This window comes from Pedobacter sp. UYEF25 (genome assembly GCF_054061655.1).
Genome location: NZ_JBSSEL010000002.1, coordinates 57,672 through 288,357, shown reverse-complemented (window position 1 = coordinate 288,357; position 230,686 = coordinate 57,672). Strand labels below are relative to the sequence as shown.

At 37.5% G+C, this 230,686-nt stretch carries 184 protein-coding genes and 1 tRNA gene (2 of these 185 only partly in view); 99 read left to right on the top strand and 86 right to left on the bottom strand.

Annotated features, from left to right (window positions below):
* A protein-coding gene (locus tag ACVWYG_RS03195) for an amidohydrolase family protein (RefSeq protein ID WP_457268686.1) crosses the window boundary here: on the bottom strand, positions 1–3,227 show its 5' portion. It extends 1 nt beyond the left edge of the window; 3,227 of the gene's 3,228 nt are visible here — the first part of the coding sequence; its start codon is at positions 3,225–3,227; the stop codon is cut by the window's left edge — 2 of its three bases fall inside, at positions 1–2.
* Positions 3,228–3,300: 73 nt separating this feature from the next.
* On the opposite strand from ACVWYG_RS03195, the gene ACVWYG_RS03190 reads away from it, so the two are divergent.
* The 4 genes from ACVWYG_RS03190 to ACVWYG_RS03175 all read left to right on the top strand — a co-directional run bounded on the left by ACVWYG_RS03190 (position 3,301) and on the right by ACVWYG_RS03175 (position 8,339).
* On the top strand, positions 3,301–5,193 hold the full coding sequence (locus tag ACVWYG_RS03190) for a RecQ family ATP-dependent DNA helicase (RefSeq protein ID WP_457268685.1): 1,893 nt from the start codon (positions 3,301–3,303) through the stop codon (positions 5,191–5,193).
* Positions 5,194–5,260: 67 nt separating this feature from the next.
* Positions 5,261–6,565, top strand: a complete 1,305-nt coding sequence (locus ACVWYG_RS03185; RefSeq protein WP_457268684.1) for an MFS transporter — start codon at positions 5,261–5,263, stop codon at positions 6,563–6,565.
* 24 nt (positions 6,566–6,589) lie between these two features.
* Positions 6,590–7,327, top strand: coding sequence for a (Fe-S)-binding protein (locus ACVWYG_RS03180; protein WP_457268683.1), 738 nt, complete (start codon positions 6,590–6,592; stop codon positions 7,325–7,327).
* A gap of 133 nt (positions 7,328–7,460) precedes the next feature.
* On the top strand, positions 7,461–8,339 hold the full coding sequence (locus tag ACVWYG_RS03175) for a hypothetical protein (protein WP_457268682.1): 879 nt from the start codon (positions 7,461–7,463) through the stop codon (positions 8,337–8,339).
* A 240-nt stretch (positions 8,340–8,579) separates the two neighbouring features.
* Here the strand turns inward: ACVWYG_RS03175 and ACVWYG_RS03170 are convergent, their stop codons facing one another.
* A complete protein-coding gene (locus tag ACVWYG_RS03170) occupies positions 8,580–10,790 on the bottom strand; it encodes a B12-binding domain-containing radical SAM protein (protein ID WP_457268681.1) in 2,211 nt (736 codons plus the stop codon).
* A gap of 153 nt (positions 10,791–10,943) precedes the next feature.
* Between ACVWYG_RS03170 and ACVWYG_RS03165 the strand changes: the two genes are divergently transcribed.
* Complete coding sequence (locus tag ACVWYG_RS03165) at positions 10,944–11,687, top strand: hypothetical protein (RefSeq protein ID WP_457268680.1); 744 nt, start codon at positions 10,944–10,946, stop codon at positions 11,685–11,687.
* Between the two features lie 111 nt (positions 11,688–11,798).
* Here ACVWYG_RS03165 and ACVWYG_RS03160 read toward each other — a convergent pair whose 3' ends face one another.
* Entirely contained in the window at positions 11,799–13,052 is a 1,254-nt protein-coding gene (locus tag ACVWYG_RS03160) for an ROK family protein (RefSeq protein ID WP_457268679.1), read from the bottom strand.
* A gap of 405 nt (positions 13,053–13,457) precedes the next feature.
* Between ACVWYG_RS03160 and ACVWYG_RS03155 the strand changes: the two genes are divergently transcribed.
* Together ACVWYG_RS03155 and ACVWYG_RS03150 are read left to right on the top strand one after the other, a co-directional pair.
* Positions 13,458–14,738 carry a Gfo/Idh/MocA family oxidoreductase gene (locus ACVWYG_RS03155; RefSeq protein ID WP_457268678.1) on the top strand — a complete coding sequence of 427 codons (1,281 nt, stop codon included), beginning with the start codon at positions 13,458–13,460 and terminating at the stop codon, positions 14,736–14,738.
* 43 nt (positions 14,739–14,781) lie between these two features.
* Positions 14,782–18,204 carry a family 16 glycoside hydrolase gene (locus ACVWYG_RS03150; RefSeq protein WP_457268677.1) on the top strand — a complete coding sequence of 1,141 codons (3,423 nt, stop codon included), beginning with the start codon at positions 14,782–14,784 and terminating at the stop codon, positions 18,202–18,204.
* A gap of 303 nt (positions 18,205–18,507) precedes the next feature.
* Here ACVWYG_RS03150 and ACVWYG_RS03145 read toward each other — a convergent pair whose 3' ends face one another.
* Entirely contained in the window at positions 18,508–19,698 is a 1,191-nt protein-coding gene (locus ACVWYG_RS03145) for an NAD(P)/FAD-dependent oxidoreductase (RefSeq protein WP_457268829.1), read from the bottom strand.
* Positions 19,699–19,747: 49 nt separating this feature from the next.
* Here ACVWYG_RS03145 and ACVWYG_RS03140 point away from each other — a divergent pair, with 49 nt between their 5' ends.
* Together ACVWYG_RS03140 and purE are read left to right on the top strand one after the other, a co-directional pair.
* Positions 19,748–20,887 (top strand): 5-(carboxyamino)imidazole ribonucleotide synthase, encoded by a 1,140-nt coding sequence (locus tag ACVWYG_RS03140; protein WP_457268676.1) that lies wholly within the window; start codon positions 19,748–19,750, stop codon positions 20,885–20,887.
* 53 nt (positions 20,888–20,940) lie between these two features.
* Positions 20,941–21,441, top strand: coding sequence for a 5-(carboxyamino)imidazole ribonucleotide mutase (gene purE / locus ACVWYG_RS03135; protein ID WP_457268675.1), 501 nt, complete (start codon positions 20,941–20,943; stop codon positions 21,439–21,441).
* Positions 21,442–21,634: 193 nt separating this feature from the next.
* Here the strand turns inward: purE and ACVWYG_RS03130 are convergent, their stop codons facing one another.
* Positions 21,635–22,117, bottom strand: a complete 483-nt coding sequence (locus tag ACVWYG_RS03130; protein WP_457268674.1) for a YqgE/AlgH family protein — start codon at positions 22,115–22,117, stop codon at positions 21,635–21,637.
* A gap of 122 nt (positions 22,118–22,239) precedes the next feature.
* Between ACVWYG_RS03130 and pdxH the strand changes: the two genes are divergently transcribed.
* From pdxH to ACVWYG_RS03055, 15 genes are all read left to right on the top strand, one after another.
* Positions 22,240–22,890 (top strand): pyridoxamine 5'-phosphate oxidase, encoded by a 651-nt coding sequence (pdxH, locus tag ACVWYG_RS03125; protein WP_457268673.1) that lies wholly within the window; start codon positions 22,240–22,242, stop codon positions 22,888–22,890.
* 10 nt (positions 22,891–22,900) lie between these two features.
* A complete protein-coding gene (locus ACVWYG_RS03120) occupies positions 22,901–23,815 on the top strand; it encodes a 3-hydroxyacyl-CoA dehydrogenase family protein (protein ID WP_457268672.1) in 915 nt (304 codons plus the stop codon).
* A gap of 80 nt (positions 23,816–23,895) precedes the next feature.
* Positions 23,896–24,918, top strand: coding sequence for a Holliday junction branch migration DNA helicase RuvB (ruvB, locus tag ACVWYG_RS03115; protein ID WP_457268671.1), 1,023 nt, complete (start codon positions 23,896–23,898; stop codon positions 24,916–24,918).
* 59 nt (positions 24,919–24,977) lie between these two features.
* The gene (locus ACVWYG_RS03110; protein ID WP_457268670.1) at positions 24,978–25,229 is read left to right on the top strand and encodes a hypothetical protein; all 252 of its coding nucleotides are present in this window, start codon (positions 24,978–24,980) and stop codon (positions 25,227–25,229) included.
* Between the two features lie 162 nt (positions 25,230–25,391).
* Complete coding sequence (locus ACVWYG_RS03105; protein WP_457268669.1) at positions 25,392–27,149, top strand: CotH kinase family protein; 1,758 nt, start codon at positions 25,392–25,394, stop codon at positions 27,147–27,149.
* Between the two features lie 715 nt (positions 27,150–27,864).
* Positions 27,865–31,002, top strand: a complete 3,138-nt coding sequence (locus ACVWYG_RS03100) for a glycosyl hydrolase (protein ID WP_457268668.1) — start codon at positions 27,865–27,867, stop codon at positions 31,000–31,002.
* A gap of 7 nt (positions 31,003–31,009) precedes the next feature.
* Complete coding sequence (locus ACVWYG_RS03095) at positions 31,010–32,773, top strand: alpha-L-rhamnosidase-related protein (RefSeq protein WP_457268667.1); 1,764 nt, start codon at positions 31,010–31,012, stop codon at positions 32,771–32,773.
* A 228-nt stretch (positions 32,774–33,001) separates the two neighbouring features.
* Positions 33,002–34,033, top strand: a complete 1,032-nt coding sequence (locus ACVWYG_RS03090; protein WP_457268666.1) for a GntR family transcriptional regulator — start codon at positions 33,002–33,004, stop codon at positions 34,031–34,033.
* 946 nt (positions 34,034–34,979) lie between these two features.
* Positions 34,980–36,056: an L-rhamnose/proton symporter RhaT gene (gene rhaT, locus ACVWYG_RS03085; protein ID WP_457268665.1), complete on the top strand. Its 1,077-nt coding sequence runs from the start codon at positions 34,980–34,982 to the stop codon at positions 36,054–36,056.
* 23 nt (positions 36,057–36,079) lie between these two features.
* On the top strand, positions 36,080–38,200 hold the full coding sequence (locus tag ACVWYG_RS03080; RefSeq protein ID WP_457268664.1) for a bifunctional aldolase/short-chain dehydrogenase: 2,121 nt from the start codon (positions 36,080–36,082) through the stop codon (positions 38,198–38,200).
* 68 nt (positions 38,201–38,268) lie between these two features.
* On the top strand, positions 38,269–39,543 hold the full coding sequence (locus tag ACVWYG_RS03075) for a sugar isomerase (RefSeq protein ID WP_457268663.1): 1,275 nt from the start codon (positions 38,269–38,271) through the stop codon (positions 39,541–39,543).
* 221 nt (positions 39,544–39,764) lie between these two features.
* The gene (locus ACVWYG_RS03070) at positions 39,765–41,144 is read left to right on the top strand and encodes an FGGY-family carbohydrate kinase (RefSeq protein ID WP_457268662.1); all 1,380 of its coding nucleotides are present in this window, start codon (positions 39,765–39,767) and stop codon (positions 41,142–41,144) included.
* A 3-nt stretch (positions 41,145–41,147) separates the two neighbouring features.
* Complete coding sequence (locus ACVWYG_RS03065; protein WP_457268661.1) at positions 41,148–41,882, top strand: (Fe-S)-binding protein; 735 nt, start codon at positions 41,148–41,150, stop codon at positions 41,880–41,882.
* A gap of 3 nt (positions 41,883–41,885) precedes the next feature.
* Entirely contained in the window at positions 41,886–43,262 is a 1,377-nt protein-coding gene (locus ACVWYG_RS03060) for a lactate utilization protein B (protein ID WP_457268660.1), read from the top strand.
* Positions 43,255–43,845 carry a LutC/YkgG family protein gene (locus ACVWYG_RS03055; RefSeq protein ID WP_457268659.1) on the top strand — a complete coding sequence of 197 codons (591 nt, stop codon included), beginning with the start codon at positions 43,255–43,257 and terminating at the stop codon, positions 43,843–43,845. Before ACVWYG_RS03060 ends, ACVWYG_RS03055 begins: the two co-directional genes overlap by 8 nt.
* A gap of 258 nt (positions 43,846–44,103) precedes the next feature.
* Here the strand turns inward: ACVWYG_RS03055 and ACVWYG_RS03050 are convergent, their stop codons facing one another.
* Entirely contained in the window at positions 44,104–44,988 is an 885-nt protein-coding gene (locus ACVWYG_RS03050) for an AraC family transcriptional regulator (RefSeq protein WP_457268658.1), read from the bottom strand.
* A 448-nt stretch (positions 44,989–45,436) separates the two neighbouring features.
* On the opposite strand from ACVWYG_RS03050, the gene ACVWYG_RS03045 reads away from it, so the two are divergent.
* The 4 genes from ACVWYG_RS03045 (at position 45,437) to ACVWYG_RS03030 (ending at position 51,749) form a co-directional block, all read left to right on the top strand.
* Positions 45,437–46,900 (top strand): glycosyl hydrolase family 39, encoded by a 1,464-nt coding sequence (locus tag ACVWYG_RS03045; protein ID WP_457268657.1) that lies wholly within the window; start codon positions 45,437–45,439, stop codon positions 46,898–46,900.
* Positions 46,901–46,907: 7 nt separating this feature from the next.
* Positions 46,908–47,225, top strand: a complete 318-nt coding sequence (gene rhaM / locus ACVWYG_RS03040) for an L-rhamnose mutarotase (protein ID WP_457268656.1) — start codon at positions 46,908–46,910, stop codon at positions 47,223–47,225.
* An 85-nt stretch (positions 47,226–47,310) separates the two neighbouring features.
* Positions 47,311–50,307, top strand: a complete 2,997-nt coding sequence (locus ACVWYG_RS03035; RefSeq protein ID WP_457268655.1) for a glycosyl hydrolase — start codon at positions 47,311–47,313, stop codon at positions 50,305–50,307.
* Between the two features lie 8 nt (positions 50,308–50,315).
* Positions 50,316–51,749: an arabinose isomerase gene (locus tag ACVWYG_RS03030; protein WP_457268654.1), complete on the top strand. Its 1,434-nt coding sequence runs from the start codon at positions 50,316–50,318 to the stop codon at positions 51,747–51,749.
* 234 nt (positions 51,750–51,983) lie between these two features.
* Here the strand turns inward: ACVWYG_RS03030 and ACVWYG_RS03025 are convergent, their stop codons facing one another.
* The 3 genes from ACVWYG_RS03025 to ACVWYG_RS03015 are packed head-to-tail and all read right to left on the bottom strand — an operon-like array spanning position 51,984 to position 59,341.
* Positions 51,984–54,650, bottom strand: a complete 2,667-nt coding sequence (locus ACVWYG_RS03025) for a family 78 glycoside hydrolase catalytic domain (protein ID WP_457268653.1) — start codon at positions 54,648–54,650, stop codon at positions 51,984–51,986.
* A 49-nt stretch (positions 54,651–54,699) separates the two neighbouring features.
* Entirely contained in the window at positions 54,700–56,208 is a 1,509-nt protein-coding gene (locus tag ACVWYG_RS03020; RefSeq protein WP_457268652.1) for a RagB/SusD family nutrient uptake outer membrane protein, read from the bottom strand.
* 28 nt (positions 56,209–56,236) lie between these two features.
* A complete protein-coding gene (locus ACVWYG_RS03015; RefSeq protein ID WP_457268651.1) occupies positions 56,237–59,341 on the bottom strand; it encodes a SusC/RagA family TonB-linked outer membrane protein in 3,105 nt (1,034 codons plus the stop codon).
* A 544-nt stretch (positions 59,342–59,885) separates the two neighbouring features.
* Between ACVWYG_RS03015 and ACVWYG_RS03010 the strand changes: the two genes are divergently transcribed.
* Entirely contained in the window at positions 59,886–60,602 is a 717-nt protein-coding gene (locus ACVWYG_RS03010) for an SGNH/GDSL hydrolase family protein (protein WP_457268650.1), read from the top strand.
* Between the two features lie 91 nt (positions 60,603–60,693).
* On the opposite strand, the gene ACVWYG_RS03005 is transcribed toward ACVWYG_RS03010, so the two are convergent.
* The 4 genes from ACVWYG_RS03005 to ACVWYG_RS02990 form a co-directional block, all read right to left on the bottom strand.
* Positions 60,694–60,897: a hypothetical protein gene (locus ACVWYG_RS03005; protein ID WP_457268649.1), complete on the bottom strand. Its 204-nt coding sequence runs from the start codon at positions 60,895–60,897 to the stop codon at positions 60,694–60,696.
* Between the two features lie 362 nt (positions 60,898–61,259).
* The gene (gene xth, locus ACVWYG_RS03000) at positions 61,260–62,033 is read right to left on the bottom strand and encodes an exodeoxyribonuclease III (RefSeq protein WP_457268648.1); all 774 of its coding nucleotides are present in this window, start codon (positions 62,031–62,033) and stop codon (positions 61,260–61,262) included.
* A gap of 160 nt (positions 62,034–62,193) precedes the next feature.
* Complete coding sequence (locus ACVWYG_RS02995; RefSeq protein ID WP_457268647.1) at positions 62,194–62,994, bottom strand: DUF72 domain-containing protein; 801 nt, start codon at positions 62,992–62,994, stop codon at positions 62,194–62,196.
* A gap of 141 nt (positions 62,995–63,135) precedes the next feature.
* Positions 63,136–64,689, bottom strand: coding sequence for a family 43 glycosylhydrolase (locus tag ACVWYG_RS02990; RefSeq protein ID WP_457268646.1), 1,554 nt, complete (start codon positions 64,687–64,689; stop codon positions 63,136–63,138).
* 385 nt (positions 64,690–65,074) lie between these two features.
* On the opposite strand from ACVWYG_RS02990, the gene ACVWYG_RS02985 reads away from it, so the two are divergent.
* From ACVWYG_RS02985 to ACVWYG_RS02970, 4 genes are all read left to right on the top strand, one after another.
* Complete coding sequence (locus ACVWYG_RS02985) at positions 65,075–67,828, top strand: glycoside hydrolase family 2 TIM barrel-domain containing protein (protein ID WP_457268645.1); 2,754 nt, start codon at positions 65,075–65,077, stop codon at positions 67,826–67,828.
* 33 nt (positions 67,829–67,861) lie between these two features.
* Positions 67,862–69,127, top strand: a complete 1,266-nt coding sequence (locus tag ACVWYG_RS02980) for a PQQ-dependent sugar dehydrogenase (protein WP_457268644.1) — start codon at positions 67,862–67,864, stop codon at positions 69,125–69,127.
* 13 nt (positions 69,128–69,140) lie between these two features.
* Positions 69,141–69,515 carry a c-type cytochrome gene (locus tag ACVWYG_RS02975; protein ID WP_457268643.1) on the top strand — a complete coding sequence of 125 codons (375 nt, stop codon included), beginning with the start codon at positions 69,141–69,143 and terminating at the stop codon, positions 69,513–69,515.
* Positions 69,516–69,713: 198 nt separating this feature from the next.
* Positions 69,714–69,881: a hypothetical protein gene (locus tag ACVWYG_RS02970; RefSeq protein ID WP_457268642.1), complete on the top strand. Its 168-nt coding sequence runs from the start codon at positions 69,714–69,716 to the stop codon at positions 69,879–69,881.
* A gap of 184 nt (positions 69,882–70,065) precedes the next feature.
* Here ACVWYG_RS02970 and ACVWYG_RS02965 read toward each other — a convergent pair whose 3' ends face one another.
* Both ACVWYG_RS02965 and ACVWYG_RS02960 read right to left on the bottom strand, forming a co-directional pair.
* Entirely contained in the window at positions 70,066–70,563 is a 498-nt protein-coding gene (locus ACVWYG_RS02965; RefSeq protein WP_457268641.1) for a GNAT family N-acetyltransferase, read from the bottom strand.
* A gap of 228 nt (positions 70,564–70,791) precedes the next feature.
* Positions 70,792–71,169 (bottom strand): response regulator transcription factor, encoded by a 378-nt coding sequence (locus ACVWYG_RS02960; protein WP_457268640.1) that lies wholly within the window; start codon positions 71,167–71,169, stop codon positions 70,792–70,794.
* 618 nt (positions 71,170–71,787) lie between these two features.
* On the opposite strand from ACVWYG_RS02960, the gene ACVWYG_RS02955 reads away from it, so the two are divergent.
* The 11 genes from ACVWYG_RS02955 to ACVWYG_RS02905 all read left to right on the top strand — a co-directional run bounded on the left by ACVWYG_RS02955 (position 71,788) and on the right by ACVWYG_RS02905 (position 83,357).
* Positions 71,788–73,431, top strand: a complete 1,644-nt coding sequence (locus tag ACVWYG_RS02955; RefSeq protein ID WP_457268639.1) for a UxaA family hydrolase — start codon at positions 71,788–71,790, stop codon at positions 73,429–73,431.
* A gap of 31 nt (positions 73,432–73,462) precedes the next feature.
* Positions 73,463–74,224, top strand: coding sequence for an SDR family NAD(P)-dependent oxidoreductase (locus ACVWYG_RS02950; RefSeq protein ID WP_457268638.1), 762 nt, complete (start codon positions 73,463–73,465; stop codon positions 74,222–74,224).
* A 193-nt stretch (positions 74,225–74,417) separates the two neighbouring features.
* On the top strand, positions 74,418–75,275 hold the full coding sequence (locus ACVWYG_RS02945) for a fumarylacetoacetate hydrolase family protein (protein WP_457268637.1): 858 nt from the start codon (positions 74,418–74,420) through the stop codon (positions 75,273–75,275).
* Positions 75,276–75,340: 65 nt separating this feature from the next.
* Entirely contained in the window at positions 75,341–76,129 is a 789-nt protein-coding gene (locus tag ACVWYG_RS02940; RefSeq protein ID WP_457268636.1) for an SDR family oxidoreductase, read from the top strand.
* Positions 76,130–76,556: 427 nt separating this feature from the next.
* Positions 76,557–77,282, top strand: a complete 726-nt coding sequence (locus ACVWYG_RS02935; protein ID WP_457268635.1) for an IclR family transcriptional regulator — start codon at positions 76,557–76,559, stop codon at positions 77,280–77,282.
* A gap of 319 nt (positions 77,283–77,601) precedes the next feature.
* On the top strand, positions 77,602–78,180 hold the full coding sequence (locus tag ACVWYG_RS02930) for a hypothetical protein (protein WP_457268634.1): 579 nt from the start codon (positions 77,602–77,604) through the stop codon (positions 78,178–78,180).
* A gap of 47 nt (positions 78,181–78,227) precedes the next feature.
* Positions 78,228–78,572, top strand: a complete 345-nt coding sequence (locus ACVWYG_RS02925; RefSeq protein WP_457268633.1) for a hypothetical protein — start codon at positions 78,228–78,230, stop codon at positions 78,570–78,572.
* A 4-nt stretch (positions 78,573–78,576) separates the two neighbouring features.
* On the top strand, positions 78,577–79,413 hold the full coding sequence (locus ACVWYG_RS02920; RefSeq protein ID WP_457268632.1) for a hypothetical protein: 837 nt from the start codon (positions 78,577–78,579) through the stop codon (positions 79,411–79,413).
* A gap of 107 nt (positions 79,414–79,520) precedes the next feature.
* Complete coding sequence (locus ACVWYG_RS02915; RefSeq protein WP_457268631.1) at positions 79,521–80,198, top strand: response regulator transcription factor; 678 nt, start codon at positions 79,521–79,523, stop codon at positions 80,196–80,198.
* Entirely contained in the window at positions 80,198–81,514 is a 1,317-nt protein-coding gene (locus ACVWYG_RS02910; protein WP_457268630.1) for a sensor histidine kinase, read from the top strand. The genes ACVWYG_RS02915 and ACVWYG_RS02910 overlap by 1 nt, the downstream gene beginning before the upstream one ends.
* 283 nt (positions 81,515–81,797) lie before the next feature.
* The gene (locus ACVWYG_RS02905) at positions 81,798–83,357 is read left to right on the top strand and encodes a carboxylesterase/lipase family protein (RefSeq protein ID WP_457268629.1); all 1,560 of its coding nucleotides are present in this window, start codon (positions 81,798–81,800) and stop codon (positions 83,355–83,357) included.
* A 250-nt stretch (positions 83,358–83,607) separates the two neighbouring features.
* Here ACVWYG_RS02905 and ACVWYG_RS02900 read toward each other — a convergent pair whose 3' ends face one another.
* From ACVWYG_RS02900 to ACVWYG_RS02875, 6 genes are all read right to left on the bottom strand, one after another.
* Positions 83,608–86,049 carry a glycoside hydrolase family 31 protein gene (locus ACVWYG_RS02900; protein WP_457268628.1) on the bottom strand — a complete coding sequence of 814 codons (2,442 nt, stop codon included), beginning with the start codon at positions 86,047–86,049 and terminating at the stop codon, positions 83,608–83,610.
* A gap of 153 nt (positions 86,050–86,202) precedes the next feature.
* On the bottom strand, positions 86,203–87,585 hold the full coding sequence (locus ACVWYG_RS02895; protein WP_457268627.1) for an alpha-amylase family glycosyl hydrolase: 1,383 nt from the start codon (positions 87,583–87,585) through the stop codon (positions 86,203–86,205).
* 38 nt (positions 87,586–87,623) lie between these two features.
* A complete protein-coding gene (locus ACVWYG_RS02890; RefSeq protein ID WP_457268626.1) occupies positions 87,624–88,700 on the bottom strand; it encodes a SusE domain-containing protein in 1,077 nt (358 codons plus the stop codon).
* A 10-nt stretch (positions 88,701–88,710) separates the two neighbouring features.
* A complete protein-coding gene (locus ACVWYG_RS02885; RefSeq protein ID WP_457268625.1) occupies positions 88,711–90,195 on the bottom strand; it encodes a RagB/SusD family nutrient uptake outer membrane protein in 1,485 nt (494 codons plus the stop codon).
* Between the two features lie 6 nt (positions 90,196–90,201).
* Positions 90,202–93,165 (bottom strand): SusC/RagA family TonB-linked outer membrane protein, encoded by a 2,964-nt coding sequence (locus ACVWYG_RS02880; protein ID WP_457268624.1) that lies wholly within the window; start codon positions 93,163–93,165, stop codon positions 90,202–90,204.
* 190 nt (positions 93,166–93,355) lie between these two features.
* On the bottom strand, positions 93,356–94,978 hold the full coding sequence (locus ACVWYG_RS02875) for a DUF6377 domain-containing protein (RefSeq protein WP_457268623.1): 1,623 nt from the start codon (positions 94,976–94,978) through the stop codon (positions 93,356–93,358).
* 1,145 nt (positions 94,979–96,123) lie between these two features.
* On the opposite strand from ACVWYG_RS02875, the gene ACVWYG_RS02870 reads away from it, so the two are divergent.
* The 4 genes from ACVWYG_RS02870 (at position 96,124) to ACVWYG_RS02855 (ending at position 102,016) form a co-directional block, all read left to right on the top strand.
* Positions 96,124–97,269 carry a glycoside hydrolase family 76 protein gene (locus tag ACVWYG_RS02870; protein ID WP_457268622.1) on the top strand — a complete coding sequence of 382 codons (1,146 nt, stop codon included), beginning with the start codon at positions 96,124–96,126 and terminating at the stop codon, positions 97,267–97,269.
* 9 nt (positions 97,270–97,278) lie between these two features.
* Positions 97,279–99,405: a GH92 family glycosyl hydrolase gene (locus ACVWYG_RS02865; RefSeq protein ID WP_457268621.1), complete on the top strand. Its 2,127-nt coding sequence runs from the start codon at positions 97,279–97,281 to the stop codon at positions 99,403–99,405.
* 25 nt (positions 99,406–99,430) lie between these two features.
* Complete coding sequence (locus tag ACVWYG_RS02860) at positions 99,431–100,591, top strand: aldose epimerase family protein (protein ID WP_457268620.1); 1,161 nt, start codon at positions 99,431–99,433, stop codon at positions 100,589–100,591.
* Positions 100,592–100,780: 189 nt separating this feature from the next.
* A complete protein-coding gene (locus tag ACVWYG_RS02855; protein WP_457268619.1) occupies positions 100,781–102,016 on the top strand; it encodes a sugar MFS transporter in 1,236 nt (411 codons plus the stop codon).
* A gap of 604 nt (positions 102,017–102,620) precedes the next feature.
* Here the strand turns inward: ACVWYG_RS02855 and ACVWYG_RS02850 are convergent.
* Positions 102,621–104,609, bottom strand: coding sequence for a sialate O-acetylesterase (locus tag ACVWYG_RS02850; RefSeq protein ID WP_457268618.1), 1,989 nt, complete (start codon positions 104,607–104,609; stop codon positions 102,621–102,623).
* Between the two features lie 417 nt (positions 104,610–105,026).
* On the opposite strand from ACVWYG_RS02850, the gene ACVWYG_RS02845 reads away from it, so the two are divergent.
* Complete coding sequence (locus tag ACVWYG_RS02845; protein WP_457268617.1) at positions 105,027–109,211, top strand: hybrid sensor histidine kinase/response regulator transcription factor; 4,185 nt, start codon at positions 105,027–105,029, stop codon at positions 109,209–109,211.
* 143 nt (positions 109,212–109,354) lie between these two features.
* Here the strand turns inward: ACVWYG_RS02845 and ACVWYG_RS02840 are convergent, their stop codons facing one another.
* From ACVWYG_RS02840 to ACVWYG_RS02830, 3 genes are all read right to left on the bottom strand, one after another.
* Positions 109,355–112,540: a glycoside hydrolase family 2 TIM barrel-domain containing protein gene (locus ACVWYG_RS02840; RefSeq protein WP_457268616.1), complete on the bottom strand. Its 3,186-nt coding sequence runs from the start codon at positions 112,538–112,540 to the stop codon at positions 109,355–109,357.
* A 336-nt stretch (positions 112,541–112,876) separates the two neighbouring features.
* Complete coding sequence (locus ACVWYG_RS02835) at positions 112,877–113,677, bottom strand: 3-keto-disaccharide hydrolase (protein ID WP_457268615.1); 801 nt, start codon at positions 113,675–113,677, stop codon at positions 112,877–112,879.
* Positions 113,678–114,064: 387 nt separating this feature from the next.
* Positions 114,065–114,805, bottom strand: coding sequence for a beta-propeller domain-containing protein (locus ACVWYG_RS02830; protein WP_457268828.1), 741 nt, complete (start codon positions 114,803–114,805; stop codon positions 114,065–114,067).
* A 344-nt stretch (positions 114,806–115,149) separates the two neighbouring features.
* On the opposite strand from ACVWYG_RS02830, the gene ACVWYG_RS02825 reads away from it, so the two are divergent.
* The 8 genes from ACVWYG_RS02825 to ACVWYG_RS02790 all read left to right on the top strand — a co-directional run bounded on the left by ACVWYG_RS02825 (position 115,150) and on the right by ACVWYG_RS02790 (position 120,736).
* Complete coding sequence (locus ACVWYG_RS02825) at positions 115,150–116,520, top strand: tyrosine-type recombinase/integrase (RefSeq protein ID WP_457268614.1); 1,371 nt, start codon at positions 115,150–115,152, stop codon at positions 116,518–116,520.
* Between the two features lie 8 nt (positions 116,521–116,528).
* On the top strand, positions 116,529–117,038 hold the full coding sequence (locus tag ACVWYG_RS02820) for an ORF6N domain-containing protein (protein WP_457268613.1): 510 nt from the start codon (positions 116,529–116,531) through the stop codon (positions 117,036–117,038).
* A 22-nt stretch (positions 117,039–117,060) separates the two neighbouring features.
* Positions 117,061–118,017: a hypothetical protein gene (locus ACVWYG_RS02815; RefSeq protein WP_457268612.1), complete on the top strand. Its 957-nt coding sequence runs from the start codon at positions 117,061–117,063 to the stop codon at positions 118,015–118,017.
* Positions 118,018–118,113: 96 nt separating this feature from the next.
* The gene (locus tag ACVWYG_RS02810; protein ID WP_457268611.1) at positions 118,114–118,392 is read left to right on the top strand and encodes a helix-turn-helix domain-containing protein; all 279 of its coding nucleotides are present in this window, start codon (positions 118,114–118,116) and stop codon (positions 118,390–118,392) included.
* Positions 118,393–118,571: 179 nt separating this feature from the next.
* The gene (locus ACVWYG_RS02805) at positions 118,572–119,450 is read left to right on the top strand and encodes a hypothetical protein (RefSeq protein ID WP_457268610.1); all 879 of its coding nucleotides are present in this window, start codon (positions 118,572–118,574) and stop codon (positions 119,448–119,450) included.
* A 78-nt stretch (positions 119,451–119,528) separates the two neighbouring features.
* Entirely contained in the window at positions 119,529–119,816 is a 288-nt protein-coding gene (locus tag ACVWYG_RS02800; RefSeq protein WP_457268609.1) for a tetratricopeptide repeat protein, read from the top strand.
* Between the two features lie 18 nt (positions 119,817–119,834).
* Entirely contained in the window at positions 119,835–120,359 is a 525-nt protein-coding gene (locus ACVWYG_RS02795) for a tetratricopeptide repeat protein (protein WP_457268608.1), read from the top strand.
* 8 nt (positions 120,360–120,367) lie between these two features.
* A complete protein-coding gene (locus tag ACVWYG_RS02790; protein WP_457268607.1) occupies positions 120,368–120,736 on the top strand; it encodes a KTSC domain-containing protein in 369 nt (122 codons plus the stop codon).
* 558 nt (positions 120,737–121,294) lie between these two features.
* Here ACVWYG_RS02790 and ACVWYG_RS02785 read toward each other — a convergent pair.
* The 5 genes from ACVWYG_RS02785 to ACVWYG_RS02765 form a co-directional block, all read right to left on the bottom strand.
* A tRNA-Ser gene (locus ACVWYG_RS02785) sits at positions 121,295–121,384 on the bottom strand.
* Between the two features lie 94 nt (positions 121,385–121,478).
* A complete protein-coding gene (locus tag ACVWYG_RS02780) occupies positions 121,479–122,471 on the bottom strand; it encodes a YihY/virulence factor BrkB family protein (protein WP_457268606.1) in 993 nt (330 codons plus the stop codon).
* A 6-nt stretch (positions 122,472–122,477) separates the two neighbouring features.
* Positions 122,478–122,882, bottom strand: coding sequence for an acyl-CoA thioesterase (locus ACVWYG_RS02775; protein WP_457268605.1), 405 nt, complete (start codon positions 122,880–122,882; stop codon positions 122,478–122,480).
* Positions 122,882–123,937 (bottom strand): endolytic transglycosylase MltG, encoded by a 1,056-nt coding sequence (mltG, locus tag ACVWYG_RS02770; RefSeq protein ID WP_457268604.1) that lies wholly within the window; start codon positions 123,935–123,937, stop codon positions 122,882–122,884. Before mltG ends, ACVWYG_RS02775 begins: the two co-directional genes overlap by 1 nt.
* 2 nt (positions 123,938–123,939) lie before the next feature.
* Complete coding sequence (locus ACVWYG_RS02765; protein ID WP_457268603.1) at positions 123,940–124,803, bottom strand: PASTA domain-containing protein; 864 nt, start codon at positions 124,801–124,803, stop codon at positions 123,940–123,942.
* A 195-nt stretch (positions 124,804–124,998) separates the two neighbouring features.
* Here ACVWYG_RS02765 and ACVWYG_RS02760 point away from each other — a divergent pair, with 195 nt between their 5' ends.
* From ACVWYG_RS02760 to ACVWYG_RS02750, 3 genes are all read left to right on the top strand, one after another.
* Complete coding sequence (locus tag ACVWYG_RS02760; protein ID WP_457268602.1) at positions 124,999–125,985, top strand: D-alanine--D-alanine ligase; 987 nt, start codon at positions 124,999–125,001, stop codon at positions 125,983–125,985.
* A gap of 34 nt (positions 125,986–126,019) precedes the next feature.
* Positions 126,020–126,601, top strand: coding sequence for a Crp/Fnr family transcriptional regulator (locus tag ACVWYG_RS02755; protein ID WP_457268601.1), 582 nt, complete (start codon positions 126,020–126,022; stop codon positions 126,599–126,601).
* 114 nt (positions 126,602–126,715) lie between these two features.
* Positions 126,716–127,114: a DUF983 domain-containing protein gene (locus ACVWYG_RS02750; protein WP_457268600.1), complete on the top strand. Its 399-nt coding sequence runs from the start codon at positions 126,716–126,718 to the stop codon at positions 127,112–127,114.
* 131 nt (positions 127,115–127,245) lie between these two features.
* Here the strand turns inward: ACVWYG_RS02750 and ACVWYG_RS02745 are convergent, their stop codons facing one another.
* From ACVWYG_RS02745 to fmt, 5 genes are all read right to left on the bottom strand, one after another.
* Positions 127,246–128,001, bottom strand: a complete 756-nt coding sequence (locus ACVWYG_RS02745; protein WP_457268599.1) for a copper homeostasis protein CutC — start codon at positions 127,999–128,001, stop codon at positions 127,246–127,248.
* Between the two features lie 143 nt (positions 128,002–128,144).
* Positions 128,145–129,179, bottom strand: coding sequence for a N(4)-(beta-N-acetylglucosaminyl)-L-asparaginase (locus ACVWYG_RS02740; protein ID WP_457268598.1), 1,035 nt, complete (start codon positions 129,177–129,179; stop codon positions 128,145–128,147).
* 49 nt (positions 129,180–129,228) lie between these two features.
* On the bottom strand, positions 129,229–130,035 hold the full coding sequence (locus tag ACVWYG_RS02735) for a nitrilase family protein (RefSeq protein ID WP_457268597.1): 807 nt from the start codon (positions 130,033–130,035) through the stop codon (positions 129,229–129,231).
* A 12-nt stretch (positions 130,036–130,047) separates the two neighbouring features.
* Positions 130,048–131,193 (bottom strand): methionine aminotransferase, encoded by a 1,146-nt coding sequence (locus ACVWYG_RS02730; RefSeq protein WP_457268596.1) that lies wholly within the window; start codon positions 131,191–131,193, stop codon positions 130,048–130,050.
* A gap of 257 nt (positions 131,194–131,450) precedes the next feature.
* On the bottom strand, positions 131,451–132,359 hold the full coding sequence (fmt, locus tag ACVWYG_RS02725; protein WP_457268595.1) for a methionyl-tRNA formyltransferase: 909 nt from the start codon (positions 132,357–132,359) through the stop codon (positions 131,451–131,453).
* Between the two features lie 56 nt (positions 132,360–132,415).
* On the opposite strand from fmt, the gene ACVWYG_RS02720 reads away from it, so the two are divergent.
* On the top strand, positions 132,416–133,480 hold the full coding sequence (locus tag ACVWYG_RS02720; protein WP_457268594.1) for a DNA topoisomerase IB: 1,065 nt from the start codon (positions 132,416–132,418) through the stop codon (positions 133,478–133,480).
* Here the strand turns inward: ACVWYG_RS02720 and ACVWYG_RS02715 are convergent.
* Together ACVWYG_RS02715 and ACVWYG_RS02710 are read right to left on the bottom strand one after the other, a co-directional pair.
* Complete coding sequence (locus tag ACVWYG_RS02715; protein ID WP_457268593.1) at positions 133,477–133,689, bottom strand: hypothetical protein; 213 nt, start codon at positions 133,687–133,689, stop codon at positions 133,477–133,479. The genes ACVWYG_RS02720 and ACVWYG_RS02715 overlap by 4 nt on opposite strands.
* Before the next feature lie 127 nt (positions 133,690–133,816).
* The gene (locus ACVWYG_RS02710; protein WP_457268592.1) at positions 133,817–135,070 is read right to left on the bottom strand and encodes an exo-beta-N-acetylmuramidase NamZ family protein; all 1,254 of its coding nucleotides are present in this window, start codon (positions 135,068–135,070) and stop codon (positions 133,817–133,819) included.
* Positions 135,071–135,207: 137 nt separating this feature from the next.
* Here ACVWYG_RS02710 and ACVWYG_RS02705 point away from each other — a divergent pair, with 137 nt between their 5' ends.
* The gene (locus tag ACVWYG_RS02705) at positions 135,208–136,428 is read left to right on the top strand and encodes an ABC transporter permease (protein WP_457268591.1); all 1,221 of its coding nucleotides are present in this window, start codon (positions 135,208–135,210) and stop codon (positions 136,426–136,428) included.
* A gap of 135 nt (positions 136,429–136,563) precedes the next feature.
* Here ACVWYG_RS02705 and truA read toward each other — a convergent pair whose 3' ends face one another.
* From truA to ACVWYG_RS02655, 10 genes are all read right to left on the bottom strand, one after another.
* A complete protein-coding gene (truA, locus tag ACVWYG_RS02700; RefSeq protein ID WP_457268590.1) occupies positions 136,564–137,364 on the bottom strand; it encodes a tRNA pseudouridine(38-40) synthase TruA in 801 nt (266 codons plus the stop codon).
* Positions 137,365–137,397: 33 nt separating this feature from the next.
* Positions 137,398–138,201: a nucleoside triphosphate pyrophosphohydrolase gene (gene mazG / locus ACVWYG_RS02695; RefSeq protein ID WP_457268589.1), complete on the bottom strand. Its 804-nt coding sequence runs from the start codon at positions 138,199–138,201 to the stop codon at positions 137,398–137,400.
* A 32-nt stretch (positions 138,202–138,233) separates the two neighbouring features.
* Positions 138,234–139,349 carry an AI-2E family transporter gene (locus ACVWYG_RS02690; RefSeq protein ID WP_457268588.1) on the bottom strand — a complete coding sequence of 372 codons (1,116 nt, stop codon included), beginning with the start codon at positions 139,347–139,349 and terminating at the stop codon, positions 138,234–138,236.
* Between the two features lie 70 nt (positions 139,350–139,419).
* Positions 139,420–140,367 carry an aldo/keto reductase gene (locus ACVWYG_RS02685; protein ID WP_457268587.1) on the bottom strand — a complete coding sequence of 316 codons (948 nt, stop codon included), beginning with the start codon at positions 140,365–140,367 and terminating at the stop codon, positions 139,420–139,422.
* Positions 140,368–140,496: 129 nt separating this feature from the next.
* The gene (gene dnaJ, locus ACVWYG_RS02680) at positions 140,497–141,654 is read right to left on the bottom strand and encodes a molecular chaperone DnaJ (RefSeq protein ID WP_457268586.1); all 1,158 of its coding nucleotides are present in this window, start codon (positions 141,652–141,654) and stop codon (positions 140,497–140,499) included.
* A gap of 89 nt (positions 141,655–141,743) precedes the next feature.
* Positions 141,744–142,304 carry a nucleotide exchange factor GrpE gene (locus tag ACVWYG_RS02675; protein WP_457268585.1) on the bottom strand — a complete coding sequence of 187 codons (561 nt, stop codon included), beginning with the start codon at positions 142,302–142,304 and terminating at the stop codon, positions 141,744–141,746.
* A 133-nt stretch (positions 142,305–142,437) separates the two neighbouring features.
* Entirely contained in the window at positions 142,438–143,121 is a 684-nt protein-coding gene (locus ACVWYG_RS02670) for a cell division ATP-binding protein FtsE (protein WP_457268584.1), read from the bottom strand.
* Position 143,122: 1 nt separating this feature from the next.
* Positions 143,123–143,326, bottom strand: coding sequence for a fructose-6-phosphate aldolase (locus ACVWYG_RS02665; RefSeq protein ID WP_457268583.1), 204 nt, complete (start codon positions 143,324–143,326; stop codon positions 143,123–143,125).
* 52 nt (positions 143,327–143,378) lie between these two features.
* Positions 143,379–145,304, bottom strand: coding sequence for a T9SS type B sorting domain-containing protein (locus tag ACVWYG_RS02660; protein WP_457268582.1), 1,926 nt, complete (start codon positions 145,302–145,304; stop codon positions 143,379–143,381).
* Positions 145,305–145,367: 63 nt separating this feature from the next.
* Positions 145,368–146,384: an acyl-CoA reductase gene (locus ACVWYG_RS02655; RefSeq protein WP_457268581.1), complete on the bottom strand. Its 1,017-nt coding sequence runs from the start codon at positions 146,382–146,384 to the stop codon at positions 145,368–145,370.
* Positions 146,385–146,461: 77 nt separating this feature from the next.
* Between ACVWYG_RS02655 and ACVWYG_RS02650 the strand changes: the two genes are divergently transcribed.
* Complete coding sequence (locus ACVWYG_RS02650) at positions 146,462–146,812, top strand: 4Fe-4S dicluster domain-containing protein (protein ID WP_457268580.1); 351 nt, start codon at positions 146,462–146,464, stop codon at positions 146,810–146,812.
* A gap of 136 nt (positions 146,813–146,948) precedes the next feature.
* Here ACVWYG_RS02650 and ACVWYG_RS02645 read toward each other — a convergent pair whose 3' ends face one another.
* From ACVWYG_RS02645 to ACVWYG_RS02625, 5 genes are all read right to left on the bottom strand, one after another.
* Positions 146,949–147,413, bottom strand: coding sequence for a universal stress protein (locus tag ACVWYG_RS02645; RefSeq protein ID WP_457268579.1), 465 nt, complete (start codon positions 147,411–147,413; stop codon positions 146,949–146,951).
* A 94-nt stretch (positions 147,414–147,507) separates the two neighbouring features.
* Positions 147,508–148,146 (bottom strand): ligase-associated DNA damage response endonuclease PdeM, encoded by a 639-nt coding sequence (gene pdeM / locus ACVWYG_RS02640; protein ID WP_457268578.1) that lies wholly within the window; start codon positions 148,144–148,146, stop codon positions 147,508–147,510.
* On the bottom strand, positions 148,143–150,629 hold the full coding sequence (locus tag ACVWYG_RS02635; protein WP_457268577.1) for a ligase-associated DNA damage response DEXH box helicase: 2,487 nt from the start codon (positions 150,627–150,629) through the stop codon (positions 148,143–148,145). The genes pdeM and ACVWYG_RS02635 overlap by 4 nt, the downstream gene beginning before the upstream one ends.
* 30 nt (positions 150,630–150,659) lie before the next feature.
* Positions 150,660–152,252, bottom strand: coding sequence for an ATP-dependent DNA ligase (locus ACVWYG_RS02630; protein WP_457268576.1), 1,593 nt, complete (start codon positions 152,250–152,252; stop codon positions 150,660–150,662).
* Between the two features lie 9 nt (positions 152,253–152,261).
* Positions 152,262–153,293 (bottom strand): ligase-associated DNA damage response exonuclease, encoded by a 1,032-nt coding sequence (locus ACVWYG_RS02625; protein WP_457268575.1) that lies wholly within the window; start codon positions 153,291–153,293, stop codon positions 152,262–152,264.
* A gap of 154 nt (positions 153,294–153,447) precedes the next feature.
* Here ACVWYG_RS02625 and ACVWYG_RS02620 point away from each other — a divergent pair, with 154 nt between their 5' ends.
* Positions 153,448–154,059 (top strand): hypothetical protein, encoded by a 612-nt coding sequence (locus tag ACVWYG_RS02620; RefSeq protein ID WP_457268574.1) that lies wholly within the window; start codon positions 153,448–153,450, stop codon positions 154,057–154,059.
* Entirely contained in the window at positions 154,059–154,769 is a 711-nt protein-coding gene (locus ACVWYG_RS02615; protein ID WP_457268573.1) for a DUF3307 domain-containing protein, read from the top strand. The genes ACVWYG_RS02620 and ACVWYG_RS02615 overlap by 1 nt, the downstream gene beginning before the upstream one ends.
* 41 nt (positions 154,770–154,810) lie before the next feature.
* Here the strand turns inward: ACVWYG_RS02615 and ACVWYG_RS02610 are convergent, their stop codons facing one another.
* The 8 genes from ACVWYG_RS02610 to ACVWYG_RS02575 form a co-directional block, all read right to left on the bottom strand.
* Complete coding sequence (locus ACVWYG_RS02610) at positions 154,811–156,976, bottom strand: S9 family peptidase (RefSeq protein WP_457268572.1); 2,166 nt, start codon at positions 156,974–156,976, stop codon at positions 154,811–154,813.
* 94 nt (positions 156,977–157,070) lie between these two features.
* Entirely contained in the window at positions 157,071–157,715 is a 645-nt protein-coding gene (locus ACVWYG_RS02605) for a hypothetical protein (RefSeq protein ID WP_457268571.1), read from the bottom strand.
* Between the two features lie 11 nt (positions 157,716–157,726).
* On the bottom strand, positions 157,727–158,491 hold the full coding sequence (locus tag ACVWYG_RS02600) for an enoyl-CoA hydratase/isomerase family protein (RefSeq protein ID WP_457268570.1): 765 nt from the start codon (positions 158,489–158,491) through the stop codon (positions 157,727–157,729).
* Positions 158,484–160,580 carry a ComEC/Rec2 family competence protein gene (locus ACVWYG_RS02595; protein ID WP_457268569.1) on the bottom strand — a complete coding sequence of 699 codons (2,097 nt, stop codon included), beginning with the start codon at positions 160,578–160,580 and terminating at the stop codon, positions 158,484–158,486. The genes ACVWYG_RS02600 and ACVWYG_RS02595 overlap by 8 nt, the downstream gene beginning before the upstream one ends.
* A gap of 3 nt (positions 160,581–160,583) precedes the next feature.
* The gene (locus tag ACVWYG_RS02590) at positions 160,584–162,611 is read right to left on the bottom strand and encodes a helix-hairpin-helix domain-containing protein (RefSeq protein WP_457268568.1); all 2,028 of its coding nucleotides are present in this window, start codon (positions 162,609–162,611) and stop codon (positions 160,584–160,586) included.
* Positions 162,601–163,401, bottom strand: a complete 801-nt coding sequence (locus ACVWYG_RS02585; protein ID WP_457268567.1) for a hypothetical protein — start codon at positions 163,399–163,401, stop codon at positions 162,601–162,603. The genes ACVWYG_RS02590 and ACVWYG_RS02585 overlap by 11 nt, the downstream gene beginning before the upstream one ends.
* Positions 163,402–163,555: 154 nt before the next feature.
* Positions 163,556–163,849, bottom strand: coding sequence for a L,D-transpeptidase family protein (locus ACVWYG_RS02580; protein ID WP_457268826.1), 294 nt, complete (start codon positions 163,847–163,849; stop codon positions 163,556–163,558).
* Positions 163,850–164,172: 323 nt separating this feature from the next.
* The gene (locus tag ACVWYG_RS02575; RefSeq protein WP_457268566.1) at positions 164,173–164,508 is read right to left on the bottom strand and encodes a MerR family transcriptional regulator; all 336 of its coding nucleotides are present in this window, start codon (positions 164,506–164,508) and stop codon (positions 164,173–164,175) included.
* Between the two features lie 119 nt (positions 164,509–164,627).
* Between ACVWYG_RS02575 and alaS the strand changes: the two genes are divergently transcribed.
* The 4 genes from alaS (at position 164,628) to ACVWYG_RS02555 (ending at position 171,351) form a co-directional block, all read left to right on the top strand.
* A complete protein-coding gene (gene alaS / locus ACVWYG_RS02570) occupies positions 164,628–167,246 on the top strand; it encodes an alanine--tRNA ligase (protein WP_457268565.1) in 2,619 nt (872 codons plus the stop codon).
* Positions 167,247–167,940: 694 nt separating this feature from the next.
* Positions 167,941–169,404 carry an Asp-tRNA(Asn)/Glu-tRNA(Gln) amidotransferase subunit GatB gene (gene gatB / locus ACVWYG_RS02565; RefSeq protein WP_457268564.1) on the top strand — a complete coding sequence of 488 codons (1,464 nt, stop codon included), beginning with the start codon at positions 167,941–167,943 and terminating at the stop codon, positions 169,402–169,404.
* A complete protein-coding gene (locus tag ACVWYG_RS02560; RefSeq protein WP_457268563.1) occupies positions 169,404–170,534 on the top strand; it encodes a redoxin domain-containing protein in 1,131 nt (376 codons plus the stop codon). Before gatB ends, ACVWYG_RS02560 begins: the two co-directional genes overlap by 1 nt.
* A 97-nt stretch (positions 170,535–170,631) precedes the next feature.
* Positions 170,632–171,351, top strand: a complete 720-nt coding sequence (locus ACVWYG_RS02555) for a response regulator transcription factor (RefSeq protein ID WP_457268562.1) — start codon at positions 170,632–170,634, stop codon at positions 171,349–171,351.
* Between the two features lie 480 nt (positions 171,352–171,831).
* Here ACVWYG_RS02555 and ACVWYG_RS02550 read toward each other — a convergent pair whose 3' ends face one another.
* Complete coding sequence (locus ACVWYG_RS02550) at positions 171,832–172,767, bottom strand: hydroxypyruvate isomerase family protein (protein ID WP_457268561.1); 936 nt, start codon at positions 172,765–172,767, stop codon at positions 171,832–171,834.
* Between the two features lie 1,047 nt (positions 172,768–173,814).
* Here ACVWYG_RS02550 and ACVWYG_RS02545 point away from each other — a divergent pair.
* Together ACVWYG_RS02545 and ACVWYG_RS02540 are read left to right on the top strand one after the other, a co-directional pair.
* Positions 173,815–174,537 carry an RluA family pseudouridine synthase gene (locus ACVWYG_RS02545; RefSeq protein ID WP_457268560.1) on the top strand — a complete coding sequence of 241 codons (723 nt, stop codon included), beginning with the start codon at positions 173,815–173,817 and terminating at the stop codon, positions 174,535–174,537.
* Between the two features lie 78 nt (positions 174,538–174,615).
* Positions 174,616–176,403: a chloride channel protein gene (locus ACVWYG_RS02540; RefSeq protein ID WP_457268559.1), complete on the top strand. Its 1,788-nt coding sequence runs from the start codon at positions 174,616–174,618 to the stop codon at positions 176,401–176,403.
* Positions 176,404–176,429: 26 nt separating this feature from the next.
* Here the strand turns inward: ACVWYG_RS02540 and ACVWYG_RS02535 are convergent, their stop codons facing one another.
* Both ACVWYG_RS02535 and ACVWYG_RS02530 read right to left on the bottom strand, forming a co-directional pair.
* On the bottom strand, positions 176,430–177,827 hold the full coding sequence (locus ACVWYG_RS02535; RefSeq protein WP_457268558.1) for a sigma-54-dependent transcriptional regulator: 1,398 nt from the start codon (positions 177,825–177,827) through the stop codon (positions 176,430–176,432).
* Between the two features lie 106 nt (positions 177,828–177,933).
* Positions 177,934–178,425, bottom strand: coding sequence for a YajQ family cyclic di-GMP-binding protein (locus tag ACVWYG_RS02530; protein WP_457268557.1), 492 nt, complete (start codon positions 178,423–178,425; stop codon positions 177,934–177,936).
* 71 nt (positions 178,426–178,496) lie between these two features.
* Between ACVWYG_RS02530 and ACVWYG_RS02525 the strand changes: the two genes are divergently transcribed.
* The 3 genes from ACVWYG_RS02525 to ACVWYG_RS02515 all read left to right on the top strand — a co-directional run bounded on the left by ACVWYG_RS02525 (position 178,497) and on the right by ACVWYG_RS02515 (position 182,415).
* Positions 178,497–179,354 carry a hypothetical protein gene (locus ACVWYG_RS02525; protein ID WP_457268556.1) on the top strand — a complete coding sequence of 286 codons (858 nt, stop codon included), beginning with the start codon at positions 178,497–178,499 and terminating at the stop codon, positions 179,352–179,354.
* Positions 179,355–179,452: 98 nt separating this feature from the next.
* Positions 179,453–181,507, top strand: coding sequence for a polyphosphate kinase 1 (ppk1, locus tag ACVWYG_RS02520; RefSeq protein WP_457268555.1), 2,055 nt, complete (start codon positions 179,453–179,455; stop codon positions 181,505–181,507).
* Between the two features lie 5 nt (positions 181,508–181,512).
* On the top strand, positions 181,513–182,415 hold the full coding sequence (locus ACVWYG_RS02515; protein ID WP_457268554.1) for a Ppx/GppA phosphatase family protein: 903 nt from the start codon (positions 181,513–181,515) through the stop codon (positions 182,413–182,415).
* Here ACVWYG_RS02515 and pgl read toward each other — a convergent pair.
* The 8 genes from pgl to ACVWYG_RS02475 all read right to left on the bottom strand — a co-directional run bounded on the left by pgl (position 182,412) and on the right by ACVWYG_RS02475 (position 190,307).
* Entirely contained in the window at positions 182,412–183,131 is a 720-nt protein-coding gene (gene pgl, locus ACVWYG_RS02510; protein WP_457268553.1) for a 6-phosphogluconolactonase, read from the bottom strand. The genes ACVWYG_RS02515 and pgl overlap by 4 nt on opposite strands.
* 97 nt (positions 183,132–183,228) lie before the next feature.
* Positions 183,229–184,743 (bottom strand): glucose-6-phosphate dehydrogenase, encoded by a 1,515-nt coding sequence (gene zwf, locus ACVWYG_RS02505; RefSeq protein WP_457268552.1) that lies wholly within the window; start codon positions 184,741–184,743, stop codon positions 183,229–183,231.
* Between the two features lie 40 nt (positions 184,744–184,783).
* Positions 184,784–186,202: an NADP-dependent phosphogluconate dehydrogenase gene (gene gndA, locus ACVWYG_RS02500; protein ID WP_457268551.1), complete on the bottom strand. Its 1,419-nt coding sequence runs from the start codon at positions 186,200–186,202 to the stop codon at positions 184,784–184,786.
* Positions 186,203–186,249: 47 nt separating this feature from the next.
* A complete protein-coding gene (locus ACVWYG_RS02495; protein ID WP_457268550.1) occupies positions 186,250–187,008 on the bottom strand; it encodes an ROK family protein in 759 nt (252 codons plus the stop codon).
* Positions 187,009–187,170: 162 nt separating this feature from the next.
* Positions 187,171–187,779, bottom strand: a complete 609-nt coding sequence (gene bioD / locus ACVWYG_RS02490) for a dethiobiotin synthase (RefSeq protein ID WP_457268549.1) — start codon at positions 187,777–187,779, stop codon at positions 187,171–187,173.
* Positions 187,772–188,941 carry an aminotransferase class I/II-fold pyridoxal phosphate-dependent enzyme gene (locus tag ACVWYG_RS02485; protein WP_457268548.1) on the bottom strand — a complete coding sequence of 390 codons (1,170 nt, stop codon included), beginning with the start codon at positions 188,939–188,941 and terminating at the stop codon, positions 187,772–187,774. The genes bioD and ACVWYG_RS02485 overlap by 8 nt, the downstream gene beginning before the upstream one ends.
* 76 nt (positions 188,942–189,017) lie before the next feature.
* Positions 189,018–189,458: a hypothetical protein gene (locus tag ACVWYG_RS02480; RefSeq protein ID WP_457268547.1), complete on the bottom strand. Its 441-nt coding sequence runs from the start codon at positions 189,456–189,458 to the stop codon at positions 189,018–189,020.
* A 72-nt stretch (positions 189,459–189,530) separates the two neighbouring features.
* Positions 189,531–190,307, bottom strand: a complete 777-nt coding sequence (locus ACVWYG_RS02475) for an XRE family transcriptional regulator (RefSeq protein WP_457268546.1) — start codon at positions 190,305–190,307, stop codon at positions 189,531–189,533.
* A gap of 136 nt (positions 190,308–190,443) precedes the next feature.
* On the opposite strand from ACVWYG_RS02475, the gene ACVWYG_RS02470 reads away from it, so the two are divergent.
* Positions 190,444–190,794 (top strand): GIY-YIG nuclease family protein, encoded by a 351-nt coding sequence (locus tag ACVWYG_RS02470; protein WP_457268545.1) that lies wholly within the window; start codon positions 190,444–190,446, stop codon positions 190,792–190,794.
* A 204-nt stretch (positions 190,795–190,998) separates the two neighbouring features.
* Here the strand turns inward: ACVWYG_RS02470 and ACVWYG_RS02465 are convergent, their stop codons facing one another.
* On the bottom strand, positions 190,999–192,180 hold the full coding sequence (locus tag ACVWYG_RS02465; RefSeq protein WP_457268544.1) for an acyl-CoA dehydrogenase family protein: 1,182 nt from the start codon (positions 192,178–192,180) through the stop codon (positions 190,999–191,001).
* 119 nt (positions 192,181–192,299) lie between these two features.
* On the opposite strand from ACVWYG_RS02465, the gene ACVWYG_RS02460 reads away from it, so the two are divergent.
* Complete coding sequence (locus ACVWYG_RS02460) at positions 192,300–192,689, top strand: dihydroneopterin aldolase (protein ID WP_457268543.1); 390 nt, start codon at positions 192,300–192,302, stop codon at positions 192,687–192,689.
* A complete protein-coding gene (locus ACVWYG_RS02455; protein WP_457268542.1) occupies positions 192,686–194,095 on the top strand; it encodes an FAD-binding oxidoreductase in 1,410 nt (469 codons plus the stop codon). Before ACVWYG_RS02460 ends, ACVWYG_RS02455 begins: the two co-directional genes overlap by 4 nt.
* A 24-nt stretch (positions 194,096–194,119) precedes the next feature.
* Here the strand turns inward: ACVWYG_RS02455 and ACVWYG_RS02450 are convergent, their stop codons facing one another.
* A complete protein-coding gene (locus ACVWYG_RS02450) occupies positions 194,120–194,896 on the bottom strand; it encodes an SAM hydrolase/SAM-dependent halogenase family protein (RefSeq protein WP_457268541.1) in 777 nt (258 codons plus the stop codon).
* 103 nt (positions 194,897–194,999) lie between these two features.
* Here ACVWYG_RS02450 and ACVWYG_RS02445 point away from each other — a divergent pair, with 103 nt between their 5' ends.
* The 4 genes from ACVWYG_RS02445 to ACVWYG_RS02430 all read left to right on the top strand — a co-directional run bounded on the left by ACVWYG_RS02445 (position 195,000) and on the right by ACVWYG_RS02430 (position 198,545).
* Entirely contained in the window at positions 195,000–195,956 is a 957-nt protein-coding gene (locus tag ACVWYG_RS02445) for a PhoH family protein (RefSeq protein ID WP_457268540.1), read from the top strand.
* Positions 195,957–196,220: 264 nt separating this feature from the next.
* Positions 196,221–197,165, top strand: coding sequence for a phosphoribosylaminoimidazolesuccinocarboxamide synthase (locus ACVWYG_RS02440; protein WP_457268539.1), 945 nt, complete (start codon positions 196,221–196,223; stop codon positions 197,163–197,165).
* 28 nt (positions 197,166–197,193) lie between these two features.
* Positions 197,194–197,565: an STAS domain-containing protein gene (locus tag ACVWYG_RS02435; protein WP_457268538.1), complete on the top strand. Its 372-nt coding sequence runs from the start codon at positions 197,194–197,196 to the stop codon at positions 197,563–197,565.
* Positions 197,566–197,639: 74 nt separating this feature from the next.
* Positions 197,640–198,545, top strand: a complete 906-nt coding sequence (locus tag ACVWYG_RS02430; RefSeq protein ID WP_457268537.1) for a ribonuclease Z — start codon at positions 197,640–197,642, stop codon at positions 198,543–198,545.
* A gap of 20 nt (positions 198,546–198,565) precedes the next feature.
* Here the strand turns inward: ACVWYG_RS02430 and ACVWYG_RS02425 are convergent, their stop codons facing one another.
* The 3 genes from ACVWYG_RS02425 to ACVWYG_RS02415 form a co-directional block, all read right to left on the bottom strand.
* Complete coding sequence (locus ACVWYG_RS02425) at positions 198,566–199,516, bottom strand: MlaD family protein (protein WP_457268536.1); 951 nt, start codon at positions 199,514–199,516, stop codon at positions 198,566–198,568.
* A gap of 147 nt (positions 199,517–199,663) precedes the next feature.
* Complete coding sequence (locus ACVWYG_RS02420; protein ID WP_457268535.1) at positions 199,664–200,440, bottom strand: N-acetylmuramoyl-L-alanine amidase family protein; 777 nt, start codon at positions 200,438–200,440, stop codon at positions 199,664–199,666.
* A 10-nt stretch (positions 200,441–200,450) separates the two neighbouring features.
* Positions 200,451–201,314 carry an N-acetylmuramoyl-L-alanine amidase family protein gene (locus tag ACVWYG_RS02415; RefSeq protein ID WP_457268534.1) on the bottom strand — a complete coding sequence of 288 codons (864 nt, stop codon included), beginning with the start codon at positions 201,312–201,314 and terminating at the stop codon, positions 200,451–200,453.
* A gap of 74 nt (positions 201,315–201,388) precedes the next feature.
* On the opposite strand from ACVWYG_RS02415, the gene ACVWYG_RS02410 reads away from it, so the two are divergent.
* The 6 genes from ACVWYG_RS02410 (at position 201,389) to ACVWYG_RS02385 (ending at position 208,579) form a co-directional block, all read left to right on the top strand.
* On the top strand, positions 201,389–204,070 hold the full coding sequence (locus ACVWYG_RS02410) for a putative LPS assembly protein LptD (protein ID WP_457268533.1): 2,682 nt from the start codon (positions 201,389–201,391) through the stop codon (positions 204,068–204,070).
* Positions 204,071–204,073: 3 nt separating this feature from the next.
* Positions 204,074–205,315: a competence/damage-inducible protein A gene (locus tag ACVWYG_RS02405; protein WP_457268532.1), complete on the top strand. Its 1,242-nt coding sequence runs from the start codon at positions 204,074–204,076 to the stop codon at positions 205,313–205,315.
* A 59-nt stretch (positions 205,316–205,374) separates the two neighbouring features.
* Positions 205,375–206,697, top strand: coding sequence for a dihydrolipoamide acetyltransferase family protein (locus tag ACVWYG_RS02400; protein WP_457268531.1), 1,323 nt, complete (start codon positions 205,375–205,377; stop codon positions 206,695–206,697).
* 66 nt (positions 206,698–206,763) lie between these two features.
* Entirely contained in the window at positions 206,764–207,369 is a 606-nt protein-coding gene (locus tag ACVWYG_RS02395; RefSeq protein WP_457268530.1) for a hypothetical protein, read from the top strand.
* A gap of 85 nt (positions 207,370–207,454) precedes the next feature.
* On the top strand, positions 207,455–207,751 hold the full coding sequence (gene trxA / locus ACVWYG_RS02390) for a thioredoxin (RefSeq protein WP_457268529.1): 297 nt from the start codon (positions 207,455–207,457) through the stop codon (positions 207,749–207,751).
* Positions 207,752–207,793: 42 nt separating this feature from the next.
* The gene (locus ACVWYG_RS02385) at positions 207,794–208,579 is read left to right on the top strand and encodes a C40 family peptidase (protein ID WP_457268528.1); all 786 of its coding nucleotides are present in this window, start codon (positions 207,794–207,796) and stop codon (positions 208,577–208,579) included.
* Positions 208,580–208,594: 15 nt separating this feature from the next.
* Here the strand turns inward: ACVWYG_RS02385 and ACVWYG_RS02380 are convergent, their stop codons facing one another.
* From ACVWYG_RS02380 to hisG, 10 genes are all read right to left on the bottom strand, one after another.
* Positions 208,595–209,491 carry a WD40 repeat domain-containing protein gene (locus tag ACVWYG_RS02380; RefSeq protein ID WP_457268527.1) on the bottom strand — a complete coding sequence of 299 codons (897 nt, stop codon included), beginning with the start codon at positions 209,489–209,491 and terminating at the stop codon, positions 208,595–208,597.
* Entirely contained in the window at positions 209,488–209,889 is a 402-nt protein-coding gene (locus ACVWYG_RS02375; protein ID WP_457268526.1) for a hypothetical protein, read from the bottom strand. Before ACVWYG_RS02375 ends, ACVWYG_RS02380 begins: the two co-directional genes overlap by 4 nt.
* Before the next feature lie 29 nt (positions 209,890–209,918).
* A complete protein-coding gene (hisIE, locus tag ACVWYG_RS02370; RefSeq protein ID WP_457268525.1) occupies positions 209,919–210,521 on the bottom strand; it encodes a bifunctional phosphoribosyl-AMP cyclohydrolase/phosphoribosyl-ATP diphosphatase HisIE in 603 nt (200 codons plus the stop codon).
* Positions 210,522–210,608: 87 nt separating this feature from the next.
* Positions 210,609–211,364 carry an imidazole glycerol phosphate synthase subunit HisF gene (gene hisF, locus ACVWYG_RS02365; protein WP_457268524.1) on the bottom strand — a complete coding sequence of 252 codons (756 nt, stop codon included), beginning with the start codon at positions 211,362–211,364 and terminating at the stop codon, positions 210,609–210,611.
* A 96-nt stretch (positions 211,365–211,460) separates the two neighbouring features.
* Positions 211,461–212,210, bottom strand: coding sequence for a 1-(5-phosphoribosyl)-5-[(5-phosphoribosylamino)methylideneamino]imidazole-4-carboxamide isomerase (hisA, locus tag ACVWYG_RS02360; protein ID WP_457268523.1), 750 nt, complete (start codon positions 212,208–212,210; stop codon positions 211,461–211,463).
* A 1-nt stretch (position 212,211) separates the two neighbouring features.
* On the bottom strand, positions 212,212–212,847 hold the full coding sequence (gene hisH / locus ACVWYG_RS02355; RefSeq protein ID WP_457268522.1) for an imidazole glycerol phosphate synthase subunit HisH: 636 nt from the start codon (positions 212,845–212,847) through the stop codon (positions 212,212–212,214).
* A gap of 85 nt (positions 212,848–212,932) precedes the next feature.
* Positions 212,933–214,153: a bifunctional histidinol-phosphatase/imidazoleglycerol-phosphate dehydratase HisB gene (gene hisB / locus ACVWYG_RS02350; protein ID WP_457268521.1), complete on the bottom strand. Its 1,221-nt coding sequence runs from the start codon at positions 214,151–214,153 to the stop codon at positions 212,933–212,935.
* Positions 214,154–214,167: 14 nt separating this feature from the next.
* Positions 214,168–215,229, bottom strand: a complete 1,062-nt coding sequence (gene hisC / locus ACVWYG_RS02345) for a histidinol-phosphate transaminase (protein WP_457268520.1) — start codon at positions 215,227–215,229, stop codon at positions 214,168–214,170.
* A gap of 33 nt (positions 215,230–215,262) precedes the next feature.
* Positions 215,263–216,546 (bottom strand): histidinol dehydrogenase, encoded by a 1,284-nt coding sequence (gene hisD, locus ACVWYG_RS02340; protein WP_457268519.1) that lies wholly within the window; start codon positions 216,544–216,546, stop codon positions 215,263–215,265.
* A gap of 47 nt (positions 216,547–216,593) precedes the next feature.
* Positions 216,594–217,445, bottom strand: a complete 852-nt coding sequence (gene hisG / locus ACVWYG_RS02335; protein WP_457268518.1) for an ATP phosphoribosyltransferase — start codon at positions 217,443–217,445, stop codon at positions 216,594–216,596.
* 269 nt (positions 217,446–217,714) lie between these two features.
* Between hisG and ACVWYG_RS02330 the strand changes: the two genes are divergently transcribed.
* The 12 genes from ACVWYG_RS02330 to ACVWYG_RS02275 form a co-directional block, all read left to right on the top strand.
* Entirely contained in the window at positions 217,715–219,277 is a 1,563-nt protein-coding gene (locus tag ACVWYG_RS02330; protein ID WP_457268517.1) for a L,D-transpeptidase scaffold domain-containing protein, read from the top strand.
* A gap of 73 nt (positions 219,278–219,350) precedes the next feature.
* Positions 219,351–220,202: a TlpA family protein disulfide reductase gene (locus tag ACVWYG_RS02325; RefSeq protein WP_457268516.1), complete on the top strand. Its 852-nt coding sequence runs from the start codon at positions 219,351–219,353 to the stop codon at positions 220,200–220,202.
* Positions 220,203–220,378: 176 nt separating this feature from the next.
* Complete coding sequence (locus ACVWYG_RS02320; protein ID WP_457268515.1) at positions 220,379–222,421, top strand: BatA domain-containing protein; 2,043 nt, start codon at positions 220,379–220,381, stop codon at positions 222,419–222,421.
* Positions 222,418–223,695 (top strand): dihydroorotase, encoded by a 1,278-nt coding sequence (locus ACVWYG_RS02315; protein ID WP_457268514.1) that lies wholly within the window; start codon positions 222,418–222,420, stop codon positions 223,693–223,695. The genes ACVWYG_RS02320 and ACVWYG_RS02315 overlap by 4 nt, the downstream gene beginning before the upstream one ends.
* Positions 223,696–223,715: 20 nt before the next feature.
* Positions 223,716–224,384 (top strand): hypothetical protein, encoded by a 669-nt coding sequence (locus ACVWYG_RS02310; RefSeq protein WP_457268513.1) that lies wholly within the window; start codon positions 223,716–223,718, stop codon positions 224,382–224,384.
* 11 nt (positions 224,385–224,395) lie between these two features.
* Positions 224,396–224,986, top strand: coding sequence for a DUF4199 domain-containing protein (locus tag ACVWYG_RS02305; protein ID WP_457268512.1), 591 nt, complete (start codon positions 224,396–224,398; stop codon positions 224,984–224,986).
* A gap of 44 nt (positions 224,987–225,030) precedes the next feature.
* A complete protein-coding gene (locus tag ACVWYG_RS02300; RefSeq protein ID WP_457268511.1) occupies positions 225,031–225,981 on the top strand; it encodes a glycosyltransferase family 2 protein in 951 nt (316 codons plus the stop codon).
* 75 nt (positions 225,982–226,056) lie between these two features.
* Positions 226,057–227,019 carry a glycosyltransferase gene (locus tag ACVWYG_RS02295; RefSeq protein WP_457268510.1) on the top strand — a complete coding sequence of 321 codons (963 nt, stop codon included), beginning with the start codon at positions 226,057–226,059 and terminating at the stop codon, positions 227,017–227,019.
* Positions 227,020–227,021: 2 nt separating this feature from the next.
* On the top strand, positions 227,022–227,945 hold the full coding sequence (locus tag ACVWYG_RS02290) for a hypothetical protein (protein WP_457268509.1): 924 nt from the start codon (positions 227,022–227,024) through the stop codon (positions 227,943–227,945).
* Positions 227,946–228,057: 112 nt separating this feature from the next.
* Complete coding sequence (locus tag ACVWYG_RS02285) at positions 228,058–229,557, top strand: GH3 auxin-responsive promoter family protein (RefSeq protein ID WP_457268508.1); 1,500 nt, start codon at positions 228,058–228,060, stop codon at positions 229,555–229,557.
* Between the two features lie 82 nt (positions 229,558–229,639).
* On the top strand, positions 229,640–229,843 hold the full coding sequence (locus ACVWYG_RS02280; RefSeq protein ID WP_457268507.1) for a hypothetical protein: 204 nt from the start codon (positions 229,640–229,642) through the stop codon (positions 229,841–229,843).
* A 293-nt stretch (positions 229,844–230,136) separates the two neighbouring features.
* Positions 230,137–230,686, top strand: partial view of a 1-deoxy-D-xylulose-5-phosphate reductoisomerase gene (locus ACVWYG_RS02275; protein ID WP_457268825.1) — the start only. 611 nt of this gene lie beyond the right edge of the window; only the first 550 of its 1,161 coding nucleotides appear in the window; the start codon lies at positions 230,137–230,139; its stop codon lies off the right edge, out of view.

Here is a 230,686-nt window from a genome sequence, read left to right as displayed (position 1 = left end):
TAGTCGCACTCAGGAACGGTATATGTCCATGTTTCTGTATTTGTGCCGGGGATTACAAAACCGTTTCCTCTTAAATTTTCAAACCAAAGTTTTCCACGTAATTTTTCCACAGGAGCAACTTCATTCATGGTCAAGCTGTCGTATAGGCGGCCATTAATCATTACATATTTGATTTTCTCAGAATTTCTGATGTCGCTAAGTGGATTTGCATCCATGATCACAAGATCTGCCAACTTACCTGTTTCCAAAGAACCGATTTCCTTATCCATTCCCAAGTAACTGGCGCCATTTAGTGTTGCGGATCTGATTGCTTCCAAAGGGCTCATACCTCCCTGCACCAACATCCAAAGTTCCCAATGTGCGCCAAGGCCTTGCAGCTGTCCATGCGCGCCCAAATTTATTTTCGTTCCTCCATCGGCAATTTTCTTTACTGCTTTTGATACATCTATGTGGTGATAATCGCCATATTCTGAGGTAGTTCGACGTCTCGAACGCGCATCTATAATAGATCTGGGCGTAAAAGAAAGCAATCTTTCATTTTCCCACACATTGGTTCTATCATACCAATAATTTTCGCCCCATTGACCTCCATAAGCCACAATTAAAGTAGGCGTGTAGGCAACCTTTGTGTTGTTCCAGAAACTTACCACATCTTTGTAAATCGGTGTTACCGGTATGGCATGTTCGATACCTGTGTGGCCATCCGCTATCATGTTCATGTTGGTAAAAAACGTAGATCCACCTTCTGGAACAACTTCCATTTTTAACTGGCGTGCGGCTTCCAAAATTTGTTGCCTCTGATCTCTTCTTGGCTGATTGTACGATTTTACCGAAAACGCACCAACAGCCTTTAACCTTCGCAAATTTGCTAATGCATCATCTAAACTATTGATTACGACCTTAAAATCGCCATCGGCACCATATAAAATAGAACCTGTAGAATAAACTCTCGGCCCCAATAAACGCCCTGCTTTAAGCATCTCACTCTGACTAAAAACCATTTCCGTATTGCTAGATGGGTCATGGGAAGTGGTTACCCCAAAAGCAAGATTTGCCAAATAACTCCAATCCGTTTGCGGAGTTATACCATCTGGACTTGTTCTTAAATGTGCATGAACGTCTACTATGCCTGGCATAATGGTTTTTCCACTTACATCAATTACCTTTGCATCTTCTGGAATGGTTACTGCATCTGCCTTTCCAACCGCAACAATCTTATTGGCCTCAACCAAAATTGTTCCATTTTCAATTACCTCATCACCCTTCATGGTAATGATTCTGGCGCCCTTCAAAGCAATTTTGCCTACCGGTACATCTGTGGGAACCGCCAAGCTTATTTCTACAGAAACTGATTCAGATTTTTGGCCTCCGCCATCAAAATTAAAAGCATTTTTTGCATCTATAGTGAAATACCTCGAACCCAAAGTCCAATGTAGGTTTTTGCTGTCCGCACTCCAGTGGATGTAGGTTCCCCCGTCAGTAGTTACTTTTACTACGGGAATTGATTTATTGTCTGCCGAAGCGTCTTGTGCGGTTCCGGTAACCACCATTGGTGTGATGTATACGTTAAATAATTCATTAAAAGCGAGCCAATTATTATCGGGACTTATTACAAACTGGTTTGCATATTTGGAGGTAAACAAGGTACGTTCGTTGGCACCAGAAAGATCAATGCTATTTAATGTCTTCTTCCCATCTTGATTGCTCTGAAAAAATATTCGACTGTCGTCCTTATTAAATTGGGGCCTGATGCCGCTTTCGCTAATTAGTGTTTTCGGGCCACCGTTTGCAGATGCCATGTAGATGCCTGTCCCTCTTCCAAAGTTATATCCCAATACATCATTGCCGCTTCCTTTCCTAAAAACCACTTTATCGCCCTTGTTAGAAAATTGTGGAGAGTAGTAGAATCCTCTTTCATCGCTAATGGTGGTTATTGTACCAGTCTTCAGTTCAATTTTCTTAACAGATCCCCTTAATTCATCATTCCAGGTGGTAAACACAAGAAAGTTTCCATCATTGCTAAAACTAGGTTCAAATTCCCAATCTAAACCACTTGTTAACCTCTGTGGACTTCCATCCGGCATGTCCTGCTTGTAAAGAAAACCCATGGCATTAAATACAATCATTTTACCATCAGGTGATGTAGTGAGTTGACGGAGCATTTTTGCCTGAACATCTTTAGTAAATACTTTTTGATCGAAATGTAGAGAGGCTTGCACTGTTTGATTACTTGACACCTGAAATGGGATCTCTTCGCTCTGTAAGCTGTTTACATCGGCTTTTTTAATTTTTCCTTTTGCATAAAACACCACAGATTTGCTGTCCGGCATCCATGCAAAATTAGGATATACCCCAAAAATGGCCCAAGTTTCCTGCTGATCGTGAGACAATTCGTCATATACAGGCCACTCCTCGCCAGTTTTTATATTCTGCACAAATAGCACAGATTTTAATCTAACACGCTTTATGAAAGCAATTAAAGTGCCGTCTGGCGATACTTGTGGCCTTGCCGAACCGCCTTGTTCGTCAATAAAATTGTTAAGTTCACCCGTTTTCAAATCTAATTGGCGAATGACATAAATGGTTTTGTTTGGATCTTTATTGTATTCAAAATTTGGCCCCTGTGTTGCGTCTTCACTAAAATAGAGATATTTACCATCTGGTGAGATATTTGGTTCGCCAGCATCTTGTTGATCGTTTTTTCTTTTAGTCAACTGGATCCCATCGCCACCGTTTAGGCTATACATCCACATTTCGCCAGCACCCAAACTTCTCGATCCCGTGTAGTGTTTTCTTGCCACTAAGTAATTGCTATTTGGCATCCAAGTGGCATTGTTTAACAACCTAAAAGTTTCCTTGGTTATCTGTTTTTTTCCTGAACCATCTCTATTCATGATCCAAATGTTATCCCCTCCCGATTTATCGCTGGTGTAAGAAATAAATTTTCCATCCGGACTAAAACGAGGTTGGATGTCCCAAGCAATGCCGCCGCTAAGTAGCTTTGCATTACCCCCAGAAATAGGCATCACATAAATATCACCCAGCAAATCAAACGCAATTTCTTTGCCGTCAGGACTCACATCTAAATTCATCCATGTGCCTTCGTCGGTTGTAATACTAAAGTTTTTTGTAGGGCCTAAGTATTTTTCTACATCCCATTTTTTATCTTGTGCGGTAACACCAAATGAAACGAAGAGCATAACAAAAAGGAAGTAGATTTTTTTCATTCTAGGATTTTAAAAATTAACGCGCAATTTAACAATATCAAGCGTTTTTTTATAATTTTGATATCGTTGATTTATGACAACAGCAGATATTTTACAAAAGTATTGGGGGCATTCTTCGTTTAGGCCGCTCCAAGAGGAAATTATTTCTGCTGTATTGGCTGGGAACGATGCGCTCGCGCTTTTGCCTACCGGCGGTGGTAAATCTGTCTGTTTCCAAGTGCCAGCAATGGCCATGAAGGGTATATGTATTGTCGTCTCGCCCCTAATTGCTTTAATGAAGGATCAAGTAGAAAATTTGTCTTCCAAAGGCATCAATGCTATTGCGATTTATGCGGGAATGGGTAAAAGAGAAATAGACATCTTGCTAGATAATTGTATTTACGGCGACATCAAGTTTCTTTATTTATCTCCAGAAAGGCTGCTATCGGAGTTGGTCAAAACCCGAATTTCGTACATGACTGTTAACCTGTTTGCGATAGATGAAGCGCATTGTATTTCTCAATGGGGTTACGATTTTCGACCACCTTATTTGACGCTGTCGAAATTAAGGGAAATCCATCCCGAGGTTCCTATTTTAGCTTTAACAGCAACGGCGACAAATAGAGTGCGTATCGATATTTGTGAAAAGTTAACGTTAAGAAACCCAAATATTTTTGTTAAAAGTTTCGCTAGAGAAAATTTAAGTTACTCTGTATTCGATCAAGAAGACAAGTATCAAAAATTATTGGAAGTTTGCAAAAACGTAGCAGGTACTGGCTTAGTTTACGTGCGAAATAGGCGAGAAACAGCAGAAGTAGCAAATTTTTTAAATAGGAATTACATCAAAGCCGATTTCTACAATGCCGGTTTAGAAAGAGAGCTAAGGTTTAAAAAACAAGAAGATTGGAAAAGCAATAGATGTAGAATTATGGTAGCCACCAATGCTTTTGGAATGGGTATAGACAAAGCGAATGTTAGGTTTGTAGTACATTTAGATTTGCCCGAAAGTTTAGAAGCGTATTATCAAGAGGCAGGTAGAGCAGGTAGGGATGAGCGCAAAGCCTATGCAGTCCTGTTGGCAAATCGGAGCGACATCATTAGTTTAAATGCGCGCTACCTGAGTAACTTCCCATCCGCCGACGACGTTCGACAAACCTATCAGTATTTAGGCAATTACTTTCAGCTTGCCGTCGGCGCCGGAGAAATGCTTAGCCTAATGTTCGATCTAGCCGATTTTTGCAAAAAATTTAACCTTAGTGTCTTGAGAACAATCACAGCCTTAAAATTTCTAGAACACGATGGGTACATCACCCTTTCTGAAAGCGTTTTATTATCATCCAGAGTGATGTTTACCATTGCACATGAGGATGTTTATAGATTTCAGATTGAGAACAAAGGTTATGATACGCTGATTAAAACTATTTTAAGGTCTTATGGAGGCGCTTTTGATGGGTATGTTAAAATTAAAGAAAGCGACCTTGCACAGCGTACAAAAATTTCTTTTAACGACGTGGTAAATATGTTAAATAAGCTGCAACAGCAAGAAGTGCTTTCTTACCTGCCTCAAACAGACCAGCCACAGTTGCAATTTCTACGACCGAGACGAGATGTGCAGCATTTCGATTTAGATGTGAAATATCTGCAGCTGAGGAAAGAAATAATCCAGAAACAAATTGAAGCAGTAATTAATTATGCCTGTACCAATGTTTGTAGAAACATTCAGTTGCTTCGTTACTTTGATGATGAGTCTGCAAAGAAATGCGGCGTTTGTGATGTTTGTCTTGCAGAAAAACGCGCCGCATTTGATGTCGAAACGAGCGATAATATAGTTTTCGAACTGGTTCAGCATCTGCAAATTGTAAGTGCTACACTTCCCGAACTTTTATCGAGCATTAAAGTGGGTACCGAAAAAGAAAAAATTAAAATTCTGCGCGAACTGATGGATGCGGGCAAAGTTAAAAGCGACGGTAAAAAATATTATATTTAGCAGGTGAAAGAGTCCTGTTAAGTTTCTTCGCTAGACGGTATAGCGCGTAAAACCAACTAAAACGTACATGATAGAAAAAAATAATAAGAAAACAATCCGCTCATGGGCTTTCTTCGATTGGGCAAACTCTGCTTATAACCTAGTCATAACCTCTACTATTTTTCCTGCCTATTATACCATTATTACCACTACAAAAGAATTTGGCGATAAGGTTTCTTTTTTCGGTCATTCTTTTACAAATACTGCCTTAAGCAACTATGCCCTAAGTTTTGCCTATTTGATAATGGTTATCGCACTGCCTGTTTTAAGCTCTATTGCAGACAATCGTGGGAACAAAAAATTCTTTATGAAATTCTTTACCTACATGGGCGGTATTGCTTGCGCGGGTTTGTTTTTTTTCAAACTAGATACACTTGAGACTGGAATTATATGTTTTATGCTTGCAGCAATGGGATACATCGGCGGCGTGCTTTTCAATAATTCTTATCTGCCCCAAATTGCCACAGAAGACCAACAAGATAGGGTAAGTGCTCAAGGATTCTCGTATGGGTATATTGGTTCGGTACTTTTACAACTTATTTGTTTTCTATTTGTACTTAAGCCAGAGTTGTTTGGAATAACGGATGCGTCTTTGCCTGCAAGAATATCATTTCTGTTGGTAGGCATTTGGTGGATTGGGTTCGCACAAATACCTTTTGCTAATCTCCCATCAGAGAAAAAATCCTATGTAAGCGGTAAAAACATAATTGGCGAAGGTTTTAGGGAATTGGCTAAAGTCTGGCAAAAGTTAAAACGAATGCGGCGACTAAAATACTTCTTAACGTCTTTCTTTTTCTATTCTATGGGCGTGCAAACGATTATGTTGGCGGCAGCTGGTTTTGCAGAAAAAACGTTGAGACTTGGAACCGCAAAACTGATTGCAATTATCTTGATCATCCAATTAGTTGCCATTCCGGGTGCCATGTTAATGTCTTACCTATCAACAAAAATGGGAAATGTTAAAGTATTGATTTTTGTCGTAGTCATTTGGATTGGTGTTTGCGTTGGCGGATACTACATTCAAAATGAATATCAATTTTATGCCCTTGCCGCATTGGTGGGTTTGGTAATGGGCGGAATTCAATCGCTTTCTCGATCAACTTATTCTAAGTTTTTACCAGTCGATTCTACTGATACGACTTCTTTTTTTAGCTTCTATGATGTAACTGAAAAATTGGCAATCGTTATTGGCTTATTCAGCTTTGCATACATTGAGGAAATTACAGAAAATATTCGTAATTCTATTTTTGCGCTAGCCATATTTTTTATTATTGGCATGGTTTTTTTAATCATCTTACAGAAAATTGAAAAGAAAGCAATCGCTAATGCCTAATTTAGCGGCTTTAAAAATTTGTTGATGAATGTAACCCTATTTATCCCTTGTTTTGTAGATCAAATGTATCCCGATACCGCTTTTAACACCGTAAAGTTGTTAGAGAAAGCTGGATGTAATGTTCAGTACAATCCAAAACAGACCTGTTGTGGCCAACCAGCTTATAATGCAGGTTTTTGGGAAGACGCCAAAGAAGTTGGTGCAAAGTTTTTAAATGATTTTAGAGAACCTGGTTATGTAGTATCCCCATCTTCTTCTTGCGTTGGAATGGTAAAAAACGGCTATAATGATCTTTTTACAAATACGATAGACCACAATACTTGTAGAAGCTTACAAGGAAATATCTTCGAACTTTCTGAGTTTCTTATCCATATTGCTAAGAAAGATTATTTTGGTGCAGAGTTAGAGGGGAAAGCCGTTTATCACGATGCTTGTAGTGCATTAAGAGAGTGTAAAATTAAAGATGAGCCGCGCCAGTTGCTCTCTAAAGTGCATGGCCTAGAAATGTTAGAAATGGTAGATACAGATATGTGCTGCGGTTTCGGTGGAACTTTTGCCGTAAAGTTCGATTCCATATCCTCCGCCATGGCGGAGCAAAAAATAAACAATGCCTTAGATCAAAAAGCCGATTATATAATTTCTGCCGATTTATCTTGTTTAATGCATTTGCAGAGCTACATCGATAAAAACAACATTCCCATAAAAACCATTCATATTGCGGATGTGCTTACCAATGGATGGTTAGAGAGTACGGAATATTAATTAATATTACCTGATAGAACGTGGTGTTTGCTATCCAAAAGATTACAAAATTGGAGGGAAAAATCGCTTAGTTGGTCAAAACAAATTAAACCAATAACCCGTTTTCTTATCAAACAGAAAATTTCCAATAAAAATGAGAAAAATCATTGTCGCTTTTTTTGCCATCGCATTTTTTGTGATAGATGCAAATGCCCAAAATAAAAAAACTTCTGGAGCCATAGAATTTGAAACAACCATAGATCCTTCTGCTGTAATGTCGGGAAACGGAATACAGTTGCCGCCCGAAATGATGGCTAGAATTCCATCAAAGAGTACAGCGCCCTTTGAGCTACTTTTTACACCTACACAAGCCAGTTATATGGGTGTTCAAGAGACTGAAGACAGCAACGGCGGTGGAAATAATGGCGGCTTTGCTAGAATGATGAGCCGATTTGGCGGTGGTGCCGGAAGCAGAGAATATTATTATACCTTTCCGGATAAAAAATTGACCGAAGTATTTGATTTAAATGACACGACCTACTATATGCAAGGAAAGTTGACTTTAAAACCAATGACCATCGGAGGAAGAGGGCCTGCAAAAGGTGCTAAAGATTCATCCGCTATTAAACCAGTTGAAGCACCAAAAATAGAAGTGCTTAAAACAGATTCAACGAAAGAAATTTTGGGTTTTAAATGCAAACAAGTCCTCGTAAAGTCTACCAGAAAAATGGATATTTTGGGGACAGAACGGAACGTGGTTGAGGAAACAACAATTTGGTACACAGATGATTTAGGCTTCGATTTTTCTCCAAACCCGGCCATGTGGACGGAAGGAGCTGTGCTTGCAATTATTAGCCACGGCTCTTCTACAATTGCAAAAAGCATCAATTACAGACACGTTGCATCATCAGACGTAACTGCACCTAAACGAGCCGTGCTAATAAGCGAACAAGATTATGAAGCAAAGCAAAAAGCAGTTATGGCAGGATTAAGAAACAGATTTGGAGGCGGGCAAGGTAGAAGGGCTAACTGATGAGTGTTGATTTAAAAAACTATTATTAGCAGTAATAGAGGAGATTTCTCCAGAAGGTTTGATGTTTTTTGAATTGCGATATTTGGCTTTTATAGGTTTACCAGATTTAAACTCCATCCTAATAAATTCCCTATTAACAACTTTAAATAGGCTCACATTGTTAATTCGATCTGGAAATCGATACCGTTCGACTACGCTAAAGTTTATCCAAGCTTAAGTGTATAGTAGAATAATATTCTTCTAAAGCACCAGCAAACCGTGTTTTCGTAGTGTATTTATAGGTTTTGAAAACCAGAACAGTTCAAAGTTTTTAAAGGTTGTTTCGAAGCTTTCTTTTATTGCTCCAAAAGTGTAGATTTTTTCATTTGTTACTGACAGGTTATTGAGCATTTCTACCAGCCAAATGCCTTGCTCCCGATCAGTTTGGATGCTAATGGTTTCTTTTTTTGTGTGAAAAGTAATAGATGCCATTTGCCACGTATTTCCCTTCTTTGATTTTTCAAAAAATGTAGCGATAGGTTTAGCCGAAATCCAAACCACTTTAGCGGTAGACCTAATGTTAAAGAGGTGCTCGTTTACTAAAGCATCCTGTATAAACATTGCGGGAATTTTTGTTTTCGGGATTTTGAAATCGAACCATTCCTGTAAGTCAAAATCGAAACAGATGCCATGCATAAAGTTGAACAATGATTTTTTTAGACCATAGCTAAATTGGTTGTGATTGATGCCTGTTTTATCAATATAGTTGATGTCATTGTTTGCGAAGGTTCCAACACTTTCCGTTTCCTTACCTACACCAAATTTTTCTGGATACATGCCAACCGGGCTATGTGCGGTCATCGCAAACTGATGCCAAAAACCTGACTGTAAGACACCTGTTTCAAACATTTGCCTCACCATTTCTAAACTATCAATCGTTTCTTGAATGGTTTGGCTCGGATAGCCGTACATTAAATAGGCGTGTACCATCACGCCAGCTTCGGTAAAATTTCTTGTCACCTGCGCCACTTGCGCAACCGTAACGCCCTTGTCTATGAGCTTAAGTAACCGATCTGAAGCGACTTCTAAGCCACCTGAAACGGCAATACAACCGGCCGATTTTAGTAAAAAGCAAAGATCTGCGGTAAAACTTTTCTCAAATCTGATGTTTGCCCACCAGGTTACGGAAATATTTCTTCTCAAAATTTCCAGAGCAACTTCTCTCATCAATGCGGGCGGCGCTGCCTCATCAACAAAATGAAATCCGTTTTGCCCCGTGTTTGCAGATAACTCCTCCATTCTATCTACAATCATAGCTGCGGCCACCGGCTGGTAATTCTTGATGTAATCGAGAGATATGTCGCAAAAAGTACACTTTCCCCAATAGCAACCGTGAGCCATAGTCAACTTATTCCATCGCCCATCGCTCCACATTCTATGCATTGGATTTACCATTTCAATCACGGAAATGTATTCATCAAGTCGCAAATCGCTGTAATCCGGCGTGCCAGTTTCAGCTTGTTTATAGTCGCGCTGGAGGGAATCATTGCGATACACTACTTGGCCGTCAATTAAGAGAAAGGTTCTCTTGAAAGATTGTGCTTCCTCGGGAATGTTGCCGCAACTATTTCTGTGCAGAAGCTCTATGGGCAGTTCTCCATCATCTAAAGTAACATAATCGAAAAATTCGAATACCCGCGGATCGCTTAGCGAACGAAGTTCTGTATTTGGGAATCCGCCACCCATAGAAATTTTAATGGCGGGATAATTTTGTTTTACGAATTTGGCGATGCGAAAGGCACTGTATAAATTGCCCGGAAATGGAACAGAAATCAAAAGTAGTTTTATTGAATTATGCGCCAGTTTTTCGGCCATTAAATTAAGCAAAACCCTATCAATATAAGTAGGCGCTTTCGATAGCGTGTCGTAAAGTTCATCAAACGAATTTGCGCTACGTCCCAATCGCTCTGCATATCTGCTAAAACCAAAATTTTCGTCCACACAGGCTACGATAAAATCAGATAGATCTTCTAAATATAGTGTTGCTAAATGCTTCGCCTTATCTTGAACGCCCATGCTGCCAAAGGCCCAGTCTAATTCTTCCAACTGATCAAATCTAGAAGCCTGTGGTAAATAATCACCGCTACTAATTTGCAACGCTAAAGTTGGGTTTTTGCCTTGCAAAAAAGCTACAACTCCATCAATGGTTTTTAAATAGTCTTCTTTAAGCGAGAAAATTCGAAAAATATTAGGTAATTCAGCAACAGATTGTTTGTCTGCGAAATTAAAAATGTTGCGCAGCCCATCTTTTGAAAAAAGTTTTGCAATAACCTCAATTCCTAAATCTGCTTGGTAACAGGCAATTTGTTTTGTGTTTAAAAACCCTTTTATGTATGCTGAAGCCGGATACGGAGTATTTAGCTGGGTGAAGGGCGGCGTGAGTATGAAAATATCCGATGTCAAAGGCTTCATAGAATTAGACAAAAGTAAAGCTTTTAAAAGTAGTTAGCGTGAAAAGCAAAGGCATTTCTAAAAATTGCTAGGCAAATCGTTAAAAATTTTTGTTCATATTTTCGTTTTTATGTTTGATGAAGTATTAATTGTACTTAATCTGCAAAATTAACGTTGAACAAATTGTACCTTATAATGTCTATGCGTTTAAAATATTTTGTAGTTTTTTTGCTGTTGACACGTGTTGCGGCGGCGCAAAAAACATTTCGATTTCCTAAGCTACCTGCAACAATAACTGATATTAAGCAATCTATTCCGGCAGATTGGCATCTTTTTTCAAAGGCGTTTGGCGATTTAAACGCAGATGGGACAGAAGATTTAGCAGTGATTTTGGAGGCAGATCGAGAAGTAAATGAAACCCGTGTGTATGGTGATAATCATACAGACATTATAAAGGAAAAGCAAAAACCCAGAATTTTGGTGCTGTTTTTCCGTGATAAAAATTCGAATCGATTTCAGTTGTCGGCACAGAACAATAATTTTATTTTAAGGGAAAAAGAAGGAGGCATATTGGGCGAACCTTTTGAGCAAATTGCCATAAAAGACGAACAGCTCTACTTGCGTTTCAAAGGAGGAAGTATTTGGCGCTGGGAGATGGGCTACACCTTTAAGTTTTTAAATAACGATTGGACATTGACAAATGCCATAACCTCTTATTACAACAACAATACTGGTGCTTTTACCGAAAGAATTTTCGATTTCAACAATCGGCAAATGTTTACCAATTTAGGGAATCTATATCAGCGCGACTCCGCAAATCAGAAAATAAGTGAAATTTTATTGTTTAGTAAGATGAGAACCTTCGACACTTTTAAAAAACCCTGGGCTTGGGAAATTATGCCTGATGTTTATTTATAGGGTTAAAAAACGACAATCCGCTCCAACAAAAAAAAGGTATCTGTTGGGTTCAGTTGTTTTTAAGAATTATTTACTAGGAAATTACAGCGTTTATCATCGACAGTGAAATCCCTATTTATTTTTCAACTTCTCAAAATGAGCAGTTAAAAATTTTTCTATTCCATCGGTCGCGTAACCCAACAATCTCGCATTTTCACCAAGCTCAGAAGAAACTACTATCGTTTCTTCGCGTATTTGAGTCATGCAATACGTGTTTATAGATTGTTGCATAGGTAAGGTAATGTATTGTTTTGCCTTTGCAATTTTGCCACTTAATACAATTAACTCTGGATTAAACAACTGTATTAAAATAGATATTGCTTTACCCATATTTGCTCCGACATTGGATAGAAGCTGAATGGCGTATTGATCTCCTCTATTTGCAGCGTTTATAATTGTTTCTGGGTCTATTCGTTCGAGATCAGTTTTTGAAAGCTCGTTAAGCAAAGATTTTTTGCCCAATGATAAACCTTCTTTTGCTGTTTTAGACAAAGCATTACCAGAGGCGATCGTTTCTAAACAACCGTGTTTGCCACAATAGCAAAGTGCACCGTTTTCTACAAAAGGGATATGGCCAAACTCACCGGCGAAACCAGTTGCACCTCTTCTCAATTGCCCGTCCATTATAATGCCTAATCCAACTCCCCAATCCATTAATAATACAAGCACATTCTTCTTTCCTTTAGCCAAACCATGTTTAGATTCTGCAATGGCAGATCCAGCAGTGTCATTCTGAAGAATAACTGGGAGCATTAAGGCTTTTTCAAAACATTCGGCTAATGAAATTTTACTACCATCGTCTATAAGGTAACTATAATTTTCACCTTTTACGGTATTTACCAACCCTGGAATCCCGATGTAGCAACCCAGAATTGTTTGCCGGTCGATGCTGTTAGTCTTTAGTAAACCTTTAATGTAAGGGAGTAAGATGGAGAGGAAATCAGCACGGTTTTTAGATAAAGACAAGGCTACTTCAACAACTTCCACCACAAAATTACAGTTGTTGTCTAAAATAGCTATTCTAATGTGAAATAATTCTACATCGATACATATAATTAACGCCTTTTTATCTTTTAAAACATATAAATCTGGCTTTCTTCCTCCAACAGAAATACCCGTTCCACGCTTCTCTATCCAACCTATAAGCACCAAATCGGTCAAAAATTTCAGCATGCTTGGCATGCTTAGGTTTACCGCTTTGCAAAGCTCTGATGAGGAACTTGGCCCACTGGAAAAAATATGTTTTAAGATTCGATATCGGTAAGCAAGATGTTTGTCGCTTTTTGCCAAAGAGGTAATAACATTATTTAATAGGGAAAGGTTCATGTTTTTTTGAGTATTTCAAACAATATTACTAAACTTTTATAAAATATTTATTAAAGTATTTTATTTAAATAAAAAAATCGTGTTTTGATTTTATTATAATAAAAAAACTATTTACCTTCCATCAATCAAATAGCCGGTATAAAGTTTAACCCCGTAAATCATTCCAATGATTGAGTTTATGATAGAATAAATTTCCCTTGAAGAAAACAAGAATCCTTTAACAAAAAAAATATTGATTTTTCCCTTCTTGGATTTCGCTTGTCGAGATGAAGGGAAAATTTAAAACTTGCAAACTTTAATCGTTACCCTTTTTATTTGCTCAACAAAAAAAAATATTCAGAACTTCAGCAAGGCCATGCCCTCGAGGTGCTTTTTAACGCTTACCTTAAACCATCAACATAAACTATGGAACCGAAAAAACAAAAACTTCAAGAAACCAGAAGAGATTTTATCAAAAAAGCGGTAGTGGGGGTTGCGGCCTTTACCATTTTACCGCGCTATGTGCTCGGTGGCACGGGCTTTATTGCGCCGAGTGATAGACTCACGAAAGCTGTAATTGGCGTCGGCGGAATGGGACGAAATCATTTTGGCTATGATGGAACACAAGTAGTGGCCATTTGCGATGTAGACACAAGACATATTGACCTAGCCAAAGGAATGTTAGACAAAGGGGTTAAATCTTTTAGCGATTACCGAGAATTGATTAAACTGCCTGAGGTAGATATTGTACATATTGCTACACCGCCGCACTGGCACGGAATTATGGCAGTTGACGCAGCCAACGCGGGTAAAGACATTTGGTGCGAAAAACCGATGACCCATACCATTGGCGAAGGAAAGCGCGTAATGGAGGCAGTTCAGAAACATGGGACAATGTTTCGTTTAAACACTTGGTTTAGGTTTAAAGATACTTTTTACGGAATGGGCACCACGGTAAAGCCAATTAAAAAGCTAGTAGATAGTGGGCTGTTAGGTTGGCCATTAAAAGTTACCGTAGGAAAACATACTGGTTATGATTGGAAGTTTTACTGGGTGGGAAAAGATAACTTATTGCCACAACCAGTACCAGCAGAACTGGATTACGACAAATGGCTTGGTCCTGCGCCATTCAAGCCTTACAATGAGCATAGAGTTCATCAAACATTTCGTGGCTATTGGGATTACGATGGTGGCGGATTAAGTGACATGGGCCAACATTACATAGATCCCATCCAATATTTCTTGGGAAAAGATGGCACCAATCCAATTTCTGTAGAAGTTGATGCCCCTCAACAACATACCGATGCAGTTGGAACTTGGCGAAGAATAACCTATACCTACGCAGATGGTTGTCAAATTATATTAGATGGTGATGGAACAGAAACCAATGTACCCTATATTGAAGGTCCAAAAGGAAAATTGTATCCGGGATTTAAATCGGATATTCCTGATTTAGAAAGGAAATTAGCCGCTTTTCCAGATCCTGCTGAACAAATGACAGATTTTGTGACGTCAATTAAAACGAGAGAAAGGTTTGCGCTGAATGAAGAGAATGGCCACCGTTCTTGTAACATCGTAAATATGGGTTTGGTGGCTTTAAAACTTGGTAGGTCGTTAAAATTTGATCCGGTAAAGCAAGAGTTCATTGATGACGAAGGAGCAAATAGGATGATTAATCCTGTTATGCGTGCGCCGCATTCAATTTAATGTAGTCAATGCTTTAAAAAATCTAATTTTTACTTCTATCAAAATGATAAAAAAGATACTATTTATACTAATAAGTGCAATGACGTTGCAAAATGCAACACAAGCACAGAACAAAAAGGACCAGCGAACAGTAACCACTAGAATAGCGGATTTACTTGCTCAAATGCCGGCAAATGACTCAGCTTTGCTCAGGAACAACAATAACGAAATCGCTCAACTAGGAGAAGACGGTTATATAACGTTAATTGGGAAATTGGCCGCTCCTGGCACCGCCAATAACGCGCCGCTAGAATATGCTATTGGCGGTTTCTCTGCCTATGTAAGTCAAAGTAGCCAAGAGGAATTACGGCAAATGGCAGAAAATGCGTATGCTAAAGCGTTAACTAAATTAACCAATAAGCAGAATAAATCATTTGTTATCAGTCAGCTAGAACTTGTTGCTAAAGACGATGCAGTTTCGGTTTTACAAGCGTTTTTGACAGATGAAGACTTATCAGATCCTGCTTGCCGAGCTTTGGTAAAAATCAATACCCCTAAGTCAAAATCAGCTCTATTAAATTCGTTATCTGACGCAAATGGCAAGGCAAAGCTTTCGATAATTCAAGCGCTTGGAGATAGCCATACAAAAGAAGCTTCAAGTGCAATTAATGCCCTCGCTACTAGCAGCGATGAAAACACGCGGAAAGTAGCTTTGTATGCGTTGGCTTACATCGCTGATCCTTCATCGGAACATACATTAGCAAACGCTGCTGAAAAAAGCGGATACAAATTCGAAAATACCGATGCAACTTCCAACTATCTGATATATGCTGAACATTTATTAGCCAACGGAAATGCATCACTAGCAATTGAAATTGGGAAAAAGTTAATGCTAAAAACTGGCGATGATAAATTATTAAGGATTCGTACAGCTGCATTAAAAATATTAGTTGATGCAAACAAAGCTAATAATCAAGACATTCTGTTGGCAGCTGCTGGCGATAAAAATGCGCTTTATCGTGCCGCTGCGCTAAAGTTTGCTGTTCCGTATGTTACAGCTAACAACACAGCTGCGTGGGTTAAAAAGATAGATCGGGTAAATGATGATGCTAAAACAGACATTATCTATATGCTCGGCGAGAGCGATGCCAAAGAGGCGTTACCGGCAATTTTAAAATTATGTAGCAATAAAAGTTCAACTGTAAAATTCGCTGCTTTAAATGCTGTTACCACGATTGGCCAACAGCAAGTGCTCCCCGATTTACTTAAAATCATGAGTAAAGGAGACAGTTCAACTACCGCAACCATCGCTAAGCTAATTGATAGAATGAAGGGAAATCAGGTCGCTGAGATGGTTGCTGCAGCTATCTCGTCTGCAAAACCAGAAGTACAAATTTCATTACTCAATATTCTTGCTTCAAGAGCCGCCAACGCACAATTAAATACTGTTTACGAGCAGTTGAAAAGTAAGTATCCTGAAGTACAGCAAGCCGCCTATCTGGCTTTGAGCAGTGTGGTGGTTAAAACAGATTTACCGCAACTATTTACCTTGTTGACCACTAGTTCAGGAGCACAAGAACGGGCAGTGCAAGAAGCAATTATCGCCGCAGTAAAAAACATCGACAATAATGCTGAACAGGTTGAAGCGGTATTGGCACAAATGAATATCGCTGATCCAAAAAAGAAATTACTTTTCTATAAGATTCTCGCAAATCTAGGCGGGGAGGAATCATTAAGAGCTGTAGTAGATGCTTACCAAAAAGGCGATGAGCAGGTAAAAAAAGTAAGTTTGGAAGCGCTTGCTGCTTGGCGCGATGGCAATGCGATGGAACAGTTGATAAAAATTGCTCGCAATACAAAAAATGCAAGCTTTTTAGATATGGCGATAAATGGATATTTACGTTCGATTGAAGATAGTAAAGCGCCCGCAGCGCAAAAATTATTACTGCTTCGCAACGCGATGGAAGTTGCTCAAACTACAATGCAAAAAAATCAGATAATAAAGGCTACAGAACAGGCAAAATGTTTTAATGCCATCCTCTTTGCTGGCAAATATTTAGACGATCCTACCTTACAGCAAACTGCAGCAAACGCAGTAATGAACATTGTGATGGCTGGTGAATACAATGGCGACTTAGTTAAAGTGTTGCTAAACAAAACCATCTCGGTAATTACTGGAAACGACAGCGGTTATCAGAAAGAAGGTATGCGAAAGTACATTGCAGAAATGAAAGCAGGTCCGGGTTTTGTATCCATATTTAATGGAATGGACCTAACAGGTTGGAAAGGATTGGTAGCAAATCCAATTGAGCGTTCCAAAATGGACGCTAAAACGTTAGCAGTTGCGCAGAAAAAGGCTGATGCGGCAATGGCTGAAAGCTGGAAGGTTAATAACGGGGAATTACGTTTTGTTGGGCATGGAGACAACTTAGCAACTACCAAAAAATACGGTGATTTCGAAATGTTAGTCGATTGGAAAATTATCGACGATAAAAAAGGAGAAGGTGATGCTGGTATTTACCTTCGAGGTACACCACAAGTGCAAATATGGGACAATGCACGCACAAACGTAGGCGCTCAGGTAGGTTCGGGTGGTTTATACAACAACCAAGTGAATGAAAGTAAGCCACTCACAGTAGCAGATAACAAACTAGATGAATGGAATACCTTCCGTATTTTAATGAATGGAGACAGAGTTACCGTTTATTTAAATGGAGTCTTAGTAACTGATAATGTGATCCTTGAAAACTATTGGGATAAGAACATTGCTATTTTTGCTGAGGAGCAAATTGAATTGCAGGCTCATGGATCTCCGGTAGCTTACCGCGATATATACATTAATGAACTTCCAAGCGTAAAACCGTTCGAACTGTCAGCACAAGAGAAAAAAGAGGGTTATAAAATTCTTTTTGACGGCACCAATATGCATCAGTGGATGGGAAATACTGTAGATTACACCATAGAAGACGGAAACATTGCCATCCGTCCGAAGCCAGGGAAAGGTTCTGGAGGCAATTTGTTTACTAAGGAAGAGTTTAGCGATTTTATTTACCGTTTTGAATTTCAGTTGACACCGGGCGCTAATAATGGTTTAGGTATAAGAGCACCCTTAGAAGGCGATGCCGCTTACGAAGGAATGGAACTGCAAATTTTGGACAATGAGGCGCCCATCTATAAAGATCTGCATGTATACCAATATCATGGTTCTATCTATGGCACTATCCCTGCAAAAAGAGGCTATTTAAAGCCTGTTGGAGAATGGAATTATGAAGAAGTAATTGTAAAGGGACCAAAAATTATGGTCATTTTAAATGGCACAACTATTCTTGATGCAGACATTACCGAAGCGCGAAAAAATGGTGCAGCAGATGGTCAGCCACACCCGGGATTGTTGCGCAATAGTGGCCATATTGGTTTCTTAGGTCATGGTTCTTTTGTACAGTTTAGGAACATCAGAATAAAAGACCTTAGTACAGGTAAAAAATAACATGGAGCTTTGATGTTATCCTAGCCGGTACGTTTCTAATAAATTAAAGATCAAGTTACATAGATCCAACTGCTAGCTTAGCCGTTGGATTTATGCTTACTGCAAGAACAAATTTCATTTTGGAAATAGTTTTACCTCTGATAAAAAGTTCAAACATTACTATACTTTTTAAAAAAAAGCTGAGATTTTTTAAACACATGCTAGCGCTAACGATTGGAGCGATATCCTTTTGTACTGCGCTTTTGAGCAGGGCAAAAGATTTAGCGGAAAGCGTGTAAAAGCGCCCAAATATCAAATAAAAATTTACAGATTTTTCGCGATTACAAAACCACTTGCCCAGGCCCATTGAAAATTATAACCACCTAACCAACCAGTTACATCTACACACTCGCCGCCAAAGAATAAGTTTGGTACTTTTTTGCACATCAGCGTCTTAGAATTAATTTCCTTGGTATCAATTCCGCCACGCATTACTTCAGCTTTTTGATAGCCTTTATCGCCCGCTGGTTTGACCTTGAAATGGTGGATAGTTGTTGATATCTTTGCCAACTCTTCCTTACTTAAAGATGCGACAGGCTTATTTAAGGGCAAAAATTTAGCAAATGCATCGGTTACGCGCTTAGTATAAAACCGATGTAAAAAAGCGGCTAATGGTATTTTTCCATTAAACCCACGTTCTTTTTCTAATAATTCGGAAATATTTTGGTGAGGTAAAAGATTCAAATTGATCTCTTCGCCTTTTCGCCAATAAGAAGAAAGTTGTAAAATGGCCGGTCCACTTAGGCCCCAATGAGTAAATAGAATATTTTCTTCAAAAGCCATTTGACCGTTGCTCACTTCACAAAAAATACTGTTTCCAGACAGGCTAGCAAACCACTCTTCGTCTTTCCCGGTAATGGTAAGTGGAACTAAGGCCGGAGCTGTTTCTACAATACTTAGTCCTAATTCTCTCGCAAAGCGCAATGCAAAATCGGTAGCTCCCATTTTTGGAATTGGCAAACCTCCAGTAGCAATAACCAAACTTGAGGACTTAATTTTTTTCGATTTTCCGGAATGTTCAAACACTACTTCAAATCCGTCAGAATTAATATTTATGTCCATCACATTTGCATTACACACCATCGTTTGGCCGAAATCGGCACACAACGACAAAAAAATCTGCACCACATCTTTGGCGTTTTTACCTTCAGGAAAAAGCTGTCCCAAGGTTTTTTCGGCACCGTTAATGCCATTCATTTCAAAAAAGTTGACACTGTCGTCTACAGTCCACTGTGCCAAAGCTGATTTGATAAAATGTGGGTTATTAGAGATGAATTGTTCTTCCGTAGTGTGTAAATTAGTGTAGTTGCACCGGCCTCCACCAGAAATAAGTATTTTTGCCCCTACTTTATCATTTCTTTCTAAAAGTATTACGTTTTTGCCCAAATAACCTGCCTGAACGGCACACATCAATCCACAAGCACCGCCTCCAATTATTATTGCATCTGCATCCATCAATAAAAATTTATACTTTTGTACAAAAGTAGCATACTTTTTCAACCTCATGGCAAAACAGATAAGCGATTTAAAATTAGGGATTTTAGGCGGAGGTCAGCTTGGCAGAATGCTGATCCAACAGGCTATCAATTACAATTTGACAACCTTTGTACTAGATCCAGATCCAGATGCGCCATGCAAGGACCTTTGTAAAGTATTTGAAAATGGTTCGATCACCGATTTTGATACCGTTTACAACTTTGGGAAGAAAGCAGACATCATCACCATAGAAATTGAAAAGGTAAACATTGAGGCTTTAGAGCAGTTGGAAAAAGAAGGAAAAAAAGTTTTTCCGCAGTCGCGAGTAATCCGACTAATACAAGATAAAGGGGTACAAAAGCAGTTTTTTAAAGAGAATGACATTCCAACGGCTCCCTTTCAAATGGTTACAGGCAGAGAAGACATTCTGCAAAGTCAATTTCAATTTCCCTATGTTTTAAAGTTGAGAAAGGATGGGTATGATGGGAGAGGAGTGATGATCATCAACAGTGAGAAGGACGTAGAAAAAGCATTTGAAGCGCCGTCGATTATAGAACAATACATCGAATTTGAGAAAGAAATTGCTGTTATTGTAGCTAGAAATGCTAAAGGCGATGTCAGTACTTTTCCGATGGTGGAAATGGAATTTAATGCTGAGGCGAATCTTGTTGAATTTTTAATTTCTCCATCTACTTATGGGGAAACGGTGCAATTGCGTGCGGAGAAAATTGCGAAAGACATTGCTTCTGCCATGAACATAACAGGCATTTTGGCGGTTGAGATGTTCATTACCAAAGACGGCGAAATATTGGTAAACGAAGTTGCTCCAAGGCCGCACAACAGCGGTCACCATACAATCGAAGGGAACTACGTTTCGCAGTATGATCAATTAATTAGGGCTATCTTTAATTTGCCTTTGGGCGACTCCCGCAGTATAACAAATGCGGTGATGATTAATTTACTTGGAGAAAAAGGATTTGATGGTGTTGCGAAGTACGAAAATCTAGACAAAGTATTGTCAATAGAAGGTGCCTATGTTCATTTGTACGGGAAGAAATATACAAAACATTTTAGAAAGATGGGTCACGTTACCGTGGTAGATATCGATAGAGATAAAGCGATAGAAAAAGCCAGATTTATACAAAAGACATTAAAGGTTATCACTTAATAGTTATTCTTCTCAAAACATTATTTATTCCGCATTATCATAAATTTGAATCAATGGAGCACCAAAACACAAAACCGATTGTCGGTATTATTATGGGAAGTAAGTCTGATCTTGGAGTGATGCAAGATGCAGCAGATGTGTTGATGAAATTCGGAATTGATTTTGAACTTACTGTGGTTTCTGCGCATCGGACGCCCGAGCGGATGTTCGAATATGCAAAAAAAGCAGTGTCGAGAGGCTTAAAAGTAATTATTGCTGGTGCTGGTGGGGCTGCACATTTGCCCGGGATGGTCGCTTCCATTACGACGTTACCTGTTATTGGCGTTCCAGTAAAATCTTCTAATTCTATTGACGGTTGGGACAGCATCCTGTCTATTTTGCAGATGCCAAATGGTGTTCCTGTAGCTACCGTAGCCTTAAATGCATCAAAAAATGCAGGCTTGTTGGCCATTCAAATTCTGGGTACCGCCAATGATTCATTGCGGAAAAAAATGCAGGATTATAAAAACGAAATGCGAGAAGCCGTAGAAAAGAGTGCAGAAAGTTTACAGTAGATTTTTCACTTCATATTTAACTTGCCGCCAGCGGTTTTTGAATTACCTTGATTTAAAACCACTTACAAAAATTAATCTATTTTGGAAGAAAATTTCAGGTGTGACATTTAGATAAGATCTCTCGCGCATAGAACCTGCAATGAAGTAGATGCCTTACTTTGAGTAAATAATCTGTAATCTTTTACCAAATACTTTAATTCAACCTTGGATCTGATGAAAAATTCCCAATGTGAGCATATTTCGGACCTAAATTCACCACTACATCACGCCATAGTTTTTCATCGTCAGCGCTAAAAATATTGTCTGGATTTGGAATGTCGCTGACCATCCAAGCATTTTGCTCTAACTCTTGTTGAAGCTGTTGGTATCCCCATCCAGAATACCCAATAAAAAATTTTATTTCAGATTCGGTTATGGCATTGTTGTTAATCAAAATTTTCAAAGTTTCAAAATTACCTCCCCAATAAATACCATTGCCGATGGACGCTCCGCTTAGCATTTTGTCATAACATCTATGAATGAAAAAAACACTATCGGTTTGAACTGGGCCACCGAAATAAACTTTATTTTCCGCATCCCAAGTGTCAGGCAAAACGTGCTTGAGCTTTAAGTTTTTTGGTTGATTTAATATAAACCCAATCGTTCCTTCATCATCGTGGGTAGTAATCAGCACCACATCGTTTAAAATTTGGATCGGCCATGAATGGCTCGGAAATCAGCAATCTGCCTTGAGTCGGTTTTATAGTGTTGAGCATAATTTTTTTTGTAAGCCATTTAATTTGGCGTAAATTTGTTGGTATGCAAATTACCACTGAAGCGCTACAAAATATGCGCCAAAATTACATTAACGCTACCTTAGATGAGGCAGATGTAGATGAAAATCCTTTTGTTCAATTTAAAAAATGGTTTGAGCATGCGGTACAAAGTAAGGTGAATGAGCCCAATGCAATGACACTGGCAACGGTTACGAAGGCGGGAAAACCAGATGCACGAATTGTTTTGCTTAAGGGTATTGATGACAATGGATTTCAGTTTTACACAAATTATCTAAGTGCAAAAGGAAAAGAACTTAAAAAAAGTCCTTACGCAAGCTTGGTATTTTTTTGGCAAGATTTAGAGCGGCAGGTACGTGTTGAAGGAACGGTTACAAAGTTAGATAAGGAAACTTCCGAAGCTTATTTTAAGTCTCGGCCGCGTCAGAGTCAACTTGGTGCCATTGCTTCGCCTCAAAGTCAAGTGATAGCAAATAGAACAATTCTTGAAGATAAATTTAAAGAGTTAGAAACTCAAAATGAGGGAAAAGAAATTGCCAAACCAGCACATTGGGGAGGCTTTTTGGTAAAGCCAACCAGGATAGAATTTTGGCAAGGCAGGAAAAGCCGTTTACACGATCGAATCAATTACGAACTTCTGGCAAACAAATGGGTGAAGACTAGACTTGCACCCTAAATTTTCGCATATGAATAGTGGCATTAAAAGGATAGCGGTGGTCGGTTCTGGTACCATGGGTAATGGTATTGCGCATACTTTTGCGCAATTTGGGTACCAAGTCAATCTTATAGACATTAACCAAGAGGTTTTGTTAAAAGGCTTGGCAACGATAGAAAAAAATCTCGACAGACAGGTTATAAAAGAAATCATCAGCGATAAGCAAAAACAACAAATTCTCACCAAAATTACTTGCATAAACGATTTGGAAAAAGGAGTTGCGGGTACTGATCTTATAATTGAAGCCGCTACGGAAAATATAGCGCTTAAATTAGCTATATTTAAATCCTTAAATCAGTTCGCTCCGGAATCTGCCATTTTAGCTTCCAACACTTCCTCTATTTCCATTACAAAGATTGCCTCTGTTACCAATAGAGGAGATAAAGTGATCGGCATGCATTTTATGAATCCGGTACCGATCATGAAATTGGTTGAAGTCATCAGGGGCTACGCAACCAGTCAAGAAACGACCAAAATTGTGATGGATTTGGCGATTTCATTAAAGAAAAACCCAGTGGAGGTAAATGACTATCCGGGTTTCGTGGCCAATAGAATATTAATGCCCATGATTAACGAAGCCATTTATACCCTTTACGAAGGTGTGGCGGGGGTAACCGAGATAGATACGGTAATGAAACTTGGAATGGCGCATCCAATGGGGCCATTACAATTGGCAGATTTTATTGGTCTAGATGTTTGTTTGGCGATTTTAAAAGTATTATACGAAGGTTTTGGAAACCAAAAGTATGCGCCCTGCCCATTATTGGTAAACATGGTTGTTGCAGGTAAGCTTGGCTCAAAAACTGGTGAAGGATTTTATCACTACACAAAAGGAAGCAAAGAATTGGTGGTGGCAGAAAAATTTATGCGAATAAACATGAGTTAAAATGATTTGATTGACATCTTTAATGTTGCAAATAGCAGAAATTGGAAGCCTAACCTGGCTCTAAAATCAACCGTACAAGAATGAACGATAACCTTGATCCATCTTCAGAAAACCTAAACCAAACCGATAGAGATATTGAGCGCGTACTCCGTCCGCAGGAATTTGAAGATTTTACAGGCCAAGAAAAAGTGATGGCGAACTTGAAGATTTTTGTTCAGGCGGCAAAACTTCGTGGCGAATCTTTAGATCACGTGCTGCTGCATGGTCCTCCGGGTCTTGGAAAAACAACTTTATCCTATATTATTGCGAACGAGATGGCAACTGGCATAAAGGTTACCTCAGGACCAGTGTTGGATAAACCCGGTGATTTGGCGGGATTGCTTACAGGATTAGACACCGGTGATATCTTATTCATTGATGAAATTCACCGATTATCACCCCTAGTAGAAGAATATTTGTATTCTGCGATGGAAGATTTTAAAATAGACATTATGTTAGAGACTGGCCCGAATGCCCGCTCTGTACAGATCTCTTTAAATCCATTTACATTAGTTGGTGCAACTACGCGTTCTGGTCTGTTAACTGCTCCGCTTCGGGCCCGTTTCGGGATCAATTGCCGATTGGCTTATTACGATTCTAAGCTTCTAACCACCATTGTGCTGCGATCATCTACCATTTTAAAGACAGAAATTAGTGACGAAGGCGCCTACGAAATCGCGAGGCGCAGTAGGGGAACTCCTAGAATTGCAAATGCGCTATTGCGAAGAACAAGAGATTTTGCTCAGATAAAAGGCAACGGAAAGATAGACACAGAAATTGCGAGATATGCATTAAATGCGCTAAACGTTGATGAGCATGGCTTAGATGAAATGGACAATAAAATTTTGATCACCATCATTGATAAGTTTAAAGGTGGCCCAGTGGGCTTAAAGACGATTGCAACTGCCGTTGGAGAAGATGAAGGGACTATTGAGGAGGTCTACGAACCATTTTTAATTCAAGAAGGCTATATTATGCGAACATCCAGAGGAAGAGAAGTAACGGAGGCGGCTTATAAACATTTAAAGAAAAACTATCCCAACCAAACAGGAAAGTTATTTTAAAATACCCAGGCTGGCCGAACGGCAAACTTAATTTTTCTAAAAAGTGGCTATTAAATTTAATGACAACATCGAAAACATATAGTTTTACAGCACTCGGCTTCTCCATAATTGCGTTCCTTTTGTTCGTTTTTGGAGGAAATTTTTTTGTAGGCATTCCAACCATCGACTTGTTTTTTGCGCTGGTTGCGTTAGCCTATATAACCGCATTTATTGGGCTGATGAAGAATACAAAGTCCTTTATTAGTTGGTTGGTGATTGTATTGGTTTCTACATTGGTGGTTTGCGTGATTTCTTTTATAAGCAATTTCTAAAACCAAGGATAGCAATATCACAAGTGTAAACTATTAAATTTAAATTTTCTGTAATTTTTTATTCATAGGGTGACTTTTGGTTCGATCATATTTTATAGAAAATTGAATTGAAGATTTGGATTTTTATACTATTTTCGTTGTGGGTAATCTAAATTAATCACGATGAAAAATTCCATTTCACTGCTTTCCGTTTTTATGATTCTGTTTTGGGTGAGCTGTAAGAAAAACGTCTCGAAAAGCAGTGTAAAAGAAATTAAATCTTTTAAAATAGAAGCGGCCAATAATACGGGTGTTCTTCAACAAGATATTGTCGCCACCATTCAAAACGAAGAAATTAAGCTCGACATTCCGCAGGGAATATTAATTCAACCGCTTAAAGCAACTTTTACATACGAAGGTGTTAACGTAAGCGTAAACGGAATAGAACAAGTTTCTGGGGCATCGATCATTGACTTTTCGAAGCCTATTACCTATAAGGTTACTGCAGAGAACGGTAGTCAGGTAAGCTACAACATAACGATCAATGCCATTGAAGACAGCGGACTGAAATTTGCGTCGTTTGGTTTTAAAAAGCTTTACAATCAAAGTTTGGCCGCAGATGTGGTGGCAACGAAAAATGGAGATACATTGGCTTTTATCCTTAAAGGGTATACGAAAGCGCTAATCCCAACTTTTACTACGGAAGCCAAAGAAGTATTAATTAGTACTGTTAAGCAAACGTCTAACGCCACCAAACAAGATTTCTCTGAGCACATTACTTATGTACTTAAGTCGGCTTATGGTCAGCAAAAAGAGGTTATAGTAAAAGTCACTTGGAAAAATATTCCACGGTTAAGCATAAATACGACCGGCAATGTAGACATCACTTCCAAAGACGATTATTTAACAGCAACCATAAAATTAGATGGTAACGGGCTTTATCCGGATTACAGTGCGACAACAAAAATTAAGGGCCGTGGAAATAGCACCTGGGGAGCTCCTAAAAAACCCTATCGGCTCAAGTTAGATCAGAAAGCATCGCTCTGCGGCATGGTTGAAGATAAAGATTATGTGTTGCTTGCAAATTATCTTGATCCTACCCAAATGCTTAACGCAGTTGCTTTGAAAGCAGGCCAATTGTTGGATATGCCTTATGTTAATCATGTTGTTCCTGTCGATCTTTTTGTGAATGGTGTTTTCAAAGGTAATTATATGCTAACAGAACAAGTAACAGTCGGCGCGGGCCGAATTAACATTAAAGATGGAGGAACTCTGCTAGAACTTGATAGCTATTTCGATGAGGCTTATAAATTTAGATCAGACAATTATCAGTTACCCATAAATATTAAATATCCAGACCTTACAGATCAGGCTCAAGTGGCACCACTAAAAGCTGACTTTGAAAAATTAGAAAATTTGGTAAATTCGAGTAATTTTCCAAATAATAATTATGCAGATTATATAGATTTAGATCAATTGGCAAATTATGTTTTAATCACAGATCTTGTTTGTAATTTGGAGATTGGTCACCCAAAAAGTGTTTATATGTTTAAGCCGAAAAACGGTAAATATATAGCAGGTCCACTTTGGGACTTCGACTGGGCTTTCGGCTATGCTGGCGATAATTTTGACTATTTTAAAAGCACAACGTATCCGATTTTTCTTTTTCAAGAACCTGGTTCCGATTTTTACAAAAGATTTTTTATGGATCAAAATTTTAAAACAAAATACAAACAGAAGTGGAATGATTTTAAGGCAAGTAAAATGCCAAAATTACTCACTTATTTAGACGATTATGCATTGTTGATTGGAGATTCTTATGCTATGAATTACACCTTATGGCCAGGCGGAACCGGTAATCTGGATGGTTATAAGTCATCGATAAAAGTCTGGTTGCAAGGAAGAACTGCGTATCTGGACAACTATGTGTCTGGGTTTTGAAATATAACTGTTGCCATGAAAAGCAGAGGTATCGTCGATCGGTAGGTGATTGTACTCGTTTTTATTTTCGGCGGGTTGCTTGAGTTATTTCATTAATCATCTCTACAAAATGATGTTGAATTTTGCAGGAGAAAACAGAATTTATCAATGCGAAAGATTATTCGGCTCTTATTGTACAGCTTGTAAGTCGGTTAAGTTTATCTAACTAATTTCCAAATTATTCCTATAGATCAGTATTTACCTGTTGGTGTTATTTCTGTACAGTTTCGGTTTTAGTTCGAGCGTTCACGAAAATGGCCGTCTTTCTTTATATAATGAGCCAACCTAAAATAAGTGACTTTCTTTTACCCTTTCATCATGCTGAGAAATACAAATTCACAGGCACACTGATAGAACATGTTTACAAATAACGTTCCGTTTCGATAATCGATTCCAATTGCATCGTAAAATTACCAAGTACCGGACTGAAGGTTTTAGGTTATATTCTGGTTTGTGCAGGAGGGTACAGGACGGGCTCTTTCTTTCTTTCTCGTAATTTGCTTCCATTAAAGTACGAAACCTATCAATCGTTAACCAAATAATAATGAACTCTTACAGGATCAAAACAAAAGACATTTCTTTTTTTTGTCTCGCTCTATTTCTAACAGCTTGCACACTTCCAAAAGCTGCCAACAAATCGAAGCGTAATAGTAATTTACCTACGGCAAATCTAGAAATGAGTTTTAGAAATGCACCTGATTCGATCCAAACCAGTGTGTATTGGTATTGGATGTCTGATAATATCTCAAAAGAAGGCGTAGTAAAAGATCTAAAAGCAATGAAAAGTGTTGGGATAAATCGGGCGTTTATTGGCAACATAAGCATGGACAGCACCCCTTATGGAAAAGTTAAAATATTTTCTGACGAATGGTGGGATATTTTACATACAGCTTTAAAGACGGCAACTGAATTGAATATAGAAATTGGCATTTTTAACAGTCCGGGGTGGAGCCAATCTGGTGGGCCTTGGGTAAAGCCAACACAAGCGATGCGTTATTTGGCGTCCTCTCAGACGTTTGTTAACGGCGGGAAAGAAGTTTCGCTTAAGCTGCCTAAGCCAGAAGGAGATTTTCAAGACGTTCGTGTCATTGCCTACAGAGCACCAAGAGACTATGGCCAAACCATCAATAGTCTTCATCCAAAGTTGTCAACGAGTGCTCCATTGCCAGAATTGAATAAAATGTTTGATGGGGATCAAAATACAGAGGTGATGATACCAAAATTAAAGGAGTTCAGCATCGATTTCTCAACCGAAAAAGAATATACCGCCCGAAGCTTGGTTATTTATCCAGCACATCAGCAAGCCCGAGCAACTGCCGAGATTCAGATAAAGAATAAAGACGGTTATAAAACGATCAAGTCATTTGAGATTAATAGAAGCAACGCTGCGTTAAATGTAGGATTCATCCCGTATGGACCTATTGCCATTTCTATTCCTGCAGCTACATCTAAAAATTTTAGGCTGGTATTTACTGAGGTATCAGATAATTTTGGGATTGCAGAAATTGAACTCGGTGGAACGCCGCGGGTGGAGCGATTTATAGAAAAAACTTTGGCCAAGATGTATCAAACTCCATTGCCTTATTGGAACGAATATCAATGGAAGCCACAGCCAGTGATAGAAGATAAGAGTTTGATAATTGATCCATCTACGGTCGTTGATATCAGCGATAAGATGGACAACCATGGAACGCTAACTTGGGAGGTACCAAAAGGAGATTGGTTGATTGAGCGTTCGGGAATGTTGCCGACAAAAGTTGAAAATGGACCCGCATCGCCAGAAGCGACCGGTCTGGAAGTTGATAAAATGAGTAAGGCACATGTTGCAGCTCATTTTGAGGCGTTTTTGGGTGAGATTATAAAGCGCATTCCTGCAGCAGATCGTAAAACTTGGAAAGTAGCCGTACAAGACAGTTACGAAACAGGTGGCCAAAATTGGACTGATGGAATGCTCGCTAAATTTAAAGCGAATTATGGCTACGATGCAATGCCATATTTACCAGTTTTAAGAGGCGAGGTTGTTGCTAGCGCAGAAATGTCTGATAAATTCTTATGGGATTTAAGGAGATTTATTGCAGATAGAGTGGCATACGACTATGTGGGCGGATTGAGAGAAATAAGCCATAAATACGGATTACATACCTGGCTAGAAAATTACGGGCATTGGGGATTTCCCGGCGAGTTTTTACAATATGGCGGCCAATCTGATGAAATTGGTGGAGAATTTTGGAGTGAAGGCGAGTTAGGGAATATCGAAAATCGAGCAGCTTCGTCGGCGGCGCACATTTATGGAAAAAATAAGGTTTCCGCTGAATCGTTTACTGCCGGTGGCCAACCTTATGTCCGTTATCCTGCTTTGTTGAAACAACGCGGCGACCGCTTCTTTACAGAAGGGATCAATAACACGTTGCTACACGTGTACATTGAGCAACCTTCCGACGATAAAGTTCCTGGAATTAATGCTTTTTTCGGTACCGAGTTCAATCGCCACAACACCTGGTTTAGTTATATGGATCTTTTTACAACTTATTTAAAACGATGTAACTTTATGTTACAGCAAGGCAAATACATTGCCGATGTAGCTTACTTTATTGGTGAAGATGCTCCAAAAATGACTGGTGTAACTGATCCTGCATTGCCAAAGGGTTATTCTTATGATTACATTAATGCAGAAGTGATCAAAAATCGGGTAAAAGTAAAAGATGGTAAACTCGTTTTGCCAGATGGGATGACTTACAGCGTACTGGTTTTACCGAATTTAGAAACCATGCGACCTGAACTTTTAGCGAAAATAAAGGAACTTGTGTTGCAAGGTGCGAATGTGCTAGGCCCTGCGCCGTCTCGTTCGCCGAGCCTACAAGGTTACCCTAAAGCAGATGCAGAGGTTAAAAACCTGGCTAAAGAATTATGGGGAAATGTTGATGGGGTTAGTTTAAAATCAAGGCAATTTGGTAAAGGCAACATCATGTCTGGGATGGACATGCAACAGGTTTTTCAAAAATTAAACATCCGTCCGGATTTTGAAACCAAAGCAGACGATCCTGCTTTATACATCCATCGAAAAACAGCGGATGCGGACATCTATTTTGTTAGCAATCAGTCAGAAAATACCATTAACATCAATCCCAAATTCAACTTAGAAGGAAAACAGCCAGAAATTTGGAATCCAGTAACCGGAACGATAAGAACATTACCACAGTTCAGCATCGCCGATAAGGGAACAACTATACCTTTAACATTAGAGCCGTTACAAAGTGCTTTTATCGTATTTCGAAAATCTACTTCGGTAACGGTTGGAACAGGTTTAAATTTTCCTAATCCAGAAACAATCGCCACCATTGATAGTCCTTGGTCGGTCACTTTTGATCAAAAAATGAGGGGTCCAAAGAATCCTGTAATTTTTAACCAACTTACCGATTGGACTAACAATGCAAACGATAGCATCAAGTATTATTCGGGTACTGCTGAATATCAGAATGTTTTTAGCCTGCGGAAACCAAGTGAAGGCAACCGAATTTATCTAAATTTTTCAAATGTGAAAGTGATGGCTAAAGTTAAAGTGAATGGGATTAATGTGGGTGGTGTTTGGACGGCTCCTTGGCGTGTTGACATTACAAATGCTGTAAAAAAAGGTAAAAATGAGCTAGAAATATTGGTGGTAAATACTTGGGTAAACCGTTTAATTGGTGACAGTATGCTGCCCGAAAAAGAGCGTCAAACTTGGACTAGTTTCCCACTCTACGATGCTAAAAGTGCATTACAGCCATCTGGCTTAACCGGCGACGTAAATGTTACAACAGTTGATTATAAATAGTAAAAAAGTGAGAAAAACGATATTAATTAATTTGGCGCTGACGCTAACTTTCTACGCAAGCACTTTTGCACAGCTTCCTCCAATTTTCACTCCGGCAGAGAAATATGTGACCGAAAAAGACAACAGGGCAAAAGTTTATTTAACGCCTAAACGAATCGTTTGGAGATCTGACGAAACCGGGAAATATGTGATCAACACAGAAAAGTTGTTGAAACCTGGCAATGGACAAGCAGAGTTATTGAACGATGATTTAACTGTTTTAAAAAATGATAAGGAACATAAAGCTGGACTTTTATTAGACTTTGGGAAAGAATTGCATGGAGGTTTACAGTTGGTTACTGGTCTCATGCAGGCGCATGGTCCAGTGAAAGTGCGCATTCGTTTTGGTGAATCTGTAAGTGAAGCCATGGCCGATATTGATACCCTTAAAGGCGCAACCAACGATCACGCCATTCGTGATTTTACATTAGAAGTTCCTTGGCTTGGCGAACTTGAGATCGGAAATACTGGATTTCGGTTTGTGCGAATAGATCTGGTAGATGACGATGCAGAATTATTGTTAAAAGAAGTGAGAGCTATTTTTATCTTTCGAGATGCCCCTTATCTCGGTTCTTTTCACAGCAGTGATGAAAGGCTAAATAAAATTTGGTTAACTGGCGCCTATACTGTGCAGCTAAACATGCAACAATACCTTTGGGATGGCCCTAAGAGAGATAGGTTGGTTTGGGTTGGAGACATGCATCCTGAAGTAATGGCCATCAACACCGTTTTTGGTTATAATGAGGTGGTGCCAAAAAGTTTAAATCTGATTAAAAATGTTACTGCGCTTCCGAATTGGATGAATGGGATAAGCTCCTATTCCATGTGGTGGATCAGGATTCAACGAGAATGGTATCAATATCAAGGCAATCTCACCTATCTTAAACAGCAAAAGGATTACCTTTTGCCATTATTAGATCTTTTAATTTCTAGGGTAAAAGACGGAAACGAAGATTTAGACGGGATGCGCTTTTTAGATTGGCCCACCTTTGCCAACAAACCAGCTGTTCATGCAGGCTTACAAGCCATGATGATGATGACACTAAATGATGGCGCACAGTTGTGTCGTGCTTTAGGCGAAGTAAAAACGGCAGAAAAGTGCGAGGCTACGGTGGTGGAAATGAGGAAACACGTTCCAGATGCGGTTGGAAACAAACAGGCTGCAGCGCTGATGGCTCTTGCCGGTTTAATGCCCGCGAAAGACGCCGATAACAATATAATTTCTGTAGGAGGAACCAAAGATTTTTCTACCTTTTATGGATACTACATGCTCGAAGCGAAGGCAAAAGCTGGCAACTATGAAGGTGCTTTGAACAATATTAGGGATTATTGGGGAGGAATGCTTGATCTGGGCGCGACCACTTTTTGGGAAGACTTTGATTTAAGTTGGATGAAAAATGCTGGACGGATAGACGAATTACTTCCCGAGGGGAAAGTTGATGTCCATGCCACTTATGGGGCTTATAGTTATAAAAAATTGAGACATAGTTTGTCGCACGGCTGGGCATCCGGACCAACATCATGGCTTACACAGCATGTATTGGGTGTGCAAGTGATGGCTCCCGGCTGTAAAGTCTTAAAGATAGAGCCACATTTGGGTGATCTAAACTTTGTGGAAGGTGCTTTTCCTACGCCTTTTGGTGTGGTAAAAATCAAACACACTAAACTTGCAAATGGAAAAATAGAGTCTAAAATTGAGGCGCCAAAGGGAGTACGAATTATTAAAGCATAAATCTTCGTGAGCAAGCATTCTTGTCCACATTCGCTATTGTAAATTAATTGAAACAGCGCGGACAATCAAAAACTCTCCGCTCATTTAGTTCATGCACAATAGCCGACTTAAGTTTTTGAGCCTTAAATGAGGATGCGAATACTTCTTTTAAGATGATTCGGAAACTGAATGAGGTTATTTTATTAAATTATCTCTACTTTTAAAGGCTTATTACCAAATTGGATACTTGTGAAATTAAGAAACTTTTTCAAGCTGATACACATAGATGAATATTCTTCGACTCCAAAATATCTGCAACTAAACGACTCCATCATTACCGCTATAGAAGAGGGGAAGCTAAAGACGGATGACATTTTACCGTCCATTAATGAGATGAGTTATATGCTCGAAATCTCGAGGGATACGGCCGAAAAAGGATATAAGTTTTTGAAATCAAAAGGCATTATTAAGTCGGTACCAGGCAAAGGATATTATATCAGTCGAACCGAATTTAAAAAGAAGCTCAAAATATTTTTGCTGTTTAACAAACTTTCAGCGCATAAAAAAATAATTTATGATGCATTTGTCGCTTCGATTGGTGAAGATGTTTCCATCGATTTTTATATTTATAACAACGACTATACCATATTCAAAAAGTTAATTCAAAACAGAAAGGTAGATTACTCGCATTATGTAATTATTCCTCATTTTGTAGAAGGAGGAGAGTTGGCTTATGAAATAATTAATACACTACCTAAGGATAAGCTTTTGCTTTTGGATAAAAAAATTGCCGGAATAGACGGAAGTTATTCCGCAATTTATGAGAATTTTGAAAAAGACATTTATGAAGCTTTACTATCGGCAAACAAAAGCTTAGGGAAATATCATACTATTAAAATGATTTTTCCGGAGAAAAGCTATTTTCCTAGAGAAATAATAAAGGGCTTTATCAAATTTTGCCAACAATTTGCATTTAACCATAAAATCGTTAGTAATATTGCGTTTGAACCAATTTCATCAGGGGAGGTATTCATCAATTTAATGGAAGATGATTTAGTAGTACTTATAGAAAGAATCGTTTCTATGAATTTGACGATGGGTAAAGATGTTGGCGTCATTTCTTACAACGAAACTCCGCTTAAAAAACTCATTCTCAACGGCGTAACCACCATTTCAACCGATTTTAGAGGCATGGGGACGACGGCTGCAGATATGATTAAAAACCAAGAAACTGGCAATCGTGAAGTTCCATTTCATCTGACTTTAAGATCTTCACTTTAAAGTTTAAAGCAGCAACTATTAAATAATTCGCAACTCGATTTGACTTTCTACGAAACTTTCTACCAATCAAATTCAAGTACTTTTTCAGCATCATTTCATATGTATTTGTTTTTGGAGTGTTAAATCATTTCCGTAGGTTATATAGTTAACCTTCTATAAAATAAATCTTTGTAACATTTTCTTCCATATCATCCCAATTATAAGCTTCTTTTGCGCTTAGCCAGAAAGTATTGAAATCAAACTTTATGGCCATTCCGGAATTTGGGTCGAAGTAGGTTCACTTGATTCAAGTTTACAAAGCATATTTCATAGAAATCTGCCAAGGAAATGTAGCATTCAGAAAAATATGGTTTCGTGGATATTCAATGCTTTCGGGCGTTTTTGTGAAGTTGTTTACATTTTAAAAATTACAAAAAAAAGTATCGGTATCAAAGTGGAAATTGAAAGTGCAAAAATTTTTATTGCTTCATCTTAAAATCTGCAGCTCTAATCATCAAAACTTTAATGTACATACGTAGGAACAAACATCCGACTATTTCATTTTTTATTATCAAAAGTTATGACAAGTTTTTTGACCATGTTAAGAATTGATTCTCGAGCTGACAACAGTCATTGCTTTCAAATATATTTTTATGAAAAAATATAATTTGTGGTCAAGTTGTTAGTAGATTTTTTTGCCGTCAAAGAATTTTGGCAGTACAACAAGGCGAGTCACAATAAGGTGCATTGAGTATTGCATTTAATGGTTTTGTATGAAATTTGGGTCAATTATTACTTCTCTTTGGATTTCGACAGCATGTAAAAAGCCATTTGAAATGGTAAAATGGTGAAGTGAAAGACTGGCTGAAGAAATAATTGCTAACGTACATGACAGAACATGACGGTTCTAAAATCAGCTTTTCTTATTTTAGCAAAACCAAATATAAATTTAATTATAGAAACTGTTATGCAGGCATTATTAGGCGTTATTTATCATTTCTTTGGCGGTTTCGCCTCAGGCAGTTTTTACATCCCTTACAAAAAGGTAAAAGGTTGGTCCTGGGAAAGTTATTGGATAGTTGGAGGGGTTTTTTCGTGGCTCATTGTACCGCCGTTGGCAGCCTATTTAACAATACCTGGTTTTGCCGATATCATTAGAGGTGCATCTGGAACCATTTTATTTTATACTTTTCTCTTTGGCGTATTGTGGGGTATTGGCGGTTTGACCTATGGATTGGGCGTGAGATATTTGGGCGTTGCTTTAGGAAGCTCGATTATTTTGGGCTTATGTTCTGTATTTGGGGCATTGATTCCTTCCATCTTTTATCAATATTATCCGAAAGCTGGCAAAGATTCCATCAGCATGATTGCTGGCTCCACTTGGGGACAACTTGTATTGTTGGGGTTATTAATTTGTGTTATCGGAATAACGGTTTGTGGGATAGCGGGCACCATGAAAGATAAGGATTTAGGCAGCGCAAAAAAAGATGCTTCTGATACGGAGTTTAAAATCGGCTTGGGTTTATTTGTGGCAATCATTTCTGGGATTTTAAGTGCTTGCTTTGCTTTTGGTATTGATGCGGGAAAAGACATGGCTAACGTTGCCAACGAAACTTGGAAGTCAGTCCATCCAAATCAAGGAGAGTTTTTATATCAAAACAATGTTACCTATATTATTATTATGTGGGGAGGATTGCTAACGAACTTTATATGGTGCATGATTTTAAATTTCCGTAACAAAAGCTTTGGTGATTATTCGAATAGAAAAACGCCGCTTTTTAAAAATTATATCTTTTCTGCGTTGGCCGGAACTACTTGGTTTTTGCAGTTTTTCTTTTATGGAATGGGCGAAAGTCGTTTAGGCAACGGCGCCAGCTCTTGGATTTTACACATGGCATTTATTATATTAGTGGCAAACCTTTGGGGAATAATTTTAAAAGAATGGAAAGGTGTTCGCAAAAAAACTTTCGGAACAGTGGTTCTGGGGATCGTAATAATACTCGTATCAGTACTCGTTGTTGGATACGGCAATTCAATTAAATAACAATAAAACTAGTTAATAATCATATGTCAGTAAAAACAACTTCTTTTAAACATGTAAGTTATTTGTGGGATGAGTCTGAAGCAGCCAAGCTCGCAGGCGACGAAGTAGCGCTGTTAATTTATCGGTCTAATTTGTTGGGCGCCGATTTAAGGTTGACCAACTATGGTGGGGGAAATACGTCATGTAAAGCCATTGCCAAAAACCCTTTAACAGGCGAAAACTCGGAAGTTATGTGGATCAAGGGATCTGGTGGAGACATTGGTACGCTTAAAAAAAGCGGACTCGCGGCACTATATGTTGATAGATTAAGGTCTTTAGAAAATGTCTACAAAGGGATGAATTATGAAGATGAAATGGTTGAACTATTTAACCATTGCATTTACGATTTAGCCTCAAAAGCGCCTTCTATTGATACGCCTTTACACGGTTTTTTGCCTTTTAAACACATAGATCATTTACATCCAGATGCAGCTATTGCCATCGCGGCAGCTAAAGATGGAGCGCAGATAACAGCGGATTTGTTTGGTGGTGAGATTGGATGGGTACCTTGGCAAAAGCCAGGTTTCGATCTGGGTTTGCAATTGAAAGAATGCTTAGATAAAAATCCCGGTATTAAAGGAATTATGCTAGGATCTCATGGGTTGTTTACTTGGGGTGATACCGCCTACGAAAGTTACATCAATACTTTAGAGGTCGTTGAGAAATGTGCGGAGTATCTAGAACAAAACTTCGGTAAAAAAGGGCCTGTTTTTGGGGGAGCGAAAATCCAGAATTTAGATAAAGCAGATAGATTAAACAAAGCCGCCGATTTAGCGCCAATTTTGCGTGGCTTCTGCTCTAGTGAGCGAGCAATGCTTGGACACTTTACAGATGATGATAGAGTATTAGAATTTATAAATTCAAACGATCTAGATAAATTGGCGCCGCTAGGAACCAGTTGTCCAGATCACTTTTTGAGAACGAAAATTAGTCCGTTGGTTCTAGAATTAAGCAAAGATGAAGACTTAAGTGATGTAAGTTTAATTAAGGCAAAATTAGCGCCGGCATTTGATGCTTATAGGAAAATGTATGCCGAATATTACGAAGCATGCAAACATTCCAATAGTCCGGCAATTCGCGATGCAAATCCCGTAATTATTATTTATCCAGGTGTCGGCATGTTTTCTTTCGCAAAAGATAAGCAGACGGCACGCGTCGCGTCAGAATTTTACACCAATGCAATTAACGTAATGAAAGGTGCCGAGGCAATTTCCTCATACACCTCATTGCCACGGCAAGAAGCTTTTAATATCGAATATTGGTTGTTAGAAGAAGCAAAATTGCAACGTCAACCAAAGCCAAAAGCGCTTTCAGGAAAAGTGGCTTTGATTACAGGTAGTGCCGGTGGGATTGGAAAAGCAATTGCAAGAAAATTTGTAGAAGAAGGTGCATGCGTCATTTTAAATGACATGAATGCCGAGCGACTGGCAGATGCAGCAGAAGAGTTTAAAAAGGACTTCGGGAAAGATACTTATGCCATTGCTGCTTTAGATGTAACCGATCAAACACAAATTGAAGGAGCAATGAAAGTTGCCGCGTTAAGCTTCGGTGGTGTTGATATTATTATAAATAATGCAGGCTTGTCCATTTCCAAAACAATTGAAGACCATACTCAAAAGGACTGGGATTTATTGTATGATGTTTTGGTAAAAGGTCAGTTTTTTGTAACACAAGCAGCCGCAACCGTTATGAAAAAGCAGGATATGGGAGGGGATGTTATCAACATAGTAAGCAAAAATGCGTTGGTAAGTGGCCCAAATAATGCAGGTTATGGCAGCGCCAAAGCTGCTCAATTGCATTTAAGTAGGCTAAATGCTGCCGAACTTGGCTCCGCAGGCATCAGAGTTAATGTAGTAAATCCCGATGCGGTAATCAGCGACAGCAACATCTGGTCTGGAGGTTGGGCAGCCGGTAGGGCCAAAGCTTACGGCATTACGGTGGCAGAGCTTCCTGCGTATTATGCGAAAAGAACATTGCTAAATAAGATCATCCTTCCGGTAGATATTGCAAATGCCTGTTTCGCATTTACTGGAGGTTTACTTTCAAAATCTACAGGTAATATGTTAAACGTTGATGGTGGCGTTGCGATGGCTTTTGCTAGATAGTATTTAAAATATGGAGCATGTACACCCTTTTTTTTGGGGTATAAATCTTTAAAAATTGATAATCAAATATGAGAATAGATAAAGCACTTATTACCGAACATAATGAGCATTTAGGTTTAAAACACCAGCGAAGATTGGCTAATTTTTTAGAAGAAAACGAAGGCGCTGAATCTCACATGCAAAAGTTAAGAGATTTTCAAATTGCCATTCCAAGCTGGGCCTTAGGAACGGGAGGCACTCGTTTTGGTCGTTTTTCTGGCAGTGGAGAACCAAGTAATTTAGAGGAAAAGATGGAAGACATTGGTTTAATGCACCAATTAAATCAGGCAAGCGGTGCCATCTCACTTCACATCCCTTGGGATATTCCAGAGAATATTGAAAAGATTATGAGCCTGGCAAAATCGCTACATCTAAAGTTTGATGCGATGAATTCAAACACGTTTCAAGACCAGCCAAATCAAAAATACAGCTATAAGTTTGGTTCCTTACAAAACGTCGACAAGAATGTTAGAGACCAAGCAATTGCACATAATATAGAGGTAATTAAGCATGGAGAAGCTTTAGGTTCTAAATCTTTAACCATTTGGTTGTCGGATGGGTCTAACTTTCCTGGTCAATTGAATTTTAGAGAGGCTTTTGAAAACACGTTGGCGGGATTGAAAGAAATCTATGCAGCATTGCCAGCAGATTGGAAAGTATTTATCGAATACAAGTCTAACGAGCCAAATTTTTACTCTACTACTGTTGCAGATTGGGGTCAATCTTTATTATACGCTAACAAATTGGGTCCAAAAGCATATACGCTGGTAGATTTGGGTCATCACTTAGCAAATGCAAATATCGAGCAAATTGTTTCATTATTGTTGATGGAAGGCAAACTCGGGGGGTTCCACTTCAACGATTCAAAATATGGGGATGACGATTTAACGACCGGTGCGATTAAACCTTATCAATTGTTCTTAATTTTTAGCGAGTTGGTAGAAGGTATGGATCATGCGAACATCAACCATGCTGCTGGTTTGGCCTGGATGATTGATGCCTCACACAATGTGAAAGATCCTTTAGAAGATTTATTGCAGTCTGTAGAAGCAATTATGATGGCTTACGCCCAAGCACTTTTGGTGGACAGAAAAGCTTTAAAACATGCTCAACAAAAAAACGATGTAAGTTTGGCCCAGGAGATTTTACAGCAGGCTTATCGCACAGATGTTCGCCCACTAATTGCCGAAGCAAGACTGCAAAGTGGTGGCGCATTAGATCCAATTATGTTATTTAGATCGGCGAAGGTTAGAGAAGAATTGATTAAGGAAAGAGGCACCGAAAGTAAGGCAACGGGACTTTGAGGTAGATATGAGATTTGAAAGTCTTTCATTTTTCATTAAATTTCTATTTTAAGAAGTTCTTTCCTGCAAATGTTATCAGTAAAGAATAACTAGTGTGTTTTAAAAGACGTGCGATGAAAACTGCGCTAAAGACCTTATGGTCAGTTTGTTTAACCTAGCTGTAATTTTCGCATTCTCAAACCTTATTTCTCAAATCTCATTTCTCACATCTAATATAAAGAATGAAGACTCCTGTTATAGCCATATTTGATATTGGTAAGACCAATAAAAAGCTATTTTTATTTGATGAGGATTATAAAATAGTTTTTGAACGTTCTGCCAGATTCCTAGAAATTAAAGATGAAGATGGCGATACGTGTGAAAATTTGGAAAGTCTGCGGCTTTCTGTTTTTGACTCTTTGCACGAAATACTGAGAAACAAGCAGTTCGAAATAAAAGCCATCAATTTTTCTACTTACGGCGCAAGTTTGGTGTATGTAGATGAAAATGGAAGACCTTTGGCACCCCTTTACAATTATCTTAAAGAATATCCGGCTGCATTAAAAGAGCAGTTTTATTCCACATATGGTGGAGAAGAGAAAGTGACGTTGTGTACCGCTTCGCCAGTTTTAGGAAGTTTAAACTCTGGAATGCAGTTGTATCGCATCAAATATGAAAGACCAGAACTGTTTGAGAAAATAAGGTATGCCCTCCACTTGCCTCAATACATGAGCTCTATCATTACCGGAGAGATGCATAGTGACATTACTAGTATCGGTTGCCACACCAATTTTTGGGATTTTGAAAAGTATAGTTATCACAATTGGGTTTACGAAGAAGGAATAGCCAATAAGCTAGCGCCAATCTTTCCAGGCGATGAGGTGATGAAATCTACTTTCCCAAGCGAAAACTATTTAGCTGGAGTTGGGTTGCATGATAGTTCTGCAGCATTAATTCCGTACATTGAGAGTTTTAAAGAACCCTTTATTTTATTGTCAACTGGTACTTGGTGTATTAGTCTAAATCCATTCAATGATAAACCCCTAACTAAGGCAGAATTAGATAAAGACTGTCTTTGTTATTTGTCTTATCAGGCAAAGCCTATAAAAGCATCTCGGTTATTTACTGGTTTTGAGCATGAAGAGGAGGTTAAACGAATTGCTGAGCATTTTAGCTATGCCGTAGGAAAACACCGAACAGCTAAATTATCGCTTTCAGTTATTGAGAAATATTTACCAAAAGGAAGTTTAGCCGCCTATTTTGATGGGTTAGATGACGGCGACTTATCTTTTGCTGATAAGCGGTTGGAAGATTTCGAAGACGATGCTGATGCCTATCATTATTTGGTTTTTACACTTGTTTTTAAGCAATATAAATCCACGCAGTTGGTTTTGAAAAATACCTTGGTAAAAAGAATATTTGTGGATGGCGGGTTCTCCAAGAATCAGATATTTATGAATTTATTAGCGATGGTTTTTCCTGAAATTGAGGTTTATGCTGCTTCTATGGCACAAGCAACCGCTATGGGTGCTGCAGTTGCCATACACAAACACTGGAATTCTAAACCGTTACCAACCGATATGATTGGATTGAAGTTATTTGTATCGCCTGTAAAAAATTAAGAAATGAAAGTTGCATTGTTTATTCCCTGTTATGTTGATCAATTTTATCCAAATGCAGCCGTTGCTACATTAGAATTGCTCGAGAAGTTTGGCTGCCAAGTGACGTATCCAAAAAATCAGACCTGTTGCGGACAGCCCATGGCAAATTCGGGTTTTGAGCATTTAACAGGAGGTTGCGATCGTAATTTTGTAGATAATTTTAGAGGTTTTGATTACATAGTTGCACCTTCTGGAAGTTGCGTTCTCCACATCCAAGACCATTTACATGACGATAGGTATCCTGAGGAAGCAGCTAGAATTAGAGCAACCACTTATGAACTGATTACATTTTTAACGGATGTTTTAAAAGTTGATAACATTCAAGCAAGGTTTCCCCATAAAGTGGGTATTCACCAGAGTTGTCACGGTTTAAGAGGTTTAAAACTTGCCCAGATGAGCGAGTTAAATGCTCCAGATTATTCTAAACCTGTTCATCTTTTAAATATGGTTGATGACATTGAGCTTATTCAATTGGGTCGAGTAGATGAATGCTGTGGTTTTGGAGGTACGTTCTGTGTTGCAGAAGAATCAGTCTCCGTAAAAATGGGTAAAGACAGAGTTGCAGATCACATGCTTCATGGGGCAGAATACATTACAGGTGTAGATATGTCTTGTTTGATGCACATGGAGGGTTTGCTTCATCGAGATAAAAGCGCCATTAAAGTCATCCACATCGCAGAAATATTAAATGGAGGGTAGAAAATGAAAGTAGCAGACCACGCAGAAAGATCCAAAGTTTTTAATGAAGACGAAAACAGAGTTGATTGGCATGATGAAACGCTTTGGTTTATTCGTAAAAAACGCGATGCGGAAACGCATAAAGTTCCCGAGTGGGAAGCGTTAAGAGAGGCAGGTTCTCAAATAAAAAACCACACACTTTCTAATCTCCACGATTATCTTCTGGAATTTGAGGAAAATGCCATTGCCAATGGTATTGTAATTCATTGGGCGGCAGATGCAAAGGAACACAATGACATCGTGCTGAATCTGCTGCGGAAACATAAGATAACAGAAATGGTAAAAAGCAAGTCTATGTTGACTGAAGAATGCCAAATGAATCATTTTTTAAGTGAAAATGGCATCGAAGTAATTGATTCTGATCTTGGAGAACGCATTGTGCAATTGGCCGGTGAAACACCTAGCCATATTGTGTTGCCTTGTATTCATAAAAAGAAAGAAGAAATCGGGGAACTGTTCCACAAATTTTTGGGTACACCAAAAGGAAATGCTGATCCACAATTATTGACAGAGGCAGCAAGACAAAGCCTAAGAGATACATTTTTGACAAGGCGCGCAGCACTAACAGGCGTTAATTTTGCTGTCGCAGAAACAGGCGAATTTGTAGTATGTACAAATGAGGGGAATGCCGATATGGGCGCGCACTTAGCCGATATCCACATTGCGAGTATGGGAATAGAAAAAATTATTCCCAAAAGAAAACATTTGGGAGTCTTTTTAAGGCTACTGACGCGCAGTGCCACAGGACAGCCAATAACCACTTATTCTAGTCATTTTGCAAAACCTGCAGATGGCAAAGAATTACATGTCATTTTGGTAGATAACCAAAGAACGCGACAATTGGGGCGGCCGGATTTTAGAAATTCCCTAAAGTGCATTCGTTGTTCGGCATGCTTTAATACATGTCCCGTTTATCGGCGGAGCGGTGGGCACAGCTATAACAGCGTAATTGCAGGACCAATTGGTTCTATTTTGGCTCCTAACTGGGATATGAAAGCGCATGCCGATTTACCTTTTGCATCCTCTCTTTGTGGGTCATGTAGCAATGTTTGTCCGGTTAAAATAGACATTCATGAACAGTTGTATAAATGGCGACAAGTTATTGTGAAAGAAGGGTATGTAGACCCTAAAAAAGTGGTTGCAATGCAGGTTATGGCTAAAACATTGGCTTCGCCCACGCTCTATAGATTTGCCGGAAAAGCAGCTAGAACCACCCTTAAATATGCGCCGTTTGTGGTTAACAATAAATTTAACCCGTGGTTTTTGCAAAGAGATATGCCCGAGGTACCGAAGGCATCATTTGGAGAATGGTACAGTAAAAATAGAAAAGACAATGACTAGCAGAGAGAAAATATTGGCTGCGGTAAAAGAAAGTCAACCAGAGCTAACGGGTTTACCAAATCTTGATCTATTCTATCAAGTCGCAGGCGAGCCGAAAGAAAACTTACGAAATTTTATCGCAACTGCAGAACGAATTGGATCGACTGTTTACGAGGTAGAAACTTATCATCAAATCGTTAATCAATTAAGAAGTGATTTTGACTTATTAGGAAAGAGAGTTGTATCTGCAGTCCGTGAGTTAGATGTCATCGCAGATGAATACAATGGTACTGACAATCACGCCTTGGCAGACGTGGAGTTGATGCTACTGCCTACACATTTTGGAGTGGCAGAAAATGGCGCTTGTTGGGTAAATGACGCCCTCTATAACGAAAGGCTACTGCCGTTTATTCCGCAACATTTAGTTTTTGTTTTAAAAAAAGAACATATTGTAGCTAACATGCATTTAGCTTACGAGCTTATTTCAGACAATTCTTATGGCTTTGGTGCATTTATTGCAGGTCCGTCTAAAACGGCTGATATAGAGCAAAGTTTAGTATTAGGCGCTCATGGTCCAAGGAGTTTGCGACTGTTTTTGATTTAGTAAAAGTGTTGGAAAATTTTAAAACATTTAATTTGTAGTTTTAAAAGCCTCTTGTTAAAAGAAGAATTGCAGTATTCTAATGCCTACTGGAAGAGTCGGAGTGAAAAAACTTTTTTAGGCTTGATACCGATAAGCCAATAGTTTTTTAACATGTTTTTAATAAAAAAATAAAATTTTTTATTAGAACAACCAATCTCAATAACAGTTATAACTTTTTCAAGGCAATACCGTATGGAATCAAGTCGTACTTTACTAGATCTAAAACAGGATATTTTGACTGTCTTTCCGAAAATCTGTAGGTCTGAAACCCGTTTTCTCTTTAAATATTTTAGAAAAATAAAAATAGTCGAAGTTTAGATCGAAAGAAATTTCTTTTATAGGCGTGCTTGAGTTAGATAAAAGTTCCTTCGCTTTTTCGATTTTCAGTTGCAGATAATATTGGCCGGGCGATAAGCCTGTATAATTTTTAAATAATTTGCGAAACCAAGAGTAACCGACATTTAACTCTTGCGCAGCACTTTCTGGCGAATATGTATTGTTCAGGTTTGATCTAAATAGCAAGCGAGCTTTATTGATTAGAATTTCTTCTTCCTTATTTTCGGTAGCGTTTTGTTTTACGGTGGCGTGGCATGTACCGAGTAAGTGAAGCACTGCCCCAGAAATAAGCGGTTGATAACCCGGCCTCTCTAGTTTTGTTTTTTCAATAATGCAATTATAAATGTCAAATACGTTTTCATTAAAACCTATATGCAAACATGGATTTTCTCGCCTCAAATATCCGGTTGCAACTAAATTGTCTATCACATTACCCTTTATACCTACCCAGTATTCATCCCACCCAGTCTGACTGTCTGGTTTATAACGATGTCTTTCGTTCGGAAACAATACGATCACAGTACCTGCATTTACTACGGTTTGTTTAAAGCTCTCAGATTCAAATATTCCCTTTCCATTTGTAATGTAAATAATTTGGTATTCTTGCAATACTCTCCAACTGCCCCAATTGAAATTGTGATGCGCGGGATGGCTTTTTAATGGATAAACATTGGTTGCTTGAATATGTGTACAGCCAGCGTTTAAAACAGCTAAGCCCCAACTTTCATCTTCTTTGCTAACAGGAAGGTACTTATAATAGTTCACCATGGCTAAGTATAAAAATCCAAATAAAATGATTTTTTGGAGGTAGTAGAAAGATAAATTTGGTTAGTAAAAGCAGTACTTAGTGTAAAACTAAAAATAGCAAATCCTTTCCGATTTGTTGGCATATAAATCAAAAAGTATAGCCTATTTATCAAAATATTAAGTTGTTTCCCTAAACGACGTTTACATTGTAAATGAACAGAATTAATTCCTCTGCCATTGGGGTTTCAAAAGGTCAAAATGTGTAGGTTAATTGCCAAATCATCCATTTTTACGCATCAGTATTCAAATACTTTTGGAAAGTTATTGTCGGCTGAAGAAGGTTTTTTTAAATACAACTCTTAAACTGATGTAATCAACAAAAAGGTAGGTTCAAAGCTTATCGGAATTTTTTAACCAAATTGAGCGCGTTTGAGGTTCAATCGCGTATTATTTAAATAAAAACCAACTCATGAAGCGTATAGCAACCATTGGCTTAATTTTGCTCGTCCTTCAGGTTAGCGCACAAATTCCCGAAATAAAGATTCAGTGGGATCATACTGTATTCACCTCGAAATCGACACCTACCTTACAGGTAGTAGGCAACCCAATGTTGCGCCAAGGTGCTCCAATGCATAACGCTGCCTTTAACGCGCTGCAGAATTTGGACGCAGATTATGTAAGATACGTCCCTTGGTTTCCCTATCCAAGGTTGGCAGTGGCAGAGTTGGAGCCTCCGGGCGATAAAACATCTTGGGATTTTAGGCTGATAGATCCAATGACCGCTGACTTTATGAGACACACCGAGGGACATGCTGTAATGATGAACTTTAGCACCATTCCACAGTGGATGTTTAAAACAGACATTAAAGTTATTTATCCTGATGATCCCAATCAAGTAAGTTGGAGTTACGGTGGCGGTACTAAATTTAGGGACACAACGCTAAAAGAACTCACTGATTATTACGTTAGACTGGTAAGTTGGTACACAAAAGGTGGGTTTACCGATGAGTTAGGCAAGTATCATAAATCAGGCTATCACTATAATTTCGACTATTGGGAGGTATTAAACGAACCAGATTTAGAACATAATATGTCGCCGCAAACTTATGCGTTGGTATATGATGCAATAGTTACTGCGCTCAAACCAATCATGCCAAAAACCAAGTTTGTTGGTTTGGCATTGGCTTACGAAAAACCCGAATGGTTCGAGTATTTCCTAAATGCTGCGAATCATAAACCTGGTATCCCAATAGACATGCTATCCTATCATTGTTACGCAGGGGCAAATCAAAATCAAAAAATCGACGCTGATGATTACACGGTTTTTGATAAAGCAGAGGGTTTTATAGATAAAGTGAGGTTTATAGAAAACATACGGGCGCGACTGGCGCCAAAAACCCGTACAGATATTAACGAACTGGGGACATTTGTAAGTGACGAGATGCGAAATCAACCAATTGACCCAAAATTTTTTAATATATCTGCAGGCGTATATGGCTACTTTTTCGTAGAATTATCAAAGCTTGGTATCGATGTGATCGGAGAATCGCAATTGGTAGGATTCCCCACTCAGTTTCCCGACGTTACCATGATTAACCATTTAAACAATAAACCAAATGCGCGTTATTGGGTGCTTAAGTTAATTAAAGATCATATAACGGTAGGCAGCAAATTAATTCAAACCAATGTTGAGGTTAATAACGGTGATGACATTTTAGCACAGGCCTATAGCAATAAAAAAAGCCGAATGCTTTTAATAATTAACAAGCGAAACAAAACCATTAACGTTAAATTGCCTACCGAATTTAAAGGTGCCGAGATGAGTTCAGTTGATGGTGAATCTGGGGACAATGAACCGATTGCAACAGAAATTACAAGGGAAACCATAGATGTAAAACCTTTTTCGGTAAAATTGATAGTTTTAACTAAATAACCATCAAATGATTAGAATAGCATTCAAAATGAAGTTAAAGATCGGTGTGAATCAAGAATATAAAAAACGTCACGATGCACTTTGGCCGGAAATGAAGATTTGGCTAAAGAAAAGTGGCATTTGCGATTACAGTATTTTTTTGGACGTAGAAACTAGGGTTTTGTTTGCAGTCCAAAACGTAGACATTCAAATACGTGATCAAAATCTTAATGCAGATGACAAAATTTTAAAAAAATGGTGGCATTACATGGCTGATTTAATGGAGGTAAACGACGATTCCTCACCAGTCATGTCATCTTTAGAGGAAATGTTCTATTTAGATTAACATCAGGCCAATTGTTAACGCAAATAGGCTATAGCTAAATAAAAGCATTTACGTTTTTCTATTTTACAAAATACCTAGTAGTGATATGTTTAGAAATGTTATAATAATTCTCGCTTGCATTCTTTTAAATGCTTCGAACGTGCAAGCTCAGTTGGTGCAATTTAAAGCTGACTTTATCAAACCGGCTGATCGCTACAAACCCGGCGTGTATTGGTATTTTATGGATGGTAATATGTCTGCCGAAACCATCACCAAAGATTTGGAATCTATGAAAAAAGCCGGGATTGCTAACCTCATTTTTTTAGAGGTTAACGTAGGCATACCTAGAGGATCTGTTGAGTTTCTTGGAAGCAAATGGACTGCACTTTTCATTCATGCCGAAAAGGAAGCCCGACGTTTGGGCATCGAGATTACTTTAGGCATTGGACCAGGTTGGACTGGTAGTGGCGGACCCTGGGTAAAAGCTGAAGAATCGATGCAGCACCTTGTATCAAGTGCTATAACAGTTTCGGCCAACGATCATAAGAAGATTGTGTTGCCGCTTCCTCCTCCAAAGAATCCTTTTTTTGGAGAAAATAGTCTTACGGCAGAAATTAAAAAAGAGTGGTTGGCATATTATAGAGATGTGGCTGTTTTAGCTTTCCCAAGCCGTGAGGAAATTAAACCAATAGCCGATTATGAAGAAAAAGCGTTGTATTACCGGGCCCCCTTTAGCTCTGCGGTAGTTAAACCATACCTGCCTTCCCCAACTGCCGAAAAAGGGGATCCAAACTCAATCATCGCTAAAAATAAAATACTGGATTTAACTGACAAAATGCAGCCTGACGGCACACTTAACTGGACGCCGCCTAGTGGAAAATGGACAATTATGCGTTTGGTTAGTCGGAACAACGGCGCTATAACTAGGCCTGCTCCAATTCCGGGGCTCGGTTTTGAGTCGGATAAATTTGATACCACTGCATTGAACCACCACTTGGATGCTTACGTGGGAAATCTGTTGAATAAAATTCCTAAGATAAATCCCAATACTCAAGGCGGATTAAAACGCTTGCACATGGACAGCTGGGAAATGGGCGCTCAAAATTGGACAGCTAATTTTAGAAATGAATTTATTAAACGGCGTGGTTATGATCCGATTAAATATTATCCGGTTTATGCTGGTAATATTGTTAATAGTTTAGCCGAAAGTGAGCGGTTTTTGTGGGATCTCCGACAAACATCGCAAGAACTTGTGTTGCAAAATCATGCAATGCATGTTAAGGAATACGCCAAGCGACATCATCTATCCTTATCTATCGAACCCTATGACATGAACCCAACGGCAGATCTTGATTTGGGGAGTGTAGCTGACGTACCGATGGCGGAATTTTGGAGTAAGGGATTTGGTTTCAACTCAAGTTATAGTGTAATTGAGGCAACTTCTATTGGACATATCATGGGCAAATCGCTTATTCCGGCAGAGGCTTTTACTGCGCAAAATAATGAAGGATGGAAACAATATCCAGGGAGGATGAAAAACCAGGGTGATTGGGCGTTTGCAGCTGGAATAAATCGGTTCGTATATCATACCTTTCAGAATCAATTTTTACCTGATTCATTAAAACCTGGCGCAACAATGGGCCCTTATGGCGTTCATTGGGACAGAAGCCAAACCTGGTGGCCAATGGTAAGCGGGTATCATGAGTATGTTACGCGCTGCCAATTTATATTGCAACAGGGGCGGAGTGTCGCCGATCTGCTGTATTTGACGCCAGAAGGTGCCCCTTTCGTTTTCATTCCGCCCTTTTCGGCAATACTTGGCGATACCATTGGAGATAGGAGAGGTTATAACTTTGATGGTTGTTCGCCAAATCAACTCATGAAAGCTGTTGTGAAAGACAGGCAGATAGTTTTCCCCAGTGGGGCGACCTATCGTTTATTGGTTTTGCCGAGATATGAATCGATGACCCCTGAACTGCTTGCTAAAATTGGCGAGCTGGTAAAGAGCGGCGCAATCATTGTCGGAAGCCCGCCGCTCAGATCTCCAAGTTTAGTTAATTTTCCTGATTGCGATCTTCAGGTGAAAGCACTTGGAGAAAAAATCTGGGGAGCGACGAATGAGCCTGCTACAAAAACGCTACATAAATATGGAGCCGGGATCGTTATTTGGGGTGGAGACATTAGCAAGTCTATTGACAATCTCTATCCAACGTATGATGCAACTGCACAAATATTGAAGGAAATGAAAGTGAAGGAAGATTTTACTTCAGATGGGCCTGTAAGATATACCCATCGTACAGATCCCAATTGGGACATTTACTTTGTCGCAAATAAATCTGATAAAATAATCGATATAACTGGGCGATTCAGAAGTACAAAAGGTTCTCCGGAAATTTGGGATCCTGTAACAAGTAAAATAGAAAGTAGGAATAAATTTATAGTTAACGATGGGATAACTTCAGTTTCTTTACATTTAGCTGCTTACCAAAGTTGTTTTGTAGTTTTCGGCAAAGGCAATAAATCTCCATCAACAACAGCTAGCGAATCGATCGTACAGAAAACATTATTGACGTTAAAAGGACCTTGGGACGTAAGTTTTGATCCAATATGGGGAGGCCCCGCGCATGTCGTTTTTAAAGACCTTGTTGATTGGAGCAAGAATGCGGATGACGGAATTAAACATTATTCTGGCATAGCGGTTTACCACAAAAAGTTCGATTTACCTAAGCTACTGTCAGGGCCGGTATATATAGATTTGGGTGTTGTAAAGGAAATGGCGCGGGTAACGCTAAATGGAAAAAATTTAGGCATAATATGGACTGCGCCTTGGCGTATAGACATAGCGTCGGCTTTGCGAAAAAAGGGGAATGATCTTAAAATTGAAGTTGTAAATTTATGGGCAAATCGCCTTATTGGCGACGAGAAAAAGCCTTACGACGGCATAGTGGATGATAAATGGCCAGAATGGCTTTTAACTAACACGCCTCGAACAAGTGGGCGATTTACTTTCACAACAACAAATCAATACAGTGCAGATTCTCCTTTAATGGGGTCGGGTCTTATTGGTCCTGTAAGAATTATTCAGCAGCTAGAAAAAAAATAAAATAATTTATGTTTAATAATAACACGGTTAAAATTGGGTTATTCGGAATAGGTTTGGAGGTATATTGGCGGCAGTTTCAGGGGCTTAAAGATCGCTTAAACGGTTACCTGAAAATTGTGGCCGACAACATAGAGGCATTGGATGTAGCTATAGTAAACATGGGTATGGTAGATACGGCAGAAAAATCTTTTGAAGCCGGCGATCTATTCAAAGCTGAAGATGTAGATCTTATATTTATTTACGTTTCTACGTATGCCTTATCCGCCAACGTCCTTCCTGCTGTGCGAAAAGCTGGGGTGCCCATCATTATACTTAACCTTTCTCCCGAAGCAAGCATAGACTATCAAGTTTTTAATAAGCTAGCTGATCGAACCACCATGACCGGAGAATGGCTGGCGCATTGTTCTGCGTGCGCTGTGCCCGAAATTGCCAACGTTTTTAAAAGGTGTAATATTCCATTTTATCAGGTAACTGGTATGTTAATTAATGATGAATATGTGTGGAAGGAAATTAATCAATGGATTGAAGCTTCCAGAGTTGCGAGGATAATGTTTTACAACAGACTTGGATTAATGGGCGGCTATTATGGCGGAATGATGGACATTTACACAGACTTAACGCTGCAAAATTCAACTTTTGGAGGGCATATGGAGGTCATTGAAGTCGATGAATTATCGGGATTGGTGGCATTGGTGAACGAGGAAGAAATTGAGAATAAATTAACAGAAATTCAAAAGGAATTCGAAATTCAAGACGACTGTGAAGCGCACGAGTTGCGCAGAGCTGCAAAAACAGCGGTAGCACTTGATAAGATAGTGGCCAAATATCAGTTAGGATCCCTTGCTTATTATCATAAAGGAAATGGCAATTCAGCAAATGAAAGTACCATAAGTTCGATCATACTTGGTACTTCGCTTTTAACGGGGAGAAATATTCCTGTTGCAGGAGAATTTGAGGTGAAAAATGTGCAAGCGATGAAAATTATAGATAGTTTTGGTGCAGGTGGCTCATTTACAGAATATTATGCGATGGATTACAAAGATGATGTGGTGTTGATGGGGCATGATGGCCCCTGTCATCCTCGAATAGCCGAAGGTAAAGTTAAAGTCAGACCTCTTCAGGTTTATCATGGCAAAGTTGGCAGAGGGTTGTCGGTTGAAATGTCTGTAAGCCATGGTGAGGTAACGTTACTTTCTGTAGTGGAAGTTGGAGACGGAACTATAAAATTTCTCGTTGCAGAAGGAGAAAGTGTGTCGGGACAAAACTTAGCAATTGGCAATACAAACAGTCGGTATAAATTTTCTGTTGGCGCTCGGAACTTTGTTGAGCTGTGGAGCGAACAGGGTCCGGCTCATCATTGCGCCATTGGTAAAGGCCATATCGCTGCAAAAATAAAAAAGCTCGGAAAGATATTAAAGATCGAAACGGTTCAAGTATGTTAGTCAGACCTATGTAAAGCTAGTCTACTTTAGCCATAACTTAGATAAACTTCCCCATTAATGTTGTCAATTTAATACTAAAATCAAAAAGCTAGATCAATGATCTAGCTTTTTGATTTTGACGTAGCTGCTATGAATTAACAAAGAAACTCAATATCAGTAATTACTTTTCATCGCAAAAACTGCTTCTTCGAAATGTTAAATTAGATTAAGCGATTGTTCCAATTTTCTGATAAATTACCTAGAATAATGGTAAGTTCCAGATGCTACTGTATGTTTTTCATAGTCTTTACCTTGGGCGTTCGGCACAAATATATCTGCGGTTGTATTTGGAGGAATCGTTACAGTCATATCTAGTTTATTGTCATTAATTTTCCATTTAGAGGCAATGGTTCCATAAGCACAATCAAATGTTCCCTCAGCCCACGTTAAGCCTCCGCCAATTTCTGGTTTAATAATAATTTGTTTATACCCGGCACTTTCAGGTTGGATTCCTGCTACATGCTTGTACATCCAATCGCCAATCGCGCCATAGGAATAATGATTAAATGAATTCATACTAGGATTCTCAAAACTTCCGTCGGGTTTCTCACCGTCCCAACGTTCCCAAATGGTTGTTGCGCCCATCTTTACAGGATATAACCAAGAAGGGTAGGTATCTTGTAAAAGCAAATTATACGCTACATCAGTGCGATTGAAACGCGTTAGCACCTGACAAAGATACGGGGTGCCTAAAAAGCCAGTGGTGATGTGATTTCCGTAACTTTTTATATTGTCTACTAGCCTATCTACGGCTTGCTGCCTTAAATTTTCTGGCAACATATCAAAGTTTAGCGCGAGTACATAAGCTGTTTGAGTACCAGAAACAAGCCTACCGTTCGGACTCAAATATTCCTTTACAAAGGCAGCCTTTATAGCAGTTAACAAGTCGTTGTATTTCCTAACATCTTCCTGGTTATTTAATACATTTGCCGCATTGATAAGCAGCTGAGTAGAGTGTGCATAAAACGCTTGAGCAATGAGGTATTTATCGGTTATTGCAGCCCTGCCATCGTTGTCATCGTCAGGGCGATAAAATAGCCAGTCGCCAAAGTGAGATCCTGTATTCCAAAGATTATTGGTGCTTTTCTGAGCCATGTAATCTACCCACATTTTCATACTTTGGTATTGATTGTTCAGAATTTCTTTGTCGCCATAAGCAATATACATGTTCCATGGAATAACGGTAGCCGCATCTCCCCAGCCTGCCGAACCTGCCTGCCCATTTCCGAGAACATCTGGGATCACATAAGGTACGCTTCCATTAGGTAATTGATCTGCTTTTACATCTTTCATCCATTTGGTAAAAAAGCCCGCTACGTCCATGTTATAAGCTGCCGTGCTAGAGAAAACCTGTGCGTCGCCCGTCCATCCTAAGCGTTCATCGCGCTGCGGACAATCTGTGGGAACATCTACAAAGTTTCCTTTTTGTCCCCAAAGAATGTTGTGCTGAAGCTGATTGATCATAGGATTTGAAGTAATGAATGTTCCCGTTGTTTTCATGTCTGAGTAAACAGCGATCGCCGTAAAATCAGCTAACTTAGGCGTTCCTAGAAATCCCTCAAGTTTGATGTATCTAAATCCTTGATAAGTAAAGTGAGGTTCGTATGTTTCCTCGGCATCCCCTTTTAAGGTGTACGTGATCAATTGTTTTGCACTACGTAAATTTTCTGTGTAAAAGTTGCCAGCTTTATCGAGTACTTCTGCATGTTCAATTTTAACTACAGCGCCTTTTTCACCTTTTACTTTAAATTTCACCCAACCCACTAAATTTTGTCCAAAATCAAGGACGATTTCCCCTTTCGGAGTTGTAATAAGTTGCTTAGGTTTAAATTCTTCATGTTTGCGAGCAAGCGGACTTATGCTGCTTTCAATTTTTTCGGTACCTGCGGGAATTACTGCAACACTTTTCCATTTAGCAGCATTGTATCCAGCACTCGCCCATCCAGAAAGTTCAAGACGAGCGTCATATGTTTCGCCATTGTACAAATCTGAAGTGATGATAGGGCCCAAGTGATATTTCCATGAATCATCTGTTTGGACGAGTTGCTTTTCTCCATCTGTATACTCTATTTCTAGCTGTAGCAAACCACCTAATTGATTCCCGTAGTAGCTATTTTGTCCATTAAACCCAATATGTCCCTTATACCAACCATCACCAATGATTAAGCCTACGGTATTTTCACCTTTTTTAACCATATCAGTTACATCGTAGGTTTGATACAATAAACGTTTTTTGTAGCTCGTCCATCCAGGGGTAAAAAAATCACTTCCTATCCGTTTTCCATTCAAATGTGCCTCATACATTCCATGGGCAGTGATGTACGCCGTCGCTGATTTTATGGTCTTTGATGAGTTGAACGTTTTTCTAAAATATGGACTTGGGCCGAGCGTGGTGTCACCAACAAAAGTGGTAATCCACTTTGCCGTCCAGTCAGTTGGCGACAACATTCCCGTTTGCCAATAGTTGGCGGTTGTCCAAGCAGATTTTTTGTTATTATTGTCTTTTACCCTTACTTCCCAATAATAGCGAGTCTTGGATTTTAGTGGTTTTCCTGCATAATTTACTTGATTTGATTCAGCATTTTTAACTTCACCGCTTTCCCAGATTAAATTTTTCCCAGATTTCAAGTCATTCATTTTCTCCGCAACCCTTATTTCATAGGACTGCTGACTAATGCCCTTTCGACTGCTTTCTAACTTCCAGCTAAATCGAGGATGGGTGTTGTCGATCCCGATTGGGTGAAGACTGTATTCTACTTTCAAATCAGCCACCTCAAATTTTTGTGCACTGACCTTAAATGTAACCAACATAAAAAGAAGGATTACCATCAACTTCTGATTAAAAATTTTTTTACCTAGCATGTTTAATTAAATACGGAGTTAGCATATAAGCGAGTAATTTAAAATTTCTTTATTGTGGATTTTGGATTAAATGGTCAAGTGTGACATCGCGTTGTGGTAATGGCAAAAGAAGCTTGTTTTCGGTAACAATATACGATCCTGAAGGGATATTTGAAAATTGTTTAATCTGACTTTGCCCATGTGCGTTCATAACAGCTACGGCCTTGCCAGATCTAACCAAATCGTACCAACGTTGATCCTCAAATGCCAATTCGACCCTGCGTTCTTGCATTATGGCATCTCTAAAAGCATTTTGGTTATTTACAGCAAGCAAAATATTGGCATTACCTGAAGTCTTTTTTGGCAAACGTGCACGCATTCTTATTTTATTTAGTAGCGTAAATGCTTCACCTCCCGCTGTAAAACCTTGTTCATTGAGGCATTCAGCCATCATTAACAATACATCAGCATAACGAAGTAGCGGAAAATTATCGTTTGTTCGCCCTCTATCTACAAATCCGTGGTTGTATTTTTTAACATAAGGTACGTTTACGAATTTACCATCGATACCTGTAAAGCCAACTGCCAGCGAAGCGTCTTTTCTGGCGTCTCCCGGCTCGTATGCATTTATTAAATCTTGCGTCGGAATATTCCAACCGCTCCCAGAACCAAGTTGGGTGCCTGCATCTCCTGTTACAATACTACCGGAAGTGTTTGGCGCAAATTGGTATAAAAAATTACTAGCAAGTTCTGGTTTTGTGCCTAAATATTGGATTTCAAAAACCGATTCTGCATTATTTTTATTAGCAGGGTCAAATACGCTCGCATAATCTGCTAAAAGCGAATAGCCCGTTACTTGTCTCAGCGCAATCAGGGCCTCGGTATATTTTTTCTGAGTAAGCAACACCTTTCCCAAAAGCGCAAATGCAGCTCCTTTCGTTGCCCGACCGATGTCTGCTCCAATATGTTTTTCTGGAAGCGAAGTAGAAGCAGCAGTAAGATCATTGATGATTTGGGAGTATATATCGGTTTCTGGAGCTCTTCCTTTAGAAACGGCATCACTTGGAGACTGTACAGAAGTTAATCTTAAAGGCACGCCGCCAAACTGCCTAACAAGGTTGAAGTAATGTAAAGCACGAAGAAATTTCACTTCACCTCTATATTTATTTTTCGACTCTGCAGTCATGGTTATACCCTCTATATGATCTAAGACATCATTACAACGTGATATTGCGGTATAGTTTTCTTGCCAATATTGTTGAATAGGCGGAGCGGTAGCAGTTGCAAGGAATTCATCTATAAATTCTCGTTGCTCTAAACCTCTATCAGTTGGGTTATATTGGTAGGTGGTATTGTCTGATCGCATTTCTCCAAACATCCAATAACTTGTCAATCCCATGCCGATTAGAGAACTGTATGCGCCATTTACGGCTTGCTGTATATCTGTTTCCGATTTAAAAAAATTCTGCCCTACAATTGTTGCCTCAGGTGCCTGATTTAAAAAATCTTTTTTGCATCCAGAAATTCCTATTGAGATTACTAAGACTGGCAGTACAATGTATTTTATAATGTGTTTCATATTTTAGCTGATTAAGTCTTCCTAAAAGTTAAAAAGTTAAATTCAGGCCCAAAATTAGCGTTCTCGCCAATGGGTAATTTGTAAAATCTTCTCCAGGAGTTAAAGCTCCTGCATTTGACGTATTAGATTCTGGATTGCCATTGTATTTGGTAAAAGTAACCAGGTTTTGGCCACTCATATACAATCTTGCTCCTTTAACTATTTTCGTGGCTGCAAGCAGATCTGTATTGAAGTTATATCCTAACGTAACATTTTGCAAACGTAAAAAGCTGGCATTTTCAACCCAAGAAGAATTTACATCTCTATAAATTACTCGAGATCCATTAGTTGTCGGCGTTATACCATCGCCTGGGTCAGTGGCAGACCTCCAACGATTCAATACTTTTTGATCTACATTAAATACGCCGTCTATGTTAAGTAGGTATTGGTTGGCTGTTTTTAATTCTTGCCCACCCTGCGACCCCACAAATATCACATTCAAATCTAATTTTTTATAAGAAAAAGAGTTTGTAAAACCGTAGGTAAAATCTGGTTGGGCGTGCCCGATAACTGCAAAGTCTTTTACTGGTTCTATAATTCCGTTCCCATCCACATCTTTATATTTTATTGATCCCACCACAGAAGTTACATGTTTTGGAGAATTGTTTAAATCATTTTGATCTTTATAAATTCCCTCCAAAACATATCCAAAAAATTGTCCAATGGGTTGTCCCACTTCAGTTTTGTGCGTGTAAGATCCCTCTCCACTTAAACCACTATAAATAGGGTCATTATTTGCATTAAGCGCAAGCACTTTATTTTTATTAAAAGAAATATTAAAGTTGGTATTCCATGTAAATTCCCCTTCTAGATTATGTGTTACAAGTCCAATTTCTAAACCTTTATTGCTTATTTTGCCTGAGTTGATAATCGCGTTTGAATAACCAGAAGACTGTGGGATTTCACTGTTATAAAGCATGCCTTTTGTCAAGCGATTATAATAATCGACAGTTAGATAAATGCGATTCTTAAACAAACCCAAATCTATTCCTGCATCAAACTCGTTCGAGTTTTCCCACGTAAGGTTTGGGTTATTTAGAGAAGTAGATACTCTACCATTCGCAAGCGTGCCATTAAATGAATAATTTGCTGTTCCGATGTTAGAGGTGTATGTGTAGTTACCAATGTTAAAATTCCCTGCTTTTCCATAACTAGAACGCAATTTTAAATCACTTAACCAAGTTAACCGCTTAAAATAATTCTCATGAGACAGTCGCCAACCAATTGCAGCAGATGGAAAAGTTCCATATTGTTTATTGGCTCCAAAACGTGATGATCCATCAGTCCTCACGGTAGCAGTAAGTAGGTATTTGTCTCTAAAATTGTAATTTACTCTCGCCAAATAGGAAATGAGCGACCATTTCTGGATGTCTTGTCCGTAGGAGCTGATAACAGATGCTGCATTGATCGTTTTAACTAAATCGTCTGGATAATTGTCTGCGAAGAGACTGATAGCGTTAGAACGCTCCTTTTGTGCGGTATAGCCTGCAACAGCACTAATGTGATGGTCTTTTCCGAAAGTCTTATCATAATTTACCAATAACTCCGACAACCAATTAAAATTTGTGTTTTTAAAAGTATTAGAGTTTGGAACTACAGGAGCTGGGTTACTTTCTCCTCCGACAGTAGATGGGTTAAAATTGAAGGTATTTTCGCTGCCATAATCTACATTATAGCTGTATCTGACCTTTAAACCGCTTACAATTTCATATTCTGCAAAAGCATTGCCCAAGCCACGAAAGTAGTTAGCTTTTGTACCTGCAAACTCCAAGGAATTTAATGGATTTGGCGCGCCGATAGAACCAGGAGAAGAAATAAATGATGTTCTATTGCCCGAAGCGTCATAAAGTGGAATAATTGGACTTAACCAAAGCGTTCTTGTAAGAATATCCCTGCCTCCAGAATCAAAGTTGTTCCGGTTCTGAACACTGTTAGTTGGCGTGAGATTTATGCCAACTTTTAGCTTCTTGCTAATGTTGGTTTCGATGTTTGCACGAATGGCGTATCGTGAAAAATCGGTATATTTAATTGTTCCCTCCTGCTCAATTCGGCCAATAGAAAAATTGTAATGGGTATTGTCAGTTCCTCCACTAATGCCTACATCTAAGTTGTTTTGGTTTGCGGTACGAAGTACTTCATTGTACCAATTGGTTCCTGTTCCGTATTGTGACGGATTTCTAAATTCTACGGGAATGTCGGAAGTGGTTATCGGAACTCCTCGAAAAGCGAAATCATCGGTAATGATGTCCTGCCTGAACTGAGCGTATTGCTCGCCATTTAATATTTTCGGTCTGCCTGTTTGAGGGACATTTTGAATGCCAACGTAAGAATTAACAGTCACGACTGGCTGCCCAGACTTCCCTTTCTTTGTGGTAATTACTACTACTCCATTAGAACCTCTAGAACCATAAATAGCCGTTGAAGATGCATCTTTTAATATGGTGATCGATTCTATGTCGTCCGGATTAATTACATTTAAAGGATTGTAGGTGTTTCCGCTAGAATTTGAAATCGGATATCCGTCTACCACAAAAAGCGGATTGTCGCCTGCACCAATAGATCCTGAACCTCTAATTTTTATGGTTGTGCCTCCTCCAGGAGTACCAGTGGTTGTGCTAATTTGTACACCGGCAACTTGTCCGACCAATTTCTGATCAACGGAAGTTACAGGCAAATCTTTTATCTGGTCTGATGAAATGATGGCAATTGCGCCCGTTAGGTCTTTCTTTTTTTGCGATCCATACCCAACGACCACCACTTCAGACAAAGAACCACTTGTTGCCATCAGCGTAACATTTAATCGAGTTTCATTAACAACTATTTCTTTTGATTTATATCCAATGAACGTAAACACTAAGATATCTCCTTTATTTGCAGACAAAGAAAAATTACCATCAGGATCAGTTGATACTCCTTTTTTAGTTTCTTTTACAAATACGGATACCCCGGGCAGTGAGCTTCCGTCATCCGCGCTACTCACTTTCCCTTTTACGTTAATTTCTTGTGCATCGACAAACGTAGTCAGCAGTATAAAAAATAACAAAAACAGCCAGTATCTAGCTCTGGATAAGATGGGTAAAAATTTATTTTTCATAACAGGAGATTAAAAGCTGGTCTCGCTAAAGAGGCAAGACTAACCTTATTTTATATTTGGATTCCTAAACTAGGCAGTTCGCTGAAAGCGGGCAACCTGTTCTATCCTGAGAACTATCCTGTACTGTTATGAAAATTTATGGCTAATAATTTGTTAGTCAAATGTTTGAATAATCCAAATTATTTTTTTGAAAACGATTTTTAAAAATCGCAAGAAGGCGAAATTTTCTAGATTTAGCTTTATAAGTGAACGCTAAATTTCTCAAAGCTAACTCCACGTATTTCCATCACTTACAGATTGAATGCTGTTATTTTACAATGATTTTTGCTAAACAATCTTCTTTGAGATGATTAATTGTTTCTCGATCAGTTAGGAGATACGGAAAAATGTCGATATTGTGTATTGAAAGTTTGGGTCTGATACTTTTTCCCATTTGGATCGAATTTAAATTTATTGTTAGTTTTGATGATCAATATTGCCTCATTTTTTCCATTTATAGCTTTGGATAGGTGCAACATAATTAAAAAACAGTTAATTTGGAGCTATGAAAATAAGAATTCACTATTTTACCATTTTACTAATCCTATTGTCGACGAGTATTTACTCGCAAAATAGAATTAAACCCTCAAATTTTAAACAATCTTTTAATTATGGAAAATCGGTAGCAGTTTTTGGCGGCTCTGTGTCGGTAATTCCTGCAAGTGATAGCGCTAAAGTGATATGGAAAGAGTATCTGGGAATGAAAGTGACAAATTTTGGAGTTGGCGGTGCAGGTTTTTCTTCATTACAGGGAAAATCTTTGCAGCAGCAAGTTGATGAGGCTGGCGTTTTTGATATCTATATACTCTGGGCATCAACAAACGACTATACCAATCACAGAGAAATTGGAATTTACACAGATTATACAGAATTTGATCACTATGACAAAACGAAATTAACTACCCAAGCCGGAGGAATTAATTATTGTATTAAGAAAATTTATGAGACAAACCCAAACGCTGTAATCTACTTTTTTACTTCTAGCAAAGCCTTCGTTGATAGGGGTGGTTATGATCCATTTGATCAGAAGGGAATGAATAAATACGTTGAAATGCAAAAACAGGTTTGCGAACTTCATGGCATCCCACTTCTCGATCAGTTTTTTTCTGGTGGATATAACATATATAACAAGCAATTGTACTATCACGATGCAATACATATGAATGTTGCAGGGTACAAAAAATTAGGGGAATTACAAGCGCTATTTCTTGCCTTCCCATAATTTGCTAGAATTAATTATAAATGAGTTGCAAGCATTCCGGAAACATTCTCTCGTTTTTAACGGTTATCCAATTTTTTTGGGCAACAGTTACTTAAACGGGTTTATTAGCGCGTGATACCGAGATCTGCTTTTTTCTTTCCAAGACATCCATTCTCAATTGTTGGGTGATTTCTTTAATTTCGCCTAACAGACGCCTGTATCTTACGCTCGCTTTCATATTGTCTTTTCTATAAAATTCGTCGCTTTGAGACTGGGCTTCGGTGAGCAAATCTCTAATTTTTTCTAGCTTAGTCATATTGTAAGGAGGCCAATGCGTGTATTTTGAGTGCTTGCATCATAGCATTTGATCCTAATCATTAAATAATTTGACATAAGTCTATAAGTTAAGAAATTAGATTCTACTTCTTTTTAGCATTAATGAAGTTTTTAATAAATCACCCGAAGATTGTTTAATGAGTTTCTGAATGACATATTTAAACGTATCAGCAAAATTATACAGCTTTGACGAATTTAAACGAGACAAATAGTCATTTTATTTATCTTTTTTGATACCTTTTTCGATTTGACAGAGAAGGAGCACAAACGAAACTTAAAAAATGTAGGATAGGTAATTATGTTATATTCTAAATGTTAATTTGAAATCAAACTAAATAAACGCTAAGAAATCATTATCCATACGGGACAATGATCACTCGTTTTTTCCCAACCACGCACATGTTTATCAACGTCGGCATCTAGAAGCCTTTTTAACACAAGTTGATTTATTAAAAAATGATCCAACCTAAGGCCGGCGTCACGGGTGTAAGCGTGACGTAAATAATCATAAAAAGTATAAATCCTAAGGGTAGGAGAAAGGCTGCGAATGGCGTCTATCCAACCGATTTTTATTAGGTTTTGATAGGCGCGTTTAGATTCGGGCAAATATAAGGCGTTGTCTAGGTATTTTTCTGGTTTGTAAGTATCTAATTCTGTGGGAATAACGTTATAATCCCCTATTAAAAGCACAGGAAGATTAAACGAAAGCAATTTTTTTGCGTGTAAAGTAAAGCGTTTAAACCATGCTAACTTATAGTCGAGTTTAGGGCCAGGTGCGGGATTTCCATTGGGTAAGTACAAACATCCAATCACCAGTCCAAATACAAAACCTTCTATATATCGGCTCTGTTCATCATCCGGATCACCATCTAAACCTCTACGGGTTTCTTTAATTTCTTCCGTTGACAATATTGCAACGCCGTTCCAACTTTTTTGTCCATGCCAAATTGCGTGATAGCCAGCCTCTAACAACGCTGCTTGCGGAAATAGCTTGTCGGGACATTTCAATTCCTGTAAACACACTACATCTGGCTTAGCCTCTTTTAGCCATCTTAGTAAAACAGGAAGTCGACCGTTTATACCGTTGACATTATAAGTGGCGATTTTTAAAGACATTGTTTAGGATCTAATTGGGTAGGCAAAAAACATCTATTTCTCGCAGTTGTTTTCTTAAATTTAAAGAGATTAACGCGATCGTTTTTTTTGAGAAGTATTTTGTTAACGTTACAAATGATCATTGTAAACAGGGGTCAGCAACTCGCTTTCTTAAAATGGCTTACTCCTGAAGATTGTCTTTTGAAAAATCTGAAACAAATTGGCGCAGCATAAAAAGATTAGAATGTGCTCGTCCCATGGTATTATTGAAATATACAAACACTTTTTTCCCTTCCGAAAACCATTCCGTTATATAACTTGCATATTCAGCAAGCACATTTTCTTCATAACTGCCTCTATAGTTCCCTTCCGGGCCGTGAAATCTCAAGTACACAAACTTAATATTGTTAGTCATTAATGGAGTGCTAGAAGGAATTTTGTCATGGATTACCACGGAGAGATTAAAACTTTCTAAAAGTTCATAAACTTCGGCTACATATAAACTTTGATGGCGAAATTCCACGGCAATGTTCCATCGCATGTCCGGATCGTTTTCTCTAAGCGCGGCCATTAGGGATTGAAGTTGTAAAAAATGGGTAAGGCGAACGCTTGGAGGAAGCTGAACGAGTAAACAGCCTCTTTTCTCGCCAACCTGTGAGATTACATGGAAAAACCGACGAAGTAATTCTTGCTCGAAAACCAAACCTTTATTGTGGGTGATTTCTTTAAAAAGCTTGAAGGTAAATTTAAATCCATCCGGCACATCTAATGCCCAATTTTTCACTGTGGAAGACAGCGGGATTTTATAAAAGGAGCTGTTGATTTCGATTGAATTCATAAGCGAACTATAATAGCTCAACCTACTTTTATTTCGATAATTTTCTGGATAGTAAGATTTATTTGGCACAGGCAGTAATAAGCCGCTTGTGCCAGAATAATAACGGCCAACATCCGTTTCGATAATAGGATGTCTGCTCTTCATAATTTCGGGTGGCTTTTAAACTTTACAAAATCGAACATGCCTTAGAAACCACAAGCTCGCCTAAAAAGTTTGTTCATTTAAATAGAATCACCCCCAGTGTAGATTTTAAGATTTTACCTATCAATCACATAGAATATGCATTTAGTCGAAACCTTCGTATCTAAAGGTTCTGAATTTTACTTTACCTTCGCCGATAGAAAATAGTGCCGGTTTTAAATAACCCCAGCCTCCCAAAGTATTGGTTTCATACCCGGACATTTGGTTTACCAATTCTAGTCTCGTCCATTCTTTGCCATCTAAACTGTAATAGTATAGCAAGTCGTTGTGATCATTTTTCAGTCTTAAGTAAACCAAGTCCTGTTTAATTTCACCGGATTCTCTACTTTTCTGACCCCTATTATTTATTCGGTAGAGGTGATGGTCTGAAAACTCCAATCCCGCGTAATATTCTTGATTATAATACAACATTAACCCGCCGCTTGCAGTATTTGTGCCTGCATTTAAGGCTACGGTTACTTCATAAGAGTCGTTTCCTGGCATAATTGGTAAAGGTTGGGTTTCAGAAATTGATCTCCCCAAACCTTCAATGGTTAACGTTCCGCTGTCGACAATAAATCGATCTTTATGCTCGTTTTTTAATACATTCCATTGACTGCCTAGCTGTTTTCCTTCAAAATCATCAGACAATTTCATACCGTGAACAACAGCTTTGCCCACTGGCTTTTTAAGGGGTTTGGCAACATCTGCGGTGTCAGGTACCTTACACCAACCATCTTTTGTCCATTCTATGGGTAAAAGTAAAGTCTGCCTACCAATGGTTTTGTTTGCATTTTCAAATCCATGAAAAACAATCCACCACTTTCCATCTGGCGAGTCTACAAGCGTTCCATGCCCGATTGAAGCCCATTTGTTAGCTCTATTTGTATTTCTAACAATGGGGTTGTAGGGGTTATTTTCCCAAGGTCCGAACGGTGTTTTAGAACGCGCAGAAACCACCATGTGGCTCGTTGCCGGCCCTGCGGTTCCACCTTCAGCTGCCGTTATGTAATAGTAGCCGTTGTGATAAGTAAACTTTGGAGACTCAAGACAGAAGCATTCTACAATCCATTCTTTTGGGAAAACCCAGCCTTCATAATTTCTTTTCAGTGTGCTGGTCACACTTAATCCATCATCCGCCAACGAAACCATGCCGCCACCGGCAAGGTTTAAATATCTTTTTCCGTCCTGTGCTGCAACATGACCTGGATCTATTCCACCAATTTTTAAATCAATAGGTTTGCTCCATGGTCCCGCTGGATTTTTTGCAGTTACCACCCAATTTGTCCCTCCCGCAGGAAAATATATGTAAAATAAACCTTTATACTTAATAATGTCTGGCGCCCAAACGCCTCCGACAAAATCTGTTAGCGCATTCGCGATAGGTTTCCAATTTACCAGGTCTTGCGACTGCCAAATCAATAAACCCGGAAGATTGTCAAAAGAAGAATGTGTCATGTAATAATTATTGCCGTCTCTTACCACGGATGGATCTGCATAGTTTCCTCTTAAAATAGGGTTTTCGAAATAACCATTTCCCAAATCAGCATGATACTGATTTTCTATGCTTTTGATTTTTGTATTTGATTGGCTATAAGAGATTAACCCATTTAATACGAACAGTGTTAAAAGACAAAAAGTTTTGATTGTTGGACTCATAGTTTGGTTTAGATTGCTTAGCCAAAGATGCAGAAAATGGTTTGTCGAAAATATTCAAATTGTACATGCTTTTTTACTATTTGTGTGTTCTCGTTAGCAAAAAAAAACTACCATTCAACTATTAAATAAAAAGTTCTCCAAAAAACATTTTGGTGTTTTAAGATTCCTGTATACTCAGCCTGTAAAATTGAGCCGATTGTCAATCAAATATTTGGGTAACTTCAATAAGCACATGGTGTCAATTAATATGGACGAATTGCTAACTTGCATCGCCCAGTTTTGATTTAATTTGTATACTTCATTATCTTTAAAGACAAAAAGTTGTCGTCATAACATCTTATGTTTGATGTTAGCGGCAAACTTTACAGCTCAATTAAAACACCTGATGATAAAAAAAATTACCCTAAGTTTTTTCGTAGTAATATTTTGTTTAAGCGCTTTCTCGCAAGAAACAACTGTTCAATACCTCTCTGGCACAGACAAAGACCACACGGTTCTTTGGGATTTTTATTGTACTGCTGGTCGGAAAAGCGGTGAATGGGCGAAAATACCTGTGCCTTCCAATTGGGAATTGCAGGGATTTGGAACTTTTAACTATGGCCATGATAAGAACAAGGCAAGCGAACAAGGTTTGTATAAACATCAATTTTTTGCCCAAAAATGGACCGGGAAACGGGTCTTCATCGTGTTTGAGGCATCCATGACTGATACAAAAGTGATGATAAACGGAAAGTTGGCAGGCCCAATTCACCAAGGTGCATTTTATCGATTTAAATACGACATCACATCATTAATAAAGTTCAATGCTCAAAACTTGTTAGAAGTTACAGTGGATAAAATGTCTGCAAACAAGTCTGTAAATCAGGCGGAAAGAGAAAGCGATTTTTGGGTTTTCGGCGGAATATTTAGACCGGTTTATTTAGAAATCGTTCCGAATACATACATAGACAGACTCGCCGTGAATGCGAAAGCAGACGGTTCATTCGAAATGGATGTATTTACAGGCAACACGAAGGATGGCGAAAAACTAGAGGCGCAAATTCAGACCTTAAACGGTAAAAATTTCGGTGAGCCATTTTCTCTCAACATTCAAAAAAATAAAGATTCGGTGCGGCTTAAAAGCAAAATTAACAATCCTCGGTTGTGGAGTGCTGAGTTTCCAAATAGATATCAAGTTATTGTTTCATTAAAGGAAGGAAATAAGGTATTACATAGCTTTAAGCAGAAATTTGGTTTTCGGACTGTTGAGCTCCGTAAAGAAGATGGCTTTTATGTAAATGGAAAAAAAGTTATTTTGAAAGGAACCAATAGACACAGTTTTTGGCCTGAAACAGGGCGTACTACAAGTCATAAGATAGATTTATTGGACGCAAATCTTATGAAAGAGATGAACAACAATGCCGTACGGATGTCTCATTATCCACCAGACCAAGACTTTTTAGATGTTTGCGATTCTCTTGGCTTATATGTTTTAGACGAATTAACAGGCTGGCAATCTAAATACGACACCATGGTTGGGCGGAAGTTGGTTAAGGAACTTGTAGTGAGAGATGTAAATCATCCGTCTATTGTTTTTTGGGACAATGGAAACGAGGGAGGCTGGAATACAGATTTAGATGGAGACTATGCGTGGTACGATCCACAAAATAGAACGGTTATCCATCCGTGGACAAAATTCAACGGAACGGATACACATCATTATCCCGACTACCAGGCGATACAAGATAAAGTGGCTACTGGCAAAGAAGTCTTTTTTACAACCGAATTTTTACATGGTTTGTTTGATGGTGGTAACGGTGCTGGCCTAGACGATTTTTGGTCGCTGATGATCAAACATCCTCATGGAGCAGGTGGTTTTCTCTGGGCATTTATAGATGAATCGGTTTTGCGTGCCGATAAAAATAATATTTATGATAGCGATGGAGACCACGCGCCTGATGGTATTTTAGGTCCCCATAGAGAAAAGGAAGCAAGCTTTTATTCGATAAAGGAAATTTGGTCTCCAATTTATATCAATCCAAAACCAATTGATAAAAGTTTTGATGGAAAAATAGAAGTCGAAAACAGATATGATTTTACCAAGCTCAGTCAATGTAAATTTGTTTGGAAGCTCGTGCGATTTCCAACCTCGTCGAGTAAATCTACAGACGCTAAAATTCTTACTGAGGGGAAACCCCTTCCTCTAGAATTACAACCAGGTGAAAAAGGGATGTTAAACCTAAGTTTGCCGAAGGATTGGAACAAAGCCGACGCATTGTATCTTACTGCATTTAACCCGGACGACAAAGAGCTGTTTACTTGGAGTTGGCGAATAAACACACCAGATCTCAAAAACAATTTTAAGATACAAAGTCCTTCAATAGGAAATACCTCAGCGATAGAAAAGGACAGTGTTTTAGTTGTAACTGTCGGTACAACGATCTATCATTTTAATAAAAACACTGGTTTTATACAATATGTTAAAAAGGGCGGAAAAGTAATCTCTCTCTCGGATGGGCCGGTTTTGGCAGGCCCTGCTACGGAGTTAAAATCTTTTAAAAATTACAAGAGCGGAAAGAAATACATCATCGAAGCAGATTACAGTGGAGCTGCATCATTGAAGGTAAAGTGGACATTTGTTTATGGCAGCCCAGCAAGGTTAGATTATACCTACACACAGACAGGAGATGCAGATTTTATGGGAATCACTTTCAATTATCCAGAGCGTAAAGTGACAGGGTTAAAATGGTTAGGACGTGGACCTTATCGGGTTTGGAAAAACAGACTTCGCGGACAAAAATACAATGTTTGGCACAAAGATTACAACAACTCCATTACTGGGGAGAGTTGGAATTATCCGGAATTTAAAGGCTATCATGCACAAGTCAATTGGGCGGTTATAGAAAACAAGGAATCGCCTTTTACCATATTTACAGATGATAAGAATATGTTTTTACAAATATTTAAACCGGCTAGAGAGAAAGCCGCACTAAAAAACAACAATGTGGAGCCGGCCTTTCCAAAAGGTGACATTGGGTTTTTGCAGGGCATTAGCCCTATTGGCACAAAGTTTAAATCACCAGATAAAATAGGGCCACAGGGTCAAAAAAACAAAAATGAGGGAAAGCCAGTCAACGCGACGCTTTGGTTTCAATTTTAATTAAAAAAGACATAAATTTACTGAATTTAGAAAATGAAAAAATTACTTTTAAAAAGAAGCGGATTGAGATTTGTTGCTGTTGCAGTGCTACTTTTAAGTCTCGCTTGCGCAGCGGTTTTAACCTCATCGTATGTGTCGACCAAAAAGAAGTCTTTAAAAAGCGACATTGATTTACCAATCATCACGTTAAAGGCGCAAAAAATTACGGATACATTAGAAGCGCTTACCGATATGGCTTTTCCAAGAACCGGTGAAATGTGGGTATGTAAACAAAATGGGGTGATTTTGAAATTTAAGGATGGCAAGCAAAGCAATGTTCCTGTGTTGGATTTAAGAAGTAAAACCATAAAAATAAATAACGGTTATGAAGAACGCGGTCTTTTAGGCATAGCGCTTCATCCAGACTTCAAAAAAAACGGTAAATTTTATGTTTTCTATAGCAGGCCTATTGAAAAAAAAGGATTTAACCACACCGGCGTTGTCGCAGAATATAGGTCTACTCAAAGTGGATCTGTGGATCCAAACAGTGGTAGAGTTATCCTAGCGGTAGATGAGCCGGATGGCAATCATAACGGCGGCTGCTTGAAATTTGGGCCGGATGGTTATTTATATGTTTCCTTCGGCGATGGCGGAGGTCAGCACGATAAGCACGGTCCTATTGGCAATGGACAAAATATGAATACGTTGCTTGGAAAAATCCTTAGAATAGATGTGAATACAGATAGCGGCTATAAAGTTCCAGCAGACAATCCCTTTGTTGACAGCGCCGATGTAAAGCCAGAAATTTGGGCCTATGGATTTCGCAATCCCTATCGTATGTCCTTCGATAAGGTTACCAAACAACTTTTTGTTGGCGAGGTTGGGCAAGATTTATGGGAAGAAGTAGATATTGTAAAAAAGGGTGCAAATTATGGATGGAAAATTATGGAAGGTACCCATTGCCATAACGATGAAAATAAACCAGATGACGGCTGCGACATTAAAGGACTTACCATGCCGATCGATGAATACAGCCATAAGATTGGCATTAGTATAATGGGGGGATATGTTTATAATGGAACTGAAATACCGGCGCTAAAAAGTAACTATTTTTTTGCCGATTGGACCGGGCCGATGTTTTACCTAAAGCAAAACGGCACCAAGTGGAACAGAGGAAATGTAAAGCTCGCTAATTTTCCAGAAAACTTGAAGATTACTGGAATAAATGAGGATGAAAACGGCGAACTATATTTGCTTACTAATCCAGATACTGGTCCTGGAAATAAAAAATGTGGAATTTTTAAAATCGTAAAGAATTAATTTGAATTAGAAGATGTTAAAAGGAATAGCCATTACGGCAATAATAACGGCATGTGTGAGCCTCTCAAGTACTGTCAGCGCTCAAACGGTGAAGAAAAAGAAAACAACGATCGCCTCTTCCACGAAAGCGGATATTGTTCAAGGAGGACTACTGATTTCAAAATCTGATTGCTTAAGCTGTCACAAACCAACAGTTAAATTGATAGGACCATCCTTTCTAGACATTTCAAAAAAATACCCGGTAAATGAAAAAAATTATGCCATGCTTGTAGAAAAAGTGATAAAAGGAGGCAGCGGAAATTGGGGTCCAATGGCAATGTCTCCTCACAATGATTTAGCTCCTAAAGATGTGAAAAAGATGATTTCTTACGTATTAGCGACAAAATAAATTTGATCATGTCTATCGATGTTTCAAATGATGCTTTCTAGCCGAAATGGAACGCCCAAAGAATGACCATGTCAGTACCAAACACCAGAAAGGTTGTTGCACTGGATATTGGTCACTTGGATGTTGCACATCCAACTCATAATAGGGAGGTTGGTGACAGGCTGGCTAGGTTTGAGTTAACTACAATAAGTCCAAAAAATGGTTGCATCAGCTATGCTGTACAAAAGCGTTAAAACCATAGGTAATCCGTTGATCGTCTATTTTGAGTCGGCTTCCGTGCCAACAAGTTTAATGGACAAACATGGTAAGCCGACTGATTTTGAAATCGCAGGCGTAGATAAAATTTTCATTCAGCGAAAGCCATAATAAAACGATGCTAAATAGGAGTGAGTAATCCAGCGTAAAGCAACCGGGCTACATAAAATACCCATGGAGCGATACCGCAGTTACTTCCTTATTTTATAAAAGAGGTTTGCCTGCTTCCACATTTCCGTCAGAAAAAAAATCTAAAATTTGTAGACGTTATTAAAAAAATACGATTGAATAAGAATCAATCTTTTTCACAATGTTGCCTGAGCTGTTTTGGTCCTTGAGGCCAAATAAATGCAGTGGTTTGCTTTTTCCATCCCATACTTTTATAGAATTTATCTGCTCCTGGCGCTGCACTTAAGTTAACGAAGTGATAATTGACCAATTGACTGTTTAGCGAACCGACTAAAAACTTCCCTAAACCCTTTCCTTGATGAGCTGGGTCCACCACAATGTCCGCTAACATGGCGTAATATCTTCCATCTCCAATTACTCTGCCAAAAGCGATGATTAAATCGTTATGATAAACAAAAATAATAGTCGTGCTTAAGTTAAAAGCACTTTGTATTTCGTCTGCTACCCTATGTTTCCAATTGACTTTTTGAAATAAATGCAAGATGGATTGCCAATCTACCGCATTAAGATCTGGATTGATTTGATACTGGTAGGCAGGATTTTTTTTGAAGCTTTTCAGTTCCGTAGTAGGCTTTAAAAAACTCGGTACAACAAGATCTTCCATATAATTTTTTGCTAAATTACCTCGCATAACGATGTCACCTTAAAAAAGTTTGACTTATTTTTTCTAGATAAAAATCGGTTTTATCTCAGAGTAATTTGGCGGCGTATTCTCCAGAGGTTTGGAGCTTTTAAAAATAAATCTATGGGCTAAAAAAGCCTATTGTACAATTACACAACATCTTTGAGTTTACTTCTTTTAAGCTTTTAACATCTACAAGTTACGCGAAGTTTAAAAAGCCAAAGTATTTTTTTTCAGCAATTCAGAAACTCTTGCTATAAAATCGTCGATGTCGAACGGTTTGTTGATGAAGTCATCGGCTTCGCATTTTTTTCTTATTTCATTAAGACTAGAATGTGCGGACATCATCATAACCGGAATGTGTCCGGTGTTATAATCTAGTTTTACTTCGCAACAAAGGTCAATTCCATTCCCATCTGGCAGCATTACATCTAGAATTACCAGATCTGGTCTTCGGATGAGAACCTCCGCTCTAAAAGTGCTTGCATTCTCGCACAAATGCACTTGATAGTGTTCCATTGTAAGCAACATGCCTATTATTTCTCGAATATCGTCGTTGTCCTCAACGACCAAATTGTGCTTACTCATTAGATTTTATAGGCAATATTTTTATAACTTAATTCATCAAAGAAAAGTTTGGAGTTTTTAACTTTTTTGCGAGTCATAAATCCGAGCATTTCCTCTGGGCCGGTTCCATAATCGAATTCCTCATAACAACAGCTTCAAATGCGAAATCGTATCGTAGATTCTGCGCTAATATTTTGAACTGCTAGAGCGTTAGAAGTGCAACTATTTTTATTGATTAGAAACCGGATTTCTCCGGATTTACCTAACCAAGTAATCAGCTAGGGAAAAAACATGAAAAGATTTTTACAAATAATTCAACAATATAAAATTTTTGATTTATATGAATGTATTTATTTACTTTGCTTGTAATATTTAGAAAAATATAATTGACTAGTTTCCACTTTAATTGGTTTGCATTTGTAATAATTCTCCAAACTTTTCTCTTTATGGGAATTTATTTACTATACTCACCAAGTACACCTTTAAAAGTGATATGACAAGCCATTCCTTAGCTTTGGATTTATAGTTTGATGGACGTTGGTAAAGACATAAATATAATAACATGCAAAAGTATGCCTACAAATTTAGGTAGTATTCAATCTCCAAGGAATAAAACATTCGATACAATTAAATAATAAAATGTCGACACATCTAATTTTACAAATTGATAAAAAGGATAACGTATTGGTAGCATTGCAGGATTTAATTCCTGGAATGGACATCATTTTCGGGGGGTCATCCCTTATCATTAAAGATAAAATTCCGGCAAAACATAAAGTCTTTATCAGTGACATGGAAGCCGGAGACGAAATTACCATGTATGGTGTTTTAGTGGGTAAAGTACAACACGCTGTTAAGAGCGGTGAACGGATGACTACTGAAAATACCAGACATGCCGCAGATCCTTATGATTATCGACAGGTAGATTATAAATGGTTAAAACCAGACATTTCTAAATTTATTGGAAGAACGTTTAATGGCTACCACAGAAATGACGGAAGCGTTGGAACCGCCAACTATTGGCTTTTTATCCCCACGGTGTTTTGCGAGAATCGAAATATGGATGTGATCAAAGAGGCGTTGCATCAAACATTGGGTTATGCGGTAACCGATAAGTACAAGCTTTTTTCATCTCAATTGATTCAAAATCTAAAAGACGGAAAAGCAATTGATCAGGTAGATTTTCCTCCGGCAATAGAATCACGTCAAAACCGCTATTTTAAAAATGTAGACGGCATCAAATTTTTAAACCATCAGGGAGGTTGTGGCGGCACAAGACAAGATTCTGAAATGTTGGGTAAATTGCTAGCTTCATACGCAAACCATCCAAATGTAGCCGGGATTACGCTTTTAAGTTTGGGTTGTCAGCACTTGCAGGTCGGTAATTTTTTAGCCGATATCAAAAAATATCATCCTCAGTTTGATAAGCCTGTTTTGGTATTCGAACAACAGAAAATGCAGAGCGAAGAAACATTAATTAAAGAGGCCATTCAGCAAACTATTTCTGGCCTAGTGGAGGCTAATAAAGTGGAACGAACACCTGCGTCTTTAGCACATTTAACCGTTGGTGTAAAGTGCGGCGGAAGCGATGGGTTTAGTGGTATATCGGCAAATCCGGCTGTAGGTTACACAGCAGATTTACTGGTTTCTCTAGGTGCAAAAGTCTTATTGGCAGAGTTTCCAGAATTATGTGGGGCCGAACAAAATATGATAGACCGATGCGAAAGCGAAGAAATTGCCAGAAAGTTTATGCATTTAATGCGCACCTACGATGCGCAGGCACATGCAGTTGGTTCTGGGTTTTTTATGAATCCTTCGCCAGGGAATATTAAAGATGGGCTAATTACAGATGCTATAAAGAGTACTGGAGCCGCAAAAAAGGGAGGGACTTCTCCGGTGGTCGATGTATTGGATTATACTGAACAAGCGGTTAAACCTGGTTTGAGTTTGGTTTGCACGCCTGGTAATGATGTAGAAGCAACTACAGGTAAAGCGGCGAGCGGGGCAAATTTGATCTTATTTACCACGGGTTTGGGTACACCAACCGGAAATCCAGTTTGCCCAGTAATTAAAGTGGCTACGAATACCCAATTGGCAAATCGTATGGCAGATATCATCGACATCGATACCGGAGCAATTATTCGCGGTGAAAAATCAATCCCAGAAATGGGAGAAGAGATATTGGAACTATGTATTAAGGTCGCAAATGGAGAGGTGATTGCTAAAGCGGTATCCTTAAATCAAGATGATTTTATCCCGTGGAAAAGAGGTGTAAGTTTATAATTGAATGTTAATCTAAAGAAAAAAGGCGATAATGTTTAGTTTAGAAGGAAAGTCAGCAATAATTACTGGCGGTGGTAGTGGCATAGGAAAGGCCATAGCAGTTCTGTTTGCAAAGCAAGGAGCAAAAGTTTACATCTTAGAGTTGAATGAAGAATCTGCAAAACAAGCGGTAGATGAAATCAATAATTTTGGTGAAGCTCAAGCATTTTCATGCGACGTGAGTAAGCAAATTGAAGTATTCTCTACATTTGGCAAAATTGAGCAGGTAGATATTTTGGTAAACAATGCGGGCATCGCTCACGTTGGTAATCTGGAAAAAACGGCTGAAGCAGACTTTGATCGTATCTATCAAGTGAATGTAAAAGGCGCCTACAATTGTTTATACGCAGCAATACCTATGATGAAAAAATGTGGTGGTGGTGTCGTACTAAATATGGCTTCTATTGCTTCGATAGTTGGAATCGCAGATCGTTTTGCCTACTCTATGAGCAAGGGTGCAATTTATGCGATGAGCATGTCTATAGCTAGAGATTTTATGGCCGATGGAATTCGCAGTAATAGCATTTCTCCCGCTAGGGTACACACGCCTTTTGTTGATGGTTTTATTGCGAAAAACTACCCAAACAATCGGGAGGAAATGTTCGAAAAGCTATCAAAAAGTCAGCCAATTGGTCGCATGGCAAAACCCGAGGAGATAGCTGCATTGGCACTTTATCTTTGTTCTGATGAAGCAGGGTTTATTACCGGAAATGACTATCCTATTGATGGTGGATTTATAAAGTTGAATAATTAGAAATGAGATTTGACGGGTGAGATTTTAGACAAAAAGAATGCGAGTAATGTATCATTCAGCGGCTGCAGAAGCATAACGATGGTTTTTTTTTAAAAAAGCAATGTTGATAAATGGATAAGTTTGATTTAAGCGGCCCCTCAACAATTATATAAAATTGAAGCCGTAAACTATGGCGAACTAAAAGTTTAAGAAAATGAAATTAATAAGATACGGAGCAGTAGGCAAAGAGAAAACTGGGATAATAATTGATGGTAGAAAGTACGACACATCTGGTTTTGGAGAAGATTATAACGAAAATTTTTTTGAAACAGATGGTTTAAATAGATTGGCTATCTTTATTAAGGAGAACAAAAAAGGCCTTGCGTTAGTTTCGGATTCCGAAAGATTAGGACCTCCAATTTGTCGTCCATCTAAGTTAGTTTGTATCGGATTAAATTATGCCAAACATGCAAAAGAAACCAATGCGCAAATCCCTAGCGAACCTATCGTTTTTTTCAAAAGCACTACCTCTATCGTAGGTCCGAATGATGACGTTATGCTTCCAAAAGGGTCTCTAAAAACTGATTGGGAGGTTGAATTAGCGGTAGTTATCGGCAAAAAAGCCAGTTACGTTTCTAAAGAAGAGGCCCTAAATTATGTTGTCGGTTATGCGCTCCATAATGATGTAAGTGAGCGAGCTTTCCAGTTAGAACGTGGCGGACAGTGGGCTAAGGGAAAAGGATGCGATACTTTTGCTCCACTTGGACCATGGTTGGCGACGAAAGATGAAATCGGCGATCCAAATAATTTACGCCTTTGGTTGAAATTGAATGGTAAAATTATGCAAGACGGTAAGACGGATGATTTTATTTTTGATGTGGCTCATGTTGTTTCTTATCTGAGCGAATTTATGACGCTTTTACCCGGCGATGTCATTTCTACTGGAACACCGCACGGTGTAGGTTTAGGTTTCAATCCTCAGATTTATTTAAAACCTGGCGACGTAATTGAATTGGGAATTGACGGTTTGGGAGAGGCGAGACAACACGTGGTAGTTTATTCCAAAGACTAAAATGCCTGCATTTTCTAGATAACAACGCCAATCGGTCTTCCTTCAAAAACTCAAAAACACAGGTCATGGATTTAAATTTAAAAGACAAAATTATTTTAATAACCGGCGGTGCAAAAGGCATCGGTTTTGGAATTGCAGAAGCTGTTGCAAAAGAAGGAGCAATAGTTGTAATTATTGGAAGAAATCAGTTCGATAATCAAAAAGCAACAGAATTAATTGCCGAAGCTGGTGGACGGGCTTTTGGGATTGAAGCAGAGTTGACCAGTCCAGAAGCTTGTGCAAAGGCGGTACAGACGGCCATTGAAAAATTTGGAAAAATTAATGCTTTGGTAAATAACGCGGGTTTGAACGATGGTGTTGGCTTAGAAAATGGGGATTACGAACGTTTCGTAGAAAGCCTGCATCGCAACCTTATTCACTATTATTTAATGGCTCATCATGCCTTGCCAGAACTCATTAAATCAAAAGGAAATATCCTTAACATTTCCTCAAAAACTGGTGAAACCGGACAAGGAAACACTTCCGCTTATGCCGCATCAAACGGAGGCCGAAATGCATTGACTAGAGAGTGGGCTGTAGAACTGCTAAAATATGGCATACGCGTGAACGCACTCGTTGTTGCCGAATGCTGGACTCCACAGTATGAAAATTGGATCACAACGCTAAAAAATCCAGAAGAAATGTTAACTAAAATTACAGCAAATATTCCTTTGGAAAACCGGATGACTACCATTGAAGAAATTGGGAATACCGTTGCGTTTTTACTGAGCGATAAATCTAGCCACACTACCGGGCAAATTATACATGTAGATGGCGGCTATGTTCATTTAGACCGAGCTTTAGCTAATGCATAGTTTTATTTGCAATCTAACTATTTCTAGTGTTACTGTAGCAATCGTTGCTATTTCACGCATCGTAGACTTTGGTCGCAAAAATGAAGTATTTCGTTTGTTATTTGCAAAAAATTCTAATTTTTATTTATAGGCAAAAACATCAATTTCAGCAGGAGGGTTCGGGAACCTAAAATCAATTCATATAAAGGAATTTTAATGGTAGGGTCTTGTTGCCATAAAAATCCAAAGTTTAAATAATTCTATTGTATTTGGGTTAAATAATGCTTGTCGCAACATTGTATTTTTAGTTTTGTGCCCAGAATGCACCACTTAAAATATGGTAGATTGATCAGAGTTTAAAGATTCAATACACCATATATTACATTTATATAAATCAAAGATTTTGCATTATGGAGTTTTTAAAGCAAGTTTATCTAAAATATTTCAGATGATACAGGTTATTAACCGATCCATAGACATCCTAGAATACGTTGCAGAGGAGATAAATCGACCTAAACTTATGGGTCACATCGCTCATGATTTAAATCTTCACACCAGTACATGTGCCAACATTATAAAAACGCTTGTTGAGAGAGGTTTATTACGAAAGGCCGACGAACAGAAAGGTTATTTAATAGGGCCGCGATTGCTAGAAATTGGTCATGGAAGTTTAGGTTTTACTGAGTTAATAGAAAGGGCAACCCATCTGTTTTCTGACAAGAGCAAAGCACTCAGCGAAAATTGTCTGATAGCTTTTTTAAAAGAAGACAGACGGCAAGTTATTTTTACAAAACCGAGCGATCAATTAATCCAAGCTACTACGCCCCTGGAAAAATTAGCTTTCGATTCGTCGACAGGTAGATTGTTAATTGCTTTTTTAGAGGAAAAAGACCTTCATATCTACATCAAAAAATACGGGTTACCAAATAAGAATACATGGTTTAAAGCAGCTTCTAGAATCGGTTTTTTTAACGAGGTGAGGAAAATTAAAAGTCAGGGTTATGCTTTAATAGAAGATACCGTACAAGTGGTAGGCGTAGCTGCACCAATTTATAAAGGCGACAAAATAATTGCTAGTTTCAGTATTTATTTGCCTTCATTTAGATTTAATATTGGGGTAAAGGCTGAACTAATAACTCAATCGCTTTCTCTAAGCAAATTACTTTCTAAATAGGTCGCCATGTTTTTCGCTTTAATTGATCTACTATGAAATCAGTAAAACTTAATTTACACGCTGCTTAAGTTTTTCGTTGGTAAAGTTAAGGTCTATGGGAATTGCTGCTTAAAAAATAGCAAATTGGGTTTATTGAAGGTAGCTCATCATCGTGAAGAAAACATTAGCCATTTTCTTTTTACAAATTGATTCGAGGTTCAGCAAAGATAAGTTCCGCAAACAGATTCTCAATAGGGGTAAGATTAATTCCTCTAAGAAAAATTGTTTCATTTTATTTTCATTTACCTGCAGTAGTTTTGATGGTATAAAGAAAATAGATATGAAAAAAATACTCACAGCAGCCCTCTTGGTAACCATGTTTACCGGAGTTATGGCTCAACAAAAAACCACCGCATCTGTAAATTCGAAAAATAGCACAGTGGTTAAAATGGATAAAAAAAGTGTAGAAGGTGCGCAAGCAAGCCAAGCAGATGCGAATGTGAATTCGGAAGGTTTAACATCTAAATTAAATGACCAGAACAGCGCAACCAAGCAGCAACTGAAAGAAAATGGAACGGTTGCAACTCAACAAACTTCGGATGGTCAGACTTCTGTAAGTAATGATTTAATAAATAGTGCTTCGGTTGGCAATGATTTAGAAGGAACCTCGATTGGTTCCACATTACAATCTGCTTTAGCGGTAGAAAAAAATGGAACAATTGAGAATGGTTTAATTTCAGGAACAAACCAGGGAGCTGCTGTTTTAAATCATACAGGAATGGCTGCCGGACAGCTCAATTCTAGTATTAAGTCGATTTCTACAAATGTAAAAACTAACGTAAAGGTTTTAACTAATATTAATGTTAGTCCAAAAGTGATTGTGACCAATTTGAACATTGTTTCAGGAATTAAACTTTAATTAATTCTAGATTTGGGAATCGAGATCGGTTCCCAAATTTATTTAAAATGAGATACAGTTTATTCACTTTTTTAATTATAACGGTTGTTGCATTCCGCAGTCAGGCTGCGGATGTTAGAAAATCCACCATGGATCCAATAGCGTTTTCTGTGGGTTTAAGTGTGCAGCAAGATAGCTTATCGAAGGCTAAAAAAGTAGAGAAGAAGGCTGCCGATAAAGATAAAAAGGAAGGCCTTCCTCAAACTGAAGATGCATTAAAAATTGTCCCAAAGGCTAGAAATAAAGCCATTCCAAGGGCAATTGTTGTGCCTTCCATTAAGATCAAATCTCCCCGTATTGTACCTATAAAAGTAAAGGTTAAGGTAAATACGCAGGTGAAGATTAAACTATAAACTTATGAGAAACTTATTTATTGTATTCATTTTTTTATCAACGCCATTATTTAGTTTTGGCCAAAAAGACACAACAGCTACAGAAAAGAAAAATACGTTAACCATATCCTCTCTTGTAAGTTCAAACGCAAATTATTACGGTCAAACGGCAAATGAAAGACTTCCATTTGCTTACTTGGATTTAAAATTAAAAACCACTTCTGGATTTTATATTTCAGGAGGGGGATACCAATTATTGTCGGAAAACAATTTTCCATCTGAATTACATTTAAGCACTGGATTTGAATTTGATTTGGGAGATCATGTAGATTTTGCAGTCGGTTACACCAGATCATTTTATTCCAAAGCCTCTCCATTACTTCAGGCATCAAACCCAAATAATGCAAGCGCAACACTTGGAGTAGATCATTTTTTCCGAACCGAGCTGACAGGCGATTACAGCTTCGGGCAATCTAAAGATGTGTTTATATCGTTTGATAATGCTAAGAATATTCTATTGGGGCAATTGGGTGAAAAAAATAGTTTCTTTTTAAAGCCAACGGTAAGCATAGTGGCGGGAACACAACGTTTTTACAATACCTATATCGAAGAACAGACGCTGCAAAGTGGTTTAGGTTCAATCTTGCCAATTTTAGGAGGAAATCAAGCACAAACTACTGAAACCACGAAAGAATCTACAGGGTTTAATCTGCGCTCGTATAATTTTATTCTTCCATTTATTTATTATCGTGGTAAAGGTGCTTTGTTGTTGTCTTATCAACTTTCGGTACTCAGCAATAAAGTGGCGCAAGGCAACCGATCAAATTCTTTCTTTTCTTTGGGATATTTTTATCAGCTTTAAAGAAAAAAGCGGCCATTATACTTGATGTTTTTTTTTCCGCCCGCCAATTGAAATGAATCTTGGCCATTCGCAACGCTTGCCTTAACCAATTAAAGCCATAAATTCGAATGAAAATATTATTAGTAGAAGACGAACATTCGTTGGCAGAGGAAATCATCAGCTTTTTAACAGGACTTCAATATGAATGTGATACAGTTGCCACGCTGAAGGACGCCAAGTTGATTTTAATGGATCGATATTTTGAGGTGATCTTATTAGATCTAGGTCTTCCGGATGGCAATGGTTTGGACATTTTGAAAACCATTAAAATAGACAAAATCGATTCCATAGTGATCATTTTATCTGCCAAAGGCGATATTGATCACCGCATTGCAGGCTTGGAACTTGGCGCAGATGATTATCTTCCTAAACCATTCTCGCTGGCAGAACTTCATGCCCGTATCCAGGCCATCATCAGGAGGAAATTTGCAAATCATGGGAATGTCGTGCAGGTAGGGGCGTTTGCGGTAGATATGGTTACGAGAATCATTACTTTCGAGGATCAGCAAATTTCGCTTTATCGGAAAGAGTTTGATATTTTGAGCTATCTAATTCTCAACAGAAACCGCCCGTTAAGCAGAAGTCAATTGTACGAACACGTTTGGGGAGACCTTAGTATTTCAAATGGCGACTCCAATTACATCGATGTCCACATTAAGAATATCCGGAAAAAACTAATTAGTTATGCACCAATAGATTGGCTGGAATCGGTAAGGGGAATTGGTTACAAAGTAAAATTATCCTAGTGAAATTAAACCACAAGCTGAATGCTTACTTCGCTTTATCTAAATTGATCGTTATTGGTCTTTTTATACTGTTGTTGCCCGTTATATTCAGTTGGTATTCTGTCTATACCATAGATGAATTTTTACGATTGCAGCGAAACGAAGTATTTAAGAATATAAAATCAAATGGTTTGGAATTTTATTTGGAGGGTGAGGATGCCTATGGCAGTTATACCATGCTTAAAGACGATTATATCGCCATACAACAAGTCGCTCCAAATGCATTAATCGACCCCAAGGAAATTGACGATAATACCCGAATTATTGGTAAAGATACTGCCGATTATCGGATATTAAAAAATGTATTCATCAATAAGAAAAAGTACTACATCCTCGAAATAGGCCGTTCTAGAGAAACCATTGAACTTTATAGCAGATTGATGCAAAATGTTGCTTTAGTTTTTTTGTTGATACTGCTCTTCATAACCATTATTCTTGATTTTTTTTATTCGAGGAGATTACTCAGGCCTTTCTGGGCGATTATAGACAAGCGATTGATGCAACAAAAATTCCCTTTTGATCTGAATTTTTTACCCATTAAGACCACAACTAAAGATTTTATTTTTCTTGATGATTCCTTGAAAGCCTTGATGGAGAGCACGACTAAAGCTTTCAACCGGGAGCGGGAGTTTACCGCAAATGCATCACATGAATTGCTGACGCCGATAAGTATTCTTCGCATTAAAATCGAGAATATGATGATTGATGAAGGTTTGAACGATAAGCAAGCGCTTAAATTGGCCGAAATGGACAATACCCTCGATCGGCTAGGGAGAATTGTAAAATCTTTATTGTTTCTGGCGAGAATTGATAGTGGACAGTATAAGAAATCAGATCAAGTTAGTCCGTATCACCTTCTTTCTGATATCATTAAAGAATTAAATCCACTTTTAGAAGATAAAAACATCACGGTTCAATTAAACATCAGGGAAGATTTACAGCTTAAAACAATGAATCAGGAATTAATCTTTCACCTGTTTTCTAACCTGATCAATAATGCCATACAATACAATAAACCAGGCGGTTCTATTCTAATAAGTGACGATGACCTAGGTGATGAGTACCGGATTTTGATTGCTGATACCGGACAAGGTATACGAACAGAAGATATGGAGCAGTTGTTTAGCCGTTTTTCGCATTATGAAGGGAACGGCAGACATGGATTGGGAATGTCGATTGTAAAAAGCATTGCTGATTATTTTCAGATCAAAATAGAAGTAAAATCATCAATAGGAGTGGGCACGACGATCAGTTTGACTTTTTTAAATGGTGTTTAATTTTAGTATTCATTCTTCCTGAGAAGTATTGATGGCAATAATGTTTTTGCAAATGATATGAAAACACTATTGGCAAACCCGAAAAAGGTCTGCAGACTTTTGAGGGTATAAAATACATTTTGAACTTTACATCTTATTTGAGCTTCTAAAAGTCTCGGCACGTTAGCCATTTAAAAGTTATTTTACTAGATTTGAGAAGAGTGTTCACGTTTAGTCTGAAGAAGTTTCTGTTGCCAATAGGATCTGTAAACATTTAATTTTCAAAACAAAAATTATTAGTGGTATGATAAAAAATGTATTTTTTCTCCTTCTAAGTTGCTTTGCGGTGTTGGCAAATGCGCAAAATATAGTCGGCTCGGCGCCTCGCGTTCAGGTTAAAAACGGAATACTCCAAGGAACTATTGAGCAAAGCGGTGTACATGCATTCAAAGGCATTCCATATGCGCAGCCACCAGTTGGTAATCTGCGTTGGAAACAACCACAAGCTGCTAAAAATTGGACAGGCATTCGTCCGGCAGATCATTTTGGACCACAGGCCATGCAGCGTTTTATCTATTCAGATATGATATTCCGCAGTGCGGGCAAAAGTGAAGATTGTTTATATCTCAACGTCTGGACTCCGGCAAAATCTGCTTCAGCGAAATTACCGGTATTGGTTTATATTTTCGGAGGGGGTTTTACTGCTGGCGATGGTTCTGAATATCGGTATGATGGCGAACACATGGCCAATAATGGGATTGTGAGTGTAACGGTGAACTATAGACTTGGGATATTTGGTTTAATGGCTTCGCCGGAATTGACAAAAGAATCTCCAAACCATTCCTCAGGAAATTACAGTTTACTTGATCAACATGCGGCTATTGAATGGGTAAAGAAAAATATTGCAGCTTTTGGCGGCGACCCGGATAAGATTACAATAGCGGGCGAATCGGCCGGATCCATGTCTGTAAGCGGTCAGATGGCTTCACCGTTATCAAAAGGCTTATTTGCAGGCGCCATTGGTGAGAGTGGTTCACTGTTAGGTAATTTATCTCCGGTGCCTCTTACAGATGCTGAGCAAATCGGCGTAAAATTCGCTACACAAGTTAAAGCCACCTCACTAGAAGATTTAAGAAAAATTCCTGCTGATTCGTTACTTAAATGGTCTGCTAACACACGTTTTCCCATCACCATTGACGGCTATTTTTTAGCTGAGTCTCCTCATTCCACCTTCGCTAAAGGTAAGCAAATGGATGTACCGCTATTGGCGGGATGGAATTCTGCCGAGGTAGATTTTCATTCGCTACTGGGCAAAGATGCAGCGACAGTAGAAAATTATAGCAATACCGTTAAAAAACTTTATGGCGATCGTGCAGAAGAAGTAATTAAATTATATCCAGCAGAAAAAGATGCAGATGTTAAACAAGTTGCAACAGATTTGGCATCTGATCGTTTTATCTCCTACGCAACTTGGAAATTTATTGACAGTCATAGCAAAACTAGCAATAAGCAGGTGTATCGCTACTTGTTTACTAAGTTACGTCCACCATTGATCGGTGCAGAGGAACCTGCAGAAAAACCATATGGCGCCAACCATGCCTCGGAGATTGAATATGCTTTAGGGAATCTCAGTTCCAATAAATTTTACAATTGGACACCCGAAGATTATAAAACATCAAAAATGATGGTAGCGTATTTTGCCAATTTTATTAAAACAGGAAATCCCAACGGTAAAAGTCTGCCAACATGGTTTAGCCTAAAAAGTGACGAAAATAAAATTATGATTTTAAATGAAGCGCCTCATTCAGAGTTGGATAAAACTAAGAATCGTTACCTGCTATTGGACACATTTTTTAATAAATAATTAATTCTGATTATTTTAAATCGTGTAATTCACATAAATTAACTTAAATACTTTTACTGAGAGATTGCCGAAATTAGAAGTGTAGGCCAAAATCTGCTTAAATAAACAGGTGCTTTTTATCATGATTTAAAGAAATTTTTTAAAAAGGATTTCTAACTATCTTTACTCAGAGGTTAAAATCCTGACATTAATACCTTGTTTAAGGTTGCCTTCAAAAAAAAATTGAGCGTTCTGATTAATCAAAGCCGGGCTAATAACTTAAATTCATTTCTTGATCAGAAAAACTTAGTGTAATGCTTTTCACCTTACAAAGTTTTGCTTGACTCGAGGCGCCTTGCGGATCTATATTTTGATTTGCTTGTAACCATAAAAAATCTTCGCTTTTTGTGGTCTTTCCATCCAAATTGTTTTCGCTATCAAAACCGTGCAAAATTATTTTAACAAACTTAAAGTGAGTTTTAAAGTTGCCTAGCGGTTTGGTAAAAATTATTTGCTTTTTTTTAGGATCGAAAGTGATCATTCTTTTATAAAAATCCCCTTTTTGGTAATCAAAGCTCGTTCCATCGTCCTCATAATAAACAAAGTTGTTTGCTTCTTTTCCGCTATATATGTGCACAGTCAAAGTGTCTGTAGGCTTTTCGCTTGTAGATTGGATAATAGAATGCGTCGGAATAATACTTCCGGCTTTTACAAAAACAGGAAGTTCATTTAAAGTTAATTTTAACACTCTAGATTTCTCTCCATCGGTTTTTTCGTCATTGAAGAGGTCATACCATTCGCCATTTGGGAAATAAACAGCGCCGTAATCTTTGCCATTTTCAAATGGCGCAACCATAAAAGCACTGCCAAACTGGTATTGATTTTGGAAATCTGTATTATATACATTTCCATCGAATGCATTATCAATAGCCAGAGATCGCATTAATGGCATTCCATTTTGGGTGGCCTCGTAAAAAGAGGAGTAGAGGTAAGGCATTAGTTGATACCGTAATGAAATATAATCTCTAGCTATATTCAATACATCTTCTCCGTAAGTCCAAGGTTCGGAGGATTTTGTGTTAAGCGCTGAGTGGTTTCTAAAGTAAGGATTAAAAGCACCAATTTCTATCCATTTGGCATATAATGCTGGTGATGCGCCACCAGTAAATCCGCCAATATCCATTCCCGTGAATGCAACTCCACTTAAACCCATGCTGTTCATTAATCTAACGCCTAATAACATATGGTCGCCTTCTGCCCGGTTATCACCTGTCCAAATGGCAGAATAGCGTTGTGCCCCTGCGTAAGATGCTCTAGTTAAAATGAACGGACGTTTTTTTAACTGTTCTTTAGCGCCTTCGTAGCTTGCTCTAGTCATTTGTAAGCCATAAACATTGTGCCCCTGCATATTCGAAGCCCCTTTTCCATCATAATCATAAATGATGTTATCTGGAGTTTTTTGCCCCCAAGTGGCAATTTCATTCATATCGTTCCAAATACTACTTATTCCGTTATTTGCAAAGAACCCAACTTGTTTGTGCCACCATGCTCTACCTTTTGGATTTGTAAAATCGGGGAAATTGCACCAGCCTGGCCAAACTTGGGCTGTATAGTTTTTGCCATCTGGGTATTTGAGAAAAATATTTTCCTTAAGGCCGCTTTGATAGGCCTTTGCATCTTCTTCTACTTTTATGCCTGGATCTACAATTACAGTGGTCTTAAAGCCTAACTCATCTAATTTAGAGGTCATCGCTATTGGATCTGGAAATCGATCTTTATCCCAAGTAAACAATTGGTATTTGTCCATATAATGGATGTCCAAGGTAATGCCATCTGCCGGAATCTTTTTTTCCCTTAAAGTTTTTGCAATTCTCAGTACCTCTGTTTGCGGATAATAACTATAACGATTTTGTTGATACCCTAAAGACCATTTTGCTGGCATTGGCATTCTACCTGTTAAGTAAGTGTAAGACTTAATAATGTCTCTAAGTTTTTTATGATAAATGAAATAATAGTTCATTTCGCCACCATGGGCGCCAAATGACGAAAAGCGATTGTTGCTAGCTCCAAAGTTAAAATCGCTTTGGAAAGTATTGTCTAGAAATAGGCCATAATTTAATTTGTGATGAATACCAATGTAAAAGGGAATGGTAACATATAAAGGATCTAGGTTTACGGCATACCCGTAATTGTCGGTATTCCAGTTGGTATAAGCACTTCCTTTTCTATCTAAATTGCCTGTTTTTTCTCCCAACCCAATAAAGCGTTCCTCCTCCTGTAATTTCTTGTACGTAGTTACATTATCGCCAACCCAAGAGGTGGCTAATCCCATTTCATCTTGATTAATAATTTGACCATCTATGGTATAAAAGGCAATAGAATATGGAGCTTTTTGGACAACTGTTTTTATTGAGTCTGTTAAAATTATTAGTTCTTTATCACTCTGTTTGATGGTAACCGATGTTTTTTCTGGCTTTCCAACTACGGCATAAGAAAAATCGTTTTGTAATTTTTGTTTATCCATTCTCACCCTAATTATGTTAGGTGAATACACTAAAACTTGTACGCTTGCAGTTGTTGTATTTATACTAATTGTTTGCCCTTTTATCGAAACAGATTTTACATCTCCAACTGATTTTACAGGATTATTCTGACCATAAACGATGCAAATATATAATTGGAACAGTAGGGGCAGATAAAGGTATTTTTTCATTAGGATAAGAAAATAGTTTATTATAAGTGATGTTTATAACGAGATGAGAAACCCCAAAACTTTAGGAAGTTAAGGATTTAAGCATCTAGTGTGTTTTTGATTTTAATAGGGTGCAAGAACTGCAACCATTTAGAAATTCTAAATTAACAGCCTCTATTTAGTTAAAACCATATGTTGATAGGGTTGCAAGTACAGCTGAGTGCCCAAGGTAACCTCGGCGTCCGTGAAAGCGTTTTTCCAACTACCTTGCAACGCGACGGGTATGTTATAAGTAGTTGCATTGCCGCGAAGACTCGCGATTACCAATACGTTCTGCTCTGATGTAGATTTTGTAAAGGCTGCAACATCATCACTGCTATATACAGACAAATCTCCCGTTTTTACCGCATTGCTAGTGTTCCTAAAGTGAATGATTTTTTTATACTCAGCAGTCATGTCAGGATTAGTCGCCCAATCGATGGGTGTATGGTAAAAGAAATCGATAGGTCTGGTGCAACCCACTTCTTGTCCATTGTAAATCATTGGTACACCTTTCATAAATGCGGTAACCAAAAAAGCCGACATAGACCCTGTTTTTCCGCCGTACACATTTATTGGATTGCCGTCACTTAAATATACATCATGATTGGTAATGTACCTCACCACCTGAGAACCTGGTAATGCCGAAGCAGATTCAGTAGTATTTATGTCTTGTAACCTAGTTGCAGAGATGCCATTTCCAAAAACTTTATTTTCCAGCGCATCGTAATAACCGAAACCATACACCATTTGGAACCCTGCTTTAAAATGATCTGCCCTTGTTCCTTCTGCAAGCATCAATAATTTATGAGTGGTAATACCTCTCAATGCGTCTATGGCCTGTTTCCAAAAATCCAATGGAACAAAGTCTGCTGCATCACAACGGTAACCATCAATATTGGCATTGAAGATCCAGTATTTCATCGCATCAATCATCGCCAAACGCATGTCTTTATTGTTAAAATTAAGCGCTGCAACATCTTTAAAGTTGGTTCCCACCGGCGAAATAATGTTTCCATCTGCATCTTGCTGATACCAGCTTTTATTGCTAATCCAATCATTGTCCCAAGCAGTGTGGTTGGCTACCCAATCTAACATTACGGCCATGTTTCTTTCGTGCGCAGCGGCGACAAGACTTCTCAAATCATCCATGTTGCCAAACTCTGTATTTACCGCTTTATAGTCTTTAACAGCATAGGGGGAACCTAAACCACCAGCAGATTTTAGCACTCCAACGGGATAAACTGGCATAAGATAGACTACGTTTACACCCAATGCTTTTATAGAATCCATTCTGGCTGTTACACCCTTTAATGTGGCATCTTGGCTAAAAGCTCTCACATTTACTTGATAGATTACTGCATCAGATGGGGTTGGTACAGCCGTAAACGGTGTGCCGTATTGAGGATATGATGAATCTGGCACCACTGAAGATGCATCTTTTTTGCAAAAGGCAAAAAGAGATATACTTAAAAACAGAAATGCCTTTATCATAAATTTATTTTTTGAGTATTTCATTTGTTTAGTTGCTAAAATATCCATGTTTTAAATGGGATTTAATTTTTTCTTAATTTATAGTTGTAATTTGATGGGTCGCTTAAATCTAACGTAATGGTATAATTGCCGCTAGATGGCACTGTGATATTATTTACCGTTCCATCATAACCGTATATAGGACTGTCTGCATAGGCTAGTTTTCCATCAGCGTCTACTCCAAAATCAATTGTCCACGCATTATTTGCTCTAAATTTAAACGATCCTGTGGCGCTCATATCTGCAGTAACTGTCCAAACTTTTGTAGATGGGTTGTAAGCGAGCTGAGTATCAGTGCTCCATCCACCGGGCGAAGCATCACCTAAAATAGACCAAGTGGTTTTGGTTGCAGACCAGGTATTGGTATTTAAATTAACGGAAACTAAGTTGTAGCCATCTTCTGAAGTTATAAGTCCACCCGCGTTGCCGTCAACAGTTATATTTCCACCACCTGCATCTCCATAGTTAATGTGGTTCCAATCTTGTGCAGTAGTCATTTTAAAATACTTTGTCCCCCCTGCTGGAACAAATATATATCCTTCGTATATTTTTGGCTTCAAAGCAGCGGCCGTCGGGGCAGTTGCAGGCGACCATCCTTGGTAGTCGCCGGGAATGTATAGTAATGGATAGACGGCTTTTGTTATGTAGGTTTTTACATGTAGCGAAATTGCCCTGCTATACGTAGGGCGGTCTTGGTAAGCCTTTACTCGAAACACGAGCGTGCCGTCGGCTCCTGCTGCAATTCCCATTGCCATAGCTAAAATATTTAAATCCTTGCCTTTGTAAGATTTACTCAGCACATCGTTGCCAATGGCAACGCTTGTTGCATTTCCCCATGCAGCGCTTCCAACGGTATCAGCAGGGACATCAATCTCAAGCGTGTACGTTACAGATGCTTTTATAGGAAAGCTTACGGAAGGCCAAGAAAATGCTACCACCACCGAACTATCGGTAGCTGGAGATAATTCTACTGCCGATTTGTTCACGGTTAAGTTCGAGCTGAAAGAAACCGGTTTTAGCACCGTTAATTCTTTCTCTTTTTTACAGGATTGTAAGATTCCTGCACAGAGAATGATAAAAAGATAGATCGATTTTTTCATTTTTATAAGATTAATAGCCTGGATTTTGTTTTAAACTTGTATTTGCGTCAAGCGCACTAGTTGGAATTGGAAATAATAACCTGAATGCGGGAACGGCAGGTGCAAAATCATGGGCGAGCAAAAATTTGTTAAACCGAATCATGTCTTGTCTACGATGTCCCTCCCAATTGAGCTCAAAACCGCGTTCGTTATAAACATCTTCTAAAGTCGGATTTGTCGCCAAAGCCGCTATTCCTGCCCTTTGCCTAATCTGATCTATAAATGGTTTGGCCGCTGCTGCATTGTTTAAACGAACGTGGCATTCTGCTTTCATCAACAAAATGTCTGCGTAGCGATAAATTGGGAAATCATTCGATTCGCCGCTTCCATTTTGTGGTGGTACGGGAAAAAACTTAACACCTCTAATGCCCTCATTTGGCCCTGCACCTGGATTATCTAAAGAAGTTACATCCATAGAATAGGTTACGCCACCCGGTTGCGCGCCAACGAGAAATTGTTTTCTCCTAATGTCGTTAGGATCGTATCTTTCATAATAAGGTCTTGGAACAATTGTTCCGTTCCATCCGCTGAAACCAAATAAGGCAACACCGTTTGCGCCATTTACACTGCGAAGCGCGTAAATGTTTCTAGAAACAATATCTGCAGTTGCGTAAATAGATAGAATGGTTTCGTCTTCTGGAAGTTTATCTCCAAAGAGTTCGTAGTACTGGTATCCAAGCGGACTTGCAGCATTTGCTCCACCTGGGTGAAGCGTAAATCCGCCTTCAGAAACTTTATCACAAGCGGCAAGACATTCTGCCCATTTCGGTGTACTTGTGTAAACTTCAGCATTTAAATAAACCTTCGACAATAAGGCATATCCGGCCCATTTATTAAATCTTCCATAGTAAGCGCCGCCCTCTGTTTCCGCGAGCTTATCGATATTTTCGTTAAGTTCCTTCACAATAAAATTGTAAACCGTCGCTCTGCTTGCTTGTGAAATTTTATCAACCGTGATGTTATTGTCCGTGTAGAATGGTACCGAACCAAAATCATCTATCAAAAGATAATAGAAAAAGGCCCGCAGTACTTTCGCTTCAGCAATTTTAGATGCTTCGGCATTTGATTGAGATAACTGATCTACGGCTAAATTTGCTGTATAAATAGACTTGTAAAGCCAATTCCATGTGTTGTTTATAATTGCGGACGTTGGCAACCATTGGCGCTGATAAAGCTGCGCAAAATCCAATTGCCAGTCTCCGGTATTGCGATGTGGAATTACTTGTTCATCTGACGACATGGTATTCAAATCATACCAGCAATTATCTGCGCCTGCATAACCTGTACCCCAATTTCCGGAAACTTGCGAGTACACATTCGCAAGCGCAATGTCTGCTCCTTTTGGCGAGCTATAAAATTCTGAAGCCGAGTACTTGTCGTAAACACTTTCATTTATCTTTTTGCAGCCCTGGGTTGTCAATGCGATAACTGCAAAGGCTATTAATGTCTTTTTCATGTTTTCTTATTTGAAAGTTGCGTTTAAACCTAGAGCAAATGTTCTGGTTCTTGGATAAATTCCACCGTCTGAACCCGAACCATTGCCACCACTTACATTAAGTTCAGGATCTATTCCTGTATACTTAGTAATCAATAACAAATTTGTACCCGTAAGCGAGAACCGAAGGGCACTGAGGTACTTTATCTTCTCCGTTTTTACTGTGTAACCGAAAGAAAGGTTTTCCCACCGTAAAAAAGCACCATTCTCTAGCCAAAGGTCAGAACTGTATTGCGAGGTGTACAGGCCTATCGGGATGGCACTCTCTAGTACATTTGATTTTCCTAAATTCTCGAAATAACTTAAGCTTGGTTTTATGGTGTTGTAAATTTTGTTTCCTCCCGAGCCTCTCCAAACCATTGAAGCATCGAAATTTTTATACCTAAAACTTGGTGTAAACGCATAGTTGTATTTTGGAATGGCAGATCCTTCAAAAACTCTGTCTGCGCTTTGATTTCCCTGATCAATTACACCGTCGCCGTTTTGATCAATTACCGTTTCTGCATTAGAAGCATCTTTTCCACTGTGCTGAAGTATGTTGAACGTTCCGATCGGCTGACCGGCAATAAGGTAGGAATTTATTCCCCATGAAACATAATTGGTATTTAATGGAATGCCCGCGACAGTACCGCTCAAACTAAGTACTTTGTTTTTAAGCAAGGAACCGTTTCCTGCAAGCGTTAACACCGTGTTTTCAGTTTTAATTACGTCGTAACTTAAAGTAAGTTCAAGCCCTTTATTCTCTAAACTTCCTACGTTGGCCGTAATGTTTGGATATGGAAAAGGTGGTTGTGGAACCGTGTAGCCAAATAATAAATTGTCTGTCGTGGCAGTAAAAGCATCTACTGTTCCGGTCAAACGCCCTTTAAGCAATCCAAAATCCAAACCGATATTTGTTTGTTTACGCGTTTCCCAGCGCAAATCTGGATTCGCATTTTGGCTGATCACAAAATTGGTGATCGGCAAACCGCCAAAATAGGTTACGCCAGAATAACCTACCAATTGCAACGAACCTTGTGGCGAAAGCCCTTGTTGGTTTCCGGTGATGCCGTAGCCACCACGAAGCTTAAGCAGGCTAAAAATTTTCTGATTTCTCATAAATGGCTCTTCATCTATTTTCCAAGCAACAGATGCTGAAGGAAAATCGCCCCATTTATGGTTTACGCCAAACACCGATGAACCATCTCGTCGATAACTTGCTGTAACTAAGTAGCGGCTCATATAAGAATAATTTATCCGGCCCAGGAACGAAACAAGGTTTCTGTCATTTTTGTACGAAGATAGATCGCCCGGAGTAACTTTTGATAAATCACCAAGTTGTAGGGCATTGTAAGTCGCAATGTCATTTATAAATCCTTTTGCCTGCGCAAAATTTCCATTATAGGTTTGACCTTGCGTTTCGTAAACGGCAACGGCATCTAACTTGTGATCGCCAAAATTTACCTTGTAGTTTAAGCTAATGTCCATCAATTTCTCATCATTGTGAAAGTTGTTGATGTTTGCAATTCCTTGATTGTCTATTGCTGCTGCCACGGTAGATATTGCTGGAAGATAGTAGCCAGAATTTCCATCCACTTTTCTCCAGCTGCCAAACCAACCTACACTTAAACCCTTATACAAGTTCAGATCTGCCCTAAAACTTCCAAACAAACTATTTATGTGATTTTCGTTTACCACAGTATTGGCTACCGCATAAGGGTTAATGTATTGAAATACATTGGGGTCAGCATAATAAGTTCCATCAGTGTTGTAAACTGGATCGGTAGGCCTACTTACATAGGCATTTGTAATTAAATTAGAGCGAAAACTTGCTCTTCCTACGCCTGTTGGACTATAATTGGTATTGTTAATGCCATTGTTTAGGTTCATCGTTAACGTAAGCTTCTCATCAAAAGCTTTTTGTGTAGCTTGAATTCTACCTATATAATTTTTATAGTTGGATTTAATGACTGAGCCAGTTTGCAAAATTGCTGAAAGTGAAGCTCTGTAATTAAAACTGTTTGCACCGCCGCCAAAAGCAACAGTATGGTTTTGTGTTACGCCAGTCTGTGTTAGTAAACCGTACCAATCTGTACTAGAACCGTGGTTTGCCGACGCAGGAATGCCATACAATTGCGCTTGTTCCCACCACTGCGTTGCATTTAATGTTTTCAACCCTTGTGGGAGAACATCTATTGAAGCATTTGCGGTATAATCTACGCTAGATTGGCCTGCTTTGTTCTTTTTGGTGGTGATGATAATTACACCTGGCGCTCCACGCGAACCATAAATGGCGGTTGCAGAAGCATCCTTCAACACATCTACAGATTCAATTTCGCTTGGCGGGACTTGATTAAGAAGATCCAAATTGCCCTGCACACCATCGATAACCACTAAAGGATCATTGCCACCGATAAGAGAGGTTATTCCTCTAATTCGCACACTAGGGGAGGTTCCCGGCTCACTTCCGGTCTGTGTAATGTTTACCCCGGCAGCTTTGCCCGCAAGTTGTTGTAATGGATTTGTTATTGGGCCTGGGTTTAAATCCTTACTGCCAATGGAAGCTACCGAACCAGTAAGATCGGATTTTTTTACAGTTCCATAGCCAATAACGGCAACGTCATTTAAGGTTTGAGCTGATGGAATCATCTTAAAGTTAATTGTTAAAGCGCCTGAAAGAAAAACGGTTTTAGACTGCGGCTCGTAACCTATGTAGGTTGCCATTATTATCTGTTCGCCATTTGTAATGCCTGAAATTTTAAAATGACCGTTATTATCTGTTACTGTTTTTGTATTAAAACCTTTTACAGAAATTACAACTGCAGGGAATGGTTGATTGGTTTCATCCACCACTTTTCCTTCTATCGAAGATTTTTGAGCGAACACTCCGGTAAAAAAATTTGCCAAAAAAAGTGTTAAAACCAGTTTAAACACTAAGTAATTTTTTCTCATAAATAAAAAAGTTATTTGGTTAAAATATTCGGTTGGTCACGAGTAGTTCCGAATGTTCAAAGAAAATAAACTTTTGAATGCTTGGCAATGGGTCTACAACCTAATATAAAAAGTATAATTATCGATATTTCATAACTAATTAAATTTTAACCAGTTATAGAATATAAAAATCGGGATAATATAAAATATATTAAAAAACAGGAGAAGTAATCGCAGCAGTAAAGCCCATCAATTTCTTCTCAAACTCATCATTGTTGACGATTGATTTCGTTTTTACCCTATTTTTATAAGCGTAGATGGTGTTCATAGAATAACCAAGAATTTTAGAAATTCGCTCATTGTCATGAATTCCGATCCGGATGAGGGCGAAAATACGCAGCTCCGCATTCATCAATTCGTCGTTATTTAAAACAATTTTATCTTTTGGGAGGAAAAGACCATTAAAATCTACAATAAAATCTGGGAAGACTTTTAAAAAAATTTTGTCGAACGTATTTAAAAGTTCCTTTCGTTCTTCATCCAAATGAAGTGTTTGCAAGCTGCGTAGGGCATCATCGAAACTCTTATTCTGCAACTTTTTTTCTATTGTTTTTTTAAAGCGTTCTAATTTTTCTAGATAGCGTGAATTAATATTGAAGTAGTAACCAATGTAGTCGTTTTTAAGTGCATTTGCTTCTGCTAGATTTTGATTTACACGGCGTAAATTGTCATTGGCTTCTAGAATGACTTCGTCCGCTTTCTTTAATTTTTTTAACTGTTTAAAGATGATTATAGAAAAAAACACAACTGAAACAACCAGTATTGTAATAAGTAAAGAGTAAATAAACAACTGCTGTCGCTGCGCCTCTATCGCCCTTATTCGTTCACCTTCTATAATGGGCATAATGATGCCAACTTGGATCTCACGATGCCTTGCTCCGTAGAAATTAGCATCCTCCATTGCTTGCTTAATGTAAGTGTAAGAGTTTATTATATCCCCATCCTTATAAAGCAAATCTGAAAGACTTAGTAAAGCTGTTGTTTCTTTCGTTCCAGATTTTATATCGGCGATTGCTGCCTCAACCAGAAGTTCTAATGCTTTTTTGGTTTTACCCTTTTGGTTGTAGAGATAGGCAAGGGTACTGGCATTAATTGCATATTTACGTAGATCTGTTTTGTTTTTAACTAACTTCTGATACTGTATTATCGCTCGATCAAAATCCCCTTCTCTTAAGAGTTTCAAACCATCTAAAAATTGGTATTCATAAGAATTTGAAGGCAGAATCGATAATGCTTTTTTTATATATTCACCACCAATACGGTTATATTTTTCAGTCAGGGTAACATTTCGATCAAAATCTGCAAGATCGTAATAGCTGCGCGAGGCAAGTGCATAGTATTCAATTTTTTGATTTCCTGTTAGTTGGTTGGAATCAATATCGTTTAAAATTTCAAAAGTTTCCTTAAACATGCCCGATGAAAGCATCGTAAAACCAAGTTTTAACTTTGCATATGCAATCCTGTCTTGGTCTTTCCACCTAGTTGCTTCTTTAAGCATTAGGTTGGAATATGTAAACGCAGAATCGTAGTTAAAGGTTTTATATTCTTCGTAGAGGCTCAAATATCCCTCATACCTAGTGTTTTTGTTCGTAGATTGTTGTAATTTTTTTTTTAAGAGCTCAATTTTGCCCAACTTAAGGTTTATATAAATTCGCTCATTTTTTAGGGTTGAATTTAATTTTATAAGCACGCTGTCCACACCCTGCTCGGCCAAGCAAACATGGCCATTTATACATAGGAGTATTGCAACTAGATATTTAAAATTAATGAACATTATAGGATAGTTGACTTTCTAAAATGTGTTATTGGAAAGATTTTAAATATCGCATTAAATAAGTTATAATTAGTCTTTTTTAGAGTTTGTCAAATTTTTGGACTCAGAAATTTGTAACCAAAATAAAACGCATCGAGCATAGAAATACTTCTAAGTCCGCTAATCAACACTTTTTTTGTTTTTAATATTTTTTCGATCGCGTAAACTGAAAGATTTTGCAATAAAATTCCGCAAAATTCGAAAGGATCTCATTTTATGGAGAAAATTAAATTGGTAAGAAATTGGATAAAATTTTTTTATTTTCTAAAAACACGACTCATCCTGAAGCTACTTGTTTCTAAAATCAATAAATTTAAAGCAGTATTCCTAAAAAATAAGAATGTGGAAATTGTGCTCAGACGTAAGCCATTTGACAGGATCGGTACATTGAGCAACCTGTTCGTAAAACATGAGCCCCTATTGGTTAGGGATGGTGAAGTTTTAAATCGGCTGGTATTTGTCTGTCTTATTAAAGTCTTGCACAAATGCCCGTGCCGCCTATAGGGTAAAAGGAATTAAGCTGCTGATCTTCCATCCACTCAAGGATGAGATGCAGTGTCCTTGGTGTAACTGTTTTTCAGGTAAATAAATTGAAGTACACCGCTTGGAAATAGATTTTGGAACGCGTTTGGAAAATTTAATAGCGAAACAGTTCAATTAATTTGACATAAATATACTTTGTTATTGCAAAGTATCGTTTTTAGGAACTCTAAACGCCTTTTGGGTAAAATTTCAACCTTGCTGATTGGCTGTTTTTTCCTTTTTTATTCTTACGCATGCATCCTGATCATCTTATAGACCGAATAAGTCTTAGAAGACTGTTAAAGCCTATATCATCTTTTTTTTTCAGGTTACCTATTTCCTGTAAACGTTTTAAGCATTTTGATAAAATCTATGCAACAAATGTACGATTTGTCAACAAAAATGTACAATTATCTTATTTAGCAGCTCGTTTAAATATTAAGTTTGTAGATATTTAAGCAGAGTGTCTTCTTAATAAGTCTACCTAGATGAGTTAAAAATGGCCCAAAACATAACCAATAAGCGCAAGTTTAATTTTGTAATGGTTAAATTAAATCGTTTATTGTTAACCAAATTATCTATTTATGAATATCACCAAAAAATGCCTTGTTATTGCTATATGTCTTACGTCTTTTTCTAGCTTTATATTTGCACAGAAAACAATAAAAGAAGAGGTTGGCTTTTATAAGAATGAAATGCATTTGTTCCAATCGGCAATTGACAAAAACTTTTATGATAAAGCATCTGGCTATTATTCTATCGTGGTAGATACTACGCAGTGGGAAGTGAAAAATGGTTTTCTAAGAAAATACACTTATTTATGGGCGCATTGTGCGCTTTACCAAGCGGCGAATGAAATACAGAAATTAGCGCCGAAAGATGGTCTAATGGCTAAGATAGAAAAACAACTTGCCTATTATTACGACCCTGCCCCGCCCGCACCAGGTTACTCTGATTATATTATGAAGTTGAAACCCGGAGAGCGGTATTACGATGATAATGAGTGGATCGGGATAACGGCTTTAGATGCGTACGCACGCACAAAACAAAAAAAAGACCTCGACCAAGGAAAAGCAATGTACAAATTTATGATGACCGGTCACGATCAAGTTTTAGGCGGCGGCTTGTATTGGAAAGAAGGTTCTACAAGCTCTAAAAATACCTGTTCTAATGGCCCTGGTGTGTTGGTTGCGCTTCAACTTTACCAAGCCACCAAAAACAAAATGTACCTAGACACGGCGTTGAAAATTTTTAATTGGACAAATGCAAAATTGCAGGCACCTAATAAGTTGTATTACGATAATATAAAAACTGTAGATGGTAAGTTAGATAAGCCTATTTTATCCTACAATACGGGTACCATGCTAGAGTCTTATGTGTATTTGTATGAGATTACTAAAGACAAAAAATATCTGCAAGAAGCGAATGCCATTGCAGATAGCACGCTTGATTTCTTTTACAGTCGCGAAAAATTTAGAGACGGATATTGGTTTAATGCAGTAATGTTAAGGGCTTATCAGCATTTATTAAAATACAACAAAGACACCAAATATGTTATGGGCTTTAAAAAGTGCCTAGATTACGCATTGCAGAATGAAAAAAATGCAAAAGGGATATTTACAGGCAAGGACGGCGTACAAAACTTAGTTGAACAAGGCGGAATGCTAGAAATACTTGCCCGCTTTGCTTGGTTGGAGCAAAACAACTATTTAGCAAGCAACAAACATTAGTTTATTTAGATGAAAAAAAATATTCTAGCAATTGTTTTAGTCTTGGCTTCGGTAGGTATTTCAAATGCTCAAAAATCTTACACCGATTATGTGAATCCCTTTTTGGGAACGGCAACTTTGTTGGATAGCGTAGATATTGGATATAAGCCAACCCACCGAACTTGGGGCGGCGAGACTTTTCCTGGCTCGTCTTTACCAAATGCCATGGTACAAGCAACGCCAGTAACGCAATTTCATAGCGGTTCAGGCTATCAATATGAAGACAGCGTAATTTATGGTTTTGCGCATTCTAGTAAAGGCCATTGGAACTTGTGTAATGTCCCATTCATGCCGGCTACTGGCGATATTAACCCCGATGATTATAAATCTGCTTTTAGTCATAAAAACGAATCTGCACATCCTGGTTATTATCAAGTTTATTTAGAACGCTACAATATAAATGCAGAATTGACCTCTACATTAAGGTGTGCCTTTCATAAATATAACTTCAAACCAGGAGCGCCAGAGAAATTAATTGCAGATTTATCTATGTCTAACGAACGCGTACAAAGTTGGAACATTGAGCAGGAAAGCGAAAATGTCTTTTCAGGTTTTCAGCAAACCGGCGGCAAAATGTATTTCTACGCAGTTGCCAATCACAAAATAAAAAATATTGACTCTCTAAAAGGCAAAAAGAAAATTTTGCCAGTTGTAAATTTTATTAATACGAATGGACCGTTAGAATTGCATATAGGCTTTTCTTTTGTAAGCGTTAAGAATGCCAAAGATAACCTTCAGAAAGAAATGCTTAGCAAAAGTTTTGCTCAGGTAAGAAAAGAAGCAACCAAGACATGGGAAACACTTCTGTCGAAAATTAAGGTAACTGGCGGTACAGAAAGACAATTAGGTTTATTCTATTCTACCCTTTACCGTTCTTTTTTATGGCCTGTTTTGCGTAGCGATGTGAATGGAGAATTTACAGATGAAAGCAACAAAGTGGTAAATAAAGGTTTTAGCTATTATTCTACGCCATCATTGTGGGATACTTACCGCAACAAATTGGTTTTAATGGCCACACTTGAGCCGGAATTAACCAACGACGTGATTAAATCTCTGATAGATAAGGGTGAAAAATCCGGTTTTATGCCTACTTTTTTTCATGGAGATCATGCTGCGCCTTTTATTGCAGGTTCATATTTACGTGGAATAAAAAACTATGATGTAAAAAGCGCTTATAATTTGCTGTTACGTAATGCAACGCTTGCAAATAGAAGCCGTCCGCATATTTTAGAATATATAGAAAAGGGTTATGTGCCAGAGCAAGATTTGGCAAAACCTGCTTTACAAACTGTGGCCAATGCCGCAGTTACAAAAACGCTAGAATATGCATATGATGACTATGCTGTGGCTCAATTGGCTAAAGCATTAAATGATACTGCAAATTATAATATGTTGATGAAAAGAACTAAAAACTATAAAAATGTTTTTGATCCATCAACAGAGTTTATGCGTGGTCGTCTTGCAAACGGCGATTGGGTAAAAAACTTCGATCCAACTTTTATCTATTACGAATACATGTATAGAGAAGCAAATGCTTGGCAATCTACTTTTTTTGTACCACACGATACAGAAGGAATGATAAGTCTTTATAAAAGCAAAGCCGACTTTGAACAAAAAGTAGATGGCCTCTTTAATACACCTTTTCACGGTAACGAAGCCGACAATATTTCGGCCTTTATTGGTCAATATTGCCATGGGAATCAACCAGATCACAGCTCGCCTTTTATGTATTATTTTGTTGGTAAACAGGAAAAATCTCAAGTAATATTAGACAGCATTATGAACAATTTTTACGATATGGGCAAAGACAAACTTGCTTATGCGGGTATGGATGATGCTGGTGAAATGTCTGCATGGTATGTTTACAACGCGATGGGATTTTATCCATTTTCGCCAGCGGACCCAAAATATATTGTATCCGTACCAATTTTTGATAAGGTAGAAATGAATGTTGGTGGCAAAACGTTTACCATTACCAAAAAGAACAGTGGCAAAAAAATTATGGATATAAGTTATGGCGGAAAAAAAATTAATAATTATTTTATTTCTGATGCCGAACTTAGACAAGGTAAAACAATGGTAATAACCACAAAATAACCCATCATATTTTAAAATCTATTTAGTGTTAGTAAAAATAATAATGCGCAGTTTGTTCTTTCTTTTTCTGATTTTGACAGCTGCACCTGTCTTCTCAAAAACACTGCCTGATAAGTACAAAGACAGAAGGTCGACAGCCAAACCTTCAATTAGCAAAGCGCTATTTGGGCAGCTAAATGGTCAAAAAATTTACCGATACACGCTTAAAAATAGCAGCGGTATGTTGGTAAAAATAATAAACTATGGTGCTGCAATAGTAGATATAGAATCCCGAGATAGAAATGGGAAGATTGCGAGTGTGGTGTTGGGGTTTGATTCGCTAAAATCTTACACTGGTTCGCAAAATCAATTGCTTGGCTCGGCTGTTGGTCGGGTTGCCAATCGAATTAAAGATGCAAAGTTTACGCTATATGGAAAAGAATATAATTTAACTGCAAATATTCATGGAGGCAAACTGGGTTTTGATAGAAAAGTTTGGGATATTGAGGAAGTTCCCGGTAAGAATCAAATAGCTTTAAAGGCTACTTATTTTAGTGAGGATGGCGAAGAAGGTTTTCCAGGAAATTTACACGTAACCATTACTTATACACTTACCAATACCAATCAACTTAAAATAGATTACGCTGCTACAACCGATAAAGCCACACCAATAGTGCTTACAAACCACAGTTATTTTAATCTATCTGGAGGCAAAGACAACAAGGTACTAAATACTGAACTGCGCATTAATGCGGATAAATACTTGCAAGCCGATGGGAATGCGATGCCTTCTGGTAAATTATTAGATGTAAAAGGAACACCATTTGATTTTACGAGCACAAAGAAAATTGGACGAGATATTTTAAGTGATAATGAACAATTAAAATTTGGACAAGGGTATGACCTTACGTTTGCGTTGCGCAATCAAACTGGTAAACTAGCATTGGCTGCAAGCGCTTACGAACCTTTAAGCGGACGAACGTTAGAAGCTTACAGCACGGAACCTGGGCTTGTATTTTATTCAGCTAATTATATAAGTGAAAAAGTTATTGGCAGAGGCGGAAAGCCTCTCACAAAAAACGCCGCTTTTTGTCTAGAAACACAACATTATCCAGATTCGCCAAATAAGCCAGAATTTCCAAATACTATTTTGAGACCTGGAGAAAAATTTACCTCGCAAACGGTGTTTAAATTCGGAGTTCGGTAATGTTTTTTTTAATTACAAAGTGTTTTATGTTTGATTTTGAAGACTCCTATTATCAAATTTAGATTTATGTAAACCATCTTTTTAGCCGCTAAATTTTATAAGAAAAAAACGTATTATTGGACTATTAAATATGTTCTATTGGTTTAGCCAGTAGCAGTGCTTACAAATATCAATCTAACCAAACTTTCAATGCAAATTAAACCAGCCTTTACCGAGAAAAGATACATAGTTATCTTCATTTTTGTTACTTCGTTATTTTTAATGTGGGGATTGCTTCACTCCATGACCGATTCTTTAAACAAGCATTTTCAAGACGTGCTAAAAGTCTCAAAAGGCCAGTCGGGTTTGATACAATTGTCTGTATTTGGCGCTTACGCTGTAATGAGTATTCCGGCAGGTTATTTTATGAAAAAATTCGGTTACAAGCCTGGTGTAATATTGGGTTTAATGCTGTTTGCTTTAGGAACTTTCTTATTTATACCTGCAGCTAATGCCGGGTCATTTAATTATTTTAGAATCGCATTATTTATCATCGGTTGTGGTATGGCAACGCTAGAAACGGTTGCACATCCTTTTGCTGCGGCGTTGGGAGATCAGCGTACGAGCGATCAACGACTTAATTTTTCGCAGTCTTTCAATGCGGTCGGAACAATTCTCGGTCCACAAATAGCCGCTTATTTTATGTTTGGTGCATCAAATGAAAACTCACCCAGTCTAGAATCCGTAAAAACATTGTATGTTGGGGTTGGTTGCGTAATTGTTTTTATAGCCATCGCTTTTCTTTTTGTTAGAATGCCTAAGCTAACAGATCCACACGGAGAGGAAATTGTAACTGTTAATCCTGCTGCTGTTAATGTAGATGTAGCGCCCGCAAAGAAATTATATCAACATAAACATTTTGTTTGGGCCGTGGTGGCGCAATTTTTTAATGTGGCTGCGCAAGCTGGAACTTGGGCTTTTTTTATAAATTACGGTCATGATGTAATGGGTTTTAGCACGACCACCGCAGTTGAATATATGAGCCTTTTTATGGCAATGATGGCTGCCGGTAGATTTATTGGCACTTATTTAATGCGATTTATTGCCCCTAATAAATTGCTGGCCGCTTTTGCAGCAGGAAGTATTATAATGTGTTTGATAACAGCACAAGGCTACGGGTGGGCATCTTATGCTGCATTGATGATGATAAATTTCTTCTTTAGCATTATGTTTCCAACCATTTTTAGTCTTGGGTTAAAGAACCTGGGTAAGCACACGCAACAGGCCTCTTCTTTCATTTCTATGGGTGTGGTTGGGGGCGCCTTTTTTCCTCTCCTTATGGGTCAAGTGGCAAATGAAAGCGTTGCAAAAGCGTATTATCTACCTATAATTTGTTATGTCGTTATTTTCTTTTTTGGATATAAATTGTATAAGGTTAAGCGTTGAAATCAGCAAGCTAGGAAAATAGAACAGGCGAATTAGGTTTTTGGCTTATGCCTAGCTGTGGAACTATGAAGAAGAAAGAGAGATTATACCGCCCTAAAGCCAGTATTATTTACTTGTTGTCGCACAACGTCCTTCTTATCGGTTTTAGCATATAAAATTTTTTCTGCCGATAAATGGATTGTATTTTACAACTCTACAAGTTTATCTAATTTGGTATTCATTGCTTCAATTAAAGTGGCAAATGGAAAAATCAACAATAAATGAAGAAGAGTCTCATTTGTTTGTCGAATCTTGGCTGTAAAGAACATTTTTACCGTTTAGCCAAATAGAAAATGTCTTGTAAACACAAGTTACTTGTTTTCTCATGCCAGTTTTTTCGAACTTCAAAAGTTCTTAAATAACTCCCTGACTGATTTACTTCAGTTTTATAATGTTAGGCGATTGCCATGGTTAGTTTGTAGGTTACTGCATTTTGGAACTGCGCAGAAGAAATTTTCAGACAAAAAGCAGAAAGTAGATAATTGGGAAAATTAATCTAACTTTCATACTGTAGTTTAATAGTTATGTTGAATTATTTTTTAAAAATTTCGCAGGGGGTCGACGATTACTTTTCTGATGTAAATGTTGCCGCTGGTAATCCCTCTTTGTTAAACAAAGAGCCAAATGCGCCATCGCTCCAAGCGTATCTTACGTAAATAGGTGATTTTACAGATGGTACACTTACTATTAATAGGTTTCCTTTAATGATTGCATGCGCAGATACAAAAACTTTATTAGACCCTGCTATTTCAAAATCGGCCAATTTACCATTTTTAGCTACTAAGCCGCCTCCAATAGAAGCTTTTTCGAATGAAACGATGAGCTGGTTTCCATTAATTATAACGTTTTTAAACAATGGGCCTGAGGTTACCATGTGTTGTCCGTATTCATTAGACAGCGCAAATCTTGCTAAACGGTCGCCAATTTCCTTTTTTTGAGTAGGATGGGCCGAAATTAATCGGCCAATATCTAAGGTGGTAACCATGCCGGTTTTGGGTAGTCTTAACGCCAATCGCTGTGCATTTCTTATTTTTTGGCCTTGTTCCTTTTGTGATGGGTCTGTATAATTGTAAGGCGCAAGCTGAACATAATAGAACGGTAATATTTCACCCCAACGTACTCTCCAATCTTCTATCATCAATGGAAAAAGCTTTTCGTATTGTTTCGCTCTTCCAACATTAGATTCTCCCTGATACCAGATTACTCCTTTAATGCTATATGGTATTATTGGGTTTATCATTGCATTAAACAGTACAGTGGGTGTATTGCTGTTCAGTTCAAATAAATTAGGACGCTGAGATAGTTCTGATTTTATTCCGTAATTGAAGTATTTTCCATCGATTAGCTCATCAACCAATCTCGATTTCCAGTCACCCTCCAAATGAATTACAACACCATTTTTGCTAGTTAGATTCATTTCTCCGGAAATAGAACCCGGCCCTCCGGTATCAGTTAACCAAATACAAACTAAGTTTTTTCCGATATGTAAAAGATTTTTAGGAACTGCGTAATCACGCGGTGCATTTGCAGCATTACTACCTAACATTGCACCAAGTTCTTTTCCATTAATGTAGGTAATATCCATATCATCTACGCCACCTAAACGAAGCTCATAATCGACACTCAAATCTTTTACTTCAAATTCTTTTCGAATCCACATGCAGCCATCAAACTCTCCTTTTTTCAGTCGGTCGTACCTTCCTGGAAAACTGGTTGTGTTCCATTTGGAGTCGTCTAAATTAACTTTACTGGCGTCTATTTCATTAGCGGCGAGCAACTTCCAAGTTGCATCAGTATTAGGTTTATTATAAGTTTTCCATTTTTTTAACCATGTATTTCGATTGATCTGCAAACTTTGCAAACCATCTATTTGATCGTTGAAATCGCCAAGTTTTTTAAGGTTTTCGGCGCTCGTCCAAGCTTCGGCGGGTGTTCCTCCAATGCTGGACTGTATAATTCCAATAGGCACATTTAATTTTTTTTGTAATTTAATTGCATAAAAGTAAGCCGCTGCACTAAATTCCCCAACGTTTTTTGGCGAAAGCGGCGTCCAATTTCCACCCATCGAATCTAAAGGTGTCGCAGAAACTCCAAATGACACTTTTAAAAATCTAATTTTTGGAAAATTAGCACTTGCAATGGCTTCTTTCCCATTCATAATGGTGTCTATAGAACCCCATCCACTTAACGGTAAATCCATATTAGACTGTCCTGATGCTAACCATACCTCGCCAATAAGCACATCTTTAATGGTTATTAACTGTTCGCCAGACCTTATATCAATTTGATATGGCCCGCCGGCCTTCGGCGTTGAAATTTTTAATTTCCATTCTCCGTTTGCGGTTGTTATAGCAGAAATTTTCTTACCCCAACTTGCGTCAACAGAAACAGAACTTCCTGCATTTGCCTTTCCCCAAATAGCTACTTGGTCTTTTTGTTGCAAGACCATGTGGTCTGCAAATAGTCGGTTTACTTTTAATCCTTCTCCTTTATTTGTAAGTACAGGATTAAGAACATGAGAAAATATTGCGATAAAAGAAATCAACAAATTCATATTTTTTATTAAATAATATAACTTGGTCATAAGTCAGCTGTAAACCTTTCCATTCTCGCCCTCACAGTCTAAAGTAAATTTTTAATTATTGTGATAATTAAGCTTGTTTTTATTGGTAGAAAACTAAACTGGTCTTATATTTTACAAATAAGGTGAAATATCAGTCATAAGAGTTGACAGATTATACATTTTAATTGACAATTGATTCATTGTGAAATTCTATTATAGATTTTATCACAAAAAAAAGTCTATTTATGCATTTAATAAACATTCTATTTGCTGATTATTAAATAAGACTGCTAAATTTGAAAAACCTAGTAGCCAAGTAGAAAGCCCCTTTTGTGCAAAACATAAAAGATAAGTAAATCGATGTATTAGATGTTTCCCAAAATCAGCTATCCTGTGAAGTTAAAATAAATGAAGGTTATAAATTTTGTTGTTCGGTACCTAAGAGCTCATCTTAAATTCTATTTTGCGGTCCTTTTAACATCAGTACTTTTTATCGCGGAAGCGAAATCACAATCGTTTCCATACAGAATAAGTTCGCTAACAGTTGACGATGGTCTTTCACATACAGATGCAAATGACATTGCGCAGGATGAGAAGGGCTTTATGTGGGTTGCCACTTTTTTTGGGCTTGATAGGTATGATGGTTATTCCATAAAGAAATACTACAACAGTAATGAACCACTTGATAATGCCTTTAGGAATCGCTTAAATTGCATCTATCCAGATAATAGAGGAAATGTTTGGTTAGGTACAGAAGCTGGAATACAATGTTTTGATGCAAAAACAGAAACCTACATGGATTATAGAGAAGTTGGAAATAAGACGTCTGTGCTAACCAAAATTTATAAGGCAAAAGATGATATTCTTTTCGGACTATCGGGAAATCAAATTAAAATATACATTTTAAAGGATCAGCTAATAACAGAGAAGAAATTTAGCTTACCTATAAACTTTAAGTGTTCTGATATGACGGCCGATAGAAACGGCATCGTTTACCTCAGTAGTAATTTAGGCCTTTGGACATTGAACGAACAAGGAAGCTTGAAAAAAGTTGAAATAGCTGAACTTCCCCAGCGAGCGTTGTCGCGAATTTACTTTGATGCTAAAAATAATTTAGTGTTAACGGCTGAGGATAAGCTGTTTTTAATTTATTCTTCTCCCCAACAAAATTCATCTGCAGAGAGATATTTTACTTTTGTTAAGCAGTTTGCGGTTCCTGATCATAGATCTATTAAAGACATAACAAAAAGCAATAACTCTGATTATTTTATAAATACAGGTCCTAATTTGTATAAATTAGATAAGGATTTTAACCTAATACAAAACATCAACAGCAGAACTTCTCAACACAAATTAAACGCCAACAATTTATCTAAAATATTTATAGATCGTTCAGAATGTCTTTGGATATGCACTTTTGGTGGTGGGGTAAATTATCTCGATTTAAATGAGAAGTTATTTTATACCCTTCAGCACAATCCAGAAAATGAGAATTCTTTATCAGGTAATCACATAAGGTCTGTAGTATCTAACGGGGATGATGTTTGGATAGGCACCACTTCAAACGGACTAAATTTGTACAATTCAAAAAATCAAAAATTTACGCATTATAATAGTTTCAACACGCAGGTAAGGTTAAAAAGTGATGAAATTTCTTCCTTAACCTTAGACAATGATCACAACCTTTGGATTGGAAGCGGCGCAGGCATTCAGATTTTAAAACCGAATAAAACGGATTTATGGCAGCCTTCTGGATATGAAGATTTTCCAAAGTACGTAATAGAAACGCTAACTAAAGATTATTTTGGGAATATATGGTTTGGTAATCATGCTGATAGGTTAGGGGTAATTTGGAAAGATAAAGGAAATAGCTATCACGTAAAATACTACGGCGTTGGATATTTTATCTTTGCCGATAAAAACAAGCCACAACTATTTATCTCCAGTACCGACGGGTTAAAACGTGTAGAGGTTGATAAATTTGGCAATATAATTCAAGAAACTAATTATAGAGCCTCTACGAAACCAAATTCATTAAATTCGAATTATACCTATCCGGTAGTAAAGCAAGACGACCAAACTTATTGGGTGGGAACCATTGGAGGTGGTCTAAACCTATTAAAATTTGGGACCTCAAACTCTTTTGAAATCAAAAATTACGATGGAAAGTATGGCATTTTCAATGATGTGGAAAGCATGGAAATTGATAACCGCGGATACATTTGGATGGGAGGGAATGGCTTGGAACGGTTTAACCCAAGAACTGAAAAAGTAATTAGGTATGACCAGAAAGATGGTTTACAAGGCAATAGTTTTAAAGTTGGATCTTCGTACAAAGGAGCTGATGGAAGACTATTTTTTGGTGGAATTAATGGCTTAAATTATTTTATGCCTGCTCAGATTATATCAAATAAAATTGCCGCCAAGCCCATCTTAACAGATATTCTTATCAATAATAGCAAGCCTAGTTATGGCCATAAAAACTCTACTAAAACATTTATCAAAAAAACGATTAGCTACAGCAAAGAAATATCGTTAAATTATTTGCAAAACAATTTTGTAATCTATTTCTCTTCGATGCATTATGCAAATCCATTAAAATGTAAATATAGATACAAACTTGTGGGCTTTGATAAGGAGTGGAATTATACCGACGGACGAAATCCTAGCGCAGCATACAATAACTTAAATTATAATAGTTATAAGTTTTTGTTGGAGGCATCAAACAATGATGGTGTATGGAGTAAAGAAATCGCAGAAACCACGTTTAATATTACCCCACCATGGTGGAAGTCAACACTAGCAAAGGTTTTTTACGTTTTACTCATATTAATGGCATTAATTGGAATTTACATTTACCAGGCCAGGTGGTACCGCTTAAAAAGAGAACTAGAGGTGCGGGCAATAAATGAGGAGCGACGGGAAGAGATGCATAAGCAAAAGGAAGAACTCTACCAACAACAATTAATTTTCTTCACCAATATTTCACATGAATTTAGAACGCCATTAACGTTGATACTAAGTCCGTTGGAGAATTTGATTAGTCAAAACAAAGACTCTTCACTTGACAACTCTTATCAACTGATGCTAAAAAATGCAAAAAGGCTAATTAACCTAATTAGTGAGCTAATGAACTTTAAAAAGGTTTCTGATAGTGTCATTAAATTACAGGTGCAGCCCATTATCATCAAACAGTTTTGTGAAGGGCTTGCTTCAGAATTTCACAATCTTTCTGTTGGTAAAGACATTCGGTTTAAGATGTCAGATCATACGAAAGATGGATTTTCCATACCTACCATCGGTTGGTTTGATATTCAGATTCTCGAAAAAATTCTTTTTAATTTACTGAATAACTCTTTTAAATATACCGATACAGGAGGAACCATCTCCTTTGATGTTGCTACAGAATTAACCCATTTAAAGTCTTCTTTTATCAAAGAGTTTCGAATAATAAATGAAAATTACAAAGCAGATAGATACTTGTATTTCCGTATCGCAGATTCGGGAATTGGAATCTCTGAGGAATCTATCAATAGAATTTTCGAACGCTATTATCGCATCAGTAAAAGTCACTTGGGTTCTGGAGTAGGTTTAGCGTTAGTAAAAAGCCTAACTTTGTTACATAAGGGCAATATTTTTGTATACAGCGAAAAAGACAAAGGAACAGAAATTATTATTGCAATTCCTTGGGGAGCAAATGATTACACAGATTTAGAAAAGGCAGATGAAGAGACCGACCTTAAAACGCAATTAGAACCTATAGATAACGCTGTTCAGCTACCTTTAACAGATTTGAAAGACCAGCATCACCCAGAGATTTTAAAAGGAAGAAAAAACATTCTCTTAGTGGATGACAATAAGGAATTAAGAAATTTCTTGGCTCAGGTTTTTGAAACACATTACAATATTCTGGAAGCGGAGGATGGATTAGCAGCTATTGAAATTGCAACAGAGACGGTACCAGATCTTATTATAAGTGATGTAATGATGCCTAAAATGGATGGCGTTGAGTTGTGCAAAATAATGAAAGATAAATTTGAAACCTCTCATGTCCCCTTTATTATTCTCTCTGCAAAAGATGCTTTAGATGCAAAAATTGAAGGAATTGAATCTGGGGCAGATTATTATTTTGCAAAGCCATTGAGCACAGAACTGCTACTACTTACTGTAAGAAACATATTTGAGCAAAGGGAGAAAATAAAAAACCATTACAGTAACAATTATTTAGCAGAAGCCACAGAACTGGTTCAATCTGAAAAAGACAAAGCTTTTTTGAACAGATTAGTCCTTCTTATCGAAGAAAATATTCAAGAACCCGGTTTGGATGTAGATTATTTATGTAATCACCTATTTATCAGCAGAACCAAACTCTATCAAAAGATAAAAAGTATTTCAGACCAATCGGTCGGCGAATTCATCAGAACCATAAGGTTAAAAAAAGCCATTCAAATCATGACGCATGAAGATGTGACCATGAATGAAGTGGCTGATAGAATTGGACTACAAAGCAGTTCTAATTTTTCCAGAACATTTAAGCGCGAATACGGAAAATCTCCTTTGCAATTTATGCAGGCGTTGAAAAATGATAAATAGTTAGGCCTATCAACTCATAAAAACACTCAATTCTAATAACCGGTTTTAACAAACAAAGACAGATAGCTTATTAAGCTATCTGTCTTTGTTGGGTTTCTAACGATTATTCGAGTACCTTCCTCATAGAGCAAAAGATGGATGCTTTATTTTTTAAACAATTTTATTTGATAGGTAAAATCTGTAGGTGTTGTATATACTCTATATTGGGGTAAAGGTATTGGGCCGCATCCATTTGAACCAACGCCTAACGTTTTATAGTTCACACAGAAAACAGTGCCTTTGCTCTTTGGTAGATCTATCTTATATGCTACATCTTCCATTTCCTCGTCGCTATAAGGCAAAGCAGATACTTGTAGTAGAGAATCGACTTTATAAATGCCAAAGCCTGTGCCGTTTGATGCAGTTAGTTTTGCCCAACGAACATCTTCGTGGTTGCCCTGTTCCATTGGTTTTTCGTAACCTGTCATTTGGTTAAGCACGCTACTTGAGTAGTGACCAACGTCATAACCGCTTTTACGATCGCCATAAGTTTCCATCGGGCCACGACCCAAATAATCGAACTGGTCAAATTGTTTATTAAGGAACATCCTCACGCCAATTCTTGCCAATACTATCTTAGGGTTGCTAAAATTTAGATGATTGTCAACATTGATTACGCCATTGCCATTGATGGTGTATGTTGCTTGATGGTCGACAGTAAAGTCTTGTTTTCCTTCACCTTTCAAATGTACTTTGATTTCAATTAAGTTATTTGCCAATTTTTTTGCCTCAACATCGCTAGCTGTCCATTTTAAAGATTTCAACCCATTTGTTTCCCAGCCGGCGTAAGCCCACATGTCGTCTTTTTGGTGTGGAGCTCTCCACAGATGTAACATTGGACCACCATTTTCTTGGAGGATGTTTACTCCGTTTTCCGTTATTTGAGAAAAAGTTCCCCTTGTCTTATCAAAAGTCAATGCAAAATTTACTCCCTTAATTTCAACAGTTCCAGACTGGTCTGCCATTGTTAATTCTGCTCCGTTTGAAGCTTTTTCTGCGGGGATGGAAATTGGAAGATCAAATTGTTGTTCTGCGACTTCAAAACCTTTATCTGCCCATATTTGGCTTTTTGCCAGATCAAAAGAAATCCTTAAAAAATATTCGGCACCGGGTGCTGGCTTAATTCTATCAGGTACTTTAATGTCCTTCTCACCGCCTGGGTTAATGGTTCCGAAATTTAATGCGCCAGATGCAATTTTCTCTCCATCTTTACTTAATTCCCATTTGGCCGTCAAGTCGCTCAAATTAGAAAACTGGTACCTGTTTTTAAGCGTGATGAGACCTTTATTTAAGTCTTTCGCTTTAATGGTAATCCATTGATAGGCATGTTTTAGCTCTTGATACTGGGGTTTTGGTAATCTATCGGAGAAAACTACCCCTTTATGGATGAAATACTTGTCGTTTGGTACTTCGCCAAAACCACCACCATATGCGGTTATTGGGTGTTTTGGATCGCGATTATTGTAAATCCCTTGGTCTTGCCACTCCCAAATGGCACCGCCTAGTAATTGAGGATATTTGTCGAAAACGTCATTATACAAATCTACTGACCCCATTGAATTAAACATGGAGTGGGCATATTCGCACAGATAAAACGGTTTTGTAAGCGTGCTGTCGTTTGCTTTTTGCTCCAAACTTCCTATTTGCGTGTACATTTCGCTATCAATATCGGCAGGGTTTTTATTCCCTATGCCAAAGCCTTGATAATGCGTTGGCCGAGTGATATCTATCGATTTAATGGTGCTTAAGATAGCTCTAAAGTTAGAGCCGCCGCTACCACACTCATTTCCCAAAGACCAAATAATAACCGAAGGATGATTTTTAAAACTTTCTACATTGGCTATATTTCTATCAATTAACTCAGCTTTCATCCTTGGGTCTTTATTAAATTCATCCCAAGAACCGTGACATTCTAAATTTGCCTCCGCAACCAAAAAAATGCCATACTTGTCACACAATTCGTACCATCTTGGGTCATCGGAGTAATGGCAGGTACGCACGTGATTACAATTTGCCTGTTTTATCAACACAATATCTTTAACCATTTGCTCGTCTGTGATGGCGTGCCCGTCATCTGGCCAGTTCTCATGACGATTTACGCCCTTTAGCTTTATTGGTATCCCATTAACACAAAATAACCTACCTTTAATCTCTATCTTACGAAAACCTGTTTTAGAAGAGATGGTTTCTAAGGATTTATTTCCATTATTTATATGTAGCACTGTGGTATATAGGTAAGGTGTTTCGGCAGTCCATTTTTCTGGTTTCGTTACTTTTATCTTAAAGTTCACGGTTACTCCTTCACCTGGTTTTAACGCAGGAATTTTTTGACTTTCTGAAACGCCCTTGACTTCTGTGTTTCCGTTGTACAAGGAGACCTGAAGGGTATGCGATTTTAGGGGTTCGTCTCCGTAGTTTTTTACCTTTGCAGCAACAAGCAGATTGGCATCCTTAAAACTTTTATCAAAATCTGTTTTAATGAAATAATCTCTAATGTGTTCTTGTGGCGTGCTCCACAAACTTACGTTTCTAAAAATGCCGCTTAAACGCCACATATCCTGATCCTCTATATAGCTGCCAGTGGTAAAACGATAAACTTCTACCGCGACCATATTTTTGCCAGGTTTTATATATTTGGTAATGTCAAACTCTGCCGCATTTCTACTGTTCTCGATGTAACCCACTTTTTTTCCATTTACCCAAAGAAAGAAACCAGCATCTACACCATCAAACGTTAAGAATATTCGGCGACCATTCCAATCGGTGGGCACCTCGAAATCTCTACGGTAACTACCCACCGGGTTTCTTTCTTGATAGGCGGTCCAGCTTACTGGTGGCGTACTCATTACAGAAGGAAAATCCTTCTTAAAGATGTACGTAAAATTACTATAGTATGGCGTTCCATAACCTTTTACCTGCCAGTTAGATGGTACGGCAATATCATCCCAGCCAGAAACATTATAAGAAGTTTGGTAAAAATTTACGGGGCGTTTTTGCGGCCAGTCTACATAGTTAAACTTCCATGTTCCGTTTAAGCTTCTAAAAAAAGCAGATTGATGACGGTTAGCTGCCAAGGCTTCTTTTAATGAAGCGTAAGGCATTAGTGTCGCGTGAGCGGCTTCCTTATTTACTCCGAAACATTCCGGATCCTCAATTTCTTTTGGGATAGACGCCGTGTCTTTAGTAGAAATCAAGTGATTGTCAGACTGCATTTGGGCAAAACTCATTTTGCCAATTAGGATGAGAAATGCCGCAAGCAACATTCTCATAAATTTTTTATCGATATGCATGGAATATATAGATTTTTTAAGAACAAAAATGAAGTTCTTTCACTGGCAAATTACGCGATATTTTAGAACACACTTATATCAAAAAATGCATTTTAATTTACCAAACGTATTTTTTGGTTCAAATAAAATGCATTCAAAGTAAATTTAATTTTTCTATTCCAGCGGCTCCATCTTATTAACATTACAATTTTAATTAAAATTTTATGGAATGGACTTATTTATCGGTTACAGCGAAAAAAACAAAGCGATAGAAATTATAATTCAATTCTTTTGCGAGCGCGTGATTATACAGAATTCGAAAAGGCAAATGAACGTAAAATGCGTTACGGTATTTGCTCAATCTAACATCTTAATTTTAATGTTTCTAAAATTAATTCCCTGACCTTCTGCTTGCAAAGCGATAAAACCAGAGGTAAGTGGTTTGCCATCAACTTTTATAGCCGGATCGTATCCTATTGCAATGCCGCCACCTATTTGGGGTTTTGTATATTGCAATACCGTATCGCCATTTACAATATGTTTAATGAGTGAATCTTTGTAAACAATTAACTCGCCGCTTACCCAATCATCCCACTTGTAGGTTTTAGAGCGAGAGTTTATGCAATGACGAGGATCTTTTTCATTTTTAAAATAGACGTCCGTTCCGGGAGAGCACATGTTTCCGGTCGGCCTCGCTTCTCCAATTCTTTCTTCAGCCAGTATCTGGTATTCTATAGAAATTGGCCAATCTTGTTCTTTCAAGATGGTTTTTGGATCCTGCGAATGAAACATTACACCACTATTTCGATATGTGTATGATGGGGCATCTTTCATCCATTGATCGGTAAACTGATATTCGAACTTTAAATGATAAGAGGAGTAGGGTTCCTTGTAAAATAGGTGGCCGTATTGTTGATTAAATTCTTTATATCCATCATAATTTACCTGGATCACTCCATCTACCACTTTAAAAGTGTTTGCATAATTTTCGCCAGTAGGGTGGTGATAAAATTTTGGTATCCATCCATCTAGGTTTTTTCCATTAAAAAGCGTTTGCCAATCATTTTCTTTAGCCGTTTTCTTTTGTAAATGGCAAGAAGCAATTACAATAGTTACAATGCAAATAATAGGTAAGATAAAATTTTTTTGCCTAAACATTTAAGAGGTTTTTTAGTTAAGTGTGTGAAATCTTGCCCAAGTTAACCATAATTTTCAATGGGTATATAAGTTGGCTATCGATGTTTTTCGGAAATCGCCTGGCTATATTTTAAATAACAATTCGGTTATTCATTTTTGAAATCCATAAAATGTACTTGATCTAATAAAGCTTAAACAAGCTCTTGTAGCAATATATACTTTTCCTTAATTCACTTCTTCGTAATCAGTTTTCCTTTGTTAAATAAAGTCATTTCTCAAAAAAAAAACGCCCTCAGAGATTCAAATATTATTTAAATATTTTAATGAAAGGAACTATAATAACGGTTAATTTTTAACGATTTTATAAATGCCATACTCCTAATTTCCAGGGCCTGTATCTTGGCGGCTTTATTTAAAGCTTCCAAAATAAAATGCTTTTTGCCCTTTTGATTGGCTAGTTTTATTATTTAATAATTGAATGGTAGTGGATGGGCCTAAATTAGTTGGAAATTCCCAAGAGCGAAGGGCCCAAATAACTTTTTTATCTGGAGTTAATTCTATTGCCTGAATTGGTAAATTATCTGGATCTACTTTGCTATCCCATTGATTAAACCAATTATTCACCAACGTATTCCCGTTATCTAACCTAACAGCCAATTGGGGCATAGTAATTTTATAACCAGGCAGTTCGTTCAACTGGCAATTCCATACAGTTTTACCGTCAGTAGAAAGTTCTCTAACAAAACCGTTGTTGCTGCACACAAGGATATTTCTATTTTTTAATTCAACAGCAGACCATATGCCAGGCACATCAATTGATGAAAGTTGCTTGCCATCGCTATTGTATTCATTTACTTTACCTAAATCCATGTGCGCAACTAGTAGGGTGCCTCTAGAAGTTAATCTAGCGTGTCTTATCTGCCCATGTGTACCGCTTTTAAAAGGAACAGTGAATTCTTTTTCTAACACATTAGTTTTCATATTCATAACAAAAACCTTGGCGGGATTACCGTTTTGAACGAAAACTACATGATCTTTTCCAAAAGGCTCTGCGGTATGCGTTTCAAATCCATCTGGCGCTTTGTAATTCCACAAGACTTCTTTTTTGGTATTTATTAACGTTATCCCATATTGATATCCGAGTAAAATATTTGCCGTGTTTCATTAAAACGGCATCGCGTATTTCGCCACGATCTATCGCATCTAATTTAACTGATGCATATTTTGACATACCCTAAAAACAAAAAAGCCCGCTGATCATAAGATCTGCAGGCTTTTTGTTGGTTTTGATACCATTTTGGCGGAGAGTGGGGGACTTACCGATGCATATATGCGTGTTAGTTGGTTTGTGTTTAATTGTCAAATATCTGTTTAAACCATCCTATTGACTTAATTACACTAAACCTAACTTAACGTTGTTAATAATTTTAGTACCCCCTTTAGTACCCCTATTGATTTTATTATGTATGTTTACATGATAATAGCAACAAGTAATGGATATATCAATTAATAAAGCCCTTTGGTTTGCGATTAGAACTGATAAAGTTTCTAATGATGGCAAAGCACCAATTATTATGTTTTATTCGCTTAACGGCGTTCGAGTAAGATATGCAACAGGTTATAAAATATTTCCTGCATACTGGAGCAAAAAAGAAAACAAAGCGAAATGGTTAAACCAGGCGGAAACCAAAAAGCAATTTCTACTACTTGAAAAGAAAAACTATTTTGCAGAAAGTGAAATAACAGAGCTAAATAATCTTTTGAGTGTAGTTAGCAACGATGTAGCAGATATTGAAAAGGCATTTAGCGTTAATAAAATACCTTTCTCCCCGTTAATGGTTATTACAGAGTTAAAAAACCGTAAGGCAAATAAAGTATCTGGTTTAATTAAAATTGAAGAGACGACAAACTTCTTGTTTGATTTTATGGATAAATATATAGCAGACCATCAAGCAACTAGAGAGGTTGGAAGTTTAACCGTTTATAAATCTGTAAAAAATCATTTGCAGGCTTATCAAAATGCAACTAAACATAAAGTAACTTTTGATACTATAGATTATAATTTTTTCAATAAGTTGCAGACTTTTCTTATCAATAGAACTAAAACAGATAAGGCAGGTAACGTTAGTTCGATGCTAAACAATACAACTATTGCCAAAGCTTTAAGCACGCTAAAAACGTTTCTAGGATATGCTAAGATGCAAGGCGTTAAAGTAAATCCATCCTATAAAGATTTTAGTATTAAAAAAGAAAAGTTGGAGGTTATTGCACTTGAACAAAACGAACTTGATGCAATAATTAATTTAGATTTATCCAACAATAAGCGTTTAGATGTATGCAGAGATATTTTTGTTTTTGCTTGTGCAACCGGGTTACGTCATAGTGATACCGCACAATTAAGGCACGAACACATAAAGGATAATGTCATAACTCTAACTATTAAGAAAACTAAAACTGAACTTTCAGTTCCATTAAATAATATTTCAGCATCAATTTTATCAAAATACAGCAAGGAACTTAAACCGTTGCCTACTATAAGTAACCAAAATCTTAATTATTCTATTAAAGATTTATGCCAATTGGCTAACATTAACGCCCCAACTGAAATAGTACGTTTTCACGGTAAACAAAAAAAAGCGGTTATTTACCCAAAATATGAATTAATACATTTTCACACAGCTAGAAAAACGTTTGTAACACTTTCTTTGGAAAAAGGAATGAGCGCAGAGGAGGTAATGGAAATTACGGGTCATAGTGATTACCGCAGCTTTAAACGTTATGTTAAAGTAACCGAAAAGCGCAAAAAGGTAGTGATGGCCAAAGCTTGGGGAGAAGTTAATAACTTAAAAATCGTATCAGCATAAGTAAACCGATGGAACTACAAACATTAAAAAGCAAAATACACGAGGTAAGAGGTTTAAAATTGATGTTAGACTTTGACCTTGCCGAACTATACGAAACCGAAACAAGAGCCTTAAAACAAGCCGTAAATAGAAATATAGATCGTTTCCCTGATGATTTTATGTTCCAGTTGAGCAAACAAGAATGGCAAGAGCTTATCACAAATTGTGATAACCTACCTGAAACCGCTAAATTTAGCCCTTCTCGACCTTATGCTTTCACAGAACAAGGCGTGGCAATGTTATCTAGTGTGTTAAAAAGCAAAAAAGCAATTGAAGTAAATATTGCCATTATGCGAACATTTGTGTTAATCAGACAGTATGCTTTATCGCACCAAGATTTAACCGACAAGCTTAATGAATTAGAGACCAAATACGACCAGCAATTTAGTGATATATACCAAGCATTAACCTTTTTGGTTGATAAACGAGAGAAAGAGGAAACACAAAAAGAACGGGTTAAAATTGGTTATAAGATTTAATAATTACTTTCCCTTGAAAAAAATGGTACTGGAAAAGTTTAACGAATTTTATGCATTAGCTGAAGAAATCCCTTGCATCATAAATATAATCGACGAGAAAAAGTTCAATGTTTTTATTAATGGAACTGGTATTTTACCAACGCTAGAAATACAAGAACTAGAAATAATAAAAAGTTATTTATCACAAAAATATGCAATCCGATTAGTCGAATTGAGAAACACCTTAATTAAGGAGTTAACATCAAATGACATTTCCACTTCAAATGATAACCAATTAAAAAGCTACTTAAATCACATCCTAGAAAAATTAGACCTCATATCTCATTGCCTTTATGAAGTGAGCTTTATTAAAGAAATAAAAGAAAAAAATCTTTACCCTATCCCACTAAATTTACTACAAAACGAAGATTCAAATAAAAAAATTGAAAAAGTTCAAGAGTTATATTCCGCAGCATTGGAACTAATGCGAGAATATACGAGTGAGGAAAAGCAAGTGCATAGACTTTTAGAATCTGTATTTCAAGAAAACTACAGTATTTACAGTATAATTTCAGAAGTAGAGCAAAAAATAGATTTTATTGCAAGTGATAGAGAAATAAATATGAAAATTGAATCACTACCAGATGATTCGACAATCCAAATTCACGAACTTAAAACTCTAAAAAGTTTATTTAAAGTTGAATCAAACTATGGCGATTTAATCAAATTTATGATTGATGACAAATTGATTAGTAAGAGCGATAACTGTTTAATATGGAGAGGCTTTAGGAGCAACGCTAAATATGAAATAGCATCGTTTCAAGAAGCATTATATGAATCGGGAATGCTCCACAAAAAAGCTACAGATACGGAATTGGCAAATATAGCAATGAATACTTTTTTCGGCTTAAGTGTAACAGAACGCACTATGAGGTCAAAAAAACTTGGCGATAAAATAACAGATTATTCAGAAATGTTAGCTCGCTTTTCAAATTCTTAACTCAAAGACGTAAACCTTTCCGTAAAACTTTCCATCCTTTCCGCAAGTTTTTTATAAGTACTAAATCCTACTGAATTTCGATGAAAAGAAATAACCATGGAAAATTTAGTATTAATCAAAATAGAAGATTTACGTCTGCTAATAAGAGAAGAATTGACAGGTCTGCCACAAGAGAAAGGATTAGCAAAAAAAATTGAATCACCAATAACAACAAAAGAATTATGCCAATTTTTAAGCATTACAGAGCCCACAGTAATACGTTGGCGTAAAAAGGGTAAAATACCCTATATGCAAATCGGCTCGGCTTTACGCTACGATAAAGAAGCTGTATTACAAGCCATATCTGAAAAGAGAAAAGGAGGATTTCAAAAATGAAAGACCTCCCTTTAAACTCTTTATTTCCTAATCAAGATAAAGATACAAAAATTACAGCTTTTCTTAAAAAAATGCCTAGCCTTTATTTTCTGATAAGGGGTTAGAAAATATGGCGAAACGCTTTGATGTTTCTATTGAACATTTAAATAGTTTAATAGCAAATTTGAAAGGATGCAATAATGTGTGACGGTATTCGATTCACTTTTATTGATCTGGCATTCGTAAATGCCTTAGAACACAATTATTTTTCTAACATTAATAGAATCATAGATGAACACGGAGAGCTAAACTCTTATAAAGTCGAAATTAAGGGCTTAAGTATTACAACATATGCACGAAATGGATATACCATAATAAAAGGGAGTTTGCATAAGTATTATAATAATGGAAAACACAATCATAACGATTACACATTCAAAGACCTACGAAAGACCATTGCCAAATTAATGAATGAATTAAACATTAACCCTGAAATCGCACTCATTAGCAACTTAGAGTTTGGTGTTAATATCACTACATTATTTAATCCCGACATGTTCTTAAATCAGCTAATACGACATAAGGACAAAGGTTTTAATGTAATGAAAGTAACTGGTAAGGGTAACGGCAGGAGTTGTTCTTACAATCAATATGAGATTAAAATATATAATAAAGGTTTGCAGTATGGAGTAAGCAGTAATCTTTTGCGGATTGAGAAAAAAGTGATGAGAATGTGCGCTTTAAAATGGAAAAAAATTTACTTAAACGATTTATTAGATATTTCTTTATGGGAACATTGCAAAACAGAACTATTGAATATTTTAAATGATCTTACCATAAACGAGCCGATAAATGAGCTTCTACTAAATAATCATCAGCTTCAAGTTTACAGTTTATTGCCAAACCATGCTAAATGGAGCGCATACAGCAAGAACAATAAAAGTAGGTACAGAAAAATATACAAAGGAATTATCTCTGCCCAGGGTGAAGCCAATTATTATAGAGAACTAAAAGATTTGATTAGCAGAAAATGCGATGAACTAACAAATGCAAATGATACAATTTTACATTATAACTAAATGGTTAAAAGGTAACACCGAGATTGCAGGTAAATAAGAAAGTTCACTACATTTATGCAAACCTTAAATTTCTTTATTATGAAAAGCTCAACAGTGCTAGTTCTTTTCTGTTTATGTTTTCTAAAAGTTGCGCATGGACAAAACTATATAAAGTATTTTGATATGGGCCATAAAAAGTTTTCCAGCAAAAACTATAAAGGCGCAATTATAGATTATACAAGAGCAATTAAACTTAATCCTAATGGCTCAGGTGCTTACTATGAAAGAGGGTTATCTAATTTTAATTTATCTTCCTATGAGAATGCAGTTTCAGATTTTACAAAATTCCTTAAAATCCGCCCGAATAATGCGGAAGGTTACTATTAAAGAGCTTATAGTAACAGGATGTTAGAGGGAATTGATTATAATATTGTACTGAAGGACATAGATAAGGCTGTATCTTTAAATCAAATGGATGCCAATTACTATAATTTCAGAGCAAATATATTATCTAGTTTGAATAGACGTAAAGAAGCCTTTGATGATTATAATAAAGCACAAACGTTAACAACTGACAAGGATGTACTTTGGACAATTTATTTCAACAGAGCAGGATTACGAATAGATCTACTTGATTACAGGGGTGCGATAGAAGATGTAAATAGATGCTTGGCCTATCGCCGTAAAGATGCGGATGCATTAGACATAAGGGCTACTGCCAAATATGAATTGGGAGATTATTATTCCGCAATTGATGATTGTGATAAATCAATCGAAATATCTGCTTTCTCCCCCATGAAGTATTATTTTAGGGGTATGTCAAAAATCAAACTAAATAGAAAAGATAGTGGTTGTAAAGATTTAGAAATGGCAAAAAGTTTGGGTGAAGATTACAGAATCAGTAGAGCGATTGCCGAATATTGTCAATAAGCACATTCATGAAATCAAAAATTAAATCTATTTTCTTTCTTTGGTTAATATATTTGCCTTTATTTGGCTTTCCTCAAAATTGTAATAAGCTGCCAAAGAAATTTTCAACATATAAAGATGCTGAAAATAGAATAACGAGTGCCAAATTTAATTTTACAGATAACATTAATACGTCGACAAGCTCATTTGTAACTTCTGCTAATTTCTACAGTTGCGACAGTAAAATAGGATATTTGATTATTGGCTTGAAAGGTCGGTTATATATACATCAAAAAGTACCAACTGAATTATGGATTAATTTTAAAAAAGCTAGTTCATTTGGAAGTTTTTACATAAATTATATTAGAAATAAATATCCACTTCATCTTACAAAGTAGCTTGTCTCCTCTCTGAAAAGTGATAGTAACTGTAGAATTTTTATCATTTTGTGATTTCGGCAGTTTAACAGCTAAAAGCAGTGCATTATAAGAAATATATAATGTTCTTAAACTCATGTAAGTATGTGTTCTCTGTAACTCTACTTTCTTGGAATTTTTTCTACATATTTTTTGTTCAGTGATTATACCCTATTGATTGAGTCCGAGACAAGTCAAAGCAAATCCGATTCCTTTAAGTGGGGTGGGTCAAACTTGCTATGTTAATTTTAAATTCTATGGTAGAAACAGTAAACCCCAATAGATCAGAGGGATTTCAAATGCCTGTTCAAAAAAAACGTAAATACAAATTTACTTCAATTGTTTCTTTGAAAGCTAAAAAAGGGTTCTAACTTAATAGTAACCCTTTTAGATTTTATCCTAATAGCGACAAAAGGACTCAACAAAGATAGCTATTTGATTTTTAAACCGCTGAAAAGTACCCCCTTTGATACCCCTTTTAGTTCTTTATAAACAAAAAATGCCCTTAGATAGTAACTAAGGGCATAATTTCGTTTTTAGTGGCGGAGAGTGGGGGATTCGAACCCGCGGACCCTTTAACAAGTCAACAGTTTTCAAGACTGCCGCAATCGACCACTCTGCCAACTCTCCGCCGCAAAAGTACAAACTCAAAGCAATTCTGCAAACTTAGAATGGGTTTTTTTTTGAAAAAGTCGCTAATTGGTTAAAGACTAGGCAGAAAAAGTTAATTTTTCTCTCTCTCGGTATCTTGGCTGGAGGATTCTTTAAAAATATTGAAACGAGGTTTCGATACCTTATAAACCTTTTTACTTACTTGTATGCTCGCGTTTAACTCGAAACCAATCAGTAATATGAGAGAATTTAAATACAACCAAATCATAATAACGATCAGCGTACCTATTGACCCGTAAACTTTGTTATAAGATGCAAAGTGGTTGATGTAGAAAGTAAATCCCCAAATGGTTAAAAAAGCCAGTACAGTAGCTAAAAATGCTCCAGAACTAAAAAGTCTCCACTTTTTAATATGCGACGGTCCGTATCGGTATAATATCGAAATGTTTATAAAATACAATGCCACTAAGAAAACCCATTTTATAAGCACAATGATGTTGTCTACAATTACATTATGTTTAAAGTGTAGGTGGAGTTGGAGATAATCGCGTAAATAATCGCTTGCGGCTAATGCACCGATGCAAACTATAATAGACATAACAATTGCGAAAGTAAGCACCAGCGCGACTAGTCTTTTCCTTAACCACCCTCTAGTTTCTACGATCAACGAAGAACTATTGAAGGCTTTCATAAGATTTACTATGCCATTTGTAGCGAAAAAAATCGCTGAGAAAAAACCGAATGACAACAAACCGCCGTTTTGATTTTTTACAATGTCCTTTAAGGTAGTTTCAAATGCGGTGTATGCATTGCTAGGAAGCAATAATTGGATGATGCTGAGCAATTGATCTTGAAAATTATGAATGGGTACAAAAGGAATTAGTGTAAACAAGAAAATGATTGCTGGAAAAATAGCCAGCATAAAGTTATATGCCAACGACGAAGACTTATTCAAAAGCTCATCTTTTCCTATTTCTTTGAAAAAAAAAGTCGCAACGGTGTAAAGTGGTAGGGAACTGAAACCAGGAAGAATGTAGTGCTTCGTCCAGTTTATAAAATCTCGGTAGATTTTAAATTTTAATAAGTGTTTGTGAAGCCATTCCATTAAATTTTAAAAAAAAATTGCCAGTCGTTCCATAAAACTTTCTGGTGGATGAGTTGGACGCTTCGTACGCATATCTACGAATACAAGTGTCGTTTTACCAATGTGCACGAGTTCTTCTTTTTGATTAAATACTTCGTACTCGAAAAAAATTCTAGCAGTTGGTAAATTTTTTATTGTGGTTTTTATAGTTATTAATTCGTCGTAATAGAGCGGTTTTATGTACTTGCAGTTTAGTTCCAACACGGGCATCATTACCCCTGCTTCCTCCATAGCGCTATAGCTCATACCTAAACTTCTTAGCATTTCCACTCTCGCTACCTCGAAATATTCGGCGTAGTTTCCATAGTAAACGTAGCCCATTTGGTCTGTTTCGCCATAACGGGTCCTAATTTTTGTCTCGTGGCTAAACATTATTTAAAGATTTTACGCTTATTTAAAGCTTCCCTATATTTCCTTGCGTTTGCATTGTGCTCTTCTTGTGTAGATGCGAAATTGTGATAACCGGAGAAATCCTCTTTGGCACACATATAAAGATAATTGTTTTTATCGTGATTTAACACGGCATCTATAGCGTTTATGCTGGGCATCATAATCGGTCCAGGTGGCAAGCCCGCATATTTATAGGTATTGTATAAAGAAGGAATTTGTAACAGCTTATTAGTAACGCGTTTTACGGTAAAATCGCCATTTGCAAAAATTACTGTCGGATCTGCCTGTAATAATTGCCCTTTGTTTAATCGATTCAAATATAAACCGGCTATGATTGGCATTTCCTTATCATAAAGCGCCTCTCCGTCTACGATTGAAGCTAAAATAGTAACTTGGATAGGTGTAAGGTTTAAACTTGTTGCCTTTTGTTTGCGCTCAGTTGTCCAAAAAGAATCGTATTCTTTGTTCATTCGTTTGAAAAAATCAACAGGTGCTTCATTCCAATATACGTTGTACGTGTTTGGAATAAACATTGTGTACACATTATCTTGATTGAAGCCATATTTAGTCAGCAAATCACTAGAATCTAGCACGTTTATAAAATGTGTCGAGTCAGCCTCTAAATTTTTGGCTAAAAAAGCTGCAAAGTTTTCTTTTGTACGTAAGTTATGGACCTTCAGTTTAACTGGATCCTGATTTCCAGCCTTGATCATGTTCACTACCGTTCGGTTGGTCATCCCTTTTTTAACCAGATATCTCCCCGGTTTTAGGTTCTCTGGAAGTTTCATTTTAGCTGCAGCTTTTTTAAAAGATTCAATGCTGCTTACTAAATCTTTACTTTCAAGTTCTTTAATCACGGCATTTAAATCGCTGCCAGTTCTAATATACAGGTACTTTTGACTTCCGGTAAAATTCGGTGCAAAAAAGGTTTTGTAAAAATTGAGCATAAAATATCCTCCCACCAAAATGGCCAGGCAAACAACTACAATCGTTATCTTCTTGCCATTGCTCAGCTTATTTTCTATTTGATCTGCCATGATTATTTTCGTAAAGGTTTTATAGGTTTGGAAGCATCAGGATTGGTTGGGTTGTTTTGTTTCGGCTGTTCTACGGAAGTGTTTGGATCTGCGATGACTTTAGACCGATTGGACAATTTAATGTTTATCCTCGTTCCGATAGAAACTTTACTAGCGGAATCTACCGGCATCGGATCTTGTGAGGTAATAACAGCATTTGCACTATCTGTGATCGTTCCCTCGTACATAATTGTGCCCAAAGCCAGCATAGATCCTTTTAAACTAAATTTCGCCTCGTCCATCGTCAGTCCGGTAAGTTGAGGAATATCTACCTCCTCGCTGCCCCTTCCATCGCCGAGCACCAAGTTGATTCTAGAACCTACCGGAATGTTGTCTCCTGTTTTTATCGGTTGGCCGCCAAATGATGTTTCCAGAACAACGTCCCTGCTAATGTCTGCTTTATAGGTAGTATCACCCAGCTTCAACCTAGAACTTTCCAAAATTGCTGTCGCTTCTCTCAGGTTTTTAAACTCTATGTTAGGAAAATTTGTGTCGGGTATTCGACCGGCATTTATGGTTAGGTAAACAGTTCTATTGTCTTTTACAAAAGTATTTGCATCAGGATCTTGGTCTATCACAAAACCAGGCGGCTTATCCATAATAAAGACAGAATCTATTTCGTACTTTAATCCTGCATCTTCCAGTTTTTGAACTGCCTGAGCCAGGATAAGACCTTTAACCTGTGGAACATTCAAACCTTCTCCGTGTTTCGTATAGTATCTTAAACTAAAAAAGGCAGCTCCCACTAAAATAATCACAGTAACAAAAGCAGCAATTACAGTATTTCTAAAAGAAGACGTTTTTAGGTAATCGGTAAATTTAGGCATGAATGAATAAATTTGTTTAAACGCAATAACTTAGGATAAAAGTGCGACTACCAGTAAAAATAGTTAGCTTCTTTAAACTACCTTAAAAGTAACACATGTAATATTCCACGTTAAAATTAATAAAGCACAAAGATATTTATATTTTTGAACTTATATTTTAAACATCAGTTCATTTTTAAGTAACTAAAATCCATCATGAAAAAAACCATTGCGCTATTCACCGGAGGTACCACAGATGAATGGGTAATTTCTTTAAAAAGTGCAGCGACAATTGCTCACAACATTGATTCGGAACTTTTTGATGTTTATAAAATTATTTTAAATGATCACAGCTGGTTTTATGAGCCGGCAGATTCAGTAAAAATCGAAATAGATAGAAACGATTTTTCCCTCACCATCGACGGTAGAAAAATTAAATTTGATGGTGTTTTCATTGCCATTCATGGTTCGCCAGGAGAAGACGGCAAGCTGCAGGGTTATTTCGATATGCTAAACATTCCTTACACCACTTGCGATGCGATTACCTCTGCAGTTACAATGAATAAGGCATATACAAAAGCCATAGTTTCCGGCATTAAAAATCTTCATGTTGCAAAATCCATACAGCTTTTTAGGGGATTAGAAAAAGAATATGATCAAGTTCTTGACCATTTAACGCTTCCTTATTTTGTAAAACCAAATTGTGGCGGAAGCAGCATAGGCATGAGTAAAGTTACCCGAGGCGATCAATTGGCTATCGCAATGGAGACTGCTTTTAAGGTCGACAAGCAAATTTTAATTGAGGAATTTATTGAAGGTAGAGAATTTACCGTTGGTGTGGTAAAGTTAGATGGTAAAATTATTGTTTTGCCGAGCACCGAAGTAAGCACTGAAAAAGAATTTTTTGATTTTGAGGCAAAATATACGCCTGGAATCGCCATAGAAACTACGCCTGCAAAGATTAGGAATGAAACCAACAGCAGAGTAAAAGAAATAGCAACACTCGTTTACGAAAAACTGAATTGTAGGGGAGTAGTTCGAATAGATTTTATTCTTATCGGCGACGAAGGTGATTTTTATTTTATTGAAATAAACACCGTGCCGGGACAAACGGCCACCAGTTTTATACCTCAGCAGGTAGCAGCTATGGGCTTAACGTTAACGGAATTCTACACAAAATTGATGCAGGAAACTCTATTTTAAACTATTGAGATAGAAAATTTAATTTAAATTCTTAATGTACTTTCAGCAATTTATAGATATAGGCTATGCCGTAAAAACGCTTTCGAAAGATGAGGTTATCTATGAACCGGGAATGCAACCCAAATTTGTTTATTTTATAAAAAGCGGGGAAGTAAGAATGGTAACGGTAAATGCCGACGGTAGGGAATTTATTCAAGGCGTGTTTAAAACTGGTCAGTACTTTGGTGAGCCTGCTTTATTGGTAGATAGACCATACCTTGCCTATACTATTGCCACTAAAGCCTCAGAAATTATCCCCGTTAATAAAGCTGATTTCTTTAAGCTGTTGACAGACGATCCAAAATTTAGTGCAGAATTAATTAAGGTGTTGAGCAACAGGCTTTTCTATAAATCGATGATGCTTGAAGAGCTCGGAAATGAAAAGGCTGACCATCGCTTGCAAACCATAATTAATTTTTTAATCGCCGACCTTGAGAAGGGTGAAATTCTTAAAGTTACCAGGCAAGAGTTAGCAGATATGACCGGATTAAGAGTAGAAACAGTGATAAGAATTGTTAAACAATTGGCGAAAAGAGGATTTGTTCTGCTAGACTCAGGAAGAATTGTTAAAGTTTGATGGGTATCGAATACGTACCTTATCGACATTCCTTTTAATAGATTTTTAATGTTATGATTTAGGTCATAAAGCAACCGATTTGGGATAACTATTTTTGTACTCAAATACATATTAATGGAAGAGATCTCTAAATTCAAAGCAGTATTTCAACAAAAATGCCCACGTTGCAGAAAGGGAGATATTTTTAAAGGACATGCGTACGATTTCAAAAATCAGAAAACAAATATAAATTGTTCGTGGTGCAATCTTAGGTTTGAGCGCGAGCCAGGTTTTTTCTATGTGGCCATGTTTGTGAGCTATGCAATTAGCGTTGCAGAAATTATAACCATCGGCGTATGTTTATATGTTTTTGGCTTGCCACTTCTTTATGAAAACTTCCTCTATTACTGGGGAATTATTGTGCTGGGCGTTTTATTTTTATCGCCAATAAATTATCGTGTTTCTAGAGTAATGTTGTTGCATTGGTTAACACCCGGTCTGCACTATGTGCCAGGCAGTGGCGATAATAAATAAGTTAACGTTTGAGTTTTTTTAACTTTGTTCGATGGTCGAAACGAATCTCTAGCTTTCTACCAAAAATTAACTCCGAAGCATTGTACTTCTTTTTATCATTCCTGATAAATTGTGAGTCGGCTAAATAGCTTCTATTTTGCCATCTGCATTAATTCCCTCACAGTTTGTTCAGAGGTTAATTCATATAGATATTCATCATTCAGAGTACCCATCTTGGCCGCTGAATTCCTAAATTCCATCTCACTTTTTACAGACGCTTTTGCGGAGGCATGGTAAGCTGTCGCACCAGTTTTTTCAATCAATTCTTTGAGGTTTACTAGGTTAATTCCTGCGCCGGGCATAATCGAAATTCTACCTCGCGCTTGCTTTACAAGAGCTGCCAACATTTCTCTGCCCTCTATTGCAGACGAAGCACCACCCGATGACAAAACCCTCACAACGCCCAAATCAATGAGTTCCTCAAGGGCTTTTTCCTTATTATTACACATGTCAAATGCTCGGTGGAAAGCAACCTTTATCGGCTTTGCCAATTCAATCAACTCACGTAGTCGCACCACATCTATATCACCATTCTTCTTAAGAATTCCCGTAACTATCCCTTCACAATTTAATGATTTACAAATTTTTATGTCTTCTATCATTAACTGAAATTCAATCTCTGAATATAGAAAATCACCACCTCTGGGTCTAATAATTGGCCAAACTTCTATTTGCAGATTTTTTTTTGAGAGTGAAATTTGAGCGTAACTAGGAGTGGTTCCTCCCTCAGCTAAGTTATCACAAAGTTCTACCCGAGTGGCTCCGCCCAATTGGGCCGCCAAAGCAGATCTGTAAGAGTTTGCGCAAATTTCTAACTCGAAAGATTTTGTGAGACTGGCTACGTTCATTAAATTATTTTTTTTTCCTTCGTTCCGTTACGAACAGTTAGTAGAGAAATTTCTTGAATGACTTTTTTTATGATATACTGCGAAACTATAAAATTCGTAGTTTCTGAAGAAAAATTCACTCCATTCCAATACGTTATAAAATTTTAATAATGACTTTTGCCTTTAATTAACAAGTCTTGTTTTTGCGCGTCACAAACTGCGAAACTGAAGCCTTGTTGTATTGCAAAAGCGCCGTATTCGCCCTTCTTATTCATAGCCAAAAAACCTACTTGAATGTTTTTTGCGGTTTCTGGCTTACGTCTAATTATGCGCATAACTGCTTCTTTACACGCTTCTTCTGGCGAATGTCCTTGACGCATTAACTCCACAACCAAAAAAGATCCTACATTTCTGATAACTTCTTCGCCAACGCCTGTGGAAGTTGCACCTCCAATTTCATTATCGATGTACAAACCGGCGCCAATGATCGGACTGTCGCCAACCCTACCATATAATTTATAAGCCATACCGCTTGTTGTACAGGCGCCGCTCATATCTCCATTTGCATCTAAAGCCAACATTCCAATGGTATCGTGGTTGTATTTATTACCTGGTAATCTCTGTGGAGCCACTTTTTTATAAAGTTTATTCTCAATATTTACAGTAGGCTCGTATTTAGCAGTTTTTAACCATTCTTTCCAATCCTTTTCGCTTTGCGCAGTGAGTAAATTTACTTTTTTAAAGCCTTGTTCTAGAGCGAATTGTAATGCGCCATCTCCAGTAAGCATTACATGAGGGGTTTTCTCCATTACTTTCCGAGCGACGGAAATTGGATGTAAAATATGTTGTAAAGCGGTTACAGATCCACAGTTACCTTGCTCGTCCATAATGCAAGCGTCTAGCGTAACATGGCCATCTCGATCCGGCAGACCCCCTATACCAACACTTTGGTTACTTGGATCTGCTTCTGGTACCCAGACGCCCTGTTCCACCGCATCTAGAGATTTCCCCCCCGAGGATAGAATTTTCCATGCCGCTGCATTTGCAGTGATTCCGAAATCCCAAGTAGAAATTACAATAGGGGAAGCTTGTATTTTGTTATTGCGAGTTGGAATCGCATTTGCAAATCCCTTTTTGTCAATTGCAAAAAGGCTCGCTGAAAGGGCAGAGGCTTTTAAGAATCTTCTTCTGTTAAACATAGTTTTGTAAGGCTATAAGTTCATTTCTGTAGATGTCATCTACTACATTTCAATCAATAATTTTAAAATCATCGGCATCTGCCAAAAAAGGCAATTGTCGCCTTATTTTTACAACTTCTTCATAATTTATAGTTGTGGTATATAGGTCTTCATCTTCCGGCTTATAATAAACGGTGTTGCCATTCGGATCTATCACCATAGAATGGCCACCATGGTAAACTTGATTGCCATCGTGCCCAACACGGTTTACACCTACCACATAACTTTGGTTTTCTATTGCCCTTGCAGGAATTAAAGTGCGCCAATGTGCGGAACGTTTATCTGGCCAACTCGCAACTAACAGCAAAATATCGTAAGCGGCGTCGGTATTTCTTATCCAAACCGGGAAACGTAAATCATAACAGATTGCCAGTCTTATTTTCCAACCTTTTAATGTAACGATCACACTTTCTTTTCCCGAAGAGAAATTTTTATCTTCCTCACCTAATCCAAAAAGATGCCTTTTATCGTATTTTTGATGGCTACCATCTGCATTCATCCAGATTAGCCTATTGTAAAATTTATTTTCCTCTTTTATAATTAAACTTCCTGCCACAACGCAACTGTATTGGTGGGCGGTTTTTTGCATCCACTGCATTGTTTTGCCTCCCATCTCTTCAAAAAATTCTTCAGCATTCATTGTAAATCCCGTGCTGAACATTTCCGGTAGGACAATCAAATCTGTCTTCTCTCGTACCCCGCTCGAAAGCTTTAAACTTAAGTTCTGTAAGTTCTTATCTACGTTTTGCCAAAAAAGATAAGCCTGAAAAATGGTGATTTTTAAGTTCTCGATTTGTTTGTAAATTGGAGTAGCCATTCTTTGTGTTTTTTATACCATCATTAATTTATCTGCCGCACGTACTAATGTTTCATCTTGTTTCGCAAAACAAAACCGAACAATCTTATGGTCATCTGAGTTTTGGTAAAATGCCGAAACAGGAATTGCAGCGACGCCAAATTCTTTGATCAATCTCCTGGTAAATTCAACATCGTTTTCATCACTTATATTTCGGTAACTTGCACATTGAAAGTAAGATCCGTTACAGGCTAAGAGCTCAAAACGACTGTTCGAAAGAAGATTTATGAAGAAATCTCTTTTTGTCTGAAAAAAATTAGCTAGTTCACCAAGCTGACTATTTCTTTCCAAGTAATTCGATATACCCTGCTGCATTGGAGTATTAACGCTGAAAATATTAAATTGGTGCACTTTTCTAAACTCTGCCGTTAATTTTTTTGGGGCAAGACAAAAACCTACTTTCCAACCTGTGGCATGTAACAATTTGCCAAAAGAATAAACAATATAGCTTCTTTCGCGTAGCTCTTCATAACCGACTACACTCTCGTAATTTTTTCCGTCAAATATTAAATGTCCATAAACCTCATCACTTATTAAAACGATATCTGTTCCCTCAACCAATTTTATCAGCGACTGCATATCTCCAACAGTGAGCGTAATTCCTGTCGGATTTTGAGGGCTGTTTATGATTATCATCTTAGTTTTTGACGTAAACAGTTTTTTAACCATTTGCCAATCAATACTATAGTTAGGGGGAATGAGTTGATATGCTTTTACTATTCCACCAAAAAGCCTAATGGTTGGTGCATAACAATCATATGCGGGTTCAAAAATAATCACCTCATCCCCATAATTTATAGTTGCAGCTATTGCTGTAAAAATAGCTTGCGTGGCGCCTGCGGTTATGGTAATTTCATCTTCTGTGTGAAATTTATAGCCAAGGTTGTCTAAAATATAGTTGGAAATAAAATCTCTTAAAGCAGGAAGTCCTGCCATCGGCGCATACTGATTGTGTCCGTCTAACATTGCGCTCGTAACCGAATCGATTAACTTTGGATCGCAAGGAAAATCAGGGAATCCTTGAGAAAGGTTGATTGCGCCATATTCTTTTGCCATCGCAGACATGACGGAGAATATAGAGGTATCGGTATTTTGGAGTTTAGATTGGATGTGTAACATGCGGATAGCGAAAATAACAAAAAATCTACCAACAATGCCAATATTTAAGGCATTACAGCATCTTTAAATAAAATTTATACACATGTTTGATGATGCTGAGAGAATTGGTGAGTTTAGGTTGTTTAAATTTTCCTTCAGGAGCACCTAGGTCTATGAGTACATTGATTGTGCTTTTTAAACACTAAAGTAAAGTGAAAAAAGCTTTCTATGGATCAAATACTTGAGAATAGAGGTTAATGATAAGTCTGAGTGTAATTTTAAAGGCGCACACCGCGTAGAAAATCGTCGACTTGCATCCGTTTTTTGCCTTCATATTGTAAATCGAGTAAATGGACATAACCATCTTGCGTTGCAAACTTTAGGAAAGTTTTACCATCCGTTTTAAATGCTCCAGCTTCCTCTGCTGGCGATGTGGATTCTATAGCGGATTTAAAAACTTTTAAAATTTTTCCATTTAATTGAGTCACGGCGGTTGGGTAAGGACTTAGTCCTCTAATAAAATTATACACATTTTTGCAGCTGTCGTTCCAATTGATTTTACAATCTTCTTTAAAAATTTTTGGCGCAAATTTCAACAGTTCACTAATCTGCTGGGGTTGTTCATTAATGTCTTCATTTTCAACTGCTTTAATTGTTTTAACAAGAAGGTTAGCGCCTTCCTGCATCAATTTGTCATGTAAATCTCCTGCGGTCTCTTCATCACTTATTGAAACGCTGCTTTTAAAAATAATGTCGCCTGTATCAATTTCCTCTTTTATAAAAAAAGTGGTCACGCCACTTTCTAATTCGCCATTTATAATGGCGTGGTTTATAGGTGCAGCTCCTCGATACTGTGGCAACAAAGAACCGTGTAGATTTATTGTACCTTGCTTAGGCATTTTCCAAATAATGGTTGGTAACATTCTAAATGCAACTACAACGAATAAATCTGCGTCAAATCCCCTCAACTCTTCAAGAAAATGCTCATCTCTTAGTTTAAGTGGTTGCAAAACAGGTATGTTGTTTTCTATTGCGAATTTCTTCACAGCACTTTCATTCAGTTTTTGACCACGACCCGCAGGTTTATCAGCCGCAGTAACAACTGCCGCAACTTCGATTCCGGCAGTTATAATCGCTGCTAAAGATGCAACTGCAAATTCTGGCGTACCCATAAAAACTATTTTCATTAAGCTATGTTTTAATGCGACAAAATAACTAAAAATATTTATTCCTCCATAAAAACATGGCTCCAGATCTAGACGAAGTTAAGGCAAGTGGTTTAATTTATACAAATGATAGCTCTCCTGGATTTTATCGGGAGGGGAAAACGGGACACTTTTCTTATCACAACGAAAAGGGAGAAGTGATTAATAATTCAAATCATCTCGATAGGATTAACGCACTTGTAATTCCACCTGCTTGGCGAAACGTGTGGATTGCAGCGAAACCAAATGCCCATTTGCAGGTTACGGGCATAGATTTAGCGGGGCGCAAACAGTATAAATACCATGCAAAGTGGACCAGCCGTAGATCTGAAAATAAATATTACAATCTACTAGAATTTGGTAAAGCACTACCTGAGGCGCGTAAACATCTCGCTAAGGATTTAAAGCGGAAAAGCTTTGATGAGCGCAAAGTGCTGGCCATTTGCGTAGAAGTACTACAACAATCGCTTATCAGGGTTGGAAACGAAAGTTATAAGCAATTATACGGGTCTTTTGGCTTAAGCACACTTAGAGATAAGCATGTAAAAATTGAAGGAAATAAGATTAAAATGACCTTTGTAGGCAAAAAAGGCGTGCACCAAGATTTAGAATTTACAAATAGAAAATTGGCAGGATTAGTTAAAAAATGCAGGGATATTCCTGGCCAACAGCTCTTCCAATATTACGCGGATGGCAAAGAACACCGTGGAATAGATTCTGGAAAAATAAATCAGTACATCAAAGAAATCACGGGTGATGATTTTACTGCAAAAGATTTTAGAACATGGGGAGGAACGCTGGAAGCCCTAAGACAATTTGCGAAATGTTCTCAAGACGCATCTACTTTAAGCACCACAGCTACCAAAAAACAGATTGTATCCGTTTTAGATTGTGTGGCTTCTAAGTTGGGCAACACGCGCGCGGTTTGTAAAAGTTCTTACGTTTATCCTTTGCTTATTACTGCTTATGAGGAAAATAACCTCGATAAATATATCAAAAAGTTGAATAAAGCGGATGCCAAGAATCCACCTGCATTATATGAAGATGAGAAGGTTTTACTTTCTTTTTTAAAAGACGCAAATAAAATCCAAAAGAAGCATTAATCCTCTTCCGGCGCTTCTTTAATTGGATGAACAGGCTGCTCATCATTTTCTCGCTGCTTGGCTGGATCTTTATAATGTGGTTCTTCTTTGATGTAATGTTTGTCCTCAGGTTTTTTAACCGTTTTATGATCAGTTGGTTCACGGTCTTTCGGCAACTCATTTTCGTAAGTACTCCCCGGTTTATCGCTCGTTTTTTTTGGTCCACTCATGTGTCTAATTTAGTTTTTTTTGAAAAACACGCGTTATTTGCGCAATTTGTTATTGACAAACGCTAGAAAGTGCTAGTTTGTTTTTAAAAACATGTTCAGATTTTTTGCGCGGTATGCGGGAAGTTGCCTACTTGTAAAGAAGATACTTTTGCCTCATTTCTTTATATTTATTTAGCCCTGATTCCCAGCTTGCCCGAATCTCTTTTTCCGTTTTGCCTCCTTCAATCTGTTTTCTAAAATCTGCAACGCCCACAAGTCGCTCAATAACGCCCATTTGGTTGCTCAATTTGTTGTTGAAAAAATCTCCTTTATTTGGTGATTTCTGATAAAGTTCTATCAACCATTGCAGTTGTAGCTGTTTGCTTTTTTTAATCTCAACCATATCGGCAGTTCTTAAATCTAATCCGTAACAAACCCGATCTCGGAAGATAGGCGTTTCTGACATTCCTTTTATGCTTTCCGGCGTAAAACTAAAGTCGAAAATACCTTTAAAATATGGTGCTCCGACAACAGTAAAAGGGAATTGCGTGCCACGACCATGATTCAAATAAGTGCCCTCAAATAAGCATGTTGTTGGGTAAAGTAGAATAGACTGCTGCGTATTTAAGTTTGGTGACGGCTTGACAGGCAATACATAATCCATATCGTGGGCATAGTTCGCAACCTTGATAATCCTAATATCGCATTTAACCTTATCCTTTAACCAGCCTTCACCATTCAGCATTTGGGCATACTCTCCAATGGTAAGGCCATGCGCTATTGGGATAGGTTGCAGACCAATGCCTGACTTAAATTTCGGATCTAATATTGGCCCGTCAATTAAATATCCATTTGGATTAGGTCTATCTAAAATAATAAGTGGCGTGTTGTTGTTGGCACAAGCTTCCATTACATATTGCATTGTGTTGATGTATGTGTAAAACCGAACGCCAACATCCTGAATATCGAAAATCATCACGTCGATGTCTTCCAAATCTTCTTTGGTTGGCTTGCTGTGTTTTCCGTATAAGGAAATAATTTTAATGCCAGTTTCGGTATCCACATCATCGGCCACACTAATTCCCGCACTTTCATTTCCCCTAAACCCATGCTCAGGACCAAATATTTTTTCAATTTTTATGCCCAGTTTCAATAGGCTGTCGACAAGAGTTTTTTGACCAATAATAGATGTTGGGTTTACCACCATACCAACTTTCTTACCTTTTAATAGAGGCAAATATTGAGCTGTTTGTTCTGCGCCTGTCTTTATTGAATCGGCAGTAACAGCTATCTTTTTATCAACCAATGCTTTTACCGCTTCCTTATTTTCACTAGGTACGGGCTCGCTACAGGCAGAAAACCAAGTAAATAAGAAGCAACTAAGTATAAGATAGTTTTTCATTATGGAAAGATCTATTTGAATTATTAATTAAAGGTTGTTCTAGCGCGAATCTTATAACTCCAACTTTAAAAAAAAAACTAAAATATGGCTTTTTAAAATGATTTGAGCATTTTTGCTAAAATACAAATTTATAAACCTTGAATTTCGAATATTTTATAGCTAAACGCATTGCAATTAAGTCTGAAAGAAAGTTTTCCAAACTTATTGTGCGCATCGCCATTGTCGGCGTAATGCTTAGTTTAGCCGTGATGGTGCTGTCTGTGGCAATTATTAAAGGCTTTAAAACGCAGATAGAATATAAGGTTAGGGGCTTTATTGGAGATGTTGAAGTGATTAGGTATGATCTAAACAATTCGTTTGAGCACTCACCGATTCTATTTACCGACAGTTTAAAAAGGCAGTTAAAAGCCAATAATCAAATTGCCAATTTTTATCCTTTCGCTACCAAACCGGCCATTTTAGCGGCTAATGCAGAGATTGAAGGTATAAATTTTAAGGGAATAGACAATACTTACCCATGGACATACATCAAAAACCATTTAATAGGTGGGCGTGTAATTAATTTCGCAGACAGTGCTTCGGCGATGAAAGAATTGCTTATATCGAACTATACTGCAAAGCGACTCAAACTAAAAATCGGTGATGATTTTATCATGTATTTTGTGCAAGATCCACCGCGACGAAGAAAATTTAAGGTGGTCGGGATCTATGAGATAGGAGTAGAGGATATAGATAAAGGGTTTGTTTTAGGAGATATTAACATCGTAAAGAGACTGAATAATTGGCAGCCAGATGAAATTGGCGGCATAGAAATCAGCATCAAAAACTTTTCGAACCTACAACCCGTTGCACAACAAATTTTCGAAAACCTTCCAAACAATCTTCGCTCGTATTCTGTAAAAGAAAATTATCCAAACATTTTTACTTGGCTTGGTTTGTTAGACGTAAACACTACCGTATTGCTTGTTCTGATGCTTATTGTGGGCGTAATAAACATGGTTACTGCATTGCTTATCATGATTTTAGAGCGAACCAACATGATCGGAATGTTAAAATCTTTTGGAGCAAGCAACAAAAGCATCATGAAGATATTTCTGTACAATGCAGCTTACCTAATTATTATCGGGTTAATTTTAGGAAATATCTTAGGTTTAGGATTAGGGTTTATACAATCAAGCACCCATGTATTTAAACTCGAACAATCATCATATTTTTTGTCTTATGTGCCCGTAGAGTTTCATTTTATGGATGTCGTGCTGCTAAATATCCTTACCATTGTGATCTGCTTAGTGGTATTGGTTATCCCATCTTTTTTAATCAGTAAAGTTTCTCCGCTTAAGGCAATTCGATTTAAATGATAATTTAGTGGAATTTGGCGAGATTTTGCAACAGCTCCCGGGTTCATTCCACATCAACTATCTATTTTTCCAACCTAAATTGGACAAAAAAATAGGTCGTTGTTGTGGTTAACGTAATTTTGCTTAAAAGAAAAGCTAAATAGGTTCCCAATCCTCGGATTTTAGATCAAGCATGTAATTTGCGCTCGGTTTTAAGTTTAAATATGGGTAAGTCACCTTTGATAAAAAAAGTCCAGTTGGATGCGCTACTTCAAATAATTTTGGCGGTTCAAGGCTAATTAAATGGCTTTCAAATTCATCAATACTCAACTCCCCTTGTCCAATTTTTAATAGTTTACCCACCAATATTCTTATCATTTTGGCCAGGAACCTATTGCTTGTAATGTGAAAGCGTATTCGATTTCCATCAGCGTTTATGTAAAATAAGGCCTCAGAAACTTTGCAAAGGGTGTGTTCGTTTTTATCTGGTTGGGTACAAAAGGCTCTATAATCTCTATAAGTTGGCAACAGCGCAGCTGCCGTATTCATTTTATCAAAATTTAAACTTTCAATTTGATAAAACGAGCTATTCTCTTTTAAAAAAGGATCCTTTCGAGTGTGAATGAAATAGTCGTATTTTCGCTGTACAGCATCAAAACGCGCATGACTTTTATTTTCTACGGGTATAATATCGAAAACAGCGATCGAATCTGGAAGCGATTTATTCAATCTAAAAAGTAAATCAAAGGTAGGCCATTCATCTAAATCTAGGTGAAAGAAAAACTGTGCGGCATGTACTTCTGCATCTGTGCGGCCGCAACCGATGATAGAGATCGATTTTTTTAAAATGTTCGAAAGTGTGCGTTCTAAAACTTCTTGAACACTGTTAACGTCCGGCTGTCTTTGCCAACCTCTGTAAGTTCGCCCATGATAGGCAATGTGGAAAAAATACCTCAATTTTAATGCTTAAAGTCAATTGACTTAGTAAAGTTATTGTTTCTTAGCCTGTTCCCAAAATATGTCCATTTCATTCAAAGTCATATCGGCTAACTCTTTACCTGACTCTCTGGCTTTTTGCTCCAAAAATTGAAAACGCTTTATAAATTTTCTGTTGGTCTTTTCCAGTGCATTTTCTGGGTTGATGTTTACAAAACGCGCATAGTTAATTAGAGAAAACAAGACGTCGCCAAATTCAGCTTCTGCTTTTTCTGAATCTATTTCTCCAGAAACTACCTCTATTTCTGCTCTAAATTCATCAATCTCTTCCAATACTTTTTCCCACACCTGGCTTTTGTCTTCCCAGTCGAAGCCGACACCTCTAGCTTTTTCCTGAATCCGAGCTGCTTTTACCAAAGCCGGCATAGAGATTGGCACGCCAGCAAGGACAGATTTATTGCCCTCTTTTAATTTTATCTTTTCCCAGTTGCGCTTAACATCCTCCTCATCGGCGACTTCCACATCACTATAAATATGTGGATGTCTGTTGATGAGTTTTTCACAAACGCTATTTAGCACATCTGTAATGTCGAAATCCTTATTTTCTGCCGCTATCTTCGAATAGAAAACCAAATGCATCATTAAATCTCCGAGTTCTTTTTTTATCTCCTCTTTATCACCTTCTAAAATGGCGTCGGAAAGCTCATACGTTTCCTCTATGGTTAAGTGACGCAATGTTTCAATCGTCTGCTTTTTATCCCACGGGCATTGAACTCGCAATGTTTCTAAAACGCTTAGCAATCGAACAAATGCTGTTGCAGGAGTATTTTCAGGTTGAGGTATTGGATTGTTTGGCATGTTAAAGCTAATGAGCAAAAAGCTGATTCCAGCTATTCAATTGGTTTTATAATTTTTCGTTTTCTTTTTAGATTTGGCAATCTTATTTTTTGTACAATACTTTTTTCAGAACCCATTAAGATTCCCCAAGGCTTTAAAGAGTCTACTCTATCAAAAATAATTTTTATCATAGCTAAATATGGTATACAAAGAAACATCCCTGAAATTCCCCAAATCATCTCTCCAACCACAATGCCAGCAAAAGCTATAAGCGGGTTAATCTTCACCTTGGAGCCAACAATGGTTGGCATCAAAATATTTGCATCAAGGGCATGGGTGCCAATAAACAAAGCAAATACAAACAGAACTTTTCCGGCACCGGCTGTAGCAAAGGTAATTAAGCAGCTGATAATTAGCGCGGTAAAAATACCTATATAAGGGACCACATTAAAAATTCCGGCAATAATGCCTAATAATATTGCATATTTAACACCCAGAATCGTTAGCCCGAGCGTTATAATGGTTACCACGATAAACATTTGCAGAAATAGCCCAATAATATACTTTTTAATGATGGACTGGATTTGGTTTACAATGATTACGACATTTTTTTTATGTTCTTCCTTAAAAACAGAAATTAGAAATAAATAGAGACTCTTTCTGTAATTTAAAATAAAAAAAGTAAACAATAGCGTAAATCCAATAAAAAGAGCGGTTGAAGAAACAGTGGCAAGCGTGGTAGCAACAATTGCCGCACTCGTAGCAAGTGCTTTTTCTGTACTGTCATTTAAATAATTTAATTGTTTTTGAGTATTTACGCCAAATGTATGCGAAATCCAATGTTGAAGATCGTGATAAGAAATATTAGCCTTTTGTTTTAATAGGGGCCAATCTTCCCAAAGCTTGCTAAGCTGATTGCCAAAGAAGAACACAATACCCCCAAGAACAATTACCATAAATAATACAGCAATAACATTAGCAAAGCCAGATCTAAATTTTATTTTCTGCTCCAGAAACTTTGAAACAGGGAGCAAAAGCATAGACATCAACAATGAAAAACAGAGCGGTGCTAATAATGGACGGCCTAAAACCAAAATAAAGCCTGTAGCCAAGAGGCAGAAAAGTACAAGCGCCAGCTTTGGTAAAAATGTTAAAGGTTTTTCGTACATAGGGTGTTTGTGGTATTTGTATTAATCACTTTTTCAAGGGGAAAAATGAGTAAATAAATATACCCTTTTTCTAATATATACTTGCTTTGTCCAAGAGAGAAATGTCAGACGGATCCATATTCAAACTGGCAGCTTCTACGAATGAATTTAACTGTGAAAGAGTGGTTGCGCTAGCGATAGGAGCTGTAATAGAGGGGTGGAAAATTAGCCATCCTAAGGCAACCGCCGCTTGTGAGCAGTTATGTTTAGCTGCGACTGTGTCTAGCGCTTTTAAAATATTGAAACCTCTTTCGTTTAAGTATTTTTCCACCTTTTGGCCTCTAACACTTTTCCCTAAATCTTCTTTAGATCGATACTTTCCAGTTAAAAATCCTGCGGCTAGAGAAAAGTAACTTACCACAGCTAGTCCATGTTCTAAACAAATCCGTTCATGGTCTTCTTCAAATTCTTCTTTCTCCATGAGGCTATATCCGGGCTGGTAAACCGTATATTGTGGCAGGTGGTTCTGAGTTGCAGATATTAATGCTTCTTCCAATCTGGGTGCAGAAAAATTGGACGCACCGATAAATCTTACTTTTCCGGCTTTAATTAATTCTTCATAAGCACGAAGAGGTTCGTCAACAGGCAAATTCTCGTCGTCTTGGTGAGAAAAATATAGATCAATATAATCTGTTTTAAGACGTTTTAAGGATTTTTCTGCTTGTTTGATGATGTAATCTCGATTAAGGTTTGGTCCTTCACCTGCATCCATTCCAACTTTGGTTGCAATGACGATGTTTTGTCTGTTTTGATGTTGACTATGCCATTTCCCAATTATCGTTTCAGATTCCCCACCTTCGTTGCCTTCTTTCCATCTAGAATATACGTCAGCTGTATCTATAAAATTGAAACCATGGTCACTAAAAGCATCTAGCATTTTGAAAGATTCCTGCTCATTTATTGTCCAACCAAAGACATTTCCGCCAACTACTATTGGTGCTATCTCTAAGCCTGTTTTTCCTAAAATTTTCTTTATCATAATTCTTCAACGTTTCTTTCTAAACAATAAATTCGATGGCTAGTTTTAAGCTTTCTAATTTTAAAGCAATATCCAGAAACAAAAAAAACCGATAAACATATCGGTTTTTTTTGTTTTTTAGTTGGTTCTTTATTCGAAATACTCTTTCATTTTTTCGAAAAAACTCTTATCATTTTTGCCGGGTTGGGGTTTAAAGTTTGGAGAATCTCTTAGATTTTCCAAGGCATCTCTCTCCTCGCTGCTTAAAGCTTTTGGGGTCCAAATGTTTATATGTATAATCTGATCGCCACGATGATACGAATTAACCTCTGGCAAACCTTTAGCCTTTAATCGAAGCAACTTTCCGCTTTGGGTACCGGGTTCTATCTTAATTTTTGCTTTTCCATCGATGGTTGGCACCTCAATGCTCATCCCTAGTGCAGCGTCTACAAAACTCAAATGGAGGTCATATACGATATTATTTCCTTCTCTTTTTAAACTCTCGTGTGGATTTTCTTCTACTAAAATAATCAAATCTCCCGGAATTCCTCCATTTGGAGCAGCGTTTCCCTTTCCGCTCATGCTTAATTGCATGCCTTCGCTTACACCGGCAGGTATGTTAATGGTAATTGTTTCTTCTCCACGGGTTACTCCATCGCCATGGCAAACATTACATTTGGCAGTGATCTGTTGTCCACTTCCGTTACAAGTAGGACAGGTAGAGGCAGTTTGCATCTGACCTAAAATAGTATTGGTAACACGTCTAACTTGGCCACTTCCGCCGCATGTATTGCACGTGGTGACCGAAGATTTATCTTTTGCACCGGTTCCATCGCACGTTTTGCATGGATTTAATTTGTTAACCTTAATTTTCTTTTCAGCGCCGTGTGCAATTTCCTCTAGATTTAATTTTACTTTAATTCGTAAATTAGAACCCTTTGCAACACGCCTTCCAGAACGTTGCTGACCGCCGCCTCCAAAAAAACTCTCAAAGGGATTGTGACCTCCAAAAACATCGCCAAACTGGCTAAAAATGTCATCCATATTCATGCCGGCCCCTCCATATCCACCACCACTTGCCCCACCAACACCAGCATGACCATATTGATCGTATCTAGCTTTTTTTGTTGCATTGCTTAGAATTTCATAAGCTTCTGCCGCTTCCTTGAAATTTTCTTCAGCTTTCGCATCACCAGGATTTTTATCGGGGTGATGTTTTATGGCCATTTTGCGATATGCCTTTTTAATTTCATCGGCAGACGCAGTTCTGGTTATCCCTAAAATATCGTAATAATCTCTTTTGCTCATTTTCTTACTTATTCAATTACAGCAAGTTAAATAGATTTGCTAACCTCTAGATTTATACAGGGTTTTAAAATCTTACTAACTAACTTAAACTATCCACCCACAATTACCTTTGCAAAACGAATAACTTTGTCGTTTAATGTATATCCTTTTTCCACCTCATCTATCACCTTGTCTTTTAATTCCTTCGATGGGGCGGGAATGGTGGTAATGGCTTCGTGAAAATCCGTATCAAAGTCCTTATGTAAACTTTCCACCGCTTTAAGACCTCTCTGGGCGAGGATATTCTTTAATTTTGTATCGACCAATAATATGCCCTCCTTAATTGGTTTCATATCCGAACCGCTGTCCATTGCTTTTAAAGTCCGATCGAAATCATCTAATGCCGGCAATAAAGATACAATCACATCTTTCCCTGCGGTTTGCAATAATTCTATCCGCTCTTTTTGTGTCCGCCTTTTAAAATTGTCAAATTCAGCGTAAAGCCTCAAATATTTATCATTAAGTTGGTCTATCTCACTTTTTAAGATTGAAACTTCATCTACTTCAACATTTTCCTCTTCGGGCGCATTTATTTCATCATCCTGTTGGATCTGCTCGTTGGTATCTTCAAGCTTATCTTCCATTTCCTCTTTACTTGTATTCTTTTTCATATTAAACATAAAATGGCTTAATTTTTTAATTTGATAACAACTTGTTTGCCATACGGAAAAATCAGCCATGCTGGCAGTTTTGCAAAAAAAGTTATGACGGTGTTGGCTGATAAACTGACGTATGTCAGTAATTTTAGCTTATCTGAGCATCTTCATGGATCACTCCATTCTCACACTTAATAATGCGCGATGGGTTTTTTCTAATGATGTGGTAATCATGTGTAGCCATTAAAACGGCAGTACCATTATGACTTATCTGTTTCAATAGATTTACAATCTCCTCTGAAGTTTCAGGATCCAAATTGCCTGTGGGCTCGTCGGCAAGAATGATTTCTGGATCGTTTAACAAAGCTCTGGCAATTACTATTCGCTGTTGTTCACCTCCAGAAATTTCATGAGGCATTTTTTTTATCTTAGATCTCAATCCTACTTTATCCAACACATCTTTTATGCGTTCGCTAATCAACTTTTGATCTTTCCAGCCAGTTGCTTTCAGTACAAATTCTAGATTTTTTTCTATTGTTCTATCTGTAAGAAGTTGGAAGTCTTGGAAAACTACCCCTAATTTACGTCGTAAAAAAGGTACTTGGCTTTCTTTTAATTTTCTTAGGTCAAAACCTGCAATGTTTCCTTCACCATTTCCAATGTGTAAATCTCCATACAACACTTTGAGTAAACTGCTTTTTCCAGAACCTGTCTGGCCAATTAGAAATACAAATTCGTCTTTAGAAATGTGAAGGTTTACGTTGGAAAGTACTAAGTGTTTTTGCTGAAAAACATCCACATTATGTAATTGGATTACTTCGTTACTCATCATTTTATAATTCTAATTTAGCGATTTTGCCAAAAGGCAAATCTCTAATTATTTCCATTATTTGTTCAATGCTATCTGTTAAGCCAAGTTTTTCTAGCGCCTTTTCTGGTCTATCTACCCTAAAATAAGCCAACAGCGTAAATTTTTCGTCGCGCAGTTGCACATAATCTGGTATTTTGGCGATGCCTTTTACTTTGATAACATACATTTTTGTCAAAAATAGCATTTCAAACCGACAAGCGAAAGGAACATAGCCTGTTTTATCTTAGCAACGTTATCGAACCGCTAAAAGTCTTAAAATCTTCATTAAAGTAGGCCGTGTAATAATAAACACCTGTCGGCAATATCATCCCTTTGTATTTTCCATCCCATGAGGTGAATACGCCGTCGTTCTGGTAGACCAAATTTCCATATCTATTAAAAATTTTAATTTTTGCATGTTCGAAAGCACCGGCAGCTGCAATCATCCAAGTATCGTTAATTCCATCTCCATTTGGAGAAAAGGCAGTTGGAATGATGATTTCTGGGTAAACTGTTACAAAAATATTACTTATCAAATCAAAACAGCCAAAGTTTGAAATTACGTGCAGCGTGTATTTAATGTCTTTTGGTGGAGAAGCCAACGGGTTGAGGCTTTTCGGATCGTCGAGAAAATCGGTTGGTGTCCAATAAAAATCATAGTCTGCTCCGGTAATTTTGCCTCCTAAATGTTTGGATTGACCAGAGAAAAGCTTAATGTCAGCGCCGGCGGTAATGATTGGATTTTCGACAAGAAGTACTCGCGTCGTATCTGATGCAGAACAAACTCCATTTGTTACCGTAACTGTGTAGGTAGTATTTTTTGTAGGTGAAGCCGTTGGGTTGGCAACATTCGCATTTGAGAGGCCATCTGTTGGATACCAGCTGTAACTATAATTTTTATCATAAATTGCTTGCAATTGCGCTGATGCTGTTTTGCAAATGGTAACACTTGGTGCGTTCGTTTTGGCAACAGTAGCCTTTACAACTTTTGCTTCTGTGCTGGCAGCTATAGAGCTACAACCGTTTGCCGAAACAATAACCGAGTAATTGCCCGACATATTTTCTTGAGCATCGAGGATAATTGGATTTTGCTCGGTAGAAGTAAAACCTTCAGGTCCCGTCCATGAGTAAGCGGTTCCGCCGGTTGCTGCAAGGTGAAGGGATTCTCCTACACAAACCCTGTTGGTAACAGCTGCAATAGCTGTAGGGATTGGATGCACGATTACAGAAACGGGGTAGCCAAATACACTGCATTTTGTCGAACCGATGTTGATGCGTTCAGCAACACGTACTCGGTAATTATAAGTTCCGATACTAAATGAGCGTGTGTCTAAATTCAGAATTAGGTTGGTTTCTCTCGGTATATCGGTATAACCTAAACCGTTATCAACCTGCCATTGGTAGGCCGGATCCGTGTAACCGGGAGATACGCTTGCTTTCAATTTGACAGATTTATTTATACCATAACATGCATCGGCGCTAGGCTTTATCTCGTCATCTACCATGGTTATTACCTGTGGTCCGCAAGCTCTAAACGTAATATCGTCTAAAGCTAAATCGTTGCCGCCCCCGCCAGGATTTTCATTACTTAATTCTATGGTTACAGCTCCGCCACCGCCGATGGTTTTAAAAATTAGTGCGTATTTCTTCCAATCATTTGGCCCTCCCTCCGGAATGTCGCCTGTAGTGTAACTAGCAAGCAAGTTGTGACTCGAATCATACGCAGCAAAGTGTACATTAGGCTTTATCCCCGTACCTCTCAAAATATTTATAATATAGGCGCCAAACTCATAAGTGGTTCCGGGGCAAAGATCTCTAACAACGGACGAATAAAAAATATCTTTGGTAAAACTCGCGTTTACCACCATCATATACCCATCTAGATCGTTTGGTGTATGATTTTTTATATTTTGTAACCAACCTGAATTTAAACCATTGGTGCTTTTTGTTAAAGTATATTCTCCATCATCAGGGGTTCCTTCCACATATCGATAGGTCGTATTAGTTGACGAAGGAGGCCCAAAGTTACTTTGTCCCCTTCCAAAATCCGTACCCGCACCGGCAATTGGATCTCCGAGGGATCCAGAACAAATTTGTTGTGCAACAACTTGTTTAGTGAAGATTAGAACAACCAGAAATAAACCTATCCGAAGGACGTATTGCATTTCTTATTTGTGATTTTCTGCAATATCTCAATAAATTTTAATAATTAATTTTTCTTTATAAAATCAATTTAACCCCGCTAAAAAATCTATGGTATTTACATGGTCTGCATAATCCCAAAGCTTTGGCTGTTGGCTTTGGCCAAATGGAGAGGTTTCGATGTTTAGGTGTGTTTCAGAAACAATACATTGCATTAAATCCGCGTCTTCAGACAATTTTTGCTCCAGAGTAGTTAAGTCATTATATTCTTCATAATATAAAACCGCTAGCGGAGAACTTGTGCTTTGATCCTTCTTTAAAAGTAAAAAGCCATTGTCTAAATGTTTGTCTCCGTTAACTAAAAAAATAGATTTATGGTAGTCATAGTTGTTGTTGTATTTAAAGTGATCTTTCACCCCTACAAAGCGCTCAATTCCCTCGAAAAAATGCTTAAAGTTGTACCCTTCAGGTACGTAAATCTTTGAAACGTTTCTGCAGCCCAGTCCAAAGTAATCAAAGATGTCAGCTCCTAAATTTTGCAAAGAGTTACTGTCTTCAGTACCCGTTAGAATGGCAACGCTATTTCTGTTTTTGCGTATGACGTGCGGCACTTTACCAAAATAATAATCAAAATACCTAGAAGAATTATTACTTCCTGTTGCAATTACTGCATCAAAATTTTTCAATCTTTCTATATATTGAATGTGCGTAGAAAAGGCCGTTTCAAAATAAACGAGCTGATAAAGCACCATTTCCATCAATTTTTCATCTGCAGAGGAAAGCTTTATCAAGGCAATGTTGCCTGTCGCCAAAACGCAAAGAACATCATGGACGCCTACCAAAGGAATGTTTCCTGCCATAATAATCCCAATTTTTTTTGGTGTTTTAGCAAAGCTGATTTTACTCATCCAAGTATCCATATCTGCATCATTTAGCATTAAGCCTAATGCTTCTACAGATTTTTTAACATATTCTGGCGTAAACCATGCATTATATTGTTTGGCATTTTCTATAGCTTGATCAAGCACCTCTGATGGATTTCTAAACCAGCTCCCCAATTTTTTAAAGGCAACTATTGCTTTTTCTTGTGATAATGCTGACATATTTAGAATTAATATTTAATGTATATGTGTTATATTTGCAAACAAAGGTAAAGAAGCGGAAAGAATAAGACGATAACATGGCAATTAAAATAACAGACGAGTGTATAAATTGTGGTGCTTGCGAGCCAGAATGCCCAAATAACGCAATATATGATGCCGGTGCAGCTTGGCGTTTTTCTGATGGGACAAATTTGACCGGAATTATTGATTTTGGAAATCAGCAGATAGATGCAGGAGATTCTCAAGAGGCGGTTTCTGATGAAGTGTATTACATCGTTTCTGATAAGTGCACAGAATGTAAAGGTTTTCATGATGAGCCACAGTGTGCTGCGGTTTGTCCTGTAGATTGCTGTGTAGACGATGAAGATGTAAGAGAGACTGAAGAAGAACTGTTGGTTAAAAAGAATTGGTTGCACCAAGAAGGATAAGCTGTTTCAAGGCTTAGAATCTGGTTTTATTTGACTAATTAAACGAGTAAGGCGTCCTTCGACGCCTTACTCGTTTTGATACTTTTTTACGTTAGTCTTCTATTGTAGACGCTTCTGGCATCGGTGAGCTCACTTTTCAAAGTTCATTGTTCTCTTCTTCCCATTTGTTTGGAATGATGAGTACAGGGCAAGCTGACTTTCTTGCCACATGCTCCGCAACGCTCCCCATTAAAAAGTGATAGAGACCACTTCTGCCATAAGTTCCAATTACAATTAAATCAGCCGACCACTCTTCAGCTTGCTTTATGATCCCATGTGCGGCGGTATCTACAGCAGATAGATAAGTAGTTTTAGTACCTTGCGCAAACTTTAATTCGATTTCTTTTAGCAAAAAATCACTATTTTCTTTACTGTTGTCGTAGGTTTCCAGAAAAACCGGCGCGAGCGTTAAATCTGGGTTCACATTTGCAGGGATAGGTTCTACAATATTTACCAAAGCAACTTCAGCTCCAAATTGAAGGGCCGTTTCATAACCTACCCTCGCTGCTTTTTCAGAACATGTACTGTTGTCAACTGCGATTAAGACTCTTTTAACATCCATCTATATAAAAATTGTTTCTATAAAAATAACAGAATTTTTATGTTAAGGCAGCTTTTTAACCTAAATTTTTTTGAAAAGCAAAAAAGATCCTGCGCTAAACTTCAACCACCGCATTAGGAGTGATGGCAAAAATACGCTCATTTTTTTTCGGCTTGATTTTGTATAGCCCTGTAAAACAACTAAATGCAGGAAGAATTGCGTATTCATTCCCAAAATAAAAGCATGGAAATTTTAAGCGCTGCTTTGCTTTACCAAAAACAGTCACTCCTGGATGTATGTGTCCGCTGATCGGGTAAAGTTCCTCCGCTGTACATTTTGGCGCATCGTGAATAAAACAAAATGGACCTAAGCAAAAACTAGAATCCTCAACCTCAATATTCATGTCGTCATACTCGGATGCATTTAATAAATCGTGATTGCCTTTTACCAACAGAAATTTAATCGTACTTCGCGCCTTTCGCCATGCCTTAAATTCGTAGATGTCGGCATTTAATCCATGGTGAAACATGTCTCCATTAATTAACAATGTTTTAGGATTATATTTTGACAATAGCACATCTAGCCTTTGTAAATCATTTTGCGAGATGGTTGCCGGGACGTTTAGACCAGCTTGCCTAAAATGTGCGGATTTCCCCAGATGTAAATCGCTTATTGCAAGTAGACCATGTTGTGGTAAATATATTGCTCGCTCTTTGTCTAAAACTATTTCTTCTCCTTTAACCGTAACTGTCATGCTAAATTTCTTTCTGATTCTGCGGTCATATTTGCAATGCGATTTTCTAACTCTTCAGAACTCATGTTCTCTCGCAAGCTATCAACCTTAATCGGAAAAGACAATGGCGTAAAGCTAGTTGGATTCGTAATTACAATTGCAGCGTTTTGTATGCGCTCCAATGCCGCTGCCAATCGCGGTTCTTCTAACTGCTGATAGAATACCTCATCATAAGCCTGGCGCAAAAGTAAATTATGTTTATCATAATCGCTAAACACATTAAAAAACAAACCTGCTGATGACTGAAGATGTTTATTGGCCACGTATTTTCCCGGATAACCTTGAAAAACCAAGCCAGCTATACAGGCAATGTCTCTAAACTTTCGTCGAGCCATTTCCGTCGAATTTATACTCAGTGTAATGTCTTCGGTTAAGTTTTTTGGCGAGAAAACTTCGTATGCTATAGATTCATCCATCGGAATTTCCGTATCGCTGAGCAATTCAAAACCGTAATCGTTCATCGCAATTGAGAAGGTAATGGGTAATAATTTACTCAATCGATAAGCCACCAAAGCAGCCAAAACCTCGTGCACTAACCTCCCTTCAAACGGATAAGCAAAAAGGTGGAAGCCTTCTTTATTGTTAATCAATTCAATAAGCAATTCGTCATTTCTTGGAACGTGAGACCGTCTTTCTTGTAGTAAAAATAGTGGATAAATGCAATCTAATTCTTCATCTTGATGCGTTTTGTCTAGTGCCTCGTTGTATTTTTTTCGTAATACTGCACCAAGGTTAGAGGACAACGGCAACCTTCCTCCATTCCAACTTGGCGAGACTGCATTTGTTTTTTTCGATAACCTTACAATCACGGTCATGTCTTTAATCTGAATAAATTCTAATACTCGACCTGCCAGTCTAAAATTATCTCCGACTTTTAATCTGGTTAAAAAATACTCTTCTACCATGCCAATATAACCTCCCGAAAGAAATTTTACTTTTAGCATGGCGTCGCTCACAATGGTTCCAATATGTAGCCGATGACGCATTGCCAGTTGTCTACTTTTCACTTTCCATAATCCATCATCATCATCCTTCGCTACTTTTTTAAAATCGTTGTAGGCGCCTAAACTTTCGCCGCCAGTGGTAATAAACTGCATTACCCAGGCCCATTCTTCTGGTAAAAGGTATTTAAACGCATTTGTGTTGAGAACTTCCTTATAGATTATTTTATCATCGAAACCATCGCCGATCGCTAGCGTTACCAAATACTGTATCAATGTATCAAATACCATCATAAATGGCTCTCTACTTTCTATATTATTGGTTTTTGCAGCTTCTTTTATGGCTGCTGCCTCTGCCAGTTCGAGTGCGTGCGTCGGCAAGAAATAGATTTTTGAAGTCTCATTTGGCGAGTGCCCAGACCGCCCTGCACGTTGCAGAAAACGAGCAACACCTTTCGGAGATCCTACTTGCACAACCGTATCTACAGGTTTAAAATCTACGCCTAAATCTAAAGAAGAAGTTGCAATAACAGCCTTCAATTGTCCAGAATGAAGCGCATCTTCAATCCAATTACGCAAGGTAAAATCAATAGATCCGTGGTGGATTGCAAGTCTGCCTGCAAGGTTTGGATCTAAGTTGAGGAGGTGCTGATACCACATTTCGGCTTGCCCCCGCGTATTGATAAATATAAGTGTGGTTTTGCTCTTCTCTATAATTGGCAAAAGTTTATAGGCCAATTTTAGACCCAAATGCCCCGCCCAAGGCAAAGTTTCAATTTTATCTGGAAGGATGGATTTGATGATTATCTTCTTCTCTAAATTTGCTTTTATGATTACTTTTTTAGCATTTGCTCCCGGAACCAACACTTCCAGTGCTTCTTCTATATTGCCGATGGTGGCAGAAATTCCCCAAAGTTTAAGTTGCTCGATATTATCTTGGAGATGTAAACCCTTAATTCTAGAGGCCGCAAGCTCCACTAAAACACCGCGTTTGCTTCCTAAAAGTTCGTGCCATTCATCGGCAACAATACATCTTAATTTTTTAAATAGGGCAGAAGAATCTTTTTGCGCGAGCAAAAGGTGCAAACTTTCTGGCGTGATGAGTAGAATTTCGGGCATGGATTTTTTCTGCTGTAATTTCTCCGATTGCGGGGTGTCTCCATTTCGAACACCGACATGCCAATCTATATCAAGAGCTAAGAGTGTCTCTCTCATCGCCCTGGCAATATCTTTCGCCAAAGAACGCAATGGGGTTATCCATATTAGACGTAAATTGTGCTTGACTTTTTTATTTTTAATGCCCGCATGCTCATTTAATCCTTCGATTAAAACAGCTAAGAATAAAGAAAACGTTTTGCCAAAACCGGTTGGTGCATTTACAAGTCCGCTGTAACCGTCAAGGTAGCTTTCCCAAGCTTCTTCCTGAAAGGCAAATGGTTTTCTGCCTTCAGTTTTTAGCCAAGCTTTTATTTTTTTATATCCTTTAGTTTTACGTTGATCCATTGATTACTTCGCCCGTCAATCTTGATTAATTTAGGCTAATGTTGATGCCAACAGTTGCTTTAAATCGTCCAATGTATTTATTTCTTGTACATTTTTATCTTTCCGCCACCTAAAAATTCGCGGAAACCTAAGCGCTAGACCGGCTTTATGGCGTTTGCTTTCCGCAATGCCTTCAAATGCAATTTCAAAAACCAACTCTGGTTTCACCGTCCGTACAGGGCCAAATTTCTCAATTGCATTTCTATTTACAAAAGAATTTACTTCTTTAATTTCTTTATCGGTTAAGCCAGAATACGCTTTGGCAATGGTAACCAATTGTTCGCCATCTCTTACTGCAAAAGTATAATCTGTAAAGAAATTTGCCCTTCTACCACTTCCTTTTTGCGCGTAAATCATTACGGCATCAACGGTGTAGGGATTTACTTTCCACTTCCACCAATCGCCGCGTTTTCGCCCGGTGTGATAGTTCGAGCCTAATTTCTTCAGCATTAAACCTTCGCTATTTAGCTCTCGCGATGTTGCTCTTAAACGCGCCAATTCTTCCCAAGAACTAGGTTTTAGTACTGGCGATAAAATAATAGAATGTTCCTCAATTTTAGAGAAAATCTGTTCCAAAATAGCTCTGCGTTCTTTCAAGGGATAGAGGCGAATGTCGTTCCCCTCGAATTCTAGCACATCATATGCAAAAAAACCAATTGGCGCCTCTTCCAATTGTTTTTTATTGATGGTTTTTCTGTTTAATCGTTGTTGTAAGGTGCTAAATGGAAGTACCTTTTTATCGACAACAGCCAAAATTTCACCGTCTAAAACCGTTCCATCTTTAAGAATATCAACTAAAAAATGAAGTTCTGGAAATTGTTCTGTAACCAATTCTTCCCCTCTCGACCAAATAAATAATTCGCTATTGCGTTTCACAATCTGTCCGCGGATACCATCCCATTTCCATTCTGCCTGCCATTCATTAATATCTCCTAAATTTTCCGGGTCCGTATCTAGCGCATAAGCAAGGCAAAAAGGATATGGCCAAGAACTGTCTGTATTTACGTGGTCTCCATTTATAAGTTCGCCATACGTAATGTGCTGTGGATCCCACTTTCCCATTATGCTATGCATAATTTGGGCGCTATCGATCTCGTGATGTTTTGCAAGCGCATTAACTAGCATTTTATTAGATACGCCCAGCCTAAAATTTCCCGAGATGAGTTTGTTTAGAATGAACCGCTCTTGATTGTCTAGCTTATTCCAAGCTTCTACAATAAACGTCTTCTTTTCTTCATCCAACTTCCCTTCTAAACTTTGTAAATCTTCTATCCAGGCGTGTAAACTCAACGCTGAGATATTTTCTGCTGGCGGCAACAGTAGCGCAATGGTTTCACTTAAATCTCCAACATTGTGGTGGCTTTCTGTAAACAACCATAATGGAGTATCTGTAATTTCTATAGCCCATTCTTTTAGCAAAGCTGATTTTATTGGTCTGCGCGGTTTTTTACCGGTAAAAAGAGCAATAACCCAGATGATATCTGCCGGATCTGCTTCAGAAAAATATCGAGCTATAGCGGCAATTTTATCGTTTGTTTTATTGGTTGTTTCTAATTCCTGTAATAGTTTTGCAAAACGTTTCATGCGGTAGATTTAAATTGCAGGGTTGTAATCGTTAATCTCGGTATCCACTTTATCATCATCATCTTCTTGGCCAAATTTGGTTACCACTTCTTCTGCTTCAATACCAATCTCATTTAAAAACCTACTGTATGCTGCGGTAAACCCATGTGTTACATATACTTTTTCTGCTTCTGTGGCCTTTATAGCCTCCAATAATCCAGGCCAATCTGCATGATCGCTTAAAGCAAAGCCAGCATCTGCACTTTGCCAACGTCGGTGAGAACGGACTTGCATCCATCCAGAGCAAATGCCGGTTACCGGATGCGAAAGTGTTTTTATCCATTTGCTATCTCTCATTGCGGGTGGGACAATCACAATTCCCTCTTGTAAATCGCCCTTTGCAACTTCGGGTGTTATCCTGATGGTTTCTGGCAATTCTACGCCCGCATCTATAATTGCATCATTTACGTTTGCTATACTGTTGTGCACATATATTGGTGCCGCTCCGTTTAAATTTTTAATCAGTCGTTGCGCTTTCCCTAAACTATAGGCAATTAGAATACTTGTTTTTTGTTGAGCGATGTTATCTTGTATCCAATTTTTAATTCCGTCAAATACAACCTCTTGTTTTTGCCATTTGTAAATCGGTAGGCCAAATGTACTTTCAGAAACAAAGCTGTGGCATTTTACAGGTTCGAAAGGCGTACTTATGCCATCGTTTTCTATTTTATAATCTCCAGAGATTACACAAACTTCTCCTTTATAGGCCAACCTTACCTGTGCGGAACCTATAATGTGCCCTGCAGGAAAGAATGATATATTTACGCCATTTTTTACGATACTTTCTCCATAATTGAGTGTCTGTACATCTAAATCCGGACTTATCCTTCGTTTTATAATTGCTGCAGTTAAGGTGTGGCAAAGATAGTGCTTGTTGCCAGAGCGAACATGATCTGCATGCCCATGGGTAGTGACGGCGTAATCTACGGGCCACCAGGGATCTATATAGAAATCTCCTTGTTTACAGTAAATGCCTCTAGTTGTGAAGGTGATCAAAGCCATATCAGCTTAACAAATTTCTACTATTTAAGTTTTTAAATCATATCGGTTAAATAGCCGATAATAATAAATATCGGTTAAATAGCCGATAATACTGAATATCGGTTAAATAGCCGATAATATTTGTAATTGATATTTTTTTTAAGGATATTAGTATATGATTTGCATTATTACAGGAGATATAATCGGTTCTAGGAAAATTAAGGAACCATGGCTTTTAAGCTTAAAGGCAGCTTTAAAGTATGTTTCTAAAAAAAATAGCGATTGGGAGATTTTTCGAGGAGATAGTTTTCAGCTAGAAATTTTGGCTTCGAATGCCTTATGGGCAGCTATTTATTTAAAGGCTTGTATCAAGGTAAATAAGGCTGCAGATGCACGTATGGGCATCGGATTGGGGACAATTAACAAGGTAAAAGGCAAAATTACAGAAGCTAGTGGTGATGCATTTGTGCATTCTGGAAATGCTTTTGATGGCTTAAAATTATCAAAGGTTAATTTGGCTATAAAATCAGAATATGAAGATTTTGATGAAGAAATGAACGTAACCATAAAATTGGCCTTGGTGGCAATGGATAGTTGGGGTACTGCAACTGCAGAAGTTGTTAAATACGCCATGGAGAATGGAGATTTATTACAAAATGAATTGGCTATTTTATCTGGAAGAACACAATCATCTGTAAGTGAAGCGCTTAAAAGAGCCCGTTTTAATGAGTTAATGGATATGGATAGGTTGTACAGAAAAAAGATAAATCAAATTATACAAGACTAATGGATATTATTTTGATAAAAATATTGTTTGCTCATTTAATAGGCGATTTTTTCTTGCAGCCTGCAAGTTGGGTAAAAGATAAAGAAGCTAAAAAATTGAAATCAGGTAAACTATACCTGCATATCTGCATTCATATTTTTCTAATATTCGCTGTCTTTTTTAGTTTTGATGTTTGGTGGATGGCAATTGTTATCGGAATTGTTCACTTTGCGATAGATGTATTGAAGTTATATTTACAAACTAAAAAAAATGCTAGATGGTGGTTTTTCATAGATCAGTTGCTGCACATTGTGGCCACTGTACTTATTTGGAATGCCTTTTATCAAAAAAACATAGATTTTAATTTCTTAAATAACAGAAACCTTTGGTTAGTAGTGTTGAGCGGATTATTTCTAAGCACTCCATCATCGGTTATGATTAGGGTGATCATTAATAAATGGATTCCAATTTCCCAAATAGATAATCAACAATCTTTACAAAATGCAGGAAAGTACATCGGTGTTTTAGAGCGTTTGCTAATTTTTATGTTTATTTTAACTAGCCATTTTGAAGCCGTCGGTTTCTTGCTGGCTGCAAAATCTATATTTAGGTTTGGTGATTTGACAGATGCCCACGATTTAAAATTAACAGAGTATGTGTTAATTGGTACCCTGCTTAGTTTCGGTGTTGCCATCGTCGTCGCAATGTTTACTCAGGTGTTGATCGCATAAAAAAGGCTGCTTCTTGTTGGAAGCAGCCCTTACATTTGTTTTTATTTCGCTCCCGGCGGACAATTATCTTTTAAAAACTTGGTATAAGTCATAGAGAGATGTGCAGAGGTTCCTTGCCCTTCTGATATGCTGTGCGTTCTGTTCGGATAAACCATCAATTGGAAAAGTTTACCGTTTTTAACCAATTCATTAATCAACATTTCCGCATTTTGATAATGCACATTGTCATCTCCTGTTCCATGAATGTACAATAAATTACCTTTTAAATTCTTTGCATAAGTAATCGGTGAACCTTTAACGTATGATTCATTACTTGGAAATGGTGTGCCCATGTAGCGTTCTTGGTAAATATTATCATAAGTTAACTGATTGGCCACCGCAGCAATGGCAATACCAGTTTTATAAATCTCGGGATATTGAAAAAGTAAGTTTAGGGTAGAAGACCCACCGCCGCTCCAACCCCAAACCGCAACCCTATCTTTATCCATAAAAGGATAAGTGGCCAATAGTTTTTTTGTAGCCATCGCCTGATCCCTGATGTTTATCGTGCCAATATTTTTATAGATGCTTTTTCGCCAGGTGCTGCCTTTTGGAAGGGGTGCACCTCTATTGTCCATAGAAACATAAATGTATCCATCCTCAGCCAAGTCTCCTCTATATAACGGGTTTTTTCCAGCTCCCCAAGTGTCCGTTGCCGTAGCCGCTGCAGGTTCTCCGTATACGTAAAATAACACTGGATATTTTTTGCTGGCATCAAAATTATTTGGCTTTTTCATCCAGCCATCCAATTCAATACCATCTTCTGTTGTTACCTTAAAAAATTCTACTTTATTTGTTGGGGTTGCTTGTTTTGCCAATTGATTTGTGATGCTGCCATCCATACTCAAAGGATTGCCGGTTTTAAAATTCATCCATTCGATAATTGGTCTTACTACGGCGCTACTGTAATGATGGTTCGCAAATGTAGCAGTAGGCGAGATGTCATAATCATGGCTTCCAGGTAGTACAGACGGAGTAACCATCTCTAATTTTCCTTTTCCGTCTAGTTTAGTTCTATATAAATATTTTTGGGTTGCGTTTGTTGGCGAAGCAAGAAAATAGGCAAAGTTATTTTTTTCGTCTATTAATTTAACTTCTATCACATCATAATCGCCCTTAGTAACCAAAGTCTGTCTTTTTCCGTCTTTGCTGATTTTATATAAGTGGTTCCAGCCATCTTTTTCACTCGTTATCGTAAATTCCTTGTTGTTGTCTAACCAGTTCCAGTTTTCTTCAGCATCAATCCATGACTTTGAATTTTCTGTATAAATTGCATTTGATGTGCCGGTGCTTGAGTTACAAACGAATATTTTGCTTTGATTCTGCTCACGGTTTAATTGTTGTACGATGATGTCGTTGCTGTTCGGAATCCATTGCATTCTCGGAATGTAATGTTGTATGCTATCACCAGGGATGTTTAACCAATGCGTTTTTGCCGACGCCAAATCTACCACGCCAATTTTGCAAACAGAAGGGTCTTGGCCAACCTTAGGATACTCTACCGGGATCGTAAAAGAATAGATAGAATCGGTATTGTCTATCATTAAGAAGTTTTTAATTTTCCGCGCATCTATTTGCCAGTAGGCGATGCTTTTACCATCAGGGCTCCACCTAAATCCATCTCTACAATCAAATTCTTCTTCGTATACCCAATCAAAAGTTCCATTTATAATACGCTTAGTCCCGTCAGTAGTTAAAGCTTTTGTAGCAGAGCCATCTGTGTTTTCTACATATAGATTATGTTCGCTAACATAGGCAACTTGATTTCCATCAGGAGAAAATTTTGCAAACATTAACGACGACGCAGGCTTGTCTGCACCGATTTGCACCAACTGATTTTTGGTAAGATCGCTCACCCAATAATCGCCACGAGTCTCATAACGCCAAACCTTTCTACTGTTTGTGAAGATAAGTGCTTTCGTTCCATCCGCAGAAAGCTGGAAGCTTCGAATATTTAATGGAGACCCTTGGTTTTTTGGAGTAAGGGATGCCGCAGGCACAATTACTTTGCGCTCATTCTTTGGTAATGTAATTAAAGCAATTTCTCCATTTGCAATTTGATAGTACGAGTTGCCGTCTTTTGCCCATTGAATGTCTTGCGCCCTTAACGAAACTGAAGTGCAAAGAAAGAGGACAGAGACGAAGAGTTTTTGTAAAATGTTTTTCATAATTATTTATGTAAGAAAAAGGCCTTTTAACTTTTGGCTAATTTAGAAAAAAGCCGGCAGTTAAAAAGCCTTAAAAAATGGGTTATAGAATAGACTAGCCGCCGCCCTGCATGGCACGTAATTCGTCCATTGTCGTTAGTTCATATCCAGAAGGAATATCTAATGAAATTGCTCCAACTTTATCGGTAGAGATGGATTTTAAAGTCATATTAGATTCTACGCCATTAATCACAGCAGTATATTTTACTGGAACCGCGTCTAACCCTTTAAAAAACCCCTTATTTGTTAATGCTGGAATGACAATGTCTTTAGTTGCCCAAAGCTCGTGACTCGCACCCTTTTCATCCTTGTATGTGTACTTTTCTGCGTTTAATGTTCCAATCACTTGTTTTTCTCCGGTTGGCTTAAAGTCAGAATATTTTGGCATTGCAGCTTCTTGTTTTTCGGTATCTTCTTTAGAAATTTTAACCGCAAACTGCTTTTGCGCAACAGGGACATCAATTAGTAGTAAACCTGTTTTTGTGGTGGTGTTAGAAATAACATTAACTAAAGCTGGGCCAGATTCCATTTCGATTTTCGTTAAATCGCCGTTGAACTTATTTTTCACATCTGTTGTTGTACCATTGGCTTCCACACTAAAAGTCATCATGCCTTCAGTTATCGTTTTTTGAGCGTGTACCACTACCGCAGCACCGACCATTAATAGCGCAAGTACGCTTGTTTTTATTGATTTTATCATCTTTTTTTTATTTACCAATTAATTTTCTGTTTGTTTAGAAAAGCGTTTATTCCTTTTTTAAAATCATCTGTTTCTCTTATCTCTGCATTCGTTTTTACCGCAACTTCCAACTCAACATCGATGTTTTTATTGATAAGTGTCTTAGTTGCTTCCAATGAACTTTGCGAGCTGCTATTACACAAATCTAATGCAAAATTATGTACTTTTTGATTGATTTCCTCTGGATTTGTTACAAAATTTATAAGCTTACCGTCTAACGCTTCTTTTGCAGAAATTATTTTACCTGTGTACAGTAATTCTTTTGTTAAAGTTTCTCCAATTTTTTGAGGTAAAAAGCAGGAGACAATGGCAGGTACAAAACCAATTTTTACTTCTGTGTAGCCAAAACAGCTTTCTGGAGTCGCAAAAATAAAATCGCAAACAGTGGCTAATCCGCAACCTCCAGCAATGGCATAGCCTTCAACCTGGGCTATTACAATTTTGGGTGAGTAATAAATGGCTGCAAACAGATCTTTCAAGTTTCTAGAATCTACTAAATTCTCTTCGAAAGAGTTGGTTTCTAACGTTTGTAGATAAGCTAAATCCGCGCCTGCGCTAAAAGAATTTCCAGCCGCTTTTAATATAATTATTTTTACAAGTTTATCTGCTGACGCTTTTTTTAAAGCATCAGTTATTCCAGCGATAAACGCCGGATTTAGGGCATTGCGCTTCTCTGGGCGATTAAGGGTAATTGTACCAATTCTCGCTTCAACTTTATAGTTAACTAAGTTATTCATCGTTCTTCTTTAAATCTACCGAAAAGGCGCTCTGCTGCTTTAAGTTAATTACTCGTGTCAAACCATCATTATAAAAACTTTCATATTCTTCTGCTTTATAATTTTTATTTGTAGCGTCGATAAGCAATGTGCCAAAACTTATTTTTTTAATCAAACTATCCGGTTTGTAGGAAGGTGTATTATTTACCCAGATCGCATCAAATATAGCAGGCTTGGTAATGATTTTATAGTTTAGTTGCTTATCTAACAAAAATATTCTGAATTTGTTAAACACCAATTGCTGATTTTTGAGAACAAATTGCTTTAAGATTGTATCTGTACGAAGGGTGGTGATGTGTAGTTGAGTGATTTTTGCTTGGTTCAGCGCGGGTTGGATAGAAAATTGATAGTTTTTGTCGTGGGGATTTAGGTCAGTTAACAATACCGTTGAGTTCCCATCTATAAATGCTGTTGCATAGTTTTTCTTCAGACTAAAAAATATAACTTTATGCTGATTTTTTTTCTCTAAGTTGTCGCCCAAAACCATTACTTGATAAACGACAAACATCGATAAAGAAAAAAATATAAACCTTTTTTTAAGTTTTGTAGTTGCATATACGCCCAGCCCGAAGGCAACACTTAAGACGAGAAACTGCGGAAATGTTATCCAAATTCCGTTGAGCGTAGAGAATGGCAGAGAGGCTACGAAATGTAATACGGTATTGGTAAGGTTGATAATCCATTCAAAAATAGGTGCTAAAAATGATAAACCCGGAATTAACACTAAAATTCCTAGATACATCATAAGCACAAGCGGTATGGAAATAAATAGATTTCCTAAAAGGAAGTAAACTGGAAACTGATGGAAATAATAAATTGCAATTGGAAAGGTTGCAAGTTGCGCCGCCAAGGACAAGGCGGTGAAATTCCAGAATTTATCTAACCATTTATTTCTTATGTAGAGGAGATGATATATTTTTGGTTGAAGATAAAGCAATCCAAAAACAGCTATATAACTCAACTGAAAACCCACATTGAAAATTAAAAAAGGGTTAAAAAGCAGTTGTAGAAATGCTGCAAAAGCAAGAATGTTATATCCATTTCTGCTTTTGGTAAAAGTCGTAGCGCAAATAAAAATAGAAAGCATAATGGCGGCTCTAACAACAGATGGCGATAAACCTGTTATCAATGCATAAACCCAAATAAATAGACAAAGCAGTATTGCTTTTAACAAAATAAGTTTCTTGTTTTTATTGAGGAATTGTAAACAGTAATTTAAAATTAGATAGATAATACCCACATGAGCGCCGGATACGGAAAGCGCGTGCATCGTTCCCGTATTTATAAAATTTGTTCTTATTTCTTTATCGAGATCAGCACGATATCCCAAAACTAAGGTAGATGCAACAGAAAAAGCTGCGTCGTTTTTTATGAGCTTTCTATATTTTTCTACCGCTGTTTGACGTAATTTTAGCGCAAAAGCTAAAACTATATTTCCTGTCGATTTTCCTGTTTTAACCAAATTTGACTGGCTTATAAAAGCCTGTTGATGCACATTCTGAGTAGCTAACCAACGTTTGAAATTAAACTCTCCAGGATTTTTTGGACCTTCAACTTCGTGATAATTTGCAGAGATAAGAACTTCATCTCCATAGTCAAGCTTAAGCGGCTTTAGACTGTCCAAGATAAGTGCAAGTAAAAGTTTGCCGCAAACCTTCCTAACTTGGTTATTTTGGTACGCTGTTGTGGTAATAACCGTAAACCTAAGGATTTTTCCCGTTTTTTGTGGCTCGTTATTTACCCAAGCTTTCAAGTAGGTAGATTTTTGATTCGCAAAATAGTTATGAACTAATTCGTCTTTGTTTAATAGGCAAAGGAAGCTCCCAAAACAAAAGATAAATAGAAAAATCAATAACCCGAGCCAACCTTTTACCTTATATAGATCGTTTTTCTTGTAACGCACGTTGCAAACAAAAAGGGTAGAAAGTAGGATGAGGCTAGCAACTGCTGATAGGAGTAAAAGATCTTCGTTCACAAAAAAATAACCAATCACGATTCCCATCAAAAATGGAAGTAGAATTCTCACGAAGAAATACGCTGCTTTAAACATGTTTTAGAACTGATACCTTATTTGTAGCTTCATTTCAGATTTTTTACTTCCCTTAATTTCATCGAGGTAAGAGCCAACCGTTTCTTGATTTTTGTATAAGTACAACCCATATCTTAACCAAACATCAAGTTTTTTTGCCAGCTTATATTTTAAATTGAAATAATTTCTCAGGCCTTTCCCACTGTAAATTCCAAATGCAAAACTGTAGAGTACATCGTCTTCGTATGCGTAAATTCTGCTATTGTAGCTAGATGTGTTAAAATATGCTAGTCTGATGTTACCCGAAATTTTAGAGTTATTTGGTTTAAAATCCACATCTTGATAGATTAAAAAACCAAATTCTGATGAAATACTGCCCTTTTGATATTGAGAAACTTCCACTCGATTTTGAAAAGAAATTGTTTTGTTTACCTGCCAATTTACTGACACTCGGTAGTTTTCTTTTTTTACATCCTCTAAAAACGCTATTGGAACTTCCTGGTCTGTATTCTGTTGTTTGCTTTCGGTTTTAAACCTTGCTAGTACTTTAAAAATTTTGCTTGGAGTAAAAGTAATTTGACCAAGAATCTCATTCCCTCTAGAAGGTGCGTCAATCCTAAATTTGAGCCAGGGAAATTTAAAATAATCTGCATAAACGGCAAACGCCCATTTTCTATTTGGAACAACATTTAATCCTAGGTACAAACCTTCCTCGTTCGCCGCTTCAGTTGCTTCTGCCACTGCCTGATTGTAAAAATTATGATAATTTTTACTGTAGTTTCTGTATAATGCTGTCGCCGAAACATTGGGCGATAAGCTAACTAATGCGCCATTTAGAAATGCTGCCGCACTTTTTAAACTTTTTGCGCCCTCGCCAAACAGATAAAAATTCTTTAGAGAATAATTGTAGTGTAGCCCAATATTTGTCAATGTTTTTCCTGTAAAACTGTACCTGTCGTATACCGCACTTTGGGTGATAAAACCATTTCCATAAATTGTGTGATAGCCTACCAATCCGATATTTAAGTTGTCTGTTTTGTACTCTGCAACTGCGCCAATAATTTGTTGCCTTAAACTATTTCTGTTTTCCAATTCAGTCTTGGTGCGGTGTAACCCGGTTTGATTTATGGTCGTCTGAACAATGTCGCCAACTCCATTTACACTTTGGTTTGCATCCAATTTTCTGAAAGACACAAAAGGTGTTAGAAAAATGTTTCCGAGAACGTTTACGGTTGCAGAAGCGCCTCTTAAAAATGAGAACTCGTTTGTTGAGGAGTACCTGCGCAAACCTAAATCTTTTTTTGCCACACTTGTCACCTCCGGACTTTTGCCAAACGAGAACCCGGTCCAAAGCGTTAATCCTTGTCCAAATTGAAGGTTGTAGTCGCCTATTACCAGTTTTTTTATCCGTCCAAGTTTATAGAAAGAGATATTGCCCGAAATAAAATCGACGCGCTTTTCAAATAGGTGTTCCCCTGCATCTTTGTCCATGGTTAAGTTCGCAGCAAATACGTCTGCCAATTGAAATTTATACCGCAGCTGCATTTTCTCAGGGCTTCCTAGATACCTGTTCCCAGGCAAATCTGTAAAGCCCTTTTGTTTCTCTAATGTTTGCGAAAAACGCATCATGAAATCATGACTTCCAAATTTGTAAAAGTTCTTTAAGTTGATTTTTTCCAGATTAGAGTTTGCTTTCAGGCTGACAAATGGAAGCAGATTTTTTATGGTTTTAAGATCGAAACCATCAATGGTTTGTAACTCCAACAGGTCTGCGAGTTTTCCATTTTCTTTGATGTGAAGCAGGAAATTAGAAATTTGTAAGGGCGATAGAAAGAATATTTGTCCTAAATCTTCCGCGCTAGCGTTATTCAAATCCAATGGACGCCTTCGAAGGTGTATCAGTATTTCCAATATTTCTGTTAAATCATAATCTTCGGGTAAATTTTCGAATTGGCTTTCTATAACTTCTTGAATTTCTTGTTCGGGATCGTTCACCTGGGCATTAGCGGCGCAGAAAAAACAAAGGAGTATTGCAGTCAATCTAAAATGCATATCCGAGCGCTATTTGAGGTGAATATCCCAGGTTACTGTCGAATATTGTTGCAAAATCTATCAACAGTTTATTAAAATCCACACCAAAGCCGGCATACTGTTTAAATGGTTTCGCGCTAACACCAGCTCGGAGTGCAATAGGCATTGCAATTTTATATTCCATGCCAAAACTTACGTCTATTGCGTTTTTTAATAGCTTTGATGCAGTGGCCGCCATTAAAACCTTATCAGAAACTAGATAACTGGCGCCAATATTGAAGCTCGTTTTAATTGGAATGGATACTTCTGCATTTGCAAATGATTGCTTTGTAGGATTGGTCATGTAAGCGCCTAAACTAAAGATTTTGCTAAATCTAAAATAAAAGCCGACGTCGGCAGAAAATGCATTGGACGATCCGTAGTTGGTTATTTTTAATTGATGGTAATTGGCGGTCATAGCCATAGAAAGCTGATTGCCAAAAGCCTTCGCATAAGCGAAACTAATTTTATTTTGGTTATAACTACTTAGTCCATAGCGGTTAAATCCTACTGATATAAAGTTGTTTTTGGTGGGAATTACAACTGCTAAACCCTGCGTGCTAATCTCTTCGCTTAAAAAGTGTTTGATGTAATTGATAGAAACGATTGGTCTTTTTAAAAAGGTAATGGCTGCCGCATTTGCCTGGATCGCCCAAACATCTGCAACAGCAGCGGAGTTGTTTCCCATGGCGGTAAGTCGAGGCCCAAGGTTTTCTTGAGCGATTAGTTGAATTGGGAAAGTAGCTACGAAAAATAGGAGAGAGCCTTTCATAGAGCGAGCGTTAGCCTAAAGAAAGTTTCGGGGAACTTTTATTTGGTTAATGAAAGGTAAGAAATTATTTCCTAATTTCTATATGCGTGTCTTGAAAAACAAGTTTTCTGAACTTTGCCATATCGTTATTATTTAGACCTATGCATCCATTCGTCTAATCTTTTTTCTTGCTACCTTTAGAAGTTCCATGCACCATTATAATACTTCCTTCAATAAGGCCTTTGGTTGCCGCTTTAGCAATATCTAAGCTGTTTGGATAAGAGATATGGAAGGGGTTAACAGTTTTTCCACTAAATCTTTGCCAATCTAAAATAGACATTCCCTCTGGCGTTTTTCCATCTCCTTCGCGCTCTTTTTGCCCAACGGGGTGCGGTCCTAATGAAATGTGAAACGTTTGAACTATGCTATTTTTTTTAAAAAGATACATTTTTCGTTCACTTTTTATCACCAATACATTATCAACTTGATGACGAATTCTAAAGTTTTCTTCAGCTAAACTTATTGCAACTAAATAATTTAATTTTTTGTTAGTAGCGTATAGAGAGCGAGCAGCCCTTATTATGGATTTAATTTATTGATACGGTCACTTGTATCCCAAAATTGGGTCTAAGCTTTAGATGTTCCGTTATTTGTGTCCTCGTCATTTTAGTGTTTTCTAAACCATGATTAGAGGGGCGTCTTTTAAAGAATGTCGTTCCTAGTGACGTTCTATCTTTACATCCAATTAGAAATATTTATAATAAAACGAAGAGATATTTTTGCTTTTTAACATTAAAGCTCATCGGCTAAATTCACTAAAAATCCTTTTAAATTTTCTAACGCATCTATAATTTTCTGATTTTCTTTTGCATCCCCCTTATTGTTCTTCAAAAAATCTTTTGCACCTTTTAAAGTATACCCTTTATCATTAACCAAATTGAAAATAATCTTTAAATTTTCGACATCCTCAGGCGTAAAAAGACGGTTTCCCTTTTTATTTTTCTTTGGCTGCAAAATATCGAACTCTTTCTCGTAAAACCGAATTTGCGAGGCGTTAACATGAAACATTTCAGTCATTTCGCCCATCGTGTAATACATCTTATTGATATCTCTTTCTTTATAAGGCATGTGTATGGATTGATTATGAGTGATTTATGCTTGTTAACTAAAGTATTCAAATGTACTGGGATTTTTGTTGAATCCCATAATAAAATTTTAATTTTGTTTCCCATTAGATATAGAGATACATGACAGCCAAACAGATTAGAGAAACGTTCCTGACATTTTTTGAAAACAAGAAACATAAAATTGTTCAATCTGCACCAATTGTGGTCAAAAACGATCCAACCTTAATGTTTACAAACGCAGGAATGAATCAGTTTAAAGATCTATTTTTGGGAGAGGCCGAAATCAGTTACACGCGTTTAACAGATACACAACGTTGTTTGCGCGTTTCGGGCAAGCATAACGATTTAGAAGAAGTTGGAATAGATACCTACCACCACACCATGTTTGAGATGCTAGGAAACTGGAGTTTTGGTGATTATTTTAAAAAGGAAGCCATTGCGTGGAGTTGGGAATTGCTGACAGAAGTATACAAAATTCCGAAAGGAAATTTATATGTTACTTATTTTGAGGGTGACGAAAAAGAAGGTTTAGAAAAAGATCAAGAAGCATACGATTTTTGGAAACAGTATGTCGATGAAGATCACATTCTGCCGGGAAATAAAAAGGATAATTTCTGGGAGATGGGAGAAATTGGTCCATGTGGCCCTTGTTCTGAGATTCACATAGATTCGAGAACAACTGAGGAGAAGGCTGCTGTGGATGGCGCAACTTTAGTAAACGCAGATCACCCGCAAGTAATCGAAATTTGGAACAACGTTTTCATGCAATTTAACCGTTTAAAGGATGGTTCATTGCAAAATCTTCCTGCCAAACATGTGGATACGGGAATGGGTTTTGAGCGTTTAGTGCGCGTATTACAAGAAAAAAACTCCAACTATGATACCGACATTTTCCAGCCGCTTATCCAATTTATTGCAGAAAAGTCTGGAATAAAATATGGTGCTGATGAGAAAACTGACATCGCCATGCGCGTGATGGCAGATCATATTCGGGCAATTTCGTTTGTGATTGCCGATGGCCAATTGCCATCAAACAATAAGGCCGGTTATGTGATTAGGAGGATTTTGCGACGTGCAGTTAGATATGCTTATACTTTTTTAAATTTTAAAGATCCTTTTTTAAATCAATTGGTACCCTTATTGGCCGCGCAATTTAAAGGCGTCTTTGACGAATTGAGTTCGCAGCAAGATTTTGTACAGAAAGTGATTTTGGAAGAGGAAATTTCTTTTTTGAGGACTTTATCTGCCGGTATTCAACGTTTTGAAAAATATCAACCAAATGATGAAAATGTGGTTTCTGGTGATTTCGTGTTCGAACTGTCTGATACATTTGGCTTTCCTCCCGATTTAACAGAACTAATGGCTCGTGAGAAGGGTTGGTCAATAGATATCGAAGCTTTTAATGAAGCCCTAATGGAGCAGAAAAATCGTTCTCGCGCCGCTACTGCCATTGATGCCGGCGACTGGATAATCGTTAATTTTGAGGAGCAAAGTGAATTTGTCGGGTATGATGAATTGGAAGTGGAGACCAAAATTTTGAAATATCGTAAAGTGAACGCGAAGGGAAAAGAGCAATATCAAATTGTGCTCGAGAAAACGCCCTTTTATGCCGAAGGTGGGGGGCAGGTTGGAGATACAGGTAGAATTGAAGACCACAGCAGGCAATTTTGGGTGGAGGTAAAAGATACCAAAAAGGAGAACGGCTTAACCGTACATTTTACAGATACCTTGCCAGATAATTTGAAAGGTAGTTTTTGGGCGGTTGTAGATCAGGATAAGCGAGTTTCAACAGAAGATAACCATACAGGAACCCATTTATTGCATACAGCGCTTAAAAAAGTGTTGGGCGCCCATGTAAACCAAAAGGGATCGTTGGTAAACCCGGATTATTTGCGTTTCGATTTTTCTCATTTCTCTAAAGTAACTGATGATGAAGTCGCAAAAATAGAGGTTATTGTAAACCAAAAAATTAGAGAAAACATAACTGTTGAGGAACAAATAAATGTGCCACATAAGGAAGCAATGGAAAGTGGAGTTACCGCGCTATTCGGAGAAAAATATGGTGATTTCGTGCGCGTGATAACCGTAGGAGATCAATTTAGTAAAGAGCTTTGCGGAGGTACGCACGTCAATGCAACAGGGCAACTTGGCTTTTTTAAGATTGTTGCAGAAAGCGCGGTTGCTGCCGGTGTGAGGAGAATAGAAGCCATCACGGGGAAAAAAGCTGAAGATTTTGTAATGGAACAAAATAGCGAATTACACCAGCTAAAATCTTTATTTACGGGAAACAAGGATTTAGTTGCAGCGGTGCAAGCGCTTTTTAATGAAAATGAGAAACTAAAGAAAGAAGTAGAAAAATCATTATTAGAGCACATTAACACACTGAAACATGAACTCGTACATCACATTAAACCTATAAATGGTATTAATTTTATCGCAAAGCAAATAGATTTGCCTAATGCAGATGCGGTTAAGGACTTAGCTTTTGCAACAAAAGATTTGGTAGACAATATGTTTTTAATTTTTGCAACTGAGATTGATGGCAAACCCGGTTTAACGGTGATGCTTTCTGAAAACTTAGTTAAGGAAAGGAATTTAAATGCTTCTACTATCGTTCGTGACCTTGCCAAAGAAATACAAGGCGGCGGCGGAGGACAACCATTTTACGCAACTGCAGGTGGGAAAAATGGTGATGGATTAGCCAGGGCTTTAGAAAAGGCAGAAAGTTTAATTAAATAATTTAAAGTTTGCTAATCTTTAATTAACTAGGTTTTTTCGCTTACTTAGGCAACTTTAACATGCTAAAATAATAGAAATAAACTTTTTCGCCATTATAATAGCGGTATTTACTCATTTATTGAAACATGGCTGTATTGGAAAGGCCGCATATGCGCTTGCTAGAATACAATATGGGCGTTAAATTTCTGTCGGTTTGAATTTAGGTACTAGCCCGCAACGTTAACGAAGATTACAAATTTTCAATTGTAGCGCATCGCAGGCTCTAGTTAGCTAATGAGAAAGCCAGTCGACTTCTTTTCTACGAAACTGAGCGGCAGTAAATGACTCTTCTTAAAAGGTTTTTGTGGTTTATTGGTCAGATATTTGCCCGTTTTAGTGCGAGTAGGAAAAAAAACCTAGTTAGTTTCGGTATTTGAGGAAAGTTTTAATCAGAAAAGGCTTTGTTGGTAAGGGTTTTGGCGGAATTAAAAGATTTTTCGGAAAAATAGAATTTCGAATGCCTTTCTTGTGTTGGCATCAATCGGCAAAAGATTCGAGCCATTTCGTTTTAACTCCTATTTACTTTCAAAATTATTAGATCGCTGTTTTTATTATTCATGTCCCATTAAATCTAGGTTTTTTGTCAGTATTAATTAATGCCTAACATCGCTTTGCGAATAATATATATATTTGCCAATTAACAAAGAAAAGCTAAATGCCTACTTCCGAAATGCATCATAGTAAAAAGTACCAGCTAGTTTCGGGTTTAGAAATCCACGTTCAACTGAATACTCATACCAAGATATTTTCTTCTGATAGTGCCACATTTGGCGCAGATGCAAACGCTCATATTTCTCCAGTTTCGTTGGCATTGCCTGGTGCTTTACCAAAAATTAATAGAGAAGTTATAGCAAAAGCCATTCGTATAGGCTTGGCGTTAAACTGTTCCATTAACCAATCAAATCATTTCGATCGCAAGAATTATTTTTATGCAGATTTGCCAAAAGGGTATCAAATTACTCAGGACAGCAAACCAATTTGCATAAATGGATTTCTGGAAATAGAACTACCAGATGGAGGAAATAAGACGATTCGAATCAATCGCATTCATTTAGAAGAAGATGCGGGAAAGAGCATTCACGACAAAGATGAAAATTATTCTTTTGTAGATTTAAACAGGGCAGGTGTGCCCCTTATCGAGATTGTAACCGAGCCTGACATAAACAGTGCCGAAGAAGCCGCGGCAGTATTTTCTGAAATTAGAAAATTAGTTCGTCACTTAAATGTGAGTGATGGAAATATGGAGGAGGGCAGTTTGCGTTGCGATGCAAACATTTCCGTACGTCCATATGGCGATAAAGAATTTGGAACTCGATGTGAGGTAAAAAATCTAAATTCGATCCGAAATGTGCGTCGTGCGATTAATTTTGAGTTCGGCAGACAAGTTGAAGTGGTAGAAGCTGGCGGGAAAATAATTCAGAGTACTTTAAATTTCGATGCCGAAAGCGGAACTACTTCGCCAATGCGAAGTAAGGAAGAGGCAAATGACTACCGATATTTTGCAGACCCAGACCTTCAGCCTATAAAAATTTCTGACGAATGGTTAGGTGCAATTAAATCGGCGATGCCAAAACTTCCAAAGCAAATAGCGGAGGAGATGGCCATTTCTTATGGCATCAGCAAGTCAGATTCTGATCTTTTTGCAGAAGATGTAGAGTTACTTGCCTATTTTAATGACGGAAGAAAAGTGGTTAAAAATATAAAACTGTTTGTTAACTGGTTAATTGGGCCAATCAGAGCGCGATTGGCAGATCAAAAAATTGAGGTAGCTACCTATGTTATTGCTCCGGAAAAGTTGGCCCAGGTTGTAAATCTAGTTTCGGAAGGAAAACTGAATCAACAGCTAGCGTTGCAGCAGCTTTTACCAGCGCTTGAACAAAAACCGGACGCAAAGGTGTTAACTTTAGCAACTGAGTTAAATCTATTGATTAGTGATGATGTAGATGAATTGAATGGTTTTGTGAATGAGGTGTTGAAGAAATACCCGGAACAGGTAGATGCTTATAAAAAAGGGAAAAAAGGAGTTTTAGGGCTTTTTGTTGGCGAAACGATGAAGATGGCCAAGGGAAAAGCCGACGCGAGAAAAATTAATTTAATCATATTAGAAAAATTGAAATAATGAAAATTAGGGGACTAAAATTTTTAAAAAACACCATTTGGTTATTTATTTTTGCAATTGCCATTTCTGCTTGCAAACCAAAAGATTATTTCATCATAAACGGAACTTTGAAAAATGCAGAGCCAAATAAGAAAATTTATCTTTTTGGCATGGTAAACAATAAGATGGCTGCTGTAGATTCTACCAACCTTTCAGAAAAAGGAGAGTTTAAGTTTATCCATAATTCTCCTACAGAGGATTTCTACCAGCTAAAATATGAGAAAGCAGAATATTTATTGATCTGCAACAACACTGACGAGATAAAATTCGAAGCAGATGTGAAAGATGCAAATATGGCTTATAAGATTTCTGGTCCTGAAGAATCTGATGCACTTGGTAAATTAAATGTGATTAGAGCAAAATTTTCTAACGAAGTGGAAGCCCTGCAAACTACATTTAACAACCGCGTAGCAGAACATCCAAATCAAAGAACGGAAATTCAACAAGCATTGCAGCCGCAATATGAGGCGCACGTAAATGCATTGAATGCTTCAATTTTGAAATTTGCGAAAGACAATAAAGGAACTTTGGCAAGTTTTTATGCCATGAGCACGTTAAATCCTCAAGATTTTGAAGCAGAACTTGTCAAGTTTTCAGACGAAATTAAAACTGAAATTATTGGAAACCCGACTGTGGATGCTTTTGTAAAACAAATGGCGCTTTTAAAAGCCGTACAGGTTGGCCAACCTGCACCTGGATTTACCATTAATAGCATCGATGGTAAACCTATAAGCTTATCAGATTTTAAAGGAAAATTTGTTTTAATTGATTTCTGGGCTTCATGGTGTCAGCCTTGTAGACAGGAAAATCCGAATGTTGTAAAAGTGTACAATAAGTTTAAAGATAAAAATTTTGATATTTTAGGTGTGTCGTTAGATACAGATAAGGCTGCATGGCAAAACGCAATTAAAGCAGATGGTTTAGCGTGGCATCACGTTAGCGAATTAAAAGATTTCAATGGCTTAACAGTAAGGAAATATCAAGTTGATGCCATTCCTTCTTCTTTCTTAGTGAATCCCGGAGGTGTCATTGTTGCTAAAAATCTTCGGGGAGATCAGCTGGATGCATTTTTAACCAAGACCATTAGGTAATTGAGTTTAACTAATGCGCAGTATTGTTAATGTTTTGTTAACAGCGAGTTAACCTAAATTTGATTTTTAGTTGATAATTTCGTAAGCATAAATTAATATGGGCATAATGGAACAAAAGATTTTAATTGTAGATGACGAACCCGATATCCTAGAATTAATTGAATATCATTTAAAGAAAGAAGGTTATCAGGTTTTTCTTGCATCAAATGGGCATGAGGGAATTCAAGTAGCCAAGCAAGTGCACCCAGATCTAATAATTTTAGACATCATGATGCCTAAAATGGATGGCATTGAAGCTTGTCGATTGATGAGAGCTATTCCTGAATTTAAGAATACTTTTATGGTTTTTTTAACTGCTAGGAGTGAAGAATATTCAGAAATTGCAGGTTTTAATGTAGGGGCTGACGATTACATAGCAAAGCCAATAAAGCCCCGAGCTTTAGTGAGTAGGATTAATGCTATTTTGCGCAGAAATTCATCTAGTAAAGATTTAGTGGAAAGTAAAGTAGAAATCGGCGATCTTGTGATAGATCGGGAGGCTTTCTTAGTTTTCCAGAATGGAGATAAGATTACATTGGCAAAAAAGGAATTTGAGTTGTTGCATTTATTGGCAACCAAACCCGGAAAAGTGTATACGCGAGAAGCAATCCTAAAAAACGTTTGGGAAGATTCCGTAGTAGTAACAAATAGGACAATTGATGTGCACATAAGAAAACTAAGAGAAAAATTGGGCGACAACTATGTGACTACAGTAAAAGGCGTCGGCTATAAGTTTGAGTTAGCGAGTGACAGAGGAGTTCCTATTACCAAACAATAGTGGGGTTTAATATGGTGATGGTCATCGCCTGTTGGGAGCTTTTATTTTAGTTTTCTTATGAGCTAATAATGGATTTGCAAAGCTTCAAGAGTCTTTTTATGTTTCTCAAAAAAACCACCTGAACATTTGATTTCTTTCTCTTAAAATTTGATTTGTAGATTGATTATTATTTTCTTTCTCCTATTCCAAACTGCGCTGACGATCGATTCAGTTTTAGGCAGTATTTGTCATGTTAATTATTCCAAAAAAAATCGAAGGTTGCAGTTTTCGGTCTGCGAAACGCACTGAAGTCCTGTCGCTCCTAAAAATTTTAGATATCCCGATAAGGTAACATAAGAGCTCAGATATTCTAAATAAGATGGCCTAATACGGCAAAGTAACTCGCCTGAAATATTTGTACAAGTTTACTAAGCATCACAATCAATTGGTAAGCACGATGATTTTTACAGGTTTATCTGAAACAATAAGGTAGGTTTGTTCTTAACCAATAAAATCATCTACCTCCCGGTAAGCCTGTAAAAGACGCAGTTCACCCGGAGCGCCTGTTAAAGACTTTCCATGCTCCATGCCCATGATGCCTTTGTACCCTTTTCCATGCAAATGTTTAAATAGGTTTTTATAATTAATTTCTCCTGTAGTTGGTTCATTTCTCCCTGGGTTATCACCGATTTGAATATACGCGATTTCATCCCAGCAGCGGTCTATATTTAACATCAGGTTACCTTCCATTTTCTGCATGTGATAAATGTCATAGAGTATTTTACAAGAAGGACTGTTCACCGCCTTACAAACATTGAAAGTTTCATGGGTTTGCTGCAGGAACAATTCTGGTGTATCGCTTAAGGTTTCCAAAACCATCACAAGGCCGTGGGGTTCAAATATTTCTGCACCTGCACGCACGGCATCCACTACATTTGCCATTTGTATGCCATAGGGAAGGTTTCGTTCGTAAAATCCAGGAACTACCGTTAACCATTTGGCATTACATCTTTTAGCAGCCTCTACAGACCTGCGGCAGGTGTCAATAAAATGATTTTTGAATTCTTTTTTACCTGTCGTTAATGAAGTCTTCCAGTTATCGCCACCGTCTACCACAAACACGCCCATCCTCATGCCCAACTTTGTCATCAAATTGCCTATTTTTGTCTGTTCCTCGATAGATCTACCTAAAAAACCATTGTCTTCCAGAGACCTGAAACCCTGATCATACATGTATTGAATTTGATCCAGAAAACTCTTTCCACCCTGATTTACGAACATGCCCTGATGAGGTGCATAATCCAGATTAAATGTTTTTCCTGCAACGGTAGCAGATAAAGCCGCATCAATTGGCGCAGCAACTGAGTTTAAGGAAGAGGCGGTAAGCAGAGCGCCTGTAGCAATTAAGCCATTTCTTAAAAAGTCTATTCTATTCATGGGACATAATTTTAAATAAAGGAGATATTAATTTACAATTATTTTTTGAAACCCTTGGTCAGAGTGTCGGTTATACTGCCGTCTTTACGGTGATAAATTTGGTAAGCCTGCATCTATTTTCTAGCCTCAACAAAGATTAGCGCTTACTTTACTGTTATGACCAAAACTGCATTGTCATAACCATCAGACGTAGTCGCATCTCTAGCAAAGATCGTTTCCCTAATCAACTTCTTGTTTCAAATTACACCGCGTTTCTGCATTTATGAGATGGGTAATTTCTTTAGTCTGGCGTGGGTTAATAGTTATTCTTGAGTTAAGGTGTTCAAACAAAGTTCGATCTGAATGTCTTCTATCGAGATCAATTTATATTTTTTACTTTTAAAAGTATTATTTAAAGAAAGATTGCGTGCAATTACAAAAGCATAAACCTTCATATTCTCTACTTGATGCAATTTTTATCGATTTCTCTAAAGCGAAATCATTAAATCACTAGCTACTTCCTTCGCCAATTCCCTTGAATTTAACACACATAAACTAAATTTAAATAAAGTGGGGAATAACAATTTGAAAAGCTGCATATAAGCATTTTGGTTATTATATAGTGCCATTTGGCTTCCCAACTGGTTTAAGTAGGTTAATGGATTTGGCATGACGCTTATCTTGATTGATTCGAATTTAGGCATTTAATATGACAAAGCAATTTTATAAACGGTGACATTACTATGATAGAACCTTATTTCTACTGAGCGATAAAAGCCTTTAAGTTTCGAAGCAGTAAAGGCCTGTATGCTATTTTTCTTAAAACGCTAAATTAACCATCGATTTTTTAGCATCGCAACCCAAAGAAAGGGTGAATTTCTCGACGGCGAGTTAAGAAATTTTAATTCTGCCTAGCTAGTTTAAATATTGTTGCATCTATTACTAAATCTAAGCTTGTTTTGATGATCATCTTTAAAAAAGCTTTTAATTTTTAAAATAAACAGGTTAGACCTAGCCTATTAGATTGGAAATTATTAGTACTTTTGCGCAAAATAAACAGTTTTTCTATTGAAGTTTCCGAAATTCGAATCCTTTATCCTTTTTGAAAATAACGATATTATTGTCGTAAATAAACCCCCATTTCTTGCATCTTTAGATGAGCGTGGCGCTGTTGGAGAAATAAACCTTTTAAGGCTTGCCAAAAACTATTGGGGTGACGCACAAATCTGTCACCGTTTGGATAAAGAAACTTCCGGAGCGTTAATTATCGCTAAAACTCCAGACGCTTACCGCACAGTTTCCATGCAGTTTGAGCGGAGAAAAGTGGATAAAACCTATCACGCAGTGGTAGAAGGACATGTTGTTTTTGATCAACTGAGTGTTGATTTGCCAATTTTAAATGATGGAAATAACAAGGTTAGAATTGACAGAGAAGAAGGGAAAAAGGCGGAGACAATTTTTAATTCGTTAAAATATTTTAAGCATTTTACCTTGGTTTCTTGCAAGCCAATTAGCGGGCGAATGCATCAAATTAGGATTCATTTGGCAACTCAACGTGCCGTAATTGTTGGTGACGACCTATATAAAGGAAAGCCTCTGTTTTTATCTGAAATAAAACGCGGTTATAGGTTGAGCAAAAACGAAGAAGAACAGCCCATTATTAAACGGTTCGCCTTACATGCAAGAAATATTGTTTTTAAAGGTGTTGCAGGAGAAGTTATAGAGATAACAGCGCCTTACCCAAAAGATATGGAAACGCTTATTAAATTGTTAGATAAGTTTGATTCTTAGCGCATGTTCGTAGTGAAGTTGCTGTTGGTTTTACTTAAGTTTACAACAATTGCCCGTAAGTTTTAAATAAGTAAAAGAATGTATATCCGATTTGTAAATTATCTTGATACCTTAAATCATTTTAGAAAGGAAAAAATTTCAAATCGTAATTTTTTGATTATTCTTGCCATTTTGGTTGGTATTCTCGCAGGGCTCGCAGCAGCGTTATTAAAGAGTTTAACCCATAATATAGAAGAGTTTTTACAGTCTGACTGGCATTGGAAATATAAATATTTTCTTTACCTATTCTTTCCGCTCATAGGTTTGTTTTTATCTGTGGCTTATGTGAAGCGTTTTATAAAAAAGAGTAAGTTTGAAACAGGTTTAACTCCATTATTGTATTCCATTTCTAAAAAATCTAGTCGGGTAGACTCGCACAACATCTATTCGCAAATCATTACCTCTGCCATTACTGTTGCATTCGGTGGTTCCGTCGGCCTAGAATCGCCCATCGTAACAAGCGGATCAGCGATTGGATCTTCTTTAGGTAGATATTTGGGCTTGTCTTACAAGGAAATTACAATGCTTTTAGCTTGCGGCGCAGCAGCAGGTATTGCCGGAGCTTTTAACAGTCCTATTGCCGGAATAATTTTCGCAATCGAGGTGCTTTTGCCTGAAATTAGCATCCCCGCTTTTATTCCTTTATTGCTTTCAGCAGCAACAGCATCAGTAGTTGCAAGACTATTCTACTCTCAACAACTTTTCTATCTCGTTACAGAAGGATGGGAAATAAATGCATTGTTCTATTACGTCCTGCTTGCCATTTTAATTGGACTGTTTTCGATCTATTTTACAAAGGCAAACTATGCGGTAAAGGAGTTTTTTTACAAAATAAACCATCCATACAAAAAAGTTATTATTGGGGGTTTGTTGCTCGGTGCAATGGTTTTTCTGTTTCCAACCTTGTACGGAGAAGGGTATATTACCATTAAAAGCTTATTGAGAGGGAATTTTTTAGCTGTTATAGATAATAGTATTTTTTCGTCATACAATGCTATTCCCTGGGTAATAATTTTGTTTACTGTTGTTACCATTTTTGCAAAATCAGTGGCCGCATTGGTTACGCTCGGGGCTGGTGGAAATGGGGGTATCTTTGCGCCAAGTTTGGTAATGGGCGGATTAATAGGTTTCATTTTTGCTTTTACTGTTAATCTTACGGGTTTAGCCCACCTAAATGTGCCAAACTTTATTGTTGCTGGTATGGCTGCCGCGTTAAGCGCAATTATGCACGCACCTTTAACAGGCATATTTCTTATCGCAGAAATTACCGGTGGTTACGTGCTTATGGTTCCTTTAATGATTACATCCGCAATTTCTTATATGATTAACAAAGGTACGCAGCAAAATTCTATCTACACAAAGGCTTTGGCAGATAAGGGGGAACTTTCTTCGCCTGAAGATAAAGACACTACTGTGCTAAACCAGATGAGGTTGAGGTATTTAATTGAGAAAACTTACATTCAGTTACAAGTTAATGATTTGTTGATGAGTAAGATGAATGAGGTTGTGCAATCTCATAAAAATATTTGCGCAGTTACCGATCAAAGGGGAGATTTTAAGGGCATTATTTATGTCGAGGAATTATTTAATGAGATGATGAGCAATCCGGAAAAGAACACCTTAACAGCTAATTACTTGGTGCATCCTGCAACGTCTGTTATTCATGAGGAGGATGACGTGAAACTAGTTTTAAAGAAAATGGAACAAGACAACGTTTGGATACTACCTGTGGTAACCAAAGAGAATATTTATGTTGGGTTTGTTTCCAAAACATCTATTTTTAGTAAATACAGAGCATTTTTGATGCGTAGTGCAGATTATGTATAGAATTTGAGTGCACTTTATTAAAAAGATTAATCGTTTCTTTTTAGACTAAATTTCTCGATCTTACTGTACAAATGGCTTCGTTGAATTTCTATCTCATCGGCCGTTTTAGACACATTCCAATTGTTCTTTTCGAGCTTAAATTTTATAAAGTCGCGCTCTGCCGTATCCTTATATTCTTGGAAATTACTAAAATTGTCTAAGTTGATTGTGTTGACCGCGCCAGAAGTTATGGCGCTGCTAAAAGTAGTACCCACATTTGTACCTCCGTTTGGATTTGCAAATGCACGAACCTCTTGTTCTGTAATTACCTTGTCACTTAATATAATTAAGCGTTCAATCATGTTGTGTAACTCTCTAACATTGCCTGTCCAAGGCAATTGCTTAAGCGCATTCATCCCTGACTCGTTTATTTTTTTTAACGGCATGCCATAATCACTACAAATAGATGCTGCGAAGTTTTGTGCGATAATAGGGATGTCTTCGGTTCGTTCGGTTAAATGCGGCACGTGAATGTTAATTACATTTAATCTGTGGTAAAGATCCATACGGAAGTTGCCATTTTCGATTTCCTGCATTAAATCTTTGTTTGTTGCAGCTATGATTCGAACATTTACTTCAATTTCCTTTTCACCGCCTACCCTCGTTATTTTTTGTTCTTGCAGTGCTCTAAGTACTTTTGCCTGTGCAGACAGACTCATGTCCCCAATCTCATCCAAAAATAAAGTTCCACCATTAGCCAACTCAAATTTTCCGATTCGTTGCTTTACAGCTGAGGTGAAAGATCCCTTTTCGTGGCCAAAAAGCTCGCTCTCTATCAATTCCGAAGGAATGGCAGCGCAATTGACCTCGATTAAGGTATTTTCCGCACGATTGGATTTTTCGTGCAACCACCTAGCTACAAGTTCTTTTCCACTACCATTTGCTCCTGTTATTAAAACTCGAGCTTCGGTAGGGGCAACTCTATCTATGGTTTCTTTTATTTTATTTATGGCGTCAGATTCGCCCAAAATTTCGCGTGTTTTACTTGCCTTACGCTTTAATACTTTAGTTTCGGTAACTAGAGTGCCGCGGTCTAGTGCATTGCGAACGGTAATAAGCAATCGATTTAAATCTGGCGGTTTAGATATAAAGTCAAACGCTCCTTTTTTACTGGCATCAATAGCGGTTTCAACCGTTCCGTGGCCAGAAATCATGATGAAAGGTAAGTCTGGTTTAATTGCTAACGCTTGCTCCAGCACTTCCAATCCATCCATCTTGTTCATCTTAATGTCGCATAGAACAAGATCAAAATTTTCTTTTTTTATCAGTTCTAATCCGTCGATTCCATTATCGATGTCCTCTACTTCGTAGCTTTCATATTCTAATATCTCTCTTAAAGTACTTCGAATTGCGCGCTCATCATCAATAATCAACAGTTTAGCCATATCTCTAAAAATTCTTTTTTACTAAACGCTAATATATTTTCTTTTTCGAGATTAACTACGATAAACTCCAAAAAGTTGCAACCAGCATTTTTCACAAAACTAAGAATTAATTTCGCATGTTTATAAATTGAAGTGGTTGCTCGAAATTTTCCGCCTTGCATAAGCTAATCACCGCCTGCAGATCGTCTATTTTTTTCGCATCAACCCGCACTTGGTCATCCATTATTGAAGCTTGTACTTTCAGTCCGCTGGATTTTATTTTCGCCACTAACTTTTTTGCGGCTTCCTTATCCAAACCTTGCTTAACAGTTATTTCTTTCCTGATCATATTGCCCGAAGACTGATAATCTTCATCAAAATCTAAACTTTTTGGGTCTATGCCTTGTTTCATCATTCTAGAGATTATGGCATCTTGAATGGCTTTAAGTCGCATATCGTCTTCCGTGACGATTGTGATCGCATTGTTTTTTTTGTCTAGCTCAATACTGCTTTTAGACCCATTGAAATCATATCTGTTTAAGATTTCTTTCTTTGCGTTGTTGATTGCATTGTCTAGCGTTTGGGTATCAACTTTACTTACGATATCAAATGAAGGCATGGTTTGTGAAGATTGATTAAAAAATAGTAGATTTAGTGATTAAATAAAAGTACAAACAAACGAAAAATAAGATGAAAAACGATAAACGAAAAAATCAAACTAAAGGTTCTCCGAAAAAGATGGCTGCGCATTTGGAAGAATCGCTACGTGAAAAGCTTTTTGAACTTGTGAGAGGCCTTGGACACGACGTAGTTGATGTAAGCGAAGAAATTATAAAGATGAGCAAACGGTTGACTCGGAAGCTCTCTAAAACTATGAAAAATGTGTTGACCCCTGGCGGTGAAGATTCGACAACTGATTCCACCGAAGTTAAGGCTACCAAATCTTCTAATTCAAATAAGAAGAAGAAAAAAGGTAATAAATCTGAAGCAGCTCAAAAAGAAAAAGGCAAAAAGGACAAACAAATCAGTTCTGGAAATTTTGTCGCACAGAAAGACGTTGCCATCAAATCAAATGTAGCAAAAAGCCAAGGGATCCCTTCTGCAAAAAATGCGACAGTAGGTTCTACAAAATCGTCGAGTAACAAACTAAAAACATCGCCTCAAGGCAATCAAAAACCATCTGGTCCAAAATTAAATGTTGCGCAAAAAATTGAAACTCCCATTAAAACTGCAAAAAAGTTGGGTTCGATGATTAAAAACACTTCTGATACTGTTAAAAAAACATTAGATAAGAAGGTGTTAGCGCCTGTAGCTAAAAAAGTTTCTCGAAGAAATTCTACGATCGGGGCAAACGCAAAGAAAGCAATTATAGAATTAAAAAAGTCTGACGTGGCTGGTTCTGAACCGCCGAAAAGAAAACCGGGAAGGCCTGCATCAACAGTTAAAGTTGAAAAAAATGAAGATGCATCTAAAGTTGAAAAAAAAATAGCTACAAATAAGTCAACTGTGGTGCGTAAACCTAAAGCCGCACCAACATCAAAAAAGTAGCTTACATAGTTCGATTTTTGATGATTCTGTAGTTGGTATTAATTTGCTTTTTTGTAGGTAGTTTAAGCCTCAAAGAAGTTTGTACTTGTGTGTGGTAAATGAGCAAAAAACATATCCCGTTTGTAAATAGAGAAATCAGCTGGTTATACTTTAATGAGCGCGTATTGCAAGAGGCCGCAGATGAAACTGTTCCGTTAATTGAGCGGATTAAGTTTTTATCTATATACTCTTCGAACCTGGAAGAGTTTTATCGAGTTCGGGTTGCTACCCTTGGGAGGCTAACCAACTTAAATGTCAAGGCTAAGGCGCTTTTAGGTTTTAATCCTAAAAAAACGTTAAACGAAATTAAAAATATCGTTGTAAGACAAGAAAAAAAGTTTGATCAGCTTTTTCAGGCAACATTGATAAATGGTTTGGCTCAAAACAAGATTTTTATTTTAAACGATACGCAGTTAAATGTAAGTCGAGGGGAATTTGTCGTAAATCACTTCAGAGATAAAATTCTCTCCAATTTAGTGCCTATTATGATTGATATGGATAAGCCTTTCCCGGAGCTTAAAGATAGAAATTTATATTTTTTCGTAAAATTATCTCGTACAGAGCTAAAGCTTAAAGAGCGATTTGCGCTGATAGAAATTCCAAAAAATTTATCTCGGTTTTTGGTGCTGCCCGAAACCAATGAACTTAAATTCATCATTTTATTAGAAGACATTATTAAGTATTGTTTAGACGATATTTTTTATGTTTTTACTTATGACACCGTCGAGGCTTATACAATTCAATTGACTAGAGATGCGGAATTAGATTTAGACAAGACCGTTAGCGATAAATTTATAGACGAATTAAAAAGTAGCTTGGAAAAGCGTAAAAAGGGGAAACCAATGCGGTTACTTTATGATTCTGCAATGCCTTTAGATATGCTTAACGTATTAATAGCGAAACTGAAAATCGAAGCGGAATACTTGCTGCCAGGAAACAGATATCATAAATTTGGCGATTTTATTGCATTTCCAAATCCTGGCTCAAGAGATTTAGAATATTCGGCAAATGTGCCACTAAAGGTGGAAGGACTTCACCGAACTCAAAGTGTTTTTACCAAAATTGCAGTTAAAGATTATCTTGTAAATTTGCCATATCAGAGTTATGACTATATTATCTTATTTCTGAGGGAAGCGGCGATAGATCCCAAGGTTGTGGAAATTCAAATTACACTTTATCGTTTGGCCGAAAATTCAAAAGTTATTAACGCCCTTATTAATGCTGCAAAAAATGGAAAAGCTGTATCAGTATTATTAGAATTGAAAGCTCGATTTGATGAGCAAGCCAACATTTTCTGGACCAGTAGACTGATGGAAGGAGGCGTAAAGGTGAATTATGGCTTGACGGATTACAAAGTGCACTCTAAAATTTGTTTGGTTAAGCGCATAGAAAAAGAAAAACCTGTTTATTATGCTAATTTGGCAACAGGAAATTTTAATGAAAAAACTGCTGGGATATATTGCGATCACAGTTTGTTTACTGCAAAAAAACAAATTACCAAAGATTTAGTGAAGCTTTTTGATACGCTAAATAGAAAAACAGTTTCAAAGGGCTTTAAGCATTTGATTATTTCGCCTTTGGAGATGCGATCCAAGTTGACCAATTTTATAAATAGAGAAATAAGAGTTGCGAAAACCGGTAAAGCGGCTTATATTTTTTTAAAAGTTAACAGTTTAGCAGATGAAGATATTATTGATAAGCTTTATAAAGCGAGCAATGCTGGAGTTAAAATAGATTTAATTGTAAGAGGTATTTGTTGTCTGGTGCCTGGCGTTAAAGGCTTTAGTGAGAATATCACAGCAATAAGTATTATAGATAGATTTTTAGAACATGCCCGAGTGTATATTTTTGGAGTCGGGGATAAACGAGATATGTTTTTGTCTTCTGCCGATTTAATGACCAGGAATATTGACCACAGGGTAGAAGTTGGATTTCCAATTTTGGATAACGATGTAAAAAAGGAGATACAGGATATTTTGGACATTCAACTTGCCGATAACGTAAAAGCGCGCATAATAAATGGCCCAAATACTAATAAATATAGAAGAAATAGACTTGCTAAGAAAACAAGAGCACAAGTGGATATTTACAGTTATTTAAAGAATAAGTTATAACAACAATGACTAGATATGGGGCGATAGACGTGGGATCTAATGCAGTGCGATTACTTATTGCTGATATAACGATTGACGGAAAGGAATTGAAATACAAAAAAAATACTTTTATCCGTGTGCCTGTTCGGCTTGGTGAAGACTCATTTTTGTATAAAAAAATAGGTGTTGACAAAACCAAAGCGTTGGTGAAAACCATGGCGGCCTTTAAAAATTTAATGGATGTTTATCAAGTTTCTGACTATTTAGCTTGTGGAACATCTGCCATGAGAGAAGCAGAAAATGGACAAGATTTAGTTCGTTTAATACATGAAGAAAGTGGCATAAAGCTAGAAATAATTGGCGGCGAAAGAGAAGCAGATATTATATATGCGAATCATATCGAGAGAGAAATAGACCAAAATAAACAATATCTATACATTGATGTAGGCGGCGGGAGCACAGAACTTTCCGTCTTTGTTAAGGGCAGTTTTGGAGCCTCACAATCTTTTGATATCGGGACTATAAGATTGCTAGACGGTCAGGGCAAAAAGGAAGCTTGGTCGCAGATGAAAAGTTGGGTTACTAAGCATTGTAAAGATGTTAAACAGTTAAATGCAATTGGCACAGGTGGCAACATCAATAAACTTTTTAAAATAAGTAACGAGAAGGCCGGTAGTCCGCTCTCATTAAAAAAGCTTACGGCTGTTTACGATCAACTCCGTATTTTGTCTTTTGAACAAAGAATTTTAGAATTTGGGTTAAACTTAGATAGGGCAGATGTGATTATTCCGGCAGCGGAAATCTATCTCGCCTTAATGAACGTGGCGAATATCCAAAAAATTTACGTACCAAATGTGGGATTGGCCGATGGAATAATAAAACTGCTCATGGAACAGAATGTGAACGGCAATCCGAGTTATTTTTCTTAAAGAAGTGATGCTGCCTCTTCATCAACAAACCAAGTTAAGTTGCCTATGGTTGGATCGATTAATTGTGAGGGATACATATTCACATCCCTTTCCTTATCTGTGGTTACGTGTTTAAGCGCCGAAGCTTTGCCTTCACCGAACACTAAGAAAGCAACGTTTTCTGCTTCATTAATCAATGGCGCGGTAAAACTAATTCTATAAGCATCTAATTTTTCTACAAATACAGAGGTTACATTGATTGTCTTATCTTTTACAAGTGAGGTGTGAGGAAAAATAGATGCGGTGTGACCATCATCTCCCATGCCCAATAAAATGAGATCGAAAATAATGTTATTTCCACCAAAATAAGTATCGATTGACGCCTTATAAGCCGAGGCGGCCTCTTTTGGACTTAATGTGGTATCGACATAGAATATATGATTTGATGCGGTATTTAAATTATTGAATAGGTTCTTTTTAGCCATACCTCCGTTATAATCCCTGCTATCCGCAGAGACGTTTCGCTCGTCCCCAAAGAAAAAATATACCTTAGTCCAATCTATTTTATCCTTGTATTCAACCGATAGAATCCTATATAGTTCTTTGGGAGAATTGCCTCCAGTAAGCACAAAGTTAAAGGATCCTTTCTCCTCAATCGCTTGATTTGCTATTTTTATAATGTGATCCGCAAGTGCCCTGTTAAGCACATCAACAGATTTATAAATGAGTAAATTCATTTTATTTTTTTTTAACGATGAATGCTTTTCACCGTATTAAGATTAAAACAAACTCGGTGGTTTAAAACCGAATTCGTTTAATTAAGGCATTGAAAGTTTATTTCTGTTCTTTTAAAGGTAAGTTATACCAATGGAAACCATCTCTAGCAATTAATGCTTCAGCTTCTTCTGGGCCCCAACTGTCAGCAGGGTAATTTGGAAAATTGATAGATTGTTTGCTTTCCCAAGCATTCAAAATCGGCATAACCAGTTCCCAGGCTGCCTCAACCTGATCTCCACGCATAAACAAAGTCTGATCGCCCATCATTACGTCTAACAAAAGCGTTTCATATGCTTCCGGTGTATCAGTTTCATACGTTCCTTTGTAATCAAAAACCATGTCCACCGGGTTTAAAACCATGTCGACGCCAGGTCTTTTTGCTTGCATTTGCATTCGAATACTCATTTCTGGCTGGATGCTAATAATTAAACGGTTTTGCTGCCAATTTTCAGCCACATCCGGTGCAAAAATTTGATGCGGAACATCCCTAAATTGAATAGTAATTAAAGATGATGTCTGATTTAATCTCTTCCCTGTCCTTAAATAGAAAGGTACGCCTTGCCATCTCCAATTGTCGATATAGAATTTTATAGCTGCGAAAGTCTCTGTATTAGAATGTTCATCCACACTGCTTTCGTGTCTGTAACTTGGCACCTCTTTTCCCTCTACCCAACCTTTCCCGTATTGCCCTCTTACTGCGTTAAATCTGACGTTCTCAGTAGAAAACGGCCTAATAGCTTTCAGAACTTCCACTTTTCTATCCCTAAGCTCGTCCGCATCAAATTTAATCGGCGCCTCCATACCTACTAAACAAAGCAATTGCAGCAAGTGGTTTTGAATCATATCTCTAAGAGCGCCTGCCCCTTCATAATAGCCTCCTCTATCTTCTACCCCCAATTGTTCGGTGACCGAAATTTGAACATGATCGATGTAAGATCGGTTCCAAAGGGGTTCGAACAACGCATTGGCAAATCTAAAGGCCATCATGTTTTGAACCGTCTCTTTCCCAAGGTAATGATCTATGCGATATATCTGCTTTTCGGTAAAAATGCAACCTAATAACTTGTTTAATTCCTTCGCAGATTCTAAATCATGACCAAACGGTTTTTCAACAACTATTCTGCTATTGTCCTCATCTTCGGTAAGCTTATATTTATGTAAGAACTCTGCCGTCATGGAAAAGAATTTTGGGGCAACGGCTAAATAATAAATTACTTGCGTTGCCTTACCAAACTCTTTTTGATACTTTTCTACAGCTAATTTTAAGGTTTCAAAGGTTTTTGGTTTTGTGAAATCGGTAGGGGTGTAGTGAATGGTTTTTGCAAAATCGTCCCATTTTTCCTTATCTACCTTACCAGTTCTAGAAAATTCATTTACTGCGTTTTTTAATTCCTCTTTAAACGTTTGATCTATGAACTCTGTTCTGCCAGTCCCAATTACCGCAAATTTTTTCGGCATATAACCTTCTGTAAAAAGGTTATATAAAGCGGGTGCTAGTTTCCTCTTATTTAAATCACCTGTACCACCAAAAATCACAAATATGGTGGGGTTTAATACGGTACTTGATTTCATTTTCTATTTTTTTTTGCAATAATACAAAAACTCGTTTATTCTACTCGCTTACCTTGTTCCAATCTGCATGGAAAACGCCCTTTTCATCATTTCTTTCGAAAGTATGCGCGCCAAAGAAATCTCTCTGTGCTTGAATTAGATTTGATGGCATCTCTCCTGTAGTCAGTGTGTCAAAATAGGTAAGCGTGCTTGCAAATGCGGCCATTCCAAGACCAGCTTTTAGGCTTGTTATGGTTGTTTTCCGAGCAGCATCAAGTTCCTTTTTAATAATCTTTTGTATCGGTTCATCTAAAAACAAATGCTCCAATTCATGGTCTGTTTCAAATGCTTTGTAAATATCTTCTAAGAATGCTGCACGTATAATACAGCCACCTCGCCAAATCTTCGCGATATCTTGCATTTTTAAGTCGTACTCATATTCTCTCGACGCCTGTACCAGCAAATGCATTCCTTGCGCATAGGCACTAATCATTGCGAAATACAATGCGCTTTCAAGTTCTTCTAAACTCAGATCAAATTTGTCATGTGACTTGGGAAAGGTTTTACTTAACTGCATTCTCAAATCCTTAAATTTTGATAAATCCCTATTAGATACCGCTTCATTGATAGTTGGGATAGGTAATTGAATATCCATTGAAACTTGGGAAGTCCATTTTCCTGTTCCTTTCGCCTTTGCCTCATCTTTAATGTGGTCTAATAGGTCAACTCCGGTATTCTTATCCTTAAAAAGAAAAATTTCACTTGTAATCTCTATTAAAAAAGACTGAAGTTTGCCTTCATTCCAGACTTTAAAAATTTCGCTTATTTCAGCATTTGATTTTCTCAAACCATTTTTCAGGATGTCATAAGTTTCGGCTATTAGTTCCATAATGGCATATTCTATTCCGTTATGAACCATTTTTACAAAATGTCCAGAAGCACCCGGGCCCAAATAAGTTACGCAGGGTTCGCCTTTTACTTTGGCAGCGGTAGCTTCCAATATCTCTGCTACATCATTATATGCATTTCGATCGCCTCCTGGCATCATACTTGGCCCAAACCTTGCGCCTTCCTCGCCACCTGATATACCCATTCCAAAAAAATGAAGTCCGTCTTTGCTCAATTCTGTCACCCTTCTATTGGTATCGGTAAAGTGAGAGTTCCCGCTGTCGATAATTAAATCATCTTTGCTTAAAAGAGGTTTAAGCTCTGCTATCACGCTATCCACAATGGGTCCTGCGGGGACCAATAAAACCAAAATTCGTGGGCTACTAAGGCTATTTACAAACTCTTTTATATCCATAAACCCTGTAAGATGATGCGCTTTGCCTTCCTCTTCCAGTTTGTCGATCATCTTTTTATCCTTATCATACCCGGTTACGGAAAAGCCCTTATCGGCCATATTTAACAATAAGTTTCTACCCATTGTACCCAAGCCAATCATCCCTAGCTTATATTTTTTTAAATTACTTTCTGACATTTTATTTGTTTTATCATAAGGTTGCTAGCAGCAAAACCTATCGTTTACTAATGTTCTGGGTTTAAGGTTTTAATTTGAAATTTATCGCTCTGTTGCCAAAGTTTTGCTCCACCTTTTATGCCGTCTCTATTAGATACTAATCTGATATTATCTTCCAACTCGAAAGTTATCTCTTTAGAATTACCGCCGCCAATGTATAAAGCATCATAATTGAAAACTGTTTTATAAATTTCAATTATTTTTTTCAACCGCCTATTCCATCTTTCTTTGCCTTTTTTGTTAAAGGCACCGTCGCCGATGTAGTCGTCGTAATCTTTTCTTTTATTTTTAGGAAAATGGGCAAGCTCTAAATGGGGAAGCAGGTCGCCATCGAATAATAATGCTGTGCCGAAACCTGTTCCTACTGTAAACACAATTTCGAACCCTTTTCCATCTACAACACCGAGTCCTTGCTGATCAGCATCGTTTACTAATCTAACCGATTTTTGTAATTTATTAGCAACCATTTGTCCAAAAGGCACGTCTTCCCACTTTTTACTCGCCAAATTAGGCGCAGTTTTTACTACGCCATACTTCACGTAGCCGGGAAAACCGATCGAAACCCGATCGTAAGTATTTTCGATGGTTTTTATAAGTTCAAGAATTACTTCCAAAACATTTTCCGGTTCGGCCTCAGTCGGCGTCTTACTCTTTATGTATTCAGATAACATTTTTCCAGACTCACTCAATAAGACTGCTTTTATGCTGCTTCCGCCGATATCAATAGATAGGATATTGTTTTTTTCTGACTGCTTTTTATCGTCCATAATTTCAGTATTTGCCCCGCAAATTAGGTAATAGAAACGTGTTTAATTAATAATGCTATGTAATTTTTTGCCCATTTAGTTAGTTATTAACATAACCTAATGTGCCCTAAAAAGCTTTTAGCAAAAATTCTTGATGTTTCATTAAAGACATCACATAACTTATTAAAATTTAATAAATGCTGCACTATCTATCACGGTTTGCTTATTTATATTATTTATTTTTGGTATTAAACCTAACAGATTTACTCCTGTATAGTTTAAAATATATTTTTGTGTATCGCGGTTTTCTGTGCCGTTAAAGATGATTCCTTTAACCGGAATATTATAAAGTTTTAACATCGCGAGCGACAAAAGTGTATGGTTTATGCTGCCGAGGTAATTTTCTGAAATCAATATGGTCTCCAACTTTAATTTTTTAATGAGGTCGATAATTAACTCATTATTATTTAAGGGAACCATTAGACCACCTGCGCCTTCTACTATCAAATCGTTGGTCGTTGCAGGGATTAAGATTTTTCCCAATTCGATACGGATTCCATCTTTTTCAGCGGATAGATGTGGGGAGAAAGGCTGAGTAAGTAGATACGTTTCTGGGTGTATCACGGTCGTTTTGTTTGAAATAAGCGATCGTATTGTTTTACTGTCGCTGTTTTCCAAATCGCCAGATTGAATAGGTTTCCAGTAATCAGCGTTTAGTTTTTCGGTTAAAATTGCGCTAACTAAAGTTTTGCCAATGCCTGTGCTGATGCCTGAAACAAAATATCTATTCATGTAAAATTATTTTTAAGTGTGCTATAATTGCAATTATTTCTTCCTCTGTATTGAAATCATGTATGCAAATCCTAATTCTTTCTTTTCCTAAAGGAACGGTTGGACTTAAAATAGCCCGAGCATCAAAACCGTTGTGTTGTAAAATTTCTGCCGCTGATTTAGCCGTGTTATTTGCAGAAAAAAGAACGCCGTGTATAGCACTGCTGCTTTTTAATACAGGTAGATTAAATTTTATGGCCAGCTGTTGAAATAAGGAAATATTATGATGAAGTTTCTGTGCGGAAGTTTTTGATAACAGCAAATAGGCTGCTTTTATAGCTACGGTATGATTAATTGGTGGAGCGGTTGTGTAAATAAATGATCGCGCAAAATTTACCAAATATTCCCTAAGATTGTGGCTCCCCAAAACGATAGCCCCATGTGTTCCCAAGGCTTTCCCAAACGTTACGATTCTGGCGAACACATTTTTTTCTAAGTTTAAATGCGCAACTAAACCTTCTCCATTACTGCCGAAAACTCCCGTGGCGTGCGCCTCATCTACTATTAAATTTGCATTGTATTTTTCACAAAGAGAAGATATTTCCAATAGAGGAGCTAAATCTCCATCCATAGAATAAACACTTTCCACTACCACAAATATATTTCCACAAGATAATTGCAGCTTCTCCTCTAAATTCTCTAGACTATTATGTTTAAATTTAAACCTTCGAGCCAAGCTTAAGCGGCATCCATCTATCAAACTTGCGTGATTCAATTCGTCGCTAATGATAGTGTCACCTCGTTGTGGTACGCTAGAGAGTAACCCTATATTTGCATCGTAGCCTGAGTTAAAAAGTAGTCCAGAAGGAGCAGCGTGGTAATCTGCGACAAACTGTTCAACTTCTTCCGTGTAACTGGTATTGCCAGTGAGCAGCCGAGAGCCCCCAGAGCCGTTTGGGCAATTTGGAAATCTATTTAACTCAATTAATATGAGTTTTTTTAGCTCCGCTGATTTTGCAAAGCCGAGGTAATCATTAGAACAAAAATCTATCATGCTGCTCCTTGCTGACCCATTATTAATGGACAGGGTTTCATAACTCTTTAAGCTTCTCAATGAGCCGTCCTTCCGTCTTTTTTCTAAGCGTCCGTTCAGTACAAGATCGATTTCGGTTGATAAAATCATCGATCAAAAATAGAAAAAGCATTCCTACTATTGGAATGCTTTTTCTATTTTTAATATAAAATGACGTTACAGTTTATTAATTCTGTGCAGACGGATTTGATACTAAAGGGGTTGATTTATTTTTGATGCCTCTTTTGTGTTTTCCCGCCATTTTTTCTTTTCTTTCGCTCTTTATTTCTTTAAGCTTTTTTTGTTGATCGCTCGTTAAAACACCGTACATCGCCTTTTTTGATGCTTTATTCATTTCCTTTAATTGGGATTTTTTGACTTCTTTATCAAGATTTTGAGTCATTAAATCTTTCGATTTGTTGAGCTTGCTCAACTCAACTTGGTAAATCTTTGCTTTCTGATCTGGTGTTAACATTAATTTTTTATCCAACTCATCCGTTGCTTTTTGAGCGCGTTGCTCAATAGTATATTTAGCGCTTTTTGGCGACTTATTATCAATTGAAGTTTGTGCAAAAGCCCCACCAAATCCAACCATTGCAAGTACCGCTGTTAACATTATATTTTTCATATTTTATCTATTTAATTTACCTAATAGATGGAAAAACTGCCCCACGGTTTAATCTACGACTGTTAAAAGTTGTTAAATTCTATTTAATTGTGAGATAGATTTTTGCATTTGAGCCATCATCTGCGTTAGGGTCTCCATCGTTGGGTCTGGCGCCGGTTCTGGTAGGGACGTAGAAATGTACGCTTTAGCTTTCCAGATTTCTAGGATATCTTCTGCAGCAATTGCATACGGGTCATATATCTTATTGTCGGAGATTAATTTTAACTCTTTTGTGTCCTTAAACTTATTCCCAGCTCTCTTATATACAACACCTTCACTTTTACTTACTACTATATAGGTATCTCCAGTCTTTACGTCAGACCAATTGTCCAGGTATTCGCCAATAATGACGCTGCCCGGTTGTACGGGTAACATACTATCTCCCATAATTTCAAATGCGCGGTAAGTACCTTGTCTCAACGCCGCAATGGGGAGCTGGAATTTTGGCAAATCGCTAATGTATTCTGGATCTGCATAACCGTTAAGGTAGCCCGCGCTGGCTTTTACCGGCACAAGTTCTATGTTTTCTTTATCATTACTATCTACAGAAACACTTAACACCCTTAAATTGGATCCATTACTCTTGGTTTTCGCTTTCCAAGAATCGCTTATCTTTTCATTAATAAATTCATCTATAGACAGCTCAAAATAGTCTGCTATTTTTTTTAGTAATTCATATTTTGGTTCTGCTCGGTCTTCCTCGTATGCGCCAATCAGCGATCGCTTAATTTCCATCTCATCTGCGAAATTCTGCTGTGTAAGGCCCTTTTTTTTCCTTAAATACTTAAGGTTGTTGGCTATGTTCGACATAAAAATAAAAGTTAAAATAAATTTGTTAATACTAAAATAATTAGTAATTTTATGCCAATAAAGTTAGCAATATTATTTTAATTAGCAAGGTTGCTTACTAAATAGTTTAGTTAAAAATTTTAGTCTTTATTTTTTTATGAAAAAATTTGTTTATATCGTTACCGACAGAAACCGTACAAGCATGCATGTAGGCATGAGTTCTGATTTGACAAAAACATTGGATTTTTACAAACAGATGCCTAATTTATTTTTTGATAACGGCCAGCAACTGACCCGTTTGGTATATTTCGAGGAATTTAAAACAGAGGCGCAGGCGCTTGCTAGATTTAAAATAGTAAGTCACTTTACAAGAGTCCAAAAAGAACGCTTGGTAAGAAGCTGTAATCCAGATTGGATAGATTTAACTGTAGGCTTAAAATTTGAAGACAATCTAGTTGGCAAACAACAAACCACGCAGGTGAAGTTTTCTTTTAGCGGCTTGTATTAGGTACGACTTGAGCAAACTCAATTAAAGCCATCTATTTATTTGAAAATTTATATCTAAGGTAATTTTCAAGTTCTAATGATAAATATTTAGAAGCTAATGTTAGCCTTCTAAATTTCTCGAGACAGGTGATTTAAGTTGACCCGGATTAGTCTAAATTTTTGTTTGTGATAGTTTTGCAGAAATTTTAATGTTAAAAATCAGTATCTATTCAAAAGCATTTAATCCTGTTATATCCATCCCGGTGATAAGTAGATGTACGTCATGCGTTCCTTCATAGGTGACCACAGATTCTAAGTTCATCATATGTCGCATAATTGGGTATTCCCCCGTGATGCCCATTCCGCCCAACATTTGTCTAGCCTCTCTTGAAATGTTCAGTGCTGTTTCTACACTGTTTCTTTTCGCCATGCTAATCTGCTCCGGCGTCGCTCGGTTTTCATTTTTTAACACACCCAAACGCCACGCAAGCAATTGGCCTTTGGTGATTTCTGTAATCATTTCTGCTAATTTTTTCTGTTGCAACTGAAAGCCACCAATCGGTTTTCCAAATTGTATTCTCTCTTTTGAATATCTTAAGGCAGTATCATAACAGTCCATTGCAGCACCCAGTGCACCCCAAGCTATCCCATATCTGGCTTGATTCAAACAACTTAAAGGCCCTTTTAATCCTCTAACATCGGGAAATATATTTTCTTTCGGGATTTTTACATTATCGAACACCAATTCTCCTGTTGCTGAAGCGCGCAAACTCCATTTATTGTGGGTTTCTGGTGTACTAAAACCTTCCATACCTCTTTCTACGATCAACCCACGTATTTTGCCTTGTTCATCTTTTGCCCATACCACGGCAATGTCTGCAAACGGAGAATTACTGATCCACATTTTTGCGCCATTCAACACATAATGGCTTCCCGCGTCTTTAATATTGGTGGTCATCCCACCGGGATTAGAGCCATGATCAGGTTCTGTAAGGCCAAAACAGCCCATCATTTCACCACTCGCTAATTTTGGTAAAAATTTCTTTCTTTGTTCTTCCGTTCCATAAGTAAAAATAGGATACATTACCAAAGAACCTTGAACCGATGCCGCAGAACGTATGCCTGAATCTCCGCGTTCAATCTCTTGCATAATAATGCCGTAAGCAATATAATCTAAACCTGCGCCGCCGTACTCTACAGGGATAGTTGGTCCAAAAGCGCCAATTTCTGCTAGGCCCTTTATCAACTGTTTTGGAAATACTGCTTTTTGGGCATAATCTTCAATAATTGGGCTCACTTCCTTTTTTACCCAGCTTCTAGCACTTTCTCTAATGAGCTTGTATTCGTCTGTTAACAGTTCATCCAAAAGGTAATAATCAGGGGCTTCGTACAGGTCTTTTCTACTCATATCGGATTTAGTTTCGATTGAAATCAAAGTTAGCAAATTAACTTAATTAGCTTAAAAGTTTTAATTTTGTGACTTAAAGCTATTGAAATTTATCCTAAAAAAGACTTATATTATGGTATATGAATCATAAGTTAATGCGCGATTGTATGCAAACAGTGGCACTTAAAGATGTAAAAGTATTTGCTTTCCACGGGTTTTATCCAGAAGAACAGATTCTTGGAAGCCATTTTATCGTAGATTTAGAAGTCAACTTTATCCCGCTAGCTTTCGAAGATGAACTTTCAACCACCGTCAATTATGAGGAACTCAATGATATTATTCTGTTGGAGATGGAGCAAACGAAGAAATTACTTGAGACTGTTTTAAAATGTATAATGGCAAGAATTGTTGCGAAATACGCGTTTATTAATGCAGCTTCTGTGAGCATTAAGAAATTAAATCCTTTAATGCGTGGACAGGTAGGATGTTCTTTTGTCAGATTAAACTACTCCGCAAAAAGCCAATTATGAATTTTACGAAAATAGATGCTATAATTCTAGAAAAAATTAAACAAGCTGTCGGTAAAGACTCCGTTTTTACCGACTCTGAAGACTTGGAAATTTACAGCCATGACGAAACTGAAGATTTACATTTTAAACCTGAAATTGTGGTTAAGCCAAATACCACTGAACAGGTTTCCGCTTTGCTAAAAATTTGTAACTCATATAATATACCCGTTACCCCACGGGGAGCTGGAACAGGCTTAAGCGGAGGGGCATTGCCTATTTTCGGTGGTGTTTCGTTATCAATGGAGAAATTTAAAAAAATTATTGAGGTAGATATAAACAACTTACAGGCAACTGTAGAACCTGGGGTGATTACAGAAGAATTCATCAATGCAGTCGCTAGCTATGGGTTACTATATCCTGTCGATCCTAGTAGTAAAGGGTCTTGTTTTATAGGCGGTAACGTAGCCCACGGATCTGGCGGGCCAAGAGTTGTTAAATATGGAACGATTAGAGAGTATATTTTGAACTTAGAGGTGGTATTGGCGAACGGAGATATTTTATGGACAGGAGCCAACACCCTGAAATATGCTTCGGGATACAATTTAACGCAATTAATGATTGGGTCTGAAGGAACATTGGCTGTGATAACCAAAATAGTTACAAAGTTGTTGCCAAAGCCAAAGAATTCAGTGCTTATGATGGGGTCGTTTAATACAAATGAGGACGCCTGTGAAGCAGTTTCTGCAATTTTTAAGGCGGGGTTAAATCCATCTGCAATGGAGTTTATGGAAAGGAAAGGTGTGGAATGGGTAATTAAATTCGATGACATTAAATTTGATTTGAAAGTAGGTGTTGAAGCATTGCTTATGATAGAATTTGATGGAAATGACTTAGAGGAAATTTTTAGAGACTGTGAAAAAGCAAACGAGGTTTTAGAAGAACTAAAGTGCACAGAAGTACTGTTTGCAGATACAACTCAGCAAAAGGATGAACTTTGGCGCATGCGCAGAATCATGGCTGAATCTGTGAAGGCAAATTCGATTTACAAGGAAGAAGATACGGTAGTGCCCCGTGCCGCACTGCCAAAATTGATTAAAGGAATAAAGGAAATTGGTGCCAAATATGGTTTCGAAAGCGTTTGTTACGGACATGCCGGTGATGGAAATTTACACGTAAATATTATCAAAGCAGGAATGAGTGACGAGGGGTGGAAAAACGACTTAAAACATGGAATAGGCGAAATATTTGAATTGACCACCGACCTTGGCGGCACCATTTCTGGTGAGCATGGCATCGGATTGGTGCAGAAAGAATTTATGTCAATTAAATATTCATTAGTGCATTTGGATTTAATGCGCAGAATAAAAGCAGTTTTTGATCCTAATGGTATACTAAATCCCGGTAAAATGATTCCAGATTTGAAGTAGCTTAGGTTATATTAGATTTCCTGATTAATGAAATTCAATTCGTAAAATATCACCTAAATGTAGGCCTAACAAACCACTCGCTTTTCCTTTATTTATCGCAATTTCTAAATGATTACTAATGCCGAAAAGACAAAGTTTTTCGCCTTCAGGCACTTCATTATAATGCCAGCTTAACTGTGTAATTGTTTCACTTTTCTTAAAATAGAGCGTAAAATCCCTATTTTTCTGTAACCTAGTAAATAAATCTTTCGTAATGTTGCTAATTACGTTGCAAAACGTATCTATGTACACAACGCTACCTCTAATCATATCTTTTTCTATAACAGGTTGTAACAGAGTTTTCTCCTCCATATCGGAGATCGGCACTCCGATTTCAATCAATTTGCCGCCTTTAGCCAAATGCGTAGCTGCTTTAACAAATATGTCTACTAACGGAAAATGTAAGTATTTTAAATCTTGTAGAATATTTAATTCGACAATAATTTCAGGATCCCCATCAAAAAGTAAAGAAAAAATACCATTATCGGCCCCAACGAAATAGTGGTCATGGTACTTTAGTGCAATGTATTTTGTATGCTGACTGTATACGGAGTCGATTCCGATAAGATGTACAGTGTTTTTTGGAAAATAAACGTATGCATTTTTTAAAACAAAAGCCGCATAAGAGATATTAAATGACGGCACATCGTGCGTAATGTCTATAATGTTAGCAGTAGGCATATTTTTTAATAAACTTCCCTTCAGCGCACTCTGATAAAAATCTCTCGAGCCTAAATCTGTAGTTAAAGTAATTATACCCATTAAAAATTCATTAATTATCCTTATTCTTGTCTTGGTGCTTGAGCGGTTGCAAATATCCAAATTTTAATTAATATAAGCCCCTAAACTTAGAAAATACTCCAACTTGACAGAAAAAAATCTCTCTCTAGACAGTGTAAATGCAGCCCATTTTTGGGGCGTGAACAATGAACATTATGAAATGCTAAAAAATGCGTTTCCAAAAGTTAAGATCGTTGCACGGGGAACCGATGTAAAGATTCTGGGCGATGATGCAGAACTTAAGCAGTTTGAAGATAAGTTCAATCAGCTTTTGGCGCAACTTGATCGATACAGTTCTCTAACCTTAAATGAGGTAGAGGCTATTTTGAAGATTGGTAGCACGCAAACAAAAGTAGCGCAACTAGAGACGGCAAACGGTGGCGGTGAAGTGATAGTGTTCGGTACCCACGGACTGTTAATTAAAGCACGCACGCCTAATCAGCGAAAAATGGTGGGCAGCATTTTAAAGAACGATATTCTGTTTGCAGTTGGACCAGCGGGCACAGGGAAAACATATACTGCTGTAGCACTTGCCGTTAGAGCGTTAAAAAATAAGGAGATAAAGCGCATTATCTTAACCCGACCGGCGGTAGAAGCTGGAGAAAATCTTGGTTTTTTGCCTGGCGATCTTAAAGAGAAGATAGACCCGTACCTACGACCCCTTTATGACGCTTTGGATGATATGATCCCTGCGGAGAAACTTAAAATTTACATAGAAAACAGAACTATAGAAATAGCTCCGCTTGCTTTTATGCGCGGTAGAACTTTAGATAACTGTTTCGTTATACTTGATGAGGCACAAAATGCAACTGATCTGCAGCTAAAAATGTTTTTAACACGTATGGGACCGACCGCTAAATTTATCGTTACCGGTGACATCACTCAGATAGATTTGCCAAAAAAACAAATGTCAGGGCTTTTCAATGCCCTTCGTATATTAGAAGAGATAAAAGGAATAGACATTATCTACCTTACTGGCGAAGATGTAGTTAGGCATAAGTTGGTTAAAGACATTCTAAAAGCATATGGCGATATTCAATAATTTTTTTTTTGACAACCGTATGATAAGCAATCTTATATGCAAGAACACTGCTAATTATTAGCCTAAAAGGTAGATCGAAAAGCAGTTTTTATTTGCATTTTGGCCATCTGATCATGTTTCTTGGGTTATAGCACTGCGGTTCTAATCCGCAATGTTGGCTTTAGCCGTTCAGGTCGATGCAGTCCTGTTAATTGGAGCACGTCTGACAAAATGTTGAATAAATCTAGCGTCTATTTTCACTTTTTTTCCTAATTTTATAGGCTTATGAAGGCTTTAAAAGAAACCCATTTTAGTTTACCAAATCAAAGTAATTTTTATAAAGGTAAGGTTAGAGACGTTTATACCATCAGCGATCAAATAATGGTTATGGTGGTTTCTGACCGAATATCAGCTTTCGATGTGGTGTTGCCGGAAGCCATTCCTTTTAAGGGTCAGGTACTCAATCAAATTGCTGCTAAGTTTCTTAAAGCAACCGAAGACATCGTGCCAAACTGGGTATTAAATGTATGCCACCCTATGGTGACAATTGGCCGCATTTGCGAACCATTTAAAGTGGAAATGGTGATTAGGGGTTATTTGGCAGGGCATGCTTGGCGAGAATATCAGACAGGCAAACGGAGTATTTGTGGCATATCAATGCCCGATGGCTTAAAAGAGAATGATAAATTGCCGAAACCCATTATCACCCCAACCACAAAAGCGTCTGTTGGACACGATGAAGACATTAGTAAGGCAGACCTACTTTCTAAAGGGATTGTGAGTATAAACGATTATAATAAATTGGAGGAATACACACATGCACTCTACCGGCGGGGTACAGAAATTGCCGCAAAAAGCGGATTAATTTTGGTGGATACCAAATACGAATTTGGAAAAGCTGACGGAAAAATTTACTTAATTGATGAGATACACACTCCAGATTCTTCTAGATATTTTTATACGGCTGGGTATGAGGAAAGACAAGATAATGACCTTCCTCAAAAACAACTTTCTAAGGAGTTTGTTAGAAAATGGTTGATTGAAAATAATTTTCAAGGAAAGGATGGGCAAATCATTCCGACGATGACAGCAGAGGTTGTGAATTCAATTTCTGATAGATATATAGAACTTTATGAACAGATTGTTGGGGAGGCGTTCGTAAAAGTAAATACTGAATCAATCAGCGAGAGAATAGAAAGAAATATTTTGGATGCCTTGCAGAAGTACTAATTCAATTTAATTTTTTTAAATTAGTGGGATGAAGTTTTCGGTAGATAAGCAAGAGAAGTATGTAGTGCTAGAGCTAAAGGAGGAGAGATTTACGAATGAGATTGCTCCAGGATTGAAGTCTGAATTGTATATGCTTAACGCAGAAGGATTTAAATACATTATTGTAGACCTGTCGAGCGTTATTGAATGTAAAGACGCTCAAGACTTGAGTTCCTTATTGGTTGGAGATAGACTTTGTAAGTCGGCGGGAGGTTTATTTGTCGTAGCTGGAGTGAATGAAGAACTCGAATCGATTATAGCTTTATCCAAAATTTTTAACTCAATAGTTTTTGTAGGCAATGTAGAAGAAGCAATAGATTTCGTTTATATGGACAATCTTGAAAAAGATTTGAAAAAATAAAAGTAAGCCCATAACTTTGACATCACGGCCTCGTAGTTTTTATAAAGCTACGAGGCTTTTCACGAACTTTTAGTATGAAATTTGAAGTTACTATTTTGGGCAGTAATTCTGCAACTCCAGTGATTAATAGAAATCCATCGGCGCAATTGCTAAACTGCAATGATAAATATTATTTAATTGATTGTGGAGAAGGAACTCAGGTGCAACTGTTGCGTTTTAACCTTAAGGCTTCACGTATCGATCACATTTTTATCACACACCTTCATGGCGATCACTATTTTGGGTTAATTGGTTTACTCTCTACGCTTCATTTAAATGGCAGAATTAAAACGATGCACATTTTTGGACCCGTAGGTCTGCGAGAAATATTAGAACTCCAGTTTAAATATTCTGACACCATGCTTAGATTTCCTATAGAATTCCACATCTGCAATGCAGAGCAATCGATGGCTATTTTTGAAAATTCCGATCTTATTGTCAAGACCATTATCTTAAATCACCGCATTCCATGTACTGGATTTTTGTTTCAACAAACACTGCGGCCTAGAAAGATGATAAAAGAAAAAATAGACCAAGTGCCAACTGCCTATTACACTGCGCTAAAAAAAGGAAAAGATGTGACGCTTCCAGATGGGAGGATTCTAAAATCTCTAGATTTTACCACAGAACCTGAGCTGTCCAGATGCTATGCTTACTGTAGCGATACGTTAATGGATGAACGCTATTTTTCAACCATAAAAGGTTGCGATAATTTATACCACGAAGCTACATTTTTGCACGAGTTAGTAGATAGAGCGAATGAAACGCATCATACAACAGCGCTACAAGCTGGGCAAGTTGCGAAGATAAATCAGGTCAAAAAACTATTGATTGGGCACTTTTCTTCTAGATATAAAACATTACAGCCTTTGCTTGATGAAGCAAAGGCTGTATTTGAAAATACCGAACTGGTGATTGAAGGAAAAACCTTTCAGCTTTAAGGAATTCCACTGTTACTCTTTTACTTTTCTCTACCGCCGCCACCAAACACGGAGAAGTGTACATATCGTTTTGGATTTTCTTTTAGATCAATAATTAATGCGTCCAAGTTTTTCGAAGCACTATTTAAATTATCATACATTTTAGTGTCGTTTAGCAAAAGTCCTAAACTTCCTTTACCGTCTTTAACACCAGTAATAACAGATTGTAAATCAGCAATTGCATTATTTGCGTTGTCTAACGTCTGCTTAAAGTTTGCAGCAGCAAACTTGTCTGTAACAGTATTAATGTTGGTTAATATGTCTGATATTTTCTTGTTGTTATCGTTTAAGTTGGCGGTTATACTCTCCACATTTGCAAAAATGGCTTGAATTCTAGAACCTTCAGATCCAACCAACTTATCGACGTTTTTAGACGTATTCTCTAAAGAAGCGAGCGTACCGGCAATGCTATTGAAACTCTTGTCCACGCTTTTTTGAAAGTTTGGATTTAGAATTGAATTTACGCTGGTTAATATAGAATCCATCTTGCCGATAATAAGCTCAGCTTTCTTCTGCACTGGCTCTACTTGATCCATGAGTCCTTTTTCTACGTTGGCATTTAATACGTAACCGTCTTCGGCCATGTCTTTAGAATTTCCTAATTCCATCACAATGGCTTTACTGCCCAGTAAATCTGTTCCTTCTAAACGTGCGGTGCTATTTTTCGGAATGTCGTATTTTTGATTAATGCTTAAAGTGGCGAGAATAGTTCCGCCTGGTTCTAACTGTAATTTGGCAACTCTTCCGATCTGAAATCCATTTATCAGTATCGGCTTAGAAACAGTTAATCCGTCTACGCGGCTGTAGCGTGCAAACAATGTAGTCTGACTACTAAATATAGAATTTCCTTTTAAAAAATTATACCCAATAATGAGCAGGGCAATCGCAAAGGCTGCAAGGATGCCAACTTTTGTTTCATTTCTTATTTTCATACTTAATTTGTTTGGGCATCTAAAAAGGTTACATATAACGTGTCGCCCCCGATTTTCAGTTGCTTTTCTTTAGTAGATTTTTCTCTAACAAAATTTAACATCGAAAGGTTTTAATTTCTGCTCGCAAAGGTAAACTTTTATAGCAATTTATTTAACCTCTATATTTTTTTTATACAGTTTAATTGCGTCTACAATACATCCAACAATCTCGTCTTGCCCTTTATTAGAATTGATGTACCTCTCTTCTGTTGGATTAGAAATAAAACCAACTTCGGCAAGAACGGCAGGCATACCACAGCGCTGTAACACTAAAACTCCCTGTTCTTTAACTCCGCGATCGGTTCTTTTATATTTATTCACGTAATTGTTCTGAATCAATCTTGCAAAACTGATACTTTTATCCCTAAACGTGTTTTTTAAGAGAGAAAGCATGATGAAACTCGCGGGATCAGCGGGGTCGTAACCACTGTAATTTTCCTTATAGTTTTTTTCCAGTTTGATATCCGCATTTTCTCGTATCGCCGCATCTTGCTCCTTTAATCTGTGAGAACCCGCAACCAAAGTTTCCACACCATCTATGTACGATTTTCCTTTTGGCATTGAATTGCAATGAATCGAAATAAATAAATCTGCCTTTGCGTTATTTGCAATTTCTGCTCTCCTGTATAAATCAACATCAACATCTGTTTTACGGGTATAAATAATATGTATTTGCGGCAGCTGATTCTTAATCTCAGCGCCCAGTTTTAGTGCAATCTTTAAGGCCACATTTTTTTCTGTTGAGATGGCTCCCGATGCGCCGGGTTTTCTACCGCCATGCCCCGGATCAATGACGATGGTTTTTATAGAATAACCTTGCGACCAACCGTCTGTTTTACAAAACATAAATCCGGCTAAAACAAAAAACAAGTATTTAAAAGTCATAGAATTTGTCTTAAAAAGCTGTTTCAGCAAATTTTTTGTATTTAATTATTGCTTTAGTTATAGCACTCACAATCTCGTCTTGCCCTTCCGGAGAATTCATGTAATTTTCTTCGTCGGGATTGCTTACGAAACCAATTTCGGTAAGTACCGCAGGCATTGCTGCTCGAGCTAAAACCGCTAAGCTTTTTTCTTGCACTCCACGATTCACGCGGCCATTGTTTATATATTCTTGCTGTAGGAGAGATGCAAACCTTAAACTTCTCTCTCTATTGGTCTGCTTCATCAGAGAAAGCATAATGTCGTTTTCGGGAGTGTTTGAAATAAATCCCTCGTAATTCTTTTTATAGTCATCTTCTAAAAAAATAGAAGAATTCTCTCTTTTAATAACCTCATCTTGCTCGTCTAACCTACTTGTACCAGACACAAAAGTTTCTGTACCATTTGTAGAAGTGCTTTTTGCCCTAGTTGTGGTATAAACAGCTTGTTTCTTTCCACGTACCTTCTTATAATAGGCTAATTTTCTGGTGGTGTAAACTGGCATGTCATTTAAATGGATGGAAATAAACAAATCGGCTTTTGCCTCGTTGGCTAGTTTAATTCTTTCATATAATGGCACAAAAACATCGGTAGTGCGTGTATAAACTATGTTTATGTCTTTTAAACTGTCTTGTAGTGCTTTACCAAGATTCAGAGCAGTTTTTAACGCCACGTCTTTCTCTTTACTGTACACCCCATGCGTGGAACCATCTTTGCCGCCATGGCCAGCATCTATAACAATGGTTTTAATTTTGTAGTGCTGTGCAAAAGCTTGATTATCAATAGTGTTGGCTAAAGCGAACGAAATAAAGAAAGCTAAAAGAGTTTTAAGGTACATCAATGATATATTTTTCAGTAATTTTGGGCGTTTTTTAGTTAGCATTTTTGCAAATTTAACATTCAAATATCAATTTGAAAATTCTGGCAAACTCTATTTTTGTTTTTACTGTCATTTTATTGGTTTTAAACACTAGTAGAGTAAACGCTGCTGCGCACATTTCATTGCAGCAACTTACCCAACTAGATACTGCAAAAAAAGATACTTCTAGAAAAGACACCACTCTCGGCAATAGAAAAAATACAAGCGATTTAGATAAAAAAGTAGAGTATAAGGCAGAAGATTCTACAAAATTTAGTAAAGACAAAAGTATCATTTATTTATATGGACAGGCTAAAGTTTTATACGGCGATTTTGAACTGAGTGCAGACTATATTAGGTACGACAGTAAAAATGATATTATTTTTGCAAGCGGACGAACTGACCCAAAAACAAATAAGTATGTAGGAAGGCCGATTTTTAAGTCTGGCGCAGAAGGTTCTGCCATAGCAGATTCTATTTATTATAACTCTAAAACAAGCAAGGCAAAAGTATTTGGTGTTTTTTCTGAGCAAGAAGGAGGGTATTTTTCTGGTGGTCAAACTAAGAAGCAAATAGATGATGAAGTGCACTTAAAAAATGTAGTTTATAGCACTTGCGACCTCCCTTTTCCCCATCAACACTTTGGTTTTGTAATTACAAAAGGCATCGTGACTGAAAAACAAATTGTAACCGGTCCGGTGTATCTAGAAGTTGAAGGCGTTCCATTGCCACTGGGGCTTCCTTTTGCGTTTTTTCCAAAACCCAACAAACGGACGTCTGGCGTAATTCTTCCGCAACCTGGTGAGGATGCGACAAGGGGATTTTATTTACAAAACGGAGGCTATTACCTGGGTCTGAATGATTATTGGGATGCAAAACTCCTTGGTACTATTTATACTAATGGTTCTTATGAAACCAGTCTGCTATCAAACTATACAAAACGCTACAAATACAATGGAAATATTTCTTTGAGGTATGGAAGTATAAAAAACGGCTTGGAAGGTACAAAAGCATTTGAAACGCCCAATAAGGATTTCAGCATTGGCTGGTCACATAGTCAAAACGCAAACGCCCATCCGGGTACTAATTTTAGCGCTAGCGTAAATTTAGTTTCCAGTACTTATTATACCAATACGGCAGCAAACTCTACGTACGACATTAATGCGATTGCCAGAAATACCACTAGCAGTAGCGTAAGTTATGCCAAAAACTTTACTAACGGTATGAACTATTCGCTGTCGTTGGGAAGTGACCAAACATTAAGCACCAAAGATATCTCAGTCAGATTACCAACTGGCACGTTTAACGTTCCTACTTTTAATCCATTCGATTCAAAAACTCGTGTAGGCGAACAAAAGTGGTATCAAAAAATATCCGTTGGGTACGGAGTGCAAGCAAATAACAGCATCACGACAAAAGATACCCTTCTTTTTCAAAATGATGGACTAAAGCGATTAAAATCCGGCTTTAGCCACAGCATTCCTATAAATGCGTCTTTTACACTACTCGATGTCTTAAATTTTAGTGTAGGCGGAAGTTATAACGAAGTTTGGAATTTTCAGACAACAAGAAACAATTACACAACTTTTGGAGATGGAACGTATTCTATTAGAACAGATACAATTAGCGGTTTCAGGAGAGCCGGTAGCTATAGTTTCTCCACAAGTATGTCTACCAAAATATATGGACTTACCAAAAAGTTTAAGAATTTGGGAAACATCGAGCAGTTGCGCCACGTAATGACTCCGAATGTCTCTTTTAGCTATTCTCCGGATTTTACAAAAGCTGGCTCAGGACCATATTTGGCCGCGATAGATCAAAATGGGAAGCCAATTATAAATACTTATGATGGAACTCCACTAACTTATTCTATTTTCTCAAATAGCGCATATCCTGGCTCCTTTTCTAGCAAATCTGCTTCCATAGGGTTTGGATTGGATAATAACGTAGAATTAAAGGTGAGAGATAGAAAAGACACCACAGGAACTGGGGAAAAGAAGATTCCAATTATTCAAGGATTGAGCTTGAGCGGATCTTATAATTTTGTTGCACCACGTAACAAGCTGAGTAATTTGAGCTTTAGCGGAAGGTCTCAGTTTACCGATAAGTTGGGCATTAATTACAATGGTAGCTTCGATCCTTATACGTTAGATGCAATAACAGATCCTGCAACGGGTGTAGTCACCTACAGTAAAAGTAACGAACTGACGTTTAAAAACGGAAAGTTGCCAAGATTAACTTCGATAGGATTTTCTTTTGATTATAGCTTAAATCCGGCAGCATTAAAGAAAAAAAATGCCGCTAATGATGCGCTTAAAGATGCTTCAGAAAAAGGTCTTAGTCCAATTCAAACCGAAGAATTGTCTGCCTTAAGTAGGGATCCAAACGCTTTTGTAGATTTTAACATTCCATGGAATTTTTCGTTTTCTTACAGCTTTCAGTATGCAAACGATTTTGGACGGACTACGACAAGCAATACTTTGAATTTTAATGGAGACGTAAATTTTACACCCAAATGGAAGGCAACTTTTAGTTCTGGATATGATTTTAAGAACAACGGACTTACACCAATGCAGCTCGGAATCTATAGAGATTTGCATTGCTGGGATTTGAGCATCAATTGGGTTCCTTACGGCGCTTACAAGAGCTATTCGGTAACCTTAAAGGTGAAAGCCGCCATTCTTCAGGATTTAAAGTTGAGCAAAAGACAGGGTTATTATAATTCTTATAATTAAAATATGCTTGCAGAAATAATAACCATCGGAGATGAAATATTAATAGGCCAAATTGTAGACACGAATTCTGCTTGGATGGCTAAACAATTAAATTTAATTGGCATGTCTGTAAAGCAGATTACTTCAGTATCTGATGATGAGGGCCATATTATCGAAGCGCTACAAAACGCAGAAAAACGCGTTGATGTAATCTTAATTACGGGCGGTTTAGGTCCAACAAAAGACGATATAACCAAGTTTACATTAGCCAAATATTTTAATATGGGGTTTCGGAGAGATGAACCTACGCTAGAAATAGTGAAGCAACTCTTTGAAAAACTTAACCGCCCAATGATCGAATTGAATGCGAAACAAGCAGATGTTCCATCAGGGTGCGAGGTGGTTTTGAATAAACGAGGAACTGCTCCCTGCATGTGGTTTAATGAACACGGTAAAATTTTTGTTTCTATGCCCGGCGTCCCTTTTGAAATGATGTATTTAATGGAAGAAGAAATTTTACCGCGTTTAAAAAGCCGGTTTAAACTCCCTCACATTATACATCATACCATTTTAACGGCCGGTATTGGAGAATCATTTTTGGCTGTTCAGATCGAAGACATAGAAGCATCGCTTCCCCCATCAATAAAACTTGCTTATTTACCAAAATTAGGGCAGGTTAGATTGCGGTTGTCTGCCAGTGGATATGATGAGGCTAAAGTTCGTGGCGATGTTCAGGTATTTATTGATAAAATTGTACATCGCATCAAAAAATACGTGGTTGCCGAAGAAGATATACCATTAGAAAAAGCAATTGTGCAATTAATGGATACAAAAGGCTTCACACTTTCTACCGCAGAAAGCTGCACCGGTGGATACATAGCACACTTAATTACCCAGATTCCTGGTTGTTCATCTGTTTACTATGGTGGTGCGGTTGCTTATTCTTATTCCCTCAAAGAATCTGTTTTAGGGGTCAAAGAATCTACTTTAACAGACTATGGCGCGGTAAGCGAAGAAACAGTGAAGGAAATGGCAGAAGGAGCGCTGAAACATTTTAAAACGGATTATGCTGTGGCAGTTAGTGGAATTGCGGGCCCAGGTGGAGGTCTAGAAAATAAGCCAGTAGGAACAGTTTGGATTTCAGTTTGCAACAAACAGCAAACAATTTGCAAATTATTTCATTTTAGTAATGAGCGAACTCAAAACATAGAAAGATCTGCTGCTGCAGCATTAACATTGTTGCTGAACATGCTCAGAGAAGACTAGCTAAAATTAAAATCGTTAATTTTGTTTCATTATAAAGAATCCATCACTAAAAAAGTTATATGGCTCAGTACGAATTATTGTTACCGAAAATGGGAGAGAGTGTTGCCGAAGCTACGGTGATCAAATGGTTAAAAAATCCAGGCGATACGATAGCTTTAGACGATACCATCTTGGAAATAGCGACGGATAAAGTAGATTCTGAAGTTCCTTCGCCCGTGGCAGGTAAAATGGTAAAGCATCTTTTCAAAGAAGATGATGTTGCACAGGTTGGAGACGTTATCGCAATTATAGAAACAAATGAGTCGAATGGCTCCGTACCCACTACTGACAAGCCAATTCATGTAGAAAAACAAGATGTTACTTTTGTGGCAGGTGTGGATCCAGTGACTTTTAAAATTCAAGAAAGTATTAAGGAAGACAGTGAGTCTATAAGTTCTGATCGTTTTTATTCTCCTTTGGTAAAAAGTATCGCCGCCGAAGAAAATCTCTCTATCACAGAATTGGAAAAAATTAGCGGAACAGGAGCAGATGGGCGTTTAACAAAAGACGATTTACTTCAATATATAGCATCTAAAGCGACACAAAAACCGGAGGAGGAACTAGGAAAGGCTTCTGAAGTTAAAGAAAAGACAATAGAAAAACCTCAGCAGTCTACAACTGTTAGTTTAAACGCTAATGAGGAAATTATAGAAATGGATAGGATGCGCAAGCTTATTGCAAACCACATGGTAAATAGTGTTGCTACATCGCCACACGTTACTTCTTTTGTAGAGGCTGACGTAACCAACATGGTGCGTTGGAGAAACAAAGTGAAAGCGGGTTTTGAGAAGCGTGAGGGAGAAAAAATAACCTTTACGCCTTTATTTGCTGAAGCAGTTGCGAAGGCGATTAAGGATTTTCCAATGGTTAATGTTTCTGTTGTGGGAACTCAAATCATCAAAAAACGCGATATAAATATTGGTATGGCTGCTGCACTTCCGAGCGGAAATCTTATCGTACCTGTTATAAAAAACGCAGATCAATTAAATTTGGTTGGATTGACAAAAGCTGTTAATGATCTTGCTTCTAGAGCCAGAGACGGAAGACTTAAACCAGACGAAACCCAAGGCGGCACATTTACGTTAACAAATGTGGGTACTTTCGGGAACGTAATGGGCACGCCAATCATCAATCAACCACAAGTAGCCATTTTAGCTGTAGGCGCCATCAAGAAAAAACCAGCCGTTTTGGAAACGGAGTTTGGAGATGTCATCGCCATTAGGCATATGATGTTTCTTTCTTTATCTTATGATCATAGAGTTGTTGACGGGAGTTTAGGAGGGATGTTTGTGCGTAGAGTCGCCGATTACCTAGAAAATTGGGATTTCGATAGAGAAATTTAAAAATCGCTGTACATCAATATTGCATCGTCCAAAATCGAATTTAAATTAATTTTAGAAGTAAATAAAATGCTTAACACTACCTTAGAAAAAATAGTTGCCGATGATGTACTCCATGCAAAATGGTTAAACACGCTTTCATTTATGGAGAATGCAGGCGCTAAGAAAATTTCAGCTTCAGAACATAAGGAAAATGTAACTATTATTGTATTAAAACACGCAGCAGAAGAACATCGCCATGCCTATTATCTAAAAAAACAGATTGCTAAAATTGCCCATGGAGATTGTGAGACTTACGGAAATGCTGAATTGCTATCCCCGGCCCACACCAAATATTACCTTCATGCGCTAGATATTGCTGTATCTAGGTATTTAAAAGACAAGTTTAACTTATCTGGATACGAGTTAAAATTTGCCGCCTATTTATTTGTTACTTATGCTATAGAAGTCCGCGCAGATGAGCTTTACCCAATCTACCAAGCAATATTAGACGATGCAAACAGCAAGGTGAATGTTAAGTCTATTATATTAGAGGAAGAGGGGCATTTAGAGGAAATGATCAAACAGTTGACTGCTTTTTCTACAGATTGGAGAAAATATGCAGACGATGTAATTGCGATAGAGCAAGGCTTGTTTCAAAACTGGACAAGCGATTTGGCAGCGGAAATTGCATAAAAATGTAGTTAAATAATTTAAAATAAAAAGTGTGCAAAAGATTTTCAGCTTTTATTTTTAAAGTTAACCTATAAACCTTCAGAAAATGGCTACTTTCTCAGATTTAGTAAACCAAGATAAACCCGTACTCATAGACTTTTCTGCCGAGTGGTGCGGTCCTTGTAAGATGATGAAACCAATTTTGGAACAAGTTAAAATAGACATTGGCGATAAAGTTGCAATCATTAAAATTGATATAGATAAAAATAATAAGACTGCTGCAGATTATAATGTGCAAAGTGTACCAACTCTTATACTTTTTAAAAAGGGGAAAGTACTTTGGAGGCACAGTGGTGTTGTACAACCCGCTCAACTTAAACAAATAATTCAAGCGAACTTGTAGCTTATTTTTTAAGAGTTATTTATTTTCTTAAAGTTTTTCAACATGGATAGTCTCTACGGAATTTGTAGAATTGCTGTTGCCGCACTTCGTGCCGAGCCGAGTGATCGGGCTGAAATGGTTTCGCAATTGCTTTTTGGTGATCATGTAGAAGTTTTAGATAAGCAAGAAAGGTGGTGGCTCATCCAAAATGGATATGATCGCTACCAAGGGTGGGTAGATTTTAGGCAATTGGCAGACATTTCTCAAAGCGATTTTTTAACTGCACACCATTGTGATACGGTCGCACCGCTGAGTTTTAGTAATTCGCTCATTTCAACAGATGGAAATATTTTTCACATAGGTCCCGGGAGTAATCTCCCAAATTTCAAAAATGGATATTGCCGATTGGGCGCCGAACATTTTAAATTAGAATTTGAGCCACAACATAAATCTAAGATAAATTTTAAAAATGAAGTAGCTGAGACTTCAAAATTTTTTCAAAACATTCCATATCTCTGGGGCGGTAGGAATCTCTTTGGATTAGATTGCTCAGGGTTCGTCCAACTCGTATTTAAAATGTTTAATATAACCTTAGCTCGAGATGCTTCGCAACAGGCGGAACAGGGAAATTTAGTTGGTTTTTTGCCAGAAGGAAAAGCAGGTGATCTTGCATTTTTCGATAATGAAGAAGGCAAAATTACTCATGTTGGCATTTTGCTTTCGCCTAATGAGATTATTCATGCTTCTTCGAAAGTACGTATCGATCAAATTGATGACCAAGGCATTTTTAATAGAGCGCTCGGTAGATACACCCATAAACTAAGAATTATCAAACGGTTTTTAGCGTAATTTCCGTTTTTATTATCATTCAAGTTCCCAAACAATCACTTGCCTATCATCGCCGGTAGAGATCAAATATTTTCCGTCATTACTCCAAATAATTTTATTCACAGAATGGGAGTGACCCACACCCATTTTTTCTAAACTTAAGATTTTATACAATTTAAAATTTTCCGAATCCCAAATTTTTATACTTTTATCTTGACTGCCCGTTGCAAAGTAGGGTAGTGTCGGATGAAATACAATGGCATAAACGCCAAACATGTGCGCAGCAATTGTTTCTTTGAGCTGGTAGGTTGGCAAATCTAAAATGTTCAGCTTTGCGTCTCTTCCACCAGAGATTAAAAATTTTCCTTTTGGATGGTAGACCAATGATGTAACTGCTAATGAATGGATTTTTAAGCTATGTTTAAAGCTGTAATCGGTAACATTGTAGATGTAAATAGAATTGTCTTTGCTCCCAAATGCAATCTCGCTTTCGTCTATCGAAACGGCCATACTTCTTACCATAGAACTAGAAATTTGAAACCTGAAACGTTCCTCAAAATCTTTAAGTGACCAAACGGCAACCATGCCATCTTCGCCGGTGGTTAACAATTCATTTTTACCTTTTATTGTGGTGATATCGAAGATGGGTTTTAGGTGTGCTTGGACCTGTGCAATAATTTTTTGCGCTATAAAATCATAAACAGTCATCAGTCCGCTTCGCTCGCCTATATATAAGCGGTTGCTATAATTATGTAGTACGTAAACCGAACTTTCTACCGGCAATTTTACCATTAGGAAAGCCATTTTTTTTAAGCTCCATTCTACCACACCCTTGTCGTTTCCAGCGCTGAAGAAAATCCCCTCTTTATCTGAAGCAGCTAAGGCGTAAACCGGATTTTGGTGTCCTGAAAGCGTTTTTAAATGTTTGATCATTTAATGGTAGTTTGATTTTTTGTTAAAATAAATCTTAAGTTTCTGTCGAATTTTAACACTGCGAACACCTGAAAAACAACAGAAATATCAAAAACTAGCCTAACTACAACTAGTAATAAACTAAACGCTGCAGGCGTATTTTTCGGCGAAAAAATATGCGCAAGAAGAATGCCATCTGCAACGACCGATAAAACACTTAGAAAAATACAAATGTAGCCTAACCATATATGCCACTTAGCAAATTTTAAGTTACTCTTTAATAAATGAAATAGTGAAAGCCAATTAAACAAAAGAATGGGTAAAAGACTTAAAAAATCTAGTGCATTTTGGTTGTTTTTACTAAGGGCTAACAAGATAATTCCTATAAAGAGATTAAAATAAGAAACGTATTTTATCATGCTATGCCTTTTTATTATACCGTAAATCTTCAACGATGCCTTTCAATCAATTTATCTGAAATGTCTTTAATTGACAAACCTCTTTCCTTGAGTAAGAATAACAAATGAAAAACAAGGTCTGCAGCTTCTCCTACAAGTTCTTCTCTCGATTCTGCAAGCGCAGCAATTACAGTTTCTACACCTTCTTCGCCAACTTTTTGGGCAATTTTATTTATGCCCTTCTTCTGCATTTTGTTGATGTAAGAACCTTCAACTGGGTTTTCATACCTATCGGTAATGATGTTCTCAAGCTCAAATATAAAGTTTTGATTGAACGATGTTTTGAAACAACTTCGACTTCCTGTATGGCATGTAGGACCATCAGCTTGAACCTTAATTAGAAGAGTATCATTGTCGCAATCATTAAAAATCTCTTTCACATTTAAGTAATTTCCACTGGTTTCGCCCTTCGTCCACAGCCTGTTTTTAGTGCGGGAAAAAAAGGTAACTTTTCGTTCTGCCTTTGTCTTTTCTAATGCTTCGCGGTTCATGTATCCGAGCATTAAAACTTCTAAAGTTTGATGGTCTTGGACGATAACCGGTATTAAACCGGCTGTCTTATCCCAATCTAATAAAGAAATATCTAAGTTCATATGTTTATTGTTTACAACATTGCGGGCGACTAGAAACTTAAAATAAATACAAGGATTACTTTGCGCCCCAAAATAATGTGGTACTATTTAAATTCTCACAGGAATTCCATTTTCAGTCAACACTCTTTTCAAATCAGGTATCAATATCTCCCCATAATGAAATACGGAAGCAGCCAAAGCTGCGTCTACTTTCGCATTTTTAAATACATCAATAAAATGTTGCATGTTTCCTGCACCACCAGAGGCGATAATCGGAATGCTTATTGTTTTGTTTATTTTGCTAAGCAAATTGCAATCGAATCCGGATTTTGTTCCATCATGATCCATGGAAGTTAACAAAATCTCCCCAGCTCCTAAACTCTCGGCTCGTTTAATCCATTCCTCGGTGTCAAGTTCTGTGACCAATCGGCCGCCATTTAAATGAACTTTGTTTTTTTTATTTACAAACTTTGTATCCACAGCCAAAACTACAAACTGTGCTCCAAATGCTTTTGCAAGTGTTTCAATCAGTTTTGGATTGCGAACCGCTGCAGAATTGATGCTAATTTTATCTGCCCCTGCGTTTAACAAAGCCTCAGCATCGGCAATTTCTGTAATTCCACCGCCTATTGTAAATGGAATGTTCAATTGGCGCGCTACTGATTTTACCATTTCGATCATTGTTTTTCTTCGCTCATTTGTGGCGGTGATGTCTAAAAAAACGAGTTCGTCTGCGCCTTGTTCCGCATATTTTGCTGCAAGTTCCACGGGATCTCCGGCGTCTTGTAAATTTACAAAATTAACGCCCTTTACCGTTCTACCGTCTTTTACATCTAAACAGGGAATAATTCGTTTACTGAACATCTTTTTAAGGTTTCTGCATTGCAAGCGATGGAGCAATCTTTGAAGCACAATTCAAAATGATTAGACTGCGTCAAGCCTTCAAAACGGTTTTTAAATCTAGATTGAAGAGAGCGCCTTTAAATTCCACTCTTTTATCTCTTCAATAGAAATTCTGTCTTCATAAATTGCTTTTCCAACAACTACGCTTCTAATGTCAAATTTGGCTAACTCCTTTATGTCCTCCATCGAGCTTACTCCGCCCGAGGCGATTAGTTTGATCATTGGCGAATGCTCCAGCAATTTCCTATACAAATCAACCGCTGCGCCGCCGAGCTTGCCATCTTTATTTATATCAGTACATAGAAACCTAAAAAAGCCCAAATTAAGGCACTTATCAACGTAATCCATTAGCTTTATAGGAGAGCTTTCCATCCATCCAGAATATTTGATTACTTCATCTAATACGTCTATAGCGATAACTATGCGGTTTGCATAAGTCTCTTTTTTGGTAAAGGCGATACTTAACTCACTTAAAAAATTGGGATTCGTAATGGCTTGAGTACCTACAATAACTCGATGTATGCCAGCATCTAGTAAGAAATTTACTTGCTCAATGGTGCGTATTCCGCCACCATATTGCACTTTCATTTCTGTTTTTCTGATGATTTCAAATAGCGATTCTTGATTGCTAAAATCTCCTCTTGCACCATTTAAATCAATAATATGGATGAGATCGGTACCATTGGATTGATATTTTGCAATCATCTCTGACAAAGAAATGTTGTATTCAGTTTTCTGGTTGTAATCTCCTTCGCGCAAGCGAACTACTTTTCCGTCTAGAATATCTATTGCGGGTATAATGTACATGTTAAAAGGTTAAATTAGAAAAGTTTTTAAGTACCTGTTCTCCCGCTTTCCCAGATTTTTCCGGATGAAATTGCACGCCAAAATAGTTATCTTTTTGTATGGCTGCAGAAAATTTCACACCGTAATCTGTCGAAGCGATGTCAAAAATAGGGTTATATTCTATAAAATAAGAATGTACGAAATAAAACTGCTCTCCGTTTTGTAAACCCCTAAATAGAACCGAGTTGCTATAATTAATTCCGTTCCATCCCATATGTGGAATCTTGATTTTTAAAGTCTTGTCGAATTTTTTCGTCTTTACTTCAATAATATTCAACAGATCTGCATCGCCTTCTTCGCTATGAGAGGTTAACAATTGCATTCCTACACAAATGCCCAATACTGGCTTTTTTTGCTTTTTTATTGCTTCAGCAAGTCCGCTATTTGTTAGTTTTTTCATAGCAGCGCCTGCGTGGCCTACCCCAGGTATGATAATGTGCGAATATAAATCGAAATCGGGCTCAGTGTTGATCATTCCGTAAGACATGCTTAACCTGTCTAATGCCGAGGTAAGCGAAAAAATATTTCCTGCTCCATAATTTACAATTCCAACTCTTTTGTTTAACAACGGGAGCGCATGGTTGTTTTCATTCTGCATAGCTAATAGTTTACTACTGGGTCTATCTCCAAATTTAAATTGCAATCTTTGTTCAACTTTTGCCCACGGTCTAGCTGCCCAGCTACTAAAGCAACCCCTTTGTACTTGGCAAAACCATCTTTTCTGCATCTCGTTTAATTGCCATTTTAAGAGATTTGGCAAAAGCTTTAAAAATAGCTTCAATTTTATGGTGTTCGTTGCTTCCCTCAGCTTTAATGTTTAAGTTGCATTTTGCGGCATCGCTAAAAGATTTAAAGAAATGGTAAAACATTTCAGTTGGGACGTCACCAACTTTTTCTCTCTTAAAATCAGCATCCCAAACCAACCAATTTCGTCCACCAAAATCTATTGCCACTTGCGCTAAACAGTCGTCCATCGGCAAACAAAATCCGTATCGTTCAATTCCCAGTTTTTTTCCCAATGCTTTTGCAAAAGCTTCTCCCAAAGCAATTCCAGTATCTTCTATTGTATGGTGCTCATCAATGTGCAGGTCTCCGTCGGCCAACACCTTCAGATCTATGCTACCATGTCTTGCAATTTGATCCAACATGTGGTCAAAGAAATTTAATCCGGTCTGTATTTCCGCATTGCCCGTTCCATCAAGATCTATTTTGATTGATATCTTGGTTTCGTTTGTGTTTCGCTGGTGACTTATTTTTCTGCTTCCAGCGGATAAGAACATGTAAATGTCTTTCCATTCTGTAGTTTCTAACGAGATCACATCATCTAAAGCTTCTCTCTTTAATAAATTTTCGGTTGCACCAAGGGCATCATTATTTCGGATAAAGATGCCCTTGCAAGCTAAATTTTTTGCCAAGACCATATCGTTTAACCGATCTCCAATTACAAATGAATTGGATAAATCGTAGGACTCGCTAAAATATTTTGTGAGAAGAGCTGTGCCAGGTTTACGTGTTAAAGCATTGTCTTTTGCAAAGGTCTTATCAATAATTACTTCATCAAAATTTACGCCTTCTCCTTGAAAGGTTTTTAGAATAAAGTTATGGATTGGCCAGAATTTTTCGTCTGGATTTACAGCTGTTCCCAAACCATCCTGGTTGGTAACCATCACCAATCTGAAATCTAATTCGGCCGCTATTTTAGGAAGATAAAATAAAGCTTTTGGATAGAACATAAGCTTTTCGAAACTATCGACTTGTTCATCTTCAGGTTCGACATTCAACGTGCCATCCCTATCTATAAACAGAATTTTAGTCTTCGAGATAACACTTTGATTTGCATGTACTTCGTTTAACCCTAAACTTTTAAGCGGGCTTTCTTCAATTTCGGTAATGTTCTTTGCCATTGTTTTTGTGCGATTTAAGCTCCTCCGTGAACGAGCTGATATTTTAAAACATCGATCAACCTATCATTTTCTTCTTTTGTACCGATTGTAATCCTTAAACAACCTTCGCAAAGGGTTACTTTTGATCTATCACGAACAATAATGCCTTGATCAACCAACTTTTTATAGGTCCCAGCTGCGTTGTCTACATCAATTAAAATAAAATTAGCGTCGCTTGGATAGACCATTTTAACATTTGACAGCTTATTGAGTTCAATACCTACCCTGTCTCGTTCATCAACCGTTTCTTTGATCCATTTATTTACTTGCTTTACGTTTTTAAGTGCCTCTAAAGCAAGATTTTGCGTAGCTTGATTGATGTTATATGGAGGCTTAATTTTATTTAAAACATCAATGATGGGTTTGGAAGAGAAAGCCATTCCCAAGCGAAGTGCTGCCAATCCCCACGCTTTGGAAAAGGTTTGTAACACCACCAAATTTGTGTACTCTTTAAGTTCTTGTATAAATGTTTTCTGCTTTGCATAATTAATGTAAGCTTCATCTACTACCACAATCCCATTAAAGTTTGCTAAGATTGTTTCGATGTCATCTCTCCTGATCGAATTTCCGGTTGGGTTGTTTGGCGAGCAGATGAATATCAATTTCGTGTTTTTATCAATCGACTCTGCAATGTTGTCGAGATCTAATTGAAAATCAGGCAATAAATTCACCTTTTTCACTATCACATCATTAATATTTGCCGAGACTTCATACATCCCGTAGGTAGGCGGAACGACAATTACGTTGTCTACACCTGGGTTGCAAAATGCTCTAAACAGTAAATCAATAGCCTCATCACTTCCGTTACCCAAAAAAATATGCGCCGCAGGTACACCTTTAATTTTGCTTATTTCTGTCTTCAAATCCAATTGCAACGGATCAGGATAACGGTTATAGTTTACCGGTAGCGGCGAACCATGGCTATTTTCATTTGCGTCTAAAAAGATTGAAGCATTTCCCTTAAACTCGTCCCGCGCGGTAGAGTAAGGTTTCAAGTTTTTGATATTTTCTCTGACTAAATCTTCTACGTTTATCATTCAAAAAATGATTTAATAATTTAAATTCAAAATTTAATTGCCGGTTAATCTAATGGTTACTGCATTCTTATGGGCATCCAATCCCTCTGCAAGCGCCAGCGTTTCCACTGTATTCGCTATGTTTTCTAACCCGATTTTAGTTAATTTTTGAAAAGTAATTTTCTTAACAAAAGCATCAACTGACACACCAGAATACGCTTTAGCAAAGCCGCTTGTGGGTAGCGTATGGTTGGTTCCAGACGCATAATCGCCAACGCTTTCTGGTGTAAAGTTTCCAAGGAAAACAGATCCAGCATTTACAATATTTGGTGTCAATATCTCGTGATTGTCAGTTGCGAGTATTAAGTGTTCTGGCGCATATTCATTGGAAAACTCCATGGCTTCATCTAGATTAGTAACTAAAACTGCATAACTATTTTCTAGCGCCTTTGTGGCAATCTGGCTTCTTGTTAGTAATGCAACCTGCACCGCAATTTCTGAATTGACGAGATCTATTATTTCTGTTGAGGTAGCGACTAAAACAGTTTGACTGTCAATGCCATGCTCGGCTTGCGCAAGTAAATCTGCAGCGACAAATGCTGGGATTGCAGTGTCATCTGCAATGATCAGAACTTCTGATGGACCTGCAGGCATATCAATGGCAACCATATTGTGAAGCATCATTTTAGCACTGGTAACATATCGGTTCCCTGGGCCAAAAATTTTGTAAACTTTTGGTACGGTTTCGGTACCATAGGCCATTGCAGCAATGGCTTGGGCGCCTCCAATGAGATAGATTCGATCGATTCCCAATAGTTGCGCGCAGTACGCCACATAACAATTGGTTTTGCCGTCTTTTTGTGGAGGAGAACAAATCACAACTTCTTTGCAGCCAGCTATAATTGCAGGGGTTGCCAACATTAAAAATGTGCTCGGCAGTACCGCAGAACCACCAGGAACATATAAGCCCACTCTTTCAATCGCTCTGGTTTCTCTCCAACAGACTACCCCCGTCATGGTTTCTACTTTCGATTCTTTTTTGATTTGCGATTTATGAAACTTTTCTATGTTCGAAAAGGCAACATTTATCGCCATTTTTGCTTCTCCTGAAATAGTAGAAGCAATGGCTGCAATCTCTTCGGAATCTAAAAAAAGTTTCTTTAAAACAACATTGTCAAATTGCTTCGCGTACTTAAAAATGGCTTCGTCACCGTTCAATTTTACCTCGGTCAAAATCTTTTCCACCGTGCGCTTGATCTCGGTATCGTCGTCAATCTGCCGCGAACATATCGTCTCAATTTCTAATTTAGATAAACCTTTGTATTTATAGACTTTCAATGCGTTATAAATTAAAATTAACTATTAGTTAATCATATTTTCAGTAATTACATGATTATTTTCTCAATTGGCATCACTAAAATGCCCTCTGCACCGGCAGCTTTCAAACGATTAATTTTGTCCCAAAAATCTTCCTCTGCGATTACCGAATGAACAGCAACCCAATCTTCTTCGAACAATGGAACGACTGTCGGACTTTTAACACCCGGTAGCAAATCGATCACCTTTTTAAGATTGGACTTTTCTACATTTAGCACAACATATTTTGTAGCTTTTGCGGCGAGTACGGAGCGTATTCGCTGTAATAATTCTGCAACGTCTGCATTATCCGCTATCGCTTTACTGCCAATTAACACAGCCTCTGAAGACATTACATCTACAAAGCTTTTTAATCCGTTACTTTTTAAAGTGCCGCCGGTAGACACAATGTCAAAAATCGCATCGCTTAAACCAAGTCCAGGGCCAATTTCTACAGAGCCAGATATGGTACGTACATTTGCTTGAATTTTTTTTTCTTTTAGATATTTACCTAAAATTATTGGATAAGAGGTGGCAATGGTTTTCCCGGCAAGATCTTCTACCGTCTTAAACTCACTATTATTCTGAACAGCTATTTTAAGGTTGCATCGGCCAAAGGCCAACTTTTGCAAGAAAGTAATTTGTGCGCCGGTTTCTTCAATTACGTTTTCGCCAACAATACCCAAATCGGCAATTCCATCTTGAACATATTCTGGTATGTCGTCGTCTCTTAGAAAAAGGATTTCTAGTGGGAAATTACTGACTGAAGAGATAAGTGAACTTTTATAGTTATCGAAAACTAATCCACAATTTTTAAGAATTTCTACTGATTTTTCGTTTAACCTACCCGATTTTTGGATAGCTATTTTGAGTGTTTTCAAAAGTATTGATTATAAAAATGAACAATAAAATAAAATTTCTGGTTGTTTTGCGTACAAAACATTACTATTTACATCGCCAAACGGCGATGATGCAAATGTGCGTAATGTTTTAAACTTAAATCCATTTTTTATTTCGGTTTTCACCAATAATCTTGACGAGTTTGAGCCGCAAATATAGAAAATTTACCGTGTAATTGAAAGTTTCCAGAACAAAAATAAGAAAGAACTGTTTTGCGATAAATTTCTATTTTTGCAAAAATCCCTTTGTAGTGAAAAACCTCATACGTTCGTTATTAATTATTGCTGTTTTTATCGTTTCCTGTAACTGGTTTAAAAAACCACCCCTTATTGGTAAAGTGCTGGCTGAACATTTTAAGAATAAGTTATATACCAAATTCGATTCTGTGATCTACGACAGTATTTTTGTAAGGAAACGAGACAGTTTAGCAATGCAGTTTTCTAATCCTAAAATACTTGAAGCGTTTTATAAGAAAAACGATTACAATCCCGTTTTTGTAACTAAGTTTTTTATCAATGGACAATTAGATTCGTTGCAGAGATACTTGGACGATAGCGACATACACGGGATTAATCCGAAAATATTTCAAACAGCGCAAATAAAAGCCTTATTGGCAAAGCTTGCATCAAATAAGGCTACAAATTTAACCCAAATTTATCCTGTCATTGCAGATTTGGAGTTGCTATCAGCAAATGCTTACTTAAATTATACCAACTATTTAAGTTATGGTGTGATTAATCCGCGGAGGGTTGTTTCTAGGTACTACATCAATGTGAATAGGCCAGACAGCGTTAAAATGATGAAGACACTTTCTTCTTCAAATCTGGTAAATGCGCTAACTGATGTCCAGCCAAAATCTGAGCAATATTTAGCGCTTCAAAAAGCCTTTTTGGAAACTCGTGATGATGCCTTGAAACGTATTTTAAGTATCAATATGGAACGTAGGAGGTGGAAACTTCCAGCAATGGGCGAGAATTTTGTTGAGGTGAACGTGCCAGATTTTAAACTTACTTGGTATGATAAGAATGATACGTTGATCACAATGAAGGTTTGTGTCGGCGGAAAACGGGAAGTGAATTACGATGAAAAATGGAAAGCTTACAAGAAATCGGGTAACATTAACGATCGGCCGAAAAACCATGAAACCCCATTGCTTTTTAGTAAAATAAACTCCATTCAGGCCAATCCGGTCTGGAATATTCCGGTAAGTATTGCACAGAACGAAATCTATTGGATGGCCAGAAAAGACAGATACTACCTTTCGAACAGCAATATTGATGTGTATTATAAAGGAAAAGTTATTAGCGAACCAGACACCATTAACTGGACTAGATATGCAAGCGATAAGCTTCCATTTAAATTTAAACAGGGACCCGGCGGAGGAAATGCGTTGGGAAAATTTAAATTTATTTTTGACAACGACTTTAGTATCTATTTGCACGATACGAATAACAAAACTGCGTTTCGATTGGGCAACAGAGCCATCAGCCATGGATGTGTGAGGGTTGAAAAACCGCTGGATTTCGCTCGGATGCTTGTAAACAGCCCTTATGCTTATGATAAATTGCGCGTGCAAGTAGATTTGCCACCCCTTGATAGCACGCACAACACCTGGTACACAAAGCGAATGGCAGAAAAGTCTGACACGTTAAAAGTTTTTAAAATGAAATCTAGTTGGTTCGGACCCAAAAAGCCTGTACCGCTGATCATCACTTATTACACTGCGTGGTTTGAAAATAATCAAATTGAATATCGACCGGATGTATATGGACACGATGAACAAATTTGGAGTGCTATGAAAAAATTTAGGTAAATTCGGTTATCCTGTACCAGATTAGAAAATGTTGCTCAGCAAATTTTAAATCTTTTTAACTAACCAAATTGCAATGAGAAAAACCCAAATCCTTCGAGCAATATATTTTCTATTATTTTTGTTTGTTACATCTTGTCAATCAAAAAATAACCAAACAAGATCGACACAGAAAAAGGCTCTCACAAGCGAACTTATAACTAAGACATCAAAGAAAAATTCAGCCGAATTTGATAAAGTTGATCTGACGAAAGATTTTATCACCTACTGGTCTTACCATTATACCTTTGTTAAGTTATTTAAGGATTTCATTCCGTTAGATACTTCAGGGAACGTGATCGCTAAGAAGAAATTTTTACAAAAAGTTTCGGAGGGAATGCATTTTCCGTTACTTCATTCAACTAAAGATAAGGTTTGGCAATACGAGTTGGTAGCAATTCCGCAAAATGTAAAAAAAGAGATCGGCCCAGTTGTAGCAGCTTATGGAGAGCGTCAACTTGCTTATTTCAACCAAGAGAAAACTCAAGTTCCATATTTTAAATTTGAAGACGTAAATGGCGTTGAATATTCTTCAACTAATACCAAAGGGAAGATTCTAATTTTAAAATGCTGGTTTTTAGCTTGCCATGCATGCGTTCTAGAAATACCGGCGTTAAATCAAATGGTTCAAAAGTACAAGAACAGAAAAGACATTGTATTTCTGAGTTTGGTATCTGATGAAAAAGCACCTGTTAAAGAATTTTTAGAAAAAACTTTATTTGACTATCCGGTAGTTGCGAGTCAAGACAATTTCATCACCGAAAAACTAAGAGTGAATACGTATCCTACTCATTTTTTGATAGACAAACAGGGTAAGATTGTTAAAATAGTTAATGAGGCATCAGATTTGGAGGAATTGCTTGCGTTAGCTGTAGAGAAAAAGAATTAGATCGGATTAGAGTTTAGTGGCCGATTTAGGCATCTATGGCGCTGAAGTAAATGGTCACCTGTCAGCGATTCCTCATCCCTGAAATTTTATTTCACCAATAATTCTCAGCCTCAACGTAGTCTAAGTTTCAACCTTAGACTTTCTTCTTCGCCAAATTTTCATATCTTTGATTTTTGATGAGTTTCCTGTATCCAGGCTTTCTTTTTGCATTGTTCGCTATCGCCATTCCGGTGATCATACACCTATTTAATTTTAGGCGGTTTAAAAAAATATACTTTTCTAACGTAAGGTTTTTAAAAGAGGTAGAGGAGCAGCATTCATCCAAAGAAAGACTTAAAAACATACTTATATTAGTTGCCCGAATCTTAACCATAATATTTTTGGTGCTGGCATTTGCACAACCATTTCTCTCTAATTCTAAAAAGACCTCTTCTGGTGCCACTAATTCGATAAGCATTTTTGTAGACAATTCGTTTAGCATGCAGGCAACCAACAGAAATGGAAGCTTGTTGGATGAAGCAAAAAGAAATGCCGCAGCAATAGTGAAAGGCTTTGGCCTTAATGATCGTTTTCAACTGCTTACCAATGATTTTAGTGGAAAAGATCAGCGGTTGGTTAATAGAGAGGAATTTTTAAGGGCTTTGGATGACGTGCACATCTCTTCCTCAACAAAAACCTTGCAATCTATCATCAATTTGCAAAAGCGCACTTTAAAAGGAACGGCAGATAACTATATTTATATCCTCTCTGATTTTCAAGCAAATATTACAGACGGTAAGCGTTTAGAGCTTGATAAAAACATTAACTATAGCGCAGTTAAAATAGAGCCTAACCGCTTGCCAAATGTGGCAGTAGACAGTGCTTATTTCCTTTCGCCGAATCATCAACCTGGCGGCAGCGAAAAATTGGTGGTAGTGCTTAAAAACTATTCTAAAGAAGTTGCCAAAAACGTTCCAATCAAACTTAACATTAATGGTTCGCAAAAAGGGGCAGCTGCATTAACCATCAATGCCGGTGCTTCAGCGAGAGATACGATAAACTTCTCTGGCGCATCTGCTGGCTGGCAGAGAGGCGTGGTGTCGATAAAAGATTATCCAATAAATTTTGATGATTCACTATTTTTTACTTTCAATGTAGCTAGAAATTTGTCTATTCTCGCTATAAATGGACTCGGTAAGGGAAAGTATATTAACGCTTTATATGCCACCGACAGCTATTTTGAATTAAGTCAAATGGCCGAAAGTAATGTTGATTACGGAGCTTTTTTACCTTATCAAATGATTGTATTAAATGGAGTTAAAAACCCATCTACAGGTTTAGAGCAACAATTAAAAAGCTACGTAAATGGGGGAGGATCGCTGATTATTTTGCCCTATTTAAGTTTGGATTTTTCGAGTTACAATAGTTTCTTATCTAATCTGTCCTTGCCAACCATCTCAAAGTTAGATACTTTAATAGCGCGCGTGGCCAGGGTCGATTTTAATCAACCAATATTTAATTCAGTTTTCGAATCGATGCCAAAAAACATCGATTACCCCCTCATTAAGCGGCATTATTCATTTATCGAAAGTAGCCAAAGCGGGATAAATCCAATTATGCAGTTCGCTGATGGACAAATGTTATTTGGAAGTTTTCGATTAGGGAGCGGAAATATTTATCTTGCTGCAAGTGGGTTTGATCCCCAAGACGGAAATTTGCCAACAAGTCCGCTTTTTGTGCCGCTGATGTATAAAGTAGCGTTGATTGGAAATCAAGAAAGCCCTTTGTTTTATACCGTTGGCGAAGAAGCTGCAATGATTAAAGGGGAAGTTCAACTCGATAGAAATCAAACTTTAAAACTAAATGCAAATAAGTTTGAGGCAATTCCGGAACTTCGTACCGTTAATGGCAGAACAATGGTTTATATCTCAGATCAGGTCAAGCACACCGGATTTTATAACTTAAATTTAGCTGATTCCTTAATTGCTGTATTTGGATTCAACAATAGTCGGGCAGAGTCTAGGATGGTTTATTTAACAAAAACACAGATGGAAGCGTTGGCGCCTAATGGAAGACTTCATGTATTTGACGCAGAAAGCGATTTTAAAAAGTTTTCTTCAGGCGAGATGGAAATTGGCAGCACTTTTTGGAAACTTTGTATAGTTTTGTCGCTAGTTTTTATGGCAGCAGAAGTTTTGCTGGTTAGGTTTTTTGATAAAATTTCGAAACAAACATTATGAATATTCTTGTTAAAAATGCCGCAATCATTTCGCCAGGGAGTCGTTTTCACAACAGAGTTGCTGACATAAGAGTTGATGAAGGTAAAATTTCTGAAATTGGAAAACTTCATCCTATCGATGCAGAGGAAGTTTTTGATGCAAAAGGGGCTTATTTAAGTCCGGGGTTTTTCGATCTAAACTGTGCATTCGGAGATCCGGGTTTTGAAACAAAGGAAGACATGGAAACCGTTACGGCAGCAGCTATGGCCGGCGGCTTTACAGGATTGGCATTATTACCTCAAACAGAACCAGTTATACAGTCAAAATCGCAAGTGGCTTATGTGGTCAATAAGGCAAAAGATAATTTAGTGAATATTTATCCGCTTGGGGCGATAAGCCAAAAACTTCAGGGCCAAGAACTTGCAGAAATGTTCGACATGCAACGGGCCGGGGCAATTGCATTTACAGATGGAGATACGCCGCTGCAGGATGATGGTTTTATGAATCGAGCGCTACAATATGCTAAAGGATGTAACGCTTTATTAATGGTTTTCCCCGAAAATACATCCATCGCCGGAAAGGCACAAATAAACGAAAGTAAAAATAGCGTGCTTTTAGGCATGAAAGGTTTGCCTGCTTTAGCGGAAGAAATGCATATTGCGCGAGATATTTTTTTAGCAAAATATAACGATTGTAAAATTCATATCAGCTGCATTTCTACCGCCGGAGCAGTTTCCCTCATTCGAGAAGCAAAAAGCCAAGGTATTCAAATCACTTGCGATGTAGCTGCGCATCAATTGGTTTTTACAGAAGATTTATTGGCAGATTTTGATAGTAACTATAAGGTTAAACCGCCTTTAAGGGGGAAATCAGACATAGACGCATTAATTGTTGGTTTAAAAGATGGCACGATCGACGCCATTTGTTCGCAACATAGGCCAGAAGAAATAGAACATAAAGATGTAGAATTTGAAATTGCTCACTATGGAATTATTGCATTACAAACGGTCTTGCCACTTTTGTTGCAGGCCAAACTTTCGCCAAATTTAATTGTGGAAAAGCTTTCGATAAATTCTAGAAAATTATTAAGTTTAGACATTCCGAGCGTAGATGAGGGAGAAAGCGCTAATTTTGTAATTTTTGACGTGAATAAAGCTTGGACGCTTAACTCGATAACAAATCGGTCTAAATCTAGCAATAGTCCACTAATAAATCAAATGTTAACAGGCGCGGTGATTTTTGCTGCGAATAACAATAAACAATTTAATTCGAGCTATTTTTTTGAGCTCGCATAACTAACAACAAACTGATCAACATGGATAATAAAGTAAAAATTGCCCTGCATGCGGGGATAGAACAATATGCAAAGTTGGCCACCGTGGAAATTATTCCATTTGAAAGGGAACTATTGGCCACTTTTGAACTTGATGTAAATTTTTTAGATAAAACAACATCGTTCGATGCAATTTTTGATTCTTACCCTAAATTCGAATCCTTAAGAGAAATATGTTTTGATTTATTGATGATCAATTTTTTCAGCAATGATGTAAAGGCACTAGACGACGATTATTTAGAAAGTGAGGAATGGGGAAAAATAGAAGAAGAAACCATAGATAGGGGAACGGAGTTGCTAAACTTACTGCTGTACATTAAGGATTGTAGTGATGAAAATTTAGAACCAGAATTGGAGGATTTTTTAAAGGAATTTCTATTGGTCGAGGATGATGAGTTTCAAGACGAATTTGAAATTTATGAGAATTTGATCGACAATCAGGAACTAGCAGAAGCAAGCGTAAAAGAAATTTGCCAGACAGCGAGCCGTTTAGTGCTAGTTCCAGAAATGAAAGAATTATTTGTACCTTTTATGGTATTCTTTTCTGATGTAGAAGGTACCACGCAGTCTATGAAAGATTTGGTAGAAAATAGTTCAGATCCGGCTTTTGAAACTGCGGTTTATGCCTTAATTACTACGATAAACAAGTAAACTTTATTGAAATGGAAGATAAAAATAAATTGATCACCCTGCTATCGCTAAAAAACGGCCTCATTTTGGCAGCGGTGTGGATTGTGATCTACGCAGTGCTTTATTTTATAAATCCAGTAATGATTTTTACCAATTTCTGGATTTCGTTGGTAATTTGGGTTGTCGTTATTGTGCTGCTTGTTATTATTGGTAAAAGCATTAGAACAGAGATAGGTGGATTTTGGACATTTGGACAGGCATTTAAGTCCTTCTTAATAATTGCTTTAATTCTTTCCTTTACGAGTGTTTTGTACAATGTTGTTTTAATTAAGGTAATCAATCCAAATTATCCTGCCGAAGCAGCGAGTGCGATACAGGATTCTCAGAAAGCAATGATGGAGAAATTCGGTGCAAGCTCAGATCAGATTGACGAGGCGATCGCCAAAAGTGGAAATATGGAAGAAAAGTTACAAGCAAATGTAAAGAACATGACAACTAATTTTGGTTACTCTATTGCAGTTTATGGAGTTTTAGCATTAATTTTGGCAGCCATTTTAAAGAAAAACGAACCGATTTTATTTAGCACGCTGCAAGACGATGAGTCGGTGCCTCTAGATGTTTAATATGAACAGCCAAAGCTTAAAAAATCTGTAAGCGCAACGAAGAGATGGATATATCAATTGTAATTCCCTTATTAAATGAAGATGAGTCGCTGCCAGAGCTTTGCGCTTGGATAAAAACGGTTATGGATGCCCACGATTTTAGTTATGAAGTGCTGTTAATAGATGACGGCAGCACAGATAATTCGTGGGCCGTAATCGAAGAAATGAGCTTAACAAACGCAAATATTAAAGGCATAAAATTTAGGAGAAATTACGGAAAATCAGCTGCCCTTAATGTTGGTTTTGAAGCTGCACAAGGAGATGTAGTTTTTACGATGGATGCAGACTTACAAGACAGTCCAGATGAAATTCCGGAATTATACCGTCGAATCAAAGTGGAAAAGCTAGATCTAATTTCTGGATGGAAAAAGAAACGATATGATCCCATAACCAAAACCATCCCAACAAAGTTGTTTAATGCCGCCACCAGAAAAATGAGCGGAATTGAGTTAAATGATTTTAATTGCGGTCTCAAAGCCTATCGCAGCGATGTTATAAAAACCATCGAAGTTTATGGTGAAATGCACCGTTATATTCCAGTAATTGCAAAATGGGCAGGCTTTAATAAAATTGCCGAGCAGGTAGTAGAGCATCGTGCGCGCAAGTATGGTACGACCAAATTCGGTTTCAGCAGATTTATTAATGGTTTTTTAGATTTGCTTTCTATTTTTTTCGTTGGCAAATTTGGTAAACGCCCTATGCACTTTTTCGGTTCGCTTGGGGTATTGAGTTTTTTTATCGGATTAGTGATGGCAGTATGGATGATCGGAGAAAAGCTTTATCACATCACCCAAGGCATTCCTTATAAACGAGAAATTACAGCTCAACCGCTATTTTATATCGCATTAGTAGCTATTATTTTAGGGTCTCAGCTGTTCTTAACAGGGTTTGTGGCCGAGTTGGTAACGAGAAGCGCACCTGAAAGAAACAATTATTTGGTTGAAAAGAAAACCTAAATAGATACTTAAACATAGCGGCTAAAACGCGTTTTTCATAGCTTAGGCCATTTTCCCTAAACTGACCTTAATAAAATGTTTTTCTCCATAATCATCCCACTTTATAATCGTCCGCAAGAAATTGATGAGCTTTTAGCCACGTTGACTAAACAGACTTACAACAATTTTGAGGTGCTGATTGTCGAAGATGGTTCCAAGTTCGATGCAAAATCAGTTGTCGATTCTTACGCAGAAAAATTAAATATTAGCTATTTTTTTAAAGAAAATGCTGGTCAAGGATTTGCTCGAAACTACGGATTTGAGCGTGCTAAAGGCGATTATTTTGTCATTTTCGATTCTGATTGTTTAATTCCGACAAATTATCTAGAGCTCGTAGCTAAATCTTTGTTAACAAGTTGGTTAGGTGCCTATGGAGGACCAGATGCGTCACATAAAAGTTTTACTGACGTTCAAAAAGCAATCAGCTACTCAATGACATCACCTTTTACAACAGGAGGAATTCGTGGCAATAAAAAACATATGGGGGTCTTTCATCCTCGTAGTTTTAACATGGGTGTTTCTAGAGCTGCTTGGCAAAAATCAGGTGGATTTCTACTCACTCGATTAGGTGAGGATATCGAGTTTAGCATCAGAATTAAAAAAAATGGCTTTAAAATTGGATTAATTCCAGAAGCAATTGTTTACCATAAACGCCGCACTAGTTTTAGCCAGTTTTATAAACAATTACATTTTTTTGGTCGGGCACGCATAAATATTTACAAACATTTCCCTTCAGAGCTAAAATTAGTACACTTTTTCCCCGCTGCTTTTACGTTTGGATTGACATTTTCGCTTTGCGCAAACCTGTTTAAAATGCGTTTTTACGGTGTTTTAGATGTACTTTTTCTCGTGTTCTTTTTGTTAATATTTTTTCATTCATGGATACAAAATAAATCTATAAAAGTTGCACTTTTGAGCATTGTAGCTTCCTTTATCCAGCTTACCGCGTATGGATTAGGATTTACACAAGATTTTATCAAAAGAGTGGTAGTGAAATGATCATGATAGACTATTTAAGAGAAAGTACTTTTGCCGTTAATGACGTCATTCAAAAGGCATGGGCGATAACTAGAAAGCATTATTTGTCTATCGCTACGCTGTGCTTTTTAATGTTTATCACTTCCATGGCTTCTACCATTATGTCGGGTCTTTTGAGGGAAATAGACATCTTTTTAAGCCTATTTATGTTAATGGTGTTTATATTGCTTTATTTTACACTTAACCTTACCCTTTTCAGGTATGTTTTTCACCTGTTAGATGATGAACAGGAAGACGTACTGATCGTACAAACCATTCCAACTAAGGTTCAGATTGTTACTTTTTTAATTGCATCTGTTGTATTCGTCTTCATTTTGCTTTTCATTATGTTGGTTACCGCGCTGATACCTTTTTCTATTTTTTATCTTTTACTTAAGCTCAAGGCATTTTCTGTCGACCAAAAGATGTTCAATTCTTTTTCTAACATGTTTATTGTTGTCGGCTTTCTTTCTGCGCTAATTGCATTTGTGAGGCTTTCTTTTTTCCCCTTTTTCATTATAGACCGTAAAGCAAACAGGTTAACTTTTCAAGAAATAAGTTTCTCAAAAACTACCGGCAGCTTTTTTCAACGAATTGCAATAACTGTTCGTGCACTTTTTGACCATGCACTTTTATCCGTAAAGTTTAGCTTAGCTCTAACCAAAGGAAATTTTACCAAGTTGCTTTTGTTGCTTGCAGTATTAGCCACCTTCGGTTATCTATATGGTTATTTGAGAGATAATAATGTCCTCATTCCAGGGAAAATTTACCTAATCATCTTAACACTGTCCTTTATTTCTTTTATTATTGTTCCACTAACGGCGGTTAGTTTAACGGTTGCTTACCGTAAAATGATGGACGAATATCAAGGAGAAGCTAATCCAACTATTTTTCATAACATTGTGTAATCCCTAAAAAACTCCTACTGGAATTTTAGAATTGATTAATCAAATGTGTGAAAAAGTAAGCTAACTAATTATTTATATTGAATATGGAATTTCCTTCTAGGAGATCGATTTTATGGGATTGAAATCAATTTTGAGCAAGCCATTTGCGGCATTTGTTGTCTGGAAAATTAATCGTTGGAAAAAAAATGCTGTAGCAGCGCAACAACAAACCATGTTAAAGCTTGTTCGAACAGCAGAAAAAACAGCTTTTGGGTCTGACCACAGTTTTATAAACATAACTAGTTATAATGATTACAAACAGCGTGTTCCAATAACCGACTATGAAGACTTAAAGCCATACATTGACAGAATAATGGGAGGAGAGGCTGATGTATTGTGGCCGGCTAAACCGCTGTATTTTGCTAAAACGTCCGGGACCACCTCAGGCGTGAAATATATTCCGATTACCAAAGCCTCCTTACCAGAACATACTAAAGCTGCACGAAACGCCATTTTAACCTACATTAACGAAACTGGCAATGCAAATTTTGTAAATGGAAAAATGATATTTCTACAGGGGAGTCCAACTCTAACGAAGAAAAACGGCATCAACCTTGGCCGGCTGTCTGGCATTGTAGCGCACCATGTTCCGGCATATCTACAAAAAAACAGGCTTCCTAGTTATAAAACTAATTGCATAGAGGATTGGGAGCGAAAAATAGATGCAATTGTGGATGAAACGATCGATGAAGATATGACGCTGATCTCTGGCATTCCGCCTTGGGTGCAGATGTACTTCGACAAACTTTCGGAGAAATCTGGAGGGAAACGGATAGCAGATGTTTTTAGAAACTTCAGTTTATTTATCTATGGTGGAGTTAATTTCGAACCTTATCGCGCAAAGCTCGAGGAAATTGTTGGCAAGCAAATAGATTCTATAGAAACTTATCCCGCCTCTGAAGGATTTATAGCCTACCAGGATTCTCAAAAAGACAAAGGGTTACTTTTATTGGTCGATGCGGGGATTTTTTATGAATTTATTCCGGCCGATCAATATTACGACGAAAACCCTCCAAGATTTATGTTAGCAGATGTGGAATTGGATAAAAACTACGCGCTTATTTTAACTACCAATGCTGGTCTTTGGGGTTACAGTATTGGTGATACAATCAAGTTTCTGCGCAAAAATCCATATAAAATTGTGGTCACAGGCCGAATCAAACATTTTATTTCTGCTTTTGGGGAACACGTAATTGGCGAAGAAGTGGAGCAAGCGATGATGCAAGTTGCAAATGAAAGTAATTTAAAAGTTACAGAATTTACAGTTGCTCCACAGGTAAACCCTAAAGAAGGACTTCCTTTTCATGAGTGGTTCATAGAATTTTCTACTGCACTTGATGATTTAGAAGACTTTGCCGTAAAGTTGGACTTAGCAATGCAGCAAAAAAATTCTTATTACTTTGATTTGATAGAAGGTAAGGTTCTACAACCGCTAAAAATACGTAGGTTGCAAAAAGATTCCTTTGTAAATTATATGAGAAGTCAAGGGAAACTGGGAGGACAAAACAAAGTGCCGAGACTGAGCAACGATCGAAAGTTGGCTGAGGGTTTAGAGAGGTATGTGGATTTATAAATTATTTTATTGCGACATTATTTTATTGTTGGAAGGTCTATTTTATACGCTTTAATGTTTTTCTAAATACTCGAAAAATTAGATGGAAAAAACATACCCGCAGTATTTAAGTCAAATAACAGCTCACAAAAAAGCGTTACATTCAACTCATTTGGTTCGCAAGGTAGCTACAAACTTGGATGCATTTGCAAAATATTCTATTGGGCAGCAATTTATAAAAGCTGTAGTTTTATTTCAGCTCATAGTGCCGACTATTTTGGCGGGTATTATCAAAAAGATAAAATAAATTTTACTGTGATAGTTTTGGCGCTGTTAAACGATGTTTAGCTTGGAACGGAAAAGCAAAATTTAAAAATTTAATTAATGGATAAACTCAAGCAAAATTTTTACAGTTAAGAAAATGTTACCAAAGGAAATTGATAAATTGTTAAAAAAGTTAAGAATGAGAAATTTAAAATCTAATTGATTTTTGAGTAATAGAACAAATTTTTAAAGACATTGCAATCCTCAAATAATTCAACAGTCCCATACAATTCAACAATCTATTCGCAATTGAACAATAAATCAACAAAAAAACCCATTAAAAACATTGCCATTTTGGGTTCCACAGGAAGTGTTGGCACACAGGCACTTTCAGTCATTAGAGAGAATCCAACTGTTTTTGCGGTTACTGCATTAACTGCTTCAAAAAATGCCGAATTACTTATTGAGCAAGCGATCGAATTTAAACCTAAATGCGTAGTAATTTGTGATGAGTTGAAGTATAGAGAGGTTAAACGCGCTTTATCAGGATTTGAAATTAAGGTGTATGCAGGTGAAGAAGCGTTAACAGAAGTGGCTGAATTGCAAGAAACTGACATTGTGTTGACCGCTGTAATGGGTTCTGTTGGCTTAAAACCAACAGTGGCAGCCATAAAAGCTGGAAAAAATATTGCTTTAGCAAATAAAGAAACTTTAGTGGTGGCTGGAGAATACATTACTCAGCTGGCAAGAACGTACGGTGTTAAAATTCTCCCTGTAGATTCAGAGCATTCGGCCATTTACCAATGTTTAGTGGGTGAAGAGCAAAACGAAGTCGAAAAAATCTATCTCACTGCTTCCGGTGGGCCTTTCCTAAATAAAACTCGAG

Bases quoted from the DNA above. Each gene is read 5' to 3' on its own strand.
- purE (WP_457268675.1), top strand. From the start codon at position 20,941: ATGGAGCACCAAAACACAAAACCGATTGTCGGTATTATTATGGGAAGT.
- ACVWYG_RS02305 (WP_457268512.1), top strand. From the start codon at position 224,396: ATGGAAGATAAAAATAAATTGATCACCCTGCTATCGCTAAAAAACGGC.
- hisIE (WP_457268525.1), bottom strand. From the start codon at position 210,521: ATGAACTTAGATATTTCTTTATTAGATTGGGATAAGACAGCCGGTTTA.
- ACVWYG_RS02925 (WP_457268633.1), top strand. From the start codon at position 78,228: ATGAGATACAGTTTATTCACTTTTTTAATTATAACGGTTGTTGCATTC.
- xth (WP_457268648.1), bottom strand. From the start codon at position 62,033: ATGTCTTTAAAAATCGCCACTTATAATGTCAACGGTATAAACGGTCGA.
- hisA (WP_457268523.1), bottom strand. From the start codon at position 212,210: ATGTACATTATACCCGCAATAGATATTCTAGACGGAAAAGTAGTTCGC.
- ACVWYG_RS02415 (WP_457268534.1), bottom strand. From the start codon at position 201,314: ATGTACCTTAAAACTCTTTTAGCTTTCTTTATTTCGTTCGCTTTAGCC.
- ACVWYG_RS02635 (WP_457268577.1), bottom strand. From the start codon at position 150,629: ATGGATCAACGTAAAACTAAAGGATATAAAAAAATAAAAGCTTGGCTA.
- ACVWYG_RS02800 (WP_457268609.1), top strand. From the start codon at position 119,529: ATGAAAAGCTCAACAGTGCTAGTTCTTTTCTGTTTATGTTTTCTAAAA.
- ACVWYG_RS03185 (WP_457268684.1), top strand. From the start codon at position 5,261: ATGATAGAAAAAAATAATAAGAAAACAATCCGCTCATGGGCTTTCTTC.
- ACVWYG_RS02675 (WP_457268585.1), bottom strand. From the start codon at position 142,304: ATGAAAAAGAATACAAGTAAAGAGGAAATGGAAGATAAGCTTGAAGAT.
- ACVWYG_RS02460 (WP_457268543.1), top strand. From the start codon at position 192,300: ATGAATCATAAGTTAATGCGCGATTGTATGCAAACAGTGGCACTTAAA.
- rhaT (WP_457268665.1), top strand. From the start codon at position 34,980: ATGCAGGCATTATTAGGCGTTATTTATCATTTCTTTGGCGGTTTCGCC.
- ACVWYG_RS03105 (WP_457268669.1), top strand. From the start codon at position 25,392: ATGAAAAATTCCATTTCACTGCTTTCCGTTTTTATGATTCTGTTTTGG.
- ACVWYG_RS03150 (WP_457268677.1), top strand. From the start codon at position 14,782: ATGATAAAAAAGATACTATTTATACTAATAAGTGCAATGACGTTGCAA.
- hisH (WP_457268522.1), bottom strand. From the start codon at position 212,847: ATGCAGAATGAAAACAACCATGCGCTCCCGTTGTTAAACAAAAGAGTT.
- ACVWYG_RS02485 (WP_457268548.1), bottom strand. From the start codon at position 188,941: ATGATTTTATCAACCGAAATCGATCTTGTACTGAACGGACGCTTAGAA.
- ACVWYG_RS02475 (WP_457268546.1), bottom strand. From the start codon at position 190,307: ATGTCGAACATAGCCAACAACCTTAAGTATTTAAGGAAAAAAAAGGGC.
- ACVWYG_RS02990 (WP_457268646.1), bottom strand. From the start codon at position 64,689: ATGAGTCCAACAATCAAAACTTTTTGTCTTTTAACACTGTTCGTATTA.
- pdxH (WP_457268673.1), top strand. From the start codon at position 22,240: ATGCAAATTACCACTGAAGCGCTACAAAATATGCGCCAAAATTACATT.
- ACVWYG_RS03010 (WP_457268650.1), top strand. From the start codon at position 59,886: ATGAAAATAAGAATTCACTATTTTACCATTTTACTAATCCTATTGTCG.
- ACVWYG_RS02430 (WP_457268537.1), top strand. From the start codon at position 197,640: ATGAAATTTGAAGTTACTATTTTGGGCAGTAATTCTGCAACTCCAGTG.
- alaS (WP_457268565.1), top strand. From the start codon at position 164,628: ATGACAGCCAAACAGATTAGAGAAACGTTCCTGACATTTTTTGAAAAC.
- ruvB (WP_457268671.1), top strand. From the start codon at position 23,896: ATGAACGATAACCTTGATCCATCTTCAGAAAACCTAAACCAAACCGAT.
- ACVWYG_RS03005 (WP_457268649.1), bottom strand. From the start codon at position 60,897: ATGACTAAGCTAGAAAAAATTAGAGATTTGCTCACCGAAGCCCAGTCT.
- ACVWYG_RS02710 (WP_457268592.1), bottom strand. From the start codon at position 135,070: ATGAAAAACTATCTTATACTTAGTTGCTTCTTATTTACTTGGTTTTCT.
- ACVWYG_RS03175 (WP_457268682.1), top strand. From the start codon at position 7,461: ATGAGAAAAATCATTGTCGCTTTTTTTGCCATCGCATTTTTTGTGATA.
- ACVWYG_RS02455 (WP_457268542.1), top strand. From the start codon at position 192,686: ATGAATTTTACGAAAATAGATGCTATAATTCTAGAAAAAATTAAACAA.
- ACVWYG_RS02935 (WP_457268635.1), top strand. From the start codon at position 76,557: ATGATACAGGTTATTAACCGATCCATAGACATCCTAGAATACGTTGCA.
- ACVWYG_RS02285 (WP_457268508.1), top strand. From the start codon at position 228,058: ATGGGATTGAAATCAATTTTGAGCAAGCCATTTGCGGCATTTGTTGTC.
- ACVWYG_RS02425 (WP_457268536.1), bottom strand. From the start codon at position 199,516: ATGAAAATAAGAAATGAAACAAAAGTTGGCATCCTTGCAGCCTTTGCG.
- ACVWYG_RS02590 (WP_457268568.1), bottom strand. From the start codon at position 162,611: ATGCATTTTAGATTGACTGCAATACTCCTTTGTTTTTTCTGCGCCGCT.
- ACVWYG_RS02435 (WP_457268538.1), top strand. From the start codon at position 197,194: ATGAAGTTTTCGGTAGATAAGCAAGAGAAGTATGTAGTGCTAGAGCTA.
- ACVWYG_RS02625 (WP_457268575.1), bottom strand. From the start codon at position 153,293: ATGGCTTTGATCACCTTCACAACTAGAGGCATTTACTGTAAACAAGGA.
- ACVWYG_RS02975 (WP_457268643.1), top strand. From the start codon at position 69,141: ATGTTAAAAGGAATAGCCATTACGGCAATAATAACGGCATGTGTGAGC.
- ACVWYG_RS02375 (WP_457268526.1), bottom strand. From the start codon at position 209,889: ATGATAAAATACGTTTCTTATTTTAATCTCTTTATAGGAATTATCTTG.
- ACVWYG_RS02995 (WP_457268647.1), bottom strand. From the start codon at position 62,994: ATGAAGAGCAGACATCCTATTATCGAAACGGATGTTGGCCGTTATTAT.
- fmt (WP_457268595.1), bottom strand. From the start codon at position 132,359: ATGAAAATAGTTTTTATGGGTACGCCAGAATTTGCAGTTGCATCTTTA.
- ACVWYG_RS02645 (WP_457268579.1), bottom strand. From the start codon at position 147,413: ATGGATGTTAAAAGAGTCTTAATCGCAGTTGACAACAGTACATGTTCT.
- ACVWYG_RS02595 (WP_457268569.1), bottom strand. From the start codon at position 160,580: ATGTTTAAAGCAGCGTATTTCTTCGTGAGAATTCTACTTCCATTTTTG.
- ACVWYG_RS03100 (WP_457268668.1), top strand. From the start codon at position 27,865: ATGAGTTTTAGAAATGCACCTGATTCGATCCAAACCAGTGTGTATTGG.
- gndA (WP_457268551.1), bottom strand. From the start codon at position 186,202: ATGTCAGAAAGTAATTTAAAAAAATATAAGCTAGGGATGATTGGCTTG.
- ACVWYG_RS02740 (WP_457268598.1), bottom strand. From the start codon at position 129,179: ATGTTTAACAGAAGAAGATTCTTAAAAGCCTCTGCCCTTTCAGCGAGC.
- ACVWYG_RS02690 (WP_457268588.1), bottom strand. From the start codon at position 139,349: ATGTACGAAAAACCTTTAACATTTTTACCAAAGCTGGCGCTTGTACTT.
- ACVWYG_RS02895 (WP_457268627.1), bottom strand. From the start codon at position 87,585: ATGAAATACTCAAAAAATAAATTTATGATAAAGGCATTTCTGTTTTTA.
- ACVWYG_RS02325 (WP_457268516.1), top strand. From the start codon at position 219,351: ATGAGAAAAACCCAAATCCTTCGAGCAATATATTTTCTATTATTTTTG.
- ACVWYG_RS02280 (WP_457268507.1), top strand. From the start codon at position 229,640: ATGGAAAAAACATACCCGCAGTATTTAAGTCAAATAACAGCTCACAAA.
- ACVWYG_RS02310 (WP_457268513.1), top strand. From the start codon at position 223,716: ATGGATAATAAAGTAAAAATTGCCCTGCATGCGGGGATAGAACAATAT.
- ACVWYG_RS02870 (WP_457268622.1), top strand. From the start codon at position 96,124: ATGAATATCACCAAAAAATGCCTTGTTATTGCTATATGTCTTACGTCT.
- ACVWYG_RS02575 (WP_457268566.1), bottom strand. From the start codon at position 164,508: ATGCCTTATAAAGAAAGAGATATCAATAAGATGTATTACACGATGGGC.
- ACVWYG_RS03065 (WP_457268661.1), top strand. From the start codon at position 41,148: ATGAAAGTTGCATTGTTTATTCCCTGTTATGTTGATCAATTTTATCCA.
- ACVWYG_RS02890 (WP_457268626.1), bottom strand. From the start codon at position 88,700: ATGAAAAAATCGATCTATCTTTTTATCATTCTCTGTGCAGGAATCTTA.
- ACVWYG_RS02610 (WP_457268572.1), bottom strand. From the start codon at position 156,976: ATGAAAAACATTTTACAAAAACTCTTCGTCTCTGTCCTCTTTCTTTGC.
- ACVWYG_RS02920 (WP_457268632.1), top strand. From the start codon at position 78,577: ATGAGAAACTTATTTATTGTATTCATTTTTTTATCAACGCCATTATTT.
- ACVWYG_RS03070 (WP_457268662.1), top strand. From the start codon at position 39,765: ATGAAGACTCCTGTTATAGCCATATTTGATATTGGTAAGACCAATAAA.
- ACVWYG_RS02515 (WP_457268554.1), top strand. From the start codon at position 181,513: ATGACTAGATATGGGGCGATAGACGTGGGATCTAATGCAGTGCGATTA.
- ACVWYG_RS02530 (WP_457268557.1), bottom strand. From the start codon at position 178,425: ATGCCTTCATTTGATATCGTAAGTAAAGTTGATACCCAAACGCTAGAC.
- ACVWYG_RS02450 (WP_457268541.1), bottom strand. From the start codon at position 194,896: ATGGGTATAATTACTTTAACTACAGATTTAGGCTCGAGAGATTTTTAT.
- ACVWYG_RS03030 (WP_457268654.1), top strand. From the start codon at position 50,316: ATGTTTAATAATAACACGGTTAAAATTGGGTTATTCGGAATAGGTTTG.
- ACVWYG_RS02315 (WP_457268514.1), top strand. From the start codon at position 222,418: ATGAATATTCTTGTTAAAAATGCCGCAATCATTTCGCCAGGGAGTCGT.
- ACVWYG_RS02760 (WP_457268602.1), top strand. From the start codon at position 124,999: ATGAAAAAAACCATTGCGCTATTCACCGGAGGTACCACAGATGAATGG.
- ACVWYG_RS02650 (WP_457268580.1), top strand. From the start codon at position 146,462: ATGGCAATTAAAATAACAGACGAGTGTATAAATTGTGGTGCTTGCGAG.
- ACVWYG_RS02655 (WP_457268581.1), bottom strand. From the start codon at position 146,384: ATGTCAGCATTATCACAAGAAAAAGCAATAGTTGCCTTTAAAAAATTG.
- ACVWYG_RS02730 (WP_457268596.1), bottom strand. From the start codon at position 131,193: ATGTTACACATCCAATCTAAACTCCAAAATACCGATACCTCTATATTC.
- ACVWYG_RS02525 (WP_457268556.1), top strand. From the start codon at position 178,497: ATGAAAAACGATAAACGAAAAAATCAAACTAAAGGTTCTCCGAAAAAG.
- ACVWYG_RS02685 (WP_457268587.1), bottom strand. From the start codon at position 140,367: ATGATAAAGAAAATTTTAGGAAAAACAGGCTTAGAGATAGCACCAATA.
- ACVWYG_RS02825 (WP_457268614.1), top strand. From the start codon at position 115,150: ATGGATATATCAATTAATAAAGCCCTTTGGTTTGCGATTAGAACTGAT.
- ACVWYG_RS02535 (WP_457268558.1), bottom strand. From the start codon at position 177,827: ATGGCTAAACTGTTGATTATTGATGATGAGCGCGCAATTCGAAGTACT.
- ACVWYG_RS02665 (WP_457268583.1), bottom strand. From the start codon at position 143,326: ATGTATGTTATCAAAGTAAAAGGCATCGCCAAAATACCAGATTATGTG.
- ACVWYG_RS02980 (WP_457268644.1), top strand. From the start codon at position 67,862: ATGAAAAAATTACTTTTAAAAAGAAGCGGATTGAGATTTGTTGCTGTT.
- ACVWYG_RS02755 (WP_457268601.1), top strand. From the start codon at position 126,020: ATGTACTTTCAGCAATTTATAGATATAGGCTATGCCGTAAAAACGCTT.
- ACVWYG_RS02320 (WP_457268515.1), top strand. From the start codon at position 220,379: ATGAGTTTCCTGTATCCAGGCTTTCTTTTTGCATTGTTCGCTATCGCC.
- ACVWYG_RS02470 (WP_457268545.1), top strand. From the start codon at position 190,444: ATGAAAAAATTTGTTTATATCGTTACCGACAGAAACCGTACAAGCATG.
- ACVWYG_RS02745 (WP_457268599.1), bottom strand. From the start codon at position 128,001: ATGAACGTAGCCAGTCTCACAAAATCTTTCGAGTTAGAAATTTGCGCA.
- ACVWYG_RS02790 (WP_457268607.1), top strand. From the start codon at position 120,368: ATGAAATCAAAAATTAAATCTATTTTCTTTCTTTGGTTAATATATTTG.
- ACVWYG_RS03015 (WP_457268651.1), bottom strand. From the start codon at position 59,341: ATGAAAAATAAATTTTTACCCATCTTATCCAGAGCTAGATACTGGCTG.
- ACVWYG_RS02905 (WP_457268629.1), top strand. From the start codon at position 81,798: ATGATAAAAAATGTATTTTTTCTCCTTCTAAGTTGCTTTGCGGTGTTG.
- ACVWYG_RS02865 (WP_457268621.1), top strand. From the start codon at position 97,279: ATGAAAAAAAATATTCTAGCAATTGTTTTAGTCTTGGCTTCGGTAGGT.
- ACVWYG_RS02850 (WP_457268618.1), bottom strand. From the start codon at position 104,609: ATGAATTTGTTGATTTCTTTTATCGCAATATTTTCTCATGTTCTTAAT.
- ACVWYG_RS02660 (WP_457268582.1), bottom strand. From the start codon at position 145,304: ATGCAATACGTCCTTCGGATAGGTTTATTTCTGGTTGTTCTAATCTTC.
- ACVWYG_RS02540 (WP_457268559.1), top strand. From the start codon at position 174,616: ATGTATATCCGATTTGTAAATTATCTTGATACCTTAAATCATTTTAGA.
- ACVWYG_RS02720 (WP_457268594.1), top strand. From the start codon at position 132,416: ATGGCTCCAGATCTAGACGAAGTTAAGGCAAGTGGTTTAATTTATACA.
- ACVWYG_RS03075 (WP_457268663.1), top strand. From the start codon at position 38,269: ATGAGAATAGATAAAGCACTTATTACCGAACATAATGAGCATTTAGGT.
- ACVWYG_RS02615 (WP_457268573.1), top strand. From the start codon at position 154,059: ATGGATATTATTTTGATAAAAATATTGTTTGCTCATTTAATAGGCGAT.
- ACVWYG_RS02875 (WP_457268623.1), bottom strand. From the start codon at position 94,978: ATGTTCATTAATTTTAAATATCTAGTTGCAATACTCCTATGTATAAAT.
- pgl (WP_457268553.1), bottom strand. From the start codon at position 183,131: ATGAATTTACTCATTTATAAATCTGTTGATGTGCTTAACAGGGCACTT.
- ACVWYG_RS02550 (WP_457268561.1), bottom strand. From the start codon at position 172,767: ATGAATAGAATAGACTTTTTAAGAAATGGCTTAATTGCTACAGGCGCT.
- ACVWYG_RS02405 (WP_457268532.1), top strand. From the start codon at position 204,074: ATGCTTGCAGAAATAATAACCATCGGAGATGAAATATTAATAGGCCAA.
- ACVWYG_RS03160 (WP_457268679.1), bottom strand. From the start codon at position 13,052: ATGAACCTTTCCCTATTAAATAATGTTATTACCTCTTTGGCAAAAAGC.
- ACVWYG_RS02465 (WP_457268544.1), bottom strand. From the start codon at position 192,180: ATGAGTAGAAAAGACCTGTACGAAGCCCCTGATTATTACCTTTTGGAT.
- ACVWYG_RS03170 (WP_457268681.1), bottom strand. From the start codon at position 10,790: ATGAAGCCTTTGACATCGGATATTTTCATACTCACGCCGCCCTTCACC.
- ppk1 (WP_457268555.1), top strand. From the start codon at position 179,453: ATGAGCAAAAAACATATCCCGTTTGTAAATAGAGAAATCAGCTGGTTA.
- ACVWYG_RS02670 (WP_457268584.1), bottom strand. From the start codon at position 143,121: ATGATGAGTAACGAAGTAATCCAATTACATAATGTGGATGTTTTTCAG.
- bioD (WP_457268549.1), bottom strand. From the start codon at position 187,779: ATGAATAGATATTTTGTTTCAGGCATCAGCACAGGCATTGGCAAAACT.
- ACVWYG_RS02880 (WP_457268624.1), bottom strand. From the start codon at position 93,165: ATGAGAAAAAATTACTTAGTGTTTAAACTGGTTTTAACACTTTTTTTG.
- ACVWYG_RS02965 (WP_457268641.1), bottom strand. From the start codon at position 70,563: ATGGAAGATCTTGTTGTACCGAGTTTTTTAAAGCCTACTACGGAACTG.
- ACVWYG_RS02290 (WP_457268509.1), top strand. From the start codon at position 227,022: ATGATAGACTATTTAAGAGAAAGTACTTTTGCCGTTAATGACGTCATT.
- ACVWYG_RS02945 (WP_457268637.1), top strand. From the start codon at position 74,418: ATGAAATTAATAAGATACGGAGCAGTAGGCAAAGAGAAAACTGGGATA.
- ACVWYG_RS03140 (WP_457268676.1), top strand. From the start codon at position 19,748: ATGGCAAAACAGATAAGCGATTTAAAATTAGGGATTTTAGGCGGAGGT.
- ACVWYG_RS02630 (WP_457268576.1), bottom strand. From the start codon at position 152,252: ATGAAACGTTTTGCAAAACTATTACAGGAATTAGAAACAACCAATAAA.
- ACVWYG_RS02605 (WP_457268571.1), bottom strand. From the start codon at position 157,715: ATGATAAAATCAATAAAAACAAGCGTACTTGCGCTATTAATGGTCGGT.
- ACVWYG_RS03050 (WP_457268658.1), bottom strand. From the start codon at position 44,988: ATGGTGAACTATTATAAGTACCTTCCTGTTAGCAAAGAAGATGAAAGT.
- ACVWYG_RS02440 (WP_457268539.1), top strand. From the start codon at position 196,221: ATGAAGGCTTTAAAAGAAACCCATTTTAGTTTACCAAATCAAAGTAAT.
- ACVWYG_RS02715 (WP_457268593.1), bottom strand. From the start codon at position 133,689: ATGAGTGGACCAAAAAAAACGAGCGATAAACCGGGGAGTACTTACGAA.
- ACVWYG_RS03120 (WP_457268672.1), top strand. From the start codon at position 22,901: ATGAATAGTGGCATTAAAAGGATAGCGGTGGTCGGTTCTGGTACCATG.
- ACVWYG_RS02780 (WP_457268606.1), bottom strand. From the start codon at position 122,471: ATGGAATGGCTTCACAAACACTTATTAAAATTTAAAATCTACCGAGAT.
- ACVWYG_RS02765 (WP_457268603.1), bottom strand. From the start codon at position 124,803: ATGCCTAAATTTACCGATTACCTAAAAACGTCTTCTTTTAGAAATACT.
- ACVWYG_RS02385 (WP_457268528.1), top strand. From the start codon at position 207,794: ATGGATAGTCTCTACGGAATTTGTAGAATTGCTGTTGCCGCACTTCGT.
- ACVWYG_RS02940 (WP_457268636.1), top strand. From the start codon at position 75,341: ATGGATTTAAATTTAAAAGACAAAATTATTTTAATAACCGGCGGTGCA.
- ACVWYG_RS02300 (WP_457268511.1), top strand. From the start codon at position 225,031: ATGGATATATCAATTGTAATTCCCTTATTAAATGAAGATGAGTCGCTG.
- ACVWYG_RS02480 (WP_457268547.1), bottom strand. From the start codon at position 189,458: ATGAAAAATATAATGTTAACAGCGGTACTTGCAATGGTTGGATTTGGT.
- ACVWYG_RS03190 (WP_457268685.1), top strand. From the start codon at position 3,301: ATGACAACAGCAGATATTTTACAAAAGTATTGGGGGCATTCTTCGTTT.
- ACVWYG_RS02420 (WP_457268535.1), bottom strand. From the start codon at position 200,440: ATGACTTTTAAATACTTGTTTTTTGTTTTAGCCGGATTTATGTTTTGT.
- ACVWYG_RS02495 (WP_457268550.1), bottom strand. From the start codon at position 187,008: ATGGACGATAAAAAGCAGTCAGAAAAAAACAATATCCTATCTATTGAT.
- ACVWYG_RS03020 (WP_457268652.1), bottom strand. From the start codon at position 56,208: ATGAAACACATTATAAAATACATTGTACTGCCAGTCTTAGTAATCTCA.
- ACVWYG_RS03025 (WP_457268653.1), bottom strand. From the start codon at position 54,650: ATGCTAGGTAAAAAAATTTTTAATCAGAAGTTGATGGTAATCCTTCTT.
- hisF (WP_457268524.1), bottom strand. From the start codon at position 211,364: ATGTTCAGTAAACGAATTATTCCCTGTTTAGATGTAAAAGACGGTAGA.
- ACVWYG_RS02735 (WP_457268597.1), bottom strand. From the start codon at position 130,035: ATGGCTACTCCAATTTACAAACAAATCGAGAACTTAAAAATCACCATT.
- ACVWYG_RS03060 (WP_457268660.1), top strand. From the start codon at position 41,886: ATGAAAGTAGCAGACCACGCAGAAAGATCCAAAGTTTTTAATGAAGAC.
- ACVWYG_RS02600 (WP_457268570.1), bottom strand. From the start codon at position 158,491: ATGAATAACTTAGTTAACTATAAAGTTGAAGCGAGAATTGGTACAATT.
- ACVWYG_RS02950 (WP_457268638.1), top strand. From the start codon at position 73,463: ATGTTTAGTTTAGAAGGAAAGTCAGCAATAATTACTGGCGGTGGTAGT.
- ACVWYG_RS02845 (WP_457268617.1), top strand. From the start codon at position 105,027: ATGAAGGTTATAAATTTTGTTGTTCGGTACCTAAGAGCTCATCTTAAA.
- ACVWYG_RS02560 (WP_457268563.1), top strand. From the start codon at position 169,404: ATGAAAATTAGGGGACTAAAATTTTTAAAAAACACCATTTGGTTATTT.
- ACVWYG_RS02835 (WP_457268615.1), bottom strand. From the start codon at position 113,677: ATGTTTAGGCAAAAAAATTTTATCTTACCTATTATTTGCATTGTAACT.
- ACVWYG_RS02960 (WP_457268640.1), bottom strand. From the start codon at position 71,169: ATGAGTAAGCACAATTTGGTCGTTGAGGACAACGACGATATTCGAGAA.
- dnaJ (WP_457268586.1), bottom strand. From the start codon at position 141,654: ATGAGCAAAAGAGATTATTACGATATTTTAGGGATAACCAGAACTGCG.
- ACVWYG_RS02620 (WP_457268574.1), top strand. From the start codon at position 153,448: ATGATTTGCATTATTACAGGAGATATAATCGGTTCTAGGAAAATTAAG.
- mazG (WP_457268589.1), bottom strand. From the start codon at position 138,201: ATGCCAAACAATCCAATACCTCAACCTGAAAATACTCCTGCAACAGCA.
- ACVWYG_RS02885 (WP_457268625.1), bottom strand. From the start codon at position 90,195: ATGAAAAAGACATTAATAGCCTTTGCAGTTATCGCATTGACAACCCAG.
- ACVWYG_RS02795 (WP_457268608.1), top strand. From the start codon at position 119,835: ATGTTAGAGGGAATTGATTATAATATTGTACTGAAGGACATAGATAAG.
- zwf (WP_457268552.1), bottom strand. From the start codon at position 184,743: ATGAAATCAAGTACCGTATTAAACCCCACCATATTTGTGATTTTTGGT.
- ACVWYG_RS02840 (WP_457268616.1), bottom strand. From the start codon at position 112,540: ATGCATATCGATAAAAAATTTATGAGAATGTTGCTTGCGGCATTTCTC.
- ACVWYG_RS02985 (WP_457268645.1), top strand. From the start codon at position 65,075: ATGATAAAAAAAATTACCCTAAGTTTTTTCGTAGTAATATTTTGTTTA.
- pdeM (WP_457268578.1), bottom strand. From the start codon at position 148,146: ATGACAGTTACGGTTAAAGGAGAAGAAATAGTTTTAGACAAAGAGCGA.
- ACVWYG_RS02775 (WP_457268605.1), bottom strand. From the start codon at position 122,882: ATGTTTAGCCACGAGACAAAAATTAGGACCCGTTATGGCGAAACAGAC.
- ACVWYG_RS02295 (WP_457268510.1), top strand. From the start codon at position 226,057: ATGTTTTTCTCCATAATCATCCCACTTTATAATCGTCCGCAAGAAATT.
- ACVWYG_RS02930 (WP_457268634.1), top strand. From the start codon at position 77,602: ATGAAAAAAATACTCACAGCAGCCCTCTTGGTAACCATGTTTACCGGA.
- ACVWYG_RS02955 (WP_457268639.1), top strand. From the start codon at position 71,788: ATGTCGACACATCTAATTTTACAAATTGATAAAAAGGATAACGTATTG.
- ACVWYG_RS02805 (WP_457268610.1), top strand. From the start codon at position 118,572: ATGTGTGACGGTATTCGATTCACTTTTATTGATCTGGCATTCGTAAAT.
- ACVWYG_RS02400 (WP_457268531.1), top strand. From the start codon at position 205,375: ATGGCTCAGTACGAATTATTGTTACCGAAAATGGGAGAGAGTGTTGCC.
- ACVWYG_RS03110 (WP_457268670.1), top strand. From the start codon at position 24,978: ATGACAACATCGAAAACATATAGTTTTACAGCACTCGGCTTCTCCATA.
- ACVWYG_RS02380 (WP_457268527.1), bottom strand. From the start codon at position 209,491: ATGATCAAACATTTAAAAACGCTTTCAGGACACCAAAATCCGGTTTAC.
- ACVWYG_RS03155 (WP_457268678.1), top strand. From the start codon at position 13,458: ATGGAACCGAAAAAACAAAAACTTCAAGAAACCAGAAGAGATTTTATC.
- ACVWYG_RS02750 (WP_457268600.1), top strand. From the start codon at position 126,716: ATGGAAGAGATCTCTAAATTCAAAGCAGTATTTCAACAAAAATGCCCA.
- ACVWYG_RS02555 (WP_457268562.1), top strand. From the start codon at position 170,632: ATGGGCATAATGGAACAAAAGATTTTAATTGTAGATGACGAACCCGAT.
- ACVWYG_RS02395 (WP_457268530.1), top strand. From the start codon at position 206,764: ATGCTTAACACTACCTTAGAAAAAATAGTTGCCGATGATGTACTCCAT.
- ACVWYG_RS03055 (WP_457268659.1), top strand. From the start codon at position 43,255: ATGACTAGCAGAGAGAAAATATTGGCTGCGGTAAAAGAAAGTCAACCA.
- trxA (WP_457268529.1), top strand. From the start codon at position 207,455: ATGGCTACTTTCTCAGATTTAGTAAACCAAGATAAACCCGTACTCATA.
- ACVWYG_RS02815 (WP_457268612.1), top strand. From the start codon at position 117,061: ATGGTACTGGAAAAGTTTAACGAATTTTATGCATTAGCTGAAGAAATC.
- rhaM (WP_457268656.1), top strand. From the start codon at position 46,908: ATGATTAGAATAGCATTCAAAATGAAGTTAAAGATCGGTGTGAATCAA.
- ACVWYG_RS02810 (WP_457268611.1), top strand. From the start codon at position 118,114: ATGGAAAATTTAGTATTAATCAAAATAGAAGATTTACGTCTGCTAATA.
- ACVWYG_RS03180 (WP_457268683.1), top strand. From the start codon at position 6,590: ATGAATGTAACCCTATTTATCCCTTGTTTTGTAGATCAAATGTATCCC.
- mltG (WP_457268604.1), bottom strand. From the start codon at position 123,937: ATGGCAGATCAAATAGAAAATAAGCTGAGCAATGGCAAGAAGATAACG.
- ACVWYG_RS03045 (WP_457268657.1), top strand. From the start codon at position 45,437: ATGAAGCGTATAGCAACCATTGGCTTAATTTTGCTCGTCCTTCAGGTT.
- ACVWYG_RS02900 (WP_457268628.1), bottom strand. From the start codon at position 86,049: ATGAAAAAATACCTTTATCTGCCCCTACTGTTCCAATTATATATTTGC.
- ACVWYG_RS03080 (WP_457268664.1), top strand. From the start codon at position 36,080: ATGTCAGTAAAAACAACTTCTTTTAAACATGTAAGTTATTTGTGGGAT.
- ACVWYG_RS02820 (WP_457268613.1), top strand. From the start codon at position 116,529: ATGGAACTACAAACATTAAAAAGCAAAATACACGAGGTAAGAGGTTTA.
- ACVWYG_RS02915 (WP_457268631.1), top strand. From the start codon at position 79,521: ATGAAAATATTATTAGTAGAAGACGAACATTCGTTGGCAGAGGAAATC.
- ACVWYG_RS02970 (WP_457268642.1), top strand. From the start codon at position 69,714: ATGGTTGCATCAGCTATGCTGTACAAAAGCGTTAAAACCATAGGTAAT.
- ACVWYG_RS03145 (WP_457268829.1), bottom strand. From the start codon at position 19,698: ATGGATGCAGATGCAATAATAATTGGAGGCGGTGCTTGTGGATTGATG.
- hisC (WP_457268520.1), bottom strand. From the start codon at position 215,229: ATGATAAACGTAGAAGATTTAGTCAGAGAAAATATCAAAAACTTGAAA.
- ACVWYG_RS02585 (WP_457268567.1), bottom strand. From the start codon at position 163,401: ATGAAAGGCTCTCTCCTATTTTTCGTAGCTACTTTCCCAATTCAACTA.
- ACVWYG_RS03035 (WP_457268655.1), top strand. From the start codon at position 47,311: ATGTTTAGAAATGTTATAATAATTCTCGCTTGCATTCTTTTAAATGCT.
- hisB (WP_457268521.1), bottom strand. From the start codon at position 214,153: ATGGCAAAGAACATTACCGAAATTGAAGAAAGCCCGCTTAAAAGTTTA.
- ACVWYG_RS02855 (WP_457268619.1), top strand. From the start codon at position 100,781: ATGCAAATTAAACCAGCCTTTACCGAGAAAAGATACATAGTTATCTTC.
- gatB (WP_457268564.1), top strand. From the start codon at position 167,941: ATGCCTACTTCCGAAATGCATCATAGTAAAAAGTACCAGCTAGTTTCG.